The sequence below is a fragment of the Chryseobacterium sp. FW101-FHT12H09 genome, from assembly GCF_058790395.1.
In genome coordinates this window covers 453,033-683,718 of record NZ_JBYTCP010000002.1, presented here as the reverse complement: position 1 = coordinate 683,718, position 230,686 = coordinate 453,033, and the positions used below count along the sequence as shown (strand labels likewise).

General features: G+C 34.9%; 220 protein-coding genes and 2 tRNA genes (1 of these 222 running past the window's edge). 129 read left to right on the top strand and 93 right to left on the bottom strand.

From position 1 onward, the window contains the following. Positions 1-2,122: the 5' portion of a carboxypeptidase regulatory-like domain-containing protein gene (locus tag AC3WRL_RS08895; protein WP_492330125.1), read on the bottom strand. It extends 746 nt beyond the left edge of the window; the window shows 2,122 of its 2,868 coding nt (coding positions 1-2,122); the start codon lies at positions 2,120-2,122; its stop codon lies beyond the left edge, outside the window. A 221-nt stretch (positions 2,123-2,343) separates the two neighbouring features. Between AC3WRL_RS08895 and AC3WRL_RS08890 the strand changes: the two genes are divergently transcribed. Beyond that, a complete protein-coding gene (locus AC3WRL_RS08890; protein ID WP_492330124.1) occupies positions 2,344-3,531 on the top strand; it encodes an endonuclease/exonuclease/phosphatase family protein in 1,188 nt (395 codons plus the stop codon). Between the two features lie 31 nt (positions 3,532-3,562). Next, on the top strand, positions 3,563-3,985 hold the full coding sequence (locus tag AC3WRL_RS08885) for a DUF6146 family protein (RefSeq protein WP_261510828.1): 423 nt from the start codon (positions 3,563-3,565) through the stop codon (positions 3,983-3,985). 52 nt (positions 3,986-4,037) lie between these two features. Here the strand turns inward: AC3WRL_RS08885 and AC3WRL_RS08880 are convergent, their stop codons facing one another. Then, positions 4,038-4,634 (bottom strand): superoxide dismutase, encoded by a 597-nt coding sequence (locus AC3WRL_RS08880; RefSeq protein ID WP_492330123.1) that lies wholly within the window; start codon positions 4,632-4,634, stop codon positions 4,038-4,040. Positions 4,635-4,811: 177 nt separating this feature from the next. Continuing rightward, on the bottom strand, positions 4,812-6,611 hold the full coding sequence (gene rho / locus AC3WRL_RS08875) for a transcription termination factor Rho (protein WP_492330122.1): 1,800 nt from the start codon (positions 6,609-6,611) through the stop codon (positions 4,812-4,814). A 143-nt stretch (positions 6,612-6,754) separates the two neighbouring features. On the opposite strand from rho, the gene AC3WRL_RS08870 reads away from it, so the two are divergent. From AC3WRL_RS08870 to AC3WRL_RS08855, 4 genes are all read left to right on the top strand, one after another. Beyond that, positions 6,755-7,144, top strand: coding sequence for a DUF4293 family protein (locus AC3WRL_RS08870; RefSeq protein WP_214830589.1), 390 nt, complete (start codon positions 6,755-6,757; stop codon positions 7,142-7,144). A gap of 176 nt (positions 7,145-7,320) precedes the next feature. Next, positions 7,321-8,244: a M28 family peptidase gene (locus AC3WRL_RS08865; RefSeq protein WP_492330121.1), complete on the top strand. Its 924-nt coding sequence runs from the start codon at positions 7,321-7,323 to the stop codon at positions 8,242-8,244. Positions 8,245-8,298: 54 nt separating this feature from the next. Next, positions 8,299-10,137 (top strand): ABC transporter ATP-binding protein, encoded by a 1,839-nt coding sequence (locus AC3WRL_RS08860; RefSeq protein WP_492330120.1) that lies wholly within the window; start codon positions 8,299-8,301, stop codon positions 10,135-10,137. Between the two features lie 23 nt (positions 10,138-10,160). Beyond that, entirely contained in the window at positions 10,161-10,511 is a 351-nt protein-coding gene (locus AC3WRL_RS08855; RefSeq protein ID WP_492330119.1) for a DUF1801 domain-containing protein, read from the top strand. A 146-nt stretch (positions 10,512-10,657) separates the two neighbouring features. Here the strand turns inward: AC3WRL_RS08855 and AC3WRL_RS08850 are convergent, their stop codons facing one another. The 5 genes from AC3WRL_RS08850 to rsfS form a co-directional block, all read right to left on the bottom strand. Beyond that, positions 10,658-11,311 (bottom strand): phosphatidylserine decarboxylase family protein, encoded by a 654-nt coding sequence (locus AC3WRL_RS08850; RefSeq protein ID WP_492330118.1) that lies wholly within the window; start codon positions 11,309-11,311, stop codon positions 10,658-10,660. Between the two features lie 4 nt (positions 11,312-11,315). Next, positions 11,316-12,188, bottom strand: a complete 873-nt coding sequence (locus AC3WRL_RS08845; protein WP_214830571.1) for a phosphatidate cytidylyltransferase — start codon at positions 12,186-12,188, stop codon at positions 11,316-11,318. Between the two features lie 25 nt (positions 12,189-12,213). Further along, the gene (locus AC3WRL_RS08840) at positions 12,214-12,795 is read right to left on the bottom strand and encodes a lactate utilization protein (protein ID WP_261510817.1); all 582 of its coding nucleotides are present in this window, start codon (positions 12,793-12,795) and stop codon (positions 12,214-12,216) included. Positions 12,796-12,929: 134 nt separating this feature from the next. Further along, the gene (ftsH, locus tag AC3WRL_RS08835) at positions 12,930-14,918 is read right to left on the bottom strand and encodes an ATP-dependent zinc metalloprotease FtsH (protein ID WP_214830567.1); all 1,989 of its coding nucleotides are present in this window, start codon (positions 14,916-14,918) and stop codon (positions 12,930-12,932) included. A 15-nt stretch (positions 14,919-14,933) separates the two neighbouring features. Further along, entirely contained in the window at positions 14,934-15,302 is a 369-nt protein-coding gene (gene rsfS, locus AC3WRL_RS08830; RefSeq protein WP_200242114.1) for a ribosome silencing factor, read from the bottom strand. A gap of 86 nt (positions 15,303-15,388) precedes the next feature. Here rsfS and AC3WRL_RS08825 point away from each other — a divergent pair, with 86 nt between their 5' ends. Continuing rightward, positions 15,389-16,102, top strand: coding sequence for a biotin--[acetyl-CoA-carboxylase] ligase (locus tag AC3WRL_RS08825; protein ID WP_492330117.1), 714 nt, complete (start codon positions 15,389-15,391; stop codon positions 16,100-16,102). Here the strand turns inward: AC3WRL_RS08825 and AC3WRL_RS08820 are convergent. The 4 genes from AC3WRL_RS08820 to AC3WRL_RS08805 all read right to left on the bottom strand — a co-directional run bounded on the left by AC3WRL_RS08820 (position 16,096) and on the right by AC3WRL_RS08805 (position 19,498). Beyond that, positions 16,096-17,208 (bottom strand): LptF/LptG family permease, encoded by a 1,113-nt coding sequence (locus tag AC3WRL_RS08820; RefSeq protein WP_492330116.1) that lies wholly within the window; start codon positions 17,206-17,208, stop codon positions 16,096-16,098. The two genes, AC3WRL_RS08825 and AC3WRL_RS08820, sit on opposite strands and share 7 nt — an antisense overlap. Before the next feature lie 9 nt (positions 17,209-17,217). Next, positions 17,218-18,348 (bottom strand): tRNA guanosine(34) transglycosylase Tgt, encoded by a 1,131-nt coding sequence (gene tgt / locus AC3WRL_RS08815; protein ID WP_261510812.1) that lies wholly within the window; start codon positions 18,346-18,348, stop codon positions 17,218-17,220. Between the two features lie 68 nt (positions 18,349-18,416). After that, the gene (locus AC3WRL_RS08810) at positions 18,417-18,785 is read right to left on the bottom strand and encodes a DUF4296 domain-containing protein (RefSeq protein WP_214830559.1); all 369 of its coding nucleotides are present in this window, start codon (positions 18,783-18,785) and stop codon (positions 18,417-18,419) included. Continuing rightward, positions 18,782-19,498, bottom strand: coding sequence for a polyprenol monophosphomannose synthase (locus tag AC3WRL_RS08805; protein ID WP_214830557.1), 717 nt, complete (start codon positions 19,496-19,498; stop codon positions 18,782-18,784). Before AC3WRL_RS08805 ends, AC3WRL_RS08810 begins: the two co-directional genes overlap by 4 nt. Between AC3WRL_RS08805 and AC3WRL_RS08800 the strand changes: the two genes are divergently transcribed. From AC3WRL_RS08800 to AC3WRL_RS08785, 4 genes are all read left to right on the top strand, one after another. Next, the gene (locus tag AC3WRL_RS08800) at positions 19,479-20,243 is read left to right on the top strand and encodes a DUF4271 domain-containing protein (RefSeq protein WP_315941733.1); all 765 of its coding nucleotides are present in this window, start codon (positions 19,479-19,481) and stop codon (positions 20,241-20,243) included. The genes AC3WRL_RS08805 and AC3WRL_RS08800 overlap by 20 nt on opposite strands. A gap of 12 nt (positions 20,244-20,255) precedes the next feature. Further along, a complete protein-coding gene (locus AC3WRL_RS08795; RefSeq protein ID WP_214831314.1) occupies positions 20,256-20,996 on the top strand; it encodes a uroporphyrinogen-III synthase in 741 nt (246 codons plus the stop codon). Positions 20,997-21,165: 169 nt separating this feature from the next. Beyond that, positions 21,166-23,214: a S9 family peptidase gene (locus AC3WRL_RS08790; RefSeq protein WP_492330115.1), complete on the top strand. Its 2,049-nt coding sequence runs from the start codon at positions 21,166-21,168 to the stop codon at positions 23,212-23,214. Then, complete coding sequence (locus tag AC3WRL_RS08785; RefSeq protein WP_214830550.1) at positions 23,211-23,552, top strand: hypothetical protein; 342 nt, start codon at positions 23,211-23,213, stop codon at positions 23,550-23,552. The genes AC3WRL_RS08790 and AC3WRL_RS08785 overlap by 4 nt, the downstream gene beginning before the upstream one ends. 123 nt (positions 23,553-23,675) lie before the next feature. Here AC3WRL_RS08785 and AC3WRL_RS08780 read toward each other — a convergent pair whose 3' ends face one another. After that, on the bottom strand, positions 23,676-24,167 hold the full coding sequence (locus AC3WRL_RS08780) for an SRPBCC family protein (RefSeq protein ID WP_214830549.1): 492 nt from the start codon (positions 24,165-24,167) through the stop codon (positions 23,676-23,678). 202 nt (positions 24,168-24,369) lie between these two features. Between AC3WRL_RS08780 and AC3WRL_RS08775 the strand changes: the two genes are divergently transcribed. The 10 genes from AC3WRL_RS08775 (at position 24,370) to AC3WRL_RS08730 (ending at position 38,987) form a co-directional block, all read left to right on the top strand. Continuing rightward, positions 24,370-25,917: a sensor histidine kinase gene (locus AC3WRL_RS08775; protein ID WP_214830547.1), complete on the top strand. Its 1,548-nt coding sequence runs from the start codon at positions 24,370-24,372 to the stop codon at positions 25,915-25,917. 102 nt (positions 25,918-26,019) lie between these two features. Beyond that, positions 26,020-26,706, top strand: a complete 687-nt coding sequence (locus AC3WRL_RS08770) for a response regulator transcription factor (RefSeq protein WP_007842513.1) — start codon at positions 26,020-26,022, stop codon at positions 26,704-26,706. A 78-nt stretch (positions 26,707-26,784) separates the two neighbouring features. Next, positions 26,785-27,444 carry a hypothetical protein gene (locus AC3WRL_RS08765; RefSeq protein WP_492330114.1) on the top strand — a complete coding sequence of 220 codons (660 nt, stop codon included), beginning with the start codon at positions 26,785-26,787 and terminating at the stop codon, positions 27,442-27,444. Between the two features lie 19 nt (positions 27,445-27,463). Then, the gene (locus AC3WRL_RS08760; RefSeq protein ID WP_492330113.1) at positions 27,464-27,826 is read left to right on the top strand and encodes a hypothetical protein; all 363 of its coding nucleotides are present in this window, start codon (positions 27,464-27,466) and stop codon (positions 27,824-27,826) included. A 67-nt stretch (positions 27,827-27,893) separates the two neighbouring features. Next, positions 27,894-30,581, top strand: coding sequence for a TonB-dependent receptor domain-containing protein (locus AC3WRL_RS08755; protein WP_492330112.1), 2,688 nt, complete (start codon positions 27,894-27,896; stop codon positions 30,579-30,581). Positions 30,582-30,722: 141 nt separating this feature from the next. Then, positions 30,723-31,484, top strand: a complete 762-nt coding sequence (locus AC3WRL_RS08750; RefSeq protein WP_214830540.1) for a GntR family transcriptional regulator — start codon at positions 30,723-30,725, stop codon at positions 31,482-31,484. A 61-nt stretch (positions 31,485-31,545) separates the two neighbouring features. Further along, complete coding sequence (locus AC3WRL_RS08745; protein WP_492330111.1) at positions 31,546-34,875, top strand: glycoside hydrolase family 38 N-terminal domain-containing protein; 3,330 nt, start codon at positions 31,546-31,548, stop codon at positions 34,873-34,875. Between the two features lie 16 nt (positions 34,876-34,891). After that, positions 34,892-35,830 (top strand): ROK family protein, encoded by a 939-nt coding sequence (locus AC3WRL_RS08740; RefSeq protein WP_492330110.1) that lies wholly within the window; start codon positions 34,892-34,894, stop codon positions 35,828-35,830. A 32-nt stretch (positions 35,831-35,862) separates the two neighbouring features. Further along, the gene (locus AC3WRL_RS08735; RefSeq protein WP_492330109.1) at positions 35,863-37,617 is read left to right on the top strand and encodes a class I mannose-6-phosphate isomerase; all 1,755 of its coding nucleotides are present in this window, start codon (positions 35,863-35,865) and stop codon (positions 37,615-37,617) included. A gap of 5 nt (positions 37,618-37,622) precedes the next feature. After that, positions 37,623-38,987, top strand: a complete 1,365-nt coding sequence (locus AC3WRL_RS08730; RefSeq protein ID WP_214830534.1) for a sugar porter family MFS transporter — start codon at positions 37,623-37,625, stop codon at positions 38,985-38,987. A gap of 29 nt (positions 38,988-39,016) precedes the next feature. Here the strand turns inward: AC3WRL_RS08730 and AC3WRL_RS08725 are convergent, their stop codons facing one another. The 12 genes from AC3WRL_RS08725 to AC3WRL_RS08670 all read right to left on the bottom strand — a co-directional run bounded on the left by AC3WRL_RS08725 (position 39,017) and on the right by AC3WRL_RS08670 (position 60,726). Beyond that, a complete protein-coding gene (locus tag AC3WRL_RS08725) occupies positions 39,017-41,056 on the bottom strand; it encodes a kojibiose hydrolase (protein ID WP_492330108.1) in 2,040 nt (679 codons plus the stop codon). Then, a complete protein-coding gene (locus AC3WRL_RS08720; protein ID WP_492330107.1) occupies positions 41,056-43,167 on the bottom strand; it encodes a glycoside hydrolase family 97 protein in 2,112 nt (703 codons plus the stop codon). Before AC3WRL_RS08720 ends, AC3WRL_RS08725 begins: the two co-directional genes overlap by 1 nt. An 85-nt stretch (positions 43,168-43,252) precedes the next feature. Continuing rightward, positions 43,253-43,750, bottom strand: coding sequence for a cupin domain-containing protein (locus AC3WRL_RS08715; protein WP_261510785.1), 498 nt, complete (start codon positions 43,748-43,750; stop codon positions 43,253-43,255). Positions 43,751-43,828: 78 nt separating this feature from the next. Continuing rightward, positions 43,829-46,216 (bottom strand): endo-beta-N-acetylglucosaminidase H, encoded by a 2,388-nt coding sequence (locus AC3WRL_RS08710; protein ID WP_261510783.1) that lies wholly within the window; start codon positions 46,214-46,216, stop codon positions 43,829-43,831. A gap of 71 nt (positions 46,217-46,287) precedes the next feature. After that, the gene (locus tag AC3WRL_RS08705; protein ID WP_261510781.1) at positions 46,288-48,444 is read right to left on the bottom strand and encodes an endo-beta-N-acetylglucosaminidase H; all 2,157 of its coding nucleotides are present in this window, start codon (positions 48,442-48,444) and stop codon (positions 46,288-46,290) included. A 113-nt stretch (positions 48,445-48,557) separates the two neighbouring features. Then, positions 48,558-49,985, bottom strand: coding sequence for a glycoside hydrolase family 125 protein (locus AC3WRL_RS08700; RefSeq protein WP_214830517.1), 1,428 nt, complete (start codon positions 49,983-49,985; stop codon positions 48,558-48,560). A 33-nt stretch (positions 49,986-50,018) separates the two neighbouring features. Continuing rightward, a complete protein-coding gene (locus tag AC3WRL_RS08695) occupies positions 50,019-52,253 on the bottom strand; it encodes a GH92 family glycosyl hydrolase (RefSeq protein WP_214830516.1) in 2,235 nt (744 codons plus the stop codon). Between the two features lie 88 nt (positions 52,254-52,341). After that, entirely contained in the window at positions 52,342-53,313 is a 972-nt protein-coding gene (locus AC3WRL_RS08690) for a glycoside hydrolase family 130 protein (RefSeq protein ID WP_261510772.1), read from the bottom strand. A gap of 42 nt (positions 53,314-53,355) precedes the next feature. Continuing rightward, positions 53,356-54,648 carry an MFS transporter gene (locus tag AC3WRL_RS08685; RefSeq protein ID WP_261510770.1) on the bottom strand — a complete coding sequence of 431 codons (1,293 nt, stop codon included), beginning with the start codon at positions 54,646-54,648 and terminating at the stop codon, positions 53,356-53,358. Positions 54,649-54,812: 164 nt separating this feature from the next. Beyond that, positions 54,813-56,447, bottom strand: coding sequence for a SusD/RagB family nutrient-binding outer membrane lipoprotein (locus tag AC3WRL_RS08680; protein ID WP_492330106.1), 1,635 nt, complete (start codon positions 56,445-56,447; stop codon positions 54,813-54,815). A 14-nt stretch (positions 56,448-56,461) separates the two neighbouring features. Next, positions 56,462-59,422 (bottom strand): SusC/RagA family TonB-linked outer membrane protein, encoded by a 2,961-nt coding sequence (locus AC3WRL_RS08675; protein WP_214830502.1) that lies wholly within the window; start codon positions 59,420-59,422, stop codon positions 56,462-56,464. A 425-nt stretch (positions 59,423-59,847) separates the two neighbouring features. Beyond that, positions 59,848-60,726 carry an AraC family transcriptional regulator gene (locus tag AC3WRL_RS08670; protein WP_492330105.1) on the bottom strand — a complete coding sequence of 293 codons (879 nt, stop codon included), beginning with the start codon at positions 60,724-60,726 and terminating at the stop codon, positions 59,848-59,850. Between the two features lie 148 nt (positions 60,727-60,874). On the opposite strand from AC3WRL_RS08670, the gene AC3WRL_RS08665 reads away from it, so the two are divergent. The 7 genes from AC3WRL_RS08665 (at position 60,875) to fabF (ending at position 66,944) form a co-directional block, all read left to right on the top strand. After that, positions 60,875-61,747, top strand: a complete 873-nt coding sequence (locus AC3WRL_RS08665; RefSeq protein ID WP_214830498.1) for a helix-turn-helix domain-containing protein — start codon at positions 60,875-60,877, stop codon at positions 61,745-61,747. Positions 61,748-61,834: 87 nt separating this feature from the next. Then, complete coding sequence (locus AC3WRL_RS08660; RefSeq protein ID WP_089028566.1) at positions 61,835-62,251, top strand: OsmC family protein; 417 nt, start codon at positions 61,835-61,837, stop codon at positions 62,249-62,251. 45 nt (positions 62,252-62,296) lie between these two features. After that, on the top strand, positions 62,297-63,277 hold the full coding sequence (locus AC3WRL_RS08655; protein WP_261510765.1) for an alpha/beta hydrolase: 981 nt from the start codon (positions 62,297-62,299) through the stop codon (positions 63,275-63,277). Between the two features lie 99 nt (positions 63,278-63,376). Further along, on the top strand, positions 63,377-63,982 hold the full coding sequence (locus tag AC3WRL_RS08650) for a TetR/AcrR family transcriptional regulator (RefSeq protein ID WP_214830494.1): 606 nt from the start codon (positions 63,377-63,379) through the stop codon (positions 63,980-63,982). A 10-nt stretch (positions 63,983-63,992) separates the two neighbouring features. Next, positions 63,993-65,261, top strand: a complete 1,269-nt coding sequence (locus AC3WRL_RS08645; RefSeq protein WP_261510762.1) for an acetyl-CoA C-acetyltransferase — start codon at positions 63,993-63,995, stop codon at positions 65,259-65,261. 10 nt (positions 65,262-65,271) lie between these two features. Further along, positions 65,272-65,697 carry a PaaI family thioesterase gene (locus AC3WRL_RS08640; RefSeq protein ID WP_261510761.1) on the top strand — a complete coding sequence of 142 codons (426 nt, stop codon included), beginning with the start codon at positions 65,272-65,274 and terminating at the stop codon, positions 65,695-65,697. 2 nt (positions 65,698-65,699) lie between these two features. Further along, the gene (gene fabF / locus AC3WRL_RS08635; RefSeq protein WP_214830484.1) at positions 65,700-66,944 is read left to right on the top strand and encodes a beta-ketoacyl-ACP synthase II; all 1,245 of its coding nucleotides are present in this window, start codon (positions 65,700-65,702) and stop codon (positions 66,942-66,944) included. 74 nt (positions 66,945-67,018) lie between these two features. Here the strand turns inward: fabF and AC3WRL_RS08630 are convergent, their stop codons facing one another. The 4 genes from AC3WRL_RS08630 to msrB all read right to left on the bottom strand — a co-directional run bounded on the left by AC3WRL_RS08630 (position 67,019) and on the right by msrB (position 69,164). Next, on the bottom strand, positions 67,019-67,399 hold the full coding sequence (locus tag AC3WRL_RS08630) for a cupin domain-containing protein (protein WP_261510758.1): 381 nt from the start codon (positions 67,397-67,399) through the stop codon (positions 67,019-67,021). A 67-nt stretch (positions 67,400-67,466) separates the two neighbouring features. Further along, the gene (locus tag AC3WRL_RS08625; RefSeq protein WP_261510756.1) at positions 67,467-68,225 is read right to left on the bottom strand and encodes a murein L,D-transpeptidase catalytic domain family protein; all 759 of its coding nucleotides are present in this window, start codon (positions 68,223-68,225) and stop codon (positions 67,467-67,469) included. 98 nt (positions 68,226-68,323) lie between these two features. Continuing rightward, positions 68,324-68,713, bottom strand: coding sequence for a DUF7079 family protein (locus AC3WRL_RS08620; protein ID WP_214830479.1), 390 nt, complete (start codon positions 68,711-68,713; stop codon positions 68,324-68,326). Positions 68,714-68,720: 7 nt separating this feature from the next. After that, positions 68,721-69,164, bottom strand: coding sequence for a peptide-methionine (R)-S-oxide reductase MsrB (gene msrB, locus AC3WRL_RS08615; protein ID WP_214830477.1), 444 nt, complete (start codon positions 69,162-69,164; stop codon positions 68,721-68,723). Positions 69,165-69,269: 105 nt separating this feature from the next. Here msrB and AC3WRL_RS08610 point away from each other — a divergent pair, with 105 nt between their 5' ends. Continuing rightward, on the top strand, positions 69,270-70,514 hold the full coding sequence (locus AC3WRL_RS08610) for a DUF445 domain-containing protein (RefSeq protein ID WP_492330104.1): 1,245 nt from the start codon (positions 69,270-69,272) through the stop codon (positions 70,512-70,514). A gap of 30 nt (positions 70,515-70,544) precedes the next feature. Continuing rightward, on the top strand, positions 70,545-71,429 hold the full coding sequence (locus tag AC3WRL_RS08605) for a hypothetical protein (protein WP_492330103.1): 885 nt from the start codon (positions 70,545-70,547) through the stop codon (positions 71,427-71,429). A gap of 172 nt (positions 71,430-71,601) precedes the next feature. Here the strand turns inward: AC3WRL_RS08605 and AC3WRL_RS08600 are convergent, their stop codons facing one another. Both AC3WRL_RS08600 and AC3WRL_RS08595 read right to left on the bottom strand, forming a co-directional pair. Then, positions 71,602-72,624: a quinone-dependent dihydroorotate dehydrogenase gene (locus tag AC3WRL_RS08600; RefSeq protein WP_492330102.1), complete on the bottom strand. Its 1,023-nt coding sequence runs from the start codon at positions 72,622-72,624 to the stop codon at positions 71,602-71,604. Positions 72,625-72,707: 83 nt separating this feature from the next. Next, the gene (locus AC3WRL_RS08595; RefSeq protein ID WP_261510746.1) at positions 72,708-73,403 is read right to left on the bottom strand and encodes a pseudouridine synthase; all 696 of its coding nucleotides are present in this window, start codon (positions 73,401-73,403) and stop codon (positions 72,708-72,710) included. A 152-nt stretch (positions 73,404-73,555) separates the two neighbouring features. On the opposite strand from AC3WRL_RS08595, the gene AC3WRL_RS08590 reads away from it, so the two are divergent. The 3 genes from AC3WRL_RS08590 to AC3WRL_RS08580 all read left to right on the top strand — a co-directional run bounded on the left by AC3WRL_RS08590 (position 73,556) and on the right by AC3WRL_RS08580 (position 77,140). Then, positions 73,556-73,756 (top strand): hypothetical protein, encoded by a 201-nt coding sequence (locus AC3WRL_RS08590; protein ID WP_214830461.1) that lies wholly within the window; start codon positions 73,556-73,558, stop codon positions 73,754-73,756. Between the two features lie 236 nt (positions 73,757-73,992). Continuing rightward, positions 73,993-75,534, top strand: a complete 1,542-nt coding sequence (locus tag AC3WRL_RS08585) for a glycine--tRNA ligase (protein WP_492330101.1) — start codon at positions 73,993-73,995, stop codon at positions 75,532-75,534. Positions 75,535-75,610: 76 nt separating this feature from the next. Further along, positions 75,611-77,140: a hypothetical protein gene (locus AC3WRL_RS08580; protein WP_492330100.1), complete on the top strand. Its 1,530-nt coding sequence runs from the start codon at positions 75,611-75,613 to the stop codon at positions 77,138-77,140. A 19-nt stretch (positions 77,141-77,159) separates the two neighbouring features. On the opposite strand, the gene AC3WRL_RS08575 is transcribed toward AC3WRL_RS08580, so the two are convergent. Continuing rightward, positions 77,160-78,461, bottom strand: coding sequence for a M48 family metalloprotease (locus AC3WRL_RS08575; RefSeq protein ID WP_492330099.1), 1,302 nt, complete (start codon positions 78,459-78,461; stop codon positions 77,160-77,162). A gap of 98 nt (positions 78,462-78,559) precedes the next feature. Between AC3WRL_RS08575 and AC3WRL_RS08570 the strand changes: the two genes are divergently transcribed. The 11 genes from AC3WRL_RS08570 to AC3WRL_RS08520 all read left to right on the top strand — a co-directional run bounded on the left by AC3WRL_RS08570 (position 78,560) and on the right by AC3WRL_RS08520 (position 87,283). After that, a complete protein-coding gene (locus AC3WRL_RS08570) occupies positions 78,560-79,687 on the top strand; it encodes a serine hydrolase domain-containing protein (RefSeq protein ID WP_214830453.1) in 1,128 nt (375 codons plus the stop codon). A gap of 4 nt (positions 79,688-79,691) precedes the next feature. After that, the gene (locus AC3WRL_RS08565) at positions 79,692-80,303 is read left to right on the top strand and encodes a YdeI/OmpD-associated family protein (protein ID WP_214830452.1); all 612 of its coding nucleotides are present in this window, start codon (positions 79,692-79,694) and stop codon (positions 80,301-80,303) included. 233 nt (positions 80,304-80,536) lie between these two features. After that, positions 80,537-81,037, top strand: a complete 501-nt coding sequence (locus AC3WRL_RS08560; RefSeq protein WP_492330098.1) for a M15 family metallopeptidase — start codon at positions 80,537-80,539, stop codon at positions 81,035-81,037. A gap of 190 nt (positions 81,038-81,227) precedes the next feature. Next, positions 81,228-82,265 (top strand): patatin-like phospholipase family protein, encoded by a 1,038-nt coding sequence (locus AC3WRL_RS08555; protein WP_214830448.1) that lies wholly within the window; start codon positions 81,228-81,230, stop codon positions 82,263-82,265. A 406-nt stretch (positions 82,266-82,671) separates the two neighbouring features. Beyond that, the gene (locus tag AC3WRL_RS08550) at positions 82,672-83,247 is read left to right on the top strand and encodes a DUF2589 domain-containing protein (RefSeq protein ID WP_214830445.1); all 576 of its coding nucleotides are present in this window, start codon (positions 82,672-82,674) and stop codon (positions 83,245-83,247) included. A 78-nt stretch (positions 83,248-83,325) separates the two neighbouring features. Further along, complete coding sequence (locus tag AC3WRL_RS08545) at positions 83,326-84,009, top strand: hypothetical protein (protein ID WP_214830444.1); 684 nt, start codon at positions 83,326-83,328, stop codon at positions 84,007-84,009. Position 84,010: 1 nt separating this feature from the next. Next, positions 84,011-84,568 carry a hypothetical protein gene (locus AC3WRL_RS08540; RefSeq protein ID WP_214830442.1) on the top strand — a complete coding sequence of 186 codons (558 nt, stop codon included), beginning with the start codon at positions 84,011-84,013 and terminating at the stop codon, positions 84,566-84,568. Positions 84,569-84,760: 192 nt separating this feature from the next. Beyond that, the gene (locus AC3WRL_RS08535; RefSeq protein WP_214830440.1) at positions 84,761-84,931 is read left to right on the top strand and encodes a hypothetical protein; all 171 of its coding nucleotides are present in this window, start codon (positions 84,761-84,763) and stop codon (positions 84,929-84,931) included. 314 nt (positions 84,932-85,245) lie between these two features. Further along, positions 85,246-86,166 (top strand): helix-turn-helix transcriptional regulator, encoded by a 921-nt coding sequence (locus tag AC3WRL_RS08530; protein ID WP_492330097.1) that lies wholly within the window; start codon positions 85,246-85,248, stop codon positions 86,164-86,166. Between the two features lie 56 nt (positions 86,167-86,222). Beyond that, positions 86,223-86,852, top strand: coding sequence for an energy transducer TonB (locus AC3WRL_RS08525; protein ID WP_492330096.1), 630 nt, complete (start codon positions 86,223-86,225; stop codon positions 86,850-86,852). Next, the gene (locus AC3WRL_RS08520; protein WP_214830436.1) at positions 86,852-87,283 is read left to right on the top strand and encodes a nucleoside deaminase; all 432 of its coding nucleotides are present in this window, start codon (positions 86,852-86,854) and stop codon (positions 87,281-87,283) included. Before AC3WRL_RS08525 ends, AC3WRL_RS08520 begins: the two co-directional genes overlap by 1 nt. 2 nt (positions 87,284-87,285) lie before the next feature. Here AC3WRL_RS08520 and AC3WRL_RS08515 read toward each other — a convergent pair whose 3' ends face one another. The 3 genes from AC3WRL_RS08515 to AC3WRL_RS08505 are packed head-to-tail and all read right to left on the bottom strand — an operon-like array spanning position 87,286 to position 89,581. After that, a complete protein-coding gene (locus AC3WRL_RS08515; protein WP_492330095.1) occupies positions 87,286-88,236 on the bottom strand; it encodes a hypothetical protein in 951 nt (316 codons plus the stop codon). Positions 88,237-88,292: 56 nt separating this feature from the next. Continuing rightward, the gene (locus tag AC3WRL_RS08510) at positions 88,293-88,823 is read right to left on the bottom strand and encodes a GNAT family N-acetyltransferase (RefSeq protein ID WP_214830433.1); all 531 of its coding nucleotides are present in this window, start codon (positions 88,821-88,823) and stop codon (positions 88,293-88,295) included. Next, the gene (locus tag AC3WRL_RS08505; protein ID WP_214830431.1) at positions 88,820-89,581 is read right to left on the bottom strand and encodes a type III pantothenate kinase; all 762 of its coding nucleotides are present in this window, start codon (positions 89,579-89,581) and stop codon (positions 88,820-88,822) included. The genes AC3WRL_RS08510 and AC3WRL_RS08505 overlap by 4 nt, the downstream gene beginning before the upstream one ends. A 241-nt stretch (positions 89,582-89,822) precedes the next feature. On the opposite strand from AC3WRL_RS08505, the gene AC3WRL_RS08500 reads away from it, so the two are divergent. Beyond that, positions 89,823-90,005 carry a bacteriocin-like protein gene (locus AC3WRL_RS08500; RefSeq protein WP_214830429.1) on the top strand — a complete coding sequence of 61 codons (183 nt, stop codon included), beginning with the start codon at positions 89,823-89,825 and terminating at the stop codon, positions 90,003-90,005. A gap of 77 nt (positions 90,006-90,082) precedes the next feature. Here the strand turns inward: AC3WRL_RS08500 and AC3WRL_RS08495 are convergent, their stop codons facing one another. The 3 genes from AC3WRL_RS08495 to AC3WRL_RS08485 form a co-directional block, all read right to left on the bottom strand. Continuing rightward, positions 90,083-91,927 carry a M1 family metallopeptidase gene (locus AC3WRL_RS08495; protein ID WP_492330094.1) on the bottom strand — a complete coding sequence of 615 codons (1,845 nt, stop codon included), beginning with the start codon at positions 91,925-91,927 and terminating at the stop codon, positions 90,083-90,085. A gap of 133 nt (positions 91,928-92,060) precedes the next feature. After that, a complete protein-coding gene (locus AC3WRL_RS08490) occupies positions 92,061-92,528 on the bottom strand; it encodes a DUF1572 domain-containing protein (RefSeq protein ID WP_492330093.1) in 468 nt (155 codons plus the stop codon). Between the two features lie 216 nt (positions 92,529-92,744). Then, positions 92,745-94,436 carry a DUF6909 family protein gene (locus AC3WRL_RS08485; protein ID WP_214830423.1) on the bottom strand — a complete coding sequence of 564 codons (1,692 nt, stop codon included), beginning with the start codon at positions 94,434-94,436 and terminating at the stop codon, positions 92,745-92,747. Positions 94,437-94,651: 215 nt separating this feature from the next. On the opposite strand from AC3WRL_RS08485, the gene AC3WRL_RS08480 reads away from it, so the two are divergent. The 7 genes from AC3WRL_RS08480 (at position 94,652) to AC3WRL_RS08450 (ending at position 105,992) form a co-directional block, all read left to right on the top strand. Next, a complete protein-coding gene (locus tag AC3WRL_RS08480) occupies positions 94,652-96,847 on the top strand; it encodes a glutamine synthetase III family protein (RefSeq protein WP_214830422.1) in 2,196 nt (731 codons plus the stop codon). A 153-nt stretch (positions 96,848-97,000) separates the two neighbouring features. Further along, positions 97,001-97,693 (top strand): response regulator transcription factor, encoded by a 693-nt coding sequence (locus AC3WRL_RS08475; RefSeq protein ID WP_214830420.1) that lies wholly within the window; start codon positions 97,001-97,003, stop codon positions 97,691-97,693. Continuing rightward, the gene (locus AC3WRL_RS08470; RefSeq protein ID WP_492330092.1) at positions 97,690-99,045 is read left to right on the top strand and encodes a sensor histidine kinase; all 1,356 of its coding nucleotides are present in this window, start codon (positions 97,690-97,692) and stop codon (positions 99,043-99,045) included. Before AC3WRL_RS08475 ends, AC3WRL_RS08470 begins: the two co-directional genes overlap by 4 nt. Positions 99,046-99,146: 101 nt before the next feature. Beyond that, positions 99,147-100,538, top strand: a complete 1,392-nt coding sequence (locus tag AC3WRL_RS08465; RefSeq protein ID WP_492330091.1) for a TolC family protein — start codon at positions 99,147-99,149, stop codon at positions 100,536-100,538. Positions 100,539-100,570: 32 nt separating this feature from the next. Beyond that, a complete protein-coding gene (locus tag AC3WRL_RS08460; protein WP_214830415.1) occupies positions 100,571-103,840 on the top strand; it encodes an efflux RND transporter permease subunit in 3,270 nt (1,089 codons plus the stop codon). A 31-nt stretch (positions 103,841-103,871) separates the two neighbouring features. Further along, the gene (locus AC3WRL_RS08455; RefSeq protein ID WP_261510716.1) at positions 103,872-104,978 is read left to right on the top strand and encodes an efflux RND transporter periplasmic adaptor subunit; all 1,107 of its coding nucleotides are present in this window, start codon (positions 103,872-103,874) and stop codon (positions 104,976-104,978) included. 303 nt (positions 104,979-105,281) lie between these two features. Continuing rightward, positions 105,282-105,992, top strand: coding sequence for a C40 family peptidase (locus tag AC3WRL_RS08450; RefSeq protein ID WP_214830412.1), 711 nt, complete (start codon positions 105,282-105,284; stop codon positions 105,990-105,992). An 80-nt stretch (positions 105,993-106,072) separates the two neighbouring features. On the opposite strand, the gene AC3WRL_RS08445 is transcribed toward AC3WRL_RS08450, so the two are convergent. Genes AC3WRL_RS08445 through AC3WRL_RS08420 form a run of 6 tightly spaced genes read right to left on the bottom strand, consistent with a single transcriptional unit; the run spans position 106,073 to position 112,348 of the window. Then, positions 106,073-106,654: a pentapeptide repeat-containing protein gene (locus AC3WRL_RS08445; RefSeq protein WP_214830401.1), complete on the bottom strand. Its 582-nt coding sequence runs from the start codon at positions 106,652-106,654 to the stop codon at positions 106,073-106,075. A 35-nt stretch (positions 106,655-106,689) separates the two neighbouring features. Continuing rightward, positions 106,690-107,919: a rod shape-determining protein RodA gene (gene rodA, locus AC3WRL_RS08440; RefSeq protein WP_214830381.1), complete on the bottom strand. Its 1,230-nt coding sequence runs from the start codon at positions 107,917-107,919 to the stop codon at positions 106,690-106,692. Continuing rightward, complete coding sequence (locus AC3WRL_RS08435; protein ID WP_492330090.1) at positions 107,916-109,946, bottom strand: peptidoglycan D,D-transpeptidase FtsI family protein; 2,031 nt, start codon at positions 109,944-109,946, stop codon at positions 107,916-107,918. Before AC3WRL_RS08435 ends, rodA begins: the two co-directional genes overlap by 4 nt. Then, a complete protein-coding gene (locus tag AC3WRL_RS08430; RefSeq protein ID WP_089028523.1) occupies positions 109,943-110,449 on the bottom strand; it encodes a rod shape-determining protein MreD in 507 nt (168 codons plus the stop codon). Before AC3WRL_RS08430 ends, AC3WRL_RS08435 begins: the two co-directional genes overlap by 4 nt. Beyond that, positions 110,442-111,296, bottom strand: coding sequence for a rod shape-determining protein MreC (mreC, locus tag AC3WRL_RS08425; protein WP_214830377.1), 855 nt, complete (start codon positions 111,294-111,296; stop codon positions 110,442-110,444). Before mreC ends, AC3WRL_RS08430 begins: the two co-directional genes overlap by 8 nt. Before the next feature lie 26 nt (positions 111,297-111,322). After that, complete coding sequence (locus tag AC3WRL_RS08420; RefSeq protein ID WP_034680746.1) at positions 111,323-112,348, bottom strand: rod shape-determining protein; 1,026 nt, start codon at positions 112,346-112,348, stop codon at positions 111,323-111,325. A gap of 241 nt (positions 112,349-112,589) precedes the next feature. Here AC3WRL_RS08420 and hemA point away from each other — a divergent pair, with 241 nt between their 5' ends. From hemA to hemE, 4 genes are read left to right on the top strand one after another with little or no spacing between them, the layout of a single operon-like run. Further along, positions 112,590-113,864 (top strand): glutamyl-tRNA reductase, encoded by a 1,275-nt coding sequence (hemA, locus tag AC3WRL_RS08415; protein WP_214830375.1) that lies wholly within the window; start codon positions 112,590-112,592, stop codon positions 113,862-113,864. Then, positions 113,851-114,759: a hydroxymethylbilane synthase gene (gene hemC / locus AC3WRL_RS08410; protein WP_214830373.1), complete on the top strand. Its 909-nt coding sequence runs from the start codon at positions 113,851-113,853 to the stop codon at positions 114,757-114,759. Before hemA ends, hemC begins: the two co-directional genes overlap by 14 nt. Positions 114,760-114,796: 37 nt before the next feature. Continuing rightward, positions 114,797-115,480 (top strand): uroporphyrinogen-III synthase, encoded by a 684-nt coding sequence (locus tag AC3WRL_RS08405; RefSeq protein ID WP_214830371.1) that lies wholly within the window; start codon positions 114,797-114,799, stop codon positions 115,478-115,480. Between the two features lie 49 nt (positions 115,481-115,529). Then, on the top strand, positions 115,530-116,555 hold the full coding sequence (gene hemE, locus AC3WRL_RS08400; protein WP_214830369.1) for a uroporphyrinogen decarboxylase: 1,026 nt from the start codon (positions 115,530-115,532) through the stop codon (positions 116,553-116,555). A 43-nt stretch (positions 116,556-116,598) separates the two neighbouring features. Here hemE and AC3WRL_RS08395 read toward each other — a convergent pair whose 3' ends face one another. After that, a complete protein-coding gene (locus tag AC3WRL_RS08395; protein ID WP_214830366.1) occupies positions 116,599-117,414 on the bottom strand; it encodes a T9SS-dependent choice-of-anchor J family protein in 816 nt (271 codons plus the stop codon). A 218-nt stretch (positions 117,415-117,632) separates the two neighbouring features. Here AC3WRL_RS08395 and AC3WRL_RS08390 point away from each other — a divergent pair, with 218 nt between their 5' ends. Continuing rightward, the gene (locus tag AC3WRL_RS08390) at positions 117,633-117,758 is read left to right on the top strand and encodes a GNAT family acetyltransferase (protein ID WP_214830365.1); all 126 of its coding nucleotides are present in this window, start codon (positions 117,633-117,635) and stop codon (positions 117,756-117,758) included. A gap of 42 nt (positions 117,759-117,800) precedes the next feature. Here the strand turns inward: AC3WRL_RS08390 and AC3WRL_RS08385 are convergent, their stop codons facing one another. The 5 genes from AC3WRL_RS08385 to AC3WRL_RS08365 all read right to left on the bottom strand — a co-directional run bounded on the left by AC3WRL_RS08385 (position 117,801) and on the right by AC3WRL_RS08365 (position 123,711). After that, a complete protein-coding gene (locus AC3WRL_RS08385) occupies positions 117,801-119,021 on the bottom strand; it encodes an aminotransferase class V-fold PLP-dependent enzyme (RefSeq protein ID WP_492330089.1) in 1,221 nt (406 codons plus the stop codon). A gap of 161 nt (positions 119,022-119,182) precedes the next feature. Next, positions 119,183-119,833 (bottom strand): 50S ribosomal protein L25/general stress protein Ctc, encoded by a 651-nt coding sequence (locus tag AC3WRL_RS08380; protein ID WP_492330088.1) that lies wholly within the window; start codon positions 119,831-119,833, stop codon positions 119,183-119,185. Between the two features lie 55 nt (positions 119,834-119,888). Next, positions 119,889-120,827 carry a ribose-phosphate pyrophosphokinase gene (locus AC3WRL_RS08375; protein ID WP_214830359.1) on the bottom strand — a complete coding sequence of 313 codons (939 nt, stop codon included), beginning with the start codon at positions 120,825-120,827 and terminating at the stop codon, positions 119,889-119,891. Positions 120,828-120,911: 84 nt separating this feature from the next. Further along, complete coding sequence (locus AC3WRL_RS08370) at positions 120,912-122,462, bottom strand: SGNH/GDSL hydrolase family protein (RefSeq protein ID WP_214830357.1); 1,551 nt, start codon at positions 122,460-122,462, stop codon at positions 120,912-120,914. A 10-nt stretch (positions 122,463-122,472) separates the two neighbouring features. Continuing rightward, complete coding sequence (locus tag AC3WRL_RS08365; protein WP_214830355.1) at positions 122,473-123,711, bottom strand: OmpP1/FadL family transporter; 1,239 nt, start codon at positions 123,709-123,711, stop codon at positions 122,473-122,475. A 276-nt stretch (positions 123,712-123,987) separates the two neighbouring features. Here AC3WRL_RS08365 and AC3WRL_RS08360 point away from each other — a divergent pair, with 276 nt between their 5' ends. The 6 genes from AC3WRL_RS08360 to AC3WRL_RS08335 all read left to right on the top strand — a co-directional run bounded on the left by AC3WRL_RS08360 (position 123,988) and on the right by AC3WRL_RS08335 (position 132,186). After that, positions 123,988-125,352, top strand: coding sequence for a PSP1 domain-containing protein (locus tag AC3WRL_RS08360; protein WP_214830348.1), 1,365 nt, complete (start codon positions 123,988-123,990; stop codon positions 125,350-125,352). Then, the gene (locus AC3WRL_RS08355; protein WP_214830346.1) at positions 125,345-125,806 is read left to right on the top strand and encodes a gliding motility lipoprotein GldH; all 462 of its coding nucleotides are present in this window, start codon (positions 125,345-125,347) and stop codon (positions 125,804-125,806) included. Before AC3WRL_RS08360 ends, AC3WRL_RS08355 begins: the two co-directional genes overlap by 8 nt. A 6-nt stretch (positions 125,807-125,812) precedes the next feature. Next, positions 125,813-128,185, top strand: a complete 2,373-nt coding sequence (locus AC3WRL_RS08350) for a penicillin-binding protein 1A (RefSeq protein WP_214830344.1) — start codon at positions 125,813-125,815, stop codon at positions 128,183-128,185. A 74-nt stretch (positions 128,186-128,259) separates the two neighbouring features. Further along, positions 128,260-129,801 carry a protein adenylyltransferase SelO gene (locus AC3WRL_RS08345; RefSeq protein WP_214830342.1) on the top strand — a complete coding sequence of 514 codons (1,542 nt, stop codon included), beginning with the start codon at positions 128,260-128,262 and terminating at the stop codon, positions 129,799-129,801. 80 nt (positions 129,802-129,881) lie between these two features. Then, on the top strand, positions 129,882-130,835 hold the full coding sequence (locus AC3WRL_RS08340; RefSeq protein WP_214830339.1) for a T9SS-dependent choice-of-anchor J family protein: 954 nt from the start codon (positions 129,882-129,884) through the stop codon (positions 130,833-130,835). 76 nt (positions 130,836-130,911) lie between these two features. After that, the gene (locus tag AC3WRL_RS08335) at positions 130,912-132,186 is read left to right on the top strand and encodes a DUF6080 domain-containing protein (protein ID WP_492330087.1); all 1,275 of its coding nucleotides are present in this window, start codon (positions 130,912-130,914) and stop codon (positions 132,184-132,186) included. Between the two features lie 54 nt (positions 132,187-132,240). Here AC3WRL_RS08335 and AC3WRL_RS08330 read toward each other — a convergent pair whose 3' ends face one another. Next, entirely contained in the window at positions 132,241-132,777 is a 537-nt protein-coding gene (locus tag AC3WRL_RS08330; protein ID WP_214830335.1) for an SPOR domain-containing protein, read from the bottom strand. Between the two features lie 185 nt (positions 132,778-132,962). Here AC3WRL_RS08330 and AC3WRL_RS08325 point away from each other — a divergent pair, with 185 nt between their 5' ends. The 13 genes from AC3WRL_RS08325 to ypfJ all read left to right on the top strand — a co-directional run bounded on the left by AC3WRL_RS08325 (position 132,963) and on the right by ypfJ (position 149,088). After that, a complete protein-coding gene (locus tag AC3WRL_RS08325) occupies positions 132,963-134,324 on the top strand; it encodes a c-type cytochrome (RefSeq protein WP_214830333.1) in 1,362 nt (453 codons plus the stop codon). A 22-nt stretch (positions 134,325-134,346) separates the two neighbouring features. Further along, complete coding sequence (locus AC3WRL_RS08320; protein WP_214830331.1) at positions 134,347-137,394, top strand: TAT-variant-translocated molybdopterin oxidoreductase; 3,048 nt, start codon at positions 134,347-134,349, stop codon at positions 137,392-137,394. Positions 137,395-137,419: 25 nt separating this feature from the next. Continuing rightward, positions 137,420-138,817, top strand: a complete 1,398-nt coding sequence (gene nrfD / locus AC3WRL_RS08315; RefSeq protein ID WP_214830329.1) for an NrfD/PsrC family molybdoenzyme membrane anchor subunit — start codon at positions 137,420-137,422, stop codon at positions 138,815-138,817. Next, positions 138,804-139,325, top strand: a complete 522-nt coding sequence (locus AC3WRL_RS08310; RefSeq protein WP_089028500.1) for a DUF3341 domain-containing protein — start codon at positions 138,804-138,806, stop codon at positions 139,323-139,325. Before nrfD ends, AC3WRL_RS08310 begins: the two co-directional genes overlap by 14 nt. A gap of 1 nt (position 139,326) precedes the next feature. Then, positions 139,327-140,025, top strand: a complete 699-nt coding sequence (locus AC3WRL_RS08305) for a c-type cytochrome (protein ID WP_214830322.1) — start codon at positions 139,327-139,329, stop codon at positions 140,023-140,025. A gap of 8 nt (positions 140,026-140,033) precedes the next feature. Continuing rightward, the gene (locus tag AC3WRL_RS08300) at positions 140,034-141,365 is read left to right on the top strand and encodes a quinol:cytochrome C oxidoreductase (RefSeq protein ID WP_214830320.1); all 1,332 of its coding nucleotides are present in this window, start codon (positions 140,034-140,036) and stop codon (positions 141,363-141,365) included. A 145-nt stretch (positions 141,366-141,510) separates the two neighbouring features. Next, positions 141,511-142,527 carry a hypothetical protein gene (locus tag AC3WRL_RS08295; protein WP_492330086.1) on the top strand — a complete coding sequence of 339 codons (1,017 nt, stop codon included), beginning with the start codon at positions 141,511-141,513 and terminating at the stop codon, positions 142,525-142,527. 286 nt (positions 142,528-142,813) lie between these two features. Next, a complete protein-coding gene (locus AC3WRL_RS08290; protein WP_492330085.1) occupies positions 142,814-144,004 on the top strand; it encodes a hypothetical protein in 1,191 nt (396 codons plus the stop codon). After that, positions 144,005-144,541 carry an adenine phosphoribosyltransferase gene (locus tag AC3WRL_RS08285; protein WP_492330084.1) on the top strand — a complete coding sequence of 179 codons (537 nt, stop codon included), beginning with the start codon at positions 144,005-144,007 and terminating at the stop codon, positions 144,539-144,541. 70 nt (positions 144,542-144,611) lie between these two features. Next, positions 144,612-145,319, top strand: coding sequence for a YfgM family protein (locus AC3WRL_RS08280; RefSeq protein ID WP_214830307.1), 708 nt, complete (start codon positions 144,612-144,614; stop codon positions 145,317-145,319). A 3-nt stretch (positions 145,320-145,322) separates the two neighbouring features. Beyond that, positions 145,323-145,841, top strand: a complete 519-nt coding sequence (gene ribH / locus AC3WRL_RS08275; RefSeq protein ID WP_261510680.1) for a 6,7-dimethyl-8-ribityllumazine synthase — start codon at positions 145,323-145,325, stop codon at positions 145,839-145,841. A gap of 227 nt (positions 145,842-146,068) precedes the next feature. Beyond that, positions 146,069-148,147, top strand: a complete 2,079-nt coding sequence (locus tag AC3WRL_RS08270; protein WP_492330083.1) for an LTA synthase family protein — start codon at positions 146,069-146,071, stop codon at positions 148,145-148,147. A gap of 83 nt (positions 148,148-148,230) precedes the next feature. Then, on the top strand, positions 148,231-149,088 hold the full coding sequence (gene ypfJ / locus AC3WRL_RS08265; RefSeq protein WP_214830301.1) for a KPN_02809 family neutral zinc metallopeptidase: 858 nt from the start codon (positions 148,231-148,233) through the stop codon (positions 149,086-149,088). A gap of 45 nt (positions 149,089-149,133) precedes the next feature. Here ypfJ and AC3WRL_RS08260 read toward each other — a convergent pair whose 3' ends face one another. After that, entirely contained in the window at positions 149,134-149,991 is an 858-nt protein-coding gene (locus AC3WRL_RS08260; protein ID WP_492330082.1) for a GLPGLI family protein, read from the bottom strand. A gap of 7 nt (positions 149,992-149,998) precedes the next feature. Further along, positions 149,999-150,913, bottom strand: coding sequence for a GLPGLI family protein (locus AC3WRL_RS08255; RefSeq protein ID WP_492330081.1), 915 nt, complete (start codon positions 150,911-150,913; stop codon positions 149,999-150,001). 213 nt (positions 150,914-151,126) lie between these two features. Here AC3WRL_RS08255 and AC3WRL_RS08250 point away from each other — a divergent pair, with 213 nt between their 5' ends. The 5 genes from AC3WRL_RS08250 to sufD all read left to right on the top strand — a co-directional run bounded on the left by AC3WRL_RS08250 (position 151,127) and on the right by sufD (position 155,678). Further along, the gene (locus AC3WRL_RS08250) at positions 151,127-151,456 is read left to right on the top strand and encodes a HesB/IscA family protein (RefSeq protein ID WP_214830295.1); all 330 of its coding nucleotides are present in this window, start codon (positions 151,127-151,129) and stop codon (positions 151,454-151,456) included. A 71-nt stretch (positions 151,457-151,527) separates the two neighbouring features. Then, positions 151,528-152,976 carry a Fe-S cluster assembly protein SufB gene (sufB, locus tag AC3WRL_RS08245; RefSeq protein WP_214830293.1) on the top strand — a complete coding sequence of 483 codons (1,449 nt, stop codon included), beginning with the start codon at positions 151,528-151,530 and terminating at the stop codon, positions 152,974-152,976. 6 nt (positions 152,977-152,982) lie between these two features. Further along, entirely contained in the window at positions 152,983-153,489 is a 507-nt protein-coding gene (locus AC3WRL_RS08240) for a GNAT family N-acetyltransferase (protein ID WP_214830291.1), read from the top strand. Between the two features lie 18 nt (positions 153,490-153,507). Beyond that, positions 153,508-154,251: a Fe-S cluster assembly ATPase SufC gene (sufC, locus tag AC3WRL_RS08235; protein WP_214830284.1), complete on the top strand. Its 744-nt coding sequence runs from the start codon at positions 153,508-153,510 to the stop codon at positions 154,249-154,251. 119 nt (positions 154,252-154,370) lie between these two features. Further along, positions 154,371-155,678, top strand: coding sequence for a Fe-S cluster assembly protein SufD (gene sufD / locus AC3WRL_RS08230; RefSeq protein WP_214831311.1), 1,308 nt, complete (start codon positions 154,371-154,373; stop codon positions 155,676-155,678). Between the two features lie 69 nt (positions 155,679-155,747). Here sufD and AC3WRL_RS08225 read toward each other — a convergent pair whose 3' ends face one another. After that, positions 155,748-156,680: a DUF3078 domain-containing protein gene (locus AC3WRL_RS08225; protein WP_214830282.1), complete on the bottom strand. Its 933-nt coding sequence runs from the start codon at positions 156,678-156,680 to the stop codon at positions 155,748-155,750. A gap of 247 nt (positions 156,681-156,927) precedes the next feature. On the opposite strand from AC3WRL_RS08225, the gene AC3WRL_RS08220 reads away from it, so the two are divergent. The 3 genes from AC3WRL_RS08220 to gdhA all read left to right on the top strand — a co-directional run bounded on the left by AC3WRL_RS08220 (position 156,928) and on the right by gdhA (position 160,387). Then, the gene (locus AC3WRL_RS08220; RefSeq protein ID WP_492330080.1) at positions 156,928-157,695 is read left to right on the top strand and encodes a rhomboid family intramembrane serine protease; all 768 of its coding nucleotides are present in this window, start codon (positions 156,928-156,930) and stop codon (positions 157,693-157,695) included. 33 nt (positions 157,696-157,728) lie between these two features. Beyond that, complete coding sequence (gene dprA / locus AC3WRL_RS08215) at positions 157,729-158,838, top strand: DNA-processing protein DprA (RefSeq protein ID WP_261510672.1); 1,110 nt, start codon at positions 157,729-157,731, stop codon at positions 158,836-158,838. Between the two features lie 190 nt (positions 158,839-159,028). Continuing rightward, positions 159,029-160,387, top strand: a complete 1,359-nt coding sequence (gene gdhA / locus AC3WRL_RS08210) for an NADP-specific glutamate dehydrogenase (RefSeq protein WP_214830276.1) — start codon at positions 159,029-159,031, stop codon at positions 160,385-160,387. A gap of 215 nt (positions 160,388-160,602) precedes the next feature. On the opposite strand, the gene AC3WRL_RS08205 is transcribed toward gdhA, so the two are convergent. The 3 genes from AC3WRL_RS08205 to AC3WRL_RS08195 form a co-directional block, all read right to left on the bottom strand. Beyond that, a complete protein-coding gene (locus tag AC3WRL_RS08205) occupies positions 160,603-160,923 on the bottom strand; it encodes a hypothetical protein (protein ID WP_492330079.1) in 321 nt (106 codons plus the stop codon). A 119-nt stretch (positions 160,924-161,042) separates the two neighbouring features. Further along, the gene (locus AC3WRL_RS08200) at positions 161,043-161,531 is read right to left on the bottom strand and encodes a YkgJ family cysteine cluster protein (RefSeq protein WP_214830272.1); all 489 of its coding nucleotides are present in this window, start codon (positions 161,529-161,531) and stop codon (positions 161,043-161,045) included. Further along, positions 161,531-162,502, bottom strand: a complete 972-nt coding sequence (locus AC3WRL_RS08195; RefSeq protein WP_214830270.1) for an ion channel — start codon at positions 162,500-162,502, stop codon at positions 161,531-161,533. The genes AC3WRL_RS08200 and AC3WRL_RS08195 overlap by 1 nt, the downstream gene beginning before the upstream one ends. A 121-nt stretch (positions 162,503-162,623) precedes the next feature. Between AC3WRL_RS08195 and AC3WRL_RS08190 the strand changes: the two genes are divergently transcribed. Then, the gene (locus AC3WRL_RS08190; protein WP_214830268.1) at positions 162,624-163,007 is read left to right on the top strand and encodes a group III truncated hemoglobin; all 384 of its coding nucleotides are present in this window, start codon (positions 162,624-162,626) and stop codon (positions 163,005-163,007) included. Here the strand turns inward: AC3WRL_RS08190 and AC3WRL_RS08185 are convergent. The 6 genes from AC3WRL_RS08185 to hflX form a co-directional block, all read right to left on the bottom strand. Beyond that, complete coding sequence (locus AC3WRL_RS08185) at positions 163,004-164,074, bottom strand: calcium:cation antiporter (protein WP_214830266.1); 1,071 nt, start codon at positions 164,072-164,074, stop codon at positions 163,004-163,006. The genes AC3WRL_RS08190 and AC3WRL_RS08185 overlap by 4 nt on opposite strands. A 65-nt stretch (positions 164,075-164,139) precedes the next feature. Then, positions 164,140-164,469: a DUF6122 family protein gene (locus AC3WRL_RS08180; RefSeq protein WP_261510661.1), complete on the bottom strand. Its 330-nt coding sequence runs from the start codon at positions 164,467-164,469 to the stop codon at positions 164,140-164,142. Next, positions 164,469-165,188, bottom strand: coding sequence for a DNA alkylation repair protein (locus AC3WRL_RS08175; RefSeq protein ID WP_492330078.1), 720 nt, complete (start codon positions 165,186-165,188; stop codon positions 164,469-164,471). The genes AC3WRL_RS08180 and AC3WRL_RS08175 overlap by 1 nt, the downstream gene beginning before the upstream one ends. Positions 165,189-165,201: 13 nt before the next feature. After that, positions 165,202-166,488, bottom strand: coding sequence for a cation:proton antiporter (locus AC3WRL_RS08170; RefSeq protein ID WP_492330077.1), 1,287 nt, complete (start codon positions 166,486-166,488; stop codon positions 165,202-165,204). 16 nt (positions 166,489-166,504) lie between these two features. Then, on the bottom strand, positions 166,505-167,134 hold the full coding sequence (locus AC3WRL_RS08165) for a DUF4919 domain-containing protein (protein WP_214830257.1): 630 nt from the start codon (positions 167,132-167,134) through the stop codon (positions 166,505-166,507). After that, a complete protein-coding gene (hflX, locus tag AC3WRL_RS08160; protein WP_492330076.1) occupies positions 167,134-168,363 on the bottom strand; it encodes a GTPase HflX in 1,230 nt (409 codons plus the stop codon). Before hflX ends, AC3WRL_RS08165 begins: the two co-directional genes overlap by 1 nt. 297 nt (positions 168,364-168,660) lie before the next feature. Between hflX and AC3WRL_RS08155 the strand changes: the two genes are divergently transcribed. The 5 genes from AC3WRL_RS08155 (at position 168,661) to AC3WRL_RS08135 (ending at position 174,248) form a co-directional block, all read left to right on the top strand. Continuing rightward, positions 168,661-169,680 carry an MsnO8 family LLM class oxidoreductase gene (locus AC3WRL_RS08155; protein WP_492330075.1) on the top strand — a complete coding sequence of 340 codons (1,020 nt, stop codon included), beginning with the start codon at positions 168,661-168,663 and terminating at the stop codon, positions 169,678-169,680. 243 nt (positions 169,681-169,923) lie between these two features. Further along, positions 169,924-170,637, top strand: coding sequence for a LytR/AlgR family response regulator transcription factor (locus AC3WRL_RS08150; RefSeq protein WP_492330074.1), 714 nt, complete (start codon positions 169,924-169,926; stop codon positions 170,635-170,637). 163 nt (positions 170,638-170,800) lie between these two features. Continuing rightward, positions 170,801-171,280, top strand: a complete 480-nt coding sequence (locus tag AC3WRL_RS08145) for a T9SS type A sorting domain-containing protein (RefSeq protein ID WP_261510653.1) — start codon at positions 170,801-170,803, stop codon at positions 171,278-171,280. A gap of 4 nt (positions 171,281-171,284) precedes the next feature. Next, positions 171,285-173,831: a beta strand repeat-containing protein gene (locus AC3WRL_RS08140; protein WP_214830247.1), complete on the top strand. Its 2,547-nt coding sequence runs from the start codon at positions 171,285-171,287 to the stop codon at positions 173,829-173,831. A 6-nt stretch (positions 173,832-173,837) separates the two neighbouring features. Beyond that, complete coding sequence (locus tag AC3WRL_RS08135; RefSeq protein ID WP_492330073.1) at positions 173,838-174,248, top strand: hypothetical protein; 411 nt, start codon at positions 173,838-173,840, stop codon at positions 174,246-174,248. Positions 174,249-174,327: 79 nt separating this feature from the next. Here AC3WRL_RS08135 and AC3WRL_RS08130 read toward each other — a convergent pair whose 3' ends face one another. Continuing rightward, positions 174,328-174,762, bottom strand: a complete 435-nt coding sequence (locus AC3WRL_RS08130; RefSeq protein WP_492330072.1) for an META domain-containing protein — start codon at positions 174,760-174,762, stop codon at positions 174,328-174,330. An 85-nt stretch (positions 174,763-174,847) separates the two neighbouring features. Between AC3WRL_RS08130 and AC3WRL_RS08125 the strand changes: the two genes are divergently transcribed. Continuing rightward, positions 174,848-177,052, top strand: a complete 2,205-nt coding sequence (locus AC3WRL_RS08125; protein ID WP_214830242.1) for a S46 family peptidase — start codon at positions 174,848-174,850, stop codon at positions 177,050-177,052. Between the two features lie 106 nt (positions 177,053-177,158). Here the strand turns inward: AC3WRL_RS08125 and AC3WRL_RS08120 are convergent, their stop codons facing one another. After that, a complete protein-coding gene (locus AC3WRL_RS08120) occupies positions 177,159-177,959 on the bottom strand; it encodes a T9SS type A sorting domain-containing protein (RefSeq protein WP_492330071.1) in 801 nt (266 codons plus the stop codon). Positions 177,960-178,139: 180 nt separating this feature from the next. Between AC3WRL_RS08120 and AC3WRL_RS08115 the strand changes: the two genes are divergently transcribed. Beyond that, entirely contained in the window at positions 178,140-178,610 is a 471-nt protein-coding gene (locus AC3WRL_RS08115) for a YdeI/OmpD-associated family protein (protein WP_492330070.1), read from the top strand. 66 nt (positions 178,611-178,676) lie between these two features. Here the strand turns inward: AC3WRL_RS08115 and AC3WRL_RS08110 are convergent, their stop codons facing one another. Beyond that, on the bottom strand, positions 178,677-179,018 hold the full coding sequence (locus AC3WRL_RS08110) for a nuclear transport factor 2 family protein (RefSeq protein ID WP_492330069.1): 342 nt from the start codon (positions 179,016-179,018) through the stop codon (positions 178,677-178,679). Positions 179,019-179,357: 339 nt separating this feature from the next. On the opposite strand from AC3WRL_RS08110, the gene AC3WRL_RS08105 reads away from it, so the two are divergent. The 3 genes from AC3WRL_RS08105 to AC3WRL_RS08095 are packed head-to-tail and all read left to right on the top strand — an operon-like array spanning position 179,358 to position 180,328. Further along, positions 179,358-179,606, top strand: coding sequence for a hypothetical protein (locus AC3WRL_RS08105; RefSeq protein ID WP_214830226.1), 249 nt, complete (start codon positions 179,358-179,360; stop codon positions 179,604-179,606). Positions 179,607-179,625: 19 nt separating this feature from the next. Next, entirely contained in the window at positions 179,626-180,078 is a 453-nt protein-coding gene (locus tag AC3WRL_RS08100) for a hypothetical protein (protein WP_214830224.1), read from the top strand. Continuing rightward, a complete protein-coding gene (locus AC3WRL_RS08095) occupies positions 180,071-180,328 on the top strand; it encodes a hypothetical protein (protein WP_214830222.1) in 258 nt (85 codons plus the stop codon). The genes AC3WRL_RS08100 and AC3WRL_RS08095 overlap by 8 nt, the downstream gene beginning before the upstream one ends. Positions 180,329-180,330: 2 nt before the next feature. On the opposite strand, the gene AC3WRL_RS08090 is transcribed toward AC3WRL_RS08095, so the two are convergent. Beyond that, a complete protein-coding gene (locus AC3WRL_RS08090) occupies positions 180,331-180,816 on the bottom strand; it encodes a hypothetical protein (RefSeq protein ID WP_261510638.1) in 486 nt (161 codons plus the stop codon). Between the two features lie 76 nt (positions 180,817-180,892). Between AC3WRL_RS08090 and AC3WRL_RS08085 the strand changes: the two genes are divergently transcribed. Next, the gene (locus AC3WRL_RS08085) at positions 180,893-181,366 is read left to right on the top strand and encodes a DUF6876 family protein (RefSeq protein ID WP_214830218.1); all 474 of its coding nucleotides are present in this window, start codon (positions 180,893-180,895) and stop codon (positions 181,364-181,366) included. Between the two features lie 93 nt (positions 181,367-181,459). Here the strand turns inward: AC3WRL_RS08085 and AC3WRL_RS08080 are convergent, their stop codons facing one another. From AC3WRL_RS08080 to AC3WRL_RS08060, 5 genes are all read right to left on the bottom strand, one after another. After that, positions 181,460-182,995: a YifB family Mg chelatase-like AAA ATPase gene (locus tag AC3WRL_RS08080; RefSeq protein ID WP_214830216.1), complete on the bottom strand. Its 1,536-nt coding sequence runs from the start codon at positions 182,993-182,995 to the stop codon at positions 181,460-181,462. Between the two features lie 197 nt (positions 182,996-183,192). Then, on the bottom strand, positions 183,193-184,167 hold the full coding sequence (locus tag AC3WRL_RS08075) for a T9SS type A sorting domain-containing protein (protein ID WP_261510634.1): 975 nt from the start codon (positions 184,165-184,167) through the stop codon (positions 183,193-183,195). Positions 184,168-184,216: 49 nt separating this feature from the next. Further along, on the bottom strand, positions 184,217-185,617 hold the full coding sequence (locus tag AC3WRL_RS08070) for a PorT family protein (protein WP_261510632.1): 1,401 nt from the start codon (positions 185,615-185,617) through the stop codon (positions 184,217-184,219). Continuing rightward, positions 185,610-186,176 (bottom strand): RNA polymerase sigma factor, encoded by a 567-nt coding sequence (locus tag AC3WRL_RS08065; RefSeq protein ID WP_214830204.1) that lies wholly within the window; start codon positions 186,174-186,176, stop codon positions 185,610-185,612. The genes AC3WRL_RS08070 and AC3WRL_RS08065 overlap by 8 nt, the downstream gene beginning before the upstream one ends. A gap of 108 nt (positions 186,177-186,284) precedes the next feature. Next, a complete protein-coding gene (locus AC3WRL_RS08060; RefSeq protein WP_214830202.1) occupies positions 186,285-186,863 on the bottom strand; it encodes a DUF4840 domain-containing protein in 579 nt (192 codons plus the stop codon). A 273-nt stretch (positions 186,864-187,136) separates the two neighbouring features. Here AC3WRL_RS08060 and AC3WRL_RS08055 point away from each other — a divergent pair, with 273 nt between their 5' ends. Genes AC3WRL_RS08055 through AC3WRL_RS08035 form a run of 5 tightly spaced genes read left to right on the top strand, consistent with a single transcriptional unit; the run spans position 187,137 to position 190,010 of the window. After that, complete coding sequence (locus AC3WRL_RS08055) at positions 187,137-188,066, top strand: NADP-dependent oxidoreductase (protein ID WP_261510631.1); 930 nt, start codon at positions 187,137-187,139, stop codon at positions 188,064-188,066. Between the two features lie 40 nt (positions 188,067-188,106). After that, positions 188,107-188,616 carry a hypothetical protein gene (locus AC3WRL_RS08050; RefSeq protein WP_214830197.1) on the top strand — a complete coding sequence of 170 codons (510 nt, stop codon included), beginning with the start codon at positions 188,107-188,109 and terminating at the stop codon, positions 188,614-188,616. After that, positions 188,613-188,960 carry a tRNA-binding protein gene (locus AC3WRL_RS08045; protein ID WP_214830196.1) on the top strand — a complete coding sequence of 116 codons (348 nt, stop codon included), beginning with the start codon at positions 188,613-188,615 and terminating at the stop codon, positions 188,958-188,960. The genes AC3WRL_RS08050 and AC3WRL_RS08045 overlap by 4 nt, the downstream gene beginning before the upstream one ends. Positions 188,961-188,975: 15 nt before the next feature. Beyond that, positions 188,976-189,680, top strand: coding sequence for a 3'-5' exonuclease (locus AC3WRL_RS08040; protein ID WP_214830194.1), 705 nt, complete (start codon positions 188,976-188,978; stop codon positions 189,678-189,680). 3 nt (positions 189,681-189,683) lie between these two features. Beyond that, positions 189,684-190,010: an SUF system Fe-S cluster assembly protein gene (locus AC3WRL_RS08035; RefSeq protein ID WP_214830192.1), complete on the top strand. Its 327-nt coding sequence runs from the start codon at positions 189,684-189,686 to the stop codon at positions 190,008-190,010. A gap of 50 nt (positions 190,011-190,060) precedes the next feature. On the opposite strand, the gene AC3WRL_RS08030 is transcribed toward AC3WRL_RS08035, so the two are convergent. Beyond that, positions 190,061-190,900: a sulfurtransferase gene (locus AC3WRL_RS08030; protein ID WP_261510628.1), complete on the bottom strand. Its 840-nt coding sequence runs from the start codon at positions 190,898-190,900 to the stop codon at positions 190,061-190,063. 60 nt (positions 190,901-190,960) lie between these two features. After that, positions 190,961-191,809 carry a hydroxymethylglutaryl-CoA lyase gene (locus AC3WRL_RS08025; RefSeq protein WP_492330068.1) on the bottom strand — a complete coding sequence of 283 codons (849 nt, stop codon included), beginning with the start codon at positions 191,807-191,809 and terminating at the stop codon, positions 190,961-190,963. Positions 191,810-191,995: 186 nt separating this feature from the next. Here AC3WRL_RS08025 and pepT point away from each other — a divergent pair, with 186 nt between their 5' ends. The 5 genes from pepT to AC3WRL_RS08000 all read left to right on the top strand — a co-directional run bounded on the left by pepT (position 191,996) and on the right by AC3WRL_RS08000 (position 196,555). Beyond that, positions 191,996-193,243 carry a peptidase T gene (gene pepT, locus AC3WRL_RS08020; RefSeq protein ID WP_492330067.1) on the top strand — a complete coding sequence of 416 codons (1,248 nt, stop codon included), beginning with the start codon at positions 191,996-191,998 and terminating at the stop codon, positions 193,241-193,243. 412 nt (positions 193,244-193,655) lie between these two features. Beyond that, a complete protein-coding gene (locus tag AC3WRL_RS08015) occupies positions 193,656-193,895 on the top strand; it encodes a hypothetical protein (protein WP_214830184.1) in 240 nt (79 codons plus the stop codon). 198 nt (positions 193,896-194,093) lie between these two features. Further along, complete coding sequence (locus AC3WRL_RS08010; protein ID WP_214830182.1) at positions 194,094-194,690, top strand: porin family protein; 597 nt, start codon at positions 194,094-194,096, stop codon at positions 194,688-194,690. 127 nt (positions 194,691-194,817) lie between these two features. Next, on the top strand, positions 194,818-195,831 hold the full coding sequence (locus AC3WRL_RS08005; protein ID WP_251040569.1) for a sensor histidine kinase: 1,014 nt from the start codon (positions 194,818-194,820) through the stop codon (positions 195,829-195,831). Further along, the gene (locus AC3WRL_RS08000; RefSeq protein WP_492330249.1) at positions 195,821-196,555 is read left to right on the top strand and encodes a LytR/AlgR family response regulator transcription factor; all 735 of its coding nucleotides are present in this window, start codon (positions 195,821-195,823) and stop codon (positions 196,553-196,555) included. The genes AC3WRL_RS08005 and AC3WRL_RS08000 overlap by 11 nt, the downstream gene beginning before the upstream one ends. A gap of 2 nt (positions 196,556-196,557) precedes the next feature. Here AC3WRL_RS08000 and AC3WRL_RS07995 read toward each other — a convergent pair whose 3' ends face one another. From AC3WRL_RS07995 to AC3WRL_RS07985, 3 genes are all read right to left on the bottom strand, one after another. Continuing rightward, the gene (locus AC3WRL_RS07995) at positions 196,558-197,466 is read right to left on the bottom strand and encodes a DUF6268 family outer membrane beta-barrel protein (protein WP_492330066.1); all 909 of its coding nucleotides are present in this window, start codon (positions 197,464-197,466) and stop codon (positions 196,558-196,560) included. Positions 197,467-197,698: 232 nt separating this feature from the next. Continuing rightward, a complete protein-coding gene (gene thiL, locus AC3WRL_RS07990) occupies positions 197,699-198,763 on the bottom strand; it encodes a thiamine-phosphate kinase (protein ID WP_214830174.1) in 1,065 nt (354 codons plus the stop codon). A gap of 81 nt (positions 198,764-198,844) precedes the next feature. Further along, entirely contained in the window at positions 198,845-199,339 is a 495-nt protein-coding gene (locus AC3WRL_RS07985) for an acyl-CoA thioesterase (RefSeq protein WP_214830172.1), read from the bottom strand. Positions 199,340-199,452: 113 nt separating this feature from the next. On the opposite strand from AC3WRL_RS07985, the gene AC3WRL_RS07980 reads away from it, so the two are divergent. The 4 genes from AC3WRL_RS07980 (at position 199,453) to AC3WRL_RS07965 (ending at position 202,814) form a co-directional block, all read left to right on the top strand. Next, complete coding sequence (locus AC3WRL_RS07980; protein ID WP_214830171.1) at positions 199,453-200,655, top strand: BaiN/RdsA family NAD(P)/FAD-dependent oxidoreductase; 1,203 nt, start codon at positions 199,453-199,455, stop codon at positions 200,653-200,655. A 182-nt stretch (positions 200,656-200,837) separates the two neighbouring features. Next, a complete protein-coding gene (locus AC3WRL_RS07975) occupies positions 200,838-201,476 on the top strand; it encodes a DUF2306 domain-containing protein (protein WP_492330065.1) in 639 nt (212 codons plus the stop codon). After that, entirely contained in the window at positions 201,473-202,393 is a 921-nt protein-coding gene (locus AC3WRL_RS07970; RefSeq protein WP_214830167.1) for a YARHG domain-containing protein, read from the top strand. The genes AC3WRL_RS07975 and AC3WRL_RS07970 overlap by 4 nt, the downstream gene beginning before the upstream one ends. A gap of 1 nt (position 202,394) precedes the next feature. After that, entirely contained in the window at positions 202,395-202,814 is a 420-nt protein-coding gene (locus AC3WRL_RS07965; protein WP_492330064.1) for a hypothetical protein, read from the top strand. Here the strand turns inward: AC3WRL_RS07965 and AC3WRL_RS07960 are convergent. The 3 genes from AC3WRL_RS07960 to AC3WRL_RS07950 form a co-directional block, all read right to left on the bottom strand. Beyond that, positions 202,801-203,199 (bottom strand): ribosomal maturation YjgA family protein, encoded by a 399-nt coding sequence (locus tag AC3WRL_RS07960; RefSeq protein WP_261510615.1) that lies wholly within the window; start codon positions 203,197-203,199, stop codon positions 202,801-202,803. The genes AC3WRL_RS07965 and AC3WRL_RS07960 overlap by 14 nt on opposite strands. Before the next feature lie 86 nt (positions 203,200-203,285). Then, positions 203,286-203,945, bottom strand: a complete 660-nt coding sequence (locus AC3WRL_RS07955; protein ID WP_261510613.1) for a thioredoxin family protein — start codon at positions 203,943-203,945, stop codon at positions 203,286-203,288. A gap of 10 nt (positions 203,946-203,955) precedes the next feature. Further along, entirely contained in the window at positions 203,956-204,444 is a 489-nt protein-coding gene (locus tag AC3WRL_RS07950; protein WP_214830159.1) for a TlpA disulfide reductase family protein, read from the bottom strand. Between the two features lie 150 nt (positions 204,445-204,594). On the opposite strand from AC3WRL_RS07950, the gene AC3WRL_RS07945 reads away from it, so the two are divergent. Together AC3WRL_RS07945 and AC3WRL_RS07940 are read left to right on the top strand one after the other, a co-directional pair. Further along, positions 204,595-204,759: a class IIb bacteriocin, lactobin A/cerein 7B family gene (locus tag AC3WRL_RS07945; RefSeq protein ID WP_214830157.1), complete on the top strand. Its 165-nt coding sequence runs from the start codon at positions 204,595-204,597 to the stop codon at positions 204,757-204,759. 166 nt (positions 204,760-204,925) lie between these two features. Continuing rightward, a complete protein-coding gene (locus tag AC3WRL_RS07940) occupies positions 204,926-205,084 on the top strand; it encodes a bacteriocin (RefSeq protein WP_214830155.1) in 159 nt (52 codons plus the stop codon). Between the two features lie 49 nt (positions 205,085-205,133). Here the strand turns inward: AC3WRL_RS07940 and mutS are convergent, their stop codons facing one another. Continuing rightward, positions 205,134-207,719, bottom strand: coding sequence for a DNA mismatch repair protein MutS (mutS, locus tag AC3WRL_RS07935; RefSeq protein WP_214830153.1), 2,586 nt, complete (start codon positions 207,717-207,719; stop codon positions 205,134-205,136). A 125-nt stretch (positions 207,720-207,844) separates the two neighbouring features. Here mutS and AC3WRL_RS07930 point away from each other — a divergent pair, with 125 nt between their 5' ends. Then, positions 207,845-208,399, top strand: a complete 555-nt coding sequence (locus tag AC3WRL_RS07930; RefSeq protein WP_492330063.1) for a GNAT family N-acetyltransferase — start codon at positions 207,845-207,847, stop codon at positions 208,397-208,399. Between the two features lie 2 nt (positions 208,400-208,401). Here the strand turns inward: AC3WRL_RS07930 and AC3WRL_RS07925 are convergent, their stop codons facing one another. After that, positions 208,402-209,280 carry a cupin-like domain-containing protein gene (locus AC3WRL_RS07925; protein WP_214830147.1) on the bottom strand — a complete coding sequence of 293 codons (879 nt, stop codon included), beginning with the start codon at positions 209,278-209,280 and terminating at the stop codon, positions 208,402-208,404. 187 nt (positions 209,281-209,467) lie between these two features. On the opposite strand from AC3WRL_RS07925, the gene AC3WRL_RS07920 reads away from it, so the two are divergent. Further along, positions 209,468-210,361: a bestrophin family protein gene (locus tag AC3WRL_RS07920; protein WP_214830145.1), complete on the top strand. Its 894-nt coding sequence runs from the start codon at positions 209,468-209,470 to the stop codon at positions 210,359-210,361. Here the strand turns inward: AC3WRL_RS07920 and AC3WRL_RS07915 are convergent. Then, positions 210,358-210,957, bottom strand: coding sequence for a hypothetical protein (locus AC3WRL_RS07915; RefSeq protein ID WP_214830143.1), 600 nt, complete (start codon positions 210,955-210,957; stop codon positions 210,358-210,360). The genes AC3WRL_RS07920 and AC3WRL_RS07915 overlap by 4 nt on opposite strands. A gap of 57 nt (positions 210,958-211,014) precedes the next feature. Between AC3WRL_RS07915 and AC3WRL_RS07910 the strand changes: the two genes are divergently transcribed. From AC3WRL_RS07910 to AC3WRL_RS07870, 9 genes are all read left to right on the top strand, one after another. Then, on the top strand, positions 211,015-211,635 hold the full coding sequence (locus tag AC3WRL_RS07910) for a toxin-antitoxin system YwqK family antitoxin (protein ID WP_492330062.1): 621 nt from the start codon (positions 211,015-211,017) through the stop codon (positions 211,633-211,635). Between the two features lie 5 nt (positions 211,636-211,640). Continuing rightward, positions 211,641-212,171, top strand: coding sequence for an RNA methyltransferase (locus tag AC3WRL_RS07905; protein WP_214830138.1), 531 nt, complete (start codon positions 211,641-211,643; stop codon positions 212,169-212,171). Positions 212,172-212,355: 184 nt separating this feature from the next. Continuing rightward, positions 212,356-213,006, top strand: coding sequence for a CBS domain-containing protein (locus AC3WRL_RS07900; RefSeq protein ID WP_214830136.1), 651 nt, complete (start codon positions 212,356-212,358; stop codon positions 213,004-213,006). Position 213,007: 1 nt separating this feature from the next. Continuing rightward, positions 213,008-213,874, top strand: coding sequence for an NAD kinase (locus tag AC3WRL_RS07895; RefSeq protein WP_214830134.1), 867 nt, complete (start codon positions 213,008-213,010; stop codon positions 213,872-213,874). Positions 213,875-213,944: 70 nt separating this feature from the next. Further along, entirely contained in the window at positions 213,945-215,015 is a 1,071-nt protein-coding gene (fbaA, locus tag AC3WRL_RS07890; protein ID WP_214830131.1) for a class II fructose-bisphosphate aldolase, read from the top strand. An 80-nt stretch (positions 215,016-215,095) separates the two neighbouring features. Beyond that, positions 215,096-215,950 (top strand): acetyl-CoA carboxylase, carboxyltransferase subunit beta, encoded by an 855-nt coding sequence (accD, locus tag AC3WRL_RS07885; RefSeq protein ID WP_214830129.1) that lies wholly within the window; start codon positions 215,096-215,098, stop codon positions 215,948-215,950. Positions 215,951-216,004: 54 nt separating this feature from the next. Then, the gene (locus tag AC3WRL_RS07880) at positions 216,005-216,517 is read left to right on the top strand and encodes a DUF6973 domain-containing protein (protein WP_214830126.1); all 513 of its coding nucleotides are present in this window, start codon (positions 216,005-216,007) and stop codon (positions 216,515-216,517) included. A gap of 155 nt (positions 216,518-216,672) precedes the next feature. Next, a complete protein-coding gene (locus AC3WRL_RS07875) occupies positions 216,673-218,076 on the top strand; it encodes a nucleoside recognition domain-containing protein (RefSeq protein WP_214830124.1) in 1,404 nt (467 codons plus the stop codon). A 47-nt stretch (positions 218,077-218,123) separates the two neighbouring features. After that, positions 218,124-218,516 carry a hypothetical protein gene (locus AC3WRL_RS07870; RefSeq protein ID WP_214830122.1) on the top strand — a complete coding sequence of 131 codons (393 nt, stop codon included), beginning with the start codon at positions 218,124-218,126 and terminating at the stop codon, positions 218,514-218,516. A gap of 22 nt (positions 218,517-218,538) precedes the next feature. On the opposite strand, the gene AC3WRL_RS07865 is transcribed toward AC3WRL_RS07870, so the two are convergent. From AC3WRL_RS07865 to AC3WRL_RS07850, 4 genes are all read right to left on the bottom strand, one after another. After that, the gene (locus tag AC3WRL_RS07865) at positions 218,539-219,420 is read right to left on the bottom strand and encodes a ferric siderophore ABC transporter substrate-binding protein (protein WP_492330061.1); all 882 of its coding nucleotides are present in this window, start codon (positions 219,418-219,420) and stop codon (positions 218,539-218,541) included. A gap of 27 nt (positions 219,421-219,447) precedes the next feature. After that, positions 219,448-219,846, bottom strand: coding sequence for an ExbD/TolR family protein (locus AC3WRL_RS07860; RefSeq protein ID WP_214830111.1), 399 nt, complete (start codon positions 219,844-219,846; stop codon positions 219,448-219,450). 61 nt (positions 219,847-219,907) lie between these two features. Further along, positions 219,908-220,612, bottom strand: a complete 705-nt coding sequence (locus tag AC3WRL_RS07855) for a MotA/TolQ/ExbB proton channel family protein (protein WP_214830110.1) — start codon at positions 220,610-220,612, stop codon at positions 219,908-219,910. 179 nt (positions 220,613-220,791) lie between these two features. Continuing rightward, complete coding sequence (locus AC3WRL_RS07850; RefSeq protein WP_214830107.1) at positions 220,792-221,253, bottom strand: hypothetical protein; 462 nt, start codon at positions 221,251-221,253, stop codon at positions 220,792-220,794. A 168-nt stretch (positions 221,254-221,421) separates the two neighbouring features. On the opposite strand from AC3WRL_RS07850, the gene AC3WRL_RS07845 reads away from it, so the two are divergent. Further along, the gene (locus AC3WRL_RS07845) at positions 221,422-223,218 is read left to right on the top strand and encodes a DUF885 domain-containing protein (protein ID WP_261510598.1); all 1,797 of its coding nucleotides are present in this window, start codon (positions 221,422-221,424) and stop codon (positions 223,216-223,218) included. A 70-nt stretch (positions 223,219-223,288) separates the two neighbouring features. Continuing rightward, positions 223,289-223,735, top strand: coding sequence for a DinB family protein (locus tag AC3WRL_RS07840; RefSeq protein ID WP_261510597.1), 447 nt, complete (start codon positions 223,289-223,291; stop codon positions 223,733-223,735). Here the strand turns inward: AC3WRL_RS07840 and AC3WRL_RS07835 are convergent, their stop codons facing one another. Then, entirely contained in the window at positions 223,736-224,356 is a 621-nt protein-coding gene (locus AC3WRL_RS07835) for an endonuclease III domain-containing protein (protein WP_492330060.1), read from the bottom strand. 32 nt (positions 224,357-224,388) lie between these two features. Here AC3WRL_RS07835 and bcp point away from each other — a divergent pair, with 32 nt between their 5' ends. Continuing rightward, the gene (gene bcp / locus AC3WRL_RS07830) at positions 224,389-224,838 is read left to right on the top strand and encodes a thioredoxin-dependent thiol peroxidase (protein WP_214830092.1); all 450 of its coding nucleotides are present in this window, start codon (positions 224,389-224,391) and stop codon (positions 224,836-224,838) included. Positions 224,839-224,898: 60 nt separating this feature from the next. Here the strand turns inward: bcp and AC3WRL_RS07825 are convergent, their stop codons facing one another. Genes AC3WRL_RS07825 through AC3WRL_RS07805 form a run of 5 tightly spaced genes read right to left on the bottom strand, consistent with a single transcriptional unit; the run spans position 224,899 to position 229,114 of the window. After that, positions 224,899-225,432: a GNAT family N-acetyltransferase gene (locus AC3WRL_RS07825; RefSeq protein ID WP_492330059.1), complete on the bottom strand. Its 534-nt coding sequence runs from the start codon at positions 225,430-225,432 to the stop codon at positions 224,899-224,901. Next, the gene (locus tag AC3WRL_RS07820; RefSeq protein ID WP_214830087.1) at positions 225,401-226,066 is read right to left on the bottom strand and encodes a hypothetical protein; all 666 of its coding nucleotides are present in this window, start codon (positions 226,064-226,066) and stop codon (positions 225,401-225,403) included. The genes AC3WRL_RS07825 and AC3WRL_RS07820 overlap by 32 nt, the downstream gene beginning before the upstream one ends. A gap of 30 nt (positions 226,067-226,096) precedes the next feature. Further along, positions 226,097-227,179 carry a mannose-1-phosphate guanylyltransferase gene (locus tag AC3WRL_RS07815; protein ID WP_261510592.1) on the bottom strand — a complete coding sequence of 361 codons (1,083 nt, stop codon included), beginning with the start codon at positions 227,177-227,179 and terminating at the stop codon, positions 226,097-226,099. Positions 227,180-227,181: 2 nt separating this feature from the next. Continuing rightward, on the bottom strand, positions 227,182-227,772 hold the full coding sequence (locus tag AC3WRL_RS07810; RefSeq protein WP_214830084.1) for a SprT-like domain-containing protein: 591 nt from the start codon (positions 227,770-227,772) through the stop codon (positions 227,182-227,184). A gap of 1 nt (position 227,773) precedes the next feature. After that, entirely contained in the window at positions 227,774-229,114 is a 1,341-nt protein-coding gene (locus AC3WRL_RS07805; protein ID WP_214830081.1) for a TolC family protein, read from the bottom strand. Between the two features lie 97 nt (positions 229,115-229,211). Between AC3WRL_RS07805 and AC3WRL_RS07800 the strand changes: the two genes are divergently transcribed. The 3 genes from AC3WRL_RS07800 to AC3WRL_RS07790 all read left to right on the top strand — a co-directional run bounded on the left by AC3WRL_RS07800 (position 229,212) and on the right by AC3WRL_RS07790 (position 230,683). Continuing rightward, positions 229,212-230,456: a bifunctional folylpolyglutamate synthase/dihydrofolate synthase gene (locus AC3WRL_RS07800; RefSeq protein WP_492330058.1), complete on the top strand. Its 1,245-nt coding sequence runs from the start codon at positions 229,212-229,214 to the stop codon at positions 230,454-230,456. Positions 230,457-230,496: 40 nt separating this feature from the next. Further along, positions 230,497-230,571, top strand: a tRNA-Val gene (locus tag AC3WRL_RS07795). A 37-nt stretch (positions 230,572-230,608) separates the two neighbouring features. Next, positions 230,609-230,683: transfer RNA gene (locus AC3WRL_RS07790), tRNA-Val, on the top strand. Positions 230,684-230,686 lie beyond the last annotated feature (3 nt).

The window sequence follows — 230,686 nt, the reverse complement described above, 5'->3', positions numbered from 1 at the left end:
GAATACCATCTGCAAAGAATCTTTGTACTGTTGTTTCATTACTTGTATCAACTAAATACCCACTTAGCCTTAGTTTCAGAAATGGAGAAGACATGACATAGCTAAGGTCATTTGCCCTTATAACCATGTTCTTGATATTGGGAGCTGTCGAGCTATTTACCCTCGGATTTATGAACAGATCTTCAAGAGAAGGCGCCTGAGAATAATAAGCTCCATTATATATAAAAAAATTCCTTCCATTTAATTTATAAATGGCTTGCCCCTTCAAACCATAATTCCAGAAGTTGTAATCTGCACTCTTTCCTTTAGAATCTTTATACAAATAATGATTGAACAACCCCTCCCTGCTTGAAGTTGAATATCCTGCAAGAGCTGTAACAAATAAATCAAATTTCCCAGCTATAAATTTCAATCCAGGATTTACCTTTATCTCTTGCCTTCTGAAGATATAATTGTATGTCATTCTGTCTCCAATCTGTTTGGTAACATTCTTTTCGCCTTCATTAAATAAACCAGATTTTCCGGGCTGGTTGGTTGCCGCAAAAGGATCCCGGTTTAAAACAAAATCAGCACCCATGAGATCCTTTACTTGTCTGTATAATTCGGAACGATAGTTCTGATATGATACATTAAGTAAAAACTTGGTTGTCTCATTAAAATTGCGGACGAAATGAGTAGATACATTAAAGATTTTATCATCACTCACATCATTAACAAGATAATATAAAGCTCTTTTACCAGTTCGTCCATAATAGTTTTCAATAGGTTGTTGCTTGTTTCTCCTGTAAAGATTATCCCAATTCAATTGAGTAACATTTGTATCTCCGGAAGTCCAAGTAGCTAAAGAGGTCTGATATCCATCCTGTACACTAGTCGGTACTTCACCAGAACTAGTAGGAACTGAAGCGTTAGGATTCAAAGAATTATAATAACTGGGTAGATTTCTATAATAAGTAGGTGAAGGATTCTGCACATTCTGCCAGTCTAACCGGGAGCCCTTATCTTTTCCAAACTGATAGGAAACAGAAGTCCAAAGACTTGATTTTTTATCAATTTTCCAAAAGTCCTGGATCTGGAATATTGGTTGAAAACCTTTTCTAATCCGCTCACTCCTCTGTTTACCATCTTGATATCCCCAATAAGAATTGTAATGAACTCCTCTGTAATTATATACTTCTTGTGTGCTAGGGCTTGCAGTAGATCTCCGGTAAGGAGCTCCGATAAAATTAAATGTTATGCTATGTTTGTCGTTAATTCTTTTTTCAATCCCTAAATAAGCAGAATATGCATTATAAAAAGTTCCCTCTTGAATCCCTTCTTCAGCCCATCTCCTGGCACCCATTACTGTAAATGCCCAGCCTTTTTTATTCATTCCTGAGCTGTAACGCAAAGATGTTCGGTTTCTGTAATTCCTATTGGTTAAAGACTGAGTAAACTGGAAGCCCTTCCTATATTCACCTGCTTTCGTATTTTTATAAATCACAGAACTATTCCCTCCATAGGTATATTCGGATGGTGCATGATTTGCAGAAATTTCAGGATATCTTGTAATCTCATTCAAGCCACCCCAGTTTCCGAAATCTACATTTCCGTTATCCAACTTGATCATCGAAACTCCATTCAGCATAATCTCTCCAGTTCTTCCATCTATTCCTCTTGGTCGGAACCAGTAAAATCCTAAGTCAAATGCTGCAATTCTACTAAAAACATCCATAGAGGATTGAAGTAGTCCTACGGTAGAGGTCTGATTGTTGCCATCATCGTCATTATTGCTGTCTATAATAGCCAGGCCCTGATCCAAATTAGCAAGCTTAGAATATAGGGTAATGATTCCTAAATCCTTCCTTTTTTCGTCATCCGTGATATCGAACTCCATTACTTTGATTTCGTAATTGGATTTCGTCATTACAATTTGATAATGTCCCGACTGTAAATCGACAAATTGGAAATATCCAATCTGATCTGCCGTTGCATCATTTTCGCTCCCTTGCAAATCTACTTCTACCCTTTCAATGGGTTTTCCATCATCATCCTTTAGATACCCGAACACTGTAGTTTGAGCAAAATAATGAGATGTGGGAAGTAAAGTAAACAAAGAGACTAATGATAGTTTTTTCATCATAAGTGTATGTTTTTTTCTTGTTTTGCTCTCATTTTCTATTCTTTAAAAAAATGGGCATCTATAAATTTAACAAAATTTACAATCTAAATACTATGTAAAATTGTTTTATATTACCAATATAAGATCTCAGCAAAAACACAAAAAAAATCGAATTGATCATTTTAAACTTTAAATACAAAACCGGTTTAAAAAATAATGACAACCAATTAATTTTACATATGATGAAAAAAAATTTAAGCTTTTTAATTATTCTTTTTTCAGTAATAATTTTTGCACAGCAAGGGAATATTAGAAAAGTTGTAGCTATAGGTTTCCTAAATGTAGAGAATCTTATGGATACAATTAGATCTGCTGACTACATAGATGGGACGAAATCAATTAGTAATCCTGCCTTTCACAGAAGTATTCCTTTTGATTCGATTAAATTTTTAACCGTAGAAAAATACGACGGACAATGGAATGACACCTTATTAAAAGGAAAGAAGGTTGTAAAATACCAAATAAGCTCTGAAGAATTTACACCAAATAGTTCCAAAAACTATAACACCCAGATTTATAAGACTAAACTTGCAAATGAAGCAAAAGTAATTTCTGAGCTCGGATCTCAATATACAAAAACAGCACCTGCAATAGTGGGTCTCATAGAAATCGAAAACAGACAAGTGATAGAAGATCTCATAAAAGAACCAGCGTTAGCCAAATATGATTACGGGATTATTCATTACAATTCTTACGATTATCGGGGAATTGATGTTGCCTTGATCTATCAAAAAAGAAGATTTACCATTACAAATTCTTTAAAAAAGGAACTGAAAATTTTTAACGAAAATGGGAAAAGGGAGTATACGAGGGACATTTTAGTGGTAACAGGCTTTTTGGATAATGAAAAAGTTGCTTTCTTCATGAATCACTGGCCTTCTAGGAGAGGAGGTGAAGCGATCTCTCTGCCTAAAAGAAATGCTGCCGCACTCCTTTTAAAACAACAGATGGATAGTGTAAGGACAGCAGATCCTTCTACGAAACTTTTCGCAATGGGAGATTTTAATGATGACCCTGTCAGTTCAAGTTTAAAAAACCATCTAAAGGCCGTAGGAAAACTCAAAGATCTTAACGAAAGCACACCATATTTAAATCTTATGTTCCCTTTATATAAAAAAGGAGTTGCTTCTTTGGCTTATAGGGATGTACCTAATCTATTTGATCAGATCATTGTGTCAAAAAATCTAATTTCTGCTCAGCTAACCAAAGAATATTCAGTTTACAGAACTGAAGTTTATGCTCCGGCTTATCTTATTAATAAAGAGGGAAATTACAAGGGCTATCCTTTCAGATCGTGGAATGGAGATCAATTCACAGGAGGCTACAGTGATCATTTTCCTGCATTTGTCATTCTGCAAAAAGAACCATAATGTAAATGGCTTTTTATGTAACTTTATGAGTATGAAAAATTTAATCCTTTTATTGCTAATATTTTGTCTTCCTTTTAGCTGTTCTTCACAAGATAAATCTAAGACTGACAAAGAAAAGTCTGAAATAAAACCATCAAAGAATGACGATGGGGAATGGGATATTGATGTATTAGATACCCAGTATGATTATTTTTTAAGCGCTATTGCAAAACCAATGAACCAATATTCGGAGTCTTATTTGAAATCTAGAAATATAAATCTGGTAAGTGAGTGGAATTCCTACTTCAGTTCTGGAAAATATAGAAATGTAATTGAATCATCAATTAGCTATGATCCACGAGAAAATTACGGATTAAAGTTTGAATATAAATTGTATCAGGTTTTTGCCTACGTCAACTGGAAATATGGACTAAGAATGAATGGACTTAGTGGCAGTGATGTCACACGATTTTAATAAAAAAGGTTCAGAAAATTCTGAACCTTTTTTATTTTATAATAATTGAAAATTATTTATTGAAGAATTCTTCAACTTTATCCCAGTTTACTACACTGAAGAATGCTGAAACATAATCAGGTCTTCTGTTTTGATAGTTTAAATAATAAGCATGCTCCCAAACATCTAATCCTAAAACAGGAGTTCCTTTAACATCTGCAACAGGCATTAGTGGGTTGTCTTGATTTGGTGTAGAAGATACAGAAACCGATCCGTCTCCGTTTTTAATCAACCAAGCCCATCCAGAACCAAATCTTGTTTTAGCAGCATCAGAAAAATCAGTTTTAAATTTCTCAAGACCACCATAATTATCAATTGCAGCCTTTACATTTCCTACAGGTTCTTTGCTTCCGCCAGGTGTTAAAATCTCCCAGAATAAAGAGTGGTTAAAATGACCACCTCCATTATTTCTTACTGCAGGCTTATCAGTCCCTGTTTGGCAGATTTCTTCAATTGTTTTTCCAGCAAGCTCAGTTCCTTCAATTGCTTTATTTAAATTATCTATATAAGCTTGGTGGTGCTTTGTATAGTGAATTTCCATAGTTTTTGCATCAATAGTTGGCTCTAATGCATCATATGCATATCCTAGTTTTGGTAATTCAAATGACATATTTTTTATTTTTAATGTTATATTTCAAAGTTAGCCAATAATTGACCGATTATCAAAAATAGCGGATTATTTTAATAAATCTTTAACATTGACAGATTAGATTCAAATAGTACTATTTGAAAGTAAAAAGCACAGATTTTAAAATCTGTGCTTTTTATTTAACAATATTAAATTAATCTATCTATTCATAGACATCAGGAATTCTTCATTATTAAGAGTTCCTTTGATATTTTTATTCACGAATTCCATAGCTTCCACAGGATTCATTTCAGAAAGATACTTTCTAAAAATCCACATTCTCTGCGAAGTTACTTCATCAAGAAGTAAATCATCTCTTCTTGTGCTTGAAGATACCAAATCAATTGCTGGATAAATTCTTCGGTTCGCTATTTTTCGATCTAATTGAAGTTCCATGTTACCTGTACCTTTAAATTCTTCAAAGATAACTTCATCCATTTTTGAACCAGTATCAATAAGAGCTGTAGCAATGATAGTCAAAGAACCTCCGTTTTCAATTTTTCTAGCCGCTCCAAAGAATCTTTTCGGCTTGTGTAAAGCGTTAGCATCCACCCCTCCTGAAAGAACTTTTCCTGAAGCTGGTGTAACGGTATTATATGCTCTTGCTAATCTTGTAATTGAGTCTAATAAAATGACCACATCGTGTCCGCATTCAACCATTCTCTGAGCTTTAGCTAACACAAGGTTGGCCACCTTTACATGCTTTTCTGCCGCTTCATCAAATGTAGAAGCAATTACTTCTGCATTTACACTTCTTTCCATATCCGTAACCTCCTCAGGACGCTCATCGATAAGGAGAACCATCATATACACTTCCGGGTGATTGGCAGCGATGGAATTAGCAATATCTTTAAGCAACATTGTTTTACCCGTTTTAGGCTGTGCAACAATCATTGCTCTCTGTCCTTTCCCAATTGGTGCAAATAGATCTACAATTCTTGTGGAAATAGTAGAATTGCTACCTGTAAGATTAAATTTCTCTTCAGGGAAAAGAGGTGTTAAATATTCAAAAGCAACACGGTCTTTAATAAATGCTAAATCACGACCATTAACTTCCGTTGGTTTTAATAATGAGAAATACTTCTCACCTTCTTTTGGAAGTCTTACAATACCTTTTACAGTATCCCCTGTTTTTAATCCAAAATTTCTGATTTGTGCCGTTGAAACATACACATCATCAGGAGAAGAAATATAACTAAAATCTGAAGAACGCAAGAATCCGTAATTATCTGGTAAAATCTCTAGAACTCCTTCGATACTAACCATTCCATCAAAATGGAATTCTTTTTTAGATTCGTGGTGCTCTTCCTTATCAGAATGTCTGTTTTGATTCTGATTTTGGTTTTGATTCGGGTTCTGGTTTTGATTTTTGTGAGGATTTCCACTGTTTTGTGGATGATTGTGTGTTTTTTGAGGTCTTGCCTGATGTTGAGGATTATTAGGCTTTTCTTCTGTTGAAACAGGCTCTTGAGTTTCTGTATTTCTAGGAATTTCTGTTTTTTCCTGAACAGCAGTTTCTGTTGTATTGTTATTAGGAAGTACTCTTTTCCTTTTTTTCTTTGCCTGGGATGAAGCAGAATTTTCTTCTGTTGCCGAAGATATAACTTCTTCCTGTTTTGGTGTTTCAGAGACAACTTCTATTTTATCATCAGTAATTGGTGTTGTTTCTGTTGGTGCTGTAACCTCCGTTTTAGGTTTTGCTGTCCTCTTAGGGGCAGCTTTCTTGGCAGGAGCAGGAGCCTTAATTTCTTTCTCCACCGTTTTATCTTCAGCAGTTATACTGGTTTCTGTGGTGTTGAAATAATCTTTTGTAACTTTAGGGTTAGAAGCTTGAAAATCAAGAACAGCAAAAATTTTATCATTTTCAGTGCTGTTTCTTGCAACTTTAACGCCCAAATCTCTTAAGATTTTAGTCAATTCCGTTACGGATTTTGACCTTAACGTTTCAATGTTAAACATATGTATGTAAAAATGTAATTAATTGTGAGTAAGAAAAGTAAGTCCGGCGACTTTTGTTTTCAAGTACATTGTATAATGCAAATCTACACTTATTTTTGAATTGTGCAAAATTTATGTTATTTTTGCCAAGAATTTAATGTTCAATGCTACAAAGAATACAAACTATATGGACTTTTCTGGCAGTTTTAGCTGCTGTTTTTCTTTTCATCACAGGACAAGATGTTGCTATTTTTGGCAATATACCTGTTATAGATAGTGCATCTATTGTACTTGTTTTGGTTGGATTACTAAGTGTATTCAGCTTTAAAAACAGAAAAAGACAAATTTTGCTGAACACAATCAGCATCATTATAAACGCTTTGTTGATTGGTGTATTGATTTACTGGTTACTAAACTTATCCGGAGGAATTCAATTTCCTGAGAAGGGTATTGAGCCTGTTTTCCCGTTGATCGCGATTATTTGTTTGTTCATTTCAAACATTTATATCCGTAAAGATGAGAGGCTCGTGAAATCTGTAGACAGACTTCGATAACCTTACAACGATTTTTTGAGTAGAACAGCTTCTTTTTGGAGCTGTTTTTTTTATTTCAAATTCTTTAAAGGCTTAATTTTTAGATGCTATTCTTTATTTTCCATAAATTTATTTTTATATCGATGCAACATTTTAAATAAATCTGCGACATATAGATCTATAAAATTATGATTCCAATGAAAAAAATAACTTACCTCGCTTTCTCGTTTTTCTCAGTAATAACTTTTGCTCAAGAAGTTTCAAAAGAAAGAATCAATACTGTTATTTCAACACTATCGTCAGATGAAATGAAGGGCCGAGAAATAGGAACAGTTGAGAATGACAATGCCGCGAATTATATTGCCAAACTTTTTAAAGAAAATAATCTTGAATACTGCACAGGAAACTCTTACCTTATTTCTTTTGATTATAAGGGAAAGACAGTTTATAATGTATGTGGAGTTAAAAAAGGGAAAACCGATAAATATCTGGGTTTCTCGGGACATTTTGATCATATAGGAACAAACAACAAAAGCGGCGACAATATTTATAATGGAGCTGACGACGATGCAAGTGGAATAACAACTCTTGTAGGAATTGCAGATTATTTTAGAAATAAAAAACCTGAATTCTCTATGCTTTTTATGGCTTTTAATGGAGAGGAAAAAGGAATGCTGGGTTCTCAAGCAATTTCAAAGGACAAAAATCTAGATCCTATTTACAACAATTTGTATGCTCTTTTCAATTTTGAAATGGTAGCAACAGAGTCGGAGTTTGGGAAAAATGCTCTTTTTATGACTGGAGACGAATTTTCTGATCTTGATGAATTATTTAATCAAAATGCAGCAGAAGGTTTAAAAATACATCCTGATCCTTATGCAGCAGAACAGTTGTTCTACAGGTCGGACAACGTAAGTTTTGTAAAAAAGAAAATCATTGCCCATTCTATTTCTACAGCTGATATGAGTAAAATAAAACATTATCATCAGGTAAATGATGATGTAAATGTTGTTGACTTTGATAACCTTACTCAAATCATTAATAATTTTGGAAAGACTTTGGATAAATTAAGTCCTAAAAATTTCGCTCCGAAGTATAACGATAAAGTAAAATTTAATTAAGAACGTCTACTCTTTTAAATTTACGTAATTTTGCTTTTCCAATTTTTTCATTAAATGAACGAATATATAAAAATATTAAAATTCGCAAAACCCCATCAGAAATACATTTACGGAAGTTTATTTTTCAACATCATGTATTCTGTATTTCAAATAGCTTCGCTAGGGACTATTCTACCGGTTTTGGGAATGCTTTTCGGCACTATAAAACCTGAAAAATATGAATCAGCTCCTGTTTATTCGGGAGATATTATTGATTTCTTCTCTTACTTAAAAGATTACTCCAATTACTACGTGCAAAGTCTGGTAACCAATTACGGTTCACTGAAAGTTCTTGCATGGCTTTGTATCATTACTGCTTTTATGTTTCTTTTGAGAAATGCATTCCGGTATTTCGGATCTTTTCTTTTAATTAATTACCGTGTAGGGGTTACTAAAGATCTTCGTGGTGCTATGTACCGCAAAATACTTTCTTTACCTGTTTCGTTTTTTACTGAAAGCCGAAAGGGTGACCTTATGTCCCGTATGTCAAATGATGTGGGTGAAGTTGAGGGGAATATTTTAGGCAGTTTGATCGAACTGATCAATGCACCATTTATGTTGATCAGTACTTTGGTGACTTTATTCTTCTTAAGCCCCGAAATGACACTTTTCTCTTTATTGGTTTTACCCGTAATGGGAACAATGATCGCTTTGGTAGGGAAAAGTCTAAAAAAGGATTCTCATGAAGCTCAGCAGGAAATGGGAACCATCTTTTCCATTGTAGATGAGACTCTGAAATCATCAAAGGTGATCAAGATCTTTAATGCTGAAAAAATAATGGACAGTAGATTCATGCAATCGATGAACAAATGGATATCCAGCTCAATAAGCCTAGGTAGAAAGAAGGAATTGGCATCACCAATGAGCGAATTTCTGGGATCAATCACCTTTTTGATCATCGCATGGTATGGAGGAAAACAGATCATTGTTGAACAAAGCATTTCGCCAGCCGATTTCTTAGTTTTCTTAGGAATGTTCTTCCAGATACTACCTCCGGCAAAGAGCTTATCAACAGCTATCTCTAACGTTCAGAAAGGAGAAGCTTCTTTACAAAGAGTATTGGAAATTCTTGATGCAGACGTTAAAATTGAAGAAGTGGCTGAGCCCGTTTCAATATTTACTCTTCAAAATAACATCCATTTCAAAGACATCGGATTTTATTATGATAAAGATAATTTAATTCTTAAAAACTTTAATTTAACGATTCCGAAAGGAAAAACTGTTGCATTAGTCGGACAAAGCGGAAGTGGAAAAACAACAATTGCCAATCTTTTAGCAAGATTCTATGATGTTTCTGAAGGTGAAATTTTAATTGATAACACTAACATTAAGCATTTAAAACTACAGGAGTATAGGAAACTTTTAGGAATGGTAACACAGGAATCTGTATTATTTAATGATTCGGTTTACAATAATATTCTGATGGGGAAACCTGAAGCAACCAAGGAAGAAGTTATAGCAGCGGCTAAGGTGGCCAACGCGGACACTTTTATCACACAGCTTCCAAATGGTTATGACACCAATATTGGAGACGATGGTGGTAAATTATCCGGAGGACAAAAACAAAGGGTTTCTATCGCCAGAGCGGTTCTTAAAAACCCACCGATTATGATTTTAGATGAAGCTACTTCAGCTTTAGATACGGAATCTGAAAAATTCGTTCAGGATGCTCTTGAGAAAATGATGGAAAACAGAACATCATTAGTCATTGCACACAGACTTTCAACTATACAGAAAGCCGACTGGATCGTAGTGATGGAAAAAGGTGATATTGTAGAGCAAGGAAGCCACCATGATCTGATTGCAAAGAGAGGTGTTTATCACAAATTAGTTGAGCTTCAAAATTTTGATTAAATCCTTTTAAATTAATTTTTAAAATGAATCCCATACAAGAGTATTTCTACAGAATTGAAGAACCTGATAGAAGTACTCTTTTGTATTTACGGAAAAAGATATTGGAATCTGATCTGGAGAACATTACAGAAACACTGAGCTTTGGATTACCTTTTTTCAAATACAAAAAGAAGATGCTTTGTTATTTATATTATAGTAAAAAATATAAAAAGCACTACATCAGTTTTTATCACGGGGACCGATTGAACGCCCCGGAGTTGATCCAGGAAGGCAGAAAGAAGTTTAAAATCCTTTTAATTGATATGGAAGAGGATTTACCTGTTGAACTTATTTTAAGCCTTATTAATGAAGTAAAACAGCTCATTAGAGTATAAAAACTAGTAGAGTTGATTACTTAACAAGGTCTATAGTAGCTAAAAACTGTATACTCAATGATTAAAACAAATGCTGCCATTTGTAATTAATAATAAAAAAAGCCACTTCTTTTTGAAACGGCTCTCTTATATATTTTTCAATTGAATTATTCCTTCATTTTTGCGATCACATCAATACCTCCTTTCGTTATATCTCCAATCTTACAAATGATCTCTGTATCTAGGGGCAGGAAAACATCCATTCTTGAACCGAATTTAATAAAACCAAATTCATGACCTGCCTTTGCCTGATCTCCTTCATTGCAGTAGAAAACAATTCTTCTTGCTACATATCCTGCAATTTGTCTAAATACCACTTTATGATTTGTTAAACTTTCAATAGCAATAGTTGTTCTTTCATTTTCTGTAGAAGATTTTTCGTGCCATGCCACTAAGTATTTTCCTGGATGGTATTTTTTATAAATTACCTCTCCTGAAACAGGATATCTACAGATGTGGACATTCAAAGGAGACATGAAAATGGAAACCTGAATTGCTTTTCCTTTAATAAATTCTGTTTCGTCAACTTCTTTAATCATTACTACTTTCCCGTCTACCGGAGCAATTACATTCTCTTTATGATCAAGAATCTCACGGTTAGGAACTCTGAAAAACCAAAATACTAAACTGTAAATAATGAGTAAAGGCATAATGATCAAAAGCGACCACATTTTAAGAAAATAAATCGCTAAAGCACCAATTATAATGAAAAGTATTGTTGCTGCTGTAATCGTTCCTTTTGATTCTCTATGTAATTTCATGAGTCTAAATAAATTTTTCTAAAATAAAGTACAAATATACGACAGGAACGCAGATTAAAAAACTATCCAGCCTATCTAATACACCACCGTGTCCCGGAATGATGTTTCCACTATCTTTAACACCAAAATTTCTTTTGAGCTGGCTTTCTACTAAATCCCCTAAAGGAGCAAAAGAAGCCACTAAGAATCCAACAACCATCCAGTTTCCACGGAGATCATGTTGATATTTTTCAATAAAATAAGATAGAACTAAGGTTAAGATTACACCTCCTGCGTAGCCTTCCCAGGTTTTCTTAGGAGATATTTTAGGCGCCATTTTATGTTTTCCAAAAAACTTTCCTGTGAGATAGGCAAAGGTATCGCTGCTCCAGATTAAAATAAAGAGAAACAACACTTCTAAAGAGAACTTATCATCATAACTGGAATACTTCGGAAGACCAAGAGCAAAACTAAAAGGCAAAGCCACGTAAATGACCGTAAAAATCAATTTACCACTGTCGAAATATAATTCGGTAGGATATTTAAATAAAGTAACCACAGCAATTGCTATTAAAGACAGGGCTAATATTTCACTTAATCTAAAATCAAAAAAGAAATCATGGTAAAAATATCTCTTCGAGAACATATAAAAGATAATCATAACAACCGGAAATACGATCCATTTTTCATATCCTTTTCCAAACTTCATGATCTTTACACACTCCCACGATCCAACCACCATTAAAAATGTGATCAATCCATAATATAGATATTGCTGTTTAACGAGATCCGGAGAAATGCTATTGATCAGTTGGGCTCCGAGTGGAGTTACGCAGAGGATAATAATTGCCACGTAAACAATACCCGAAATTGTTCTTTGAATGAGGTTTTTGTCCAAAATGTATAATTTAGAAAATTGATGCTTAATCTTCAAGCAGCAATAAAAACAGTTTTGTGTTAGAATTAGAAGAGGTATCTAATTTTGATTGACTTCCGCTAATTGAGGTTAGGTTTTTAATATTACCATTCCTTTTTATTTTCCCCATTGCATCATTAAGATTATTTACAATCTGCGAAACATTAGCCATGATAATAATTTTATTAGGCAATCTCGAAGAATGGTAATGAAGAATATTATTATGCGACAGCATGATCCTTCCATCATAAGCAATAAGATACTCACAGGTAATAAATGCCGCATCATTGGAATGTTCCAATTCTGAAGTGCAGGGAGTTTTCACAACAGTCAAAAAATTCTGAAGTTCCTTATCCCAGCAGAACATATTGTGAATACCTTCAATTTTAATAATTTGATTTAAAGTTTGTAGAGCCTCCGCTTCGTCTGCACAATAATTAAAAAAACCACCCGAATGCGTAAATAACTGCGCAAACTTATAGTCGAGATCCGCATTTTTTAGCGAATCCCCAAGCTTCTCCAAACTCTGGCTATCATCTTCCTCAGGTTGGTTGGTTAGTTTGCTTACAATTCTTTTAAATAAACTCAACTTATGTTTTTTTAGTCAACTTTATACAAAAATAGAAAATAAATTATAATAGATTCTAAAAATGTAGCTTTAAATATGAAAAAACCTGGCAATTTTGAAATTACCAGGTTTTATTTCTTTTATTTTTTAAGGATTTAAAGTTGAGTCGGACTCTCAGGAGCCTGAATTTCACTTTCTTCCTCTTTTTCCTTTAATAATGGAATGGTATTCGTTACAGGTCTCTCTGTTAATTCAGGGTCCCATGCTCTCTTTCCGAATATTTCCTCTAAATCTTCACGGAAGATCACTTCTTTTTCCAAAAGTTTACCTGCCAAAGCATCTAGTTTATCCTTATTATCAGCAAGAATCTGCACTGCTCTTAGATATTGATTTTCAATAATTGATTTTATTTCAACATCAATTTTATTTGCTGTCTCTTCAGAATAAGGTTTTCCGAAATTATACTCAGATTGCCCTGAGCTGTCATAATAAGAAATATTACCAATATTTGGGCTTAATCCGTAGATCGTAACCATTGCCTGAGCTCTTTTCGTTACAGTTTCAAGATCAGAAAGCGCACCTGTTGAAATATTGTTAAATATTACTTGCTCTGCTGCTCTACCTCCTAATGTAGCACACATTTCGTCTAACATCTGTTCTGTAGTAGTAAGCTGTCTTTCTTCCGGAAGATACCAAGCTGCTCCTAAAGAACGTCCTCTTGGAACAATCGTTACTTTTAAAAGTGGTGACGCATGCTCAACCAGCCAAGAAATTGTAGCGTGACCTGCTTCATGGTAAGCCACTCTTTTCTTTTCAGAAGGCTTGATAGCCATGTTTTTCTTCTCAAGTCCACCGATGATTCTGTCTACAGCATCAAGAAAATCTTGTTTAGTAACTGATGTATGACTATTTCTTGCTGCGATAAGTGCTGCTTCATTACAAACATTTGCAATATCAGCTCCACTGAATCCTGGTGTCTGTTTTGCTAAGAAGTCTCTATCTACATTTTCATCCAATTTGATCTTCTTTAAATGAACATCAAAAATTTCTCTTCTTTCATGTAATTCCGGAAGATCCACATAGATCGAACGGTCAAAACGTCCTGCTCTCATCAAGGCTTTATCTAAGATATCCGCTCTATTGGTCGCAGCCATTACAATTACATTTACATCCGTTCCGAAACCATCCATTTCAGTAAGAAGCTGATTCAGGGTATTTTCTCTCTCATCGTTACCTCCTGAGAAATTATTCTTCCCTCTGGCACGTCCGATTGCATCAATCTCATCGATGAAGATAATTGCTGGTGACTTCGCTTTTGCCTGGGCAAATAGATCTCTTACTCTTGATGCACCTACTCCAACAAACATTTCCACAAAGTCAGAACCGGAAAGTGAAAAGAAAGGAACTTTTGCTTCTCCTGCTACTGCTTTAGCCAATAAAGTTTTACCTGTTCCCGGAGGACCTACCAATAGAACTCCTTTTGGAATTTTACCTCCAAGTCTTGTATATTTTTCAGAATTTTTCAAGAAATCTACAACTTCCTGTACTTCTTCTTTGGCGCCTTCTAATCCTGCAACATCTTTAAATGTTACCTGAATTCTTTCTTTTTCATCAAAAAGCTTTGCTTTGGATTTACCAATAGAGAAGATTTGTCCTCCAGGTCCTCCGCCACCCCCCATCTTTCTGAAAAGAAGGAAATAGAATAATCCCAAAATAGCAATCCATATCAATGCTGAAAATAAAATATCCATAAAAGGATTTTTACCTGCACCATAATCTTTTGTGGTCTTAATAGTCGCATTATCTGCTCTTATCTGATCAAATTTTTGAAGGAAAAGCTGTAGGTCTCCATATTTTACAGTGTAATCTGCTTTAGGAGCCATTTCGAATGCTGATAACGGATTGTTTTCTTTGGCGGTCTTACTCACCATAGCCGTTTTAGCAGCCTGAGTCAGGAATACGTCAGCCTTTTCAGTGTCTTTATATATAATAATATTCTGAACTTTTCCCGATTGCATTTCTCTGAAGAAACCATCTTCATCGATAGCTTTTGCACTGTTGTCTCCTAAAAAATTGGATCCAAAAAATAACAAAAGTGCTATGATTGCAATTGGAAAAAACCAGTTAAATCCTTTATTGTTCATTTATACTTTTTAAAATTAAATTTCATTTTCAATTTTGGTAATTTTAGCATCACCCCACAATTCCTCAATATCATAGTACTCCCGTACCTGTTTTTGGAATATGTGAACAACTACTGTTACGTAATCTACCAAAACCCACATTGCGTTATCAGTTCCCTCGACATGCCAAGGTCTATCCTGAAGTTCGTTTCTCACTTTCTTCTCTACACTTCCTGCTAATGCAGAAACTTGTGTGTTTGAGTTTCCACTACATATTACAAACGTTTCTGCCACTGAGTTTTCAATGTTGGAAAGATCGAAGATCATAATGTCTTCTCCTTTTACATCTTGGATAGCTTCAACGATTTTATCTATTAATTCTTGCTTTTCTACTGTCTTATTCATTAAAAAAATACTATAATCTGCAAATTTATTGTTTTTTCTTTACTTTAGCCTTACTTTTAACCCTTTAAAGTCTTAAAGTTTTCTTAATGGCTCAACTATTCTATCTAAAAGAGTGTTCTTCTACTAATGACGAAATTTCAAAGTTTTTACTTTACGAAAATTCAGATTTTATTGCTTTACATACATTTAACCAAACTAAAGGCCGCGGTCAATACGGAAATACATGGTCTTCCATAGCTGAAAAAAATCTCGCATACACACTAGCTGTAGGCACTAATCATTTCAAGCTCACGGATTTTATGTTCAATTATTATACCGCAATTGTTATCAGGGATTTCCTTGCCAATATGACTGAAAGTGATGTAAAGATAAAATGGCCCAATGATATTATTCTTAAAAGTAAGAAAATAGTAGGGATATTGATCGAAAAGAAAAAAATTAATCAAAAAAATTATTTCATCATTGGAGCAGGAATAAATATTCTTCAGGAGAAGTTTGATGAAATTTCCAATGCTGGTTCACTTCTAACGCTGACAGGCAGAAAATTCGATCTTGAGGAATTCACTTTAAAGCTACATGATTTCCTGGTTGAAAAACTGAATAATATTCCTTCAGAGGGAGAAATAATGAAACAATTCAATCAAAATCTATTTAGAAAAGATGAAATTTCTGTTTTCGAGATCGACAAAAAGAGACAAAATGGCATCATAAAATTCTCCGATGAAAAGGGAGAAATCTGGATCAAACTGGAAGAAGGTATACGTTCTTTTTACCACAAAGAAATTAAGCTTCTCTATTGATTTGCTCTTCTCAGATATAGATATAACGCAATAGGTAAAAAGATAAGATTCGGAAACCACATAGCCAGTGCTGGAGACATACTTTTATTTTCCGAGACTACCTTTAATGCTTCAAATGAAAACACAAAAATAAAGGCAAGAGAGATCCCAATTGCTAAATTAATTCCAAGACCACCTCTTTTCTTTTGTGAGGAAAGAGAAAGCGCTAAAAACGTCAGAATAACAATAGAAATAGGCATTGAAGTCCTTTGATACAATTCATTCAAATGGGTATTCAGATTACTGTTTCCTTTTTCTTTTTCCCGCTGAATAAATTTCAAAAGTTCTGGAGTTGTTTTATTTTGTCCTAATAACTCATTTGGAAAGAGCTCTTCCGGAGCATGGCCATAGCTTTTTCTTAATTCGGGTCCATTCGCTAGTTTTTCAGAATTATTTTTATTGATGGTTTTCTCGGCGTAGTTATTCAAAACAAATTGTTTTTTGGGTACATCCCAATATACGTCAGATGCCTTTAGTTCATAAAGCATCCTTCTGTTTTTATCAAATTTCTGAAATATAAAACCGGAACCTCTCCTTTCTCTTTTATTCCATGAATTGATAAAAATATATTCTGTTCTGCTAAGCTGTGCCGTAACAGGAGCCGTTCCTAAGACCTTTTCTTTATTTGCTGCGTTGTATGTATATGCCTCAAGCTCATTCTTCTTAATATTTGCCCAGGGCAACACAAAATGATTGATTGCAAGAGACAGAAATGCAATAAACAATGAGGTCAACAAATATGGTTTTGCAAAACGGTGAAAACTGGCACCACTACTGATAACAGCAACAATTTCAGTATTATGTGCCATTCTGGAGGTAAAATAAATTACCGAAATAAAAACCAAAATAGACAAAAATGTCATGACCAGATTGATGATCCAGAACGGATAAAAATGGACAAGAAAATAGGTTAAATTTAATTTAGCATCAATAGCCGTTGCATTTTCAATCCTTGGGATCTTCTGCTGGACATCGATTACTAAAACAACTATAGACAACAATATGAGCATGAAACCAAAAGTTCCAAGATATTTTTTTATGATATATCTATCTATAATTGTAAACATAATCTTCTTTTATAATCTTTGTCTAAGAATAGGATCAACTGATTTTTTCCACTCATAGAAATCGCCAGCAATAATATGTTCTCTCGCAACTTTTACCAAATCTAAATAAAAAGCTAAATTATGAATGGATGCTATCTGCTTTCCAAGGTATTCTTTTGAAACAAACAAATGGCGGACATATGCTTTTGAATATTCTTTATCTACAAAACTTGTCCCAAACTCATCTAAAGGCGAAAAATCTTTCTTCCACTTTTCGTTTTTTAGATTCATTACTCCCTGCCATGTAAAGAGCATAGCATTTCTTGCATTTCTTGTAGGCATTACACAATCCATCATATCGATTCCTAATCCAATCGATTCCAAAATATTCCATGGAGTACCAACTCCCATCAGATATCTGGGTTTTTCTTTAGGTAGAATATCTGTTACCTCATCTGTGATCCTGTACATTTCTTCCTCTGGTTCTCCTACAGAAAGACCACCGATTGCATTTCCTTCCGCTCCTGCTTCCGAGATAACCTCAGCGGAAATTTTTCTTAAATCAGAATATGTAGAACCCTGGACAATAGGGAAAAACCTTTGTTTATGACCGTATAGTTCAGGATTTTTTTCATTCCAGTCAATGCATCTTTTTAACCAGCGGTGTGTCATTTCCATGGACGCTTTTACCTGGTTATACTCACTAGGATAAGCAACACATTCGTCAAAAGCCATAAAAATATCTGCCCCGATCTGCCTTTGGATCTCCATTGATTTTTCAGGTGTAAAAAGATGATAGCTTCCGTCGATATGAGATTTAAATTTCACTCCTTCTTCAGACATTTTTCTGCTTCCTGAAAGTGAAAACACCTGAAAACCGCCTGAATCCGTAAGAATAGGAAGATCCCAATTCATGAATTTATGAAGCCCTCCTGCTTCCTGCATGACATCCATTGTTGGACGAAGATATAGGTGGTATGTGTTCCCTAATATAATTTGGGCTTTAATGTCTTCTTTTAATTCTCTTTGGTGAACCGTTTTTACACTCGCAACAGTTCCTACCGGCATAAAAATAGGCGTCTGAACTTTACCGTGATCGGTAGTAAGTTCTCCGGCTCTAGCTTTCCCCTCAGAGGTTTTTTCTATATTAAAAAATTTCATTCTTCTGTTTTATTAATTCATTGCCACTGGCTTTTACATTACCAACTGGTGCGCTTTCTACATTTAAATTAGTTTGACAAAGTGGGAAGATTTTTATTCTTCTTTAGTTTATCATTTACATATTTATCCGCTTTAGGATCTTTTTTTAGTATTATCTTCTGTGCTTCATCAGCAATATCAGTCATCTTTTGTTCGACAACATAATATTTAAAACTTTCTACAAAGTCATCGGCTTTTACATTGTGGGTCTTAAGAACATATCTTGTTCCACTCTCTAAATTCGTATTCTGAAACATAAAAGTTGCCTGATCATTGATTGCAAGATCAGCCAGTATTTCAGACATTTTATCTTTGGAAACAAGATTCTTAGGTGTATCAACGTATTTCTTACAAGAAAATACAAACATCAAAACAAAAAGAAAAATCAATTTTTTCATAATCTGTTAATTAATGATTTCCATTTTAAATTTAAAACACCAAAAACGGCCTCATGAATAATTCCGCCATTCATTTTACTTTCTCCTAAAATTCTATTGGTAAAAATAATAGGTACCTCTACAATTTTGAAGCCTTTTTTAAAAGTTCTGAATTTCATTTCAATTTGAAAACCATAACCTTTTAACCTTACATTCTCCAAATCGATATTTTCCAAAACCTTTTTCGAAAAACAGACAAATCCAGCTGTAGTGTCATGAATAGGCAGTCCTAAAATAAATCTTACATATTTGGATGCAAAATAGGAAAGCAATACCCTTCCCATTGGCCAGTTTACGACATTTACTCCTTTTGAATAACGCGAACCAATTGCCATATCTGCGTTTAAGCAAGCTTCATATAATTTGGGTAGATCATTTGGATTATGAGAAAAATCTGCATCCATTTCAAAAATATAATCATAATTATTTTGAAGTGCCCATTTAAACCCATGAATATAAGCTTTCCCTAAGCCGTCTTTTACATGCCTTATTGAAAGGTGAAGACCATGAGAAAATCTTCTTTGCAGATCTTTTACAATTTCTGCCGTTCCGTCAGGAGAGGAGTCATCTACAACAAGAATATGAAAGTCTTCTTCCAATGCAAAAACTTTGGAAATAATATTTTCAATATTTTCCTTTTCGTTATAAGTTGGAATGATGACGAGTTTTTTCATTTCAGTTTGCAAAGATAGTTTATTTAACCTTTTTATTTTATACAAAATATTCTATAATTTTGCAAAAAACAATCGGTTGCTATTATCACAAAATTTCGTAAACCATGTAAGGATTCCTGAGAACAATGATTGGGTGATCTTTATATTGCTGGGCTGCATATTTTTATATCTTTTCATGATTAATATCGTAGAAAGAGGCGCCAATCTAAAAGATTTTCTGCTTCAAAAATATTTTGATGCCAGTAATAATTTAGCTAGCTGGATCATCACATCCTGTGTAATCACACTTACTTTAGCTGTATTATTATCACAATACATTCCAGTTGTCCCTAAATATATTGCCGATTTACAAGTATTGGGGTATCAAATGAATAAATTTGGATATTGTTTATCAGCAATCAGTCTTTTTTATTTAACAAAATCTACTTTAGGCTTTTTATTTTATCAAAGTATAGGAGACACAAAAAAATGGCTAATTTTTTACTTTACCTCCACTAAATTTTATTTCATTCTTTCATTTTTATTAATAATTCTGTGTGTTACCCATTATTATTTCCCAATTGACAGAAATAAAATATTTTTTTACTATTTAGCATTCTTTTCTTTTGTGTTTATTTTTAAGGTTTTTTTCTATTTATTTCACAAGAACAACATCTTACCTGAAAAATGGTATTATAAATTTTTGTATATTTGCACCCTCCAAATAGCGCCATTATTGTTGCTTTGGAAATTGTTATTTTTTTAATAAAAGTCAATGATGAGAATAAAGTCTATATTGGTTTCTCAACCAGCGCCTAGTGAGTCTTCTCCATACCTGGATATAGCGAAGAAGGAAAAAATAAAGATTGATTTCCGTCCGTTCATCCACGTAGAGGGAGTTGACAATAAAGAACTTAGAACACAAAAAATAGATCTAACGCAGTATACTGGCATTATCTTTACCAGTAAGAATGCGATAGACCATTACTTTAGACTAGCTGAAGAACTGCGTTTTGCTGTTCCGGATACGATGCGATACATCTGCCAGTCTGAAGCGATTGCTAACTATCTTCAAAAACACATCGTCTACAGGAAGAGAAAAATCAGCTTTGGGGAGAAAAACTTCTCAGATCTATTACCTCTTTTCAAAAAATTTCCAACTGAGAAATATCTATTACCGTCTTCAGACGTTTTAAGTCCGGATACGATTAAGACACTTGACACTGCAAATATTGACTGGACAAGAGCAATCATGTACAGAACGGTATGCAGTAATCTAAGCGATATCAATATTAAAGATTATGATATGTTGATATTCTTCAGTCCACAAGGAATCAAATCGTTACAGATGAATTTTGAAGATTTCAAACAAGATGAGACAAAGATTGCGGTCTTTGGAAATACTACTTTAAATGCAGCTGAAGAAGCGGGATTAAGAGTAGATGTAATGGCTCCTACCAAGGAAACACCATCCATGACCATGGCACTTGAAAAATATATTAAAAGCCTTCATAAGTAGTTTTTAATATCACATAAAATATAGCCGTCTTTCAATAAAAGGAAAGATGGCTTTTTTTTAATTAAATTTGAACAAAAATTAATATTGAATAAAATGTCTGCATATATTTTTCAAAGTGAAAGTATAAAATGATGCTCTTTCGAACCAATAAAAAATTAAAATACCCCGGATGAAAGCTCCCCAACCAAAAAAGATAGAAAAAATACTCGAAATACACGGCGATAAAAGGACAGACAATTATTTCTGGCTTAATGAAAGGGAGAATCCTGAAGTTATAAAATATATTGAAGAGGAAAATGCTTATTCAGACTTCATGATGAAGGAAACTGAAGATTTTCAGGAGGAGCTTTATGAAGAAATGAAATCCCGTTACAAAAAGGATGATGAATCTCTACCCTATTTTTTTAATGGGTATTGGTATATGGTTCGCTATGAAGAAGGAAAAGAATATCCTATTTTCTGTAGAAAATATAAGAGCCTGGAAAACCCTGAAGAGATTATTCTTGATGTCAACATCCTTGCAGAGGGAGAAAGCTTTTTCGAAGTTGGAAGTATTGCTGTAAGCCCCAATAATAAATTAGCTTCTTTTTCTTCCGACAATGTGGGACGAAGAATTTATTCGATCAATTTCAAAAATTTAGAAACTGGAGAAATTCTTTCAGATAAAATTGAGAATACAACAGGAAAAGGAGTTTGGGCCAATGATAACGAACACGTTTTTTACATCAGAAAGGATGAAAGTTTACGTGCATTTCAGGTATACAGACACAAACTGGGAACAGAGCCATCAGAAGACATTTTAATCTTCCATGAAAAGGACGATACGTTTGATGTCAATGTTTTCAAAACAAAATCTTTACAATACATTTTTATTGCGAGCTCCAGCACTATTTCTGATGAACATCGTTTTATTCCTTCCGACAATGTTTTTGCCGACTGGAAGATCATTCAGCCTAGAATAGATGATCTGGAATATTCAGTAGAGCACTATGAAGATGAATTTTACATCATCACCAATGCTGATGAAGCTTTCAATTTCAAAATTGTAAAAGCTAAAATCGACAATTGCGGAATGGAAAACTGGGTGGATGTAATTCCTCATCGGGCCGAAGTTTTACTGGAAGGTTTTGAAATATTTAAAGATTATCTTGTTCTTGAAGAAAGAGAGCAAGGTCTGTTACAGATAAAGATCATTGAAGAAAAAACCAAAGAATCTTACTATCTCCCATTTTCAGATCCTACCTATACCGCTTATATCGGCGTTAATTTAGAATTTGACACAGAGATTTTACGCTATGGCTACACTTCTTTAACACAGCCAAGTTCTACCTACGAATATAATATGAAAGACAAAACAACCATACTTCTGAAACAACAGGAAGTTTTGGGTGGAAAATTCTTCCCTGAAAATTATATTTCTGAAAGAATTTGGGCAGATTCCCGAGATGGAGAAGCAAAAATTCCCATTTCCCTGGTTTATCATAAAGACACCAAAAAATCTGAAAATACACCCTTACTATTATATGGATATGGAAGTTATGGACATACCGTAGATGCAAGTTTTTCTAATGTAAGACTTTCCATTTTAGATAGAGGTTTTATTTATGCCATCGCACATATCCGTGGTGGAGAATATTTAGGCAGAGAATGGTATGAAGATGGGAAAATGTTGTTTAAAAAGAATACATTCTTTGATTTTATAGATGCGGGGAAATATTTAATAAAGGAAAATTACACTTCATCTAACCATCTTTATGCGATGGGTGGAAGTGCCGGTGGATTATTAGTGGGAGCAGTTATTAACTACGAACCAACCTTATTTAATGGTATAGTTGCACAGGTTCCTTTCGTAGATGTTGTAACAACAATGCTGGATGAAACAATTCCTTTAACAACAGGGGAATATGATGAATGGGGTAATCCGAATGACAAAGAATATTATCATTATATGAAGGAATATTCTCCATATGACAATGTAGAAGCTAAAGATTATCCACATATGCTTGTCACAACAGGCTTGCATGATTCTCAAGTTCAATATTGGGAACCAGCCAAATGGACGGCAAAATTAAGAGAGCTGAAAACCAATGACAATCTTTTACTTTTTAAAACCGATATGAGTGCAGGACATGGCGGAGCGAGTGGAAGATTTGAATCACTTAAAGAAGATGCATTGGAATATGCATTTCTATTGAAATTAGAAAATAAAAAAGAATGATTAACGAATCCGAATATTGGAAAAAAATAGAACAGTTTTTTGAAGAGAATTTTGAGACTGAAAAAAATCCACCTATTGAAACAGTATTGTTTTTAATTGGTTTACAGGAATTGGGAAGTGGTCAGCAAAAATATTCAAAAGACGATAAATTAAATATCCTTCATATTGCTGTTTGCAGATTATTAGAACCGTTTGGTTATTATAAATTTACGCATTATGAAGATGGATGGCCACAGTTTGAAAAATTGGAGGATCTTCCGGAATTACGAACCAACGAACAGACATTGCTCATGAAAAAAGCAATTATTCAGTATTTTCAGGACGAAGAACTGATATAAAATGAAATGATAATATGACAATTTGAATTATTTTCATTATCATATTTTTTTTGCCTAAAATAATAGGGCGGGCTTAAGCCCGCCCTATTATTTTCTATTTTATTGTTGAAGATTTCAAATTGACTAATTAGCTTTAAGAATTTCTTCTAGCTGACTCAGCCCCATTTTAAAACCATCTTCAAAACCCATTTCAATTTGTTTTTTCATGGCATCCTGAGATGCAAAATGAATATTGACCGTCACTTTTGCACCCTCTTCTATTCCTGTAAATCCAACAAGCCATTGTGCTTGTGGAAAGTCTTGATTAATGTTTCCCTTGTCATCACAAAAAGCATCTACACCGTCAAAACTTCTATGCTCCATAATTTCTCCGTATTTCAATTGTCCATACATTCTTTCACCTTCAGGACCAACCATGGCATAATACCAAACTCCATTTTCTTTAAAATCCATGCTTACCGTTTCACAACTCCAAGGTTTTGGAGCCCACCATTGATCCAATAATTCAGATTTGGTAAAATAGTCCCACACTTTTGAAACATCAGCGTCATAGACTTTCATAACATAAACACTGTTCGAGTCAAAATCTTTGTTAAAAATGATACTTGATTCCATACGTAATTATTTTTAACAAACTTAGTTCTTTATTTGTAGGCAACGCTTTTCATATGACAAGTAATTTTTACGATTTATAAAAAAATGTTAAAAAACATAGTTTTAAGAAAAAAAATACAATTTTTTGGCTCGTTTTTTGTTTATGAAGTCTTAAAACAATTAATTTTAACATTCATCATTCCAAACAACTTAAAAAAAGATAATGAATAATAAGTTCATCCCAATAATTTCAGTGTTCATGACGATCTCACTGATTGTCTTTGTTACACTCCAATTTTATTGGCTGAAAGGATATTACGGTGCCCTGGAACAAGACTTTTCTAATAAAGTCTATTCAGCATTGGAAAACACTGCTAAAAACATCTCCGAAATTGAAGTTGAAAAGTACCTGAATGAGGATTTTAAAAATTTCAGGAAAAATGTCATTTCAAATAATAATCAGCCATCCCTGACTACGATTCAACAAGTTCAGGATTCCGGGACACAAAGACAGATTATTTATTCTAAAAATATCATTGAAAAAACTCAGCTCCCAATTTCTAAAAAAGGAGATTCTTTAAAACTTACTACATTATATACTGACGAAGCAGCTTATAAGCTGAAGAGAGATACCACTAACCGGGAACTCCTTACGACCGATATCAATCAGGATATAGAAAGCGGTGATTATTCGATGAAGGAGTTTGCTAAAGTATATGGAAACAATCTTCCTATTACTAAAAGAGTGGATGATAAGATATTGGACTCAGTTCTTACAAAGGAATTGAAGATGAAGGGTATTACCGCTAAATTTGGTTTTGGTGTTACGGATAAGAATAATACACTTACCACCGTTTTCAATAAGGTTTATAAAGAGAAAAAGGATAACAATACCTATAGCTACCCACTTTTTACAGATAAAAAAGAACGGACTTTATATAATCTGGCTTTAGTTTTTCCTAAAAAGGAATATTCATTAGCCATGAATAACTGGCCAATGCTGTTGGGAACTTTCCTTTCATTACTGACTATTTTAGGAATCTATATCATCTCTATCAATTATATGATGAGACAAAAGAAGCTTGCAGAAATAAAGACCGACTTCATCAATAATATGTCTCACGAGTTTAAGACTCCTTTAGCAACTATTTCAGTGGCTACAGATTCTTTAGCCAATGACAAAATTGCGACCAACCCTGAAAAAGTAAGATATTACTCCAGTCTTATAAAACAGGAAAACCTGAGGATGAAGAAACAGGTGGAAAATGTTCTTAATATGTCTAAACTGGAAAGAAATGAAGTTAATTTATTTTTGAAAGAAACCAATGTAAGAGAACTTATCAAAAAAACAACGGAGTCTTTCAATCTTATTGTAACCCAGAGAAACGGTTCTCTTACCCAAGAGTTCACTGCTGATAAGTACAATTTTAAAATTGATGAATTTCATATTTCAAATATGTTGGTGAATTTATTGGATAATGCCAATAAGTATTCTCCTGATACTCCTGATATCAAAATAAAAACAAGAAATGAAGGCAATTTCTATGTTATTGAGATCTCAGACAAAGGAATGGGAATGGAAACCCAGAACAAAACGAAAATTTTTGAAAAGTTTTTCAGAGAAGAAACAGGAAATATTCATAACGTAAAAGGACAAGGCCTAGGGCTTTCCTATGTTAAGAAAATTGTAGAACTGCATAAAGGTCAGATTATAGTAGAATCGAACAAAGGAGAAGGAAGCATATTTACTATAAAACTTCCAATGACCTAAAAGGGATAATTGGAATAAATAAAAGATAAACCAAATAACAAATATAACAGAAGAGAGAGTGAGGAAGTTCATTCTTATTATTAATTTTTAATTTTTAAAATTATGAGCAACAGAATATTATTAGTAGAAGACGATCAGAGTTTTGGAGCGGTATTGAAAGATTATTTAACGATAAATAATTTTGAAGTAACTCTTGCAACAGATGGAGAGCAGGGGCTAAAAGAATTCACAGAAAATGAATTTGATATCTGTATTTTCGATGTTATGATGCCTAAAAAAGATGGGTTCTCATTAGCGGAAGACGTAAAAAAGATTGATAAAAACACCCCGATCATTTTCTTGACTGCAAGAAATATGAGAGAAGATATTTTGAAAGGATATCAATTGGGGGCAGATGATTATATTACAAAACCTTTTGATACTGAATTGCTTTTATACAAAATCAAAGCAATCCTTCAAAGAAGTTCAACATTAGAAAATGAAGAACAGGAACAATTTAAAATCAGCAATATCTTCTTTGATTCTATGCTAAGACAATTAAGAGTGGGCGATAAAGAATATAAACTTTCTCCAAAGGAAAATGAATTGCTTAAGCTTCTTTGTATCCATAGAAATGATTTCATGCCTAGAGATCTGGCACTAAGAAAGATATGGAAGAAAGAGAACTACTTTACAGCAAGAAGTATGGACGTTTATATCGCTAAACTTCGTAAGCTTTTGAAAGATGATGAAGGATTGGAAATCATCAACGTACACGGAGAAGGATTCAGACTTTTGGTTAAGAATTAATTCCAAAATAAGATTATAAATATAAAATTAGCAAAACAATTGAAAATGTTTTGCTAATTTTGTTTCATACGATAGGATATGAAAAATACATTTTTAGGTCTTGCTGCTGTTTCAATACTTATAGTTTCTTGCAAAAAAGACGAAAGAGCAACCTATGTCAAAGAAGAAGCATCTGTTCAGCAACCGGCTGTTACTGTTAATAATACACCCAAAACTTCAATTTTAGATCAAGCAGGAATTAAAACCAATGCACAGTATACAGCTACGCCAGCTCCTACTGCAGTTACTGCTCCAGGCATGAATCCTCCTCACGGACAACCGGGGCATCGATGTGATATTCCTGTAGGACAGCCTCTAAACAGCAAACCTGCTCCAACACAGGCTCAAGCTACTCAAAATGTTGTCGTTAATAAGAATGGATCACAAACTATTCAAATAGACCCTAATTCCTTACAACCGGGGAAATTCACGGTTGACAAAACTGGGAAAGCGGTAAAAACTGCTCCTGGCATGAATCCTCCACATGGACAACCGGGACACCGATGTGATATTCCTGTGGGACAGCCTTTAAACAGTAAACCTGCTCCGGCTGTACAACCAGTACAAAATGTCGTACAAAATACACCGGCTTCAACACCACAGCAAAGTTTGGCGAGCGGTGATAAACCAAAATTAAATCCTGCTCATGGAGAGCCTTTCCATAATTGTTCTGTGAAAGTAGGTGATCCTTTACCATAATTTTTGTAATTTTGCCGTTGTGAAGTTATTTCAGATCATAACCATCATTTTCTGTTTAGGGATCTTTTTGATTCCTAAAGATAACTTCGTTCTAAAAGCAGCTCAGGAAACATGTTGTAAAGCAGAGTCTAAAAAAGAAGACTGCTGTAAAAATCATCAGTCGAAATCAACTAAAGATCACGAAAAATCAAAATCATCATGTAATGACGATTGCTGTTCGACCTGTGTAGCTTGTTTTTCATTCATAGAAACGCCTTTTTCTAAAGGTTTGCTTTTAGAAATATCTTATTACAAAGCGAATAAAAAACTACAATTTCAGTATTGTGATCCTCACCTTTCGGATCGTTTAAAAGAGATTTGGGAACCGCCCAAGCTAGCTTAATTAAATATATGGATGTTCATTAGACCACTAATGAGCTGTTTTTTAATTAATCTAAATTTTAAACAAAATGAAATTATTTATTTCCAAGTTGATTCTTGGTATATGTCTACTATCTATTCAATTTATATTTGCTCAGGATCTTAAAAGTCAGTTCCAGGTAAAAGGAAACTGCGAAATGTGTAAAGAAAGAATAGAAACCACAGCTAAAAAAGCGGGTGCAAAAGCAGCAAGGTATTCTATCGACACTCAAACATTAACTTTAGAAACTGAAGGCAATATTTCCACTAATGATATTCTTAAAAAAGTAGCCGAAGCCGGTCATGACAATGAGAAATTTAAAGCATCCATTGAAACTTATGAAGCCCTTCCCGGATGTTGTCATTATGCAAGAGATCTTCAGCCTTCAAGTACCACTGTATCAGCTCAGGCTTCTAAAGCAGACAATGAATTTTATGTAAAAGGAAATTGCGCTTCATGTAAGGCAAGAATTGAAAAAGCAGCAAAAGACGCTGGAGCGAGCTCTGCAGAATGGAGTGCTGAAAAACAATCTGTTATTTTAGATTTCGATACTACAAAAACCTCAGCAGATAAAATTTTAAAAAAGATTGCTGATGTGGGACATGATAATGAAAAGTATAAATCTTCGGACAGTGTTTATAATCACCTTCCAGACTGTTGTCTTTATGACAGAAATGTTGCGTTAGGAGAAAAAGGAGCAGGTGTACATGTTGATGAAATTGGAAAGCCTGAACATCATGAAGAAACTGATTCAACTTCTTCAACCAGTCAGTATCAAGGTAATCACGAAAAAAATATTGAAGAAGTAAAATTATCTGCCTCCAGAGCGTCTACTTCATTAAGTAAGAAAGATGCGGGTTTGGTTTTTAATATTGATAAAAAGGAATTATTAAAGGCTGCTTGTTGTAATTTATCAGAAAGCTTTGAGACCAATGCTACAGTGGATGTTTCATTTAGCAATGCTGTTACAGGAACTAAACAGCTTAAAATGTTAGGACTTGATCAAAAATACACCAGTTTAACAAAAGAACTTTTACCTGAAATCAGAGGTCTGGCATCGGCTTATGGATTAAATTTCATTCCTGGGAGATGGATCGAGAGTATCCAGCTTACCAAAGGTGGAAGCACCGTTACTAACGGATATGAAAGTATTACCGGACAAATCAACACTGAACTTTTAAAAAATTCAGAAAAACCAGAAACCTCATTAAATCTTTTTTCAGACTTCAATGGAAGAGCTGAAGCTAATATTACGAGTGTTTCTCCTATCAATGAGAAATGGTCACAGACCTTTCTATTACACGGAAACGGAACTTTTGGAAATACAGATATGAATGATGATGGTTTTCTTGACCGTCCGAAAGGAACACAGATTAATACAGCATACCTTCTCAATTATAATGATCTTGAAAAGTCCGGATTTGGTTCTCATTTCGGAATTAATTTTGTTAAGGATAACAGGACTGCAGGGCAAACCGGTTTTGACAAAAAACTGGCTCAGGATAAGCAGAATGCTTATGGAGTAGGAATTGATATCTCTAGATTTCAGATGTGGAATAAAACAGGTTATGTGTTTAAAGGAAAGCCTTACCAGAGCCTGGGTTGGATGAATCAATATGTTTACCACCAGCAGGATAGCTTTTTCGGGTTGAGAAATTATTCAGGTAAACAGAATACATTTTATTCAAATTTAATTTTTGAAAGTATCCTTGGGAATACTAATCATAAATATAAGGCTGGAGCAAGCTTTATGTATGATGGTTATGATGAAACCTACCTTACAACCCCTTACAAAAGAAATGAGATTGTACCGGGAGCTTTTGCCGAATATACATTAACAGGATTAAAATATACTTTGGTAGCTGGAGCAAGGGTCGATTTTCATAATCTAGCGGGGACACAATTTACTCCAAGATTAAATTTTAAATATGATTTCACTCCACAAACTATTTTAAGATTATCAGCTGGAAGAGGTTTCAGAACGGCTTCTGTTTTTGCAGAAAATCAACAATATTTCGCTTCTAACCGTACGATTCAGATCATACAGAATGGGGGTGATATTTATGGTCTAAAACCCGAAATAGCCTGGAATTATGGCGCAAGTTTACAACAGGAATTTAAAATTTTCGGAAGAAAATCTTCTATTGTTGCAGATTTCTTCAGAACAGATTTTCAGGATCAGGTGATGGTTGATCTTGACAGATCACCTCAGCAACTGGTGCTTTATAATCTTGAAGGAAAATCTTTTGCTAATAGTTTACAGGTACAGTGGGATTTCATTCCTTTAAAAAACTTCGAGGTAAAAGTAGCTTATAAGTATTATGATGTACAGGCAGATTATCTGGATGGAAGAAGAGAGGTTCCTTTTATGGCTAAAAATCGTGGGTTTGTAAACCTTGCTTATTCTACCAATAAAAATAATAATGGTGGATATTGGAGCTTTGATACAACATTAAACTGGGTTGGAAAACAAAGACTTCCTGATACATCAAGTAACCCATCCGAATTTCAATTGGCAGGATATTCTAATTCTTATGCCGTTTTAAACGCACAAGTCTCAAGAAGTTTCAACAAAAAAATAAGGGCTTATTTTGGTGGTGAGAATTTAACTTCTTACAATCAAAAGAATGCAATTGTAGATTTTAAAAATCCTTTTGGTAATTATTTTGATGGCGGAATGGTTTACGCGCCTATTATGAAAGCGAATTTTTATGTAGGTCTTGATGTGACTTTCTAGATCTTAATTATTTAAATCATATCAACAAAACAGCATCAATATTGGTGCTGTTTTTCAATTTAAATGAACCATATTTTGAATTAATTAAAAAAAAATCAATCTGGAATTAAAAAATTATTACCTTTACACTTTATCATATGTATGAACATACTAACTAAAGACTTTACTATTGATCACAACAGCAAATTACCACTACATGTACAGGTAGAAGAGCTTTTCCGCAAACTGATCAAAATGGAAGTGTATAAAAAAGGAGCTTTATTACCAAAGGAAGTGGATCTGGCTAATCTTTGGGGAGTTTCCCGGAATACGATCCGACAGGCAACCAATAAATTGGAGCATGAAGGACTTATTGTTCGTAAAAAAGGTGTCGGAACCCGAATATCTGAAAAGAAAAGTCTGGTAACAGGACTTGATCACTGGTATAGCTTTACGCGGGAAATGCTGGAAAAAGGCATCAATGTGATCAACCAGTCACTAAAGACGGAAATGATACAGCCCAATGAGGAAATATGTAATTTCTTTAATTGTACACCTGATAAAAAAATATTTAAGCTTTCTAAGTTGAAGGGAGAGAACTCAGGGGATCCAATTGTATATTTTGAAAGCTATTTTCATCCAAGAATTGGTATTGATAAAAAAGATGATTTTAATATCCCATTGTATAGTATGCTACAGGAACAATATGGAATTATCGTGCATCGATCCCGGGAAAACATAAGCGCTTGTCAGGCTGGTGCTGTAATAGGAAAGAAACTAAAAGTTTCTGCTACTTTTCCGTTGTTGAAACGCGAACGTTTTGTTTATGATATCAATGGGAAACCTGTAGAATATAATATAGGCTATTATCGTTCGGATAAATTCACTTATACTATCGATATCAATAAATCTGCTGAGAGCTAATTTATTTTTTTTAAATTCAATATGTTCAAACATTCTAACATATAATCATAAAATGAAGTCCATGTCCAACAAGTATTTTCTTTTGCTGATGTCTTTTCTTATGACAGGCAACTTTATTTATGCTCAGAAAAAGGTTCCTTTTTTTGGCAATGTTCAAGCAACGAATGGCTACGCCCGTGAAATAAGTGGTGAAAATATCGATTATTTTTCAGCATTTCCAGATCACGCTACCCGCGCACTACTTACCCGTACAACTGATGGCGCTAAAACCATTGAATGGGAAACAGCACCAGCACCAACGGAAAGCAAGGAGCCTTATGTATATTTTAACTGGCTGGTTTCTCACTCGTCAGGCAGTAGCGGAGGAATTCGTAATTTCGATTTATATATTAATGACCAAAAAGCGTTAACTCTAACTACCTATCCAGCGAATCAACGCCCAGATTGGATTGCCAAGGCTGCTGATAGTACAGCCTTTGTATTCCACCAAACAAAAATGGATGGATTGAAAGACTCTTATGGCATTGCCTACCTCCGTATACCAACCCATAAAATAACACCTGGTAAGCCACTTCGTCTAAAACTTGTAGGACAGGCTCAGGATAGCAGAGATTGGTTTATGACCTACAAATTTACTTTTCAGGAAAAAATAGATGCCAGTCCAACACCTTTTATTTTAAAAGATGGTAAGCGTCTTATCACCCTTACCACATTACATTTCGGTCCGGAGCAAAAAATAACGGCTAAAATTGATCATAAAGACTCCTTCTCTTTTGTTATGCCTGATGGTATCAAAACATTCGACATTCCTGTTTCACTCTCACCAAAAGGAGGTAATGTGCTACTAACCGTTAGCTCAGGAAAAAAGGAGCTTCTTCGGAAAACCATTGAAGCTGGAGTTGTTGTCCCGCGTACTTTATATTTTATTCATCACTCCCACACTGATGTCGGGTATTCACATTTACAATCAGAAGTAGAAAGAATCCATACCAAAAATATCTATGATGCTCTCAAGATGATTGAGGAAACCCGAAACCTCCCTGAAGAAGCTCGTTTTAAATATAATGTTGAAGCTCTTTGGGACGTAGAAAACTTTATGCAAAAGGCAACTCCTGAGGAGAAGGAATCTTTTATAAAAGCTGTAAAAGAAGGAAATATTGGTCTTTCCGCGATGTATGGTAATATTTTAACAGGGCTCAGTCAGCCGGAGGAATTATTCCATTATACAGAATATGCACAAAAACTGGAAAAAGAATATGGTTTTAAAATTAACAGCGCCATGATGTCGGACGTTCCAGGATTTGCTTGGTCTTTAGTTCCTGCTCTTACATCCGCAGGAGTAAAGTACTTTTCCAGCGGTCCTAACTACCTGGGAAAGACCAATCCTTATCTGGGTGATCGTGTGGGTAATTTTGTGAAAAGCTGGGGAGATAAACCTGTTTGGTGGCAGTCACCATCCGGTAAGGAAAAAATATTATTCTGGACTGCTGGAAGAGGTTATTCTTCCTGGCACGGTATACATCCTGGAGGAGTATTTGACAATGGTCAGAAAAAAATATCAGAATATCTTGATGATCTTACGAAAAACAATTATCCATACGACATGGTTCAATGGCGTTATAATATTGTATCAGATAATGGACCAATAGATCCTTCTATTTCAAGATTTGTAGATGAGTGGAATAAAAAATATACTTCACCTAAAATCGTACTGAGTACAAATGAAAAGATGTTTGAAGTATTTGAAAAAAAATATGGAGATCAGATTCCAGTTGTAAAAGGTGATATCAGCCCTCACTGGGAAGACGGAGCTATGTCTACAGCCAAGGAAGAAGGCATTAACAGAAACACCAGCCTGAAACTGCAACAGATCACAACACTCTACTCAATGTTAAATCCTCTTGAATATAATAATCAAAACTTTTATGAAGCATGGAGAAACGTAATCCTTTTTCATGAACATACATGGGGAGCATTTAATAGTATTACAGCCCCAGATCTTCCTTTCGTTAAAGATCAATGGCAGGTAAAAAAACAATTTTCTCTTGACGGCAGTACACAGACAAACAAACTTGAAACGGATCTATTACACCCATTGACAGATCCGGCATCTAAAACCATAGCTGTTTTCAACACATCATCTTGGATACGCAGTGGCACAGCGATCATTCCAGCAACTACACAAGGTAATACTGTTCAGGATGCTGCTGGTAACATGATGCCATTACAAAAACTGGAAAATGGAACTATGGCATTTATTGCGAAAAATATTCCACCACTAGGTTCTTCAACCTATACCATTATAAAATCTACATCTCCTAAAGCAAGTCCTTTTTCAATTACTTCCAATAGTATCTCTAATGGAAAGGTAACATTAATCTGGGATAATAAAACAGGAAGTATTACTCATTTTACAGATAATGGGACAACGAATTACGCTGGAAGCTTTAACAACCAGGGTTTAAATAGTTATTGGTATGTACCTGGATCTGACCCGAAAGAAGCATTATCTAATTCGAATGTGCAGGTAAAAGTATTGGAAAATGGTCCTGTAATGGCTAAGATCTCATTAACATCAGAAGCACCAGGAGCTAACAAACTCGAGAAAATTATTACGCTGTTTGTTGACAATGATGAAGTAGCATTAGAAAATATTATAGATAAAAAGTCTGTCCGTACTAAGGAATCGGTTCATTTTGGTTTTCCTTTCAATGCAGGATTCAAAAACATTACAGTAGATGCGGGTTATGGTATTATGAAATATCTTACTGATCAGCTTCCGGGTTCCAATATGGATTATTGGTACAGCCGCCGTTGGGTAGATGCTTCTTTTGGACAGCAAGGTATGCAATGGATGTTATTAGAAACACCATTAATTGAAGCTTCGGAAATGATAGATGAAAGAATGGTTATTGATAACAGCCATAAAAAGTGGAAAGATAAAGGCACACCTGGCACCACTAATTGGTTCAGTTATGCGATGAACAACTATTGGCATACCAATTACAAAGCAGATCAGGAGGGGCCGGTACACTATCGCTACGCACTTCGTCCACACGGTACTTTTAATGCTGTGGAAAATGAAAAGTATGCAGCCGCTTTCACACAGCCTCTCATCGCAATTCACGTTCGTGAAAAAGCACCTATCGAGGGAAGTCTTTTTCAGATGAACAACGATAAAATTGTAGTGACAAGTGTAACACCGCAGGAAGATCATAGTTTTCTTATAAGACTTTATAACCCTGACGAAAAAGAACAGAATACTGCGTTCAAATGGGGGAAATTAAAACCATCAAAACTGATCAACCCTAAAACAGGCAAAGTATTTTCAGCTAACGAAACATTTAGTTTATCAGGTATGGACGTTATTGAAATTAAAGCAATCCCATAACATAAAAGCAACCAGAATGTCAAAACCAGTCATTACCATAGACATGGGAGGTACCAGAATTAAAATAGGTATAGTATATAATAATTCTTTGCTGGCCTCTTCTTCCATCGATGCTAATTCCAATAATGGTCTTAGATCACGGCTACCCTATATACAGGAAACTGTAGAGAAGTTACTGTTACAGGAAAGACTTTCTTTGACAGGTATTGCCGGATTAGGCATTGCCTCTCCCGGTATTGTGGACAATCATCAGAAAAAAATACTTTCTATTGATAAAAAATTTGGCGATGCTCCAGAAATTAATTTAGAAGAATGGTGCCTACAGGCATTTGGCCTACCATTTTTTATTGAAAATGATGCACGTGCTGCATTACTGGGAGAATGGAAATATGGGAAAGCACAGGATTACGATAATATTGTTCTCATGACTCTGGGAACAGGAATAGGAAGCGCAGCTATCATGGAAGGGCAATTGCTGAGAGGCAAGCATTTCACTGCGGGTATACTGGGAGGGCATTCGGTTATCAATTACAAAGGAGGGTTATGCAATTGTGGCAATAAAGGATGTGTAGAAACAGAAGCTTCTACCTGGAATCTTGCAACCATCATAAATTCTGATAAAAATTTCGCAGAAAGCAGACTTGCCTCCATTCCAGAAGTTGACTATGAATTGATTTTCGGCTTGGCAGAAGAAGGAGATAAAACAGCATTACAAATACGCGATCAAAGTCTTCAGGCATGGTCTGCATGTGCTATTAATCTGGTCCATGCTTATGATCCGGAAGCACTTATACTTTCTGGTGGAATCATGGCGAGCGGTTCTCAAATCATCCCTTATATAAGAAAACAAGTTGAAGCTCACGCGTGGACACCTTGGGGAACTGTAAAAATTGAAACAGCAGAATTTCCTCAGACAGCTGCTTTATTAGGTATGGCACATTTGATATCCAATTAATAAAAACAATAGAATAAACGAAATAGTACGGAATGAAATCAAATTTTAATAAATTCCCGGTCGTTGAAATACAAGATCACCATTGTATGGCAGGATGGGAAAACATTGCAGAACAATTAAAAAGAGATATTCCTAAGGTAATCGCAGTGGAATGTTATCCGGGTGTATTTGTGGAAGAGATCATTACCTCATTACAGAAATTCTTAAATCCTCAACTGCTTGTCAATACGCAGCAAGCTATGAAATCAGAGCACGAAATAGCAGCAATGGTGCAACCCTATGTCACGGATGATCCGGTATTCGGTTATATCGCACCTCTGAAATTGGAAGATTATTTTGATCCTTCTACAATAGCTGAATTTCAAAACCAGATCGCTGATATTAATGGCTGTACTGTAGTGGTTGGTCCGGGTGCCACTTTGCTTGCAAAAAAACCTGATCTCACGATCTATGCTGATATGCCACGATGGGAAATACAGATGCGTTATCGTAAAAATACAGCCTGTAATCTTGGTAGATTCAATTATACCGACTCTTTTGCATATCAATATAAACATGCCTACTTTGTAGATTGGCGTGTCTGTGACCACTATAAGAAAAGAATACTGAATAATTGTAACTTCGTTTTGGACACTACATTACTCAATCAACCCAAAATGATAAGTGTTAATGCTCTATTTGACGCACTTCAGCAAACAGTAAAAGCTCCTTTCAGGGTCGTTCCTTTTTTTGATCCAGGCCCTTGGGGCGGTCAGTGGCTGAAAGAAGTTTGTGACCTGGACAGAAGCCTTCCCAATTATGCATGGGGATTCGATTGTGTTCCCGAAGAAAACAGCCTGTTGTTAGGTTTTGGTAATCAGGTGGTAGAAATACCTTCCATTAATTTAGTGTTTTTCCAATCGGAAGCTTTATTAGGAAAACAAGTATACGATGGATTCGGAGATGAATTCCCTATTCGTTTTGATTTTCTGGACACCATGGAGGGAGGCAATCTAAGTCTGCAGGTACATCCACTGAAAGAATATATTAAAGAAAAATTCGGGATGCCTTATACGCAGGATGAAAGCTATTATATGCTGGATACCAAAGAAGACGCTTTTGTATATCTGGGTCTAAAAGAAGGTGTTGATCCTGATTCTATGATGCAGCAGCTGGAAATAGCCCAAAATGATCAAATCCCTTTTGATGCAGAACAATATGTACAAAAATGGCCTGTCCGCAAACATGACCACGTATCTATACCTGCAGGTACTGTACATTGTTCAGGAGCAAATTCTGTGGTATTAGAAATTAGCGCAACACCCTATATTTTTACATTTAAGCTTTGGGATTGGGGACGAATGGGACTGGATGGCAAACCAAGACCTATATCACTGGAACATGGTAGAAATGTAATACAATGGGATCGCACCTCATCATGGACAAAAGAAAACATTCTAAATCTTACTGAGCCTGTTGCTGAGGGAGATGGTTGGCGTGAAGAACGTACCGGGCTGGATGCATCATCGTTTATTGAAACCCGAAGACATTGGTTTACTAAAAAAGTAGTTCACCACACCCAAGATGTTGTCAATGTCCTGAATCTCGTGGATGGGCGTGAGGTAATAGTAGAAAGTCCAGACCTAAGTTTTGAGCCATACATTATTCATTATGCCGAAACTTTTATTGTTCCTGCCCATGTTGGAGCTTATACTATTACCCCATATGGTGAAAGTATAGGTAAAGAATGTGTTACCATAAAAGCAAGCGTCCGTACAAATATGATCACCAATAAAGTTTTAAAATAAACCACATGCAATCAACTGTAAATTCTAATATGATCTATAAAGCAACTCTGGTGGCATCTGTAGGCGGCTTATTATTTGGTTATGATACTGCTGTTATCTCCGGAGCTATTGGCTTTATGCGAACTTATTATCACTTATCTGATATTATGACAGGCTGGGTTGCTTCCTGTGCTTTATTAGGCTGTATCATAGGAGCCATGTATTCCGGAGCACTTAGTGACCGTGTCGGTCGTAAAAAAGTACTCATGCTTTCAGCGTTATTGTTTACTATTTCTTCTATAGGGACATCACTTGCGCCGAGTCTTTGGCTCTTTGTAGTATTCCGAATTATAGGTGGTATGGGCATCGGTATCGCTTCTATGCTCTCTCCTATGTATATCTCAGAAATGGCACCTGCTGCAATAAGAGGACGGTTGATTTCAATATTTCAACTTGGGATTGTATCTGGTATTTTAGTTATTTATTTTGTAAATGCCTATATCGCCGGTATACATAATGACTCCTGGAATATCTCAACCGGATGGCGATGGATGTTTGGTTCAGGAGTTATACCTTCTATTATTTTTATATTGTTATTGCTTACCGTGCCCGAAAGTCCTCGTTGGCTGGCCGGACAAGCAAGGAACGTTGAGGCATTGGCTATTCTAAGTCAGATCAACGGGCCAATAATAGCACAACGAGAATTAAATTCCATTACCGCATCGTTGAAAGATGAAAAGCCTTTTTCTTTTTCTATTCTAAAAGAACCTAAACTAAAACGGGCATTATTTATCGGTATACTACTCGCCATATTCTCACAGATTACCGGAATTAATGCCATCATGTATTATGCACCGGAAATTTTCAAATCAACAGGTGTAGGATCAGATTCTGCATTTATGCAAACTGTTTTGGTAGGTATCATTAATGTAATTTTCACCTTTGTAGCTATAAAGTATGTTGATACCTGGGGACGTAAAAAGCTGTTGCTATTTGGTATTTCAGGTATGGCTATTTGTTTGTTTATTATTGGGTGGGGGTTTTACATTCAACAACAAGGCTATTTGATACTCATTGCAATTCTGGGGTATATTGCTTGTTTTGCAATGTCAATGGGACCTCTTGCTTTTGTTGTTATTGCCGAAATATTTCCTACGAAGGCGCGTGCTACAGCAATGTCCGTTGCCACATTTTTTCTGTGGTTAGCTGTATTTTTAGTGTCCCAAACCTTTCCGGTACTTATAGGAACTATAGGTAATTCTTATACTTTCTGGTTATATATGGTCATTGCAATAATCGCTTTCCTGTTTATCTGGAAAAAAGTTCCTGAAACCAAAGGAAAAACCCTGGAGGAAATAGAGGACACATGGAATCAAGAGAAGGTCTTTTGAAAATAAATCTATTTAAAAATCCCATTTTCTTATTGACTGTTCGAAAATATTAAGTTTTCAGAACCAATTCCTTTTACAACAACCTTTTTCCAATGAGATGGTAATGTACTTTTTATTTTTTTCAATGATCCTTTTTCATCGATATCAACTCCTCCAAATCCCATGATCATTGTCTGAAGAGTACCTCCAGCTCCAGTAATAAAGTAGGGGTTATCTCCTTCAACCGTTTCGGCAAAAACTCTAAATGGAGGTAAAAGATTAGGTTCATAAGATTCTTTAAACAACTTATAAGCCTGTTTTCCATCCCCCAACCGACTGTATAATAATGCAAAAATAGCCTTGGTCATCGCGGGAGTCTTTTGATTAGGCACTCGTTTTTGATAATATTCCAGATCTTTTCGGATCTGATTTTTATCCTGAATAATGTGAAGAGGGTAAGCCAAGAGATTGACATCTGCCTGTTTAATCGGTTCTCCTTTGTAGGTGTCATACTCCTTTGTAACCCCATTTTCTAATTTTGTAAAAACAAGATGCTCAGCAATATCATCCCAATCTTTGTTTAATGGTAAATCAAGGGCTTTAGCTGCAGCATTTGCAAATTGTAAATTCAGTTTTGCAATGGCATTAGTATATGCGTTATTATCAATATTCTCTGCCCATTCATCAGCTGCTACTACATTTTTAATATGATATTCGCTTCCTTTCTTTTCCACCCTGGACTGCCAAAATTCGGCGGTTTTTTGCAAAACAGGCCATCCTTTTTCTTTAAGCCATTTTATGTCCTTAGTAAAAAGATAATAATACCAGATAGCAAATGCAACATCCCCTGTTATATGATGCTCATAAGTTCCTGATAAAGCCCAAACAGGAGTCTCTTCTTCTCCTGACATAGCGCTTTCCCATGGAAACATCGCTCCTTTATAACCATGTATTGCAGCATTCATTTCTGCTGCTTTTAAACGATCACATCTGTATTCTACAAGGCTTTTAGCCATTTCTGGATGAAAAAACAGCAATGGTTTGAACATGAACATTTCCGTATCCCAAAAAACATGGCCGTTGTACCCAGTACCACTAAGTCCAGCAGGTGATAACGAATGATTAGATCCTTCTCTGGAAAATGAATAAAGATGATACAGCATATTATGAATATCCTGTTGTACCTGTGGATCCCCTTCTATTTCAATATCTCCCTCCCATAATTTTTGCCATTCTGCTTCATGTTTTTTATAAAGATTATCGGGGTCCTGTAAATTTGCGTAGATACTTAATCTTTCTACTGCATTGAATGGATCGTTAACCTGAGATGAGGTAATTAAAGATCCTATTACTGAAAAAGTATAAGGCTTTTCTGAGGTTTTCAGTTTTTTAACGAATTTCATGAGGTGGGTATCACTATCACGCATCTCATGGGAAATCTTAGGTTGGGTGTATTGTTCTTCAGAAAATACAAAAGTTGTACTCGCTGCCACTGTCACTGCTCCGGTAGGACTTTTTGCTACAGATGTAAGAAGAGGAATCGTTGCGTGCGGTGGCGTTATTTCAGTATAATATTGTTGGGGCTGTATAAATCCTTGTGGTGTCTTTATATTGCTTTCAGCAACGAATGCCAAATCTTTTTTAGGCTGAATACTCACAGTAAGCAACACATTATTGGGCAGATGTCTCAATGCTGTATACTTATATTCAACATGGGCAATATCTCCGTAATCAAACGAGCCTGAAAAAGTAGCCGTCTTAAGATCAATCCTCTGGCTATAGTTGCTTATATTATTTCTGTTGATTTGTTGCCAGTTGATGGATAAATTGATATCCAATATATTAAAATTCGAAAGGAAATTACTTGTCCTTCCCCGCCCATATTGATCATAAACTCCAGCTAGAATAACACTTCCTACCTTCAGTGGTTCTGGTGATGAAACAACACCTATCATACCATTAGAAACCGAAATTCCAGTATAGTTATTAGGTTCGATCTTTTCAGATTTGATGATCCATGGATCCTGTGCAAGACAAAGTTTGAAGAAACCCGCAAAGAATACAGAGAAAAGAACAAGTGATTTTTTCATTATCTTAAATGTTTTATACTTATCACAAATCCGCCACCAGGTGCCACTTTTATTTTCAGCTTACTGTTTGAATTTACCTGTTGTTTAGATATTTCATAACGTTTAGGATTAGTCTTCCAGTCTGCATCTTTTCCATCTTTATAAATAGTGGCTTCAAATTTTTTGCCTTTAGGTAAAAATGCAAGATCAACAATAGCCTCTCTGGAGTTTTCATCAGTGATACTTCCAACAAACCATTCATTTTTATTTTTTGCTTTTCTAGCTATGGTAATATAATCTCCAGGTTCTGCCTCAAGAATATAGGAAGCATCCCAGTCAACGGCAACATCTTTAATAAACTGAAAAGCATCAGGATATTTTTTATAGTTCTCAATCAGATCTGCTGCCATTTGGAGAGGACTGTATATTGTAACGTATAGAGCCAATTGCTTAGCTAGTGTTGTACTTAATTTTGCCTTATTATTTCCATACACGGACAAATCACCTTCAAAGATCCCCGGCGTATAATCCATTGGCCCACCTATTAATCTGGTAAAGGGCAATATTGTTGTATGATCCGGTCTGTTTCCGTTAAAAGATTCAAACTCTGTTCCGCGCGCAGATTCCTGGGCAATCCAATTGGGGAAAGTTCGGTGTAAGCCGGTTGGCCTTACCGCCTCATGTGAATCAACCATAATATGATATCTGGCTGCCATTTCTGCAACGTATTTATAGTGGTTTACCATCCATTGACTATCATGATATTCGCTTCTGGGAATTATAGGGCCTACATATCCGGTTTTTACAGCATCATACCCATTATCTTTCATAAATTGAAAACTCTCTTTAAGCTGTCGTTCATAATCAATGACTGAAGATGTTGTTTCATGATGCATTATAATTTTTACTTTTTTGCTTTTTGCATAGGCCTGAAGTTCTTTTACATCAAAATCCGGATACGCTTTTGTAAAACTGTAAATTTGTTCTTTTCTGTAAGCTTGATTATCTTCCCAACCTTCATTCCAGCCTTCTACTAAAACTGCATCGAATCCATTTTCTGAGGCAAAATCTATATATTCTTTTACATGTTTTGTATTGGCTCCGTGTCTTCCATTCGGTTTTAAGGTTTTATAATCTGTTTCCCCAATTCTGACGTCCTGATTATCAGAATATGCCCAAGTAGAACCTCCGCCTGTAAAATACTCCCACCAGACACCAATATATTTGGTTGGTTTAATCCAGGAAGTATCTTCTACCTTGCTTGGTTCATTAAGGTTAATAATGAGGTTAGAGGAAAGAATCTGCCTTGCATCATTACTGATAATCATAGTACGCCAAGGACTTACTGAACCCGTTTGAATGAAACCCCTGTCTCCATTTTTATCGGGCGTTAAATTCGAAGTTAAAGTAAAATTTTTATCATCAATATTCAATGTCATCGCTGCAAAATTGACTAAAGCAGCTTCATGAATATTAATGTATATCCCATCTTCTGACTTCAGCATCAATGGTGTCTGTACAGCAAGACTAGCGCTTGGAGCTTTCGATGCCAGTGATTCTTTTCGAACGTCGTCAATTAATTTTGAAACTTCTGATAATTTCGAAGTCGTTACAGGAAACTCATTCGTATCGTAATCTGCGGGTATCCAAAACGCTTTATAATCTTTTCCTAAATTAAAATTCGTCATTTCATCTTTTATGGTAAAATGTCTTAAGTCATTCTGAACCGGAAATTCATATCGAAAACCCAGCCCATCATCAAAAAGTTTAAACCTTATATCAAGTTTCCACCCTGTTTTATTTTGAATTAAATGAACAAGCATTTCGTTGTAATGGTTTTCAACTTCTTTGTTTGGCCCCCAAACCGCAATCCAACTTTTATTAAAAGATGAATATTCAACCTTATCAACTTTAAATTCAGAAAAATACGAATAGGAAGGTTTTAAAACAAACCCCAACCGACTATCTTTCAGAATTGATTGATCCTTATAGTTTAATGAATAATATGGAACTCCCTCACCTTCAATTTTAAAATTTAATTTTAGCTGACTATTGGGAGATGAAAGGGATTGCCCTGATACAATAGCTGCAAACAGCATAAACACACAAAAAGATATAATATTTCTCTTCATACTATTTAATCTTAAAAAAGCCCCTGCCCATCATCTCTCTTAGTGGGAGAAATGACGGACAGAGGCAGATATAATTATTTTAGAATTATCTTCCGAAATCGTCCTGTACTCTCACGATATCATCTTCATCTGATGGATTAGACGCATCAGTATGCTGCCATATTTCAGCCACAACTCCCCAATTATCTAAACCTATCAAGCGGTGTCTTTCGCCTTGCTGAAGTTTTATCTGATCCTTAGGGTTATACTCTACCAATTCCCCCTCTTCATCAGTATCACTAGTTTTGATGCCTACTTTTCCTTCAACAACCTGCCAGATCTCAGCTCTTCTGTGATGATACTGCCAGCTTAATCTGGCTTCAGGAGCAACAACCAAAATCTTTGGACTTAGTTTTCCACCTATCTTCAGGCTTTCTACATCGATCCCATCAAAATACTGGTTGGCAAAATCCTGTGCCTGATTTTCATCAATCACAAAAAAACCACCCCAAGGTCTTCCATCATCTTTTGCAGCAAGATTAAAGCCCTGAGCTTCTAACATTTTCTCTACTTTCTCAAATACTTCTTTTTTTTCTGCGCTCATACAGTTTTAATGCTATTTAAATTTAATTCTATTTGTTTAATTATTACTTCAAATCTATGAAGTTATTCATCCTGATATCTATTCTACGATTACCTTTCCTGAAGAAATAATTTGATCGTTCGCCGATTTTATTTTATAAATATAAGTACCAGTGGCTAAATTTTGGGTATTAACTGTGATATTATTTTTATCAATATTCTGTTTTTTAACCAACTTTCCTGAAATATCATAAAGTACAACCTCACTAGCAGAATGATCATTGATGATAAAATGAATATCATTTCCTTTTTTAACTGGATTTGGATATACACTATTCCCTTTATCCATGTCAACATCTCTTGTAGATAATGGCGTGCTGCAAGGAACATCTGTACTCCAGTTAGAAGCGGACATATTGATTAAAGCCGCAAAATGAGTATTGGAAGTAGCATCTAAAGCTCCATTGCCACTACCTTCATCCATTTTCCAATTCGCTTCAAGGCTAAATGAATTTGCTGCAATATTACATTTATTATCCATAATCTCCTGAGGTGTTAATGCTTTTTTCCAAACTCTGAATTCATCTAAGAAACCGTTGAGTGTTCTGGAGTTATCATAATTTCTCGCCAGATAAAGGATCCCATTTGCTGTAAAATTTCCTGTTGCAGCAACACTTGCATCCAGATTTCCATTAATGTAGATCTTCATGGATACACCATCATAAGTTGCCGCTATATGATACCAGGCATTGGTATTCAGTCCTGTAGTGCTATTAAGCTTTATCTGGGACGACCCAAAACTTAAGATGAACTGTAATTTGTTATTCGCAAGATTCCCATCACCAAACCTTAATATTGCTGAATTATTGTCTCCAACTTCAATACCAAGCACTGATGAAATGTAAGGGAAGGCAGGCTTAAATGAATTTACTTTAACCCAACCTTCGAATGTTAAAGCATTTCCACTAAGGTTAAATTGCCCAGCATTAAGATAATTTGTACTGCCATTGAAAGAAAGTGATCTTGGACCAGGACTTTGAACAGGAAGAAAACCACTGTTAAAAGTAGCTTCACCTGAGTATGTGCTGGTATTAGTTCCACCGCATACTGACTGTACTTTCCATACATAGTTTGTGTTTTCTGACAAATTTTGTAAAGTATAGGTGTTGGTTGAAATATTCGGAACTGTAGTCCACGTCGATGCAACAGCAGTTTTATATTGCAGTGTATAAGTAGACGCAGTTCCTGTATTCCAGGATAATTTAGTAGTTGTTCCCAGATAATTACTTGACACTAAACCAGCCGGAGTTTCACATCCGTTTCCTGAATTAAATCTCGGTGCAAAAAGATAAGTACTCTTTAAAGTTGAAGAGCAATTGGATTGTATTCTCCAGTCATAATCTGTGTTTAGAGTTAGATTATTAATGACGATATTGCTTCCTGTATAATTATTGGCTGCATTAATCCACGTATTTGAGCCTACCGCTTTATAATCAATTTTATAAGTCTGAGATCCATTGGAAGTCCAGTTTAGTTTCGCTGTCGTTCCTGTAACATTAGTAACTTCAAGCCCCAGTGGCGGATCGCAAGTTGCCCCCTGAGTCCAAGAATAAAGCTGACCGCTTAGCTGTGTGTTTTCATTATAAAGAATATTCGATCCTGTACTCAAATAACTGGCAGCATTTGTTCCTTTAAGATCATACCACATAAATACTCCATAGCCATCATTTTTTGTATTGGTAGCCAGAGTGGTAAGTGTAGATGCAGAAGTATTCTGTATCCAGGTTGCTGCAGCTGAAATCTTGGAATTAGCAAGAGGTGGTATACTAGGTGCACTATACGTTCCATAATAAGCATTCCATCCATAATTGATGTAATTTCCTGCCTGATCACCATTGTAACTCTGTCTTGTCGTTGCCGGGCCGATAAAATAAAAAGTGATTAATTTATCCGGCATTGCAGCTTTAAGCTCTTGTAATAACATAACAAAAGAGCTGTTATTAGGCTGTCCTGTTCCGTTATTTCCATAATCAGAATATTCATCATCAAGATCAACACCATCTAAACCGTAGGTATAAACGGTATTTGCAATCTGCAATGCAAAATCACGCGCTGCTTCGCGGTTTGGAAAGTTACAAAGCCCTGCTCCCTGATGATTTCCAAGAATATCCAGCAGTACTTTGATTCCTTTTTGCTGTAAAGGCCTTACATAAGTATCTACATCGTTCAATACTTTTGTGACATTATTATTGCTGGAAATGTAGGCCCTACTTTTAGAAACATCATAATTAATGTTAGCTGCAAAAATAATAGCAACATCAAAAAGTTGCTTGTTGGTGTTTTGCAAAGTATAAGACCCTGCATTTAGCATATTGCTGTTATTCACTTCTACATAGCATATTCCTAAAGGATTAAGCTGCGCATTTAATAATGATTTTGCTTGAAAGATCAATAAAATCAATACAATAAGAATAGATTTTTTTTTCATATTAAAATTTGTTTTTAGAAATGGTAGAATCACTGGGCTTAGACTCAATGATTCTACCAATGAAAATATTATTAGTTAACGATTAATTTTTCAGTATGTTTCAGGCTTCCATCTTGAGACTCAAATTGAATGATATAATTTCCTATTGAAAGTTTAGACATCTCATATTGGTTATTCCCAGTATTTAATGTTTTCATTTCTATGATACTTCCACTGAAACTATAGACCGTTAATTTCCCTTTGTTATATTCTTCAGGAACAGAAATAGTAAGCGGTGATGATTTACTTAAAGGATTAGGATACAGTTTTATTTGTTTTTTATCAGCCACTTGCTCCAGTCCTGTTCTTTTTTGATTTCTTCCGTTTTCTGAAATTTTTTGAGTCCCTGTAGCACATGGAATATCTGTTCCCCAGTTAGAAGCATCAATTCCGGTTAAAGTCAGTGTAACACTGTTTCCTGAAGTATCCTGAACTGATGAACCACTTCCTTCATTAAACTTCCAATAGGCAGCGAGAGAAGTAGCTGGAAGTGTGACGTTACACATATTCTGGCTAACCTCTGTCTGATTTAATGCCCGTCTCCAAACGCGAACCTCATCTACTTTACCATTGAAATTTCGGGATACATTATATAAATAACCAACATTAAATGCTCCGTTAGAAGTGAAGTTCCCACTTTGGGAACGGCTTGCATCCAGAGTTCCATTGATGTACAGTTTCATAGTAGCCCCATCATAGGTTGCCGCAACGTGATACCATGTATTAGCATTTAATGCTATATTAGAAGCCAACTTTTGTTGTACATTATTAATACTTAATACAAACTGAAGTTTATTATTGGCAAGATTACCATCTCCTAATCGTAAAAATGCAGAATTACTGTCGCTTATTTCTGTTCCCATAATAGATGAAATATAAGGGAATCCTGATTTAAAAGATGATGGTTTTATCCACCCTTCAAAAGACAATGCTGAACCGCTTAAATTAAGATTTCCGGCTGAGCCTGATTCGCTGCTTCCATCTAAGGAAAGAGCATAAGAACCTGTTGGAACGGTTGTTCCGGTACCACTGTTAAATCTTGGAGCAAAATTATAGGTACTTTTTACACTGCAATTTGTCCTTATTCTCCAATCATATTCCGTATTCTGCGCTAATCCTGATATCGTTACCGAAGTGGAAGTAGTAGCAGCTGCAACACTCGTCCATGTATTTGAAGAAGCTGGTTTATAATCTACATCATAAGTATTCGTTCCAACAGCTGACCAATTTAGTTTTACACTTGTCCCGGTAAGATTGCTTGTATACAATCCAATTGGAGCATCACAATTGGTTCCTTGTGCCCATGACTGTAAAGGAGAGCTTAAAACAGTTTGTTCTCCATACAATGTTTGTGTTCCTGCTGAAAGTTGTGTGGTCTCACTAGTTCCGTGAAGATCATACCAAAGAAATAACCCATATCCTCCAGTTTTAGTCTGACTTGCCAAACTGGTTGTTGTAGAATTAGAAGTATTTCCCATCCATATGGCTGCTGGGGAAATTTGCGCCTTTGTAAGAGGAGGAACACTTGGTGCAGAGAAAGTGCCATACATTGCATTCCAGCTGTAGTTAATGTTATCTCCTACTCTGTTTCCATTCCAAGAAAGTCTTGATGAAGCTGGACCATAATAATAAAATGAAATGATCTTATCCGGCAATAATGCTCTTAATTCCTGAATCAGCATTACAAAAGAGCTGTCATTAGGCTGCCCGGTTCCATTTTGACCGTAATCTGAATACTCATCATCAAAGTCGATACCATCTAAACCATAAGTGTTTACGGTATGAGCAAGTTGTAAAGCAAAATCTTTAGCAGCTTCACGGGTCGGAAAATTACAAAGTCCCGCTCCCTGATGATTCCCCAAAATGGTCAATACCACTTTCATTCCTTTTTGCTGAAGTGGCTTGATGTAAGTATCTGCATTGGTAAGTACTTTGGTTACATTATTATTACAATACAGATATGCTCTGCCTCTGTTGGTGTCATAGTTAAGGTTTGCAGCAAAAATATTTACCACACCAAATAAGTATTTATCTGATGTTTGCAGTTTGTACGATCCTGCATTCAGGATATTGTTATTGTTCACTTCTACATAGCAGATTCCCAAAGGATTAAGCTGTTGTGCTTTGATAAAAGAGTTTGACTGAAAAATCAATAAGATCAGTGCAATAAGAATGGATTTTTTTTTCATAATATGACTTGGTTTTGTTGTTTTTTAAAGTATAAAATACTGGAAAACAGCTTGAATTAAGCTTTATCTAAATGTTATGAACAAAAAAAGAACCTGGTGTTACTGTAAAGTTTCTACGTCAATAAATCTTGATTTTCGTTAAAGGTTTTCCATAATAATTCTCCAAATAAGGTGTTGGACCATGCAAACCATTCTCTTGTAAACTTTTTGTCATCATCCTTATTAAAGGATTCATGCATGAAACCTGTTCCACCATGCGTTTTTTGTAAAGTTTCTATGCACCATTTTATTTCACCTTTATCTTTAGTTGTAAGGGCTTTCATAATGATGCTCATTGGCCAGATCATATCAAGACCGATATGAGGTCCGCCAATTCCTTCAGCCAGCTTTCCTTTGAAAAAGAAAGGATTATCCTTTGACCACACATATTTTCTGGTATTTAAATAGATAGGATCATCAGCTTTTACTGCTCCCAGATAAGGTAAACCTAAAAGACTCGGACAATTGGCGTCGTCCATCAAATTATAACTACCGAAACCATTCGTTTCAAAAGCATATATTTTCCCATACTCGGGGTGATCGTAGATTCCATACTTTTTGACGGCAGCATCGACCTCATCAGCCAGACTGCTTAATTGCTGAGCCAAAGCTTTTTCATTTTTTATCTCCGAAACCATCTCCGCGGCCTGTCGTAAACTTACTACTGCAAATAAATTAGATGGGATCAGGAACGCATAAATAGTGGCGTCATCACTTGGACGGAACATTGAATTGATAAGACCTACAGGATTCGTAGGATAACCATAACCTCCCATCGGGATTCCATCTGTAGCCCAAGCCGTCGTACGTTCGAATTTGTAAGGACCTAAGTTTGTTTTTCTCTGTTGCTCAGTAAAAGTTTGTAAAGTAAGTTTAATACCCCGCAACCAGTTATCATCAAAAGGTTTTACATCTCCCGTTGTTTTCCAGAAATTATACGCCAGACGAATAGGATAACATAATGAATCGATTTCCCACTTTCTCTCGTGAATACCTGGTTTCATATCTGTATGATCATACTCTTTCCACTTGCTTATCTTATTATCATCATTATAGAATGCATTAGCATAAGGATCTTTTAAGATGAATTGTGTTTGCTTATGTATTACTCCAGAAATGAGCTTATGTAGCTTTTCATCCTTTTTTGAAAACTGTAGATAAGGAAATACCTGAGCCGAACTATCGCGAAGCCACATGGCATCTATATCTCCGGTAATAACATACGTATCGGGAGTTCCGTTAATTTCTTTATAAAAAACTGTAGTATCTAATGTATTCGGGAAACAGTTTTCGAAGAGCCATGCTAATTCTTTATTTTTAACTTTCTTTTTAAACGCTGAAATCGCAGTTTCTACTGCTTCACTGGTAAAATGCCTTTTATCTTTAGGAACACGGACCACAGGGAATTCTTCAAAGCTAAAACTTTTCGCAAATGTATTCTGACTCCATAATAAACCTGCTCCAGCTAATGCACTTGTTTTTAAAAATTTTCTCCTTTCCATTGATACTTTTATTTCGTTGTTATTTTATTAATTCTATTTTACGGGCTTATTTCCCATCACAAATCTCAATTCGCCACCATTCATAATGTCGCTGTGGTTCAATTCCCAGCTTTTAAATTCTTTCCCATTCAGATACATTTTCTGAACATATATATTCTTATCAGATATTTTGTCCGCAATCACGGTGAAAGTTTTCCCATTCTCCAGTTTTAAAGAAACTTTAGGGAACTGAGGAGCTCCAATCGCGTAAACCGGCTTACCTGGAGTAACCGGATAAAATCCTAATGAAGAGAAAATATACCAGGCTGACATCTGTCCGCAATCTTCGTTATTTACAATTCCATCAGGTTTTGCCGCATACATATTATCGCGGATGAATTTTATCATTTTCTGAGTTTTGTATGGAGCTCCCGCATAATTATAAAGATAAGGAACATGATGTCCCGGTTCATCACCAAATCCTAAAGATCCAATAAATCCTGAAATATCAACATGCTGCTCACCCTCCATTTTAAGTGCCTCGGTAAAAGTCTTATCCAGTTTTTCTTCGAATCCTTTTTTTCCGCCATACAGATTCATCATTTCATCAATCTGATGCGGAGCAAAGAAATCATACGCCCAGATATTTCCTGAAACCCAATGAGGTTGTAATTTTTTCCAGTCATTTAACGGAAAATCAGGTAAGAATTGACCGTTTTTTTGTTTCGGCCAGAAATGGCTATTCTCTTTATTGAATGTATTAAGGAAATTCATTGAACGTTTCTTATAAACTTCCGCATCCTCTTTTTTACCTAATTTTTCTGCCAGCTGCTGAATACACCAGTCGTCATAGGCATATTCAAGAGTTGCGGAAACAGAAGCCCCATTTTCTGATGGTGAATAACCAAGTTTGATGTAATCATTAAGACCGCCACCGCCATCACTGCTGCTCATTTTATCCGTTAAAGAAGCGTCTTTCATTGCAGCGAATGCTTTCTCCTGATCAATTCCGGGCACTCCTTTAGAAATGGCATCCCAAATAACTGATACACTATGGTAACCAAGCATACAGAAATTATCATATCCACAAAGCTCCCATATCGGCATATGATCTTTACGGTCTGTATATCTACTAATCAGAGAATTTGCAAATTCTTTAGTATGCTTCTGATCCATAATAGTAAGCAGGGGATGTGTCGCTCTAAAACCATCCCAATACGAGTACGTACTATAGTTTGTGAACCATTTCGTATTCATATTTTCCTGAGCGGCTACATAATCTCCATTGGTATCCATATATAGATTTGGTGCAATGAAAGTATGATAAACTCCTGTGTAGAAGATTTTTCTCTGATCGTTTGTTCCTCCTGTTATCTGAAATCTATTCAAGAGGTCCCGCCATGTATTTTGTGCTGTTTCTTTAGCTTTGGCAAAATCAATATTTTTTGCTTCAGCGTCAAAATTTTCCTTTGCTCCTTCTGTACTTACCGGAGATAAAGACACTTTTACCTCGATGCTTTCGTTCTGTTCAGTAGAAAACCTTACATATGCTTTTGCATCTTTAGCAAGGGCAAAATTTTCATTATCTTTTATTTTTCCCTCAGAATAGGTTCCATAAGACTTAAATGGTTTTGAAAATTCCATTACGAAATAGGCAAATCTTTTTCCACCCCATCCATTACTGTAGCAATAGCCTGAAATTTTGTTATTTCCCTCTATTCTTACCAGTGTATGATTAATATTTCCGAAGATTTTGTTCGTTGGATCAATGATAATGTTTGATTCATCACTCTTTGGAAATGTATATTTATGAAAGCCTACTCTTGGCGAAGCCGTCAATTCTGCTTTTATGCCATAACTGTCCAACATCACAGAATAATATCCAGGTGAGGCAGTTTCTTTTTCATGACTGAATTTGGAACGATAACCGCTCTCCGGATTTTCTTCTGAACCGGGAAGCATTTTTACTTTTCCAACGGTAGGCATTACCAAAATATCTCCAAGATCAGCCCAACCGGTTCCACTAAGGTGATTGTGGCTAAACCCCATTATAGTCTTACTGCTGTAATGATATCCTGAACACCAATCCCAGTCACCACTTTTTGTATTCTGATCGGGGCTCAACTGTATCATTCCGAAAGGTGTTGTAGCTCCCGGGAATGTGTGGCCGTGCCCGCCAGTTCCTATAAAGGGATCCACCCATGAAAGGACATCATCCTTCCGTTGTTGAGCATTAACCGTTTGAAAAAACAGAGCAATAAAAAAATAGATAAGCAGTTCTTTTTTCATAATAGAGAGATCTTGAACATTTTTAAGACAACACAAAAAAATGAAAATTTTATTTTAAAAGCGAGAAAATGACACTTTTCATTACAATTTAAATAGAATTGTTTTTCATAAAATCAATAATTTCTGAGATATATCCAAAAGCTATAGCAACTGTGGTATCAGCAGCACCATAATATACAGTAACTTTATCTCCTTCCGACAATGCTGCACAAGGAAAAATCACATTAGGAACATCTCCTGTTAGCTCATACAATTCTGCCGGAGCTAACAGATAAGGTTTTGTTCTGTACAACACTTTTGAAGGATCTTCAAGGTCAAGCAATGCAGCTCCCATCGAATATCGGAAACCACTGCATGTATTAATTACTCCATGATAGAATAACAACCATCCTTCATCGGTTTTTATTGGAACCGGGCCACCTCCGATCTTAGTACATTGCCATGCGCTATCTTCAAAAGGTGTTACTTTCATTACACAACGGTGTTCACCCCAGTATTTCATATCCGGACTATAGCTGATGTAGATATCTCCAAACGGAGTATGCCCATTATCACTTGGACGACTCAACATCGCATATTTACCATTGATCTTTTCGGGGAAAAGCACTCCATTTCTGTTAAATGGTAAAAAAGCGTTTTCACACTGGAAAAATTCTTTAAAATCAAAAGTATAACCGATTCCTATGGTAGGCCCATTATATCCGTTGCACCATGTGATCCAGTAACGGTCTTCAATAAAGGCAACACGTGGATCGTATTTATAATCAGATTCGATCATTTCAGTATTTCCTGCCTGCATTTCAATAGGATTGTGATTGATATCCCAGTTAATACCGTCCTTACTAAAACCTGCGAAAATATTCATTTGCACGGCTTTGTTGTCACATCTGAAAACTCCCGCAAATCCATCTTCAAAAGGAACTACGGCACTATTGAATATACTGTTTGATGTAGGTATCGCATATCTGTTGATAATTGGATTTTCGGAGAAACGCCACATTACATCGTGACTATCTACCGGACGATCCTGCCAAGGGATCATTGCTGATTGAGGTGTCATAAAGTATTTTTTACTTTTATTTAAAATTATTTGATAATTGAATTATTCTTCTTTTTGTTTTTCCGGATGAGGAAAGGGTGCTATAAATGTGACTGCAAATGCAGGAATAGTAGCAATCAGAACCCAGATGAAAAACATTTTGTATCCGATCCAATCACTGATCATTCCACTGAACATTCCAGGAATCATCACACCCAGATTCATGATCCCTGTTGCAAATGCATAATGGGCTGTTTTATGTTTTCCCGGTGCTATCTGCTGCATCATATACAACATAAGCCCAACAAAACCAAACCCATAGCCAAAGTATTCTACGACAACAGCAATACTTACTGGTAAAAGAGTATCTGGTTGGTAATGAGCCAATAAGGCATACACTACAAACGGAACATTGAAAGCACAGCAAAGCCAGATTAAAGATCTTTTCAACCCTCGGGCAGAAATAAAATAACCCGCCAGTACAGATCCTAAAATAAAGGCTGCTGATCCATAAGTTCCATAAATAAGACCGATATCCGATGTGGACAATCCTAGTCCTCCCGAAGCTCTCGGAGCTTTGAAAAACAATGGGGCAATCTTTATGGCGAATCCTTCTGCAAAACGATATAAAATAATGAACAATACAGACCACATAATATTACGTTTTGTGAAGAAAGAAGTAATCACTTCCAAAAGTTCATGCCGGACATTTCCAGCCGTTTTTTCATTTTTCTGCTTTTCCTGTTTATTTTCTTTCGGTAAAATAGAATAATGATAAATGGCCAAAATGAAAAATAAGACCGCATAAACTCCCATGATGATCATCCATGCATGAGTAACTCCCTTCGTTTTCTCTAAAACCCCAGCGAAGTAAACCAGTACTCCACTGCTGATAATCTTGGCCAGGTTATAAAATGCTCCCTGCCATCCTATATATTTTGCCTGTTCTTTATTGGTTAAAAAATTGATATAAGTCCCGTCTGCTGCAATATCATGTGTCGATCCACAAAACGCAACAACAGCAAAAAGAGCGATACTATACTTGAAAAATTCTGGTAATGGAAGAGTGAATGCAACCAAAGCAAACAGAATCCCTATCGCAAATTGAGTAAAAACAACAAAGAATTTTTTTGTTTTATAGATTTCCAAAAAAGGACTCCAAAGAGGCTTAAGTGTCCAGGAAAATAAAATCAGAGCAGTCCAGAAAGCAATCTTTGAATCCGAAACCCCCATATCCTTATACATGATCCCGGAAACAGCATTAATAGTCACAAAGGGTACACCCATTGCAAAATACAATGTTGAAATCCAGAAAATAGGTTTTATTGAATGAGTCTCGGAGCTGGTCTTTCCCATATTACTTTTATACAAAGAGAGTATCTCAAGGGTTCATTCCGATTTAAACGAAACTTGATGAAGAAATAAAAAAACAATAGATTCTTCCTACATCGGAACGAAAAAAATCAAATAAAATCTGACCCTTGAGACTTCCCCTAAATTTTTAATTTTTTAAATTAAATTTATGGTTTCTTATCCCACCATAGTTTAGTTCCACCTGTATCTGCTCCATCTAAATATTGCAAGGCCTGAGGATAATTAAATAGTGAATTTTTAGTATCTACAGTAAATGGAATTCTACGAATCATTGCATCTGTACTGATAAGCCCGCCACTATCATTTTGTCTTACTTTGAAAAGAATAGGATAACCGGTTCTTCTTTGCTCTGCCCATGCTTCAGGTCCGTTAGGATAAAGCGACAACCACTTTTGGGTAATGATCCTTTCTAATTTTCGTTCATTAGAATCAGCATTGTTCCAGGCAATGGTAATCGTACTCAATTCAGGGTGTCCAAGACCTATATTATTAGCGGTATTTTTTGGATCAACATACGGAGCTTCTGTAGCAGTGTTATTGGCAAGATATGCAGCAACACTAGCGCTTTTCCCCCATTCACCAAAAGATTGCTGAACTCCAGTTTCATAATCTGCCTGGATTCCACCAGCTCCAGCATAACCTCTCAGTGCTGCTTCTGCTTTCAGGAACCAGGTTTCGGCAGCGGTAAACAATTTCATTTTACCGTCAGTAGCAGAGAAATAATCTCCATTTGCCGATTTTGCCTGTGGCTGAGAAAATCCTCCATAAGTAGTTTTCCCATTTAATAAATCAATTCCTTGTCGTATTCCAATATACTTCCCATTAATTTGAGCATCACTGTCCGTTGCAGGAATTGCATAGGCAGGAAGTCTAGGGTCATTATACCCGTTCATATAGGCCATTAATGGTGCTCCTATAAGACAATCTCCCCAACCATAGATAATGAAACTCAATTCAGACTGACCAACGCTGATCAAAGCATTATCTTCATTTTCAGTAATTAATCCTGCAGATGATGCAAGCGCTTCTTCAGCATATTGCTTGGATTTTGCAGGATCAGCATAACTCATACGCATCGCTAACCTCAATTTAAGAGAGTTAGCTAATTTTGCCCATTTACCCATATTTCCCTGATAGACTAAATCTGCTTTTTTTAATGCAGATTTATCTTCTACATTTTGTGTTGCAGGGCTATTCTGTATCATTTGTAGATCATTAATAGCAGCCGTAAGATCAATAATAAACTGATTATAGGCATTTTGTTGAGAATCAAAATCCGTAGTACCATTGGCATTCGGTGTGTCATATTTACTGTATACTACTGGACCATGGTTATCAGAAACCCTTGCAGCAGTAATTACTCTCAATATTTTTTTAACTGCAAATGTTCCTTTAAAATCTATACCTGGATAGATTTTCTTAGCAGCATTATCAATGTTGATAGAATAATTGAAAATATCCTGTTGTCTAGCAATAATCCTGTTGTTCCATCCATCCATCATATAATAGGTCATATTATTTTTTCCCCCATTAAACTGTGATGCTGTACTGAACATCCCGCTGAACATATCGGCACTCAAATTAGGATAGAGCTGGTAATCTGCCTGAAGCCCTCTCTGCATAGAAACTAAAGGGTCTACCACCAATTTAAAATCTGCATAAAAATTTTCAGGCCCTCCTAACTTTTCCTGATTATATTGATCAAGTTCACTGGTACATCCGGAAGCAGAAGCTAATACTACCACTCCTAGTACCCATGTTTTTATATTAATGATTTTCATTTTGTATTGTAAAATTAGAAGTTAGCTTTTAGTGATAATCCAATAGATCGGGTGATCGGTAATCCAAATGAATCTACCCCTACACCACCAGGTGTATTTCCTGATACCTGCTCAGGATCGAACGGCGCCTTTTTATAGAAGAAAAACAAATTCGTTCCTACAAGACTTACTGTTGCACTTCTCATATATTTTGAATTCACATCAAAGGTATAGGAGACTGATGCCTGGCGTAAACGTACTGTTGTAGCACTATACATATAGGCCTCATCAATCCCTGTATTATTTTCAATTCCTCCAATTGCTTTATAGTATGCTTTTGGATCTGTTTTGCCAGTATAGATCTGTCCTGCATTAGGTGTTCCCGGTGCATACACTGAATTTGGAATAGATACCCCTCCTGCATCACGAGCATTCGCAGAAGCCTGGCTCACACCATAAACATCATTCGCTTTTTCAGTAAGTGATAATACCTGTCCTCCAAATTTCCCATCAACAAGGAAGGAAATGCCTAATTTACCAATATTAAAATTATTGTTAAAACCTAAGATAAATTTAGGATTTGGGTTACCTAAATAACCAAGGCTCCCTGTAGTTGCTAATGGAATACCATCTTTATCCACTAAAATACGACCCTGATCGTCTCTTTGATATTTAATTCCATAAATATCACCAAACGAACCTCCCAATTTCATTTTTGTGTAGTTTCCACCACCAGTCAATGAAAACAGTTGATCCTGAGGAATATTTAGGCTTGACGGAAATAGTTCCACGATCTTGTTTTTGTTCACAGATCCATTCAATGTGGTTGTCCAATCAAATTTCCCTGTGTTGAAAATCTTGTATGATAATGAAGATTCAAACCCCGTATTCTGTATCTTTCCGGCATTAATATAATATGAACCAGTAGGAATGCCTCCTAAATTGGAAGAGATCAATGTTTCTAACAATTGATTAGTAGCATTAGAGTCATAATAAGTAAAATCAAAATTAAGCCTGTTTCTAAGTATTCTCAATTCAGTACCTGCTTCAAATGTTTTATTAAGCTCCGGTTTTGGAAATAGATCCTTATAACGGGGATCAGTAACAAATGAACTCTTAGGATATACAATTGTTCCTGCGTCTACTCCAAAAGAATATCCTTTATTATATTCTAGCATTGCGTTTGATATATTTGGTGGCAACCCTAGCCCAACAGTAGCATAAGATGCCCTTAATTTCCAGAAATTAATAACTTCCGGAAGTTTAAAGACCGAGGATAATATAGCATTTGCACCTATTGATTCGTAGTCAAATCCTTTTCTACCAGTTAAGGCCAAAGTAGAATCCCAGTCGTTTCTGAATGTCATGTCCAGGTACAACATATTTTTGTATCCAACAGACGCACTGGCAAAAAATGACTGTACCTGTTTTTTTAAGTTATAATAAATATAATGATACCCATCTCCCGGAGCCCTGTTTCCTGGCCACAAAAGGTTATTTAGTGCAAATAAATTGGGTGTTACCAGACTGGCGTTATCAATTTGCGTTACTTTATTTCTTGTTGTATTAATACTTCCTCCCACTGTAAAGTCTAGAGAAATATCCTCACTTAATTTTGGGCTACCAACCAATAAAACATCTCCATAAGTGGAAGAATTTTCATATGTATTTCTAAGCAATCTTCCATTCGTTCCATTGACCAACAATGCCGGGTCTGAGTAGGCAGAAATTCCTCTCTGGCTATCGGAGATACTCCAGCTGTAGTTTCCACGCACTCTGGCAGTCAACCAAGGATTGATCTGGTAGGATAGAGCTACTGCACTGTATGTATTTTTGTTACTTACTGTCACCTTATCTCTATTCAATATCCAATATGGATTCTGTGTAGCAGGATTTCCTTTAAATGATCCGTCTGGCTTTACCTCCCACCAATTTTGGGCTGGAAGTAAACGATTTTTATCAATGTAGGAATAATTATCTCCCCCATACTGATCAAAATCTACTCCTCTAGGCAACCAATACAGACTCGTTAAGGGAGAAAAAGATACCCCCGGGGATTGTCTGTTTTCACTATTCTGTATGGAACCAATGAAGTTAGCATCCAACGTTAATTTATCATCCAGAAATTTACTGGAGTTTCTGAAAGAGACATTGTACTGATCAAAATAAGAAAGAGGAACAACTCCTTTGTTGGTTGTATTTCCTAAAGAAAAATAATTTGTTGATTTCTCATTTCCTGATTGAAAGGAAAGACTATTAACCCATGTTGTTCCGTTTTGTAGAAAATCTTTTAAGTAATCCTTAGAAGATCCTTTTGCTCCCCAACTCTGAACAGAGGCACCTGGAGTGTCGTTCGCCACAGATGGATCATAGGATAGATAACTGTGTTGCAATTTAGGAAGACTATATGCCCGTTCTACACTGAAACTAGAACTATAGCTAATAGAACTTCTTCCGGCTTTCCCCTTTTTTGTTGTGATTAATATTGCACCGTTACCACCTGCAGAACCATAGAGCGCTGAAGCTGAAGCTCCTTTAAGAAAATTCATGCTTTCAATATCATCTGGGTTGATGGAGCTTAATACATCCCCCGCATCTGGCATACTTGAATACTGACTGATCTCAGGAGCTTTCCCCGCATCATTGATGATTGGAATTCCATCGATCACATACAATGGCTGACTATTAGATACAGATTTATTCCCCCTCATTACCACTCTTACGGAACTTCCTACACCATTGGTTCTATTGATCTGCACATTGGAAACTTTTCCGTTGATGGAATTTAAAAGATTGGGAGTCTTTACAGCAGTCAGTTCATCTCCGCCAATCTGTTGGCTTGAATAGGTAAGAGAGCGTGCTTGTTTTTTGATCCCCAAAGATGTCACAACAACCTCTTCAATATCGGCTGTTTTAGTTGTATCGGCTGGCTTAGCTTCTTGTGCATATCCAAACACAGAAAAGGCTAATAAAACCGGTATAGCAGTTTTTCTCATAGGTAGATTAAATAGTGTTTAATTTAGAATCAGTACTTTACATCTTGTTTTTACTTATAAAACAAACCCAACTTATTTTGCTTAACATTTATGTATCATAAACACCAAACAATTAAAGTTTTGTTAAAATTTAATTCATATTGACAAATCTAATTTTTGTGCTCAATTAGATATAATACTATTTTGTCATAAAACGATATTATTTTTTCTAACATTTTTTAAGCCGTCTTATTTTCTCCTGACAGACAGTCTTTTATAATACTTTTAGAGATTAAAAATAATAGGTGTTTTTGATGATTTTTGCATGCAAATTGTGATTTATAATCAATTTATTCTGTCATTCTTATCGGTTTACTGCTTATCAAAAGAAAATCCGAATACCTAAATCCGGACTCAAGAATATGAAATCTTTTAAATAAAAAATATCATTCTATCTTTTTAACTCCTTTAAACTGCTCCTTAAATTCTGTGGGTGTTGTTTTTTTTATGGATTTAAAAACCTTATTAAAGTTGGCAATATTATTAAAACCTGCTTCAAAAGCAATTTCAGAAATAGTAAGGTTTTTTTCCATTAGCCAACGGGCAGCATAACTTACTCTTATCTCATTGAGGTAGTTCACAAAAGTTTTACCTGTCCTTTTCTTGATAAACCTATTAAAGCTCACACTACTCATATTGATCAGTGAGGCTATATGATCTAAGGTGATTTTATTCTCAAAATTTTTATGAACGAAATCATGGATCGTTTTCATTTTATCACTATCCACAAATGTCTCAAGTTCAATACTATAGGATGATAAGAGTGTCTTGTTTTCAGCGGTAGCCAATTCATTTAGAATTTTCATGATCTCTATAAAAGACTCAAAACTATTCATCTTTGATAAATTAAGAAATGATTCCTTCAGCTTTTCTGCCGTTTCCTTCGAGAACAAAATTCCCCTGATCGATTCATTGATCAAATTGCTAATGGGTTTCAGAATATTTTTCTGCATCAGAGATTGGTTAAAGAAATCCTGATTGAACTGTACTACAATTTCATACGTTTTCTTGTTCTTACATTTATAATTCGCCCAGCAATGTGGAAGATTAGGACCAACCAGCACTAATTCGATCTCTCCGATCTCTCCCGTATGATCACCTACCATCCGGCGATATCCTTTTCCTTTATAAATAAAATTGATCTCAATTTCCGGGTGATAATGATAGGGGAAATCAAAGGATGTTTTTATCCTGTCAAATACAAGAAAACTATCCTCTGGAGATAGAGGAGTTATTTCTCTCAGAATATTTTCTAAACTGCTCATATAGTTTTTAAAGAAAATTATATTTAAATGTAAATATTGATCATAGAATTATCGGAAATATATAAATTTTTATTCTTACATGCATGATACGAAGAATTAATAGAATTGACATTATTCATTTTTGTATCTTTATTGTTAAAGTATATCAATGCTCTCACAAAGTTTAATTTTTGAAGACCCTTATAAAAAGTTTGGATTCGATGTTTTTTCTGAAGAAAATTTAGACACCCTTAAAGAAAATAGGTTCCGTTCCGAGATCAAAATTTTTTTTGTTCCTCCTGGATATGAACTCAGTGTGGATTTCAATCATTACAAGACAGACGTACCTACGCTGTTTTTTCTTACTAATCAATACCTCGATGTAAAAAAGGGAAACCCGAACGAATCTGTTCTTCTTTATTATAATAGGGACTTTTACTGCATTCAGATCCACGATAAAGAAGTTGCCTGTGATGGGCTTCTTTTTCACAACATTTTTGAAATTCCAAAAGTAGAACTTGATTCAGAGGAGTCTATCGTTATTGAAAGTTTACTTAAAAATATAAGGCATGAGCTCGAATGGAAACAGTCGTCGAATGAGGAAATGATCAGAACCTATCTGAAACAGATTATCATTCATTCAACAAGAAAATGGAAAAAGCAAAACCTGGAAACGGATGTCGTTAATATTCCTGGTAATGAATTGGATGTATTCAGAGACTTTAGCAGAAACCTGGAAATCCATTTCAGGGAAAAACATAATGTTGCCGATTATGCAGAAATATTGCGTATTGCCCCAAAAACATTGACTCATAAATTTAAACATTTAAATTTGGAATCTCCAAATCAGTTGATCATTAACAGGATTTTGCTCGAAGCGAAAAGGCTACTATTTTATACGGATAAACCGGTAAAAGAAATTGCTTACGACCTCGGATATGAAGACCCTGCTTATTTCAACAGACTTTTTACAAACAAAGTAGGCAGTACACCTTCCAATTTCAAAAAAAGTTACTCATCGGGAAAAAAGTACAATATTTAGTTCTTTTTATCTATTGAGATCAACCCATCAACACCATACCTTTGTCATATCAAAAATCAATTTAAAATAATTTAAAAACAAAACATTATGAAACGTAACGCAACAGCCGTTTGGAACGGTAACATCAAAGAAGGAAAAGGAAGTTTAACGACTCAAAGTACTACTTTAAACGAAACACAGTATTCTTTCAACAGCCGCTTTGCTGATGGAGTAGGAACAAACCCGGAAGAGTTATTGGCTGCTGCTCACGCAGGATGCTTTACCATGAAACTAAGTGCAGAATTATCACAAGCAGGTTTTACTCCTGAGGAATTAAAAACAACTTCTGTGATTACCCTTGATCCAAGTATCGGAAAAATTACGAAGTCGGAATTAACTTTAACTGCAAAAGTTCCTGGCCTTTCTGAAGAGGATTTCCAAAAGTATGCTAAAATAGCTGAAGAAGGATGTCCTGTAAGTGCAGCTTTCAATTTTGAAATTACCTTGAATGCTACTTTAGCTTAAAACCTTACTACTATAACCAATTAACAACCTTAAAAACCAAACATTATGTCACACCATATCCAACCCGCAGAAACCGATCCACATATTCTAAAAGATATTCGCGCATTTCTTAAAGAACTCAACGGTGGAGGCGGAAAACCAATTGAAGAAATGTCGCCTGAAGACGCAAGACAAGTTCTTGTGGGAGCACAAAAATCAGTAAGTTTTGATTATTCTGATATTGAAGAGTCTGAAAGAACAATTACCCAGGATGGAATTTCACTAAATATCCACATTGTAAAACCTAAAGGAGCAAAAGATAATCTTCCGGTATTTATGTTCTTCCATGGTGGCGGATGGGTTTTAGGAGATTTTCCTACTCATAAAAGATTAGTGAGGGATCTTGTTGTAAAAAGTGGTGCTGTTGCAGTATTCCCGGATTACACACCTTCTCCTGAAGCTCAATATCCTACAGCTGTTAATCAAGCATATGCCGCTACAAAATGGGTTGCTGAAAATGGGAAAGATATTGGCGTTGATGGTTCAAAATTAGCGGTCGTTGGAAATAGTGTGGGTGGAAATATGGCTGCAGTAGTTTCTTTGATGGCAAAAGACAAAAACGGACCAAAACTTCAATACCAGGTTTTATTATGGCCAGTTACTGACTCTGATTTCTCAAGAGAATCTTATGAAAAATATGGACAGGAAAGATTTTTAACTGCTCCGTTAATGAAATGGATGTGGGATAACTATACCACAGATCTTGAAAAAAGAAAAGAGAAATATGCTTCACCATATCAGGCTTCTCTTGAAGAACTGAAAGGATTACCTCCGGCATTGCTTCACGTTGCTGAAAATGATATTCTTCATGACGAAGGGGTAGCCTACGGAAGAAAATTGGACGAAGCAGGAGTTCCTACCACACTTGCTGTTTATAAAGGATTCATTCACGATTACGGAATGCTGAATCCATTGGCTCACATTCCCGCCATTCAGGAATCAATAGCTCAGGCAGCTTCAACAATAAAAGAAGCTTTATTTAAATAAAATCATATTAAGTCTGGGAGTTAACACTCTCAGACTTAGTTTTAAAACCAAATATACCATTTGGTATATTTTTGTATATTTGCATATAATTTCATGATTATGTCAAAAGCAGAAAAGACCAAACAGTTTATTATTGAGACAACAGCCCCCTTATTTAATAAGAAAGGCTATCTCTCAACGACGCTTTCGGACATTACGGAAGCTACAGGATTAACAAAAGGCAGTATTTATGGCAACTTTGAAAACAAAGACGAAGTGGCGCTTGAAGCTTATAAATACAATTCAACATTATTGAGTAAGAGTATGGCCAGATCTTTGGGAGAGGACTTTCCTTCTGCCCTGGATAAATTAAAGGCCTTTGTCAATTTTTATCGCAAAAGCTGGAAAGCAGTTTTTCTTAATGGTGGATGTCCTCTGATGAATGCTGCTACCGAGGCAGACGATACTTTCCCAATACTAAAAAAACAGGTAACTCTATCTTTTGAGGGGTGGATTAAAAAAATCTCAACAACAATTGTTGAAGGTCAGAAAAATGGAGAGCTTAAGAAAAATGCGAACGCCAACGAATTGGCTTCCCTATTCATTATGCTAACCGAAGGAGGAATTTTACTTTCCAAAACAACTGGTGATGAAAGCTATCTAAATCTTGCCTTAGACAGAATATTATTAATTATAGATCAGGAACTCAATATCATTCCATCATAAATTTTATCATATGGAAACAAAAAAAGTGGCTATTATAGGATACAACAGAATTCCTTTTGCCAGAATGAATACCGCTTATGCAAATGCCGGAAATCAGGATTTGCTGGTCTCTGCTTTAAATGGATTAATAGACCGCTATCATCTGAAAGGGAAACTTCTTGGAGAGGTTGCCGGTGGTGCTGTTATCAAACATATTTCGGAAAGCAACCTCATCAGAGAAACCGTAATGAATACTTCTCTGGATCAGGCAACTCCGGCATGTGATCTGCAACAGGCCTGTGATACTGGAATTGAAGCCGCAATCTATATTGGAAATAAAATTGCCTTGGGTCAAATAGAAAGTGGCATCGCCTGTGGTGTCGAAGCAATGAGCAATATTCCTTTTGAATCATCAGCAAGATTGCGTAAAGCTCTCCTAAAAGCTAATAAAGAAAAATCAGCTTTCGGAAAGTTAAAGCAATTATTAAGTCCTAAGCTGAAAGACTGGATGCCAATTCCTTATAAAGGGCAAGAACCTAAAACTGGTTTAGTGATGGGTGAACACACGGAAATAACTGCAAAATACTACCAGATATCCCGGGAAGATCAGGACGAACTGGCTTTTAAAAGTCACAAAAATATGGCAAAAGCTTATGATGAAGGTTTCTTTAGTGATATGATCACCCCTGCTTTTGGCCTGGATAAAGACAACAACCTGCGCATTGATACAAGTCTTGAAAAATTAGCTCAGCTAAAACCCGCTTTTGATAAAAAAAACGGAACCTTAACAGCTGGAAATTCTACCCCATTTACAGATGGAGCTTCAGCTATTTTATTAGCAAGTGAAGAATGGGCAAAAGAAAATAACCTCCCGATCTTAGCATATATTACCTTTTCAGAATTAGCCGGAATTGAATATGTTGAAAATAAACAAAATTTACTTTTAGCGCCTGTTTTTGCAGCAGAAAGAATGTTGAAAAAAGCAGGAATGAGCCTTGAAGATTTTGATTATTATGAAATCCATGAAGCTTTTGCAGCACAGGTTCTGGCAACAATTAAAATTTGGGAAAATGATGATCTCGCTAAAAAATTTGGCCTCGAAAAAGCATTGGGAAAAATAGACAGAAATAAACTTAACGTAAAAGGAGGAAGCCTTGCTGCAGCCCATCCATTTGCAGCAACAGGTGGTAGAATAATTGCCACACTGGCTAAACTTTTAAATGAAAAAGGAAGTGGAAAAGGCTTTATTTCAATTTGTGCGGCCAGAGGGCAGGGAATTACAATGATCTTAGAAAAATAAGAATTACAATATGGATCGATTAGAACAGTTAAGACAATTCATTGGAAGGGAATTTGATCAGTCTCCTTCACCTTTTATGAAATGGCTGAATCCCATTATTATTTCCGTAGAAGAAGGAAATCTGGAATTTCAGTATACCGTACGTCCGGAGTGGCTGAATCCTATTGGCAAACTTCATGGTGGAGTAACCGCGGCTATTGTTGATGACATGATAGGTGCCACTATGTTTTCACTAAATGAAAATTCTTTCATAACAACCATAAATAATGTCATCGATTATTTTTCAACTGCGAAAGAAAATGATAATATTGTAGCGGAAACTAAAATCATTAAAAGAGGGAAGCAATTTGTGAATGCCCAATGCGAAATATGGAACGCAGATAAAACAAGATTAATTGCAAGGGGAACCTCTAATTTATTTAAAATCAATAACTAGGTATGAAAAGAGTTGTCATTACAGGAATGGGTGCTGTTACACCCTTGGGAAACAATGTCGAAGATTTCTGGCAAAACAGTATTAATGGAGTAAGCGGAGCTGCTTTGATCAAACATTTCGATGCAGAAAAATTTAAAGTTCACTTTGCATGCGAAGTAAAAGGTTTTGATCCTAAAGTTCATTTAACTCATAATGAAATAAAAAGAAGTGATCTTTTCACACAGTATGCAATGTATGCCTCTGCAGAAGCGATTCAGGATTCAGGATTAGATTTTGAAAATATGGATCCTTTTGACACCGGAGTGATCTGGGGAACAGGACAGGGAGGGATGTTAACTTTCGAAAATGAAGTTGCAGAATATTATACTGGGGATGGAACGCCCCGTTTTAATCCGTTCTTTGTGCCAAAATTCATTGCTAACATGGCTTCCGGAATGATTTCCATGAAATATGGACTTCAGGGAATTAATTATACCACCGTTTCTGCTTGTGCAACTGGAAATACAGCATTAATGGATGCCTTTAACTATATCCGTTTAGGCAAAGCAAAAGTAATTATCAGTGGGGGTTCAGAAGCTGGTATTACCCCGGCTTCAGTGGGTGGATTCTCTACTATGAAAGCCATGTCTACGAGAAATGATGATTTTGCAACAGCAAGCCGCCCTTACGACGCTGAGAGAGACGGCTTTGTGATCGGAGAAGGTGCTGGCTCTCTTGTTCTTGAAGAATATGAGCATGCAAAAAGCAGAGGAGCAATAATATATGCTGAATTGGTAGGTGCAGCAATGACTGCAGATGCCTATCATATGACTGCACCTCATCCTGAGGGAGCAGGGGCAATCAAAGCGATGCAGCTATCTCTTAAGGAAGCTGGTGTAAATGCAGAAGATATTGACTATATCAATCCACATGCTACCTCAACACCCCTGGGCGATCTAATTGAGCTAAAAGCGATCAGCAGTATTTTCAAAGGAAGTAAAAAACTGGATATCAGTGGAACGAAATCAATGACGGGACATTTATTAGGTGCTGCAGGTGCTGCAGAAGCGATACTCTCGATAAAAGCGATCCAAAATGGAATTATTCCACCAACCATTAACCTTCATAACATTGATCCGAATATTCCAAAAGATGTTAACATCGTATTTAATGAAGCAAAAGAAAAGGATATTACTTATGCATTAAGTAATGCTTTTGGATTTGGCGGGCATAATGCAACAGTGATTTTCAAAAAATTTAGCCACTAATATCTCGCAGATCAAAGAGATTCAGCAGATTTTAGATACAAAAAAAAGCAGTCAAAATTGACTGCTTTCTCATTTTATTCAGAATCAGGAATAAAAAAATCATCTTCACCCTCTGCAATTGGAATATAAAGCCTCTCCCATTGATCTCCCTTCATTATTTCCCAACTATGACCAACACCATCAGTATCTCCTGCAACTAGAATTATTCCCGGTTCAATTAGAAATGTAGAACCATCACTAACTTTAAATAAAATTTTTCCTTTTAATGTGACCACATACTGCCTCCTGGGAGCTGGATGTACATTCTTTTCCCATTCTTCTGTCATGGTACTTATCCAAAAAGTAGTGGTATTCATGGATTTCAATGTGGGTATTTTACCTTTCTCGAATTTGCTTGTTCCATCAGGATTACTTAGCAATCTAAAAGAAGGTACAAACTCACTTTTGTTTTCCATGTTATATTTAATTATTTCTTACGGCACCATTATATATGTGAGCACCATTTATATTACTCCCTGTAAATTAAGACTTCAACCATTCAGACGAAGAAAGATAATTCTGATCAGGATAATAAATGAAGAGGCAATTTCTTCCTTTTATGGTATTAATGATAGGAGCAGTAAGGTCTTTTGGAATTGCGGGACACCCCCAGCTTCTTCCAATTCTTTTATGCATTGTGGCAAACTCTTCACTTACATAGTTCGCTCCATGCATTACAATTGCTCTTTTGTAGGCCGCATCATTAAATCCTTTATCCATTCCCAGTAATCTTAAAGAATATCCGTTGTCTCCATTATAGGTAGCATCCGTAATATAAAATCCCATGCTGCTTTGAAGTGAGCTTTCAGTATTTGAAAAGTTTGTTGCAAATTCCTCACCGGTGTTTTTTCCGTGAGCAACCAATGAATTAAATAGTACTTTCTTTTCCTGTGTATCAATCACCCAAAGTCTGTTTGTATTTGAAGACATAGAAAAATCGCAGATAGTTAATAAGTGCGAATCCTGGTTCAGCAATCCTGCCTTTTTCAAATTTTCAAATCCTGTTAATGCTTTAAAAAACACTTCTTCATTAAGCTCATGCCCTGGTTCAAATACAATTGATTTATATAATGCTTCTGATGAAGATACTGTACTTATCGTCTTCTCAGATTTCGTATCGTTTACTCTTTCAATTTTTTCTGTGCTTATGATCTCACTCCTTAAATTTCCTTTCTCCGGGGAAACATAAAATGAAGTAGTAACCATATACGCAAAGCCTAATAGGCTATATAATCCTTTCATTCAATCCTATGTAAAATATCAATTAGTGGAGCAAAATTATAAAAACATAATTACCAGACAGTTATAACTCTAAAAAGTTTAACTCTATTTAAGAAACTTTAACGGCCGTCAAAAGCATCTATCTGATTATAAATCTCTTCCAGTCTTTTCCAATAACTCCTATTTACAGGTTCATATAGAACATAAATACATTTGATGGCAAAAATATCCAGTGTACTTCTGGATTCCATCCAGTTCATAATATTTTTAACTAATCTTTTTTCATCAAATCCGCCCCATTCTCCAGCCGGATTTAATAGATTAGAAAAGAGCACTGGAAAAACTTCGTACTGATCAATTCTTTTAATTTCATCAAAACTAAAAGGGCTTTTATAAAGGCTTAAAGCTACATATTGAAAATCCGATTCCTGAAGTTCTGTATCCAGGTATAATTCGGATAATACATTCCATACCAGTTTTCGCTCATCCAGATGTTGCAGCTCTTCCAAAACAAATCTATTCTTTGGAATCCGGAACAAATTCCAGGCTCACGGAATTCATACAATATCTAAGTCCGGTAGGTTTTGGTCCATCATCAAAAACGTGCCCTAAATGAGAATCACATCTTTTGCAAAGCACCTCTACTCTTTCCATCCCATAAGCAGTATCTCTTTTATAATAAACACCTTCTTTATCGGCTTCAAAGAAACTTGGCCACCCGCAACTGCTTGCGAATTTTGATGTGGAACGAAACAAATGATGCCCGCAGACGGCACAATAATAGTCTCCTATTTCATCAAATTCATTATATTTTCCTGTAAAAGCCCTTTCCGTTGCAGCTTCTCTTGATACAGCATACAGATCCGGAGCCAAGATTTTTTTCCATTCTTCATTGGAAATGTTCAATTTTGTGGTATCTGTTCTTGAATAGTATGGATTGTTTTTTGCTTGGTTTTCCATAAATGTAATTTTGACAGGTTGAAGATTCTGCGAATGTAGTTGCAGAAAAACGATTACTCTAAATGAAATTAAAATTTCATAACCAAATTTACTAAATTTGATCATATGAATGATGAAGCTAAAAGAAAACAATTAAGAAAATATAAAGCTTTTGCTACTGGATTATTTGTTGTGATGGCGATAATTTTTGTGATTACCACTATTCTCCAGAAAACAAATACTTCCCATTGGATCGGTTATGTCCGTGCATTTTCTGAAGCTGCAATGGTAGGTGCCTTGGCTGACTGGTTTGCAGTAACCGCTTTATTCCGCCATCCGCTTGGGATCCCTATTCCCCATACCAATCTTATCGAAAACAGCAAAGAAAGATTGGGAGACAACCTTGGAAGCTTTGTGGTCACCAATTTCCTTTCCCCTCAAAATATTCGTCCCTATATTCAAAAGCTTAAAATTTCAAATTTTGTCGGTGAATGGCTGGTTAAAGAAAAGAATCAGGAAATTTTAATTAGAAACCTCTCTGATATTGTCCTTGACATTCTAAATAAATTGGATGATTCTGCTGTGAGTGGTTTTATCAGTAAAAAAGTTTCTGAAATGACGAATGATATTAAATTCAACGTTATTATTGGAAACGGGATCAATTATCTATTGGATAAAAACGACCATCAAAGGATTATAACCAATCTTTCAAAACAGATCAAAGACTATATCATTGAAAATGAAGAAATGATCGAGGACCGGGTGAAAAAGGGCAGTTATTCTTTTATCCCCTCGTTCGTTGACAATAAAATTGCCGAAAAAATAGCAAGTGGGCTTTCTGATTTTTTTAAAGAAGTAGAAGAAGATCCTCAACATGAGATCCGTTCATTAATTACAAAAAAGATTTACGAATTTTCGCAGGACTTAAAAGAGGATCCAAAATGGGAAGGTGAGTTTAAAAATATCAAAGATGGGCTTCTTAAAAATGATAAGCTGAATGAATATTCTAATGATATCTGGATTTCTATTAAAAGTACTCTGACTAAAGAGCTTCAGGAAGATCAATCTTCTCTTAAAAAATACATCTCCCAAAACTTAAATGAGTTTTCTCAGAATTTAAAAACTGACGAAAAACTTCAAAACAAAATTGATCATTGGGTACGTGTTACCGCTTATAAATATATTCTTAAAAACACCCATCAGTTTGGGAACCTCATCAGCTCAACGGTTGGAAATTGGAAAGGCAAGGAGCTAAGTGAAAAAATGGAACTTGAAGTTGGTAAGGACCTTCAGTTCATCCGGGTAAACGGAACACTGGTAGGAGGATTGGTTGGCTTAATTATTTACACTATTGCCCATTTCTTTATATGATCAAAAACTAAAACTAAGTATAACCAAATCATGAAAAAAATCATTTTACTACTCCTATACTTCATAGGCTGTCTTTCCTTCGCTCAAAAAGTTGAACTGAAAGACATTACAGATTCATCACAAATCTTCAAAGGAGAAATTGCAGGAGTTCCAATTACTATGCAATTACGTTATGCTGGAATTGTAGATTGCAGTCAATATCAACATTTTGTCGATGGATGGTATTATTATGATAAGTACCAGAAAAAAATCCCGTTAACCGGTATTTATGATTATGGAAATCTATATCTCTACAACTTTGGAAACAAACAAAAACAAAGTTCAAAAATACTTGTTGAAAAGATTACATCACCGCGACTGATCGAAAAAACAGACAGTATTGCAAAAACATTGAATCCCAAAGAAATTTTAAACTTTCAAAGTGATCATGCAGAACATGAAATTTCCGGAACTTTTATCCTGGGAAATACCACACACCCTGCAAAACTATTAACGAGAAACAGTATGATCTACAGATTCAACAACTATCTGATTCTCCCTAACAACAAAAAGATCAATACTTACGATTTCATAGATCCATACGGTGGCAATGAACTTGTTTCTTATATTTCCGATAAAACCGGAAATAGGGTCTTATTGTATTTTGAACGTACCTCCAATTTCAATGCTTGTGGAATGTGCGGCGCCAGTGAAGGAGAAAAGGGATATCGGGTTTTATACTTTACCAGCGACTGGAATTACAAAAAATACCAGGATTTTCTTACGGAAAGCTGTATCAATAATATTTACGATACTACAGAAAGTAAGACCAAGGATCCAAAAGTTTTGAAATTTAGTATTAAAAAAACAACGACAAGTCCTGCTTATACTTTGGTTGTAGATATTAAAAATGCTTCAGTTGTAAAATCGAAATAATATTAAAACAAAGGAAGTTGTTTATTTACAGCCTGGTTCTGCCATTTCGACGAAAGGAGAAATCTTTTAAATATTAGCATGCTCTTTTAAACGTTAGGGATTTTCTACAGGATTAAACCTTGGCATTCTTACAGAATACCAATTCAAATGTCACCTGAATTTAAAATCTATTCTACCTTGGCAGTCTACTTGCTCTTTTTAAAAGCTCTTGGTTGATTTCGTTGATCAATTCCGGACCTTCATAAATAAATCCTGTATAAAGCTGTATTAAACTTGCTCCAGCATCCAGTTTTTCAATAGCATCTTTTGCAGAATGAATCCCACCGACTCCAATGATCGGGAAAGCTCTACCACTTTTTTCAGAAAGAAAACGGATTACCTCTGTAGATCTTTTTGTTAAAGGTTTTCCGGAAAGTCCACCTGTTTCAGATTTATTTTCAGAAGTTAAATTTTCGCGGGAAAGTGTTGTATTTGTAGCAATAACACCAGCAATCTTTGTATCTTTTACAATATCAATGATGTCCAATAATTGATCGTCGGATAAATCTGGAGCTATTTTTAAAAGAATAGGTTTTGGATTAGCTTTCTCAGTATTCATCTGCTGTAAAGTACCTAAAAGCTGTGTTAAAGGCTCTTTATCCTGAAGCTCACGAAGGTTTGGTGTATTGGGAGAACTCACATTTACTACAAAATAATCTACATAAGGGAAAAGTTTCTCAAAACAAATTTTGTAATCGTTTACAGCTTCTTCATTAGGAGTCACCTTGTTTTTTCCTATGTTTCCGCCGATAAGGACATTTTTATTTTTTTTAAGTCTTTCAACAGCAGCATCTACTCCTTCATTGTTGAACCCCATTCTGTTGATGATAGCAGAATCTTCTTTCAGACGAAAAAGTCTTTTCTTATCATTACCAGATTGTCCTTTTGGAGTCAGCGTTCCAATTTCAACAAAACCAAAACCAAGATCTGAAAGCTCTTCAAAAAGCACTGCATTTTTATCAAAACCAGCAGCCAATCCAACTGGATTCTTAAATTTCAAACCGAAGACTTCCCTTTCCAATCTCTTATCTTCAATAGGTTTTGGAAGAAAAAGTTTTGTTAAGAAAGAGAAATTTTTAAGCATTGAAAAAGTAAAATAGTGAACTTCTTCAGGGTCAAATTTAAAAAGAATGGGACGGATCAGGTTTTTGTACATTGCCTTTTTTGGGAGACAAAGATAGCTGTTTTAGTGGAGAGTTGAAAATGGAAAGTTGAAAGTGGATAGGTCTTACAAACATGTCAGGAATACAAAGTCAAATCAAAATTCAAAATATCTCCTACTCTTTTGAATTCGTCATCGATAGTTGCATTTACCATAATTCTTTCGTTAGAAATAGGATGATTAAAAACCAATTGATGGGCGTGAAGTGTCATTTTGTTGATGCTAAATGTTTGAAGCCACAACTTATTTTGTTTGTTGCATCCGTGCTTACGACAGCCTAAAATAGGATGTAAAATATGCTTAAAATGCTTTCTCAACTGATGAAATCTTCCCGTTTCAGGAATGGCTTCAACTAAACAATATCTTGAAGTTTGATGTTTTAAAAAAGGTAATTCTATTTCTGAAATCTGTAAACGATGATAATACGTAATCGCGTTTTGCCTGACTTCGTTTTCATTAATTAAATCATAATCAATAGTTTCCTCTTCTTTTGCCCAACCACGAAGAATTGCAATGTATTTCTTTTCAACCTGCCGTGTAGCAAATTGCTCACTCATGATTTTCAACGTTTCTTTATCTAAAGTGAACAGCAAAACACCCGAAGTTTTTCGGTCAAGGCGATGTATGGGAAAAACATATTGCCCAATCTGCTTTCTTAATTCCTGAATAGCATAAGTATCTGCTTCTCCGGAATAAAAAGATTTATGAACCAATAATCCGCTTGGTTTATTGATGGCAATAAGATATTCATCGCGATAAAGAATTTCTAACATGGGACAAAAGTAGAAATTTTCGATCGATCTAGCCCGATTATAGTAGCATCATTTTGCGGAGTAAATACTTGATATTTCATTTACAATTCATCCTGTTAATAAAAATTTCAGTCCTATTTTCAAAAATCTCTATATTTATGTAATTTAAGAATATGAACGAATATTTTAATTTTTTCGTAGCACTTGTTATTATTTCCATAGTGGCAGTCGCTATTACTTTAGCAGCGACAGATCCTAAAAAGAATAAAGTAACAAGAATATTATTATTAATTGTGGCTGCAATTATATTCATTATCGGAGCTGGTGGTTGTTTGTTGATGACAATTTCTAATGTTGGTTCTTATCGATATTGATCCTTTGTCAAGCATAAAAATATAGTTGTAAAACTAATCGAACGATCTCTAAACCTGAAAAATCTCAGGCCTTTGGTTTCTGTTAATCTCATTATTTTCACGGAATGGTTTATCATTAAGCTATCATTTTTAGCATCCTAAATATTTAAAAGCAGTTTTTTAACTGCTTTTTTTGTTGAATTTCATGAATTTGGATTCCAAATTCATATTTTTGCACTTCAGACGTAAAAAAAATTATGGCAAAGCAAGAAGATGTTTTCAAGAAAGTGATTTCTCACGCTAAAGAATATGGTTTTATTTTCCCTTCCAGTGAGATCTATGACGGTTTATCCGCTGTTTATGACTATGGGCAGAATGGTGCTGAACTAAAAAATAATATCAAACAATATTGGTGGAAAGCAATGGTACAGCTTAACGAAAATATTGTGGGTATCGATTCAGCGATCCTTATGCACCCAACTACTTGGAAAGCATCAGGCCACGTGGACGCTTTTAACGATCCATTAATTGACAATAAAGATTCTAAAAAGCGTTTCAGAGCAGATGTTTTGGTAGAAGACTATTGTGCTAAAATTGAAGATAAAGAAAATAAGGAAATTGAAAAGACGGCAAAAAGATTCGGAGATTCTTTTGATAAAGCTCAGTTTGAAGCTACCAATCCTAAAATCCTGGAATACCGAGCAAAAAGAGAGGCTATTCTTTCAAGATTAGCGAAATCTCTGGAAAATGAAGACCTTGCTGATGTAAAATCATTAATTGAGGAATTGGAAATTGCTGATCCGGATACCGGTTCAAAAAACTGGACGGAAGTAAGACAGTTTAACCTGATGTTCGGAACGAAATTGGGAGCTTCTGCTGATTCGGCAATGGATCTTTATTTGAGACCTGAAACGGCTCAGGGTATTTTTGTTAATTTCTTAAATGTACAAAAAACATCCCGTCATAAACTTCCTTTCGGTATCGCTCAGATCGGAAAAGCATTCAGAAATGAGATTGTTGCAAGACAGTTTATTTTCAGAATGCGTGAATTTGAACAAATGGAAATGCAGTTCTTTGTAGCTCCGGGAACAGAACTTGAATTCTATGAACAGTGGAAAACAAAACGTCTGAACTGGCATCTTGCTTTAGGTCTAGGTAATGAAAATTACAGATTCCATGATCATGAGAAATTGGCTCATTATGCTAATGCTGCTGCAGATATCGAATTTAATTTCCCATTTGGTTTTAAAGAACTTGAAGGAATTCATTCAAGAACAGATTTCGACTTAAAAGCTCATGAGAAACACTCAGGAAGAAAACTTCAGTTTTTTGATCCTGAAAGAAATGAAAACTATGTTCCTTATGTTGTCGAAACTTCTGTAGGTCTGGATAGATTATTTCTTTCTGTATTCTCTCATTGTTTAAAAGATGAAATCCTGGAAGATGGTTCAGAAAGAACAGTTCTATCTCTACCCCCTGCTTTAGCTCCGGTAAAAGCGGCAATTCTTCCTTTAATGAAGAAAGATGGTATGGCAGAATATGCTGAGAAGATCTTTAATGACCTAAAATACGATTTCAACTTATTCTATGAGGAAAAAGATGCCATCGGAAAACGATACAGAAGACAAGATGCTATTGGTACTCCTTATTGTATCACAATAGATCATGATTCCCTTATTGACCACACCGTGACGATAAGAGACAGGGACACCATGAAACAGGAAAGAGTTCCGGTATCGGAATTAAGAAGGATCATTGATGAGAAAGTGAATTTCAGAAATTTACTTTCAAAAATATAGAACGAAAGCCTTGATTTTTTCAAGGCTTTTTTATTTTCTATAGGTTAATTCATTATTTTTGGCGCAAATTATAGCTATGAAAAAAATTCTATTGGTGGCCTTCGGTCTTGTTCAGGCGTTATATTATTCGCAAACACAGGATCTGGCGGCACTGGCTTCGGGAAAGTACATCGGAATGAATGCCCTTTTTGACACAAAAGATAATCTATACGGTTATGTTTCTGTATATTCCTATGGAAAGACAGGAAAAACCACTAACAAATTCGGTTATGTAATTCTGGATAAAAATTTAAATCCTGTTGCCAATAATGAATTTGAAGGAGACAACAGTGTTGGTTCTTATTTTGGATATTTAGATTTTAAAGGAAAGATCATTCTACAACCTACTGACATCACTTACATCCAACTTTTCAAAAGAGTACTGACCGCTCCTCCTCCTTCTATGGTTGTTGATCTAAAAACAAATACTGTTGCCCCTAAGGTCTATTATGACTATAAGGAAGGTGTTTTTACAGAAATCACTCAGCCAAAAACCTGGAAAGAGGAAAGAAAAGAAAACCGTGAAGAAAAGAAAGAAAAAGGGTATAACTACGTTTCTGCCGTTAGCGAAGTAAAAGAAGGAGGATTTATCGCTGTGGAGTATCATGACTATGGCAAATATGTCAATAATAACAGCATTATAAAATTTAATGAAAACAAAAAAGAGATCTGGAGGTATAAATACAACACCAATGGAAGCAAAAAAGTATTTTCTGATCTTAGTGTTTTAGATAAAGATGAAAAATATATCTACGGAATTTTAAGAAATGTAAATGGAGATGATAAAACATTTTCTATGCTTGTCATTGATATGAAAACCGGACAGGAGATTTCTAATAAACCTGTCACAGGCCTTTCACCTGAAACGATCTATAATATTGATTTTTTTGCAACAGGGGAATCTAGAATTGATAATGATAAAACTTTTGATGATAAGATTGTTTTAACCGGAAAGAATTTTGTTTCTGATAAAATGCGTGGCTTTGCCCGTCTGGTTGTCAATAAAAATGATTTTACTACAGATTTGAAGGCTTTAAATTTCAAACCTGATTATTCGGCTCACCTTAAAAATATCAGCGCAGATGGAGGGGTGGAAAACGGATATTACCTTCAGACCAAAGACATGTATTTTATGAGTGACGGAAGTGTCGGAATTTTATCTGAAAAATTTAAACCTGAAGGCCAGTACAATGCTCCCAAAACGACAGATCTTGTATATATCTATACCGATAAAGATTTCAATATAAAAGAACTGAAGGTTTTTGAAAAAGAAAAATCCAAGTGGGTAAATGCAGATTATCTGTTTTCACAGTATCTGAACGATGGGAAAGACGTAGTTTTCTTCTACCGCGATTATCAGAAAGATGAGGCAACGAGAGAAAAAAAATGGAATCTATTTATCAATACTGTAATCGATGGAAAATTCAAACAGGAAGTCATTCCGATTTCTGAAAAAGATAACTTTACAGTAACTCCATATGTAGGAAAAGAAGGTTATATTCTTTTGAGAGAATTTAATGAGAAAGAAAAATTCAATAAAATACGTCTTGAAAGACTTAACTACTAATAAAAGAATCCTGATTTGATCAGGATTCTTTGTTTTGATAATAATCAGCTATATTTTTTATATCCTCTAAACTGAGGTTCCACATAAAATTAAGGAATTGCTGATAGCTTTCACTTTGATTTTTGGGATCAACACGATCCAGATATCTGTTGAGATTATAATTTTTCCGGCCTTCATAAATCTTAGCAAAGCATTTCCCCAACCAGCTTTTATAATATTTTTCCTCTACGCCATCCTGTAAGAATTGAAGACTTGTATACACTCCTAATCCATAATCTTCAGAGTGATAAAAATCAGGTAAGACTTCCATACTTGCGATTTTTTCAAGTGAAGCAAATGACTCAGAAGCCTTTTCCGGCAATGCAGCAACGATTAATTCCGGGAATCTCTTTTTAAGCTTTTCTATCCGTAAAGTAATTTCAGGATGAGAGGCTAAAGAATCCTTATTTAGTTTTTCTTTAAAATGATTGTAATCATATATCGAAAAATCTTCCTTTTTAAGCCATTTTTCCTTAAACTCCTGCTTGGGAAGATTAAAATACTTCCTGTAAGTCTCTAGCTTTAATACCTTTGGTGAAATGGTATCAAAATCCTGAAGCCGTAATAGGGCATTTACAAATTCTTCTTTTTTAAAATCACTGTTTTTAAAGATTGTATAACCTAAAGAATCTGCCTGCATCTCATGCCCTCTTTTTTCTATTCCTTTTTTATACATCCTGTTCTTCAAAACGTCGAAAGCCCTTTGGTTCAGGTTTACTTTCGCTGATTTTAGATTATTGACAGTGAGTTTATCTTTTTCATCCTGAGTGATATAGTTTACAAATGCCTTCAGAGAATGCTGTTCAATTCTATGTCCCAATTCGTGCGAAATCACTGACGCAATCTGGTCATCATTATCCAGCCAGTTAAATAAACCTATATTAATTACGAAAGTCCCGTCTGCAAGACAATAAGCGTTGGGAGTATTATCTTTAGCAATCAATATTTTTAAATCTGTGGGGATCTGCGGATTATTCTTTCTCAAACGCTGAATTAAAGATTTAATCGTAGGATCAAATTCAGATTTGAAAATGAAGTCTTTATTTTTAACCTGTTTTTCAAAATCAGCCCCTATTTCTTTATAAATTTTAGCTAATTCTGAACCCGTCTTTCCTGAGTAACTGCTTTTTAGATTTTTAATCAGCAGCTCATTATTTGCATTAAATGTCTTTAAAAAGGCTATCCTTTCTTTATAGTCTGCAGTATCTATTGTTTTATAAGTCTGTGAAAAGCAGCTTATGGAAAATATGAACAATGCAAATACAATAAATCTTTTAATCATCTTTTCTTCAATAAGCGCAAAAATAACTTATTTGCCAATAGATTTTTATTTTCATGCTAAATTTATTTTAAATTTGTTAAAGACACATTTAAACAAAAATGCTAAAATATATTATTGGCGGAGCAGCTGCCACAGTAGCTCTTTCTTATCTTTTCGGATACGATTATTTATTCAGTGGAATTGCTAAAACGTATTTTAAAGGCAGGTCAAGCGCAAACATTGATGATGGAAAACTCTTTCCCAGTAATATCATTGCAACAGAGTCACCAAAGCTTTGGGAAGAAGATCCATTATACAACAAAACAGACTTACCTAAAACCATAGTTGACAACCTTATCCATTCTAATACGGCCTCTTTCTTAGTGATCAAAAACAGCAAATTAGTTCATGAGCAATATTGGAACGGATATGATCAACTATCTAAAACTAACTCTTTCTCTATGGCTAAAGCTGTTACAGTAATGCTTTTGGGGAAAGCTTTAGAAGAAGGTAAAATAAAAAATATTGACCAGAAATTTTCAGATCTTTTCGATGATTTCAAAAACAAAAAATTTGGCGATCAGCTTACCCTAAAAAATCTTGCTCAGATGGAGTCTGGTCTGGATTGGGATGAAGATTACAAAAATCCCTTTCGTCCCAATGCAAAAGCTTATTATGGGAGGAGTCTTATAAAAGCTACTTTTACAAAAAGATTTAAAGCAGAGCCAGGTTCAAAGTTTGAATATCAAAGTGGTTCGACACAACTATTAGGTTTTGCCATAAAAAAATCAATAGACCAAACACTAGCAAGTTATTTATCAGAGAAATTCTGGATTCCTTTAGGAATGGAACAAAATGCAGAATGGAGCGTAGATAACAGCAGAATGGAAAAAACATACTGTTGCATACATTCTAATACCCGGGATTTTGCCAAACTAGGTCAACTGTTTTTAGACCATGGTAAAGCTGATGGTATTCAGGTTCTCAATGCTGAATTTATTGAGCAGATGAGAACACCTACAAAAAAATCGGATAACATTTACGGAATGGGACTTTGGATCAATCATGACAATCCCATTAAACACTATTATTTTCTAGGACTTCAGGGTCAATATATCATTATGATACCTGATCATAATATGGTTATTGTAAGAACCGGAAGCTACGAAAACTCACCTAAAAATGACAGAGGAAGACCTGATCAGGTAAAATTTCTTGTAAATGAAACCGTAAAATTATTTCAATAGGATTATGGAAAAGCATAGCATTAAAATTGATTTATATATTGAAAAATCTCAGGATTTTGCCAAACCTATCTTAAATTACCTTCGTGAAATCATTCATGAATTCTGTCCCGATGCTGAAGAAACTATAAAATGGGGTTTCCCTCATTTTCTTTACAAAGGAAAAAATCTTTGTGCTATGGCCTCCTTCAAACAGCATTGTACTTTTGGATTCTGGCTTGAAAAAGAAATGAAAACAATGCAGGAAATCACAGAGACTATTGAGAAAAACTCGATGTTTAGTTTAGGAAAGATTACAAAAATAGAAGATCTGCCCTCAAAACCTCAACTGAAAAAAGCAATTAAAGAAGCGATGGATCTTATGGATATGGGTGTTACCATGAAAAAAGCACCTGTTTCGAAAACTGAAGTTCCCATTCCGGATGATCTTCAAAAAGCATTGGACAAAAACAAAAAAGCTTTAGATATTTTTCAGAAGGCTTCACTTTCTTTCAGAAAAGAATATATCCTATGGATTTCTGAAGCTAAAACAGAAGTTACCCGTAATAAAAGAATGGAACAGGCTCTGGAATGGATATCTGAAGGTAAATCCCGCAATTGGAAGTATGAAAAAAAATAAAAAGATCCCCATACTATAATATTATCATCCTGGTAAAACTCCAATTATTTTTCACAAGCGCAATGTTCCTGAGAAGCTTGAAAGCTCCAATAATTGTACGCATCTGTTTATAAATCATACAGTTCAAAATCGACGTAATTAATGAATACAACAAGTTAATTCTATTTTAAATACGTCAAGTTTTGGCGCTATCCATATGTATTTTTGTTTCCTAAAAGACTAAAAATTGTATTATGGATAAAGTGACTTTAGAACGGATAGAAAAACTTCACCCTTTGGTAAGAGAGGAAGTAAAACAAATTATTAAAGAATGTGATGAAGCTCTTGCTGGCAGAGCTAAAGTAAGAATTACCCAAGGTTTGAGATCTTTTGAAGAGCAGGAAAAACTATATGCGATCGGAAGACTTACGACGGGAAAGAAAGTAACCAATGCCAAAGCAGGGCAAAGTATTCACAATTATGGGCTAGCGGTTGACATTTGTTTGATGATCGACGGAAAAGCAGTTAGTTGGGATACTGCAAAAGACTGGGACAATGATGGTGTTGCCGATTGGTATGAATGTGTAAAGATTTTTGCCAAACATGGTTGGGACTGGGGAGGAAACTGGAAAACATTCAAAGACCTTCCGCACTTTGAAAAAAAGAACATTTTAACAAAAAAAGGCCTAATAAAAACTACCTGGAGAAACCTGGCTAAAATGCCTGCGGATAAGAGCGGATATATCATTATATAATTCTCTTTTATTTGAAAATAATTATAATACGACAAGTTCTGTCGCTTCCCTGATCTACCTTTGCTTTACAAGAAAACAATAAAAAACAATGAAATCTACATGACAAAAATAATTGTTTTATCTAGAAAAATGAACCTTGGTTTTAAACATTAAAGATTGTAAGTGTCGCTTTAACAATTAATACCATCACATGAAAAAGACAACCATTCTTTCTTTAGACGGCGGCGGAATAAGAGGTATTATCACCTGTATTATTTTACGTTACATAGAAGAACAACTACAATATTATGATAAACCCAATGCAAAACTTGGCGATTATTTTGATTTGGTAGCAGGAAGCAGCACAGGAGGACTCATTGCTTCTATTATACTGTGCCCGGATGAACACCGAAAAGCAAAATACTCTATTCAGAAAGGATTAGAATTATATGCTGAAAAAGGTGGCGACATATTTCAGGTTTCTTTTTGGGAGAAACTGGTAAATCCGTTTGGCTTACTCAACGAAAAGATTTCCCAAGAAGCACTGGAAAAAAATCTAAATGATTTTTTTGGACATCTTGAATTAAAAGAATTAATAAAACCTTGTTTGATTACCAGTTATGATATTGAAAACAGAAGGGCTAAACTTTTTAACTCATGGGAAGCCAGCTTAAGTACGGATAACTTTTATGTAAAAGATGTTTGCCGGGCAACTTCAGCAGCACCTACCTATTTCAGTCCTGTACAGATCAAATCGATGTATGGACAATTATTCAGCCTTATTGATGGTGGGATGTTTGCGAACAACCCTGCACTTTGTGCTTATGCGGAAGCAAGAAAGATCCCTTTTGCGGAAGTGCTGAGAAACCATCAGAAAGCCAATCACCCTACAGTAAATGATATGATCATGATATCTATAGGAACAGGAATTGAATCCCGCAGCTATTCTTTTAAGAAATTAGAAAAAGCCGGAAAAATTGGCTGGGTAACTCCTATTATTGATATTTTGATGTCTGCTAATGCAGAAACTGTTGATTACCAACTTTGCCAGATGTTTCAGACATTGGGTTTGAGAAATCAGAAGAATTATTATCGGATCAATCCATCCTTAAAAAATGCTTCTCCTGCAATGGATAATGTAAGACGTTCTAATATCGAAAATCTGATACAAGCTGGATTAAGTTATATAGATGATAATAGAGAAACATTGAATCAGATTGTACAAAAACTCATCAGAAACAAAATATAAGCTAAAAAGCTTATATTGGACTAAAATAAGCTTATGAGCTTATATTAATAGATTCCTATTTTTTTAATTAAAATAAAAAACACGCCAGATTTTGGCGCTTTTCGAAGTTATATTTGAAGTATAAATAAGACCAAAATAAAACAAAATAATAATGGAAGAAAATTATAACACGACGAGTTTTGGCGCCACCTTAAACTATCTTTGAAGTAACAAAATAACCAAGGAAACAAGAACTAAATAAACTTGTTCCAGTCTTAAAAATATCCAAATTAATTTTTAATTAATTATCAGTTTTCAGTACCTAAAAACACTGAACAGGATATGTATTACCCTAACTGAATATTAGTCTGCTAGCACTACTATATATTATTAACCAATTATTAATAACCTTTAAAATTTTTAAATTATGGCAAATTTAGTTCAAGAATTAAACAGTTTAGATTTTAGTGTTTACATCGGTGGGCCTATGCAGGCAGCTATTAAAGCACAACACGATGCATCTATTTCGCAAGTAAACTTCATTAAAGAGGTAGGTTTCAACCCTGCCAATCACCCGACAGCTCCTTCAGAGCTTAGATATGTAGATTTTAAATATAAAAAGTCGGTTCCTGGTGAAAATGGTGCTATCATAGATTCTACTGTTACACTACAGGTTCCGTTTCTTTCAATGCTTACAATTCCTGCATTAAGAATTGATGAGATGACGATTGATTTTAACGCAAAATTAAACTCAGTGGAAACTCAAGCTATTTCAAGTGAATTCACAGGAAGTGCTTCTGTAAGCGGAAAAATTTGGAAAGTAAAATTCAATGCTTCTGCTTCTTATAAAAAGACCAATTCAAGTACATCAACTACAGAGAAAACGTACACTTTAGGTGTCCATGTAAAAGCTGTAAATGATGAGTTACCTGCCGGTCTTGCAAGAATTATGGACATGCTAGAAGATGCTATTGTAGCTAAAGCCGCTGAACCAGCAGTTTAAAAACCCTATTTATTTTTGGATGGTTGCTTCGGCAGCCATCCTTTTTCAACCAACTTTTTATAAATAAAAAAACTTATCATGCCGAAATTGAACGAATATTTGGGAGGCATAGTCTCTGAAATTGCTTCTGCCAGAAAAATGGCAGACTTACAAACTGTACAGATCGCTAAGGAATATGCTCAAGACGATTTATTGAAACATTTTTCTATTCCAAGAATGAAGGTTGGAACTGTAGATCTTACAATTCCTTTTGCTACCGCTGGAAATTCACCTATAATGATTTTTAGAGATTTCGCCTACGATGAAATTATAAAAGTGGCTAAAACAGATTATGACCCTTCTGATATAAAAAGTGATCAGAGTCTTAAAGCTTTTTTGGTCGACCTTGAAGTTACTTATAATGATGCCATCAAAAAAATCAAAGAAGAGAACACTACCACGATTACAGATTCACAGATCAAATATTTTGATCCCATTCCCCAATATACATTGGAATTTTGCCAATCGTTGCCTAATTTCAGATGGAAACTGACCAATCCACAATTTTTTCAGCAGAGTATTTCTAACAGAACTATTTTTGAAGCGAGAAAAGTAATTGAAAAAATTGAAGATCGTGAGATTATTGTAGAAGCCAGCAAACTAATGGCTTTAGATGCAAAATGTCTGATCTATGCAAAAATGAGTGTAAGTGAAGCTGGCATGGAATGGTCGAGATATGAAGATATCAATGGAAACATCATAGAAACGCTAATCCCTGAATAATATGGTAAAAAAATCACAATTTATATTGGTTTCTCAATTAAAAGAGAAATTACAGGAATTTCCGAAGATCGTTTCTTATCTAGAAAAAAAAGACCCTTTCTTCACTGACAAAATTTTATCCTGGTTAAAATCTATAGAAGAAATTTTTTCCACGAACAACATAAGTGAAGTTTCAGAAGTTGCGGGATTCAGAGCAAAAATATTAGCAGGAAAATTTAGTGATGAAAGAGGATTCAATACTAAAAAAAATCAGATAAAAATTGCAGCTAACCTTCTTTATGATGCGCAAAACTGCGTAATTAATGTTTTATTGCCACATGAAGGAAAGATGAATGAATGTAGGGATATCACGAAACAAATATTAGCATTAACAGCACAGCAAAAAGGCCTACATTACACCAATGAGATGGACTTCCACGATTTTGTTCAAAAGGTATGGTGGTATATTCTCTCAGATAATGACCTTAAAATAGGAGGAGTGAAACTCAAATCAATGCTTTCAGAAATGGATATCATTATGCTTATTGCTGATGAAATAGATCTGGAAGATTTTTCTTAAAAATTTAAAAAATAACTCATTTTTTTTGAGTTATTTTTTTTTACACGTCAAGTTTTGACGCCACTAGCTCCTACTTTTGAAATATAAACCAAGACACAAAAAACAATCTTTAAAAACTTTTAAAAGCCATTGAATTCAACATTAATTAATGCTGGACAGCCAGAAATATGTTCAACCTTTAAAACACCCAACATGGAAACACCAAATCACAGTTCAGATATAATTTTCGATAAAGATCTCTACACTATTGAGTGGAGTGACATCGAAAACGTGGAGATAGATTATGAAAACTATCTCAATGATATTGAAGTTTTCTTCAAGGAAGATTTTGAAAATGAAATCCTTGAAGATGATATTTATTAATAAAAACATATTAGTTAGTGAAGTTCTGGAGCTATCCAATAATTCTTTCAGACCAAATTCCATAATGCCTTTGAATCACCATTCACAAGTATTGGATAGCCGGAACTTTTTTAAAAATAAACATATTTGAAATTCTCATATCTTTATATTTATTAAGAATGAGCTAAGCCTCTTTAAAACTTATCCACAAAAATAAAACACGACATATTTTGTCGTATTAAGAATCTATATTTGTTTTAGAAAACTAAAAATGAGACACGTCAGGTGTTAGATTAAAAAAACAAAAAAGAAACTATAGCCATAAAATTATCCGAATGAAAAAAGATTTTTATTTAACAAGATACGCCTTAATCATTAAAAAATTAGAAAGTGCACCCGCTACCTATTCGCAGCTGGAGGATTATCTTTTAAACTCTTTTGAATTTCAGGATGCGGATATAAAAAGCTATTCGATCCGCACATTGCAGAGAGATATCCGGGAGATATCTGACCTCTTTAACCTTTCCATTCACAATAAGAAAAAAGGTGATAACCGTTATTACATTGAAAGCCGTCCCACAATGGAGGTGGATGAATATAATCAAAAATTACTTGAATCTTTTCAGGTTAGTAATGCTCTAAATCTACACCCTGATTTTTCGGATTATATCTTTTTTGAATCCCGAAAGCCAACTGGAGTAGATCATTTTTATGATCTTTTCTTCGCCATTCGAAATAAAAGAGTCGTTTCTTTTGAGCATTACAACTATAAAAACAAATTGATGACTTCCCGAAAAGTACATCCTTTGGCTTTAAAAGAATCTAAAGACCGATGGTATCTCATCGCTATTGATACCAAGGATAAGATTTTAAAGTCTTTTGGACTTGATCGGATCAATTACCTTGACGTCAGTAAAACTAAATTCCGTGAAAAATATAAATACAATTTCAGGGAGTATTTTAAAAATGCTTTTGGAGTAATGAACTTAACTGAGCAGAAGCCTCAAAAAATCACCCTAAAATGTACCCGCCATCAAGGCGAATATATCAAAAGTTTTCCGCTTCATCAATCACAAAAAGAAACTAAAGAAACACCTGAAGACATCTATTTTGAATTCTTCCTTCATCCAACTTATGACTTTATGCAGGAGATCCTTTCGTATGGAAAAGAGGTCAGAGTCTTAGAACCGACATCTTTAGTTGACGACATCCGTAATCATTTAAAAGAATCTTTAAATAGTTATCTTGAAGACTAAATTAGTTTCATTTAATTTTAGTTTTTTTTGACTATTTTTACATAAATATCTCAAAATTGAAATCTTTATTTCTCTTTTTATCTTGCTTTATTTCTTCGGTTTTCTTTTCTCAACAAAAGGAAGAATTTAAGCTTGTGAAATCTTACTATAACCAGCATCGCAGTATGCTGAATACTGAATTTAAGAAAAAGTTTGATGCTGAGACAGGCAATTTTCAAAAAGCTTCCATTAAGCAGGATTTTCTTTTTTTCATGAAAAAGATGGACAGCATTGAGAATGTTGCTTTAATAGGCGCTTTGTTAAAAATAAAAAACACAGAAGATCTCAGCAGATTACAGCTTGAAAACAAAACGATATCGCCGGAAAAAGCCCCAGATATCTTTCCTATTACAGATAAATCTGCAGATTATCCGGGAGGTATTAATGCATTGCGAAAGGAAGTGGCCCACCTTTTTTATATAGATGGCGTTCTTTCCGAAACGAAAATAGTAAAAGCCACTGTAGCTTTCATCGTAGAAAAAGATGGAACTATCAGCAATGTAGAAGCACAAGGCGACAATTTTACCTTCAACAGGCAAGCTCAAATTGCACTATATTCTCTTTCAGAAAAATTTTCTCCTGCTATTATCAATGGAGATCCTGTGAGATATCGATTTAAGCTTCCACTAACTATGAGTTTTGAATAATGTTTACGGACGAATATTTCATGAAAATGGCTTTTCAGGAAGCAGAAATTGCTCTTGAAAAAGATGAGGTTCCTATTGGGTGCGTGGTGGTTTCCAATAACCGTGTTATTGCAAGGGCACACAACCTGACGGAAACGCTTAATGATGTAACTGCCCACGCAGAAATGCAGGCCATTACTTCAGCAGCCAATTTCCTGGGAGGAAAATACCTTATCAACTGTACACTATATGTTACATTAGAACCTTGTGTAATGTGTTCAGGAGCTCTTTCATGGTCACAAATTTCCAAAGTGGTAATTGGAGCACGAGATGAGCAAAGGGGCTTTATTAATAAACACCTTAGTCTTCATCCTAAAACGGAGATTGTAACAGGAATTATGGAACATGAATGTTCTGGTATTGTAAAAGATTTTTTTAAATCAAAAAGATAAGACTAGTCCTTACAGGTAATATTGAAGATACTCTTCTCTATTTTCTTATATGAATTCTGATTAGGTTTTAACTCAATTCTACGATATTTATATAAGGTATTCAGATCGTGGTATGCATCATCTTCTGAAACGGCATTTGGCTCTTTTACTGTATAAATTTCTTTTGCATCGTTATAATTGTAATTGTACTTTAAATAAGCTTCTTCATCTAAATCCGCGCTCCTTTCTCCTGGCCCATAAGATTCAATATTGTAGGCTTTATTACTGATAATAAATTCTTTTGAAACCGCTGATACACCCTCGCTAACAAATTTTCCCATCTCTTTTAATTCTTTTGGACTAATATCTTTTCTTGGAGAAGAAGGACGGTTATCATCTCTGAAATACAATTGACCCCCTTTCAGGCGTGCAATAAATGGGCGCAGTCTTGTTGCAGATGAATAATACATAATAATAAAATCATTATATTTTTTATTTTCTGCCACATAAAATGTTTCCTTTGTCTGATCAAACATAGTCGCTGATAAAACAAGATCTTTAAAATCCTTATTGAATTCCTTTAGCAATGGATATGGGAGACAATTGGCATTTTCACCTAAAATGGGCTGTACTCCCTGATCGGTATCTCCTATATACGTTTTAGCATTGATATCAAAATTATCAAACATAATTTTTGTTCCTTTAAGAGCGGAATCATACCTGCCATAAACATCGAAGGGAAATTTAGGAGTAGATGGGGTAAATGAAATTACATTTTTATCGTCTATACTCCATTTTCCGGCAATGATCTGCCCAAAAGTAACCATAGCAAAATTATGATTCTCAAAAAGCATCCAGTGATATCCCCCATCATCTGGATTTCCAGAACTAACATGATAAGTCCCAGCTACTTTTGTCTGTGCATTGATAATAAAAAGAGATAATAAGAAAAAACAAATAGTTATTTTTTTCATAGTATTAGTTTAATGAGCCTTCGATAGAAAGCCATCTCTAATATAGTCAAATAAAGCTACTTTTTCTTAAAAATAGAATACATGGAAATATCAAAATATTCTCCATCCTTCTTGAGATGTTGTTTTAAGATAGCTTCCTTCTCCATTCCAATCTTTTGCATGATACGGCCTGAAGATGGATTGTGAAAAAAATGAGTAGCAAATATTTTATTATATCCCAATTCTTTAAAGCCAAAATCAACAACAGCTGATGCCGCTTCTGTTACATAGCCTTTATTCCAAAATGGAACGCCCAGCCAATAACCTAATTCTGCTTTATCATCACCCCTATCATGAATTCCAATAGCACCAATTATCTTATGTTCTTTATTTCGAATCGCAAAAGTGTATCCTGATCTATTTTCAAAAGCTTCGTGGGAAATCTTCACCCAGAATTCAGCATCTTTTACAGAATAAGGATACGGAATATTGGAAGTAAGTTCCGAAAAAACTTTCTCCTGCAGATATTCTACAACATAAGGAATATCTTCCGTATTCAATGCTGAAAGAATAAGTCTTTCTGTCTCTATTATTGGGAATTCTTTCATGATCTATCTTTACCTAAAAAATACAATCCTTTTAGTGTATGAAGTCGGTCTGTGATATGTATTTTATTCGTTAATGGTTTGTAAACATGAGAAACACCTCCTGTTGCTATCACAAAACAGTCATCATTTACTTCTTCATTAATACGGTCTACGAAGCCTTCTACCATCCCCAGAAACCCATATACCATTCCACTTTGCATGCACGTTACAGTATCAAGCCCCAGAACCGATTTCGGCTTCTTCAATTCAATTTCAGGAAGCTGGGCGGTTTGACTGATCAAAGAATTTAATGAGGTTATAATTCCTGGTGCAATAATAACCCCAAGGGTTTCACCTGTTTCTGTAACACAGCTCGCCGTAAGTGCCGTTCCAAAATCAATAATAATTTTCTTGCGATCGGGATACATGGTGTGTGCCGCAACAAGATTAGCATAAATATCAGTTCCCATCTGCTTAGATTTTGCCTGTACTTCAGAAGGGGTATTTCTATCAACAATTACAGGAAGAATACCGTGAATTTTTTTTATGGCTGAGCTCATTACTTTGGTAAGCTGAGGCACTACTGAACCAATAATTATATTGCTTATATCCTTAGGTTCGATCTTATAAGTCTGATAAAGCATGAGCATTTGCGCATACAACTCATCAGCCGTTCTATAGGGCTTTGTATTAATTACCCATGAAATATCACAGTTATCATCATCAAAAAGTCCAAATCTGATATTGCTGTTTCCTATATTTATAACGATAGAATTCATTTATTCTTTAAACTAAAAGGGTTTGAAAATAACTGTAAAAATAAACCTTTACAATTAAAAAATTAAATACAAATTAATTTTATCTCAATTAAATGAGATTCAGCTATATAATTTTATAAAATCACAGTTAAGAGCTATACAGCTGCATTTATTAAATCAAATGAAACACTTATATATTCATCCTGTTACGAGGGACTGTTTTAAAATACATTTGTTATCCAATCAATTTAAAGAAAATAATATGAAAAATTTAAAGAAAATGTCAAGAAGTGCATTAAAGTCTATAACAGGCGGAGATGTAGTTTGTCCTATGCCTAGTGGTGTACCGGCATTGTGCCCAGGTACCAAATGCCCTATTAACCCATGCCTTGTTCCTAACTGCAGAGTTTCGATCCAGGATTGTGGTTCACCTGTAATATGGTAACCATTTAGTCATTCTCAATATTATATTAAAATAAAAGAGGAGTATTTTTCAATACTCCTCTTTTATTTTTCTTTGTTTTATTTAATTTCAACAAAATTATCTTCCATATTTACATCAGCTAACCGCTGACTAAAATCGATTCCTAAAACCTCTAACTGAGATTTAGAATAAGGAATCGTCAGGGTATATTCTTTCTGAGTCCATGGCCAGTAATTCATTGTCTTGAAATCCCCATACGCATCTTTCTGTTTCCATGTATGCGTAAGATTAGTAGGAATTTGATAAGTAACAATTTTTTTATCTTTCGTCACAACGCTGAAATCAATAGGCATAGGTACCTGTCCGTTATTAATCAAAGTAACAGTGGTAGACTTTGCATCATATTTCACATCTTTGATTCCATAATCAATAGTTTTTGTGGTATTGATCCAGTAATGATGGAACCACTTCAGATCCATTCCGGATACTTTCTGCGCAATATGAAGAAAATCCCTATCTGTAGGATGTTTTAAACTCCATTTATCAAAATACTGCTTCAGAATCTCCGAAAGATTTTCTTCACCAACTATATATCCTAATTCAACCAAAAACAGCTCTCCTTTCACATAGGTAGAAAAAGTATAAGATGTCCCGTTATCATGATGGTCTCCCAACCATACAGCCGGCTCTTCAATTCCTTTTTTCACAAAACTTCTATAAGCGTTTAATCTATCAACAAAAGGATTAGGAAGTTTATCTTTTGGAGGAAATAGCTGATTCATTACATAGCCTTCTGCATAACTTGTAAATCCTTCATCCATCCACGGACGAACTGATTCATTAGTCGCAAGCATTTGCTGATACCAGGAATGTGATCCTTCATGAGCCATTAATCCCATTAAATCTTCCATATCTTTTGATTCCCCTAAAATCATGGTACACATTCCGTACTCCATTCCACCATCTCCACCTTGGATAAAAGCATAAGTAGGATAGGCATATTTTCCAAAATGCGAATTCATGATCTGGAAATATTTAGTAACATAAGGTTGAGCTTCACCCCAAACTTTAGTTTTATCGTTTTTCTGATATACTAAAAATACCTTTGGCCCATTTGGAACATCAAAACCGTTAACAACGTAATCTCTATCCGCACTCCATGCAAAATCCAAAATATTTTTAGCAGTCCATTTCCATATTGCTTTTTTATTTTTTTCAGTTTTAATCTTTGCGTTGGCATCATAGCCTTTTACTTCCGTAGGGTTTTCAAGGATTCCTCCTGCTCCTATTACATAATCTTTATCTATTTTAATGGTAACATCAAAGTCTGAAAACGGTGCATGAAACTCTCTTCCTATATAATCAAAAGTAGCCCATCCATCATAATCATATTCTGAAATTTTGGGATACCATTGCGTCATGGTCATATCTACTCCTTCTCTATTATTTCGTCCACTTCTTCGAATCTGTTGTGGAATCACAGCATCCCATTCCATAGTGAAAGATGTCGTAGAGTTTGGCTTGATCGGTTCACTCAGATAAACCTTCATTATTGTTTCCTGGATTTCAAATTTCAGGTCTTTCCCATTCTGTTTGATCCAGTGTATATTTTGCGCTCCCTCCTGATCTTTAGGAATAGAAGCTAATCTTGAAACTCCGTCCTTTTGCAATCTTGAATCACCATTTTTACCTTGACCTGCTACTCTTTGATCCATCATTGAGTTAGGTTTAAAAGCATTCCAATATAAATGAAAATACACCACATTAAGTTCATCCGGTGAGTTATTCGTATATTCTAATGTCTGGGTTCCCTGGTAAGTAAATTTTTCTGCATTAACATCAATATCCATCTTGTACTTCGCAGCCTGCTGATAATAAGGTGTTTGTTGGGCCTGAAGCTGTGAAATGATAAAAGCAAAAATGATTGCAATCGACTTTTTCATTTAAAATTTATTTTTTTTAAAGGTAAGTAATTTATCCAAAATCCTCAAAAATGCAGAGTTATATAGGATTTTCATCTTATTTAATTCTATTTCCTCGCATATTAAGAAAATGATTCTGAATGGAAATCTATTGTTATGGATTCATCAGTTTTTTTATCAAAGTAATCTGACCCAAATGATAGTAGCTATGCTCAATCATCCCATCGATATTCCTTCTGTACGTTCCGTATTTCTCGTCTGCAAAAACTTCATCCAGCTTAGCATCAAGCATTTGTTCAAGCAATGTAGCAAACCTCTCGGAGTCTAACCACAGCTTATTCAATAATTCTTCCCAATCTTTCTGAGATTCAATAGGAGGAAGATCAAAACTAAATTGATCTCTTATTTCAAGATCCCCACTTTCAAATACATTAACAATTCCTGCAATATAATAATCAATATGAAAGGTTAAAGCCGCAATGGTATTCAGAGAACCAACTTTTGTCGTTGCTTGTTCCCAGGTTACATCAGAAAGTTGATCTTTAAAATTGGTATTGGCAATCCAAAATCCATCAAGTAAAACTTCCCTGAATCTTTTTGATAGTTGTATTACTGAGCTCATTTTTAAAATTTTGTATCTAAAGATAATTAAATTTAAAATCTCGTGGATTTAGCAGATAACAGAGATTTTTTTTAACCACAAATGCACAAATACTTACACGGTTTAAACACAAATATATTCGTGCTATTTGTGAAAATAATTAATGCTATCCGTGTTTAAAATCAAAAAACCTCAAATGCATACACACCTGAGGTTTATATTTAATTTAAAATTAAATTATTTTTTAGAAGAAACTTCTTTCTTTCCGCTTTGCAAGATCTTTTCAAGGATCTTTAAAGTGATGAGGTATGTTGGCTTCACTCCGGTAAGTCCTAAACCTCCAGAAGAAAGGGTGCTTCCCGTTTCCAATGGATTATCCGAAGCGTAGTAAGCGTAGCAAACAAAAAGATCCGGTGCAATATGATGTCTGATCTTAGATGCTACCTGAATTGCTTTTTGATAATGTGCACCCTCCATTTCAAGACCTATCGCTTTCCATGAAGTATTCATGAAGTAAGATAAAATGTCTCTATTTTGAAGCGAAGTTCCTAAAACGGTAATCATTGTCCCTTCAAAAGCTTTCAGTTCATCATCCTTAAAATCATCAAGCTTTAGAGCATTTTCAAAAGGATAGTTATCCGCTGTCCCTTCAAAAATATGAGAAGTAGGAATCATAATATCTCCTTTTGCTCCATTTAGGATTCCTGCTTTACCCATGATAGAAACAGATTTCACTTTCATCATATAGACTTCTCCTGTATGTTCGAAAGGTCTTAAAAGCTCATCCATTACTTCAAAAGCCTGTTCCCCGAAAGCATAGTCAAAAACCATGATTACATCATCTCCTGAATATTTTGCATGTCCGAAAGGAGTGTTTTTAAGCTCTGTTTTGCTTAAATCAATGATCTGAACATCTATATTACTTCCACTTTTGTCGTCTATATATATCAATCCTTGATCAGCAGCATATTTTGAAACTTTATCACGAAGATCTTTTTTATCAGAAATTTCACCATATAATTTATAGTCTACTTCCTTATGATCTTTTTTCTTCAAAGCATCATTGGCATACAACATATTTTTTACGGAGTGCATATTCGCTGAAATAATATGCAAAGGACGCATATGAAGATTATTTTCAAATAAAATCTCCTTCACTTTATTTGCCCACTTCTCTCCAAAATAATGATGCCCTACTCTTTCCTTTAATATAGCACTGAAATGAATTTCTCTTTCTCTGCTTTGTTTAGCATCATCTAAACTTACTTTTCCTAAGTTGTAAATGATCTTAAATAAACGATCAGGATTTTCATCATCACCAAAAGTATTATAAGCCCTTAATGTTTCCTCAAAAGTTCTTCCTATTAAAGAAGACAAATGAATAAGTGCTACTTCTTTTTCCCTTCTGCTAAATTTCTTTTCACCTTTTACTACCTCTTCGATAATTTTAAAAGCCCGCGTAGGTTTCCAGTTTTCATCCTGAATGAAAGCCAGATTACGGATCTTATCGGCTTCAATAAATAAGAATGTTAAGTGAGTAAGAATATCATAGATTTCTGAACGTCCCAAAAGAACTTCAATATTCATCTGGTGTTCATCTATTCTATAACAGTTTCTCCTTCTCTTTTTAGGAACAATAGGTTCGAAACTTCCTTTATCAAAACCCTCATCTGATGTAAGATGAATAAAAGCACATTCCTCAATTCCTTCAGGAAGTCTGTCTAAAACATACATCAAACCATCAAGCTCCAATTTATTGGGAACATTCATGGTACCATAAATTTCAGGGTTGATTGTTTTTAACAAACTTCTGATACTTTCTCCTGAAACACCCCCTGGCTTAAAAAACCCTCTATAAAACAAATGTCTCATAGAAATATATAATCTTTCAATAGCCTCTGTTGTTTCTCTTGCTCTAGAATTTGTCATAAAATAAATTTCACACAAATATACGACTCTTTGGTCAATTTTATTTTAAGTATCTTTTAACAAGCATTTTATCAATATTAGTTTTTACGACATCTTCTAAAAGCTCAATCAACAGTTAGAAATTATTTTTTTTCACATTACCCCTATATTTTTTAGGGTTAAAATGTTTTCGATTCATTTTTTTTGTAAATTTGCCCTGTAAAATTAACCCTATTATGTCAACTTTAAGATTCAAAGCGTTAGAAACATTACCATTTAAGGACTTTAGAAAGGATAATTCTATCGAAGTTCCTGCAAAATTGTCAGAACTGTTCTGTCAAAATGTTTTCTCAGAAGTAACAATGAGAGAATATTTAACGAAAGAAGCATTCAACTCTATTATGGATGCTATAAAAAAAGGGACTAAAATCCAGAGACACATCGCAGATCAGGTAGCTGTAGCTATGAAAGATTGGGCAATGAGCAAAGGGGCAACACACTACACACACTGGTTTCAGCCTTTAACAGGAACAACTGCGGAAAAGCACGATTCTTTCTTTACACCAATCGAAGGTGGAAGAGCAATCGAAAGATTCAGTGGAAACCTGCTTATCCAGCAAGAACCGGATGCTTCTTCTTTCCCGAACGGAGGAATCAGAAATACATTTGAAGCAAGAGGCTATACCGCTTGGGATCCTACATCTCCAGCTTTCATTATGGGAACTACACTTTGTATCCCTTCTATCTTTATTTCTTACACAGGAGAAACATTAGACTATAAAGCTCCTTTATTAAGAGCTCTAAATGCCGTGGATGAAGCTGCAACAAACGTAATGCAGTATTTTGATAAAAACGTAACAAAAGTAACTCCTACTTTAGGATGGGAGCAAGAATATTTCTTAGTTGATTCAGCATTATTTCAATCCCGTCCGGATTTAGTATTGACAGGTAAAACTTTACTAGGTCACTCTCCGGCAAAAGGACAACAGCTTGATGATCATTATTTCGGATCTATCCCAACGAGAGTGATGAACTTCATGAAAGAGCTGGAAATAGAATGTATGAAGTTAGGAATTCCGGTAACAACAAGACACAACGAGGTAGCTCCTAACCAATTCGAGCTGGCTCCAATGTTTGAAGAAGTAAACGTTGCTGTAGACCACAACTCTTTATTGATGGACATCATGGCAAGAGTTGCTCACAAACACCATTTCCACATCTTATTCCACGAAAAACCATTCGCAGGAGTGAACGGAAGCGGGAAGCACAACAACTGGTCACTTGCTACTGATACAGGAGAAAACTTACTAAGCCCAGGAAAGAATCCTAAGAAAAACTTACAGTTCTTAACGTTCTTCGTGAATACCATTAAAGCAGTACATGAGTATGCTGACCTTTTAAGAGCAAGTATTGCTTCTGCAAGCAATGACCACAGATTAGGTGCTAATGAAGCTCCACCGGCAATTATTTCAGTATTTATTGGAAGTCAGCTGTTCAGAGTTTTAGAAGAGCTTGAAAAAGTAACAAGCGGGAAATTATCTCCTGAAGAAAAAACAGAATTAAAATTAAATGTAGTTGGAAAAATTCCTGAAATCCTATTGGATAACACGGATAGAAACAGAACTTCTCCATTTGCATTTACAGGAAATAAATTTGAGATCAGAGCGGTAGGATCTTCTGCAAACTGTGCAGAATCTATGACCGTAATGAATACCATTGCTGCAAAACAGCTAAATGATTTCAAAAAAGAAGTTGATGCGCTTATCGAAACAGGATTAAAAAAAGACGAAGCGATCTTCAACGTCCTAAGAGAATACATCAAACAATGTAAAAATATTATGTTTGAAGGTGACGGATATTCTGATGATTGGGCAAAAGAAGCTAAAAAGAGAGGTTTGAATAACTGGAAAACCACTCCTGAAGCTTTAAAACAAGAAATGAATAAGAAGTTTTTAGCTTTATATGAAGAAATAGGAGTATTTACACATAGAGAAGTAGAAGCTAGAAATGAAATCAAACTTGAAAAATATTCAACAGTTATTGATATTGAAGCAAGAGTTTTAAGTGATATTGCTAGAAACCATATTATTCCTTCAGCTTTAAAATATCAAAACAGATTAATTGAAAACGTAAAAGGTCTTAAAGAAATTTTTGGAGACAAAGAATTCAAAGTATTAGCGAAAGAGCAAATGAGCCTGATCACTCATATTTCTGAGAATGTTTCTAAAATCAAGTTAGGTGTTGAAGAACTTATCATTGCGAGAGAAGCTGCAAAAGCGGTTTCTGACAGCCAAAAACAAGCAGAGCAGTACTGTAGTAAAGTAATTCCTTTATTTGATGGAATCAGAGAAGCTTCAGACAATCTTGAAATGATGGTGGATGATGAACTTTGGCCAATGACGAAATACAGAGAAATGTTATTTACAAAATAATATTTATAAAGTTCCATATTAGTTAAGCTCTCCGAATATTCGGGGAGTTTTTTTTATTTCCGTTATCGAAAACAAGACAAACTAAAGGCCTAAAAAACAATATTTTACACAACTTCAAAATTGATATAAGATTTAGTTTTAACTTTGTACTTCATGAAAATCCTGATCATCGAAGATAATAAAGAACTTGCTCAGAGCATGACCTATTATCTTGAAGAAGAGCATTACATCTGCGAATGTGCCTATAATTATAATGAAGCTTTGGATCGCCTGAGCTTCAACACCTATGACTGTATATTACTGGATATTATGCTGCCGGATGGCAATGGCCTTAATTTGCTGAATCATGTCAAAAATGAGAAGATCAACAGTGGTGTATTAATCATTTCTGCCAAGGATGCATTAGATGATAAAATTAAAGGTCTCGAAAAAGGAGCCGATGATTATATTACCAAACCTTTTCACTTACCTGAATTGCACGCAAGGTTAAGAGCAGTTTACCGCAGAAAAAAAATGGACGGGTATAATGATGTAAAATTTAATGAGATTCTATTGAACACCGATACTTTTGAAGTTTTTATTCATGAAACAAGATTAGAAGTCACTCAAAAAGAATTTGAACTATTGCTTTATTTTTTAGTAAACAAAAACAGGGTTCTATCCAAACAGTCAATTGCCAATCATCTTTGGGGTGATTATACTGATAATTTAGCTAATTTTGATTTTGTATATCAACATGTTAAAAATCTCAGAAAAAAAATAGCTACGGCACAGGGTAATGATTACGTGGAAACTATTTACGGATTGGGATATAAATTTAATGCGTTAAAATACCCGAGCTCATGAATTTATTAAACAAAATATCCATTTGGTTTATCGCTATTGTACTGTTGGTCACCCCTCTCAGTATGTATATCTCTTACACCAATATTAAAAAACGATTGGATAATGTAGAAATAGAACGGTTGAGATCAGTGAATAATTATGTAGCTTCCCAATTAAAAAGAGGTGAAACCCCGGAAAAAACATCCCAGGGTTTACCTATATCCATCAAGCCATATGCGGGAAGTGGTATCGTTCCCACAAACCCTGAAATTATACACACCTGTCTTGATAACAATGGAATTTCCCGTAACGAATGTAAAATACAGATCAATTCCTTTGTAACAGCCGCAAATAAAACGTACAAAATCTCTTCCTACAGCTATATTACGTCTACAGAACAAATTATGCAAGGGATGTTAAGTGCCTTAATTTTAAAAGTATTACTCATCACTTTTATTGTTTTTGTTACTGCCAGAATATTATCAAGGTACATCCTCAAACCCTTTCATCACGCCATTGATAACATCCATCATTTTAATATCCAAAAAAAAGAACCTCTGGATCTTTTACCGACAAGCACCAATGAATTTAAAAAGCTCAACGAGTTTCTTAGATTAATGACTGACAAAGCGATAGAAGACTATGCTTCGGTTAAGGAATTCAGCGAAAATGCTTCTCACGAAGTACAAACTCCCTTAGCTATTATACAGAGTAAAATTGAACTTTTGGCAGAAACAGAAATTAATGGAAAACAAGCTGCCTTGCTTACGGATATTCAAAATTCCATTGATAAGCTAAGCAGGATCAACCGCTCACTGATCCTACTTACCAAACTTAATAATCATGAATTTTTAACCGAACAGAAATTAAAATTCTGCAGGGTTGAAAAAGAAACCATAAATGCTTATTCTGACCATATAGCACTGAAGAATATTACCCTCAACAGAAATTGCGAAAAAGATGTATTTATAAAAATCCACCCTGCTCTAGCAGAAATACTTTTAAGTAATCTTTTATCCAATGCTATTCGACATAATTTAAAAAATGGCAATATAGAGATTAACCTTACCAGTCAGTTTTTTCAAATCAGCAACACTGGTTTACCTCCGGATATCCCTACCCAGGAACTTTTTAAAAGATTTAAAAAAAGCAATCAGTCCACTGAAAGTATTGGATTGGGGCTGTCTATTGTAAAACAAATTTGTGAGGTTAATGCATTTCCGGTTTATTATGATTTCGTAGATGGATGGCATAGCATTACAGTATATTTTAGCAGTATAGAAAATCATGTTCTTTTTGTTCCGGCTAAAATCTTTAAAAATCCTTTGACAAAAATTGGAAGCATACAGCCTAACCTTAATTTTGCAGAATAAAAAAACACTTTCTCAAATAGGACGTTTGATCAAATTAAATAGAACTTCAAATTTGCTTCAAAATATGTTTTTTACTTTGAATAAAGAAAAAACTATACTCGATGCTTTTAAGAGCTTTTATTCTATCCATCTCAACGATTTTTTTAATCAACAAAGTGAGTGCGCAGGAAGTCATCTCACTACAATCTGCGCTTGAAACAGCGGTTCATAATTATGGAACCATTAAAGCAAAAGAATCCTATCGTCTATCCTCTCAGGAATCTGTAGAATTGGCTAAGAGGCAATATCTGCCCAACCTTAACTTAAGTGTACAGCAGGATTTTGGAACAGTGAATGGCCAGAATGGACCTTTATATGGGTTTGGAGGTTATGGAGTCGCTTCATCCGGCCTTCCACTACCGGAGCAAAATTGGAATGCATCCTTTGGTGCTTTGTACCTTGCAAATGTCAACTGGGAATTCTTTTCATTTGGTAAAGCCAAACAAAGGGTTAAAGTTGCTGAATTTAAAAACCAAAGAGACACCAGAGACCTTTCTGATGAAATCTTTCAACACAAAATAAAAGTAGCCGCCGCTTATCTGAATGTACTGGCAGCTAAAAAGTTGAAGTTATCCTACGAAAAAAACGTAGGAAGAACGGATACTATAAGAAGAATTGTTGAGGTTAAAGAAAAAAACGGGCTCGTTCCGGGTGTTGATCTATCTCTTGCTAAAGCTGATTATGCAAATGCTATGATCACCTACACAAAAGCCAAGGACAATGAACAGGAACAGGAGAATAAATTAGCACAACTTATGGGAATTCCGGCTCAGGAATTTAAATTAGACAGCACTATTCTCAAAAGGGTCCCCGTAGATCTTCCATCAGAAAAAACATTTGTTTTAAAAGATCATCCCCTTTTAGCATTTTACAAAAGCCGTATCGATGTGAGTGAACAGGAAAGACAATTTCTGAAAACTCAATATTACCCCTCATTTTCTATGGTTGGTATTATCCAGACTAGAGCGTCGGGGTTTGGAAATGGATATGCACAGAATCAGAATGACTACTCCACTTCTTATTGGGATGGAATTCATCCTACCAGAAGCAATTATCTGATCGGCTTGGGTGTATCCTGGAATTTTACACAAACCTTCAGACTATCAAAAGAAATCAGTGCACAGGATTATGTAAGTCAGGGGTTAAAACACGAATATGATCTTGCAGAACAACAGCTTAAAGCACAATTGGATTTATCTGAAAACAAATGGAATAACGCGCTTACTGTATATGACCAGGTTCCAGCCCAATTAAAATCAGCAACCGATGCTTATATCCAACGCTCTGTATTATATAAAAATGGATTAACTGATCTGGTTGATCTTTCCCAATCAATTTACGCACTCATAAGAGCAGAAACAGACAGAGATATCGCCATCAGCAACGTTTGGAATGCCTTATTACTAAAGGCAGCAGCTACAGGTGATTTTACCGTTTTTGAAAGCGAGCTGTAAGGACTAATATAAATTACATCAACAATAGATCAATGAATTTAATAAGATTTGCATTAAGAAAACCCATTACGATTCTGGTACTTGTAGCAGGACTGTTTTTCTTTGGAATACGGTCAGCAAGCTCCATTAAAGTAGACATCTTCCCCAAACTGGACTTACCGGTTATTTATGTTTCACATCCTTTTAGCGGATATACTCCACAACAGATGGAAGCATTCTTTGCTAAACAATACATCAATATCTTCCTTTTCGTTAATGGGATTAAAAGTATTGAAACTAAAAACATCCAGGGATTGACATTAATGAAAATAAATTTCTATCCGGGAACAAATATGGCTCAGGCTGCGGCTGAGCTCAACTCATTTTCAACAAGGATTCAGGCAGCATTTCCACCAGGATCCAATCCACCTTTTATCATTCGTTTTGATGCCTCTACACTCCCTGTTGGACAACTCGTTTTAAGCAGTGACAAAAGAAATAATAATGAACTACTCGATTTAGCAAACGTTTATGTACGTTCAACTTTCACCTCAATTCCAGGAATTGTTTCATCTCCACCTTTCGGAGGAAATATACGTACCGTAGTTATCAATGCCAATCCGGATTTACTCCGTCAACATAATTTAACCCCTGATCAGCTGGTAGAAGCATTACGCTTAAACAACCAGACAGCTCCTTCAGGAAATGTGCGTATTGGTGATAAATTTTATATCACCCCAACCAATACCATGATCAAGAATGTAAAAGATTTTGGGAATATTCCTTTATATAAAGGCGGTGTTCAGAATCTTTACTTAAAAGATGTGGCAACAGTAACTGATGGAGCTGATATGACGTCCGGTTATGCATTGGTTAATGGTCGCCGTTCTGTTTACCTGAGTATCGCTAAAAGTGCCGATGCATCCACCTGGGATGTTGTTCAGAATCTTAAAAAACAACTTCCCCAGATCCAATCCAATCTTCCGGACGATGTAAAAGTAAGTTTTGAATTTGACCAATCTACTTATGTAATTAATTCTGTTAAAAGTTTAATGAGTGAAGGAACAATTGGTGCTTTACTGACAGGATTGATGGTAATATTATTCCTCGGAGATATACGGGGAGCTATTATTGTAATCCTCACCATTCCGATATCTATTATTTCGGCGGTTCTATTTCTTAATCTTTTCGGACAAACTATTAATATCATGACGCTAAGTGGTCTCGCATTAGCTATTGGTATTCTCGTCGATGAAAGTACGGTGACGATAGAAAATATACATCAGCATCTGGATATGGGGAAACCAAAAGCATTAGCAATATGGGACGCCTGTAAAGAAATTGCTTTTCCAAAATTATTGATCTTATTCTGTATTCTTGCTGTTTTTGCACCGGCATTTACAATGGAAGGTATTCCAGGATCTTTATTCTTACCTCTTGCTTTGGCTATAGGATTCAGCATGATCATCTCTTATTTCCTTGCACAGACCTTTGTTCCGGTAATGGCCAACTGGATCATGAAAGTAAAACACCACAAAGCAAAAGACGGCCACATCATGACTGAAGCAGAAGAGTTGAAAGCTGCAGGTTTAAGTGATGAAAGTGATACATGGAGTCAAAAAGAAATACTGCTAAAAAATATAGACAGCAACAGGGATGGTAAGGTAAGTTTATTCGAAAAAGTGAGATTCCGTTATCTAAAATTCCTGGATCGCATCATGCCTTTTCGAAAGATCATTGTTTCTGCATATATTTTAGTTGCAATGGGACTTGTTGCGCTGCTTCTGAATAGTATAGGAAGAGATGTTTTGCCTCAGGTAAATGGTTCTCAATTTCAGGTTCGAACCCGTATTCCCGATGGAACAAGAATTGAAACAACTGAACTTCAAACTTTAAAATTACTGGACGGGATTAAGGACATTGTGGGCAAGGACAATATTTCAATTACTTCAGCTTATGTAGGAACCCACCCTAACCTTTTCTCAGTGAGTCCAATATATCTTTGGATGGCAGGATCCCATGAGACTGTATTACAGGTAGGTTTAAAAGAAGGATTTCATACTAATTTAGATGATCTCAAAGATAAGATTCGAGAGAAAGCTAAAAGCATTAATCCCGAAATGAAGCTTTCCTTTGAACCTATTGAATTAACAGAAAAAATTCTAAGCCAGGGATCTCCTACTCCAATTGAGGTGCGATTATCCGGAAGAAGCAAAGAATTGAATGAAGCTTATGCTAAAAAAATAGAAATAGAACTTAAGAAGATCCCATATCTACGGGATGTACAAATAGGACAGTCTATTAAATACCCTTCTATTGATATTAATGTAGACCGTATTCGTGCCGCTCAGTTGGGAGTTGACATGACAGACATTTCACGCTCATTGGTGGCTTCAACTTCTTCATCCAGATATACAGAAAAGAATATTTGGACTGATGAAAAAGCTGGATACAGCTACAATGTTCAGGTACAGATCCCTGAAAATAAAATGAACAGTAAGGCAGAAATTGCTGGCATTCCATTACAGAAAAATTCGAACAGACCTAACTTAGGTGATGTAGCAACCATAAAAGACAGTTTCACGTATGGTGAAACAGATAACCTTGGTGCCATGCCAATGCTTACAGTAACAGCAAACTTAAATCATACCGATTTGGGAAGAGCCTCAAGAGATGTTCAAAAAGTCATCAACAATTTTGGAGAACTTCCAAGGGGTCTGAATATAGGATTAATAGGATTAAGTCAAACCCTTAATGATACTTTAAGTAGTTTACAAAGCAGTTTGATCATTGCTATTATGGTAATCTTTTTAATGCTTGCTGCTAACTTCCAATCCTTTAAGGTTTCTGGAGTCGTATTGGTCACCGTACCTGCCGTATTATTAGGGGCCCTTGCTCTATTGATCGTAAGTGGCTCAACACTTAATTTACAATCTTATATGGGTATCATCATGTCTGTCGGAGTATCTATCTCTAATGCAGTATTACTTATTACAAATGCTGAACAATTAAGAAAGCATAATGGCAATGCTTTACTGTCTGCTAAAGAGGCTGCTGCTTTAAGAATAAGACCTATTGTAATGACGGCTCTGGCAATGGTTGTAGGAATGGTTCCCATGGCTTTGGGATTAGGAGAGGCGGGAGATCAGGTTTCTCCTTTGGGACGAGCTGTAATCGGAGGGTTAATCGCTTCTACATTTGCAGCTCTGTTTATTCTTCCACTAGCTTTTGCATGGGGACAAGGAAAAACATCAACACAAAGTGTATCGCTTGATCCTGAGGATGAAGAAAGTATTCATTTTATACCCGAACTTTCAAAATAAAGAAAACCTAATGGCTATTAAAAATTTAATTATGAATCGATTATATCAATATGTTATTCCAGTTGCAGTTCTACTTTTCAGCCTACAGAGCTGTGAGCAGAACAAAGCTGAAGTAAAAAAAACAACAACTCCATCGGCACCGGAAATAGAAGCAATTAATCCAAAACAAGGAGATTTTGCATCATCTACTACCATTCCCGGTGAGCTTCAACCTTTTCAAAAAGTTGATGTCTATGCAAAAATAAGCAGTTTCGTTAAGAAATTATATGTGGATGTAGGAAATGAGGTAGTTGCAGGACAACTTCTAGCAACATTAGAAGCACCTGAGATGAATGCACAACAAAATGCTGCTGCTTCCACATTAAAATCAAAAGAAGCAATATATATTGCCAGCAAGGCAAAATATAACCGATTGAAAGAAACAAGCAAAACACCTGGAACAATATCTGCTCTTGATCTTGAGCAGGCTCTTGCTGCACAACAGTCTGATATCGCTCAACTGGAAGCAGCGAAAGCTTCTTATCGGGAAGTAATGGATGTCAAAAATTATTTACAGATCAAAGCCCCATTCAGTGGAAATATTGTAACGAGAAATGTAAGCGCCGGAGCTTATGTAGGTCCATCAGGAAAAGGATCTGAACTCCCACTCTTTAGTTTAGTACAACAAAATAAATTACGTTTGGTGGTGAATGTTCCTGAGTCATATACAGGAAGTCTTAATAAAGATGGGGAGATAAAATTCTCTGTACAGTCTATCCCGGGAGAAACCTTTACAGCTAAGGTATCAAGGTTTGCAGGCGCGTTGGATAATCGTTTACGTTCCCAGTCTGTAGAAATGGATGTCTACAACAAAGATAAGAAGCTATTACCGGGAATGGTTGCTAATGTAATCCTGCCTCTAAATGACAATAATAAAGCCTTGTCTGTTCCTACATCAGCCGTATTAAATTCTACACTTGGGGTATTCGTTATCAGAGTAGAAAAAAACACGGCACATTGGATACCCGTTACAGCAGGCATTTCAAATACCGACACAACTACGATTATTGGACCTGTGAGCCCTAATGATGTAATTATCAAATTAGCCACTGAAGAAATCCGTGATGGACAGAACATAAAAGTGAAGCTCTCAAAATAGATTAATCTTAATATCCTGTTAATAGGAATTTTTATTCATTTTTTGATTAGAAACAAAAATAATCCCAATAACAAAGGAATCACCATTTACTTTGTTAAAGAATCTTAATAAAAAAAACCGCAGTATCACCAAAAAAGGGATGTTGCGGTTTGTTTTTCTTTAACATACGTAAATAATATGTTAAAATGTGTTAAAGTAAGAACCTGATATTAATCATATCAAAGCTCTTCAAGTTGGAATCTCTACTTTTGTAATGCTTTTAGAAATAAATATTCCTTATTTAACACGGATAATCAAATATATATGAAGAAAAGAGTTTTGTTTTATTTAGTTGCTTTAGTCTCTACTGTATCATTGCAATCATGCGTTACCAACTACGTTGTTGCAAAGCCAGCAACTTACACTAAAGAATACAAAACAGATGCCAAACTAGCTTCTATTGATACCAAGAAAATGGAGCAGGATAAGAAGCAATTGATCAATTCTTTTATCTCTGAGAAGGCAGCCGTTTTAAACAACGCAAAAAATACTTTAAAAAATTCTGAGATTGCAAAAGCAATCAAACACAATACAACAATCGACAATATCCTTAACGAAGCTCAAACGTACCTGGGAACTCCTTACAGATATGGAGGAACAACAAGAAACGGTATAGATTGTTCAGCTTTCGTTCTTTCTGTATTCGGTGCTGCAGCAGGTCTTAGTTTACCAAGAGTAGCGGCTTCTCAATCTCAGGAAGGAGAAAGAATCGAAAAGGAAAACTTACAAAAAGGAGACTTGATTTTCTTTTCACATGGAAGAAGAATTTCTCACGTAGGTATTGTAGAAAGTGTTTCTGAAGATGGTGAAATTAAATTTATTCACGCAGCCACTTCAAAAGGAGTTATGATTTCGTCGCTTAATGATTCTTATTGGGGTCCGAAATTCAGATTTGCAAAAAGAGTGATCAATGAAGAAGGTGATGCATATAACAACTTAGCTGCAACTACAGCATCAACAGCGACAAGTTTTTAATTTTAAATAATTGATTTAAATAATGAAAGCCATCAAATATATTTGATGGCTTTTTCTTTTATTTTATTTAAGGCTCTTAACTAGCTATTCCTTTCGATCTCTATATCTAATTTATATAAGAGACCATGAACTTCAGAAAGTGAAAATTTTGCCTTTTTAAGCCTGTTGGATTCAGGATTGATCGTATAATTAAAAGAGCTCCTAAAATCAACCTTCTCAAGGTTTGTATTCTCGAAGATTGCTCCCGACAAATCACAATTCATAAAGAATGCATTTGACAGATCGCATGCTTCAAAATCTACCTCAATAAGCTTTGAATTTTTAAAAGAGGTTTTCTTTAAGGAGGTTTTATAAAAAGTAGAGTTATTCAGAGAACAACCTTCAAATCTAAAAGAAAGTCCAAATTCATTACAATCGTTAAACTGTAAACCGAACATTTTACTGTCTTTAAAATATACGTCTCTAAATGCTGTTGAAACCAGCTTGGCCATACTCATATTACATCCAATAAATTCACAATCTGTAAATCTAAATTCTGAAAGATCTGCATATTCAAAATTACAATTGCTGAAAATACAGTTTTCATATTCTCCTTTTTCCAAGGGAGACTGCCCAAAATTTATAGCATCAAAACTTTGGTCTGAAATATATGCTTCCTTCATAAGCCGTTTTAAGTAATTCTTGGTAATGATAAGATTTAAACCAAGCTATTCTTATCAGAATAATTTAGTTTAAAGAAGATAAAAGTCATGGTAGAAAAGGCCAACAATGAGCTTCCTCCATAACTAAAGTAAGGCAATGGAATCCCAACAGTTGGAAAAAGCCCCATAACCATCCCTAAATTGATTGAAAAGTGCATCAGTAGGATCGAGGCAAAGCAATAACCAAATACCCTGTTAAAAGTAGATTTCTGCTTTTCTGCGAGATAATAAATTCTCCCTATATAGAGCATATAACACAATACCAAACCTGCACTTCCTACAAAACCCCATTCTTCACCAACTGTACAGAAAATGTAATCGGTACTTTGTTCAGGCACAAACTTCCCCTGAGTCACAGATCCTTCACGATATCCCTTTCCCAAAAGCCCTCCAGAACCAATCGCCGTTTTAGAATAAAGAAGGTTATATCCCGAAGTATCTCTAAAAGCTTTTTCACCTTTATAGAGAACCTCAATTCTCTCCCTTTGGTGTTTCGGCAGTTTTTCTAAAACGTATGGTGTTGCAAAAGCCAAACCACAAAGCAGGATAATGGATCCCGCAATACTCGAAATCGAAATAACATCCCAGGACATTTTATAATAGTTCAGGGCTATTAAAATTCCAGCAATTATCAAAATAGCAATAGTGACGTAAATAGGATTTACGGCTAATGAAACTAAGAAAACCGAAGCAAATAGAAATCCAATTCCAAATAATAATCCACTTAATCCTTCTCTATATAAAGCGATAAAAAAAGCCACGAAAACAAGCAATGACCCAACATCCGGAATTGCCAATACCACTACTGCAGGGATTCCTACAATTGCTAAAGACGTTAGGAGAGACTTTTTATTACTTAAATTAAAATCGGGTCCTGACACATAATTAGCCAGCATTAATGCTGTTCCTAATTTGGCAAATTCAACCGGCTGTAAACTTAAAGGTCCAAATTTATACCAGTTCTTCTGTCCCAATACTTCTTTTCCAAAAGGAAATAAGCCGATCAGTAATAGAACTCCAATAATATAAATGATCCCAGCCATGTTTTCAAAGAACTTAGTCCGGGTAAAGAAAATAATTAAACCAACAAAAACAGATACTCCAAACCAAACAGCCTGTCTGGTTCCACTGGCAGGCTCAACACTGTAGATATTTGCTATTGCAAAAATGCAAAGCAAGAAATACAGACCCAGACCTAATTTATCTAATCCTTCTGTCCATTTCATTGCTCTTTGGTTTTTTTAGTTTGAGTTTCTGCGTTTATCTGCTTCTGCAATTTTTCTTTTTGCTTTTTGATAAAATCTAAGCTGTCTTGCATTTTCTTAAGCTTCACAGAATCCAGTTTTGGATCTTTATATAAACCTTTACGTTTTAAATCAACAATCCATTGTCTTTTATATTCAGGCATAAAACTGGCTGAGGTCATCTTTTTATAAAGATTCTCCCTTTTCAGATCACCGGTAATATATTTTTCTGCGATTACAGTACTGGCTGGCCCTGCCCATGTTGCTCCAAATCCGGCATGTTCCATTACCGCAACTACAACAATTTTAGGCTTATCTGCAGGAGCAATCAATACAAAAATAGAATTGTCCTTACCCTGAGGAACCTGTGCTGTTCCTGTTTTTGCTAATTGGGTAAAATCGTTTGATTTTAATCCCCTTGCTGTACCATTTAAAACTACAGCCTCCATTCCTTTTAGAACTGGACCAAAGTGTTTAGGATCAACTAAAGTTTTATGTTTCTTTTTAAATCTAGGATCAGGATTGGGCTTCCCGTCTATGGATTTTACAATATGCGGTGTATAGTACCATCCTTTATTAGCAATAGCTCCAACATAATTTGCCAATTGAAGAGGAGTAACCATAACATCACCTTGTCCCATCCCATTGAAAACTGCACCAGTTGCTAAAACATCCCAGTTTTTATAGTCTTTTTTAGAACCACTAGCTTTAAGAATGTTCTTCATTCTTTTTTCATAAAATTCTCCAGAAGGAATCCTTCCTTTTGCTCCTACGGCAAAATCATTATTTAAAAATTCTCCAACTCCGAAGCTACTCATAATGGCCTTCCACTCATCAACTCCTTTTGAAGGATTTCCAGGATATTTATTAACAATAGCCAAAAATGCATAGGAGAAATAACAGTTACTGGAAACCTGAATTGAAGGGATCAAAGGAATTGCACCACCGTGGCCTTTTATCCTTAATCCTCTATAATTAAATCCTCCTCCACAAGGAAAGATTGTATTTTCATCCATTACCCCCATCTGCATTGCAGATAAGGCAGTAAGCAGTTTAAAAGTAGACCCTGGTGGATAACCGGCTTGTAAAGAGCGATCAAATGTGGGTTTATTTTCGTAAAGTGTATCTTTTGATAAAGCGTATAGATTTTTTGATTTGGAGGGCCCTGTAAAAAGATTAGGATCAATATCCGGACCAGTTGCAGCAACTAGAACCTCACCATTATTAGGGTCTAAGGCGACAATTGCCCCATGTTTGTTAACCATCATTTCTTCGGCCATTCTCTGAAGATCATAATCGATGGTTAAGGTAATATCCTTTCCTGTAATTACATCTTTATCCAGTGCTCCATTTTTATATGAGCCAATGTTTCGGAGTCTGATATCCTTTTGGATATATTTCATCCCCTTTACTCCGCGAAGCTCTTTTTCATATGATTTTTCAACACCGGTTTTTCCAATGAAATCTCCAGGAAGATAATAAACAGAATCTTTTTTAATATCCCTTTCATTGACTTCACTGGTATATCCCAGAAGGTTTCCGGAAGTGGAAACTTCATATTGACGCTGAGGTCTCGAAACGATACTAAACGCAGGATATTTAAATATAATTTCCTGAACCCTGGCAATATCTTCTCTGCTGAGATCTTTGATAAAAGTCATCGGTGTCAGCTTGGAATAATATTTCTCTTTGGTTATTGAATTGATCTTCTTAATAAAATCAGACTTACTGATCTTCATTAAATTACAGAATCCCAAAGTATCGAAATCAGCCTTCATTAAAGCCTGAGTAAAAGAAATCTCATAGGCAGGCTGATTGCCTACCATAATTTTACCATTCCTATCAAAAATCACCCCTCTCTGTGGGATAACGTATTCTATTTTAATAGATGTATTGGCTGCATTCAAAGCATACCGGTCTGTAAATAGTTGTAAATAAGCAAGCCTTGCCACAAAGATCAGGGCAATAACGGCAACAACGGCAAAGATTTTTAAATAGCGTGTGTTCAAACTTTTTGTTTGATTTTAAATATTAATGCGTAAATAACTATAAATATAAAGGAAATTACACTTGTTACCAACACATTAAATAATATTTCAAAAAACCTGCTGAACTTAAAGAACTCAATATACTGTACTAAAAGCTGATGCAAGAAAATACTTGAAAAAAGAAACAGTAAAAACTGCCCCCACTGAAGGGATTGAAATGAAAAGAAGTCAGTGGACGTGTCGGTAGACGTCCTAAAAATCAATGTTCTGAAATACGCGATGAGTGTAGTTGCAAGGGCATTGATTCCCCACGAATATAAGAAAGCATCTATAGAAAGACCTATTAAAAAACTTAATGCTAAAAATTGAAATTTATTTCTAAAGAAAGGATAAAACATGACAAATACAGGATATAACACCGGAGTGTATTTTCCGAACAGCGTGATCCTGTTCAAAACAAAAATCTGTAATGCAACAAGAAAAATCATGATTAAAATATCCGTAAATAGTGTTCTGCTAATCATTTTCCTTTTTTATTACTGCCTGTAATGTATCTTGAATCTTTTGAACCTCAGCTTTCTTCAGACTTTTTACAACAAATACTTTACTTAAAGAACCCATCTTCTCGCTTAGTTCTACTGAAATGTCCCAAAACCCTGTTTTATTATCTACGGAGTATCCCGCAATAGTACCAATCATAACACCTTTCGGAAAAATTGCAGATTTACCATCAGTAACAATGGTGTCTCCGATTTTCAAGGCAACATATTTGGGAACGTCTGATAAATGCATAACTCTGGAGTTATCACCACTCCATGTTAATGTCCCAAAATATCCTGATTTTTTTAAAGCAGCATTGATTCTGATCCGGTTTACACTTAACACCGACTGAACTAACGCATAGCTATCTGTAGAATTAATAACGATTCCGGCTACTCCTTTTGGCGCCATAACTCCCATTTGAGGAAATACACCATCTCTTCGACCCCGGTTGATCGTAAAATAATTATTTCTTCTGTTTATACTGTTGAAAACGATTTCGCCATCCACAAATGTATAGATCTGCCCACCTCCTAAAGTATCATGAACTTTTCTAAAAACAGGTTTTTTTGCGCCATCTTTTCCATACAGTTCAATCATTAATGCTTTATTCTGAGCAACAAGATCTTCGTTGATCTGCTTCAGCTTCAAGTAAGAAACTCCCTCATCAATATACCCTGAAACCCAAGAATTTAAAGCGGCCGATTGACCAGCGATCCAGGATTTCTGCATGGCATTTTTGGAGAATATAAGAACCAGAGCAATAATTTGCAAGAAAATAAAGAAGACAAAAAGAGCGTTCTTCGAAAATAATCTCAGCAAAAATCCCATTCAGATAGTATCGTAAAAAGTTAAAATTATTTGATTAAGAAATTGAATTTATCCATATTCTTAAGTGCAATCCCTGTCCCACGAACTACCGCTCTCAACGGGTCCTCAGCTACAAAAACAGGAAGACCTGTCTTCTTGTGTAATCTGTCTGCCAGACCTCTTAACAATGCACCACCTCCAGCAAGATAAATACCTGTTTTATAAATATCAGCAGCCAATTCAGGAGGCGTTAAAGAAAGAGTTTCCATTACAGCATCTTCAATTCTGATAATAGATTTATCTAATGCACGGGCAATTTCTTTGTAACCTACCATAATTTCTTTAGGCTTACCAGTAATAAGGTCTCTACCTTGTACCGGGATATCTTCAATATCAACATCCAGATCTTCAACAGCCGATCCTACTTCAATTTTCACTCTCTCAGCAGTTCTTTCACCAATGTAAAGATTATGATGTGTTCTCAGGAAATAAGCAATATCATTTGTAAATACATCACCTGCAATTTTTACAGATTTATCACAAACGATACCTCCTAAAGCTACAACTGCAATTTCAGTAGTACCCCCACCTATATCAATGATCATATTCCCCTCAGGTTTCTGAACATCAATTCCAACTCCTATTGCTGCTGCCATTGGCTCATAAATAAGCCTAACCTCTTTAGCATTCACCTTTTGTGCAGAATCTCTTACTGCTCTTTTTTCCACTTCGGTAATTCCTGAAGGGATACAGATTACGATTCTTAAAGCGGGTTGGATAAATTTACCTTTGATTCCAGGAATTTTTTTGATAAATTCTTTGATCATGTGTTCAGAAGCATGAAAATCTGCAATTACCCCGTCTTTCAAAGGACGGATGGTTTTGATATCTTCATGAGTTTTCCCCTGCATATGTTTAGCCTGTTCACCCACAGCTATCGGCCTGCCAGTAGATCGTTCAATTGCAACAATTGACGGCTGGTCTATAACAATTTTATTATTATGGATGATAAGTGTGTTAGCAGTTCCCAAGTCTATCGCAATTTCTTGCGTAAACATATCGAATAAACTCATATTTTTCTTCTGATTTAAGTTTACAAAGATATAAATTAAACACTACCAATGAAATTTGATAAGCATATAATTTGGTTAAAATTTTATTAAAATTTGAAATTATTTATTAACGGTCAATTTAATTTCTTATAATATTAAATTCAAAGTCGGAACAGCAACGGATTTATAGTTTTTTACGATAATTATCATACACAATTTCAGAAAGTCTTTAATTAAAAAAAACGTAAATTTGTCGCCGGATATGTTACACTACTCTCATATACATCAAACTTCAAATTTCGCGGTACTTTCCATAAGCTACGAAAAAGCTGATGGAGAAACACGGGGAAAGTTTGCATTTTTTGATGAAAACATAAAAAATTTCGTTACCCGAATTCATGATGAAAATTTAGGGGATGCTTTTGTGGTTTCAACTTGTAACAGAACCGAAATTTACACTACTACATCCAATTATCTTTTAGTGGCTGAGGAATATTGCAAAACGATTGGTGTTAATATCACTGATTTCCTATTATTTGCTAATATCCTAACCAAAGAAGAGGCTTTAACACATCTTTTCAGAGTGGCTGCTGGTCTTGAAAGCCAGATTATTGGAGATTTTGAAATTATTGGACAAATTAAAAAGGCATATAGCCGTTTTAAAAAGGAAAGACAAAACTCTAACCCCTATTTGGAAAGAGCTATTAATTCTGCTATTCAGATTTCAAAGAGAATTAAAAATGAGACTGGGATCTCCAATGGTGCAGCTTCGGTTTCTTATGCCGCAGTTCATTATATTTTAAATAATCAGAAAAGAATTACCGAAAAGAATATCTTACTTTTAGGAGTAGGAGAAATTGGACAAAATACGGTTGAGAATTTGGTAAAACATGTTTATCAGCCAAAAATAAAGATCACCAACAGAACTCAAGAGAAGGCCGAGAAAATTTCTGAGAAATACAATATCCCTCATGTTGATTATGCTGACTTTGACAAGGAGCTGAAAAGCACAGATATCCTGATCGTTGCAACTGGAGCAAAACATCCTATTGTGAATGCTTCTCATTTTCCAAACGGAAAAGAAACCTTGGTCATCGATCTTTCTATTCCCCATAACGTTGAGAAAGATGTTACCAATAATAAAAATGTAACATTAATTGATGTGGATGAGCTTTCAAAGCAGATCCAGGAGACGATTCAACAAAGGGAAAAAGAAATTCCTAAAGCAGAACTTATCATCAAGGAAATGGCAAAAGATTTTCTTGAATGGGAGAAAAAGAGAAAACTAGCTCCTAATATTCATCATTTCAAAGCGGTTTTAAAAAATATGGAACGTAATGAGATGCACCAGTTCTACAGAAAAAATAAATACATCAATATAGACGATATGGCACTTTCTGAGAAGATGATCCAGAAAATTACCAGCCGTTTTGCAAAATACATCATAGACAACCCTTGGAAAGCCGAAGAAATTAGTAAATTAATGCACGAAATATTAGTTGAACAACCAAACAACGAATTCAATGAAAAGCATTAGAATAGGAACGAGAAATTCCGCACTTGCACTTTGGCAGGCAAGAGAAGTTGCAAGATATTTGCAGAATAACAATTATACTACTGAGATTGTTCCAATCCTCTCTTCGGGTGATAAAAATCTTAACCAGCCCCTTTACGCTTTAGGGATCACTGGTGTTTTCACAAGAGATCTGGATACTGCATTATTAAATGATGAAATAGATATCGCCGTACATTCTTTAAAAGATGTTCCTACAAAATTACCCGAACATCTTGAGCTTATTGCTTATTTGGAGAGAGATTTTCCACAAGACGTTCTAATAAGAAAAGAAGACGCTAAAAATAAAGAGTTTCATGAGCTGAAACTGGCGACAAGCAGCTTAAGAAGAAGAGCATTTTGGCTGAAGTACTATCCTGATGCAATATTTTCTGATATTCGTGGGAATATCCAAACACGTCTTCAAAAATTAGAAGAACAGGATTTTGATGCCACCATCCTTTCTTTGGCCGGCATTAAAAGAATGAAAATGGACATTGATTATGAAATGCTTCCTTTAATGATTCCAGCACCTTCTCAGGGGGTTATTGCAATTGCTGGACATTCGGATAAAAAAGAAATCAACGAAATTGTAAGCAAGATCAATCACAAACAAACTCAGATCTGTGTTGAGATCGAGAGAAACTTCTTAAGCACTCTTGAAGGTGGATGTACTGCACCCATTGGGGCTTTTGCTGAAATATTTGATGATCAGATTCGTTTTAAAGCAGCATTATGTTCATTAGATGGTAAAAATTGTATTGCCACAGATGAAAGCTTTATCTATAATGATTCTGAAAATTTTGGAGAAAAATTCGCAAAAATAGTTCTTGAAAACGGAGGTAAGGAACTGATGGCAGAAATTAAAAGCCAAATATAGACCACTCTTTCTTTTCTACTTCACCAAGTTTTAAATCATGAAAATCTTATTTACCAAAAATATAGACCCATCTGTTTTATCCAAAGAATTAGGAGAAGACATCTTGGTCGATTGTATTGAAGTAATTAAGACCATCCCTATAGTGGTAAAACCTTTTGATCTAAAGAATTATTCACTCATTTTCACAAGTGCAAAAGGTGTGACGTCTTTCTTTAGAAATCAATTTAAACCAAACGAAAATTTTACTGCCAAAAATTACAATAAGATTTATTGTGTAGGAGAAAAAACGAAGCGGGAATTAAGAAAACATGGCTTTGGGACTTTTAAAGTTTTAAAAAATGCAGAAACTCTTTCAGCATTTATCATTGGACATTGCCCACACGAAAGGTTTGTACACTTTTGTGGAAATTTAGCAATCGATGTTCTAGATAAAGACCTGCCATTACAAAATATTAAATATCAGAAAACCACGGTTTATAACACAGAGGAAATTAATCCTTTGATTACTGAAAAATATCATGCTATAGTTTTTTTCAGTCCGAGTGGAGTTCGTAGTTTTGCAAAACAAAATTCATTGAACCATATGAAGCTCTTCTCAATAGGAGAAACTACATCCAATGAATTAAAAAAGTACACTCAAGAAAGAATTTTTACTTCTGAAGGCAATAATCTAGTTTCAATTTTAGAAATGATCAGAAGAGAAATTAATAATAACCGATAAATAATGACTGTAAAATCAATCTTATCGAAGTATTAGTTTAAAATAAATTATGATTAAGAACGACCTATATTTAAAAGCACTTCGCGGAGAAACCGTAGAAAGACCTCCCGTATGGATGATGAGACAAGCAGGAAGATATCTGCCTGAATTCATTGCACTTCGTGACAAGTATGATTTCTTCACAAGATGTCAGACTCCGGAATTAGCTGCTGAAATTACAGTACAGCCGATCCGCAGATTTCCTTTAGATGCTGCAATTTTATTTTCTGATATTTTAGTGGTTCCTCAAGCAATGGGAATTGATTTTAAAATGAAAGAATCCGTTGGCCCTTGGTTGGATAATCCGATCAGAACAATGGAACAGGTTCAGAATGTAGTTGTTCCAGATGTAAATGATACTTTAGGATACGTTTTTGATGCAATCGAATTAACGTTGATAAAATTAGATAATGAAATTCCTTTGATTGGCTTTGCGGGTTCTCCATGGACGATCCTTTGTTACTGTGTAGAAGGAAAAGGAAGTAAGGCTTTTGATATTGCAAAATCATTCTGTTTCCAACAACCGGAAGCAGCTCATTTATTACTTCAGAAGATTACAGATACCACTATAGCTTATTTAAAAAGAAAAGTAGAAAAAGGAGTTTCTGCAGTACAGATCTTTGATTCTTGGGGCGGGATGCTTTCTCCTGAAGATTATCAGGAATTCTCATGGAAATATATCAATCAGATTGTTGAGGCTCTAAGTCCACTTTCTCATGTTGTTGTATTTGGAAAAGGATGCTGGTTTGCTTTGGAAGATATGACCATGTCTAAAGCTTCTGCCTTAGGAGTTGACTGGACGATCAAACCTGAATTTGCAAGAACGCTGACGAACCATACAATGACCCTTCAGGGAAATTTTGATCCTGCAAGATTACATTCAACACCGGAAACGATCAAGAAGATGGTAAATGAAATGATTCATCGTTTTGGAAAAGACCGATACATCGCTAATCTGGGACATGGTATTTTACCAAATATTCCTGTCGAAAATGCAGAAGCATTTATCAGAGCCGTAGTAGAATGGAAACCATAAAAAAATAAGAAAGCCTCCTGATCAGGAGGCTTTCTTATTTTTTTTATTCTTTTATAATCTTTTTACTGATTATTTCTTTTTTATCATCTATCAGAATCAGATAACTTCCTTTTGGTAGATCTGAAAGATTATAGCCATCAGATAGCCCTATAAAAGTTTTAACTTTTCTACCAGACATATCAAGCACCGTAACTTTAGAATCAAATTTCAGGTTATTGGATTGGATATGAACAAAATCTTTTACTGGGTTAGGATAGACTTGCATTTCATTTTTCATTGAAACCTCTGTTGTCCCTAGAGTTCCTGCCGTAATAACAACATCATCTACTACTGTTCCAAAGGAATAATCTCCAACGTCATCATATACAAACCTCAATTTAAAATTAGCATTAGCATAAGGACTAAGATCTATATCCGTCGCATCAACATAACTTGTCAGTATATAAGTTAGTGTAGCCAGGTCAATAGTCCAATCGCCCGCATCCCCTGAATGTGTAAACACCTGCACCCACGAGGTCCCATTAAACACTTCCACTTTTAGGACGGTATCATCAATGTAAATCTGGTTAGCATACTTAAATGACAACTTCGGATTTGTAACTCCCGAAAGATTGATCACCGGAGAAACTAATCTCGCATTGGTATTGATCCCATTAGGCCCTGCCTCATCATCATCAAAAAATGCAGCACCACTGGGAAATGAAGCGAACCCACTTTGCATACCCACTCCCCAATTATAAGCGGTATCAGGATTATCTATTGTCCACCCCGCAGGTAAAGCATTTCCGTTAAAGTTTTCAGAAAACACCTGTGCATTACATATTCCACAGGCTACTAGTAAAAGTAAATATTTCTTCATGGCAAATTTTATTAGTGATAATAAAATTAAACATTAATATTCATTTAATTATAAAATTTAACATTATATACGATTATAGCGGAAAATAAACATATAAATATTAAAAACAAATATTTAATTTCTCTTTGTATTTCTGCTATTTGAGTCTCAAAAGCACAATCCTCTATTTAATGAGATTTATTTTTATATTTGATTACTAATACATTAAACCTATCACTATGAAAAAATTAGACAAAAAAGAAATGAAGAAAATTATAGCCGGAGGTGAAATCTGCCTTGAATGTGCGTATGGATATTATCAGGTCATTATCCAAGGAAGATGCTATTGTGTTCCTTGGGAATAGCTATTAATAAAAAAAGCAGTTTTTCAACTGCTTTTTTGTTTTTTAACCCAACATCTTTTTCGCTTTTCTCACCCCTTCAACGAGTAAGTCAATTTCTTGAAAAGTATTGTAAACCGCGAAGCTTGCTCTCACTGTTCCCGCGATATTAAAGAAATCCATTATAGGTTGTGTGCAATGGTGTCCGGTTCTCACTGCGACCCCCATTTTATCTAAGATCATCCCTACGTCAGAGGAAATCCCTATTCCTTCCAGATTAAAAGAAACAACTCCCGTTCTATGTGCTTTCTCTCCATAAACTTTAAGGCTTTCAATTTCCAAAAGTTGTTTTTGAGCATATTCCAAAAGAATGTTTTCATGTCTTTGAATATTTTCCTGTCCAATTCTTTCTATAAAGTCAACAGCAGCACCTAATGCAATATTCCCACCCACATTCGGAGTTCCAGCTTCGTACTTAAACGGAAGTCCTGCGTAAGTTGTGCCATCAAATGAACATACCGCAATCATCTCTCCTCCTCCATGGAATGGTGGCAAAGATTCCAGAACTTCTTCTTTTCCATATAAAATACCTGTACCCATTGGTGCATACATTTTATGTCCTGAAAATACAAAGAAATCACAATCTAATTTTTGAACATCAATTTTAAAATGTGGAGCAGATTGGGCACCATCAATTACAATATAAGCGTCTGAGTTCTTTCTTGTTTTTGAAATAATTTCTTCAATAGGGTTTACAATTCCTAATGCATTGGAAACCTGATTTACAGAAACTACTTTTGTTTTTTCGCTTAAATATTGATCTAAGTAATCAAGTTGTAAAATACCATTCTCATCAATTGGAATTACACGAAGTTTCGCACCTGTTCTTTCGCAAAGCAATTGCCATGGAACGATATTGGAATGGTGCTCCAGGTACGAAATAATAATTTCATCATCTTTTTTTAACTTCTGTGTAAGGATATAAGCGATGAGGTTTAATCCTTCTGTTGTTCCTTTTGTAAAGATTACTTCAAAATCATGTTTTGCATTAATGAATTTTTGAATCTTCCGTCTTGAAAGTTCCATTTCTTCTGTTGCAAGCTGACTTAAAGTATGGATCCCTCTATGAACATTTGCATTGATTTCAGTATAATATTGAGTCCAAACTTCTAAAACAGAATTGGGCTTTTGAGATGTCGCTGCATTATCCAAGTAAACCAGAGGCTTACCGTTTACCTGCTGATTTAATATAGGAAACTGACTTCGTATTTCTTGAATGTCAAACATTTATTATAAATTTTACAATTATAGCGTTCTTATTTAGAACACTTCAAATTTACAGCTTTTTTTTCGAAAGACTAAAGAATGAATACCAATATAGATGTAATCTAAAATAAAAAACCTGTCAAAAAAATTGACAGGTTCTATATAATTGTTTAAAGCAATTCTTATTCTGCTGCAGTTTCTTCAGCTGCTGGAGCACCTCCCTCAACTTCAGCTACAACTTCTTCTTCATCTTCATCATCACCTGCTGCTGCACCACCTTTCATTGCATTTCTAGACATCTTAACAGCTACAACAACTGCATTGTCTGGATGCATGAAAGAATAACCTTCAGTTTTGATACCTCCAACATATAATTTGTTACCGATTTTAAGTGAAGTAATATCAATAACGATCTCATCCGGCAAGTTTGCAGGGATCGCTTTTACTTTCAGCTTTCTGAAAGACTGACGTAAAACACCACCAGCCACAACACCTTTAGAACGACCTGTAATTCTTACAGGAACTTCCATAACTACTGGCTTATCATCAGATAACTGATAGAAGTCAGCGTGAAGAATCTTGTCCGTAATCGGGTGGAACTGAATATCTTGAAGAACTGCTGGAATTGTTTGTCCATCAACCTCAATAGATACCGTGTGTGCTTCAGGAGTATATACCAAACCTTTAAAAGCTTTCTCTTCAGCAGAGAAGTTTAATGGTCCTGTTGTACCTCCATAAACAACACAAGGAACTAATTCAGCATCACGTAAAGCTTTTGTAGACTTTTTGCCCACGTTTTCTCTTTTTGTACCTTGAATTGTAATAGATTTCATTTATAAAAATTTAAAATTTTGTTTAAAATATAACTCGCAAACAGCAAATAATCAATTAGATAACAAATTTACTACTGATTGATTGATGCTCATGAACCATCTTCATAACGTCTGCAAATAATGGGGCGCAAGATAGCACTTTTATTTTAGATGACAAATTATTTTTAACAGGAATTGAGTCAGTTACAATAACTTCCAGCAATTGGGACTTCTCAATATTTTCGTAAGCTTTTCCTGAAAGCACACCATGAGTAGCCATCGCTCTAACAGTTTTCGCCCCTTTTTCCATTAAAATATCTGCAGCCTTACAAAGTGTCCCAGCAGTATCGATCATGTCATCGATAAGAATAACGTTTTTACCATCTACATCTCCGATAAGGAACATCTCCTCTATTACATTCGCTTTCTTTCTTTCTTTGTAAGCAATTACTACTTCAGCACCTAAATGTCCGGCATAGTTTTTAGCTCTCTTTGCTCCTCCCATATCCGGTGAAGCAATCGTAAGGTTATCTAGGTTCAATGCTCTTATATAATCTACGAAAATAGTGGAAGCATAAAGGTGGTCTACCGGAATTTCAAAGAACCCTTGAATTTGGTCTGCATGCAGATCCATTGTCATGATTCGTGTCGCACCCGCTGCTGTTAGAAGATTCGCAACAAGCTTTGCACCTATCGGAGCTCTTGGTTTATCTTTTCTGTCCTGTCTTGCAAGTCCAAAATATGGAAGTACAACAGTAATACTTTTTGCAGAAGCTCTTTTTGCAGCATCAATCATTAGAAGAAGTTCTAAAAGATTGTCTGCTGGCGGGAATGTAGATCCTATTAGAAAAACTCTTCCTCCTCTTACAGATTCGTCTAAAACAGGTTCAAATTCCCCGTCACTAAACTCCTGGAAGTTTATTTTTCCTAGTTCCTGCCCATAATACTGAGCAATTTTCTCTGCCAAGTCCTTACTCGTCCTTGTACTAAATAGATAACTTAACTGATCGGCCATTTTTACTTTTTAAGATTTTGCAAATTTAAAAAAAAACCACAAGAATTACTCTTGTGGTTTCTAAGTTTTTATTTCTTTGATATTTTAAGGGAATTTTATTCCCGAATAATTGTTCGCGTTTATCTGTGGTAATGTAGATTTATACCTTGCGTTAATAGATTTAATAAATTCATTAGCAACAATAGCATACCCTCTACCAGTCAAGTGAACTCCATCAAGAGAGAAAGCACCGCCTGTTACAAATTTAGCCGTATACTTTACTCCATCAAATGAAATCCCAGATTGATTATTAAGCTCAACCATTTTTTTATTCGCATCAACAAATGCATATCCTTTAGAATCTGCTGCTGCCTTAATGGTAACATTGTAAGCATCAATAGCCGTATTTACATCTGTAACTTCTGTTAATGTCAGCACATATTTATCTGCAAATGGGTAAGCAATTCCCTTTGCTCCAAGTGCTGCAGGAACTCCCGGAGGCAATGTTTGAAGTGTTCCTATTTCAGCTTTTGAAGTTAAAGGAACCAAATCTCCAGCTTTAGCCTGTCTAGCCTGGCCATAAGTTGCCCCTAAATATGGCGCTAAAGCCACTAGGGTTGGGTTGCCCGAAGCCAATGCTGCACCGGTAATCTGATTATTTAAAGGAGCCAGACTTTCATCGACAATAAGCAAAGGGTTTGAATCCGTTTTAGAAAGTAGCTTTATTCTGTCTCCAGCACCAATAGCCGTTAATATCTGACTTAATGGACCGTATAAATTAGTATTTAAGTTATCTATAGTTGCATTTCCAACAGTTACATTACCACCTCCCAGAACAGCTGCTGTTAAAGGATTGTATGGCACTGTCGTTAGAGAAGGAATAGAAGTAACACTTGGAATATTTGCTATTACCCCTTTAGCATTTGTTGATGCTATTTCATTAATTAATGCATTGTAATACTGTGTAAACTGTGCTGGCGGTGTAAGTGTTTCAACTGTAGCATCTCCCCCTGCAAGAGCATATAGTAATGCATCGTTATTTCCTATCCATAATGAAAAGAATGTAGGATTTTGTGCTTTAAAATCAGCTATTACAGATGTTGTAGGACTTGAAGCAAATCTCACAAAATAAGGATTAGCTGTTTTTGCCGGAATCCCTTGGATATTTCCATATCCCGGAGCCAGTAAATGAGCTACTTTTGCTCCCGGTACTCCCATATTATTAAAAGGACCTGTTAGAATTGTATTAACAACTGCGGTTGCAGTATTATTATTTGCATTTTTAATATCCGGGGATCCATTTACAAAAGCATTAATAAATAATTTTGTATTAGCAATCTGAACTGGACCTATAAGACTATTTAAGATCAACCCACCGTTATTATCTGGCATTAATGGCTGCTTAAACTCACCACCTCCAACAAGTTTCATTTGTTGAGCAATCATTGATGGATAAGATTCATTTTGTCCATCTAAATAAAGAGCACCATCTCTATACCCTGAAGTTAATGAATTACCTAATGCAACATACTTAGAAAAGTTTGCTTCACCTTTATCCACTTGGATATCTTTTACATCCGTATCAAAATCATTTTCGCAGCTTGTCATAAATAAAAGAGCAGAGACAGCGATTGTAGAAATTATAATTTTTTTCATAGTCTTTCAATTAAAATGGGTTATAAGATAAGCCTAGACCAAAATAGAACGCGGTAGCTTTAGCCTGTCCAACGAAACCAAGATTGGTATTATTTACGTCTCTGGCTTGAGGCATTGCATACCCTCCGGCAATATCAACTCCAAATTGCTTTAGTTTAAACCCTACCCCTCCTGTTACTACATAGGTATTAAACGAAGGTGTTTCAGCAATAAAGTTATTATCAGAATAAGGAGATTCATCATAATAAGCACCAAGACGACCAAAGATCATATCACTGAATGCATACTGTGTTCCCAATCTGAATGTTTTTGAATTTCTAAAGTTTTTAGGAGCAACAAGAATTGTTGGGTCTCCTGGCTGATTTCCAATAGGAGCATTTGCAAAATCTAATGTTAGTTTGCTGTATCTTTCCCATCCATGATAGTTAAAGTCGGCAGAAACCAACCATTTTGGAGTAATCTTATATGTTAAACCAACCGTATATTCTTCTACTAAAGGTAAAGTCGCCGTAAAGCTATCCTGTCCGTTAGCACCCAGACCTAATAATGAATAGATAGATTGTGATGGGAATTTAAATGTTGCTGTTCCGTTTTTAGCTTTCATATCAACAGGTGAACGGTAGGCAATACTTATATCAAGTTTTTCTTCCGGTCTGAAATAGAAACCGAAGCCGTATCCATGTCCACTTGCTTTTTCGTCATTAATATTAACCTCTCCTCCAAACTGGGTAACAGCTTTATCCCAATCCACCTTTCCTCTTGCATAAATATAACTTGCCCCAAAAGCTAACCATGGTGCCAATTTTACAGAAACCATTGGCTGGAAATAAAAGCTTTTTAGTTCTAGTTTCTGAACCATTTCTCTTCCTTCCCAATTATTTGGCCACTCAATAGTACTACCAAAAGGCGTTGAAAAACTAAAACCTACTGATAGATTTTCTAGCGGTTTATAAGCAATAGCCGCATATATCGGTGTCCCAATAGGATTATCAGTTTCTGTACTCTGTAAAGTATTCAAATTCTGAAAAGTAACTTTGTTACTTGCTCCAAATCCTCCGGCAACTATACTCAGTTTAGAAGGAATGAATGACATACCTGCAGGGTTAAAAAACGCCACACTTGCATCTTCAGCATGAGCACTAGTATGTGCCATTGCCAATTGTTTTACCCCTTGCAAGGAAACTCTGAAGCCTCCGGCGTAAGATAAAACACCTGCCAATAAAGCAGTTGATACTAATATTTTTTTCATAGACTATTATTATATAACCCAAATATAAAATTATTTTGAATAGGTCTGTTAATATTTCTTAATATTTTAAACATTACAGGAAAAGAAAATTATGTTTAAAATAACACTTTGGGAAAACATCAGTCTAAAAGCATATATACTAGCACATTGATAATATTTTATTGAACAATTGTAATATTTGTTTAAGATTAAACAATGATGTTATGGAATATTTGAATTTTTTAGAATTACATAAAGATAAAAATATATAAATTTGCAAGATTAAATATTAGTTATATGAGTTGTGGATGTAAAACATCCGGCGATTCTGCGCATTCTTGCGGACCCAAGAAATCCGCGAATGGTTGTGAAAGTGTAAATACCTGTGGTAATAGTTATAAATTAAGTGTTTTCGACTGGCTGTCTAACATCAACAATCCTCCTTCTAACAGGTGTGATTTTGTAGAAGTTAGATTTAAAAATGACAGAAAAGCGTTTTATAAAAATGTAAATAATGTTCCTTTACATATAGGTAGTGTAGTCACCGTAGAATCGAGTCCCGGACATGATGTTGGTGTGGTAAGTCTCACCGGCGAATTAGTGAAAATTCAGATGAAAAAGAAAAAATCTTCTGAAGAAACCTCACTAAAAATATACAGATTGGCCAATCAGAAAGATATTGAAGTTTGGCAGGAAGCAAGAAAAAAAGAAGATAGCGTAAAGATTCAGGCAAGAAAAATTGCTCACGGTCTTGGGCTTGAAATGAAAGTTACTGATGTTGAATATCAGGGTGACGCTTCGAAAGTAACATTTTATTATACTGCAGATAACCGAATAGATTTCAGGCAGTTGATAAAAGAATATGCTTCAACGTTCAGAACTAAGATCGATATGAAACAAATCGGTTTTAGACAGGAAGCTGCAAAAATTGGGGGTATCGGTTCATGCGGTAGAGAGCTTTGCTGCTCAACCTGGCTAACGGATTTCAGATCGGTAAATACGAATGTTGCAAGATATCAGCAGCTTAGTATTAATCCTCAAAAACTGGCTGGACAATGTGGCAAGCTAAAATGCTGTCTTAATTATGAATTGGACAGTTATCTTGATGCATTAAGCAATTTCCCTTCTTCATCAACAACATTAGATACAGAAAAAGGAAGAGCTTTCTGTATCAAAATTGATGTTTTCAAAAAGAAAATGTGGTTCGCTTATGTTGACAGTTCAGTAGCTTGGTATGATTTCGATATTGATCTTGTAAAACAGTTTATTTCTAAAAATAAACGCGGTGAAAAGATTCTGCCACTTGAAGATCTTAAACAGCCTGACATCCCATTACAAAGTATTGATTTGATTCAGGAAAACAGCGTTGACAGGTTTGAGAAAAAGAATAAAGCTTTCAATAAAAACAGAAATCAGAATCAGAATAACAATCAAAACAGGCCAAACAATAATCAGGGACCTAGAAAAAACAGACCTGAAAGACCTGAGAGATCAGAAAATGCAAATTCTAATCACAATCCAAAACAACCAAGGCCTCAACAGCCAAAAGTTCAATTAGAAAAAGCAGAAGCTGTATCTGATCCTGACAAAAAACCGCAACAAAATCCGAACAAGAAAAAATTTAAAAAGAAATTTCCTCCAAAAAAAGATAACAATGCATAAAATTTTAGGATTACTATCCCTTATTCTTTTCTTGAGTTGCAATTCTTCAGGAGAAAACGTTACCATGAATTCTGTTGATAACAAATGGAATAAGAAAAGTGAGCAAAAATTTAATCTTGAAATTTCGGATCCACAGAATCCTAAAAATATTATATTTGTTGTAAGAAATAATAACAATTACCCTTACAGCAATATAAGGTTTATTGTTAATTTCACTAATCTTCAGAACAAGAAAAAAGAGACAGATACCTTAAACTATGTCCTTACAAAACCAAATGGAGAATGGCTTGGTACAGGTTTTGGAGACACGAAGGAAACTCTTTTTCAGTATAAATTGAACTATAAATTTCCAGAAAAAGGGAAGTATGAAATTGGATTAATACAAGCAATGAGAAATGACTTCCTTCCTGGGATTGAAGATATTGGAGTAAAAATAGAAACGGCTAAACCGTAACCATAAATGGAAGAAAACAAAAAAAACACAGGAAGCAAAGGAAAAACCTTTCCACTTCCACCCAAAAAAAATACTTCTTGGAAAAAATGGGCTAAATTTATTTGGCTTGGACTTATTGTTGTTGTCTTAGGTATTTCAGGGCTTTTCTTTGCCGTTTCTCAAGGCTTTCTTGGTGAAATGCCTGATGTAGAAGAGCTTGAAAATCCTGATATTTATGTAGCCTCTCAAATTTATTCTTCGGATGGTGTTCTATTGGGTAAGTTTGAAAAAGAAAAAACTCAACCTATTACATACAAGGACCTTCCTCCTTTTCTTGTTTATGCTTTACAGGCTAAAGAAGATGAGCGTTTTAAGGAGCACTCAGGAATTGATGTCCAATCTATTGCAAGAGCTGTGGCTTATGGAGGTAAAAGAGGTGGTGGATCTACGATCACTCAGCAGCTTGCAAAATTACTTTTTACAGGAGGTGCTTCACAAAATAAAATTAATAGAGCATTTCAAAAACTAAAAGAATGGGTCGTTGCAGTAAGTCTTGAAAGAAGATATACAAAAGAAGAAATTGTAACATTATATTTCAACAAGTTTGACTTTTTATACAATGCAAACGGAATTGAAATGGCTTCAAAAATTTATTTTAATAAAACGACAAGTCAGCTTACATTACCTGAGGCTGCTATGTTTGTTGCCATGTTGGAAAATCCGGTAAAAAACAACCCAATGCGTAATGAAACAAGAGCAAAAGCGAGAAGGGATGTTGTTTTGGAGCAAATGCAAAAAACAGGTTATATTGATGAAGATACCTATAGTAAAGCTGTAGCAACTCCTATTACCTTGGATTACCATCCAATCAAAAACATCAATGATGACTACTCTGCTTACTATAAGTTTTATCTGAAAAAAGAGATTGACAACTATCTTAAAGATCACGAGAAAGAAACCGGTAAAAAATTAAACCTTTATAAAGACGGGCTGAAAATATATGTGACCCTTGACTCTAAAATGCAAAAATATGCGGAAGAGGCGATCAAGGAACACTTAACTGATCTACAGAAAAGATTTGACGCGGAGCAAAGAGGAAGAAAAAACAGACCATTCTACTATTTAACAGATAAGCAGATTAATGGTGTTATGACTCAGGCGATGAAAAGAACCGGACGTTATAAACTTCTAAAAGCTGCGGGAGTATCTGAAGACTCAATTCTAATGGAATTCCATAAACCTATAAAAACATCACGTTTTACATGGAATGGAGAAGAAGAAGTTGAAATGTCACCTTGGGATTCTATCAGATATCACAAGCAAATTGCTCAGGCAGGACTAATGTCTATGGTTCCAGGAACCGGGGAGATTAAAGCCTGGGTAGGAGGAATTGACTGGCAGCATTTCCAATATGATCACATTAAACAAGGTAAGAGACAGGTTGGTTCCACATTTAAGCCTTTCGTATATGCAACTGCTATTATGAAATTAGGAATGACTCCTTGTTCAGCAGTTTCAAATGGAACCTATGACCACAACGGATGGCACGTCCCTGGTAGAGGAGGAATGCTAACTCTGAAAGATGCTTTAGCTCATTCCCAAAACCCGGTTGCAGCACGTCTTATCGAGATGACTGGGGTAGATGCAGTAATACAAACAGCCAGAGATCTGGGAGTTACGGAAGAAATACCAAGAAACAACACCATTGCTTTAGGTTCATCCGATATTACGATTTATGAAATGCTAGGAGCTTACAGTACTTTTGCCAATTATGGAAATCACAACAAACCGGAAATGATCTGGAGGATTGAAGATGCTAATGGTAGGGTTATTAAAGAAGTAAATGTAGATCCGAAGGAAGTAATGAATCCTCGTTATGCATACACCATGATTGAATTAATGAAAGGGGTAGCACAATTTGGGACCGCCTCTGGAGAACTTTCAAGAAGAGGGATTTCAAAAGCAGTAGAAATTGCTGCTAAAACAGGTACTACACAGAATAACTCTGACGGTTGGTTTATGGGAATCACTCCAAAACTAGCTACAGGTGCCTGGGTTGGATGGGAAGACAGAGCAACCCACTTCTTTGGGACTGGTGAAGGACAAGGAGCGAGAATGGCATTACCAATCTGGGCTATCTTTATGAAAAAAGTCTGGGCTGATAAAAGCTTAGGAATCACTCCTGATGATAAATTTGTAAAACCATCAGACTGGAAAGACGGATGTTCTGACCTAAAAGGTTTGAGTGGTGGCTATGGAGATGATGGAGGCCTTCAGACCATTGATGAAATTAAAAATCCCAAACCAGTAGATCAGACTCCAAAAACGAATTCTGGTAAGAAAGAAGAGAACGTCAATGAAAACCTGAATACAGGTGAAGAGATTGATTTTAATAAATAATTTCTCTTTTATAAATACATGAGACCTTTCAAGCAATTTGAAAGGTCTTTTTTTATTGTCGTATCTTTGTATCTATGAATATTGAAAAGATCAGACAGCCCTTTCTAAAAAACTTTCCAGGAGATTTTTCGGGAAACCCTATGCAAAGAGTTACTCCAAAAGTGTTATTTTCAACCATCAATCCTGCGGGTTTTGAAAATCCAAAAGTAATTGCTTTTAATGAAAAACTTTCAGAGGAAATTGGATTAGGCAAATTCGAAAGTTCTGATATAAATTTTCTTGTTGGAAATGATCTTCCTGCAAATATTCAATCGTATGCTACTGCTTATGCTGGACATCAATTTGGAAATTGGGCAGGTCAATTGGGAGATGGAAGAGCTATATTAGCGGGTGAAATAACAAATAATTCCGGTCAAAAAACCGAAATTCAATGGAAAGGCTCTGGAGCAACTCCTTATTCAAGACATGCAGATGGACGTGCAGTATTGAGATCTTCCGTCCGGGAATATCTTATGAGCGAAGCAATGCATCATCTGGGAGTCCCTACAACAAGGGCTTTAAGCCTATGTTTTACAGGAGAAGATGTTGTAAGAGATATGATGTACAATGGAAATCCTCAGAATGAAAAAGGAGCGGTGATCATCAGAACTGCCGAAAGCTTCCTCCGTTTTGGACATTTTGAACTAACTTCAGCCCAAAGGGAATATAAAACACTACAGGATCTTGTTGACTTCACCATTCAAAATTACTACCCGGAGATCACATCATCAGATACACAGAAATACAAGGATTTTTTTAAAAATGTCTGTACAAGAACGGCGGATATGACTACAGAATGGTTCAGAGTGGGATTCGTTCATGGAGTAATGAATACCGATAATATGTCAATTCTCGGATTAACCATCGATTATGGTCCCTACTCAATGATAGACGAGTATGATTTAAATTTCACACCCAATACCACTGATCTACCCGGAAGAAGGTATGCATTTGGAAAACAGGGACAGATCTCACAATGGAATCTCTGGCAGCTGGCCAATGCTCTTCATCCATTAATAAAAGATGAAAAATTTCTGGAAGATACCTTGAATTCTTATGGTAATTATTTTTGGGAAACCCATGATAAAATGCTGTGTAGAAAGTTTGGCTTTGATCAGTTAATAAATGGGGATGAAGATTTTTTCAGCAACTGGCAAGGATTGATGCAGGAACTGCAGTTTGATCATACCCTATTTTTCAATCAATTAGAAAAAGTAGATCAAGAAAACGATGTAAAAGATTTATTTGCGAATGTTTCTTATACAAATCTGACTGATGACAAGTTGAGAAAACTTGAAGATTTCATACAGAAATACAATGAAAGGCTCTCCAAAAATAACATAACAAAAAAAGAGTCCTTGAATTTGATGCAAAAAACAAATCCTAAGTTTATCCTAAGAAATTATCTTTTATATCAATGTATTGAAGAAATTAATGATGGTAAAACAGAATTATTAGATAAACTAACCCAAGCATTAGAGAATCCATATCAGGAAATTTATCCTGAATTTTCTGAGAAGAGACCTTCAAGCTATGATGATATATCAGGATGCTCTACCCTGTCATGCAGTTCTTAAGTTCATAATATAAAGTAAGATACAATTGTCTATTAAAAAAAATGCTTACTTTTGAGTAACAATTACAAAATAGCTTTATTATGAAAAAGACTTTACTCTCTTTAGTATTATTAACGGGCATTATGGGCAATGCTCAAACCGTTTTATTAGATGAAGGTTTCGAATCTTATACAAACTTTGCAATTACAGGCTTAGGTACCTGGCAAACATTAGATTTAGATGGATTAAATACTTACACTGGAGGAGGTCCTGTTGTTGGAGGCACCACTATTCCTGGATGGACAGCCAATTGGACCAATGCAGGAGCTCCAATGGCATTTCAAATATTCAACCTTTCTGCAAGCAATGCCACAAACAACCTTACTTCGGTAACTGGAGTAGATGAAGAAATAAGAAATTTCACTCCTCATGCGGGACAAAAAACTGCAGTATCCTGGGCCGGCGTTCCTGCAGCTGGTGCTACAGCAAATAATGATTGGCTTATTTCCCCAGCAGTAACACTAGGCGCAGGAGGCAATCAATTAAGTCTTTGGGTAAAGGCACTTTCTCCAGCTTTCATTGAAAATTATAAAATTGGAGTATATATCGGTAGTGGTACACCAACTACAGCAGCTAATTTTACAATTATTTCAGGGGCTAGTCCTTTAGTTGCTCCTTACGCAGCATGGCAACAAGTTACACAGAGTCTAGATACTTATGCCGGTCAAACTGTTAGAATAGGTATCCAATATATGTCTGCTGATAAATATATGCTACTCGTAGATGACGTTAAGATTACGACGGGAACTCTTTCTACTAACGAAGTTTCTTCAAAGACCAAAACAAGTATCTCCCCTAATCCTACAAAAGGAGAAGTGAATATCAAAACTGATAAAAAGATAAAATCTTCCACAATACTAGATATGTCTGGCAAATCAGTAATGAATACAAATTCTGAGAAATTAAATATCTCTTCTCTCCCAAAAGGAATTTACCTGATTAAGGTTGAGTTTGCCGATGGAACTTCAACTACTGAAAAAGTAATTAAAGAATAACAATTTTTTATATATCTGTTAAAACTCACCAAAATTGGTGAGTTTTTTATTTTACTTTTGCAAAAACTTTAAACAGGTGAATTTCAAATCAAAATTCGTTAATTTCTTCAAGCTCGTATTCCCTTCTTCATTAACTGAGCTATGGGTATTTCTATTTTTTATATCTTTTTATGGGATTTTAGGATCATATATCGCCCTTAATTACCGAATAATTTTTGACAACAGGATTCCCTGGGATGCCTATTTCAGCTTTGACAACCGCTCTATTGTAATGAGTGGCGGAAGTTTTGAAAGACATCCCCTCTCTTATTATTTCTTCAACTGGATAAGGGAAATTGCTTTTTTTATTTCAAATGGTAAAACAGATTCTACGTTCCGATTGACCTTAGCATGGTTCAGTACAATCACGATAAGCCTAAGTGTACTACAGATTTTTAAATATCTTAAAAATATCATTCATCTACCTTTGATGATCAATCTTTTACTGGTATTATTTTTTGGATTTTTTTCAACAAACATTTTACTTTCCTTTACTCCTGAAAACTTCACCTATACCCTTTTTCTTCTCTGTTTGTATAATCATTATGCCGCAATTAAGCTTAAAAAGGATGAAAAAATACCGGCATTAGCTCTTGCTTTTGCTGCCATTTCAGTAGGAGGTCTTACAATTACAAATATTGCTAAAGCATTTGTTCCCGTATTATTTGAAAAAAATATTTTCAGAAATTGGAGAAAATTCGGAAATGCAGCTCTGCGCGTTGCCATAACCTGCATTTGCTTTGTCCTACTCTATTTGAACCGAATTGATTTTAAATATAAAAACATATTTAACAAGACCAGCGAACAGTATGAAAAATTCTCCAATGTAAAATCTACTTCTACCTGGGATATGATAGCTTCTTATTTTTTCGGTGGCAACATCCTATTCTCAAGCTTCATTATCCGGGACAAAAATAATATGAAAGGCTTTAATTTTAAAGCGTTAATCATGGATGTTTATTCTTCCTGGATTCCTTATTTATTTATTGCAATTCTATTAGGATTAATATTGTGGAGTTATTTTAGAAACTTTAAAAGCAAATTTGTGCAAATAATCATGATTTCATTTCTGCTAGATATCGTTATCCATTGCATAATGAAATTTGGATTACACACTTCATATATCTATGGTGGACATTTTGTTTTCGTTTTTCCATTACTTTTAGGATGGCTTTTTTATGCTTATAAAGCATCACCAAAAGTATTATCGATCTTAGCAGTCACAATAGGAATATTGTTCATCTATTTAGTAGTTAACAACTACATTAGAATGACAGAATTTTTCTGGTTTTTAAACACCTATTACCCATAAAAAAGCTGAGAAGAAAATTCTTCTCAGCTTAACTTTTTATATAGAATAAAAGCTCTATTTTGCTTCAGCACAGAATATTCTGTATTGTATTGCCACCGCAGATTTAAAATATTCTCTAATTTTAGACAAGTCCGAAGATGCACTTTGTTTCGTGAAATAACTTCCTACTAAGATCTTGTAATTAGGTCTTAAAGAAGCATCAGTTTCAACCTTCAGATTTGGAAATCTTTTTCTAAAATAAGACTTGATCTCATTGGCTTCATCATTACTTTTTACTGTCGTGATCTGTATTTTATATCCCAAAATTCTTGGATTCTTTCTACAGATCTCTGCATTTGTCAATTCTCGACTTGGAACATATATTTTTGTCGGTTTTGTATAGGTCTCTTCATTATTTTCTCTAGGAGTTGTAGAAGTAGAAACTCTGGAACATTTATCTTCCAGACCTTCTAAAGCATCTTTTACCTTAGGATCCATAGACATAATCAGCTCTGTTCCGGACAATGTATCCTTCTTTACAACCTGCTGGGCTTCAATAGTATAAAATCCGAATAAGGATAGTATTGTCAATATTTTGATTAAATTTTTCATTTAAACTTGTTTGCGCAAATTTATACAAATTAAAAAATTATACCAAACAGAGTTATTTAGAATCAATACAAATTAAACGTAAATGATATTTTCCCCTTTCTATATGCCGTTAAATTCCTGTTAAAAATATTATTTTTGCGGGATTGATTGAATGTTCAATATTTTACTAACATAAGATAATTTAAATGATTAGTTGGAGAAAGCATTATAAACAAACGTTGATCGCAATAGGCTTATTGCTATCAACCAGTGCTTCATTTTACGGGCAAGACGGCGATCCTAAAAACGGCGAGAAACTTTTCAAAGCGAATTGTACTGCATGTCACGCGCTGGATAAACAAGTTATAGGACCTCCTTTGAAGGGAGTTGTAGAACGTGTAAAGACAGAAGGTGGTGTAGACAAAGATTGGCTTCATAAGTGGATCAAAGACAACAAAGCTCTAAGAGCTTCTGGGGATAAATACGCTAATGAGATTTTTGAAAAATTTAATAAAACTGAAATGTTACAGTTTCCTAATCTTACAGATAAGGATATTGATGACATCTTAGCTTTTACAACTAATCCTCCAGCTCCGGAAGAGAAAAAACCGGAAGCGGGAGCTACTGCAACAGATGCTACGGCAGCTGCACCAGCGGACAAAACAACAACAAACGTTGTAATCATTTCACTTTTAGCGATTGCAGGTTTATTGGTTTGGATCTTACTTAAACTAAGACAATTAGTTAAACTGGGTCAATCTGAAGATTTAGCAGGATTAAACGAAACAAGGGTTCGTTCTTTCAGTGAAGTCTATGAAAAATACCATTATATAGGTAAAGGATTACTGGCAATTTTAGCGATCCTTGCTACTTATGGAATTTGGAACTGGATCATGTGGATCGGTGTTTACAAAGGATATAAGCCAGAGCAGCCTATCTTCTTCTCACACAAAATCCACGCTGGAGAACAGAAAATTGACTGTCAATTATGTCACTCAAGCGCTAAATACGGTAAGGTTTCTGAAATCCCTTCTATGAACGTTTGTATGAACTGTCACAGAACAATTTCTGAATACAATGCAGACCACTACATGGAGCCTGGAAAAGACAAGGCATTCTATGATGGTGAGATCCAGAAGATCTATGCCGCAACTGGTTGGGATCCTGCAAAACAAGTATACACTGGGAAAACTCAGCCTGTAGAATGGACAAGAATCCACAACATGCCGGATTTCGTATACTTTAACCACTCTCAGCACGTTGTAGCTGGTGAGCAGGCGATCATCAATTCTTTCAACAAGAAAAATCCAACGAACAAAATTGATGTTGTTTGTAAAGCTTGTCACGGAAAAATTGATACAATGAATGTTGTTCAGATGGCTAATGACTTTACGATGGGATGGTGTATTGAGTGTCACAGAACTACAGAAGTTGATATGAACAACGGTTATAATAAAGAATACTTCAAAAATCTACATGACAAGTTGAAAAAACAATACCCTAAAGATGGTGGTAAGATTACTGTAGATGCGATTGGAGGTCTTGAGTGTGGTAAATGTCATTATTAATAACTAAAAATTAGAAGTATAAATGGCTTCAAACAAAATACAATTTAGAAGTATTCATGAACTTAAAGACCCAGCTTTAAATAATAGGCTGGCTCAGAAAGAGTTTCAGGAAGAAATTCCGGTAGAAGATTTCCTTGGAGATGCTGAACAAAACGGATCAAGTACTTCAAGAAGAGATTTCTTAAAGTTATTAGGATTTTCTACGGCAGCGGTAACGCTTGCTGCCTGTGAAGCTCCGGTAATTAAAACGATTCCTTACGTGGTAAAACCTCATGATATTATTCCTGGGGTTCCAAATTACTACGCTTCAACATATTTTGATGGTTTCGACTTTGCTAGTGTTTTAGTAAAAACCCGTGAAGGAAGACCTATCAAGATTGATCCAAACCCAGCTGCAGGTGATTTAGGTAAAACTAACGCCAGAGCTCAGGCAAGTGTACTTTCTCTTTATGATAATGATAAAGTAAAACAACCTAAGCTGGACGGTAAAGACGAAACTTTCGATAAAGTAGATGATTTCGTTCTTAAAGGTTTGGCAGAAGCTCAGGCAGCAGGTAAGAAGATTGTTCTTTTATCTCAGTCATTCGCTTCACCAACTTTCAAAAAGTTGTTCGCTGAATTTAAAGCTAAGTATCCTACAGCTGAACTTGTAACTTATGATGCTTTCCCTTACTCTGCCGCATTAGATGCTGCTCAGGAAGTATTCGGACAAAGAGCATTACCTGTTTATGACCTTAAAGGGTCTGAGTTAGTAGTTTCTTTCCAGGCAGATTTCTTAGGAGATTACAATGCATCGAGTTTAGAAACGTCTTATGCTGAAGCTAGAAAACCGGGAGCAAACATGTTGAGACACGTTCAAGTGGAATCTAACATGTCTTTAACTGGTGCAAATGCTGACTCAAGATACAGATTAAAACCAAGTGCAGTAAATAAAACGTTAGTTGAGGTTTATAATGCAATCGTAGGTGGAGGTGCTGCTTCTGACAAGATTGCTGCTGAAATCGTAAAAGAACTACAGGCAAAAGGCAACAAAGCAGTTGTATTAGCTGATGGTTCTAAAGGAGCTCAGGTTCTGGCACACTTAATTAACCAAAAACTGGGTTCAGTAGCTTTCACTGGTAAAGCTAATTTCTTAAAAGAATTTGATAAAGCAAGATATCAGGAATTTCTGGGATGGGTAAATGCAGGTCAGGTTGGTGTATTAATTACAAACAATGTAGACCCTATCTACTCTCATCCAAAAGGAGAAGATTTCAAAAAATCTTTAACAAAAGTTCCTTATGTAATTGCTGTTGCAGATAAGAAAAATGAAATGTATAAGGCAGCGAAAGCTGTAATTCCTGTAGCTAACTGGCTGGAATCTTGGGGTGACATGGAACCTCAGACTGGAGTTTATACATTAATGCAGCCTACGATCCAAAAAATCTACAAATCAAGACAGATTGAAGAATCTTTATTGGTTTGGAAAAATGGTAAAAACAATGCTGCTAATAACTACTATGACTATTTAAAAAATAGTGCAGCTTCTATATTAGGAGCTACCTCTTTCAACAAAGCTTTATATAATGGTATCGTTCCTTCAAACAACGCAACAACGTTGGCTTATACAGGAGGAAATGCTGCTCAGGCTCTTGCTGAACTAGGAAACTTTAAAGCTTCTGATTTAGAATTGGTATTATATACTAAGACTTCTATCGGAGATGGTACTCAGGCCAACAACCCTTGGTTACAAGAATTACCAGATCCATTGACAAGAATGTCTTGGGATAACTACTTGACAATTTCTCCTAAAGATGCAGAAAGACTAGGAATAGAAAACGACCTTAACGCTAGAATGCAGTTAGACGGTTCTATTGTAAATCTTACGGTGAATGGAGTAACAATAAAAGATGTTCCTGTATTTATTCAACCAGGTCAGGCAGACGGATCAGTAGGTCTTGCACTTGGATATGGTAAAAAAGATTCTGGAGCAACTGCTGATACTGGAGTAAACGCTTATCCTTTATTTGATGGCTCTAATTTAGCGGTATCAAATGCTAAAATAGAGAAAACAGGAGAAGATCACGAATTCGCAGGTATCCAGCTTCAAAACACCCTAATGGGTCGTTATGAAATTGCTAAAGAAGTTCCTCTTACTGAGTATTTAAATGTAGCATTTGATGACGAGCATAAAGGATGGAACAAGCCTTTGGAGTATCACACGATCAGTGGAGCTCTTCCAGCAAGAAAAATAGATCTTTGGGATGCTTTTGACGACACAGATGGCCCTCACTTCAACTTATCAATCGACTTAAACTCTTGTACTGGTTGTGGAGCATGTATCATTGCTTGTCAGGCAGAAAACAACGTTCCTGTTGTAGGTAAAGAAGAGATCAGAATGTCAAGAGATATGTACTGGTTAAGAATTGACCGTTACTACTCTGCTAAAGAAAAAATTGAAACTAAAGAAGGTATTGAAAGAGGATTAAATGTTCCTAATCTATACGACATCTTAATTGAGCCAAACGAAAGTCCTGATGTAATTTTCCAACCGGTAATGTGTCAGCACTGTAACCACGCTCCATGTGAAACAGTATGTCCGGTAGCGGCTACTTCTCATGGTAAGCAAGGTCAGAATCACATGGCTTATAACAGATGTATTGGTACTAGATATTGTGCAAACAACTGTCCATACAAAGTAAGACGTTTCAACTGGTTCACATATAACTTAAACGATCGTTTTGATTTCAACATGAATAACGATCTTGGAAGAATGGTACTAAACCCGGATGTTGTTGTAAGAACAAGAGGGGTTATGGAGAAGTGTTCAATGTGTATCCAAGAAACTCAGGCTACAATCTTATCTGCTAAGAGAGAAAACAGAAAAGTAACTGACAACGAATTCAAAAATTCTTGTGCATGTGCTGCTGCTTGTTCTACCGGAGCAATGACGTTTGGAGACATGAATGATAAAGAATCTGAAGTGAGAGAATTATATTCTAGCAACAGAAGATATTATTTACTAGAAGAGATCGGAACAAAGCCAAATGTGTTCTATCACACTAAAGTAAGAAACAGAGTAGAAAAATAAAGTTTAAATAATAAATAGGTAAAAAATGTCAGGACATTACGAAGCTCCGATAAGGGAACCTCTAATTATTGGTCACAAAACTTATCACGATATCACAGAAGATATTGCACGACCTATCGAAGAAAGAGCAGGTAAATTATGGTGGGTATCACTATATGCAGCTTTAGCTCTATTCATCTACGGATTCGGCTGTATCGCTTATACTATCGGGACAGGTATTGGAGCATGGGGGCTTAACAGAACTATTAACTGGGGTTGGGATATTACCAACTTCGTATGGTGGGTAGGTATTGGTCACGCCGGAACCCTAATCTCAGCGGTATTATTATTATTTAGACAGCGTTGGAGAATGTCTGTAAACCGTTCAGCTGAAGCGATGACTATCTTCGCAGTTGTACAGGCGGCAATCTTCCCTGTAATCCACATGGGTAGAGTTTGGGTAGGATATTGGGTATTCCCTCTTCCTAACCAGTTTGGTTCTCTTTGGGGGAACTTCAACTCTCCTCTACTTTGGGACGTATTTGCAATCTCTACGTATTTCTCAGTATCTACAGTATTCTGGTTCATGGGATTAATCCCTGACTTTGCAATGATCAGAGATAGAGCTAAAACGCCTTGGACAAGAAAAATTTATACATTCCTAGCATTCGGTTGGGGTGGTAAAGCAAAACACTGGCAGAGATTCGAAGAATTATCTTTGGTATTAGCAGGTTTAGCAACTCCACTTGTATTCTCAGTACACACTACCGTATCTTTTGACTTCGCAACTTCAGTTATTAAAGGATGGCACTCTACGATCTATCCTCCATATTTCGTTGCTGGTGCGATTTTCTCAGGATTTGCAATGGTACAAACACTATTGTTAATTGCCAGAAAAGTTTGTCACCTCGAAGATTATATCACTATGTATCACATCGAGATTATGAACATCGTAATCGTTGTAACAGGTGGTATGGTAACTGTAGCTTATGCAACTGAATATTTTATCGGATGGTATTCCGGATCAAGATTTGAAGACTTTACATATCTTTCTCCAGGTGCTGCAACAGGACCTTACTGGTGGGCTTTCTGGGCTTTGATTACTTGTAACTTGATTGTTCCGGCTTCTTTCTGGTTCAAAAAAGCTAGAACAAATATTATCTGGACTTTCATCGTTGCATTAATTATCAACATCGGTATGTGGTTTGAGCGTTTTGATATCATCGTTATTAACCTTTCAAGAGATTACTTGCCAGGTTCATGGACGATGTTTAAACCAACGATTATTGACGTGGGTGTATATTTAGGAACAATCGGATTCTTCTCTGTATTATTCTTATTATATGCAAGAACATTCCCTGTAATTGCACAGGCTGAATTAAAATCGATTTTGAAAATCTCAGGTGAAACTTATAAAGCAAAAGAAGGAGATGAGCACCACTAAAATTGTATACGGACTTTATGCTGATGACGACGATTTAATGAACGGCGTTAAAGCATTCAACGATAAAGGAATAACGATAAACGAAGTTTATACGCCATTTCCAGTTCACGGACTAGATAAAGCTTTAGGTTTAAAGAAAACTAGAATTTCTGATGCTGCGTTTTTCTATGCTCTTTATGGTGTTACCATTGGTGCAACTGTAACTTGGTATGTGATGAATCATGACTGGCCTCAAAACATTGGTGGTAAACCTGCTTTTGACTGGGGACACAATATGCCGGCATTCGTAGTTCCAATGTTTGAATTAATGGTATTTTGTGCAGCTCACATGATGTCTCTTACTTTCTTAGTTAGAAATAAGATGTATCCGGGAGCTCCAGCTCAAAATCCAGATCCAAGAACTACAGATGACAAATTCATGATGGAGTTTGTAACTGAAGATGTAGAATCTGTAAAACAGCTACTTATTGAAACTGGAGTTGAAGAAATAACTGTTAAAGACGCTTAAAATGAAAAAGAATGTATTAAGAATTACTGCAATCTTAGGTTTAACAACAGTTTTACTTAATTCTTGCGGACCGAAAGAAAATGCACCCCTGGTATATTTCCCGGATATGTATTTCCCGGTAGCTTATGATCCATTGATGAAAGCTCAGGATGCGTATTCAGATCATGAGAATGAAATCCCAGCGTTTGTTAAAAATAGCTTTGCAACAGGACTTGCTCCAGTAGAAGGAAGTGTTGCTCAAAATAAAGACGGAATTTTTGAAGAAGGATTACTTCCGAAAAATGTAGATGAATATAATGCAGGATATGATGCATCAAAGAAGATGACTGTTTCTCCTTTAAATCCAGCTAATGCAGCTAAGGATATAGAAAGAGGAAAAATGTTGTTCGACCACACTTGTGCAGCATGTCACGGAACTGGAGGTGATGGACAGGGTCCAATTGTACAAAGCGGTGCTTTCTCTGGTGTGCCTAACTACGCAGATAGAGAAATTACTGTAGGATCTGTTCATTATGTATTAACTAACGGTAGAAATGCAATGGGTTCTTATGCGGGACAATTGAACGCAGGAGACAGATGGAGAGTGGCGATGTATGTGATGAGTGCTTTCAAGAAAAATGCAGCACCAGCAGCAGCTACAACCGCTACAGCTACGCCAGCTGCGGCAACAACTGAGACGACTACCGCAACTAAAAAATAAGAAAAGAAATGTATACTTTTTCACCAAAATTAAAATCAACTTCTATAATACTGCTTGTTGTAGGTTTAGTTCTATTTGGTATTGGTTTTTTCTTGAATAAAGGAATCAGCACAGAAAAAATTGAACAGATGATGGAAGCTGTTCATGCTTCAGGTCACACTGCCCCTACTCATTCAAGTGAGATGATAGGTCCTCAGGATCATGCTGCTCATTTAGAACATGCAGAATTACAAATTCACAACCAACCATTAGCATCACTACATTTCGTAGCTGTATTTTTCTTTGGAGTAAGTTGTGCCGTATTGTTCTTCTATTGTATTCAGCACGCTGCTCACGCAGGTTGGCCAATTATTATTACAAGAGTAATGGAAGCTATTGCTTCTTATATTCCATACGGAGGAGCTATTTTGATCATCCTTATGTTATTAAATATCTTCCACCAAGGACACCTTTTTCATTGGATGGATCCGGATTTAACAGATCCAAACTCAGCACACTTTGATGTGATCTTATTTGAAAAGAAAAGATTCTTAAATATTCCTTTCTACGCAATCAGAACTTTGATCTACGTAATCGGAGCTTCATTCTTCGCATGGAAACTGAAAGCACAATCTAAAAAAGTAGATGAGACAAAATCTTTGGTTGAGTATCAATTCCTTTACAGATGGGCTGTTGGATATATCGCATTCTTCGGTTTTGCTTCTGCAGCTTGGGCTTGGGACTGGTTGATGTCAATTGACCCTCACTGGTATTCTACAATGTATATCTGGTATTCTATGGTGAGCTGTTTATCCAGTGGTATTGCTGTTATTATTCTTATCAGTGTATACCTTAAGAAGAACGGATTCTTACCTCAGTTCAATGACAATCACTTACACGATCTTGGAGTATTCCTTTTCGCAACAAGTATGCTTTGGACGTACACATGGTTTGCTCAGTTCATGCTTTACTGGTATGCAAACGTACCGGAAGAGGTTAATTACTTCTTTGGAAGATTCCAGCACTATTCACCTACATTCTTACCAATGCTAATTATCAACTTCTTATTACCTTTATTGGTATTAGTAAGTAGCAGCATTAAAAGAAATTATAAAGTAGTTACCGTAATGGCAGTAGTTGTTATTTTAGGACACCTTTTAGATTACTTTAATATGGTAATGCCTGGAACAGTGGGCCCATATTGGAAAACTCCTGAAGTATTTATACTAATACTAGGTGCTGTCCTATTTGTAGTTGGATTATTTATGTTTACTGTAATGTCAGCATTATCTAAACTAAAATTAATTCCTACTGGAAACCCATTCTTACACGAATCTGAAATTTATGAGTATCCTTTCTAAGGACTTGTAACAAAATAAAACTCTAAAAGACTGATTATTAACTAATCAGTCTTTTTTTATGCAGAAAATTAAGATTTCTGTGCAACCTTTTTTCAAAACTGTTGTCTTATAAGTAAACGGTCTCCACACCAGCAAATAATTAATTATGAAAAGAAACTACCTATTACAAATTCTATTCGTTTTGCTATTCAGCTTTACCAATGCCCAGACCATTACATTCATTTCAGAAAAAAATAATAAACCATTGCCTAAGGTTTCTGTTTTTGGAAAAGATGGAAGTATTTTAGCGTATTCTGATATTGACGGTAAAATAGATAAGCAAGCATTAAATCCGTCCCAGGAAAAATTTCAACTGATCTATGATAATTTTCTTGTAGCAACACTTTCCTATGCAGAGCTTGATCACGACATAATAAAAGTTAACGATCAGGTAAAAGAAATAGAGACCGTAGTATTAAAAAATAACAAACCTGCAAAATACATCATCATTAAAGGAAACTTTAATGCCTATGTCACACTAAATAACAAACTGAATTGCTATGCAGATGGTATTGTAACCTATGTTTTTGATAACAAAACTAAAAAACTAAAAAGTACCAATGCACAACAATACAGAATTTACAGATTGGAAGATCCTTCAGAGGAAAAAAAGCAAACATCATTATGGGACTATGGCAATTCATTAAACCTTCCCAGACTTAAAAAAATAGGAAACCCCGAAGACTATAAAAATAAAGTAACGGTTATAAAAGAATTAAAAGGAGACAAAAAAGATCAAATAGAAATCTCTGGTGAGGCATTACAAGAAAAAGAATTCGCTCTTTTTGGGTATCGCTTTTTTGACATAAAGGCTATTGTTAATCTTTCCTTCGAACAAGGATCTGAAAAAGGATTAAAAGATTTTTTAGAATATAATGATCGGGTCTTTATTAAAATAAAACACAAGAGCGAACCTAATTACAATCAAATACAAACATATACCAATTTCTATCCAACTGAAATCTCATTTGATAATAATGATGATGTTGAAAAAGTAAGATTTGATAAGGACAACAGCAGCTATACATCAAAATTCTGGCAAGATGCATCATTCCCAAATATGCAGGCAATCTTCAGTTCATTCTTTGAAGGAAGTCTAAAAGAACAACCAAACAAACGATAAAATAAAAAAATCTCCTATTTCTTTTAAATGATTTCTTTTAAAGTGAAAAATAATACTATAAATACTACTCCTTTCTTTTACTAGAGCAACTTTTCAACAATAATTATATAAAAGATTCCTTTGGCTGTACTCTTCAAATGGTCCATAAGATCTATTTAGGGATAAATAGCCTAAAGAACAACCAAACAAGTATGGCGGTAGTATTGAGATTCCAGAAAAAAGAAATAAAAAATAAAAAATTTCTATTAATAAAGGTTTTACTAAATTTGTAACAAACCGAATAAAAATGAAAAAGTTTTCTCTTCTACTAATTTTCAGCCTATTGCTTTTTACAGCATGTAAGAAAGATCATGTAGATGCTACGAGTACAAAAACTTTACAGTCAAGTATCAATGACATGGCATCAAGCCTGTCAACCATCAAACAAATCAAGTTTAATGAGGCTCTTTATATCCTTAAAACATTTGGAGTAGATGCCGAAGGTGACGTAAACGAAGTAAAGGCTCTTGGCAAATTAATTAATGGAAAAAAAGTTCCTGAAATTTTATCAATGGCCGATGAGGTAGCTCAGAAGAATAACATCGAATGGGCAAGTACGGCTCCACCTTCATTAGGAGAGATGAACATTTTTGGTGATGAAAAGGCGAAGGAAAGTGATCCAAATGATGTGAAAGCCAGCTCATTGAGTATCATTACAAGGCCTTCAGCTGATGACGGAAACGGAGCAACAGCTATCCAGATCATTCCTAAGCTTGTCGATAATGCAGGAAATCCTGTTGCATTTACGGGCGCCGGCTTAGAAGCTACATTAGAAGTTTTCAGTAATGGAGTAAAGCTTTCAACAGCAAAAAATCTGATGACTGATAATAATTTCAAAGGTTTCAATTTAAGATTTTCTTCTCTTTTAGCTTCAAAAGTGGTTGATAATAAAATAGATATCACGGTATCTGTAAAAACAACTGCAAAAACTTTTAAAATGTCTAAAATCGGGTTGGAAGTAAATCCGTCAGCTTTAAAAATTCCAGCACCTCCTAAAACAGATTCCACAGCTGTACCTACAGATCCAAATGCAGTAATTGATCCTAGCAACCCTACAGGTACTGGCAATACTACAGACCCTTCTGCAACAACAGTTCCTGCAACACCAAAACAACCAGCTGCAGATCCAAAAAATACAGTAAGTAAATTTTTAAATAATGTAAGTTCACAAAATCTTAAAGCAGCATTTGAGTCTTCAAATAACCCAAGCTGGGGAAGCTATGAGTCTTTTTCAAATCCTACTTCAGGCTTTGGATCCGTAAAAAATGTGAGTGTTAAAAATATCACGGCAAATGCCACTAATGCTAACAGCTCAAGTGTGAATGCTACTTATGATGTTACAGACAAAAATGGAAAAACAACTTCCCTGAAAGTAACTTTCGGACTTAAAAATGTAAACGGAGACTGGAAAATTTCCAGCTACAAAATAAACCCATAAATGGCTTCACAAGAATTAATTCATAAATTAGAAAATACCATTGAAAATGTTCCTGACTTTCCTATTCCGGGAATTCAGTTTAAGGACATCTCGCCTATTTTCCTTAACCCAAAATTATATGAAGAGGTTATTGAAGATCTTGTGAAATTCAGCAAAGGAAAGATTGATGCTGTTTGTGGAATCGAAAGCCGTGGTTATCTCTTTGGAATCGCAATTGCTGTTGCTTTGGAGGTTCCGTTTATTTTAATCCGTAAGAAAGGTAAACTTCCACCACCCATTATCTCGGAAAAATATGACCTGGAATATGGAAGTGCCGAAATAGAAACGCGTGAAGGACAGATAAAAAAAGGGCAGCGAATATTAATTCATGATGATTTACTGGCAACCGGGGGTACAACAGAAGCTGCGGCAAAATTAGTTGAAAAACAAGGTGCAAAAGTAGTACAGTTCAGTTTTTTAACCGCTCTAGGAGATTTAAATGGTGATGAAAAACTAAAAAAATTCAATGCGGAAATCTATCATATTTTAGAATATTAAATAATACATTCAAAGTATTTTGTAAATCCCTCAGAAACAATTAAATTTGCAATTCAATTTTTAAGAATTTATGGCAAAACTTGCAAAGAATGCTCAAAAAGAGCAAGAAGGTAAAGAAACAGTGGAATTTTTTAAAGATCTTGACAGAGAGGCTTTAAATACAGAAAGATTCCTAGAAAAATACTCAAAACCACTAGGTATTGTTTTTGGGGCTTTGGTTTTAGGAGTTTTAGGATTTTTCGCCTATAAACAATTTGTAGTTGCTCCTCAAAATACGGAAGCAGTAAAAACTTTCCTTGCCGCTCAAAAAAACCTTACTGAAGGTAAAGATAAAGAGGCGTTGGGAGGTAAATCTGCTGCAAACCCAGGTTTCATAGGAACTTATAATGACTTTTCTTCTACAGATATCGGTAAACTCGCAGGTTATAATGCTGGTTTATTAAAATTCAAAGAAGGGAAGTTCCAGGAAGCTTACGATCTTTTAGATCAATTCTCTTCTGACAACAAAACATTGATGGCGATGAAGTTTGGAGCTATGGCAGATGCAAAATCTGGTCTTAACAAAAATGATGAAGCATTATCATTGCTAGACAAAGCTTCAAGCGCTTCTTCAGATCCTTATACTTCTTACTTCTTTACAAGAAAGGCTGGTATAGTAGCTTTAGGATTAAAGAAAAAAGCAGAAGCTAAGAAATACTTTTCAACAATTGACGAAAAATATCAGGACTATGACAATGGAATGTCTGATTCTTATATTGAAATGACTAAATATTATTAAAAAATGGCAACAGTTAATCTTTCGGATTACAAGCCACTTAATATAACCAATGCCGAGGATTTTTCTATCGGCATTGTTTTTTCTGAGTGGAATGACTTTGTAACCTATAACCTTCGTGATGCAGCTTTAGAAATCCTTGAAAAAGAAGGAGTAAAAACTGAAAACATAAAACTTTTTACAGTACCTGGAGCATTTGAATTAAATTACGCAAGTATGCAATTGTGCAAAGAGCGAAAATTCGATGCTGTAATTGCTATAGGATGTATTATCAGAGGCGAGACTCCGCACTTTGATTTTGTATCTTCAGCAGTCGCACAGGGAATTAAAGATTGTAATATTCTGACAGATACTCCAACCATCTTTTGTGTTCTTACAGATGACACCAAAGAACAGTCTGTAGCACGCAGCGGTGGAGACTTAGGTAATAAGGGCGTAGAAGCTGCTGTTACAGCTCTAAGAATGATAGATTTTAAAAAGAAATTATCTCAGAAAAAGACCAATATAGGCTTTGGAAATTCTTAATTTTAATATCTTTTACAACCTATAAATTAAAAGGACTATTTTTTATAGTCCTTTTTTATTGTCTTTATTTCTTAAGCTAAGAAAACCTCTTTTATTTAATAATATTCCTTTTTAAGAATAATTTAAGCAATTATAAAAAACATAACAAATCAGCTGTTTTTATTTTTTTCCTTAAAAAATACAGCATAAAAACTATCTTTGCAAAAGTTAACATATACTTAATCTAAATGTATCCTCAAAAAATAAAACCATTCTTATACTTAGGATTTTTTTATCTTATTGTATCACTGATTGTTAGAATAGTATTTTTTTCCCACCCAATAACTACCGCAAGCTTTGGTTTCTTTGAGGTGCTGAAAGTCTTAGTAGTCGGAGTAGCTAACGATGTCTTTGTCTTTGTTTTAGCAAGTACATTTTTAGCTCTGTACTTCTTATTTCTTTCGGATTCAAAATATAAAAAGCCTTACGGGCAAATAATATTAGGAGCTTTACTGCTCCTTTTTTTCTATATCCTTCTTATTCCGAATAATATTTTTAAACAATATGGGGGATCTATAGCAGAAATTGCACTTGCTTTTATCGCATTAAAAATCATATGCTTTGCATTAATGCTTTTTCTTCCGTCAAAAAGAATTAAAATCCGTAACACGCTTTATTTCATTACGTTATTCATCTATGTATTGCTTATTGTTTTTAATGCTGTAAGTGAATATTTCTTCTACAATGAATTTGGATTGCGTTACAACTTTATTGCAGTTGATTATCTTATTTACACGAATGAAGTGATCGGAAACATTATGGAAAGCTATCCTGTCCTTCCCTTATTTTTAATCATCTTTGCTATTACATCTACCATCACATGGTTTATTTATAAGAAAACAAAGAATGAGCTCAAAGATCTTCCCAATTTCAAGCAGAAGCTAGTTTTATTAGGTTCTTTTATTCTACTTGCAGGAATCAGCTTAGTCTGCCTAACCTTTACTACTCAGATAAAATCCACGAATGTCTTTGCTGAAGAAATTGAGGCCAATGGATTTCCAAAGTTCTATTGGGCATTTACACATAATGAATTAGACTACTTCCAGTTTTACCCACAGATAGATCAGAAAAAAGCTGAAAGTAATTTTTTAAGCCAGTACTCTGATCCTGTTTTAACAAGAACAATAAATTCAGACCAACCTGAGCTCAAAAAGAATGTCGTTCTTATCTCTATAGAAAGTTTATCTGCTGATTTTATGCAGCACTATGGAAATGATCAGAAAATAACACCTTTCTTAGATAGTTTAGCCGATCGTTCTATGATGTTTACAAACTTGTATGCAACAGGAAACAGAACGGTTCGTGGTCTGGAAGCATTAACTCTTTGTATTCCTCCAACAGCAGGAGAAAGTATCATAAAAAGAGAAAATAACAAAAATAAATTCACAACAGGTGGCATCTTCAAATCCAAAGGATATGATGTGAAGTTCCTATACGGTGGTTACAGTTATTTTGACAATATGCAGGATTTCTTTGCTGGTAACGGATATGGAATTGTTGACCGTAATAATTTTAAACCTGAAGAAATTACTTTTGCCAATGTTTGGGGCGTTGCCGATGAAGATATGGCTAAAAAAGCAATTCAGGTAATGAATACGGAATCAAAATCTGGAAAACCCTTTTTCAATCATTGGATGACGGTTTCTAATCATAGACCTTTTACTTATCCGAACGGAAGAATAGATATTCCCGGTGATGCTAAATCCAGAGAAGGAGGGGTAAAATATACAGATTATTCTCTTCGTAAGTTTTTTGAAATGGCAAAGAAACAGGATTGGTATAAAAACACGGTTTTCGTAATTGTTGCAGATCATTGCGCATCAAGCGCTGGCAGTACAGCATTACCAATGGATAAATACAGAATTCCAGCTCTGATCTTCTCTGAAGATTTTATTCAGCCACAAAAATTTGATAAACTTATGTCCCAGATAGACCTTATGCCTACCGTATTGGGATTACTTAATTTCAACTACCAATCGAAATTCTTAGGACAGGATGTTTTTAAAAAAGAATTTCAGCCTAAAGCCTATATTGCCACTTATCAGGATTTAGGATTTGTAAAAGATGGATATTTAACAGTAATTTCTCCAGTAAAAAAGATAAAACAATATTCATTATCTCAAAAAAAGGATAAGCTAACTCCGGAATTTAGCATCTATTATGATGAAAATCCTATGAAGAATCCGAATCAGAAAGTGGTTGATGATGCCATTTCTGCTTATCAATCTACTTCATATTGGCTAAAGAGTAATCAGCTTAACCGTTAAAATTGTTCAAATATTTTTAGTAGAATAAAAAATAATAATTAATATCGATATTAGTTTTAAATTTACATCTAAAATTATTTACTATGAAATGGACAAACGATAGAGGCGGAAACGTTGAAGACCGTCGTGGCTCCGGGGGGAGTGGAGGTATGATCGTAGGAGGAGGCTTAGGAACATTGATTATTGCTGCCATCGTTTTCTTTTTGGGAGGCGACCCTTCGGGTATATTGAATTCAAATAGTATGTCATCACAAGGCCAGTCTGAACAGAGAGAATTAAATGCTGATGAGAAAAAAATATATGAAATGGTCGATATGATGGATGGATGGAACACCATTGCATGGACTGAAGTTTTCAAAGAAAACGGAATGACCTATACTCCGCCTAAAATTGTACTTTTTGAAAACACAACACAATCCGGCTGTGGTACTGCACAATCTGCAATGGGACCTTTTTACTGCCCGGCAGATCAGAAAGTGTATATGGATATGAGCTTCTTTAATGAATTACAGCAAAGATTTGGAGCGAAGGTAACAGAATTTACTGTAGCCTATGTTTTAGCACACGAAATCGGACATCATGTACAGACTCTTTTAGGAACAACCCAAAAAGTAGATGCTCTCAGAAGAAGTGGAAGATATTCAGAAGCTGATATGAACAGGGTCTCCGTAGCCACTGAATTACAGGCTGATTTCTATGCTGGTCTTTGGGCAAAAAGAACTAATGACAAGAAACAAATTCTGGAACCTGGTGATATTGAATCTGCTATAGATGCTGCCGAAGCTGTAGGCGACGATAATATCCAAAAAAGATCTCAAGGATATGTAAATCAGGAAAGCTTTACTCACGGATCTTCTGCTCAGCGTAAAGAATGGTTTATGAAAGGTTTTAATACGGGAGATATCCGGCAAGGTGATACTTTCAATCAACTTTTAAAATAAATAAGATACAATAAAAACCCTGAAGAGTTCTTCAGGGTTTTTTATTTATTGTAATTCAATTGGATTGCTGTTTTTCTTCGCCTCATCCTTCACCCTTTCTTCCATTCTTTTTTTCATATCAGCCGGATTCCGGTTTCCACCACCTCCACCTCGTCCAGCACCACCTACAACAACAGTCTGGGCAAAGCCTCCGCCACCGCCACCGCCTTGAGTCATAAAGGACATTGGATCTGTTCTATATTTTTCCTGTTGTTTTAGAAAATCTTTTCTTTTCACTTTTATGATATTCCCTCGTTGGCTTAAATTTGCCAATTCAGCGATCTTATAATTTTTCATTAAATCAAAGGAGTAATCTCCCTGGCTATCTTCTACCTTTACAATCAAACCTGGAAGCCCACTAAACTTATAAGGTCCATCCTGATAAGGAAGATCTGTAGTAAACCAGGCTGTCCATTTTCTTCCCGCAAAATCAGTTTCAGCCTTTTGAACTTTATAGTCCCCTATTTTAGTAGTTTCAGGTGATATTTTCCAATTTAATGGACGGTCTTCTTCATAAGAATACATATCTCGTCCCAACCTATCTTTAAAATAGGTTTTTTGATCTTTTTTATCTTTTTCAACAGAGTAATTGATGCTGGTTTTCAATCCTTCCATTTGATCCCTGTTAAAAGCTATTGCTCCGCCACTTTGAAACGTCTTTTGCATAATTGAGTCTCTTTTTACTCTATTCTCAGAGTAAAAAAGGGATTTCTCCTGCGAAATATCTAAGTATGCATTTTCGGTCTTTATATCATTTTTATTTGCTGCATCTGATTTCATAGTAACCTGATATACAAATCGGTTTACCTGTGCAAAAGCATTCTGCACGAAAAGAGCTAATGCAATGATGGCTATTTTTTTCATTTGTAATTTATTTTAGTTCAATTGGGTTTTGCTTTACATCATTGCGAAAGCTTTCGATATCACCCGTTGGTATAGAATTACTATTGCTACTGTCCATTCCTCTCGAAGACATTCCTCTACCTCCGCCATGACTGCCGCCTTTCATTCCGCCACCTCGTCTTCCACCCCCGGAATTCATATCTCCGCCACTTCTACTTCTCAACATGGTTCTGCTGTCTTTACTTAATTCTATTGCCGCTTTATCACCCATAAAATCTATTCGTGTGCTCAATTTTGCATCTGGACTTACAGATTCTTCAAAAGCATTTTTAATAGTAATCTTTTTTACAAGATCAAATTTGTAATCTCCTTTATCATCCTCCAGCTTCACAATCAGACCTGGCAATCCCGAAAATTTATAGGGTCCATCAGAAATATTTATTTCTTTTGTAAACCAGGCCGTCCAGACTCTGCCACCAAAATTGGCTGTTGCTTTTTGAGCTTTATATCCATTTTGTTGTTCAGTCTCTTCTGTCACCTGCCATTTAATAGGTCGGTCTTCCTGATAATAAATTTGCTTCCCAGCTATTTTATCATGATAATAAACTTTTTGTTCAGAAATGTTTTTTGTGATAAAATATTCAAAAAAAGATTGTTCCGATTGTTTTCCCAATCCAAATTTTGTAAAATCTTTCCCTTCTTTTTTACTATCATTTTTTTCTTCCTTTCTAAAAGCAGTTAATAAAGAATCCCTTACTAATTTATGTTCACTTATAAACAAGGATTGATTTCCTTTAATATCTAAAAAAGTTTTTTCAAATTTCAGACTTACCAGATTAATTGAATCGGGGTTTACTGAAGTTTCGTAAACATATCTTATAGTTTGTCCATAAGACATTGTCAGTAAAAACAATATAAAAAAGACCAGTAATTTTTTTTTCATAATTATTCTTTATAGATAAAAAATACTGTTCAAAGTTAAATCAAAAACAGAATTACTAAATTTGCAGAAGAATATTTATACATTTTTTAACACTAACAATGATATGTATAACGATGCTATTAAGATTCGAATTATTAAAATAGATATCTTCAATTTGAGATTGCGGAAATTAGTTCGTATTTTTGCAAGATTAAATCATTCTAAATAAATACAATGATAACAGTATCAGATCAAGCGAAGTTAAAAGCCATCCAACTTATGACGGAAGAAGGCTTTAACCCTGCTGAAGATTATATAAGAGTGGGGGTGAAAAGTGGAGGATGCTCTGGTTTGGAGTATGTTTTAAAATTTGACAACCAAAAAGAAGAAACAGACCAAATTATTGTAAACAACGATGTTAAAATTGTTGTAGACAAAAAATCTATCCTCTATTTAGCGGGTACCATTCTTGAATATTCAGGAGGTTTGAACGGAAAAGGATTTGTTTTTAATAATCCTAATGCATCCAGAACGTGTGGTTGTGGAGAGAGTTTTAGTTTGTAATTAGACGTTGGAAATTAGAAGTTAGTAATCACTATCTGACTTCTGATATCTAAAATCTAGAATCCATCAAAATGAGTAAATATACAGAAGACGATTTACGCGTCGATTTAGAAAATAAAAAATACGAATTCGGTTGGGAAACGAAGATCGATTATGAAGATTTCCCGATTGGTTTAGATGAAGATGTCATCCGTGCTATCTCTGCTAAAAAAGAAGAGCCAGAATGGATGACAGAATGGCGTTTGGAATCTTATAGAATATGGCTTAAAATGGTAGAACCTACATGGGCCAACATTAAATATGTGAAACCAGATTTCCAGGCAATTCGATATTATGCTGCTCCAAAGAAGAATGCCGAATTGGCAAGTTTAGATGAAGTAGACCCGGAATTGCTTAAAACCTTCGCAAAACTAGGAATTAACATCGAGGAACAAAAAAGACTTTCTGGAGTTGCCGTAGACATTGTAATAGATTCAATTTCGGTAAAAACAACTTTCCAGGATACTTTAGCAGAGAAAGGAATTATTTTCTGTTCTATTTCAGAAGCGATAAAAAACCATCCTGATTTAGTGAAAAAGTACTTAGGGAAAGTAGTTCCAAGAGGAGATAATTTTTATGCAGCTTTAAATTCTGCTGTATTTTCTGACGGAAGTTTCTGTTATATTCCTAAAGGAGTAAGGTGTCCAATGGAACTTTCAACATATTTCCGTATTAATCAGGCAGGAACAGGACAGTTTGAAAGAACTCTTGTGATTGCTGATGAAGGAAGTTATGTTTCTTATCTTGAAGGTTGTACTGCTCCTTCCAGAGATGAAAATCAATTGCACGCAGCCGTTGTGGAATTAATTGCAATGGATAACGCTGAAATTAAATATTCTACAGTTCAGAACTGGTATCCAGGTAATGAAGAAGGAAAAGGAGGTGTATTTAATTTTGTAACAAAAAGAGGACTTTGCGAAAGAAATGCAAAGATCTCATGGACACAGGTTGAAACCGGATCTGCGGTAACATGGAAATACCCATCTTGTATTTTGAAGGGAGATGGATCAATTGGTGAGTTCTATTCTATTGCTGTGACTAACAATCACCAATATGCTGATACCGGAACAAAAATGATCCATATCGGAAAGAACACAAAATCAACGATTATATCCAAAGGTATTTCTGCCGGTAAATCACAAAACTCTTACAGAGGACTGGTAAAAGTAATGCCTTCTGCAAAAGGAGCAAGGAATTTCTCCCAGTGTGATTCTTTACTAATGGGTAACGAATGTGGTGCACATACATTCCCATATATTGAGATTAAAGATCCTACGGCCCAATTAGAGCATGAAGCAACCACTTCAAAAATCGGTGAAGATCAGATCTTTTATTGTAACCAGAGGGGGATCGATACGGAAAGAGCGATTGCTCTGATCGTGAATGGCTTCAGTAAAGAGGTTTTAAACAAGCTTCCTATGGAGTTTGCTATTGAAGCTCAGAAATTATTAGAGATCTCACTAGAAGGCTCAGTAGGATAAGACAGGATGAAAACTACGGAAAGATTAATTTTAAGAAAACCTGAAAAGCAAGATTTTGAAAGATTTTTTGAAATTAATAAAGACCCGCAGACCAATCTTTATAATCCGAGTGGACCAATGAGTCTTGAAAAAGCTGAAAATACATTTAATAGAATGCTTGAACATTGGGATCAATACAATTTCGGTGGATGGGCAATTTTAGAAAAAGAAAACCCAGATAGGGTTATTGGCTTCGGCGGACTTAGCTATAAAATGTATGACGAAGAAGAAAAATTAAACCTTGGATATCGTTTTGCTCCGGAAGCCTGGGGAAAAGGATATGCAACAGAGTTTTCAAAAAAAGCTATAGACTTCGGTTTTAATGATCTGAATGAAAAGGAAATTTTCGGTATGGTTCGTCCTGCTAATGTTGTTTCGATCAAAGTATTGGAAAAAGCAGGAATGGAACAGACTGGACAACTTAATGATGTACCGGATCAGCCGGAAAGTTTAATATATAGAATTCAAAAATAATTTGTTTAAGCAAATAAAATGTTAGAAATAAAAAACTTACACGCCAGAATTGAAGATGGCGCACAAATTTTAAAAGGTATCAATCTCGAAATAAAACCGGGTGAAGTTCATGCTATAATGGGACCTAACGGAGCAGGAAAATCTACTCTTTCATCTATTATTGCGGGTAAAGAAGATTACGAAGTTACTGAAGGTGATATTATTTTTCAAGGTGAAAACATTAACGAAGATGCTCCTGAAGAAAGAGCTCATAAAGGAATATTCCTATCTTTTCAGTATCCTGTAGAAATTCCCGGAGTTTCTGTGACTAACTTTATTAAAGCTGCTTTAAACGAAACCAGAAAAGCAAACGGACTTGAAGAAATGCCTGCAAAAGAAATGCTTGCTATGATTCGTGAGAAGTCTGAAAAATTGGGAATTAAGAAAGACTTCCTTTCAAGATCATTAAACGAAGGATTTTCAGGAGGTGAAAAGAAAAGAAATGAGATCTTCCAGATGATGATGCTTAATCCAAAACTGGCTATTCTTGATGAAACCGATTCAGGATTGGATATTGATGCTTTAAGAATTGTTGCAGATGGTGTAAATCACTTTAAAAATGAAGGAAATGCAGTTCTTTTGATTACTCACTACCAAAGATTGCTAAACTATATTCAGCCGGATTTTGTACATGTTCTAGCGAACGGTAAGATCATTAAAACGGGTGACAAATCTCTTGCTTTAGAATTAGAAGCGAAAGGTTACGACTGGCTTCTTAATTAAGAAGAGAAATTTTTTGGTGCAGATTTTATCAATTCTGACTAAAAGATAAGCGGAAAACCCGCAAATAATATTACAATTTTTAAATATATAAAAAAGGTGTGATGGCCGAAATTTCAGTAATGGCTTTATACGATCAAATTATTGACAACCACGATGAGTTTTTGAAAAGCCTTCGTCACAGATTTCTGGATGAAGATAGAAAAGCAGCTCTTCGAGAGTTCGAAAGCATTGGTTTTCCAACCAAAAAGGACGAAGAATATAAATATACCAACTTAAAAGAGATCACGGAAAAAAACTATAATTTCTTTCCAAAAGAAGGTCACAATATTACCAAAGAACAGTTGGACCAATTGCATTTAGGTGAAGAAAACTTTGACTGGATCGTTTTTGTAAATGGTAAACTACATAAGGAGTTATCAAAAGTTTCTATCGAAAACGTAGAATTTCTTTCATTCAACTATGCTTTGAATGACGAAAAACATAAAGAAGTTTTTGATAAATATTTCAATACAATTGCAGGGAAGAGTTCAGCTTTTACAGATTTAAATCTTGCATACTGCAAATATGGCTTCTTCTTGAAGGTACCAAAAAATGTTGTCATTGAAAGACCAATCCATGTTTTCTATCTTTCACAAAACCAAGAAGAAAATACATTCTACAATACAAGAAATTTATTGATCGTTGAAGATGGAGCAAAAGTAGAAGTAATTGAAAGTCATCATAATTTTGACGATACTTTTGTATTGACAAATTCAGTGACCGAGATCTTTACCTATCCAAATGCTAAGGCAGACTGGCATAAACTTCAAAATGATAATGATACTTCTTATCTTATCGATAATACTTTTGCAAAACAGGAAAAAGACAGCTTAACAACTGTAAATACTTTCTCTTTTGGAGGAAAATTGGTAAGAAACAATCTGGATTTCATCCATAATGGACAGAATATCAACTCATTCATGAATGGGATTACGATTATCGGAAAAGATCAGCTAGTGGATCACCATACGGCTGTTCACCATAACCAACCTAATTGTGAAAGTTATCAGAACTATAAAGGGATATTCAAAGATAAGGCTCATGGAGTATTTAACGGAAAGGTTTTCGTTGATAAAATAGCTCAGAAGACCAATGCTTATCAACAGAATAATAATGTGTTATTAAGTGAAGGAGCAACAATTGATACAAAGCCTCAGCTAGAGATCTTTGCAGATGATGTAAAGTGTTCTCATGGTTGTACAGTGGGCCAATTGAATGAAGATGCATTATTTTATCTGAGAGCAAGAGGAATCTCCAAAAAAGAAGCTCAGGCATTATTACTTTATGCTTTTGCGAATGATGCCATGCAGAACATTGACATTGAACCTTTAAAGGAAAAAATTTCAAAGTTACTGGCTGAAAAATTAGAAGTAGACATTGAATTCTAAGAAAATAAATTGATACCAAAAAAAGCACTTCTTTCGAAGTGCTTTTTTATTGATTAAATAATTACTTTGTTATTTTTTAAGCCACCACTGATTGTCTTTTCTATCAGATCTTTTCACACCATTATTAACGGTATACGCAAAACCGATTCCTAAAGTTTGTTTCAGCTGTGTTTTCTGAATCTGATTATGATCGTATAGTACATCTACTGTGATATTGGATGAGATATACTTATTAATTTTTAAATTTAAAACAGCTCCATAAGCCAGTACTAACCTTTCGGGATGATCGAGATAGTTTGAAAACACAGAAGCGGTATTCGTCAGATTAATATTTTCCATCAGTTTCACTTTATATACAGCATTTCCTAAAAAACCAAACTGCAATAGTGAGTTATCTCCATCTGCTTTTAAACCATAATTCCCAGCTTTCTGAAGCTCATTATCCAACACAAAGGTCCATCTTCCATTGACAGGGCGCAATGTTACCGTTAAATTATCATTGGGTCTATAGGTAACCCCCAAACCCATGTTAAAATATCCCGGAGCCATAAAATTGGATATCTTTTTAGCTTCAGGGTTGTTTCCATCTTCATAACCAGCAGAAAATTGTGACTGCAAACTGGCCCCAGAAGAAATATACCAGCTTTTAGAAAACTGTCTTCCATAGTTTGTAGATATATTGAGGACATCCTGTGTTTTCCTTGTCCCTATTCCCTTTGTATTATTCTGACCGTAACCAAGAATGATGATATTCTCCCACAGGTCTTTATCTTTTTCGTAGGTAAGATTATAATCGACACCAGCGAGCCAGCCAACATTATTGGCTCCTCCACCAACCCAATTTGAAAAAGCTGCCTGATTGAACATTAATGTGTTTTTTCCTAATACAGACCAGCTTTTTATAGAATCCTTTACCGGTGTTGCTGTTGTATCTATTTTTATCTCTTGTGCTGCTACATTTATTCCCAATGCAATGGAAAAAATCAACAATTTGTTCTTCATAATTAAAGATTTCCAATACAAAAATAGAAATATAATTTTTTATTGAAGAACTTTCACTAAACAAATAGACCCAACAAATGGATCGAAATGTCCGAAATAAAGAAAATGAATCATCAAACAATAAATTCCAAATCACTAGTTCCCTAAAAATCATTACCTTTTGTCTTATAAATAATTTAAAAGAGAAAAAACCATCGCCAAATTTTCCGAAATTTATTATTGGCTTTTGATTTGACATTACCTCTTCATGTTTAAAAACGCAATTTCCAAGAAAGCTATCTTATATCCATTGCTGATGCTTGCTGCAATGTGGCTGGGCTACTTTTTACAAACACAAGGCTTCTTTCAGAGTTGCTTTGGAGCCATCATTCCTCTTTTACCGGAAGGTTTGTTGGGGGTGATTACCTCTCCTCTTTTGCATGGAAATATGGACCATATTATCAGTAACTCAATTCCCATTGCTGTGCTGATGTTTCTTTTATATCAGTTCTATCCATTAGTGGCCAATAAAGTGTTTGTTATCGGTTGGCTGGCAACTGGATTATTGGTTTGGTTACTTCCGCCCATAGATATCCTCACAGGTGAATACATGTACACCTGTACCATTGGAGCCAGTGGCGTCGTATATGTTTTAGCTTTCTTCCTCTTCTTCAGTGGAGTATTTAAATGGAATATGAAACTTTTAACCATTTCTTTACTGGTTGTATTATATTACGGAAGTTTGATTTGGGGGATGTTTCCTGAAGAATTATTTTACAATCTTCATGAACCAAGTAAAATATCCTGGCAAGCCCACCTTTCAGGAGCAGTAGTAGGAAGTATCATTGCTTTTGCATTCAAAAATATTGGTGAAAAAAAGAGAAAATTCATTTGGGAATTCCCTAACTACTATAACGAGAAAGATGACAAGCTTTGGCAGGAATATAAAGAAAATCACCCCGAAGACTTTTTAGAACTGCCCCACAAAAAAAGAGATGATATCTGGGATCATTTAGAGGAATTAAGGAAAAAATAAAACTTAATTCATTACATTTGAAAAAAAACACACATGATTTCCGAAGAACATCTTTATGCAATCGCATTACGCGAGTGCAGCCTGATTGGTGATATCAATTTCATAAAACTTATTAGAACATTTGGAAGCGCTAAAACGGCGTGGGAAAAGGCTAAGAAAGAATATAAAAAAATAGATGGATTTGGTCAAAAGATTGTATCAGATATTGGCAACCCTAGCCATTTAGACTTTGCTGAAAAAGAATTGAAATTTTGCGAAAGCAACAATATTCTGATCAAGCTAAAACATCTTAAAGAACTCCCCTACTTACTCGGGGAATGTGAAGATGCTCCTGCTATTTTATACCAAAAAGGAAACTACAAAAATTCACTATTGCCATTAAGTATTGTAGGTACAAGGAATATTACGGCTTATGGTAAACAGTTTATAAAGAATTTTTTTGAAGAAACCCAATCTTGTAGTTTTATTTCCATTAGTGGATTGGCTTTGGGAGTAGATAAAGAAGTGCACGATCAATCTCTTCACTACAAAATCCCTACCGCTGCTGTTTTAGCGCATGGTTTCCACACTCTTTATCCTGCAAAAAATAAGCGGCTATCTGAGAAGATCCTGCAAGACGGCGGAGTCCTGTTTACCGAATTTAATTCTTCAAGAAAACCTGATAGAGAAAACTTTATTCAAAGAAATAGAATTATTGCTGGAATATCTCCAGCAACTATGGTAGTGGAGACCGCTTTTGGAGGCGGATCAATGAGTACAGCAACCTTTGCTAACGGCTATAACAGGGATGTTTTTGCTCTGCCCGGAAAAATTACAGATCAGTATAGCCAAGGCTGCAATCATCTTATTTCTCAAAATAAGGCAGCTACAATTTCTACAATTAAAGATCTGATTAGCAACCTTGGTTTTAACAAACCTAAAGAAAAAATAGAAGAACTATTTCCCAGTTCTTCTATTGCAATCCAATTAACTGAAAATCAAAGTCTAATCTATAATTTTATTGCTGAAAATCCACAAATTAATTTGGATGATTTAGCCCAGCAAATAGTCCTTCCAACACATAGAATTTTACCTGTACTTTTAGAATTAGAGCTTTTAGGTAAAGTGAAATCGTTTTCTGGGAGGCAATTTCTAGCAATTTGAAATTTAACTATTTCTTAATATTGCATTATTTCACGTATAACATTTAATTTTTAATAAAATTTAAATGCAAATTATCAATTTAATAATATTTTCTCTCATAATTAATAAATTTTCAACAATCATCAATTAAGGTGTTGTGAATCTTGAAAAAAAAATTAAATTTGTTGGCAATAATATTCAACCTTAATATATGGAACAATATAATATTGACCAGAAAATCCAGGAGTTTATTGCAAAAATTGAGGCAAAAAACCCTAACGAGCCAGAATTTTTACAAGCCGTAAAAGAAGTTGCAGTTACTGTAATTCCGTTTATCGCTACCAAGAAAGAATACACAGGAATGAAGCTTCTTGAGAGAATGGCTGAAGCTGAAAGAATTATTATTTTCAGAGTTCCATGGGTTGATGATAAAGGAGAAATCCAGGTAAACAGAGGTTTCAGAATTCAGATGAACTCTGCAATCGGACCATACAAAGGAGGAATTCGTTTCCATCCTACTGTAAACTTGTCAGTTCTTAAGTTCTTAGCTTTCGAACAAGTATTCAAAAATTCATTGACTACTCTTCCAATGGGTGGTGGTAAAGGAGGTTCTGATTTTGACCCACAAGGAAAATCAGATATGGAAGTAATGCGTTTCTGCCAGGCTTTCATGACTGAATTATGCAAGCACATTGGCCCTGAAACTGATGTTCCAGCAGGAGATATTGGAGTAGGATCAAGAGAAATCGGATATCTTTTCGGACAATACAAGAAAGTAAGAAACGAATTTACAGGTGTGCTTACAGGAAAAGGTCTTGCGTATGGTGGATCATTGATCCGTCCTGAAGCTACGGGATATGGTGTCGTTTACTTCGCTGAGCAAATGCTTAAGACTATTGATCAAACATTTAAAGATAAGATTGTTTCTGTTTCAGGTTTCGGTAACGTAGCCTGGGGAGTTATTAAAAAGGTATCTGAATTGGGTGGAAAAGTAGTAACTATTTCTGGTCCTGACGGATATATCTATGATAAAGACGGTATCGATGGTGATAAAATTGATTATTTATTAGAATTAAGATCTTCAGGTAATAACAGAGCTGAAGACTATGCTAAAAAATATCCATCTGCTATTTTCTATGCAGGAAAACGTCCTTGGGAAGTGAAGTGTGATGTTGCTATCCCTTCAGCTACTCAAAACGAATTGGACTTCGAAGATGCTAAAGTATTGGTTGAAAATGGAGTTCTTTGCGTAACTGAAGCAGCTAATATGCCTTCAACGTTAGAAGCGATCAACTATTTCTTAGACAGCAAAGTATTATTCTCTCCTGGTAAAGCGTCTAACGCTGGTGGTGTAGCTACTTCAGGATTAGAAATGACTCAGAACTCAATTCGTCTAAACTGGACTTCTGAAGAGGTAGATGCAAGATTAAAGGAGATCATGATCGGAATCCATAAAGCTTGTAGAGACTATGGAAAAGAAGAAGATGGTTATGTAAACTACGTAAAAGGTGCAAACATTGCCGGCTTCGTGAAAGTTGCAGAAGCAATGCTGGCTCAAGGAGTTGTATAAAATAAAATATAAAGGTTGGGAAATTCCCGGCCTTTTTTCTTATAGCCTGTTCCCGGGAAAATGGGAAAAAAGTAAAAAGTGAAAGGAGAAAGCATTGATTTATTCAATGCTTTTTTTATTTTCAGAATATGGGAAATACTTTTAAAATAAAAACTATTAATAAAAAAATCCTGAAATAAATATTTCAGGATTTCTCACTTTTACTTTTAAATTACTTATTTCGACTTTTTCTTTTTAGCTTTTTTTTCCTCTTTAGTGGCTTCTGCCGTTTTAGTTGCTTCTACATTGGTATCGGCACTTACGGTTGCTGTTGCGTCACTCAGTGTTGACGTATTTGCAGCGGCATCTGTTGTAACTGTTGCACCTGTACTCTGCCCTTGCATTTGGGTAGTCGTACTCGTGTTTGTTTGTGTACTTTGCGGCTGCGCTTGAGTAGTTGTTTGATTTGCATCAACTTTTTTCTGAGCATCAGTTTGAGCTGATACGGCAACTGCTCCCGCTAAAGAAAAGACTGCCGTTAAAATTAACTTTTTCATATTGTAATATTTTAAATGGTTGTTTAATATTTTTTAAACGCCATTTATTTCATTAAATTATATCTAAAGTTCTTATTTAACGTACTTTATGTATTTTTAAGATGATTTTTGATTATAGGTTATTTTCCTAAATTTTTCATAATTCTTTCTACAAATTCAAATGCTGCAGGGCAGATTACAGTATTTTTCATCATCAGTGAATTGATCTGATAGATCTTTTTACGATCCGTATGTGGGTATTCTCTGCAAGCCTTAGGTCTCACTTCATAGATAGAACATGTATTATCATTATTAAGAAAAAAGCAAGGGAGATTTTGCAGAACTTTATCATTGTCTTCATCTACCCTCAGAAATTTTGCTTCAAAATCTATAGGTTTCATCCGAAGATGTTTAGCGATACGTTCAATATCTTTTTCTGTATATAATGGTCCAGTTGTTTTACAGCAATTAGCACACTGAAGACAATTAATCTTTTCAAAAACCTCCTCATGGGTTTCCTGAACAACATAATCAAGGTTCTTAGGTGGTTTTTTCTTTAATCCATCTAAGAATTTTTTGTGTTCTTTTTGCTTTTGTAAAGCCTGTGTTTTATAAAGTTCCAGATTCATTATCCTCTATCCTCCGCTAAAACGGAAAGATCTACTTTTTGATATTTATTAATTTTATCCAGATCCAGAATTGTAGACTGGTTATCCTTATTTGGGTAATACATTGGTACAAATTTAGCCCCATAAATTATCTCTCCGGTAGCATAAGATGACCTTTGAACCACTGTATTTGAAAAGACCTCATCAAAAGCTCGTACCTGTACTATAATTTCTATATCGATACTTTTAAAATCATCTTCAGAAAACCCATAAAAGGGAGAGTTTTCATCAATTAAATGTACCACAGTCCAATTCAGTGCCAATGTACTGATCTTGTTTAATCGGGTCTCTAATCTATAAAAGTTGCTCTTAGGTATTCCGTCTTCAATAACCTCAATTGCAGCTGATACTATAACATCTGCATCAGTAAGTGCATTATTTTTATAAGGAGCCAGCCTAAACATTAAAGCTGTAGAATCCTGAAAAGGCGATATAACAGCAATATCAGAAAATCTTAAATAGGCTCTGGGTCTGGAAAATCTTCCATAAAATAAACCCGTTGCAATGGCAAAAGCAAGCAATCCCAGAAAAGCTTCAAAAGTAGCCACCAAACTCGCCATAAAACCGATCGGAGCTATTCTACCATATCCAACAGTAGTAAATGTCTGTGAACTAAAGAAAAATACATCTATAAATTCATTGATCGGATTACTCTTATCGATCCCAGTAAGATGTTGTACTCCTATAGAGTAATAAATTAAAGCAAAAATAATATTTATAAGAATATAGCCAATCACTAAATAGGAAAGAAACCTGAATGTAGACAGGTTCAGCATAGTGTGATACCAGCTCAACCTATTAAAGACATTAATGCCTTTTCTTCGAACATTCGGCAGTCCATCCTTATTGATAAACCTTCCGGAAGCATTACTTCCAAAACCACTGCTATCCGTATTTTTCTGACGAATTTTTTGCCTAAATCCTCTTGCCATTATTTATATTATTTTTCTTTCCAACTTTTGTAACCAACATGCAAAGATAAAATATTGTTTTCATGAAATTTATCAAGTCGATGATTGAATTCATCAATTGAATTTAAATTAACTTTGAAATATGAAAAAGCTTGAATCAAGAGAGGACATTGAACTGTTGGTTAATTCATTTTACAAAAAAGTAATTAAAGACGATACTATTGGATTTTTCTTCAGGGATATTATCAAAGTAGACTGGGATAAACACCTTCCAAAAATGTATTCTTTTTGGGAAAGCATTCTTTTTGGTCAAATGAGTTATAAAGGAAATCCCATGGCTGTTCATTTTCCAATTAATGAGCTTCAGGCGATGGAGAAAAAACATTTTGACCAATGGTTATCATTATGGAAAAGAACCATTGAAGAAAACTTTATAGGTGAAAATGCTGATATGGCTATCTATAAATCTGAAAATATCGCCAGGCTGATGGCATACAAAATGGAAATGGCCAGAAAGCTTAATTAAGGAACTATGACAGTAAAAATATAAGCCGCTAAATTCACTAGTAAAACTGTTCCATATAAAATATTGGTTTTTCCTCTACTTAAAGAAAGCATTACAATAAACACGGATAAAGAAAGTAAAATAATATCTTTCTTATCGAGTCCCAATACAAAAGGAATATCATACATTATACAAACAATAGATACCGCAGGGATCGTTAAACCAATACTTGCCAAGGCAGATCCCAATGCTAAGTTCACACTAGACTGTATCTGATTATTTCTTGCTGCACGAATAGCAGCGACGCCTTCCGGAAGCAACACAACCCCTGCAATAATTACTCCTACTAATGATTTTGGAGCACCTATACTTTGTACCATATCTTCAATTGTTGCGGAAAGACCTTTAGCCATTAAAACAACAATAACAAGACAGATTACCAGAAAAACAAAACTTACAATAGTTTGACTTCTTGATGGAATAAAATGAGAATCCGGATGATCCCCTGTAATAATGAAATAATTCCTGTGTCTTACGGTCTGAACCATTAAAAAAACACCATAAATAACCAGACACGCAATAGAAACAAAAATCAGCTGAGCGGTGTTGTAAAATGGCCCGTTTACACTTGAGGTAAAGTTAGGGAGTATTAATGTTAAAACTAATATTGAAACAATACTTACCAGATATGTCGTTGCTGAGGTTCTTGCAAAAAACTGCTCATAATATTTCACTCCACCTACTAAAATACATATTCCTAAGATCCCATTTAGAATAATCATTACTGCAGCAAAAATAGTATCTCTGGCTAATGTAATAGCCTCACTTCCTCCTGCTACCATCAGCGAAATAATTAATGCGACTTCAATAATAGTAATACAAAGGGCTAGAATAATAGTACCAAATGGTTCTCCTACTTTGTGAGCTACAACCTCTGCATGATGAACAGCTGATAATACACTACCTGTGAGTAAAATTCCTGCAATAATTTCATAAACAACACCATTTTCCATTAATCCAGAAAAATAGTAACCTACTGCTAAAACAGGGAAAATAAAGGTATAGTGTAAAAGTTCTTTTAATTTCATAAGTGTCTACAAAATACAAAAAAACGATGAAAATTAAATTATTAAAAGAAAATATTAATGATATTTTAATGGCACCATAGGTTAAAATCCTGAAAATCGGTCAACATATGTAATAAAAGTCCGATACCAATAATTCTGACTGTTCCTTTAAAAAAAAGCATTACGAAATATACGGTAATGGCATAATAAGAATGCAGGAAATGAAATCCTATACTATTTCTCGTAGGATCAAAAACAGGATTGGCAAATAGATGATCTAGGTCTACTAGCATCGTTGCTAATAGAATAAGATACACCTTCTTCCAGTTATCTCTATAGAAAATTAAAGCTATAAAAACAGGAAATATAAGGTGTAAAAAATAATGGGCACAGGTCTTCCAAAATAAACAATCCATTAGATCCTTCCTTTTAAATAATCTTGCCGTACTTCTTCATCCAATTTCTCAATCGCATATCTCAGGCATGTTCTGGGCATATCTTTATAGTATTTCGACAAATAAGAAATCAACTCTTCTTCATTTTTATTCCCCATTTCTCTTAGCAGCCATCCATTTGCTTTGTGCATCAGATCATGCGAATGCTTTAAATTATTTGTTACAAATTCTTTCGTTAAATCAAACGATCCTTTTTTCACATAATGCATTGTTCCAACAACAGCAATTCTTTTATGCCACATGTCATCAGAGTTAGAAAGATCTCTAAGTAAATTTTCTTTCTTATTTTCAAAAGCATAGCGTCCCAAAATTTTATAGCAACTGGAATCTACCAGATCCCAGTTATTGACAAACGGTAAATGATCAAGGTAAAACTTTACAATTTCCTCTTTGTTTTTTGGATCTTTTGTTTTTTCAAACTTATTGATCAGCATAAACAAGGCAGTCAATCTATGTTCGTGAAATTTTGAGGAAAGTAGCTCCCCAAGTTCTTTTAAAGAAATTTTAGAATAGTATTCTTTTGCCACTACTCTTTGGTCCGGAACTTTTACTCCCAAAAATACATCCCCTTCACCATATTCACCTTTTCCTGTTTTAAAAAACTTAGGAAAGAAAGCTGCCTTTTCCGGAATAGATAAAACAGCTAATGCTTCATGTATATCTTTGATTGTATTATTCATCGTAATCAACTAATTAGGTAGTTTCATCTAAAGCAACACCTTCTTGTTCCAGTTCTTCTTTCGCAATCTTCTTAGGATTAGCAACTTTAGCAATTGTAAGCCCCTGAACAATAATTGAGAATACCACTACACAATAAGTAATGCTTAAAATAATATTACTGTATTCACTTTTAGGAATAGACATTGCCAACGCAATGGAAACCCCACCGCGAATTCCACCCCAAAATAAAACCTTAATGGTCTGTGGACTGAACCGCGTCCTGAAGGACATAAATTTCGAAGGTGCCCAAATAGAAATAAACCTTGCGATCAAAACAACTAGGATTGCAATAAGCCCTGGAATAATAAAATGATTCAAATCTTTGATCATTAGTAACTCAAAACCAATAAATAGGAATAGTACGGCATTTAATATCTCATCTATTAATTCCCAGAATTTAATAAGGTAGTCCTGGGTAATGGATTTCATTTTGAATCGTACATTAAAATTCCCCATAAACAATCCTGCAGCTACCATAGTAAGCGGCCCAGAGATATGCATCTGCCTTGCAATAAGGTAACCTCCCATCACAACCGAAAGGGTAACTAATACTGAAATAATATAATCATCCACTTCACGCATCAGTCGGGAAGTGATCCAGCCTAATAAAACACCCAGCAATAATCCTCCGCCGGCTTCTTTCATCAATAGTAACCCGATGCTCTCAACTCCCAAATCCACTTCTTTCCCAACAGCCAGCTGTAAAACAACAGTAAACACAACAACAGCCATCCCATCATTAAAAAGGGACTCTCCTGCCACCTTTGTTTCCAAAGACTTTGATACTTTTGCCTGTTTTAAAATACTGAGAACTGCTACCGGATCTGTAGGAGAAATAAGGGCTCCGAAAACCAAACAATAGATAAACGGAAGTTTGATACCTACAAGAGGAAGAAGATAAAACATTCCGAAACCTACTATAAAAGTAGAGATAACAACTCCTGCTGTTGAAAAGATAAGAACCGGCCTAAATTGTTCCTTCAGATCATTGATATTGATATGTATTCCTCCGGCGAACAAAAGAAAATTAAGCATTGCACCCATCAGTACTTCCGTAAAATCAATACTATTCATTAATTTATGAAGATGCCCAAAGGTTCTAGGTAATACGGTTTCACCAAATAAAACCAGGAAAATTGAAACCACAATGGCAATAACCATAATTCCGATCGTGCTCGGAAGCTTAAGAAATCTGTAATTGAGATATGCGAATATGGATGCTAAAACTATTAACACCGAAAATGAATAATATAATTCCACTAAGTTATTTTTAAATTTAAAAGCCTAAATAAAGGACTTTGATATATATTTTGTTATTCTCTTTTTCCCATACGTCGATAACCCCGTCCTTCATTGTTTTTGAACTTCTTGTATATCCTTCTCCCAGATTTAGAATATTCAGAAAAATATATTCATCACCCACAGAGTTAACATTATAGGCTGTTTTCTCTGATTTTCCGTCCCCGGAATTTTTTATTGCATCAGCAAGCAATCGAAGTTGTGACAAATGATGGGTAAAATTGCTTATATCTTTTTTGTTGTCATATGCTCTGAGCAAAATTAACAACACATCAAGATTTGTAGGATCTTTACCATATAAAATCTTTCCTAATCGTATACACTCATCAAAATTGCTATTCTTAAACGCTTCGGCCAGACTCTTAAAATCTTCATCCGAAGTAGTTAGCTTATTTGTTTCAAAATTTCTACCATAGTACAAATGTTGAGCTTCTATGCTATCCAATGATTTTGGTATCCCTTTATATTTGAAAATAAGTCTATCATAACTGTATGGCGACTCAGAGTTTTTAAGGTTCTTTTCAATACTCTTAAAATCGATCTTGGATTTTTGACTAAAGCCAGAAATCGAGATACATAGAAACAGAAGGAAAAAGTAATATTTCATTAATCGTTATTTTCTTCTTCCTCCTCATCATTTTCAAAATATTCGAAAAGGAAATCGTTATAAGGAAATCTCGAGATATGAATTTTCATTACCTCATCATAGATCATTTTCTTCATTTCTGGAAAGTTTTCTTTACTTAAAGCAGAAATAAATACGGTAGGATATTTAGATCTTGCCATCCAGGTTTTTTTCCACTCCTCAAGAGAAATATTCTTTTTTGTGGTTGGCGTTAAATCATCCTCATCTTTTTTCTCATAACTGAAGTCATCAATTTTATTGAAAACCATGATCATTGGTTTCTGATGAGCATTGATTTCCATCAAAATATGATTAACAGATTCTATATGATCTTCAAAACTTTCGTGAGAAATATCCACGATGTGAATAAGCAAGTCAGCTTCACGAACCTCATCTAATGTAGATTTAAAAGATTCTACCAGTTGAGTTGGCAGTTTTCTGATAAACCCTACCGTATCGGTTAGCAGAAACGGCAAGTTTCCAATAACAACCTTTCGCACTGTCGTATCTAAAGTCGCAAATAATTTATTCTCAGCGAAAACTTCAGATTTTGAAAGCGCATTCATTAAAGTAGATTTTCCAACATTGGTATACCCCACCAAAGCGGCACGAACTACTTTCCCACGATTGTTTCGCTGAGTAGCCATTTGCTTATCAATGGCCTTTAATTTATCTTTCAACAATGAAATTCTGTCACGGATAATACGACGGTCGGTCTCAATTTCTGTTTCCCCCGGACCTCTCATTCCTATTCCCCCTTTCTGACGTTCCAAGTGGGTCCACATTCTTGTCAGTCTCGGTAAGAGATATTGATATTGTGCCAATTCTACCTGAGTTCTTGCATACGAAGTTTGCGCTCGTTGTGCAAAAATATCAAGAATAAGATTGGTACGGTCCAAAATTTTAATTTCCATTTCTCTTTCCAGGTTTTTAAGCTGCGAAGGAGAGAGTTCATCATCGAAAATTACAGTCCCTATCTCGTTTTCTTTTACGTATTCTTTTATTTCAAGTGCTTTTCCACTTCCAATAAAGGTCTTGGAATCTGGCTGCGTTAATTTTTGAGTGAAGCGTTTTTCTACTGTGGCTCCTGCCGTGAAAGCTAAAAACTCCAGTTCATCCATATACTCTACCAGCTTTTCTTCATCCTGATTCTGAGTAATAACACCTACTAAAACTGCTTTCTCGTAATTATGTTCTTTCTTTTCTAGCATTAAGTTCTATCTATGTTTGTGAGCTTTACAAGATAACATTTTTAAGAATAAAAAACAAAATGATTTTTTGGACAATGAGAAATTTTAATGTTAATTTAAGTTTATAATAATACCGATTTGTAGAAAATTACCAATTAGATTAACCCGTTTTTTATTTTCTAAACACTAAAATTAAATAACTGGTAAAAACACCAACGATCCCTTTGAGTTATGACACTAAGTGAATGATTATTAAAAGCCAAAAGAATTTATTTATTATATTGAATGATTAAATATTGTTTTTAAAAACCAATCTAAATGACGGAAGAACAAACGATTAAACTGAGTGTCCTGGAACAATCCCCTGTTATTGCCGGAAAACACCCTCAGGAAGCTCTCGATAACAGTATTGAATTGGCACAATGGGTAGAACAATTAGGATATGAAAGTATTTTATTTTCAGAACATCACGGTGTAACGGCTTATGCCAGTTCAAGCCCAGAAATTCTAACTGCCGTCATCTTGGGAAAGACACAACATATAAAAGTAGGTACTGCTGGTATTATGCTTCGCAATTACTCAGCTTATAAAGTATCTGAGATAACAAAACTATTGGCTTCTATCTTTCCGGGACGCTTTATATTAGGATTAGGAAAGGCTCCGGGTGGACTTAAAATGTCGTCGCTTGCATTGAATGGTGATAAACTTCCAACTGTAACTACAATTAGTGAAAAACTACAGGATATCGTCGCATATCTGTCCGAGGATATTACCCCAACTCAGGAGCGTTATGGAGACTTAATAGCACAACCACAAAATCTTCATCACAAACCTGAAGTCTGGTGGTTAGGATCGGGCAACAATTCAGCAAAAGAAGCAGCAAAAAATGGACTAGGTTATTCATATTCTCATTTTTTAGTAAATGAACAAAGAAATGAAAGCACTAACATTTATAAAAACGAGTTTCAACCTAACCTTATAACATCAACGCCTCGTTTACAAATTGCTCTTTCAGTTTCAGTAGCTGAAGACTATGAAACAGCAAAAAGAAATGCCTATTCAATGGTTTACCAGTTTTTAGAGGCACATCGGGGATTAGCACCAACGCCCCTTTTACATCCAGATGAGGTAGAAGAAAAAATTTCGAGAGAAGAAGGCAAAAATGATTTTCAACAAGGTTTAAAAAATATAATCATTGCCACACCAGAGACTATCGGAAAGCAACTTTCTGATATTGCAGCATTTTATAAAACCAACAACATGATAATCCTAAGTAATATTTATGATAAAAATTCTCGATTCAGAAATTTTGAATGGATCATTAACAACATTAAATAACTTGCCCTACCCTCTTTTCTTATCCTTAATTATATAACAATTATATAACTCCACTTTTAGCTACATTCATCTTATTAGTGATAATTCGCTCTGGAAACTACTTACTTTATTTAAAATATAAAAAATCTTAATGTTAAATTTAATTTAAAACAACATTAAATTATATTATTTTAATAACTTTATAGAACAATTTTATTGTTTTAATACTTTAAAATTTAAAAAACTAACAACATCCAGAGAATCATGATTACCAATATTAAATGTATGGTTATTGATAATAATGAACTGGACAGACTGGTTCTTCATCATCATATTAATCAATATGAGTGTATTGAAATTGTTGCTTCTCTTGATTCCGCAGAAAAAGCTATTCCCTACCTTGACCTTCCTATTGATGTTATATTTATTGATACCAATCTGCCTGGTATGAATGGAATGGAATTTAGCAAACTAGCCCACAAAATCCCGATCTGTATTTTTATAAGTTCACATCCTGAATTCGCTATTGAAGCTTTTGAACTGGACATTTTAGATTTCATTAAGAAACCCCTGAAAACAGAACGATTCCATCAATCCATGTTAAAGCTCTTTGATTTCCTTGAAATGAAGGAAAAGAGTGAGTGTCTTGATATCTTGCTAGGTGAAAATAATATTAAAATAAAAGAAGGAAGTACAATTCTTCAAATAAAAATCACAGATATCCTTTATCTTGAAGCATTAAAAGATTACACCAGAATCATAACTTCCGAAAAAAAGCACTGGATTCTGGATTCTATTGGCAATCTTCTTCACCAAAATTATTTTGATTCTTTTGTAAGAATACACCGCAGTTATGCTGTCCCCAAATACCTCATCCGAAGTAAAACAGCACACGAAGTAGAACTCGTTAATCACATCAAACTTCCAATCGGAAGAACTTATAAAGACAACCTGGCATTTTTCAATATGCCCGGCTGAGATCAAACAATAACTCCACAATCTCAACTATTTTAATAAACTGGTCATTCGTCGATTTTTCCTGTCGTTTATCTATTTTCCAAATATCAGCCTCAAATATGTGGTAATTTTAATATTCCACAAACTCTTACTTATTATCATTAACTAATAACCAAAAAATCACATGAAAAGAACATCTATTTTCGGCTTCTTTTTCATTCTGTTTATCGTATCCGGACATCTGCACGCTCAGTCAGCTGTTCTGGCTACGGGAACGAGTGTCTCAGGAGGTAACGGCTCTGTTTCTTATAGTGTAGGGCAAATCACTTACCTCTCAAAGGGAAGTGGCTCACAAGTTATGGAAGGTGTACAACAAGCCTTTGAAGTAACAACTCTTTCTGCTCATGAAACAACAACCGAAGAAGACGGCATTTTACTTTACCCTAATCCATTCAAAGACAATTTATATCTGGATTTTACTGTAAACAGTTACAAAAACTCAGATTATCAATTATTTGATGCCCAAGGTAAATTGATCAAAAAGGATAAGATAACTCAATCAAAATCTGAATTCAACTTTTCTTCACTTCCTTCTGCGATGTATCTGATTCGAATAAATCAAGAAGGTAAAAACATCAAAACGTTCAAAATCATAAAAAAATAACACCATGAAAAAAATTCTATTTATGCTAGGGCTTATGCTGGGCTGTCTTTCAGCCTATGCACAAGTACCCGAAAAAATGAGCTATCAAGCAGTTATGCGGAATCTTTCCGGACAACTGCTCGTCAATCAAAGCATCGCCATAAGAGTGAGTGTCTTACAAGGTTCTGCAGCAGGACCGGTCGTTTATTCCGAAAGATTAACCGGAAATACGAATGCAAACGGCCTTATCAGCCTTGAAATAGGTTCGGGAACAGTCCTCACAGGAACATTTGCCACTATTAACTGGTCAACAGGAAATTATTATTTAAAAACAGAAACGGATCCTCTTGGAGGAACAAGCTACACAATAACAGGAACCAGTCAGCTACTTAGCGTTCCATATGCTATGTATGCAAAGTCAGCAGGCGGGGGTGGTGGAAACTTCACCCTTCCTTATACGGCAACTGTTAATAACCCAGCTACCCTTTTTTCACTGACAAATGATGGTGACGGCACTTCAGTTGAAGGAATCAACAATACAACGACTTCAAGTATTGCTTCAGTGAGGGGTATTGTGAGCAGCACTTCTCCTGGAGGGTTTTCATCAGGAGTTCGCGGAATCAATAACGGAACAGGTGGTTTGGGAGTTGGTGTCTGGGGCAGTCAAAACGGAAGCGGATGGGGAGTATACGGAGTTACTCCTAATGGTTTAGGGGTTTATGGAAACTCATCAGGAGCCGGATATGGTGTATATGCAAACAGCAATACAGGAACAGGTCTTAATGCAACAAGTAACAATGGGATCGCCGCTAATATTGCTTTATTAAATAATGCCAATAACAATAACGCTCTTAATGTTTCAACTTTAGGAAATGGAACAGTAGTGAATGTTTCTTCTTCTGGAAGCGGTGCCGGAATCTTAAGTACCACAGGAAGCGGATTTGCCGTACATGGCATAACCAGCCAACAGGTTTCTGCAGGTATTATTGGAGACAATAACGGAAATGGAGAAGCTGTTGTGGGGAGAACAACCAGTGATATCGCCGGAGCAGTGGTCGGAAGAAATGATGGTGGTGGATATGGCGTAAGAGGATTTATCTCTACAAACACTACGGGAACAGGAGTTGGCGTCTTTGGTCAAGTAGGGCTTAATACCAGCACCGGACGAGCAGGACGATTCGAAAACGTGAATCAAACCAATCTCGTTAATACACTTGAAGTAGAAACCAATGGAAATGGAAATATTCCTGACAATACTGAGGGAAATGCATCATCATTCCTTGTCAATAACACGAATAGTGTGGCAGCAGCTGTTAGAGCTGAAGTAAATACAATATTTGGCAACTTCGGAGCTGCAGGTATTTTTGGTATAGCTTCGGGAACGGGTGGTTTTGGAGGCCTTTTCTATGCTTCCAATGTTGCAGGAAACGGACGTGCCTTAGTTGCAATAACCGACGGCAATGGAAATGCAATAACCGCTAATGCAGGTAAAGACGGTAATGGTGTTGAAACCAATATTGATGGAAATGGGAATGCCTTATATGCATGGGTTCCAACTTTCGCAACAGGACGGGCCGGAAGGTTTGAGATTTTTAATGAAGACAATGAAAATGATGTAATAACTGTAAAAACCGTCGGGAATGGGATTGCAGGTAACTTTATGGTAAATCGCACTACAGGTACTTCACCAGCTGTGAAAGGAGAAGTGAACTCTATATTTGCCAACTTTGGTACTGCTGGCGTCTATGGTCTTTCATCAGGCACCGGGGGATACGGTGGTTTATTCTATTCCTCCAATGCTGGCGGGAATGGTCCGGCTGTGTTAGCCCTTACGGAAGGCAATGGAAATGGCATTACCGCCAATGCAGGAGGTACTGGCGACGGTATTGAAGCATCGTGTGACGGAACAGGCAATGCCATCTCAGGCTTTATTCCCAATTTTGGTACCGGTAAAGCTGGTCGCTTTGCCAACTTCAATAATGCTAATGGCCAACCAGTGGTACATGTAACCACTACAGGCACTGGCTCCGCCTTGCTTGTTAATCATCAGGGACCATCAGGTAATATTTCCGTATATCAAAGTGCCTCCGTTAATGTAGCCCGTATCAATAAAGCAGGAAGAGGATTTTTCAATGGTGGAACACAAACTGGAGGAGCGGATTTAGCTGAGGTTTTCGATGTAGAAGGAAATATTTCAGATTATGAAACCGGTGATGTTTTAACGATCTCAACAAACTCAGACCGAACTGTAGAAAAATCTTCAAAACCATATTCTAATCTGGTTGCTGGTGTTTATGCTACCAGACCAGGTGTACTACTCACCGAAGAACATATAGATGCTGATATTTCTGATAAAGTTCCCATGGGTGTTATCGGTGTAATTCCTACGAAAGTCTGCTTGGATGGTGGCGCAATAAAAAGAGGAGATCTTTTAGTTACCTCATCAAAACCAGGTGTTGCTATGAAGGCTAATATTAAAAAAGTAAAAGTAGGACAGGTAATTGGAAAAGCACTTCAGGACTACAATCAGAATGAAATCGGAAAAATAAAAGTACTTGTAAATATTAAATAAAAAACTATGAAATCTATATATATTACCGCATTTCTACTATTAAGTGTTAGTACTTATGCTCAGGAAACGAAAACCTCGGAAACGCAGGATCAGACACTGGTATTAAAAAATGCAAAAGAACATGAAGCCCAGCTTTTGAAAGAAACTCAACAAAGTGCAAGCAAAAAACCTGTACAAAGTGGTCTAGCATCAGATCAGGGTCTTGAGGTTAAAAAACAAGATTCAAAAGCGAAGACTCCGGCAGGCAATTCAGGTAAACAACTGTTCAATACAGCCACATTTGATGAGGTTCTGGCAACAATACCCAACAGACAGTCACGCAAGGCAAATAATTCTAGGAACACAAATATACCCGTTATGGGATTACCCAACACTGCAACTTTGCAGGAAATAAAAAAAACTATTCCTAAAAACTAATAACAAAAGAAAGTTTTTTCAACAAAAGAAAGTCCGCATAGTAGCGGACTTTTTTATATTTTAACAAATTAATGGGTATTTAATCCCAATCAGAAGCTACAAATTTCATCACCTCCCCTTTATCATCCGATAAGGTGAGAAAATGTCCTTCAACAGAATAATGGGTGACCTTTTCAATACTTCTTGAAAAAGCTTCTTCTAACTTCATATCCTGGCAAGCCATCATGGTGCTTCCAAGCCCTGAAAACTTAATTTTACCCTTGCTTTTAATCTCTGTTGTAAAAAACATCTTATTACATCCCATAAAAGCTCCTCCCTTTATCTTTCCATCTTCTATTTTAGAGGTTAAATTAATACCTGCCTTATTTTTAACCATCATTTCTTTACTGAAATTCCCAAAGGACACCATCATCCATTCTCTTTGAAGTGATGGATTTTTTTCCGGCACTGAAGAACAATTTAAAGTTATTCCCAAAAACGAAATGCCTAAAAGCAATACTAATATTTTTTTCATAAAAACAATCCTTCCATTTTCATACCATTCACGGGCAGAATATCGTAAAAATTAGTAAATTAGCGACACAAAATTATTTTATAAAATGAAAAGACTATTTCTACTATTCACTTTTTTATTGGGCTTTGTCCAGATGAGAGCGGATGAGGGTATGTGGCTGTTAATGCTCATCAAAAGATTAAATGGTGTTGATATGCAAAAAGAAGGTTTGCATTTAACTCCTGAAGAAATTTATTCTGTAAACAATTCAAGTTTAAAGGATGCCATCGTAAGCTTTGGTGGATTTTGTACTGGAGAGATTGTTTCTGATAAAGGACTTATTTTTACGAACCACCATTGTGGTTACGGTGCTGTGGCAGCAGCTTCTACTCCAGAAAAAGATTATTTAAAAAATGGTTTCTGGGCAATGAAGCAAAAAGACGAATTTAACGCAAAAGACCTATACGTTAGATTTTTAGTTAGAATGGATGATGTTTCTCAAAGAATCAACTCCAAGCTAAATAACAATATGACCGGTGAAGAGAGAAAAGCTGTGATCGATGCTGAAACTAAAGCAATCCAGTCTGAAAACTCCGAAAACGGAAAATATACTGTGGTAGTAAGAGATTTCTTTAACGGAAATGAATTCTACTATTTCGTTTATCAAGATTACAAAGACATCAGATTGGTTGGTGCTCCACCTTCATCATTAGGTAAATTTGGTGGTGATACAGATAACTGGGAATGGCCTAGACATACAGCGGATTTTACCGTTTTCAGAGTATATGCTGATGCTGCAGGAAATCCGGCAGAATATTCTCCAAGCAATACTCCACTAAAACCTAAACATTTTTTACCGGTTTCTCTTAAAGGAATTAAGCCTGGAGATTTCTCTATGATCTTAGGATATCCGGGAAGAACAAACCGTTATTTAACGTCTTACGGTATCCAACAGATGGTAAACAAAGATTATCCAGCTTGGGTGGAAGCATCAAAACTGGCAATGGATGTAATGAAGAAGTATATGGATAAAGATAAAGCCACGCAGCTTAACTATGCTTCTCAGTATGCTTCAGTAGCTAACTACTGGAAAAACAGACAAGGAACCATTGATGCTGTTATTAAGAACGGAACAATTTCTGACAAACAAAAAATTGAAGACAATTTCGGCAAATGGGCTCTACAAGCTGGAAACACTGAATATGATGGAGTATTAGATGATATTTCTATTTACTACAAGCAAGTTTCTAACAGAAATGTTGAAAGAAATTATGCTTCTCAACTTTCCAGAAATGCAAAATATATCAGTCTTGCTTATCAGGTAGGTTCTGTTCTTAAATCTTATGCAGAACAAGACATGCAGGGAAGATTAGCAATGAAAGCAAAAGTGGAAGCTTCTGTAAAAGCTGCTTATGAAAACTTCAATACTAAATTGGAAGGAGAAATGCTAAACTCAATGGTTGGTCTTTACCAGTCAAGAGTAGATAAGGATGTTGCTTCTGCTACTATTATGGGATTAGACTCTAAGAATCTTTCAAATGTAGCCTATTCATCTATTTTTGCTAATAAAGCTTCAGTAACAAACTTTATCTTAAACCCAGACCGTTTGAAACTTGATGCAGATCCACTTTTAAAAATTGCTAACGGTGTTGCTACTGATCAGAGATTATCTTCTGAAAAGTTCTCTAAAATAGATGATAACTTTGCTAGAAACAACCGTTTATTCTTAGCGGGTTTAATGAAAGCAATGCCTGAGAAAAAATTCTATCCGGATGCTAACTCTACAATGAGATTAACGTATGGAACAGTAGATAAATTACCGATCAGAACAGATAGAAATTATTTTGGTGTTACGGACAACTATTACACTGATATGACTGGTCTTGTTGGTAAATACAAAAAAGGAGATGAAGAATTCGATCTTCCACAAAGAGTGATTGATCTTTACAATATGAAAGATTTCGGTCAATATGCAGATGCAGCAGGTTATATGCCTGTAAACTTCCTTTCTAACAATGATATTACAGGTGGGAATTCTGGTTCTCCGGTAATTGACGGTGAGGGTAATCTTATTGGTATCGCGTTTGACGGAAACAGTGAAGCGCTAAGCGGTGATATTGTTTTTGAACAGGAATGGCAAAAAACAATCAACGTTGATGTACGTTTCGTGCTTTGGACTATTGATAAATATGCTGGCGCAAGAAGGCTAATTGACGAATTAAAATTAGTAAGAAGTGAAAACACTCCTGCTGACACTAAAACTCGTCCTGCTAAAGCAGAGCATGAAAAAACGACTAAAAAGAAAAGGTAATCTTTTCTTAAGATACATTTTAAAACCCCGTGAAACTTTTTCACGGGGTTTTATTTTAGTTTTAATTATAATGAATAATATAAAGGTTACTTTGCTGCGCTTTATATTATTTTTTTATAAACTTCTGAGAACCGGCAGTTCCATCTGAACTCTTAACTTTAACAATATAATTTCCAGATGGTAAGTCCTGTACAGAAACACGAACTTCTGTATTATCTGCTTTTAGGTTTTTAATGTTCTTTCCACTAAAATCGATTATTGAGATTTCCGAAATTTTTGATGCCGACGTAATATTTACGAAATCGGATGTAGGATTCGGAAATACTCTGAATAAATCTTTTTTATGATTCACTTCAGATGTGGATAATGCTGAGGCGTTCACCGTTACATTATCTACAGTAATAGAATATCCATACATCGCCACTCCCTCTAGAGCAATCTGATAAGTTGCAGATGGTGAAGGTAATGGTAATACTCCGGATGTAGTCCATGAACTTACACTGGAATTGTACGTACTTATCAAGATCCAAGCAGCTGAAGAAGATGTTCTGTAATATACTTTAAGCTCATTCTGATCTCCACCCCAATCTCTATTTCTATAATAAAATTCCAAGGTAGGGCTAGCTGTCGACGACAAATCCAATACAGGACTCACATACTTTGTTGTATCGCCATCAAATGAAGTAATATCAAATTGTGCCATATAAGAACCTTGGTAAGCTCCAGTGGTATATCCGGCATATGCAGTTTGCACATTCGTCCATTCTTTCGTTCCGGACTCATAAATTTTAGTCCATAAAGAAGAAGTTGACGAATCAGTTTCAAATGTTTCCAACCAAGGAAAACTAGTAACTTGAGCATTATATAATGCTGAAATTAACGTTAGAGAAAGTAAAATTTTTTTCATTCCATTTTTTTTAATATCAAAACAATTTACGAATTTTCAATTGATTAAATAAAAATATTTACATTTAATTAAACTAAAAACAATAAAATACACAAAACATTCTTACACTATTAAAATACTCTCATATTAAATCTTGAAAAATATTCGAAATTTCTTATTTTTGACTATAAATCGATTTACATGAGCTCTATTAAATTTTCAGCTATTATCAGACAAAATGGCGAAATAAATGCTGCGTTTGTCGAATTCCCTTTTTCCACTGAGAAAATATTTGGGAAAAAAGGACAGGTTAAAATCAAGGCTACTTTCGATGGCAATGTTGAATATCGTGGAAGTCTTTCTAAAATGAAATCTGCTTGTCATGTTTTAGGATTAACCCAGGAGATCAGAAAACAACTGAATAAAACTTTTGGCGATGAGGTTTTCGTATCTCTCATTGAGGATAAGGAAGAAAGAACTGTTGAAATTGCAAATGATATTGTTGTTGTTTTTAATGAAAACCCCAAAGCAAAAGACTTATTTGATAAAATGAGTTACACTCATAGAAAGGAATATATAAGATGGATTGAAGAAGCCAAAAAACAGGAAACACGGGAAAATAGAAAAACAAAAATGATTCAGATGATTATGGATGGGAAAAAAGGGGTTTAACTAACCTTATCACACTATTACAATCTGTAAAGAATATCATTTCAGAATTTCAATTGGTATCCGCAACTAACTCTCAATAACAAAAGCCTCCAATTCAATCATTTTACCGTTGTGAAATCTCCAAACATCACAATAAGAGTAGTTGATGATCTTTCCCCCTTTGTTTTTCATACTTATTTTACCAACTGCTGTTACAAAATCACCCTCACCTATTAGTTTTTCAACTCTAAACTTAGGGGGCTCTATATATGTTGTTGCCATATATTGCCTGACCTCCTCCTTTCCTTGTAAGATCTGTTCACCAACAAAAGTCCATTTCGTATCATCAGCACAGAATGCCAAAAACCCTTCATAATCTCCTTTTGTAATGGCCAAATTTGCTTTTTCTAAGATCTCTTTGTTACTCATATCCTTTATAATTTTATTTTTTTTGAAAAAATGCACCTATAGCTAGGTAAGTCTCCAAATAAGATCAAAAGCTTCTTTTAAGAACTTTTTTTCCAAAGTAAGGCTTAATTAGTAAAATAAAAACAAAGTTATGTGCTTTGAAATGAAAATTTTACTAAAAAATAGTAGCATATAAAAATATATTCACTACTTTTGAATTCATCGCGTAGTGATATAAGGTTTTTAGATAATTTGTTAATTTTAATTACTATTAAAAGATGAAAAACATTACCTTATTTTTTTTAACATAAATTTAAGTTTTATCTCTTATCTTTATGTTGTAAAAAAATATATATTGTTATGAATCTAAAATTAATTTTGTCAGGAATTATTTTGATATCTCTTTTGGTAGCTTGCGCGGATAGAAATGATGATGAAATGACCACACAACAATCCAAGAGTATCAAATCAGATATGAAAAGATTAAAGACGGTAAAAGTTATTACCGACTCAGTGAGAGCATCAGAAATTCCAACTAATCCACCAGCAATAAATGAACCAGCAGCAAACGAAACAATCGACCCAACGAAACCGGATAGGCCTAGGTAAGCTCACTATCCAGATTGTTATGTCAGCTTTTGTGCTGATATCAGCAATTTTACCATTTCTGAACAACATCGTTGGTTATTTTACCGACGTGAATGTCCAGTTAGCAAATAATGCTGGTGAAAGGCGTTTGGATCTTGATTCGGCTATTTACTTTTTATCAATCCCATCGTGCATTATACTTCTTGCGCTAGGAGGATTATTTAAAGCTCATCGATATACATTCTATGCTGTTTTCGTTTCTGGATATTTTCACCTAGCAACGTATATTAAATTCATATTTTTTAATAAGAATATTATATCGGGATATGCAGACATTGCAATTGTTGTAATTATTGCCTTAATCGTTTATCTGATATATCGATTAGATAATTACTATCGAGAAATAAGTGTAATTGATAAATTTAATAATAGTACATTAGAAAGATTTTCTTCCATACTATTTAAACGAAATGACATCACTAAAAATGAGTAATCACAGAGAAAGTTTAAAGATTCTTGTTGCTCTTAGTGATAAACTTTGGGAAGATTATATTCATGAAATCTTATCTGAGGAGCAATACTTAAAGAAAATGAGTTTAGTAAAAAAGGAGATCAATAATGGATTTATTGGTACAATGCAGGATTTGGAAATTTTCACCGATGAACTCGGGTATCTCATTTTAAATGCTCCTACAAAAACATTGATTTCTAATAAAGAAAAGATCATTGTAAATAAGAATTAAACTTACTTTGAATCTGCTTTATCTTGAACCTGGGATAGAATTTTTTCTAAATACTTACCTTGTTTTATAATAGCAGCATCTAATTTCTTCTCCATTTTCGATATTTGATTTTGTATGAAGAGTAAACTTTTATCTTGAGTATTGTACTGGGCATAGATATTTGCCAGTAAATCTCCAATTCCTTCATTAAAATTTTCACTATATAAAAGATCGCCAGATGATTGGGGATCTTTTTTTTGTTCCTCTTCCTCCACAGCATTTAAATCTAAAACACCTTCCCCTTTTATCAACCAATGTAAGTGGTTATTTAATTCCGGATATACGGAAAGTACTTTAACAACCTTATCAATTCCCAAGTCGCTCTTTAGTCCTGCTCCTTTGAAATTAGAAGCAGACATTCCAGTTTCTCTATAAAAAGACTCCTTTTTAATACTTTTTTCTTCCAGATAAAATAGTATCCTCTCCTTTATGGTTGTTATTTTGTCCATTTATATTTAAATTAGTCTAAATTTTGACTATATTTGTGCAAAGGTAATAAAACAAAATTAACATAAATATTTAAATATGAAAAATTTCACAGAACCTACAAGTGCCTATTACAATAATTTCAAGACTCCAGAAACTTTTCGTAAATATAAATCTCCTTCAGCTTTAAAAACAAAGATCATGACTAACAGAAACAGTAGCCGTAGAAATTTTGCCAACGATTTATACGATGTTTATTCAGTTCCGCAAGACCTACATGATTACAAAGATGGATATAAATTTACAGAAGGAATTTATGATTTAACAAATTATGAAGATTGTTTGTGGTTATTGGATCTGATATTGGATCAGCAAATAGATTTAAATCCCGAGTTTCAAATATGGTATTTTACAAGAACTCATCAGAATTCTTTTACCCTAGTATGTAAAAACAAAGAAGGCAATAAAATAGCTGAAACAGAAAATGTACAGGCAAATTTTTATTTTGATGATGTTACAATTATAAAAAAGGATCAATTATTCTGTTTACCTATTGAAGAAAAAAACTATTAAAAATATGAATAAACTCTTCCCTTAAGCTCTTCTTGTAGTTTCAATCTTGGGTTTTATTTCTTTTAGGTTTTAAGATTTTTTCGTCAATCTATATCAGGCATTCCAAAATTCTCTGTCCAGGCTTCTATATTGTATCGCTTCGGAGATATGCTGTGACAAAATATTTTCAGATTCCTCAAGATCTGCAATTGTTCTGGCTACTTTTAAAATTCTGTCATAGGCTCTTGCAGAAAGATTTAATTTATCCATTGCTAATTTTATTAAGGAAAATGAAACCCCATCTAATGCACAAAATTGTTCGATTTGCCGAGGACCAATCTGGGCATTACAACTGATTTCTAAACCCTCATATCTTTCTTGCTGTATTTCACGGGCTTTTAAAACCCTTTTTCTGATATCTTCACTTCTTTCACCACTCCTTTTTTTTGTTAGCTGGTCGAATTCAACCTTTTGAATTTCAATGTGGATATCAATACGATCTAAAAGAGGGCCTGATAATTTGTTCATGTATCGTTGCATCTCCATAATGCTCGAGGTATTATTGGGATCATCTGGAAAATATCCGCTAGGACTTGGATTCATTGAAGCGATCAGCATAAAACTTGCTGGATAATTGACGGTAAATCTAGCCCTTGAAATCGTTACTTCCCTATCTTCCAGGGGCTGTCGCATGACTTCGAGAACTGTCCGTTTGAACTCAGGCATTTCATCAAGAAATAGAACACCATTGTGAGCCAGAGAAATTTCGCCAGGCTGAGGATAACTTCCACCACCCACTAAAGCAACATCTGATATGGTATGATGGGGTGATCTGAAGGGGCGAATGGTCATTAGAGAAGTCTCTGTTCCAATTTTCCCAGCAACAGAATGAATCTTTGTTGTTTCTAAAGCCTCCTTTAAAGTTAGTGGTGGTAAAATACTTGGAACTCTTTTTGCTAACATTGTTTTTCCACTTCCCGGTGGACCAATTAAAATAATATTATGTCCTCCTGCTGCTGCAACTTCCATAGCTCTTTTTGCAGTCTCCTGCCCCTTTACTTCTGAAAAATCAAATGGAAATTGATTAACCTTTTCCTGGAATTCTTTTTTTATATCTAAAACAACCTTTTCAATAGGTATTCCTTCGTTAAAGAAATCAATTACTTCTTTAATATTATCAGCTCCGTACACATCGAGACCTTCTACTACTGCTGCTTCCCGGGTATTTTGTTTGGGTAGAATAATTCCTTTAAAGCCTTCCTCGCGAGCCTGAATAGCAATGGGTAAAACCCCTTTTATAGGATGTAAACTTCCATCCAATGAAAGCTCTCCCATGATAATGTAATCTTGAATATTTTCAGCAAGAATTTGATCTGAAGCAACTAAAATCCCTATAGCTATACTTAAATCATAGGCAGAACCTTCCTTTCGAAGATCTGCAGGAGCCATATTAATTGTGATTTTCTTTCCCGGAATTTTTAATCCTACATTTTTTAAGGCTGCCGAGATTCTGTAACTGCTTTCTTTAATAGCATTATCGGGAAGCCCCACCAAATGATAGCCAACGCCTCCTGTATCGACATTTACCTCAATAGTAATAGTCTGAGCTGCAACTCCATGAATTGCGCTTCCATAAATTTTGATCAACATTTGTGTGTGTTTTAAAGTAAATATAATTTAATTTTTCCTGAATAAATAACTATCAGTCAATATTGTAATAATATTGATCTCAAATACACTGATCATGTCAGCCGTATTCTTTAAAAAAAATGTCGGTGCAGAAAAAATTCTACACCGACTCCACAATTACTGAAAAAACTAACTGAGTTATAAGGGGGCACCCAGTTTTACTTTTTAATGAATTTATTTTTATACGTTTGATCTTTTGAATCCTTAGAAACAATAATATACGTTCCAACAGCCAATCCGCTTACATCAATAGGTTGATTATAGGTATGATTCTTTTTTTGTAGAACAAGCCTTCCTGAAGCATCAATAATGGAAACCTCCTTATATACTTTATCGGAATCTTTTCCAATAAATACAAACTGTGCCGCTGGATTAGGATATATTGTTAAATCATTCGTTTTCTTTGGTCCTGTTTCATCAGTTCCCAGATTACAAAAACTCCAGTTTCCAAAATTCAATTTCACAAAAGAACCTAAACCCAGGAATTCACATTGATCCGGACAGTACGCCGTACATGCATAATAACCATATTCACCTGATCCCGTTGCAATATAAGTATCTCCTGTTACTCCTGTTATGATACAAGGGTCTCCCGGAACCGGTGGTATATTACTTGGCGCACATTTGTACCAGGTATGGGCTCCGTATAGTACTGGGAATGCATCGTCAAATTGTACTGATGCACCATTACAAACATTGTATTCTCCACCTCCTAAATCTTCATAAGTTCCCGGAGTCAGAGTGGTCATCATAGCTGGAAGAGCATATGCATATCCATCTGCCATAACTTCCGCACTTTGTGCTGTACAATCATTAAGGGTAACTTCCACCTTAAAATTATAAAGCATATCATTAGCTCCATTGATTGTCAGGTTTTGGGAATTAGCCCCAGAAATAGGAACCCAAGGATTTGTATTTGGGGACTGCCATGTCCACATCTGTTTGTACCATTGGTAACTACCATAATTTTGTGTTGAAAGTATTTCAGACTCTGTGTTACAAAACACAATTTTATTTGGGAATTGAGCTCCTAATCTAGGACTGGTAATGGTAGGTGTAAATGAACACTGTGCATTTATTCTTAAAATACTTAAAAATAAGAACAGTGATAAAAAAATTAGTTTTGTTTTCATATATAAATTTTTATGGTTGGTTAGTATTTTTAATAACAGTATTAAGAAATTAATCCAGTAATATCCTGATACCAAATTTGATATTTAAGTTTAAAGGTTTCTCCTTATAAATGGTGTTCAGGGAACTATTATCTTTGAAATGATAGCCAACACCAGGCTCTGCATAGACTCCAATTTTATCGACAAGTTTCAATTGTACCCCCAAAGCAGTATTTAATGAAACCTGTACTGGCTGGCTGGGTAAATCTTCTTTTGTCTCTTCATTGACAACATTATCTACCACATATTTCGTTGTAAAGTTTCCAGCAACAGATTTTTCAACAAGAGCACCACCGGTAATGTATCCTGTAAATCTTCCTTTCTGTATTACATTATAATTTACCTGTACCGGAATCCCAATATAATGAACCGTCTGTTCACTTTTCACGAAATTAGACTGACTGCCGGAGTGAAGCTCAGATGATAATTTGGTATAATTTAGTCCTGTCCCTATACCCCATCTTTTTCCTAAGTTATAATATAAAGAAATTCCTAAATTCAATGGTACCTTATGTCTCAATGTTGCCTCTACATTTTTGTTTTGGTTAGCTAATAAAACACCAACAAATGGATCATTATCATATGCTGAGGCACTCCACATCTCACTGATGCTCAAAGGCTGACCACTCATTGTTGCATATCCGGGGAACTGCTGAGATTCAGAAGAAGCTTTTCCCGTTAACATACTTAGCATCCATGATCTATTCGCCCTTTGCTTTTTCAGTTTTGCTGTGCTCGCCATGGATTGGTTTTGCATTTCCAGATCTGTTTCAGAAATAAGTTCGTTGATCTCATCTCTGCGATTAATGGAGCCATTATCTTCAATATGAGGAATTTGTTTCTGTATTATAGTGCCTGATTGTCCTAACAAATAAGGTAACAGACTTGTATCTGTTGTTTCCTTATTATAACCCATATCCGGATTTCTTCCCAAATTCTGATATAGACTGTTTTGAAAAATATTTCCTGTTAAAGAGGCCAATTCATGTGATCCAATTTTATTTGAAACATCATGATCAATATTGACATTTCCATTTCTATTCACAGGAATCGTTCCATTATTGGATAAATGATCCTGCTTTATTTTATTTCTCTGTTCAGGAGAATAGGTCATTTTTGGTGCTACTTCTTTTTCATTATCTACCTTAAGCAGCTGTTTTCCTATGATAAAAAATAATGCAATTGCAGCTGCAATTCCGGCAACTCTGTATACCAAAGGTTTAATCTTTTTGGCTGGAACTTGATTTTCCTCTTCATCTGAACGACTTCCCTCAGTAGGAAAGCCTACAACAGTATTTTTCTCCTCTTCAAAGGATAATTCATCCTTTATATCATTCCATAATTCATCCGGAACATCACTTGTATGATCTTCCATCTTCCTGCGCAGCTCGTTTAACCATTGATTATTCATATTGCGCCTTTGTTAACATTTTATACTCCTTAATTTTCTGAACAAGCATGCCTTTAGCTCTATGAAATTGCGAAGCCGAAGAATTTTCTGCTATTCCCAGTAATTCCGCAATTTGTTTATGACTTTTATTTTCAAACACATACAGATTAAAAACAGTTCTGTAACCATCCGGAAGAGAGCGAATCATTTCCATAATAACTTCTTGCGGTACTTCCTCCAGATTAGGTTCCGCTTCTTCGGTTATATCAGGAATTTCAAAATCATCCGTTACTATTTTAAAGTCAGAATATTGTCTGATATGCTTTAATGATTCATTAACAACAATCCTGGTTATCCATGCTTTTAGAGAACCATTTCCACGGTACTCGAATGAATTTATCGAGCGAAACATTTTAATAAAACTATTTTGTAATACATCATGGACATCATCTTTACTGATGATATAGCGGGAGCACACATACGAGAGGTTTCCGGAATAAGCTCCGAAAAGCTCCTTCCATGCAGCTTCTTCCTTTAACAGAAGACGGTCTACTAAAATCTGCTCCTTATTTGCCTCCATTGATTATGTTACACTGACACCCTGGTTTAATGATCAATTTAATCTTAATACAAAAATAGGTTGCATCATTGCAAAGCGCAACCTATTTTTAACTAACTCTACTATTATCTAATATTTTAAGCAATATGGAAAATCATACTTAATAACCTCATACGGCGTTAATACAACTCCATCTACTGTTATCTTTTCTGCTACCAAACCAAACTTCATCCCATCATCCTGTCTTACATAGAAGCCTTTTTCTTTGGCTGTAAATGTCACTACTGTATTTTTAATGGTTCCATCCACAGGAATCTGAATAGTCAGTACTTTGGGAGTAAAAGCCAATTCCAACACATTATAATTGGTATTTATGGTTGCAGTATAATTAAGGTTATATTTAACTTTCCCTATTGCAGTTAATGCCGCTTCAGCTTTTACAGGATCCTTAACTACCGATTTCACGATTTCTTTTATAGGAAGATCAGTGAACTTAATAGTATCTTTTTTTGCAGTGAAATTAACTGCTGCCTCTGCCTTTATATTTCCCTGACTTGTTATCAGTTTAGCTCTATAGTTTCCTATAACATCCTGTAGTTTCACGGGCGGAATATCTGGTCCATTATCATTATTACACGAAACTAAACTAAGACTTACAAAACCAATCAACAAAGCCATAAAAGCTTTAAGTACTATGAATTTTTTCATTTTTTAAATTTGTTGTATTAAACACTTATTTTTACTTTGAGTACTCATTTATATAAACCCGCCTTTTAGAAAATCTTGCATGAATTTTTCAAAAAGAATTAAAAAAACATACAAACACTTGATATTCAGAATAAAAAAAAACATAAAAATAGTTTCTTCATTAAATAATTAATACAGAAACAGAATCGTGTTTATTGAATCCAACATGACTTACACAGATAAGATCAATAAAATCCTTATATTAGATCATCATTAAGCATCATAAAAAAAATTATGAAAGCAATCATTATAAAAGAATTTGGAGGAGCTGACAAACTTGAAATAGTAGATACAGAAAAACCTCAAATAAAAGATGATCAGGTTTTAGTAAAGGTAAAAGCGTTTGGAATAAATCCTGTGGACACCAAAATAAGATCTGGAAGTCATATTACCTCTAAAACATTGCAATTACCCGTAATTCTGGGAAAAGATATAAGTGGGGTTATTGAAAAAGTTGGCAAAAATGTTCTGGAGTTTCAAGTGGGAGATGCCGTTTTTGGACTTGCCAGTCAAACCTATGCTGAATATGTAGCCTTAAGCCCTGACGTTATTGTCAAAAAACCAGAAAGAATCAGTTTTGAAGAAGCTGCAGCAGTATCATTAGCTGGTCTTACTGCTTATCAGGCAATTCATGATCATTTAAAAGTTTCCTCTGGAGACCAAATTTTAATTCAATCCGCCGCAGGAGGCGTTGGACATCTGGCAGTACAGTTTGCTAAAATAGGGGGTGCATTTGTAAGCGGAACTTCTTCAGGTAAAAATATTGACTTCATTAAAGCCCTTGGTGTTGATCTTCCAATTGATTATAAAAATGAGAGGTTTGAAGAAAAAGTATCTGACCTGGATGAAGCATTGGATACAATGGGTGGGGACGTTTTATATAGATCGATCAATTGTGTGAAGCCTGGTGGAAGACTTGTGTGTCTTCCTTCCTATACCAAAGATGATCCGAAAGCTATAGAGCTTGCCCAAAAACGAAATGTTGATCTAATGTGGACCATGCTTAATTTTAAAAAAGAGCAGTTGCAGATTATTGCAAACCTATTAGATGAAAATAAACTTAAAGTGCATGTAGATAAAATTTTTCCAATTGAAAAAATAGCAGAAGCACATCAGGCGATCGAAACCCATGGTACCAAGGGAAAGATTGTAATTCAAATGTAATTTCTATTATTTTAATACATTTGTTAAAAACATATTTTGAATGAACTTTGAACAAATCAATCTACATCTTGATGCCTACAAAGAACACAATCAGATTATAGATGCAGCTAACTATCTGATTCATTCTTTTAATTTGGAACATGAAAACTTTGCAGGATTTGATTTCCGGGAAGAGTTATCTCCCAACTCAATGCTTTTGACCGCTGAGGGACAACTCGGACAACCGCAAAAAGTAATGATTCCCAGAAATTTATTTGATTTTGATTTGAATCTTGTTCTTAATATGGTCGCCCATGAAATGCTTCATGTGAGACAAAAAGCCCCCGGTAATTTTATTGAAGATAAAAACGAAAGAGAGTTTCAGGCCTATTCTGAAATGCTTTTTCACAAAGTTTTCCCACAAATCCCTGAGGTTTCAGATTTTCATAAAAAATTTTTCGCCAATAAAGCTTTAGAGTATTATAAAAGAATGGGTGAAGGTTCAGAGCTTCAGAAAAAATATGCAGAACAGAAAATAGAAGTAGAACAGTTAATTAACCAATTATCATGATTATAAAGCCAGAAATATCCTGGGGAGATTTCGAAAAAATAGATATAAGATGCGGAACCATTATTTCCGTTAATGATTTTGAAAAAGCCAGAAACCCCTCTTACCAGTTAGATATTGATTTTGGAGATCTTGGCATTAAAAAATCCTCTGCTCAGATTACAACGCTATACAAAAAAGAAGAGCTAATAGGAAAACAGATTTTAGCGGTTGTAAACTTTCCAAAAAAGCAGATTGCTAATTTTTTCAGTGAATGTTTGGTATTGGGTGTATATGGAGAAGATAAAAGTGACGTCACTCTCCTGGCTCCATCATTGCCCGTAAAAAACGGCATGCAGGTTGGCTAAAAACACAAAATACTTATGATACAACACATTCAATTAGAAAAGATCTTATTCCTTGATATTGAAACCGTTCCGAATGCAGGATCATGGGATGACCTATCAGAAACAGATCAAAAGCTTTGGGACAAAAAAACAAGATTTCAACGGAAAGATGAAACTTCAGCGGAAGAATTCTATCCTGAAAGAGCAGGTATTATGGCTGAATTTGGTAAGATCATTTGTATTACAATTGGAATGGTCGAAAAGAATAATACCCTGAAAATTAAAAGTTTTGCCGATCACGACGAAAAAAAGCTTCTTGTGGAATTCGGAGAAATATTTAATAGTCCAAGACTTCGGGATGTAATTCTTTGTGCCCATAATGGGAAGGAGTTTGATTTTCCATGGATCGCGAGGCGCTTTTTAATTAATGGAATTCAACCTCCAGTTCCGTTTCAGATGTTTGGAAAAAAACCGTGGGAAATCCCTCATATTGATACAATGGAACTCTGGAAATTCGGAGATTATAAAAGCTTTATTTCCTTAGAGTTATTAGCTCATGTTTTTGGAATTCCCACTCCAAAAGATGACATCGATGGTTCAATGGTTTCATCAATCTACTACATAGAAAAAGACTTGCAAAGAATAGTTGACTATTGTGAAAAAGATGTCTTAACTTTGGCAAATATTTTCCGGCGTATGCGTCAGGAAGATTTATTGAAAAGAAATATCAATCTAGATTAAAAAATGAAATTTACAGACGATCAAATTGCTGATATAGGAGAAGAAATTATAAGAGTACTAAAATCCGTATATGACCCTGAAATCCCTGTGGATATTTACGAGTTAGGACTTGTTTACGATGTACAGATTTCTGAGGATGGTGATGTGAAAATCATTATGACCCTTACTACACCAAACTGTCCTGTTGCAGAATCCCTTCCACAAGAAGTAAAGGATAAAGTTCAGGCGGTAGAAGAAGTAAAAAGCGTTGATTTAGAACTTACTTTTGAACCTAGCTGGAATAAGGATATGATGAGTGAAGAAGCCAAATTCGAATTAGGAATGCTTTAATCATTAAAATACAATATAAAAAACCGCAGAAATTCTGCGGTTTTTTTGTTTTAAATATCTTTCGCTATTTCTTTCCCTTCTCTTCTGCTCCACTCGCTCCACGATCCTACATATAAGTTAGGAATCTGTAAACCAGCATATTCCAAGGCTAAAATCGTATGACAGGCTGTAACTCCAGAACCACAATGAATGATTAAATTCTCAGGCTTGTCTTTCAGCAATTTTAAATATTTCTCCTTTAAAATTTCAGGATTTAAGAATTTCCCGTTTTCATCAAGATTTTCAGAAAAAGGAATATTAATTGCTCCCGGAATATGTCCGGCTACCAAATCTATAGGTTCAGATTCTCCTTTATACCGGTAAGCATCCCTAACATCAATCACCGTTGAAGAATTGTTTACTAGTTCATTTTCAACATTTTCCAAACTTGAAGTAGGAAGAAGCCATCTTTCTTTTTTAATAATAGAAGCTTTCTCAAAAACTTCTTCACCTGATGTAAATTCCAGTCCTTCTTTTTCAGCGGCTTGAAAACCTCCATCTAGTACCTGAACATGATCTAATCCAAAAGACCGCAACATCCACCAGGCTCTCGCTGCAGCGTTGGATCCGTTTTTATCATCATACACAACAATATGGGCATTTTCTGAAATTCCTAAGTCAGATAAGGTTTGGCTAAACTTTTCAACACCTGGAAGCGGATGTCTTCCACCAAATGCAGCATCATCTCCAATTTCAGCAAGGTCTTTATCTAAATTAATAAATCTTGCTCCTTTAATATGCTTCTCAAGGTAGTTTTGGTAAACGTCCTTTCCTACCCTTGCATCAAGGATAATGAGGTTTTTGTTTTGGAAATTTTCTTTTAGTTCTGAAGTTGAAATTATAGGAGACATCTGATTTAAATTTAATTATTAAAAGCGGGCTTAAACCCACTCTTATTGATTTTTATATTTTTAAAAATGAAAAATATCTTTCGCTATATTATATGAGCTCTCAAAGTTTAAAAGATTCAGATTGTGATCTACTTTTTCAACGCTCATAAAATTAATGACTTGCTCTGTTGGCATATTTCCAACCAGATCATCTTCCGCCATAGGACATCCTCCAATTCCTTTTATCGCGCTATCAAACCTTCTACAACCTTTATCATATGCTGCTTTCAGTTTTGAATAAGAATCTTCGTAACGATTATGAAAATGCCCTCCGAAATGAATTTCCGGATGTTTTACCGGTATCCTTTCGAATAAAAGAGCAATTGTTTCTGATGTTGCAACACCTGTCGTATCAGATAATAAGATATTTTTAATTCCAATGTCAGAAAATCTTTGTGCCCAGAATTCCACATCTTCGACCTTCCACATTTCTCCATACGGATTACCAAAAGCCATTGAAAAATAAATATTCAATTCCTTATTTTCGGTTTTTACCAATTCCAGCATTTTAACAACATCATTAAAAGCCTCTTCCTGGTTTTTGTTTGTATTTCTATGTTGGAATGTTTCAGAAATAGAAAAGGGAAATCCAAGAATATCTACAGACTGGTGTTTCAAAGCTTTTTCAGCTCCTCTATAATTTCCGATAATTGCAGAAATTTTTGTATTCGATAAGGATTTGTCAATGTTTTCAGCAACCTCATCAGAATCGGCCATCTGTGGAATTGCTTTAGGAGAGACAAAACTCAGACTATCCAGCACATCAAAACCCACTTCCATTAGCGAATTGATGTAATCTATTTTTTTATTTGTGGGAATAAATTCTCCCCAACCTTGCATGGCATCTCTAGGACATTCAGTAAGAAACATTTTCACTTTAGATTTTCTCAAATATAATAAAACTAAACAAGTTTATCTACGATAGATACAAAGCTAACATAATTTTGATTTTCAATTATTTATATCTGATTCATAATTTCAATAATTGATATTCAATTGCAAATAAGGTGTTGTGAGCATCAAATTTGCTAACTTTGTTAAAATTTATATTATCTAATGAGTACTATAGAATTCAGCCAATTATGGAGAGAGAAGTTATTGAATCGTTTTCTTAACTATGTAAAAATATATTCAACCAGCGATGCAGAAAGTGAAGCTACACCTTCAACTCCCCAGCAGTGGGACATTGCAAAATATATCGTTGAAGAATTAAAAACAATAGGTTTGGAGAATGTTTCTATTGATGATAATGGATACATTATGGGTTATGTTCCTTCCAATCTTGAAAATGATAATACTCCTACTATTGGATTTATCTCGCATTATGATACTTCACCGGACTTTAATGGAGAAAATGTAAAGCCTCAGGTCTGGGAAAATTATGACGGTGGAGATCTGCTTCTTAATCAGACAACAGGATTTACTTTATCCTCTTCAAAATTTGAAAGTTTAAAAAAATATATTGGTCAGACTTTGATCACTACAGATGGGAATACCCTTCTTGGAGCTGATGATAAAGCTGGCTGTGCAGAAATTGTAACTGCTGCGGAATATCTGATTGCTCATCCGGAAATCAAACACGGAAGAATTGCTATTGGCTTCACTCCTGATGAAGAAATCGGAAGAGGAGCTCATAAATTTGATGTTGCAAAGTTCGGTGCTGAGTGGGCTTACACGATGGATGGTGGAGAAGTTGGAGAATTGGAATATGAAAACTTTAACGCTGCCGGAGCTGTGGTAAAAATACACGGATTAAGTGTTCACCCTGGTTATGCATATGGAAAAATGGTGAACGCAAGTCTTCTGGCTGCTGAGTTTGCACAATCTCTTCCAGCAAATGAAACACCTTCTACAACAAAAGGATTTGATGGGTTTTATCATTTAATGGATATTACTGCAGATATCTCTGAGGCAAAACTTCAGTATATCATCCGGGATCATAATGAAGAAAAATTTGAAGCCAGAAAGAAATTCATGGAACAGAAAGTGGCTGAATTTAATCAGAAACATGGTGAGGGAACTGCTGAAGTAGAAATTAAAGAACAGTACCGTAACATGAAGCAGCAGTTCGATGGTAAAATGCATATTATTGACCAGGCTGCTGAAGCAATGAAAGAAGCGAATATCGAACCTAAGATTAAAGCGATCAGAGGAGGAACAGATGGTGCGCAATTGTCTTATATGGGTCTTCCATGTCCTAATATTTTTGCTGGAGGTATCAATTTCCACGGACCTTACGAATACGTTGCATTAGAAAGTATGGAAAAAGCTACTGAAGTGATTATTAATATTGTTAAAAAATAATCAGTAATATACTATAGATACAAAAGCCTCTGTTTATACAGGGGTTTTTGTATTGGTGGAACATTACCAATACCTCCTACAACTATAACAATCTAACAGATAACCTATTACAAGTATAATACTTCTGAGTTTTTACTTCTCTACAATGTGAGTAATAAAAAATAAACTGTATCTTAGTTGGAGCTAAACCTTCAACTATGAAAAACAATTTTAACTATTACATAAAAAACGAGAAACCATAGCAATTGCTGTGGCTTTTTTCTTTAGGTTTATTAAAGGCATTTGTATTCTACTAAGTAATCTAGTATCAGATCAATTACAAGTTAAAATCGATTCTCATAAAGCACAACCCATTCTAATTCAATCGTTTTCTTTATATTTATTAAACAAAACCATTAAAAATCAAATTATCATGAAAAAACTTTTAAGAAAAGATCTGTCAACAATTCTGGGAAGTGGAATCAATGGCTGTCATAGTAATGGCGACTCTGCTTATTGCTGGACCGACTGTGAGTGTACTTACGGAAAAGCATGTGAAATGCCTGATGACGGAAACCCAGGAAGTTGTGTAAGTGTTGGAAGTCCAGGAGGAGGAGGTAACCCTGGTGGCGGATGCCCTCCAGGAATGATTTGTGAAGAAGAACCTTTTTAATGATAACCAATCGGAAATATTTTTCCGATTTTTTATTTTCCTTATACCGACTGTGTTAAGTGCACTTTCTTTAGTGTTGGTTTCACTCTTTAAATATAAATTCCTTTTTATCCTAACATCTCCACCGTTCATCAAATAAAATTTCATCTCATCTCTGACATCCGTTGTTTTGCATCAGATTTAATAACATTTATTTTTATGAAACAACGTTTTTTAGCAGTAAGCTCATTATTACTTTGCATTACTTGCTCCGTGGAAACCAACGCACAGCAAACTCCAGCTATACACATCGGAGTCAAAGCGGGAACCAACTTTACAAAAACATCCACAGAATCTTCGGACCTTACGGGAAAATATGGATTAGGATATCAGGCTGGGATTATGACAAGAGTAGATTTCAACCGTTTATATTTACAGGGGGAAGCAGTATTCAATAAGAGAAAAACATCCTATGACCTGAAAGAAGGAAGCTCACCTAAATTGAAATGGAATTCAATTGATGTTCCTATCGTAGTTGGTTATAAAATTGTAAATTCTAAAGATTTTAATGTTAGAGCATTTGCCGGTGGGGTCTACAGTTATGCATTTAATGAGAATATCTCTACATCAAAAGCTCTGCATGAAGGATTAAAAAAATTCGATAAATTCAATGTTGGAATTACAGGAGGAATTGGTGTCGATTATAAAAACTTTACCGTGGATCTGAGATATGAAACAGGGCTGACAAGCATCAGTAAGGAGTTCAAATCAAAGCCACATAGTTTCTCTCTGGGCATTGGATATTTCCTGTTCTAAAAACTTAAATTACCTTTACACATTAGAAACTGCAGTCTTGCGGTTTCTAATTTTTTATAAATCCACCTTTTTAACTATGACAACTCCCCTAGTTTTAAAAAAACATGTATTAATAACTATTTTTTGGATGGTTTTCGGCATAGCTATCTGGATACAGATCCAAGCTGATGTCGGCATGTATAATGCTTTTCTTCAGACTTCTATCATTCTGATAAGCTCTTATATTTTTGCTCATTTTTTAACGAACAAACGTCTTCCCAAAGCATTAATATCTAAGAATATGAATCAGTTTTTAATAGAGGCGCTCATTGTCATTCTATTATTGAGCTTTATATTTTCACTTGTCTTTACCTACATTAATATTAATGCCATTACTCCTATTCCACCAGGGGTTTTATCACATCTTTCCGTATTATGGAAGGGTTTTTATCTGTCGATTCCGGCATCGCTTTTAATTAATGGGACTGCTTGTGGTATCAGATTTTATCTGGAACATGGGAAAATAGAACGTGACCACATTCTGTTGCAACAGGCACATTTAGAAAACCAGCTTAAACTGTTGCAGGATCAGATTAACCCACATTTGGTATTTAATATCCTTAATCACATTCATATTTTAATGAAAACAAATACAGAGCTGGCTTCTTTTCTTCTGTTTAAGTTTTCTGATATTCTGCGTTATCAATTATATCATTGTAACAAAAATCAAGTCATACTCAATCAGGAGATTCAATACCTTCAGGATTTAGTTGAAGTAGAAAAACTACGCTGGGGAAATGAGCTGGATGTAAAAGCTACTTGGCAACTCAACAATCAGAAAGCCTTTATTGCTCCCCTTCTACTCGTTACTTTTATAGAAAATGCTTTTAAATATGTATGCCGCCTACCAGGACATAAAGGATACATTATTATTTCATGTAAAGAAGAAAATAATACCCTGTTTTTTTATGTTGAAAATTCTTATTCCAATCTCAGTACCTACAAAAAGAAAGATGGTGCTCATGGAATAGGTCTTCAGAATGTACAAAAAAGATTGCGTCTTCAGTATCCGGATTCTCATATCCTAAAGATTGAATCTGATGATAATGTGTACAAAGTTTCTCTAACCTTAAAATTATCTATAGATAATGATGAACAATAACCTTCCTAAAATGAAATGTTTAATAATCGATGATGAACCTTTAGCAAGGTTTTACCTTAAGGATATGGCAGATCAGATTGACTTTTTAGAAGTTGCAGACACCTGTGCCACAGCATTAGAAGCAAATTATAAAGTACAGGATAATCAAATTGATCTGATCTTTCTGGATATTAATATGCCTTATTTAACCGGACTTGAGTTTTTGGAACAATTGGAAAATCCTCCCTTATGTATTCTTACAACGGCTTATTCTGAATATGCTCTAGAAGGTTACAGACTTCAGGTGGTAGATTATCTTTTGAAACCCATTGCTTTCAATCGCTTTTATCAGGCGGTAAATAAAGCCCATCAACAATTTATTCTATCTGAAAAATCAAAAAAGAACCTCCAATTGGATGATCCTTTTTTATATGTCCGTCAATCTGATACCTTCATTAAGGTCTCCTGGGTAGATATCTTATACATAGAGAGCATGCAGAACTATACTAAGCTTCATTTTAAAGATAAATCTCTTGTTATTCATCAAACAATGAAAGCCATTGAAGAATCTCTTTCTCCAGAGCATTTTTTTAGAATTCATAAATCTTTTCTGATTAATATCACCCATATTGAAATGATCTCGGGAGGCAGATTGTACATTAATAAAATTGAGCTCCCTATTTCCAGAACCCGAAAAGAAGAATTACTAAATCAGGTTGTTTATAAGAAGCTCATCAGCAAATAAAATTATGGCAGATTCCAGCGTAACGAAAATGCCATATAAAAGGTACTGGCGAAACGCGGATCTTCCATCTTTTTAGTTTTAAATATACTTTTTATCTTACGATCGTTTTCGTTGAAACTTCTTAATAATGCTGTTCCTCCGGTAAGCCGTAAGCTTAAGTTTTTGCTGATCTGTAACTCAGGTCTTAAACCTGCGGTTATCTGCTGATATCCCAATAAAGTAGATTTTCCGCCTTTATTTCTTTCTACGGTCATCCCATTCATTTCTACCACCCCTTTTAAAGCAAATTTATCTGTGAACTGATAACCCGCTTCCAAACCTTCCGGGAAGTTAATCTTAAACTTGATTTTACTTCCTGTCTTCCAATCGAAATAAATCCACGGCATAATCATAGGTACTCCGAACGCAGTAGTTAATACCGGTCCTGCACCGAGAGCTAGATTTGGACTAAAGTTCTTTATAAATAATATTCCTCCCTGACCCAATACATCATCAAAATTTACATTTTCCAGATCGGTATAAACTCCTGCCGAAGCAGTAATCATCATGCTCCATTTCCCTCCTAATGGTCTCAAATGCTGTAATCCAATTTGTGCATTCAGCATCTGATCCGGAAACAAACTACTTTCGTAGTTCTTGTGGGACATCTTAGCATAGGATCCATTCACCAATAATGACCAGGCTTTCACTTTTCCATCATCTGTTTTCTTCATAGATAATGGAATATTGAAACTTACATCCATTTTCTTAAAATCACTTTTAGAATTTGTTTTCACGCTATCCTCCGGACGGATATAGCTGGAGTGTGGAATATATTCCGTTTTTACTTCTCCGGAAATTCCAGATTGAGCATTAACCCAACAACTCAGGTGAGCAAGACCATAAAAGACCGTCAAAAGACCTTTCTTCATAATTTAAAATTTTCACAAAGAGAGCCCTTTCGTTGCCCTGGGCAAAAATTACTTGATTAAGTGCTTATATCTTAGGATGAGTTGAAATAAATGTGTGATGAGTAAGATTTTCCTTTCCTTTCGATTTATACTAAAGAGATTGCTTCGTCGTTTTGCTCCTCGCAATGACAGTGAACAAAAAACCACCGCAAGGTTGCAGTGGCTTTTACAATATTTAAAAATTAAATCTAATCTATTCTTCTTGCTGGTTGCCTAAAAAAGCATCCCACCCCTGTGCTGTCAGAGAAACTAACTGATTTGATCCTCTTGCTACCATAAAGTTCCCTTCTTCTTTTTCTACAGCATGCCCTATAATGGTAAAGTCGGGATGGTTTTTAATTTTATCAAAATCATTAGGTGAAATTGTGAACAGCAATTCATAATCTTCACCACCACTTAATGCCGTCATTACAGGATTTAAATTCATTTCATCTGCTGTAGAAATTGTGAGGCTATCCATAGGAATCTTCTCTTCGTATAATCTGAATCCAACCTTCGACTGATCAGAAAGGTGCAAAATTTCAGAAGCCAATCCATCAGATATATCGATCATAGAAGTAGGTTTGATATCCAGTTCTTTCAAGATCGATTTTACATCTGTTCTTGCTTCTGGCTTTAATTGTCTTTCTAAAATGTAGTCAAAGCCTTCCATTTCAGGTTGCATATTTGGATCTGCTAAGAAAACAGCATGCTCTCTTTCCAAAATTTGAAGCCCCATATAAGCGCCTCCTAAATCTCCACTTACAACAAGTAGATCATTTGCTTTTGCTGTACTTCTTTTTATCAGGTTTTCTTCATCTTCTATTCCAACAGCTGTAATGCTCATTACTAATCCTGCATTTGAGCTTGTGGTATCTCCACCTATTAAATCCACTTTATAACGTGAGCAAGCTGCTTGGATTCCGGAGTAAAGTTCTTCCAGAGCTTCAACCGGAAAACGGTTTGAAACTGCCAGGGAAACTAATATTTGAGTTGGTGTAGCGTTCATCGCAGCAATATCACTAAGATTAACAACAACTGCCTTATATCCCAAATGTTTTAATGGAACATATCCCAAATTAAAGTGAACTCCCTCAGCTAAAACATCTGTAGTAAGTACTACTTTTTTGTTACCCGGATTAATAACTGCTGCATCATCCCCTACTCCAAGCTCCGAAGATTCATTGGACAGAGGAAAATGTTCCGTAAGGTGTTTAATCAGTCCAAATTCTCCTAATTTAGAGATCGGTGTCAGTTCCTGAGATTTATCTTCAAACATATCTTTATTTATAAGTGATGACGGATAATTGATAAATGATGTTCGATACTATTCTACCTATTATCATTTACAAATTATCTTTTATTTGTTAAACTCTGTTGGGTCAATATTTTCCGCATGAAAAGGGAATTTCTTAAAATCCTCTCTTGTTAAAATTTGCGTATCGGCAGTTTTGTATTTATTCATTGCTTCTACAATGTCATCCGGCGGCGTGGTCATTTTTCTTAACATCATATCAATCCATACTCCTGTAGCCTCCGATGTTGCACAATGCACCCCGTCCGGCGTGTAGAATTTATGAAGAAAACGGTAGATAGAAGAATCTTCTGAGCACCCATCTATTTCCAAACTTACAATTACGGTCTGATCGGCATAGATCTCTTTAAAGAAAGAATATCTTTCATGCAGCATAACAGGTCCGATTCCCCATCTGCTTAATTGGGTAACTCCCATTTTTTCTTTTGTCATAAAAGCCATTCGGGTTTGTGCACAATACTGCACATAAGATGAATTTGCTAAATGTTTGTTGGCATCAAGATCGCTCCAACGCACTTCGAAGGTATGGTAGAATGTCATTTGAAAATCGTATTTAGAATGATAAAATTATAATCATCAAAAATACTCAAATAAGATGGTTTATAAAAATTGTACTTTTGGAAAAATAATCTTCAGCATAGGATTACATATACATGAAAAAAATTATCATTATTGGTGGTGGTGCAGCAGGCTTTTTTTGTGCATCAAACCTCGACGAAACAAAATATAAAGTTATTATTCTTGAACAGAATTCAGATGTCCTTCAGAAAGTAAAAATATCCGGAGGAGGTCGTTGTAATGTAAGTCATGCCTGTTTTGATCCAAGAGAACTGGTTCAGTTCTACCCTCGTGGAAATAAAGAACTTCTAAGCGTTTTTACCAAATTTCAACCGGGCGACACAATGGAATGGTTCGATCAACGAAATATTTCGTTGAAAATAGAAAATGACAACAGGATCTTTCCAGAGAGTAATTCTTCACAAACGATTATTAACACCTTCCTTAATGAAATTCAAAAAAAGAACATTGAGGTAAAAACAAAATGCGTTGTAAAGGAAATTCTAAAGGAAGAAGAAAAATATATTGTTAAAACCAATTCGGAAGACTTTGAAGCAGATTATATTATTTATACCACCGGAAGTTCTCCAAAGTCATTGAAAATTATTGAGAATTTAGGACATAAAATCATCAGTCTTGTTCCTTCGCTTTTTACATTCAATATTAAGAATGATTTACTAAAAGATCTCGCAGGAACAAGCTTTGAAAATGCAGAAATTTCTATTCCAAAATTGAAAACGGAAGAAAGCGGCCCATTATTGATCACACATTGGGGCCTTTCGGGTCCCGCAATTCTGAAAATTTCTGCTTGGGAAGCTATAGATTTAGCTTTGGTTAAATATAATTTTGAAATTGAAGCCAACTTTATTTCAAAAACAATGGATGAAGCTGAAGCATTATTTCAAAACTTCAGACAAAGTAATCCTAAAAAAACAATTGGTCAATCCAAGATCTTTGATATTACGAATAGATTCTGGCAGAAAGTTCTGGAAGTTTCCAAAGTTGACCTCAACAAACAGGTTGCTAATATTTCGGGAAAGGAAATGCTGATTATTTTAGAAAATCTTTGCAAAAAGAAATTGCAGGTAACTGGAAAATCAACCTTTAAAGATGAATTTGTAACCGCAGGAGGTGTAGATTTAAAAGAGATTAATTTTAAAAATATGTCTTCAAAAATCATCCCCAATTTTTATATTGCGGGTGAAGTTTTAAATATTGATGCGGTAACAGGTGGTTTCAATTTTCAGGCTTGTTGGAGTGAGGCTTGGCTTATCGCACAGGATTTGAATATAAAATAAATAAAGTATATAATGAAAAAATAGCTTTGGGCAATAACAAGTCAATGAATAAAGAAGTGGAACGTGTCATAAAAGCAATGGCAAAAACTAAATGAAACCCGGCTGAACTCAACGGCAAACCTGTAAAATATAGATTTAAATTACCTATCACAATGCAATTTGAATAATAATAAATTCTTAAAATGCTTTTAGTCAAGAAAAAATATCTTCCCGTTTTAAAAATCCTTTTAATTCTAGGGTTCGGATATTTCTTTTGGCTTATGTTACAAATCACATTGGAATATATTCCTTTAAAAGCAGATGTGAGTTTTTTAATGATCAAACAAACAGAAGTAGAGCACAGACCTGAATATCTTCCATTTTTTTACACCCATGTTTACACCAGTATCTTTGTATTACTATCTGGCTTTTTAGCTATTCTCAGAAGGGATTTCGGTTTAAAAAACTTCCATAGAAATGCTGGCAAAGTGTATATTTTACTTCTGTTAATCTTCTCTGCTCCTGCCGGAATTTATATGGCGACATTCGCCAATGGGGGTTTTCCATCTAAAATTTCTTTCATCATACTTGGCAGCTTATGGTGGTTTACTACTTTCAAAGCTTATCAATTTGCAAAACAGAAAAAATTCACTCTTCATAAACAATGGATGTGGCGAAGTTTTGCGTTAACATTATCTGCTATAACTTTACGAATGTGGAAAGTTATTATTGTATACTTATTTCACCCCAATCCGATGGATGTTTATCAAATTATTGCATGGTTGGGTTGGATTCCCAATATCTTATTAATTGAATTCTTAATCACAAAAAAAATACTATGAAAATTTTAAATTATGCTTTGATCCCTTTACTGACAGTCTCTTTACTAAGCTGTAAAAAGGATGCGAAAAACACCAGCTCTTCTTCAGATTCTCTCACCGCAAAAAAAGACTCTGTAATCATTCCTGAAATTCATAAAGAATACTACGGAATTTATACTGGTGATTTTGCCGGAATGGAAAAAATGCTGGATGAGAGTGATGGTTCAGAATATGATGGAAGTATCTTAAAAAGAATTTCCTTAAAAATAAATAAAATAACAAAAGACAGTGTGTATGGACAAAGTATTGTAAATGGTAACCAACGTCCGTTCAGAGGTATTTTTAATGAAGCGACAAAATCTTTTGTTTTAGACGAACCTGGAAGTGATAAAACTGATGGAAGATTTGAGGTAAAATTAAATAATGACTCTCTATCTGGAAAATGGACAGCCTTTAATAAAACCGCTGTAAAAGCATCTTCTAAAACATTGAGATTAGCAAAAAAGGATTTTGTATATAACCCAAATTTCATGTTGGATGAAGATTCTGATCTTGTAGACTGGACTAATCCCAAAAGTTTTGTCGAAAAATATAAGGATGAAGAAACAGGAAAAACAGAAAGCTATACCACCTCAAAAAACAGAGTGGCTACGGAAGCTATCTTTAAAATTAATGCATCTAAGCAAAAACTAACTGAAAAAGACATTAAAAACTTAAGAAAGCTGGATATGGAAATCATTAAGAATTCAGTTTTTGCAAGACATGGATATTCTTTTAAAAAAGAAACATACAGAAACTTTTTTGAACATACGGACTGGTATATTCCTGTATCTGGCAATGTAGACAATGATCTTTCACCAATGGAAAAAGAAAACGTTGCATTATTGAATCGTTTTATCAAATATGCTGAAGACAAATATGACAGTTTTGGAAGGTAATATGAAAAAGTACCTAACCTTTATTATACTCGCTTTCTGCGTTGTTTTCATTTCTGCACAAAAAGATTCTATTTCCAATAACAACATAACAAAATCCGTTTCACCTGCTGGGTCTGCAACTGATAAGAGCCCTGAGTTTCCAGGTGGCCATCAGGCATTTGTGAAGGAAATTTTAAGCACTTTTCGTACTTCACTGCTATCAAGTCTTAACATTACTAAAGCAAGAGCTGTGGCTTCATTCGTCATAGAAACAGATGGCAGTATGACCGATATAAAAATAGAATCCTATGAAAATGACATTATTAAAAGAGAGTTCTTAAAATCCCTCAATAGTGTTAATACAAAATGGATTCCTGGGGTAAACAATGGGATCAAGACGAGAATGAAAATGAGGCAGCCCCTTATATTTAGCCTTGAGTAGTCAGTAGCAGTTTATAATTTTTATATTTTACAATGATATAAAGAATTAAACATCCGACTGCATAACATGCAATATCAATCCAGGAAAATGAATTTCCAATGACAATATACATAAGGCTTCCTTTTCGGAAGCCTATTTTTTCTGCAATATTGAAATATTGAGCTAGTTCTATAACACAAGAAAAGATAAAAATCCCTACAATAAGTTTTTGATCATCAATTATAGTGAAAGTTTTGATAAAAGTATACAGAAGAATCACGACAATAACATCCCCCAAATAAGCTCTTATAAAGAAAATATCTTTTAATACGGTCGCAATTAAAACTTCTGTCAGAAACAACAGAATTGTTAGAAAGAGATATTTCAGATTAAATTTTATCTTCATTATAATCTTTATATTTTAATATGGTATAATCAATATTACAAAGCGGGCTAAAGCCCGCTTTGTAAGTAAACGTATATAATCGATGATTATTTCTTTACTTTCACTGTGCATCCTATAGCTACAGTTTTTGTCATTTTTATAGGCTCTCCTTTTATCAAAGAATTTACCGCATCCTGAGCGTAATATTCTGAAACGTCATTCGGGTTGTCATAATTATTATCTATAGCTCCGATATATTTGACAATATTTTTACCATTATTCTTTTGCAGAACAAACACATGCGGTGTTTTAGTGGCTCCATACTGAGGATAAATTTTCTGTCCCTCATCTACCAAATAGGGAAAAGTAAATCCTTTTTGCTTAGCTCTTTCAATCATTTGCTTGTATCCATCTTCAGGTTGAACGTTCGGATCATTTGGGTTAATAGCAATCACAGGATAGCCCTGATCTTTATATTTTTTGTCGAGTTCTATAATCCGGTCTTCATATTTTTTAGCATAAGGACAATGATTACAAGTAAAAATGACAATAAAGCCTTTTGCGTTCTTATAGTCACTTAGGGAAACCATTTTCCCATCAATGTTTTTTAATTTAAAATCTGTTGCCTCATCACCCACCTCATATCCTTTATTAGATAGAGAAATAGGATGTTTCTCTGTTCCTTTTTTATCGTTATCTCTTGTTGTAAAACTCAACATTCCAAAACCAATAATGAAAGTTAGTATGATAATCTTTAAATTTTTCATAGTATTTTGTTTAAAGTAAATTTTTGTTAATCGTATTCTCCAGCTCATCTTTACTCATTTCGCCGTCATTAAAAAATATTTTCTCGCCGTTTTTATAAAATAAAGTGACCGGAATATTACCATCCCAATCTTTTTCAAACCTTGGTATCCATGTATTCATCCTTTTGATATCATCCAACAAAATGACTTCCGTTGTTAGGTTTTTATTTTTTATAAATTTAATCACCTTTTCTTTATCTACCGCCCTATCCAAAGAAACCAAGATCATTTTAAATTTTGGATTATCTTTATGCTTATTGTTTACCTCCATGAAATAAGGAAGTTCCTTTATGCAAGGGGCACAGGTTGTTGACCAAAAATTGACAACAAGCAATTTATCTTTCTCCTGCTGAATACGCTTTTCCAGCTCTTCATATTTTATAGAGGAAACATTAATTTGCTGCGCCTTTGAAATGGTAAAACATAAGAACAGAAATAAAATACTTATTGAATTCTTCATATTCAAAATTAATGAAAATTTTCATTTGTCAATGATTTCCAGCACATTAATATACCTAATTTCAGGTATTTTCATAAATTCTGTTCACATATAATTGATATATCAGAATTAAAAATGTAATTTAGTTTAACCAAATTAAAAGTTTTTATTATGAAAAAATCAAGCATTCAAATCAAGAAATTGACTAAAAAAGAATTGAAGGAAATTAATGGTGGTTTTGGACCGGCTTGCCCAAGAGTAATCAGTTGTTTTGATCGCCATACCGGTGAAGAACTGAGTGGCGTTTATGGTATACAAGACGGATACTGCTGCTAATTAAAAGAAATATCTTGCTAAAAACAAGCAAATATATTCTTCTAAACTAGAAAAGACACCAATATTTTGGTGTCTTTTTTTATATTAAAGAAGAGTTTTACTCACTGTTTTTGGATTTATTAAATAAATAATATACCTTAGTTTAACTAAATTAAATATTATTACTATGAAAAAATCAGACTTATTAAAACGAAAATTATCTAAAAAAGAACTAAAAGAAATTAATGGTGGTAATAGTAATGGCTGTGATATGGAATGCCTTTGCATTAACCCGGGGGGCGATCCCTATATTGGAGTTTGTGACATAAAAGGAGCGTGCTGTTAATAACTCAAAATAAAAAAAGAAAGCTAAAGCTTTCTTTTTTTATTTTGAGTTAACCTCCAATCATTTTCTTTATTGAATTTAGTTTCATTAAAGCTTCAATAGGTGTCAAAGTATTGATATCAATCTTTGTAAGCTCCTCTCGGATATTTTCCAAAACAGGATCATCTAACTGGAAGAATGACAGTTGCATATTTTCATCTGTTACTCTTTTTATGCTTTCTGATGAAGTTCCCTGGGTACGACTCGCTTCCAATGTTTTTAGAATTTCATTAGCCCTGTTCACTACTTTTGCGGGCATTCCAGCAAGTTTTGCTACATGGATACCAAAACTATGCTCACTTCCCCCGGGAATAAGTTTTCTCAGGAAAATAATGTTCCCTTTGTTTTCCTGAATCGAAACATGGAAATTTTTCACCCTTTCAAAATTAACCGTCATTTCATTCAATTCATGGTAATGAGTAGCAAATAAGGTTTTAGCCTGGCTTGGATGTTGATGAAGATACTCCGCGATAGCCCATGCTATAGAAACTCCATCATAAGTAGAAGTACCACGTCCGATTTCATCCAGTAAGATTAAACTCCTTTCTGAAATATTATTTAGAATATTGGCAGCTTCATTCATTTCAACCATAAAAGTAGATTCTCCAGCAGAAATATTATCTGTTGCCCCTACCCTTGTAAAGATCTTATCTAACACTCCTATTTCAGCATGTTTTGCCGGCACAAAACTTCCGATCTGAGCCAGAAGACAAACAATTGCTGTCTGACGAAGGATCGCAGATTTACCGGCCATGTTCGGTCCGGTTACCATAATGATCTGTTGAGAATCTTTATCCAGAAATATATCATTCGGAATATATTTCTCTCCTAATGGGAGCGCATTTTCTATAATGGGATGCCTGGCTTCTTTTAGATCGACAACATAACTTTCATTCAATATCGGTCTTGTATAACTTTCAGACACGGCTAGTTCTGATAACCCAGCAGCAACGTCGATCTGAGCAATAATATTTGAATTTTCCTGTATCTGATCAATATACACCATTGTTTCAGAGCATACATTTCTATATAACTCATTTTCCAAAACACTGATCTTCTCTTCAGCTCCAAGAATCTGACTTTCATATTCTTTTAATTCTTCTGTGATATATCTTTCAGCGTTCACTAAGGTTTGCTTTCTTAGCCAATCTCCCGGAACTTTATCTTTATGGGTATTCCGAACTTCAATAAAATACCCGAATACATTATTAAAATCAATTTTAAGACTTGTAATTCCTGTTCTTTCAATTTCTCTCTGACACATCTCATCCAAAAAGCCACGACCTTTGCTTTGTAGATTTCGTAACCTGTCCAATTCTTCAGAAATACCATCTTTTATCACTTTTCCTTTCGAAATATTGACAGGAAGTTCTTCATTCAACCTATTTTGCAAAAACTTAATCAACTCATCCAGGTCATATAATGGTTCTATCCATGCCAGCACATCTGCAAATGGATGAAGTAACTCTTTGATGGTATGAATATTAACTAAGCTCTGACGAAGATATCCCAGTTCTTTCGGTGAGATCTTTTCAGCTGCCAGTTTCCCCATTAATCGGTCTAAGTCAGAAATAGACTTTAGTAACTGTGAAATTTCATACTTTAAACCATCATTTTCGTTTAAAAAATCAATTAATGACAATCTTCTTTGGATCTCACTAACGGATTTTAGGGGGAGAATAATTCTGCGTCTCAAGAGTCTCCCTCCCATTGGAGTTGATGTCTTATCTATAATATCTAATAGCGATTTTCCCTGCGGATTACTTGGATACACAATCTCCAGATTTCTTAATGTAAAATTATCCATCATCAGAAAATCATCCTGAGGGATCACTTTAATTTTTGTAAGGTGAGCCAGTAGATTATGATGTGTATCTTCAACCAGATAAGCAAAAATAGCTCCTGCCGCCGTAATTGCTAAAGGAAGGTTTTCTATACCAAACCCTTTTAAAGAATTTGTTTTAAAATGATTCGTTAATTTCTCATACGCAAAATTGTATTGAAAAGCCCAGTCTTCCAGCTTAAAAGCACTTTTATTCTTAAACTGATCAGGAAGCTGAACACTTCTCTGATAAATAATCTCACTGGGATCAAACGTCCCGACAATATGTAAAAGCTTTTCCAGATTTCCTTCGCTTACTAAAAACTCTCCTGTGGAGATATCAACCAAAGCAATTCCAAATTTTTCTTTTTCTTTATGAAGGGAAAGCAGAAAGTTATTTTTCTTCGAACTTAATACCTGATCATTAAATGTAACACCTGGGGTAACCAGTTCTGTAACCCCTCTTTTTACAATTCCCTTTACCATTTTAGGATCTTCCAACTGATCACAAATAGCAACACGAAGTCCAGCTCTAACCAGCTTTGGAAGATAAGAATCCACAGAATGGTGCGGAAATCCAGCCAATTCTATATGCCCTTCTCCATTTGCTCTCTTTGTCAGAACAATACCCAATACCTGAGAAGCACGGATCGCATCCTGTCCAAAAGTTTCATAAAAATCTCCAACCCGGAATAATAAGAGTGCATCAGGATATTTTGCTTTGATGGTATTATACTGAGTCATTAATGGAGTTTCCTTCTTCGTTTTTGCCATAGTAAAAAATGAACGTCAAATTTAGAAAATAAATTCAGGCTTAGGAAATTGTTTGTGGATTAATGTTTTCAAAAACTACCTTGGTCTAATTAATTTTTTATCGTATTTTTCAATAAAATTGAGTAATGGATTTTCCAATATTAGAAACTGAAAGGTTAATTTTAAGACAACTAACTAATAAGGATGCTAAAGATTTATTTGACTATTTCTCTTTGGATATTGTCATGGAATATTATGATTTAGAAACCTTTACTCAAATTGAAGAGGCCGAAAAACTGATTGACCATTTCAATAGTGAATTTGAAAATAAAAAGGGATTCCGATGGGCTATTGAATTGAAATCCGAAAAAAAAGTAATTGGAACCTGTGGTTACCACAACTGGTTTCGCGAACATTTTAAAGCCGAACTTGGCTATGAGCTCAATCCGAAATTCTGGAGAAAAGCCTATATGAAAGAAGCTGTACAGGCCATTATTCCGTTTGCTTTTACAACAATGAACTTACATCGCATAGAAGCTTTCATTGATCCTGCTAATATTTCGTCTGAAAAACTTTTATTGTCACTCGATTTTAATGAAGAAGGTACAATGCGTGATTTCTTCTTTGAAAAAGGAAAATTTGTAGACGCTACTATTTTTGGACTTATTAATAAGCTGAAAATATCTGCAGGCAGAAAGTAATTTTATTTGTTTCCCTTCAACTGTTTTTCTAACGCTTTTGTGCTTTTTTCATAAGCCCATTTTTGTTTATAATTTACCCACTTTGCTTTAAAGACCTTCCTTAACAGCTTATCAGTATATCTCATAACAAAAACATGGTAAAGCATACTTGCAAAAACCTTTGGTTTATTAGGAAGTGCTCGGAGTGACAATGAAAAACCAGGTTCAAGATATCTGTTAAAATGCCAAAATGCTCCCGGTATGAAAAGAGCATCTCCATGTTCCATAAAAATCTCATATCCTTTAGCATATTGTAAAGCCGGAAATTTCTCATAATCTGGATTTTCATAATCTATATCATAGACTGTATGAACAGATAAAGGAACCTTATAAAGAAAAGCAGACTGCTCCTGATCAAACAATAATATCCTTTTTTTTCCTTCAAAATGAATATGCATGAAATCTCCCAAATCAACATCATAATGCATTAAAACATGAGCCTCGCTTCCTCCAAAAAATAAGGTAGGAAGCCTTTTAAAAAATTTTATGCCAAGATCAGGATAGGTAAAGTTTTTTAAAAGCTCAGGAAGTCTGTCAGTAATAATATAGAAGAAAATACGGAGATCTGAAGGTTTGCTTTTTATAGTATCTATATAATCCTTCATTTTCATATGGGTAACCGGAGCATCTGAACTTTTGGCTGCATTGGCCGGTTTATTATCATATAATGGAACTTCTTGTTCTCCCGCTTTTTCACGAATATAAGCGAGATTCCATTGATCAAAAGCTTCCCACCGGCTTGCGAAATTTTTGATCAGCAGAGGCTTTTTTTTCCTGAAATAATCTTTCTGAAAATCTTCTTTACTAATATCATTTACAACATCTACTTTTTCGAGAATCATTTTGTTGGCTGATTTAATGTGAAATAAAAGTAATGTTTTTTTGAAATTTATAAAAATTTTACTTTTTACATTTTCTTTAAAATCCTAATAGTACTGTTAATAGAAGGATTGTGTAAGAAAATAAATCAATAATGCATAGACTAAGGATAAATCGAAAAAAATTATATTTGTACCATCAACTAAATTTATGAGAGTCTACAACACCAAACATTTCCTGAAGATCCTTTTCAGTTTACATAAAAGTGATACTTTGAAAATTCTTTTTCCGTCGATGATCGTAGTTGGGATATACTCTTATGGGATAGAATATCTGGAAATTGAATACCTTCACCTCACTTCAAAATCAGCGGTAAGCAATGTGGGTATGATTCATTCTCTGCTAGGTTTTGTACTCTCTTTATTATTGGTTTTCAGAACCAATACAGCATATGACAGATGGTGGGAAGGAAGAAAGTTATGGGGAAAACTGGTTAATGATACCAGAAATTTTGCTATAAAAATTAATCTTATTCTTGAAAATGACAGACAAAGTGCGGAACAAATAGCACGGTATTTAAAGTTTTTTCCTCATTTTCTGGCTAAACATCTCTCTAAAGAATCTACAAGACTCGCATTAGATGAAGATTATTCAGAGATAGAAAAATCTCTTAAACATCATGGGCCGAGTGAAATTGTTATTCTCCTTAGCCACAAATTAAACCAATTGAAAAAAGAAGGTAAAATTTCAGATATAGAAATGGTATTTCTCGACACTCAACTTTCCGGTTTTCTAGATATATGTGGGGGTTGTGAAAGAATAAAAAACACACCGATCCCCTATTCTTATTCTTCCTTTGTGAAGAAATTCATTATACTTTATGTATTGGCACTGCCTGTGGCTTATGTAATTAGTATTGGCTTATTCATGATCCCTCTTACAGTCTTTGTCTATTACGTTTTAATGAGTCTGGAACTTATTGCAGAAGAAATAGAAGATCCTTTCAATAATGACGAAAATGATATTCCTATGGAAACAATAGCACAAAATATCGAAAAGAGTGTTCACCAGATTATGGGACTAAAAAATAAAATCAACCTTTAAAGGTTGATTTCTTTTAACTCGCCATCTTGTTTTATTTCTACGAATTTACTTTCTCTACTTGATGAAGCATAATTATAGAAAAAAGTTTGATATATCGGAGTGGAGTACAGATAGCCACCATAAACATTGTAAGCATCTGATTGTCCGGTTTGTTGTTGATAATTTGCTGTAGCTGTAAAGTTTACAATCGTTTCCAGATAATATTTGCCTGGTTTCAGTTTTTCAAATTTAAACCGTCCATGAGCGTCTGTATAAGCATCTATTCTATATTTAAACGCTTCTTCGGACATATAAACAGTTGTTTTTCTATTTTCATATTTCTTTCTCATGTTGTAAAACTCTTCAAAGTATGGAGTTACAGGAAAAAGCATGACTACGGTTCCTTCAGGAGCATAATGTTTTTCCCCAAGCAATGGTTTAAATCCCCAACTGTTTTTTTGTTTTGTGGATGCTACTCCTTCAATGGTAGAATTTCCAAAACCAATCATACTCTGAGCTAATTTTTTATCGAAGAAAGCTTGTGGATAATATGTATTTTGTGCCTTTGATAATATAAAAGCAGACATTAACGTTATTAGTATAAGTAAATTTTTCATATCATATTTTTTTATTTCAAATATAACTATTTTACTATTTTTGAAATAAAAAAATCTATGAAATACATTTTTCTTTTATTATTTTCTGCATCTTCGTTGGCTATTGCACAAAAACCATGCGGATATAAAGATGGGCTACAGGAAGGAAGCTGCAAACAATTCTTTGAAAATGGACAGGTAAAAGAAGTTGCTGAATGGAAAAAGGGAAAGCTTGATGGTGATGCTGTTTTCTATTATGAAAATGGAAAAATTCAAGCTCAAGGAGAGTACAAAAAAGACTACAAAATAAAGGAATGGGCTTATTATGACAAAAACGGAGTCTTAACCTCAAAAGAAGCTTTTAGGAATGGTGAAAAAAACGTCTATGATAATAGTTTAACAGGTACTTTTTATTCACCTTCTGGAACGATTACTGAAATTTCTAATTATAAGTTAGGAAAACTGAATGGTGAAAGCAAAGTCTTTTATGAAAATGGAAAGTCTGTAAAACAGATTGGTTATTATGAAAATGGGGTGGCAACAGGGAAATGGAAAATGCTTTATCCATCGGGAAAAGTTCAGCGTGAGACCGAGTTTGCCAATGACCAATGGAATGGTACCAGGGTTCATTATCGTGAAGATGGAAGTGTTGAAAAAACAGAAATTTACAAAAACGGAAAATTAATCTCTACAAAATAATATAATTGGTACATAAATTAAAACTGGAAGAACTCAACAGAATAGATGTAGAAACATTTAAGAAAGTTGAGAAGATTCCTTTGATCGTCATTTTGGATAATATAAGAAGTATGCATAATGTGGGAGCCACGTTCAGAACGGCTGATGCATTTTTAATTGAAAAAATAATTCTTTGCGGAATTACCCCGCAACCTCCTCATCGCGAAATTCATAAAGCGGCATTGGGGGCTACAGAAAGTGTGGATTGGGGTTATGAAAAAGATATTAATATAACGATTCAGGATTTAAAAAGTCAGGGATTTGAAATTATTGGTATCGAACAAACCAGCAACAGTACGATGATCACTGATTTTACAATCGATAAATCAAAGAAATATGCTTTAATCCTCGGTAATGAAGTGGATGGTATAAGTGATGAAGCTTTGGAAAACATTGATGTATTCTTGGAAATTCCTCAGTTAGGAACTAAACATTCTTTAAATGTAAGTGTGTGTGGAGGTATCGTAATGTGGGAGTTCACAAAGGCTTTAAAATAAAAAACTGCATATGTCTAAAAGACAGTGCAGTTTGAAATAAATCTAATAAAAAGTAAAAATGAAAGGCGACAAAGATAATTTTTTTTTATTTACAAACAAATTTTTGGTTCGCATTTTTTATTTTTCCGAAAAAAAAACCGAATATTACAAAACAGTTTCGTTTAATTTTTTATAAATTAGCACAATGTTTATCAAGGACTATATCTCAAAGGATTTCCCGTGTTTTAGCCTGACTGACTCAATAGAATCAGCAAGAAGTACATTAGAAGATTTTGGATATACCCATATTTTCATTAAAAAATCCCATCACTTTTATGGGGCTATTGCTAAAGACTTTCTTCATGAGACAGAAGGAACGTTAAAAGATCTTGAGCATCAGGTTGAGCGATTTGCTATTCTTGAAGATAACAATATCATGGACAGTATCCGTTTGTTTTACACGTTCAATTCCAATGTGATCCCTGTAATCAGTAAGACAGAAAAATATTTGGGATATATCACCTGTGAAGATGTTTTTCAAGATATGTCACGCTATCCTTTATTTTCAGAATCTGGGGCCATTCTCACGGTAGAAGCTCCGGCGAGAAAATATTCGATGACTGAAATTGCCAATATTGTGGAAAGCAACAATTCAAAGTTTTATGGTGGTTTTATCAGTTTTATGTCTGAAGAGGTTGTTCGTGTTACCATTAAGATCAGCAATGAAAATCTGGCGTCTATTGATGCAACTTTTGATCGATATGATTACAGAATTGTTGAAAAATTCTATTCTGATGAAAAGACCGATCTTTTTAAAGACCGATTTGGTTTTTTCCAAAAATTTATAGAAATATAACATGAAGGCAGCTATATATTCTCAAAAAAAAGATCTCGATACTTTTTTATATTTAAGCAAATTTGTTTCAGAACTTGAAGGCAGAGGTGTAAAATCTGTTTTGTATGATGAAATGGCTGAAGCTCTTCAGTTTTCAAAAATTTTCGAAACATTTAACAATAAGCAGGATCTTATAGATAAAGAAGTAGACCTTTTCTTCACTTTTGGAGGTGATGGAACTATTGTAAATTCACTTACTTTTATTGAAGACCTTGAAATCCCTATTGTTGGGGTAAATACAGGAAGGCTGGGTTTTTTAGCAAGTTTTACTAAAGAAGAAGCTTTCAAGGAACTGGATGCCATCTTAAAAGGAGATGTAAAAACCAGTCGCCGTTCTGTAATTGAAGTAGTTTCACCAAGATCAGATGAATTTTTCCCATATGCTTTGAATGATGTCACTGTTTCAAGAAAGGAAACCACATCAATGATTACTGTAGATTCTTTTATAAATGATGAATTTCTAAATGTATTCTGGGGAGACGGGGTTATTGTATCTACACCTACTGGTTCTACTGCTTATTCTTTAAGTTGTGGCGGACCAATTATCTCTCCCAATAACGAAAACTTTGTCATTACTCCTATTGCTCCTCACAATTTGAATGTGAGACCTTTGGTGGTTAATGATCGGGTAGAAATAAAATTTAAAGTAGAAAGCCGGGTATCCCAATACTCTCTTTCTTTGGATTCAAGATTGATACATATAGAAACAGATAAAGAAATCGTCATCAAAAAGGCTGATTTTCAGATCCTTTTGGTTCAACCTAACAACTTAAGTTTCTACGAAACCATCCGCCAAAAACTACTCTGGGGACGGGATAAAAGAAATTAGCAATTAAGCAAAATTTCTTACCTTTACAACAACTTTACAAACACCTAATAATATTTTTAAAAAGTAAAACATGAGCAGAATTTTTCCGGCAGGAGTTGCCACAGGTCAATTAGTTACTGATATTTTTCAGTATGCTAAAGAAAATAAATTTGCGTTACCAGCTGTAAACGTTATCGGTTCTAGCAATGTAAACGCTGTTATGGAGACTGCAGCAAAATTAAATTCTCCTGTTATTATTCAGTTTTCAAATGGTGGAGCTGCTTTCAATGCAGGAAAAGGATTAAGCAACGACGGACAAAAAGCTGCTGTATTAGGAGCAATTGCCGGAGCAAAACATATTCATACTTTAGCTGAAGCTTACGGAGCTACTGTAATTTTACATACAGACCACTGTGCAAAAAAATTATTGCCATGGATTGATGGTATAATGGATGCTAATGAGGAATTCTTTAAATTAACAGGAAAATCTCTTTATTCATCTCACATGTTGGATCTTTCTGAGGAGCCTTTAGAAGAAAACATTGAAGTTTCTGCCAGATATTTCGAAAGAATGGCTAAAATGAAAATGACTTTAGAGGTTGAGATTGGTGTAACAGGAGGAGAAGAAGATGGTGTTGACAATTCTGATGTAGACAACTCTAAATTATATACTCAACCAGAAGATGTAGCTTATACATATGAAAAATTAAAAGCTGTTTCTGACAACTTTACTATCGCTGCTGCTTTTGGGAACGTACATGGAGTATATAAACCAGGAAATGTGGTTCTTACACCAAAAATATTAGATAATTCTCAGAAATTTGTTCAGGAGAAATTCGGAACAGCTGATAAACCTGTAAACTTTGTATTCCATGGAGGTTCTGGTTCTACTTTAGAAGAGATCAGAGAAGCTATTGATTATGGTGTTATCAAAATGAATATCGACACAGATCTTCAATTCGCTTATACAGAAGGCGTAAGAGATTATATGGTAAACAATATTGAATATTTAAGATCTCAAATCGGAAACCCTGAGGGAGAGGAAAAGCCTAACAAGAAATTCTATGATCCAAGAGTTTGGGTAAGAAAAGGTGAGGAAACTTTCTCTACAAGATTGGTTAAAGCTTTTGAAGATTTAAATAACGTAAATACGCTTAAATAAATTATAAATTTTGGATTTTAGATTTTAAATAACTTTTTTAAAATCTAACTAATCCAAAGTCTAAATCTAAAATTTTATAAATGGCATTCGACTGGTTTAAAAGAAAAGCTAAAAACATTACCACTTCTACTGATGAAAAAAAGGATGTTCCTAAGGGGCTTTGGCACCAAACTCCATCAGGAAAAGTAGTAGAACACGAGGAGCTTAAGAAAAATAATTACGTTTCTCCTGAAGATGGGTTTCATGTAAGAATAGGAAGTGCAGAATTTTTTGATATCCTTTTTGATGAAGGTAAATTCACTGAACTAGATGCTAATGTTGAAAGTATAGACATCCTAAACTTTAAAGATACAAAGCCTTACGTAGACCGTTTAAAAGAAGTAAGAGCAAAAACAAAACTTACGGATTCTATCAGAAATGCAGTAGGAACTGTAAATGGAACTCAAATGGTAGTTTCTTGTATGGACTTTGCTTTTATTGGGGGATCATTAGGTTCTGTAATGGGTGAAAAAATCAGGAGAGCTGTAGATTACTGTATTGCTCATAAACTTCCTTATATGATCATTTGTCAGTCTGGAGGTGCTAGAATGCAGGAGGCAACTTATTCTCTAATGCAACTGGCAAAAGTACAGGCTAAATTAGCTCAACTTTCAGAAGCAGGTCTTTTATATATTGCTTATTTATGTGATCCTACTTTTGGAGGTATTACGGCTTCTTTTGCAATGACAGCCGATATTATTATGGCTGAACCTAAAGCTTTAATCGGTTTTGCGGGACCAAGAGTTATCCGTGAAACGATTGGTAGAGATTTACCAGAAGGCTTCCAAACCTCAGAATTCCTTCAGGAAAAAGGTTTTGTGGACTTTATCGTAAAAAGAACCGAGATTAAAGATGTTGTTGCTAAAACAGTAAATTTATTAGCAGTACATGCTTAAAATTTGTAACAAAAACAATATAATCTCTCTCTAATTAGGGAGAGATTTTTATTTATGAGAACTTTTAAGATATTTTTCAGTACGATTCGGACAATGAGTTTTAAAAAGATTCTTCGTCTTTTATCACTTGTCTTACCACATCCTTTGTTTTCTATATTAAGTTTTCATGCTACCGTCAAAGCTTTTACTATTGCTCAAAAACGGTTTCCCGATACAGCTTCCAATAATGGAATAGGAAATGCATTCAGACATGCCTTGTGGTGCTGTTTTATTATCATGTATTGTTCTAAAATTTCCTCACCTCAAAAAGCACTCGACTTTTGTAAAAGAATAACAGATTTACACGAAGAATTGTTTCCCAACAAACCATTAGAAACAAAAATGGATCTTCATAATAATAAAATCGGAATGGATTATTTTATGGAAATTCTCCCTGGTATCCACCGTCAGTTTTTTGAAAAAAGTTTCTTTATAGATGCTCTGATTGAAAAGATGAATGATGCCAAAGTTCTTAAAAATCTCGATGATGATTTTGAGGGATATTTGGTCTATCTTGATGAAAAATAGTTTTATCAACCTATTACAGGCTTTTAAGAACTTAAGTTTAGATGAATCATTTTGATCTCCTAATAACTTATTGAATCTTAGTATTTCAAAAAAGCAAAAGTTTAAATAGTTTTACATATAATTTATTATCTTTTCTTAAATTTTAATTCAATCAAATGGTTCTCAGCAGAATTTGGTCCGCTTTCATTATTATAGCTATTGCTATTGCAAGTATAAAATATATTTCTTCAGGTCATTATAATACTATTTTCAACGATATGGTAGTTGGAAAAGGAGGAGATACTGTACAGATTGCAACACAAAAGATGAACACGCTCTCCCCAATCATCGGAGATAGCCTGATGAAGAAATCTGATTTCGCAGATAACAGAATTCATTATAAAGCAGATTCATTAAAACAAAATGTAAAAGTTTACCGTGTTCAGGAGGCAGATGGAGTCATTGGCACTGCAGAAACAGCTGTGAAAATATGCATTGGACTGATCGGCATCATGACCCTGTTTATGGGTTTTATGAGTATTGCAGAAAAGGCAGGTGGAATTAATTTGTTAAGTAGGTTGATTCAACCATTTTTTTCGAAATTATTTCCTGATATTCCCAAGAATCACCCAGCATTTGGGCATATGCTAATGAATTTTAGTGCTAACCTTTTAGGTCTTGATAATGCTGCTACGCCATTTGGTTTAAAAGCAATGGAAAGTTTACAGACCTTAAATCCCAATAAAGATACGGCAAGCAATTCTCAGATCATGTTTCTTTGTCTCCACGCAGGTGGAATGACGCTGATTCCGGTTTCTATTATTGCCATCAGAGCTTCGATGGGATCAAAAACACCGACTGATATCTTTCTTCCCTGTATGATTGCTACTTTTACAGCAACATTGGCAGCAATGATCATTGTTTCATTATATCAGAAGATCAATTTACTACGTCCGGTTGTAATTGCCTATGTAGGAGGAATTTCTGCTATTATCGGACTTTTGGTTTTATATCTTGTCCAATTAAGCAAAGATGAATTAGATACATTCAGTAAAATCCTTAGTAACGGATTGATTCTCTTTATCTTTTTGGCTATTGTTCTTGGAGCAGTCTACAAAAAGATCAATGTATTTGATGCTTTTATAGACGGCGCAAAAGAAGGCTTTACCACCTGTGTGAAAATCATCCCTTATTTAGTCGGAATGTTGATTGCGATATCACTCCTAAGAACTTCCGGCGTTTTTGATGTGATTATAGACGGAATGAAATGGGTTGCTAATGCAGCGAATTTAGATGCAAGATTTGTCGACGGACTGCCAACTGCTTTAATTAAGCCTCTCTCTGGTTCCGGAGCTCGCGGAATGATGGTTGACACCATGTCTACTTTCGGAGCGGACAGCTTCCAGGGAAAATTAGCCGCTGTTCTTCAGGGAAGCTCAGACACTACATTTTACGTGATTGCAGTTTATTTTGGAGCCGTAGCCGTTAAAAACACAAGATATGCTGTAATTGCCATGCTTTTGGCGGATCTGGTAGGTGTTATCACGTCTATTGCGTTAGCCTATTTATTTTTCGCATAACAAAACTAAAAACAACCTTCTAACAACTTGCAACAAAAAACCAGAATATGATAACAGATAAAGAATTCACATTAAGACTCATCCGCCAGTTAACCCAAGCACTCGAAAAACTTATTTTAGATAAACCGGAAGAAAGCTTAATGCAGAAAGAATTGGATTTTGATTCCTTAATGAAGGATATTTTTAAAATAGACTTCGTAGAAATATCTTCAAAATCCAAAGAAGAAATCATTGCAATTGTCAACGAAAGACAGGAAAGAGATCATAAAGATTATTATGAAATGCTGGGAAATCTTTTTTACTTTACAGGAAAACAAAGCAACAATACTGATTTCCTTGTCAAAGCAAAAACGTTTTATGAATTATATCTTCAGACAAGTGGAATTTTTGCACTTCCCATTATAAATAGAATCAACGAAATAAAAAAAGCACTTGAATAAAGTGCTTTTTTTATTTTATATATTAGAATGTAATTTTATAGGTTCCTGTTGAAGAGGTACTTGCTTTTTCAGCTTTCACATACTTTTTAACCCATGCTACCGATGTTGAAGAGACACACGGATCAGATATTCCTCCTGCCCGTCTTGCGGAGACTACATTTCCTGCTTTGTCTACTGTATAAGCAACGGTAACAGAACCACTTGCCGTACAGCTATGTTGAGGCTGTGCTCCACCCCTGCCCATTGTTCCGGGTATATATCCTACTAATTTTCTGTCAATTCCTACTTTACTGTCTCCGTTTCCATCTCCTCCTAAAGGATCTCCAGCGTTTCCAATACCTGTTCCTGTTCCTTGGCTTCCTGCTTTTGTTCCTCTCCCTTTAATTAAATTTCCAATCGCTGCATTTCCTTTTCCATCTCCGTTACCTGTTTTTGAATTAGCCGTTGTAGCAGTGGCCTTTTTAGTATTTTTGGAAGCAGAAGAGCTTGTTGTTTCTTTTTTATTCGATTTAGATTCTTCCTTTTTTGGAACACTAACTTTTTTATTATTTCCTGTAATAATTTTTTCCTTTGATTCTGATTTTTTCGTCTCAGGCTCCGGCTCAGGTTTTACTACTGTTTTAGTTTCCGGAACCGCTGCTTCTACAGGTTCTGGAGTGATTTCTTCTGTTTTAGCGGCTAAACTTCCTTCCTGCTCTGCCGGCTCTTCTACCCCATTCCCATTTCGATTGTCCCCAAAGTTAACCAACATCGTAGTGATTACTTCAGGTTCTTTATCTTGTTCGGGCTTTAATTTATAAAGAAAAACAAAAAGTAGAATTGCAGACCATATCAGAATAGAAAGTATTCCACTTTTTATCCGATCTCTCGTTTCCTCATTTTTGTTTACGATATAACTTTTCATTTCTTTAAATACTTACCAACCTAATGGTTATTTATCTTTAACTGTTGCAAGCGCAAGGTTGAATTTATATTTCTCAGCTATTTCCATTGCAAAAACAACATCTTTATGTAATGTATTTTCATCGGCACGAATCGTAAACGACTTATTGCTTTGATTGGCTAAACTGTTTACAATAGTTTGTTCAAGCAGCTGTTTAGTCACTGGTTTATCATCTACATAATAAGATCCATCAGGCTTTATACTAACAGTCAGTGGATTGGGTATATTATCATCAACGGAAGTTGTTTTTGGCAATTTAACATCAATTGCACTTTGGTTGGCCGCTGAAGAAGTGATCATAAAAAATATCAGCATCAGCAAAATAACGTCAGTCATCGCTGCCAAACTGAATTCCGGATTCGCTTTATTTCTTCTTTGAATTTTCATCTGTTTACTTTTACTTTTTTTTAAATGGTCAGATGGAACCTTTCGGTTTCATAAGAAAGATTTATAAAGGTTTGTTGATAAGATCTAAAAATTCTCCAGACATATTCTGGGTCTTCAGTACAAATTTATCAATCCTTGTTAAAAGGATGTTATAAAAAAAGTTTGCAGGAATAGCTACAGCTAAACCAACTGCCGTTTGTCCCAACGCAGTATAAATGCCTTCTGAAAGAGTTTTTGGAGAGAAAGATCCTGTTGCATGAGATAGATTAAAGAAAGCAATAATCATCCCGATAACAGTTCCTAAAAGTCCTAACATAGGAGCAATACTCGGAACTACAGCTAAAAGATTTAGGTTTTTCTCCATATTGGCTACTTCAACCTGAGCCTGCGATTCCATTGCACTTACAATATCTGACACAGGACGTCCTAATCTTGAAATTCCTTTTTCCAAAATTCTACCTTCGGGTGAATTCTGCCTTTTGCAGTAATCAGCAGCAGATTCAATTTTTCCTTCTTTTATAAAGTCTTCAATATTATTCATAAAGTTGGAATCTGTTTTCGACGATAATCTTTTAATAAAGAAAAAACGTTCAAAAAACAGATAAACAGAAAATACACCAAGAAGTAACACAATGGCCATCACTATCTTAGCGAAAGCTCCTCCATGGAACATTATTTTCCAAAATGAAAATTCTAAATTGTCTGTGGCAACTGCGGGTGTCGCAATTTGTGCAAATAAGATCTGGGTAAGTTCCGTTAACAGCATTAATTTGAATATTTTATAATGATTTTAAACGACAAAAGTAATGGAATATTATTAATTGATGTCTTAAAAAATGCTTAAAAACAACTTAAATTTTTTCCATTGCCACATAAACAGCAAATTTCTTTCCAAAAAAAAATTTTGAAAAGAAATTGATTATAGTAAGACTGAGGAAGATGAATTTAATCTTCGTCTATCTCAATATGGTCTTGTTTAAATTCGCATTTAAGTCTAAAAGCAATTGGAGTATCTGATCCTGTGTAGAAATCATCAATGGTCCCTTTCCAGATCAATTCTAGCTCTCCCGCTTCATTTTTCTCAAATGAAAGCTCATTATCGTAGATAAAAGCATCTTCATCATCAAACAAATCTACCTCTGTAAAGGTGTCTTCATCGGAATCATTGATGTTAATCGTTTTTCCTTCAATCTCCGCAGATTCAATCGGAAAATCGAAAACTTCAAGTGAAAGTTGAGGAAAGTTATACTGTAAAGAATCATCGTCTACGTGATCCAAGCCATCATCCGTTATGACTTCAACTTCAAGAAAGTGTTGTTGGTTACTATAAATAGCCTTGCAATAAGTGCTTCTTATATTGTATTTTAATGTCTCGTCCGGATGGTAAATTTTTAAAATCCCTTTCATTATTTCTTAAAAAAGAGCTGTAATAATATGATTGTTAAATGTTTTAAGCAAAGATAAAAAATAGATTGAATTTGAAAAATATTTTCAAAATTATTTTTCTAAAATCGACAATCAGGACATTTCTGATCTCCTAATATTACTTACTTTTGTTGTTATAAAGATTCTGAAATGAAAAATGTTTTATGTAAAGGTATTTTGTGCTTAGGATTAGTAGTAAGCCTTACAGCTTGTAAAAAATCTGATTCACCCTTAACAAAAGTGACTCCCACCAACCTGGATTCTATTGCTTCAAACTATTATGAACAATACCTAAAATTATATCCATTGGATGCTACCTCACAAGGTGATCCGAGATATAACGATCAACTGCCGATTAATATCGATAAAGATTTTATCACAGGAGAGATCGCTTTTTACAATTCAATTCAAAATCAATTAGACAAGGTAGATTACAATGGTCTTTCAGACGATGACAAGGTAGTTTACGATGTTCTGGATTATACATTGAAAGATAAAATTGAAGCTTATGCTTACCATCCGGAATACATTCCATTTAGTCAGTTTACGGGCCTGCCTTTAAATTTCCCTTTATTTGGAAGTGGTGAAGGGAGCCAGCCATTTAAAACAGAAAAAGATTACGCAGATTGGCTACAAAGGATGAATAAATTTCCCTTATGGATGGATAGTGCAATAGAAAATTTTAAAGAAGGAATCAATAATAAAGTCGTTTTACCTAAAAAACTGATTGTAAAAATGATTCCTCAGATGAAAGCGGAGGAAATTATTACCCCTGATTTTGACAAAAATATTTTCTACGGACCCATCAAAAATTTCCCAAAAGATTTTTCGAAAGCTCAAAAAGATAAATTTACAGCTCTTTATAAAGACGCTATTTTGAAAAAAATCATTCCTGCTTATACCAAAATGGGCGTGTTTTTAGAAACGGAATACCTTCCTAAAGGAAGAGATACTGATGGATACAACAGTCTTCCAAGAGGAAATGAAATCTACCAATATTATGTAAAAAGTTGGACCACAACTAATAAATCGCCTGAAGAAATTAATAAAATTGGACTTCAGCAGGTAGCCATGCTTCGTGCAGAAATGGAAAAAGTGAAGCAACAGGTTGGATTTACCGGAAGCCTGGAAGAATTTATCAATTTTGTGAAAACTGATCCTAAAGCAATGCCTTATAAAACTTCAAAAGAAGTTCTGGATGGTTTTAACGGGATTTTATCTAAAATTACCCCGAAACTAAAGACCATGTTTAGTGTAACTCCAAAAACAAAATTTGAAATCAGACAAACCGAGAAATTCAGGGAAGCAAGTGCGAGTGCAGAATACATCCAGGGAACTCCAGATGGAAAAAGAGCCGGCATTTTCTATGTTCCTCTTCCCGATCCTTCAAAATTTAATGTGACTTCAGGAATGGAATCCCTATTCTTACATGAAGCTATTCCGGGACACCATTATCAGGTTTCCCTTCAGCAGGAAAACACGAAGTTACCAAAGTTTATGAGATTTGGTTGGTTTGGAGCCTATGGAGAAGGTTGGGCACATTACTGTGAAACTTTAGGTCCTGAGTTTGGATTATACACTGATCCTTATCAAAAAATGGGCTACTTAAGTGATCAGATGCTGAGAGCGGTACGATTGGTCGTGGACACTGGATTACATACAGGAAGAATGACAAGAGAAGAAGCTATAAAATATTTCTTAAGCAATATTTCCTATGATGAAGCAGGAGCTACTGCAGAAGTGGAAAGATACATGGCAATGCCGGGACAGGCTTTAGGATATAAAATAGGTTCTTTAAGAATTCGTGAACTTCGTGATAAATACCAGAAACAACTAGGCAGTAAATTTAGTCTGGCAAGTTTCCATGACGAAGTTTTGAGTCAGGGATGTCTTCCTTTGGATGTCCTGAATAGAAAAATGGAACTTTGGGCAAAGAAGCAGAAGTAATTTTCAACAAAATAAAAAAGCCACGAATTAATATTTGCGGCTTTTTTTACATTTACTTAAATATAATAAAATGATAACAGATTCGCTAAAATCTCTTTATACCAGAGATTTAAATAAATTAAAATCAGAAATTGAAGCGTACCAAAATGAAGAGTCAATCTGGTTAATAGACAAGCATATTTCAAATTCTGCAGGAAACCTCTGTCTTCATTTGGTTGGAAATCTTAGCCATTTTGTGGGTGCAATACTTGGACATTCCGGATATATAAGAAACAGAGAACTTGAATTTTCATTAAAAAATATTCCACGAACTGAATTAATTCAGCAAATAGAAAGTACAATTGAAGTTGTAAATTCTTCCCTTGACAAATTAACTGATTCTCACCTAAAGAACGAATATCCTCTTGAAGCTTTGGGATATAAAATGACAACTGAATATTTCCTGATTCATTTGATCGGGCATTTGAGCTATCACCTGGGGCAAATTAATTACCACAGAAGGTTGCTGGATCACTAATTATTTCTCAAACATCATCTTTGTAATAAAATCTTTGTCTCCTTTTCCTCTTGCAGGAGAATATTCTCTGCCATAGAAAATGATCTGGAGATGAAGCTTATTCCAAACACTTTCCTTCCATATGTTTTTTGCGTCTTTTTCCGTTTCTACCACATTTTTTCCTGAGGTGAGTTTCCATTGGGTCATTAATCTGTGAATATGCGTATCAACAGGAAACGCGGGAAATCCAAACCCCTGACTCATTACTACGGAGGCTGTTTTATGACCAACTCCCGGTAGAGCTTCAAGTTCTTCATATGTCTGGGGCACTACCCCATGATGTCTTTCCAATAAAAGTTCAGCCATTCTTTTTAGATTTTTAGCTTTTGTATTTGAAAGTCCTATTTCTTTGATGAGTTCTTTAATCTCTGAAACTTCCAGTTTAGCCATCTTTTCTGGCGTTCCTGCCACTTTAAAAAGCTGCGGGGTTACCTCGTTCACCTTTTTATCTGTTGTCTGCGCAGAAAGCGCTACAGCAACCATCAATGTGTAAGCGTCAGTATGAGCTAACGGAATAGGAACTTCGGGATATAGTTTTTCTAATTCAAACTGAACAAGTTCTGCCCTTTGTTTTTTTGTCATTTAACCACTAAATTTGAACAAAAATAAACATTATGTTGAAAGTAGGAGACAAATTACCCGATTTTGAAGGAATCAATCAGGACGGAGGAAAAATAATCTCATCGGAATTGATTGGAAAAAAATTAGTTATATTCTTTTATCCGCAGGCCAATACACCAACGTGTACTGTGGAAGCATGTAATTTAAGTGATAATTATTCTCAACTAAAGAAAGCCGGGTTTCAGCTTTTAGGGATAAGTGGAGACTCTGTAAAAAAACAAAAAAACTTTCACAGCAAATTTGCTTTTCCATATGATTTGGTTGCTGATGAAAACCGCGATATTATCGAAAAATTTGGTGTTTGGCAGGAGAAGAAGACATTCGGCAAAACTTATATGGGAATTGTAAGAACTACTTTTATCTTTAACGAAAAGGGAATTTGCACAAGAGTTATTGAAAAAGTAACTTCAAAAACAGCTGCAGAACAGATCTTGGAAAAATAAGATTAAAGGTAAATAACACGAATTTTTTCAATTTAAGAATTCGTGTTATTTATTATTCGTTTACTCAGTTTCGTAATATCTTAATTCCTCCTCATCATTGGGAAGAGTTACATATTTTTGGAATTTCAATCCAAGTTTCTCGATTAGCTTTTGTGAAGAAAAATTATCTTTGGAAGTAATAGCAGATATCTTCTTCAATCCGAAATCATCCATTCCAATTGATTTAACCATCATTGCTGCTTCATAGGCATAACCTTTTCCTTCAAATTCATCCAACAGAGAGAAGCCAATATCCAGAATATCAAGCCCATCACGTTCAAAAATACCTACAGCACCGACTTTTTTATTCTCATCTTTCGTTACAACCAAATAATTTCCAAATCCTAACTTTTCAAGCTGAGGAAGAAATCTGTTTTTAATATAGTCTTCTGCATCAGAAATCGTTTTTAGCTGGCGATCTCCAATAAATTTAATAAATTTTGGCCTGTTATAAAGATCAAATATAAAAGCACTATCATCCAAAGATATTGGACGAATGATCAATCTTTCAGTTTCGTAGAAATTATTTTCTTTTGGTTGATTTCTTAGGCTCATCTTTTTTTGGTTCTTCCTTTTTTTCAATTTTTAAAAGCCTTGGGTTGTTGGCACACTTCTTATTATAAAGTTCAATATAAGTTCCATTATCCTTTACATTAGTTATGGCTCCGGTAGTTTTGTTTACCGTTAATGTATAATGTGTTTTTTGATATGGACATTCCTTTGATGTTAATTTTCCTAGATCTAAATAATAATTATTCCGGTCTTCGTAATAATTTCCTGCCACATCCGTAAATTCCTCATCTATCATGTATCCATCTATAGTCGCAGCAATCGCCGCTTCTTCAACATTATCTACTTTTCCAATAAACCCTTTCAGGCTTTCAAGATCAGTGATATAACTTATTTTACCTCCTGAAGAATAAGCTATATAATAAAAACTATCTTCGTCCGGAAACAGATCAAAGCCCGAGAATTGTGGTGTATAATCTTTTTTTGCCCCTGAGATTTTTATCTCCTGATCTTTTGCATAGGTATTATAAACTAACACCCAAAAATCAATTTTCCCATTGGGTTCAATTTCTTTTAGAACATTTGGGATACTTGAAAATTTCTTTTTTTCCTGAGAATATGTCAAAATTCCTAAAAGAATAAAAGTGAATGTAACAAGTTTAGATGCCAATTTTATCATAATTTGAAAGTTATAAAAAGTAAAGCACTACTACATAAACTTCTCTCCTTTTTTGAAGTTCTTCAGGTCAAGAACATAATCTTTTATAAGCTGATCATTGTCTCGCGGACAAATAAGCAGTGCTTTATCCGTATCTACGATAATGTAGTTTTCCAGTCCATCTATAATGACAGCCTTGTTGTTGCTCTTCATCCGAACAATATTCCCTTTCGAGTTATATGCAAGGAGATATTTAAGCTTTACCGTATTTTCATTAGCATCTTTTTCCGCATTTTCATAAACAGAGGTCCATGTCCCTAAATCGCTCCATCCAAGATCTGAAGGTATAACATATACATTTTTAGCTTTTTCCAAAATTCCATTATCTATAGAGATCTTTTGAACTTTTGGATAAATAAGCTCAATACAATTATCCTCACTCTCAGCATTATATTCACAAGCCATAAAATGTTGAGTCATTTCAGGAAGGTAGGTTTCGAACGCCTTATGAATACTTTTCACATTCCAGATAAAGATTCCTGCATTCCAAAGAAAGTCTCCACTTTCTAAGAAACTTTGAGCGATTTCTAAAATTGGTTTTTCTGTGAATGTTTTAACTTTAAAACATTCAGCTTCTTTTTTATCAACAAATTGAATATATCCATAACCGGTATCCGGCCTTGTTGGCGTGATTCCTAACGTAACCAGATAATCATTTTTTGAAGCCAGGTCAAAGGCAAGTTCTACTTTTTCAAGGAAAACATTTTCTTTTAATATTAAATGATCTGCAGGCAAAACAACTATTGTAGCATCAGGATCAATCTCAGCAATTTTATTTGCCATATAAAGATTACATGCTGCCGTGTTTTTCATCAAGGGCTCTCCAACGATATTACTTTCAGGAATTTCAGGCAATTGTTGATGAGAAAGACTCATATACTCCTTATTTGTAATAACAAAAATATTTTCATTAGGAATGATCTTACTAATCCTGTCGTAAGTCTGTTGGATCATTGTACGTCCTACTCCTAAAATATCCTGAAATTGTTTTGGAAACTTCTGCGTACTCATAGGCCAGAATCTGCTACCAATCCCACCTGCCATAATTACACAGTATTTATCTGATTTTGACATGTTTAACTACATTTTTCTACCCTTGCCAAAGGTTTGAAAGAATACTTCCTTCCAGTAGCCAGGTTCTTACAAAGATAGTTTTTTTTAATCAGACCTTCTAGAAAATACTTCTCGTTTCGGTACATAAAGTAGTCTCCTTCTTTTAATTCTTCAATAAATTGAAGTTTATCATCTTGTTTCTCAATATGGAAATATTTAACCAAATCCGGACTTGCCATAAAATTGGCCTTTGGAGACTTTGAAAATTTCATGATAATTGGCCTCAAAGCTTCATCATATACCTCAGTACTTTCCAGAAGCATCCGTCTGAAAGTCTCTTTCCATTCGTTACCATGAGGAGAAATTCTTCTTCCATATTTTTCAAAGGCAATAAGATGAGCTAACTCATGAGTAAGCACGAAGAAAAAGAGTTGGGGAACCAATGTAGAATTGATTGTTATTTCATGGGAATGATCTGGGAGCTTTCTATAGTCTCCCAGCTTGGAATTCCTATTTCGAGTAATTTTTATATGAATATAATAATCTGAAAACCAGATTTTCAAGTACTGAAGTGTATTCGGTGGTAAATATTTTTCTAATGATTGGATAGACATTTTACAAACTTAGTGGAATTCCTGCATAGAAATTCAACAATTTAAGACTGAAAAGATAATTAAATTTAGCTTGAGCCACAGAACCCTGTGCATTCGCATAATTATTTCTGGCTACATTTAAATCAAAGATAGTGGTTCTTCCTGCTGCATAACTCTTATCTGCAAAATCCATTGAAAGCTTTGTGCTTTTTGCTGCTTCAACTGCAGCAATATATGCTTCATAATTAGCATCTACGTCAAATTGTGCTTTCTGAACATTTTGTCTTACCGTTTGCTTCTGTTGTTCCAATGTATTTTTGGCAACACTTTCATTGATCCTGGATTGCTCGACTTGTAACTTTGTTATTCCTTTATTAAAAACTGGAATACTCACTGACAATCCGGCCTGCTGCCCGAAGTTGTCTTTATATTGTTGGAAAAAATTGGGCTCTTCAATGTAAACCAGTGCATTACCCACATTATTTGTATTAAGTAAGTTATTATAAAAACTTCCGATTCCTGCACTTGCTGTTACCGTTGGCCAAAATGCTGTTTTAGACACTTCTGTTTGCGCTTCAGCAGATCTAATTCTACTTTCCGCTGCTTTTATCTGCGGCTGATTGTCATAAGCAGTCGTTAAAACCTCATCTACAGATTTCAATTGTGGAGTAAGCTCGTCCGGAACGTCTACATCTTCAACATCAAAATCTTTGTATTCCTGCAGCTGCAATAGTTGAGCTAAGGCAAATAAACTTCTTCCGGTATTGATTTCTGCGGTTTTAAGGTTCTGCTTTTCTCTAGCTACGGCTGATTGTGCTTCAGCAAGAACGGTTTCAGCAGTTGTTCCTACCAGGGTAGTTATTTTTGCTCTTTCATATTGTTTTTGAGCATTCTCAACAGCACTTTGAGAAATTTTCACAATTTCTTTGTTCAGTAAAGTTGTTAAATACTGTTGTGCAATCTGTAAAGAAATATCATTCTTTATTGTTTCTATATCATACTGACTTGCCTCAACATCAAATTGTGATTTTCTAATTGTTTTCTCTAGTCGTCCATTATTATAAACTAAAACATCTGCTGAGAGATTAGCATTATTACTGAACCTATCATTCCTGATACTTCCTGTTCCCAATGAGGCCTGTCCAAAACTTACTGTGTTCCCCACACTCGCTGATACAGAGGGTAAATATCCTTTTTTAGCAATTTTAAGATTAGAATCCTGAACTTGTTTCGAATATTCATTTTGGATAACCTGAAGATTATGTTTTACCGCATAATCCACACATTCTCTTAAGGACCATTTCTTCTGAGCATTCATACCCAGACAAGTTAATCCGAAAACGATAATCCAAACTTTTTTCATATAGAGATTTTACCATATTAGACGTAGTAAATATAAAAAAGTTACACATTTAAAAATTAATGTTTCATTTTAATAAAACTTTTGAGAATTTTGCATCATGACAACCAAAGAATATCAAGAAGCCGTAGACTGGCTTTTCGTGCAAGCACCCAACTATCAGATCGATGGTGAGAAGGCTTACAAGCCGGGATTGGATAATATAACCAAGCTTTGTGCTTTTTTTGACAACCCACAGGAAAAAATAAAATGTATTCATATTGGAGGAACGAATGGAAAGGGTTCAACAAGTAATATGTTGGCCTCTATACTCCAGGAAGCAGGATACAAAGTCGGAATGTATAATTCACCTCATCTTATTGATTTTACAGAACGTATAAAAGTGAACGGTGAAAATTGTGATAAAGAATTTGTTTTTAATTTCATTCAGAAACTAAAAACTCTTCCAGAGGACATTCTACCCTCTTTTTTTGAGTTCACAACCATAATGGCTTTTGAGTATTTTTATCAGCAGCAAGTCGATTTTGCTATTATAGAAGTAGGATTGGGAGGCAGACTAGACTCTACAAACATAATAAAACCTATGGTTTCTGCCATTACGAATGTACAATTAGACCATCAGAACATATTAGGTAATACCATCGAGGAAATTGCCTATGAGAAAGCAGGCATTATTAAAAATAATATTACAATCATTTCGGGAGATGAAAATGAGACTGTAAAAAATATTATTAGGGATAAAGCCAAAAAAGAAAATGCCAATTTTATTGACGCTACTTCCATAAAATCAGATTTAAAATCAGATTTAAAAGGAAACTATCAACAAAAGAATATCCGGGTTGTTTTAGCTTTAACAGATGAATTAACAAGGTTAAATGTTGAAATTTCACACCAGGATATTGAAAGTGGATTACTAAATGTTCATCAGAACACCGGATTTATTGGTCGTTGGTTTGAGTTTTCCAAAACTCCATTAACGATTTGTGATACCGCTCACAATCAAGCAGGATTAGAACAGGTTTTTTCCCAGCTCAATTCAATTGATCGCCACAAACATGTTATTTTAGGTTTTGTAAATGATAAAAAAATAGATGAAGTGATGAATTTGCTGCCTGAAAATTCTAAGTTTTATTTTGCAAAACCAGCTATCCACAGGGGACGCCATCCAAAAGATTATGAAGATTTGCTCATTAATGCAAAAATAATTTACAAAATTTTTGATTCTGTACAGGAAGCGTATTTATCTGCAAAACAAGAATGTACAAATGATGAAATGATTTTTATTGGCGGAAGCAACTTTGTAGTCGGAGAATTTTTAGAAAAAAATTTGTCTGTAAAAGAATAAGTCGTATATTTGCACCACTCAAAACGAGAAATCGTAAGTGGGGCTCTTAGCTCAGTTGGTTCAGAGCATCTGGTTTACACCCAGAGGGTCGGGGGTTCGAATCCCTCAGGGCCCACAGAGAAAGGTAACTGAAGCCTTTTAAAAAAAATTCAGGGCTCTTAGCTCAGTTGGTTCAGAGCATCTGGTTTACACCCAGAGGGTCGGGGGTTCGAATCCCTCAGGGCCCACAG

Coding starts and splice junctions, on each gene's coding strand:
- AC3WRL_RS08890 (WP_492330124.1), top strand. CDS start 2,344: ATGAAAAAAAATTTAAGCTTTTTAATTATTCTTTTTTCAGTAATAATT.
- AC3WRL_RS08885 (WP_261510828.1), top strand. CDS start 3,563: ATGAAAAATTTAATCCTTTTATTGCTAATATTTTGTCTTCCTTTTAGC.
- AC3WRL_RS08880 (WP_492330123.1), bottom strand. CDS start 4,634: ATGTCATTTGAATTACCAAAACTAGGATATGCATATGATGCATTAGAG.
- rho (WP_492330122.1), bottom strand. CDS start 6,611: ATGTTTAACATTGAAACGTTAAGGTCAAAATCCGTAACGGAATTGACT.
- AC3WRL_RS08870 (WP_214830589.1), top strand. CDS start 6,755: ATGCTACAAAGAATACAAACTATATGGACTTTTCTGGCAGTTTTAGCT.
- AC3WRL_RS08865 (WP_492330121.1), top strand. CDS start 7,321: ATGAAAAAAATAACTTACCTCGCTTTCTCGTTTTTCTCAGTAATAACT.
- AC3WRL_RS08860 (WP_492330120.1), top strand. CDS start 8,299: ATGAACGAATATATAAAAATATTAAAATTCGCAAAACCCCATCAGAAA.
- AC3WRL_RS08855 (WP_492330119.1), top strand. CDS start 10,161: ATGAATCCCATACAAGAGTATTTCTACAGAATTGAAGAACCTGATAGA.
- AC3WRL_RS08850 (WP_492330118.1), bottom strand. CDS start 11,311: ATGAAATTACATAGAGAATCAAAAGGAACGATTACAGCAGCAACAATA.
- ftsH (WP_214830567.1), bottom strand. CDS start 14,918: ATGAACAATAAAGGATTTAACTGGTTTTTTCCAATTGCAATCATAGCA.
- rsfS (WP_200242114.1), bottom strand. CDS start 15,302: ATGAATAAGACAGTAGAAAAGCAAGAATTAATAGATAAAATCGTTGAA.
- AC3WRL_RS08825 (WP_492330117.1), top strand. CDS start 15,389: ATGGCTCAACTATTCTATCTAAAAGAGTGTTCTTCTACTAATGACGAA.
- AC3WRL_RS08820 (WP_492330116.1), bottom strand. CDS start 17,208: ATGTTTACAATTATAGATAGATATATCATAAAAAAATATCTTGGAACT.
- tgt (WP_261510812.1), bottom strand. CDS start 18,348: ATGAAATTTTTTAATATAGAAAAAACCTCTGAGGGGAAAGCTAGAGCC.
- AC3WRL_RS08810 (WP_214830559.1), bottom strand. CDS start 18,785: ATGAAAAAATTGATTTTTCTTTTTGTTTTGATGTTTGTATTTTCTTGT.
- AC3WRL_RS08800 (WP_315941733.1), top strand. CDS start 19,479: ATGATGACGAGTTTTTTCATTTCAGTTTGCAAAGATAGTTTATTTAAC.
- AC3WRL_RS08805 (WP_214830557.1), bottom strand. CDS start 19,498: ATGAAAAAACTCGTCATCATTCCAACTTATAACGAAAAGGAAAATATT.
- AC3WRL_RS08795 (WP_214831314.1), top strand. CDS start 20,256: ATGAGAATAAAGTCTATATTGGTTTCTCAACCAGCGCCTAGTGAGTCT.
- AC3WRL_RS08790 (WP_492330115.1), top strand. CDS start 21,166: ATGAAAGCTCCCCAACCAAAAAAGATAGAAAAAATACTCGAAATACAC.
- AC3WRL_RS08785 (WP_214830550.1), top strand. CDS start 23,211: ATGATTAACGAATCCGAATATTGGAAAAAAATAGAACAGTTTTTTGAA.
- AC3WRL_RS08780 (WP_214830549.1), bottom strand. CDS start 24,167: ATGGAATCAAGTATCATTTTTAACAAAGATTTTGACTCGAACAGTGTT.
- AC3WRL_RS08775 (WP_214830547.1), top strand. CDS start 24,370: ATGAATAATAAGTTCATCCCAATAATTTCAGTGTTCATGACGATCTCA.
- AC3WRL_RS08770 (WP_007842513.1), top strand. CDS start 26,020: ATGAGCAACAGAATATTATTAGTAGAAGACGATCAGAGTTTTGGAGCG.
- AC3WRL_RS08765 (WP_492330114.1), top strand. CDS start 26,785: ATGAAAAATACATTTTTAGGTCTTGCTGCTGTTTCAATACTTATAGTT.
- AC3WRL_RS08755 (WP_492330112.1), top strand. CDS start 27,894: ATGAAATTATTTATTTCCAAGTTGATTCTTGGTATATGTCTACTATCT.
- AC3WRL_RS08750 (WP_214830540.1), top strand. CDS start 30,723: ATGAACATACTAACTAAAGACTTTACTATTGATCACAACAGCAAATTA.
- AC3WRL_RS08745 (WP_492330111.1), top strand. CDS start 31,546: ATGTCCAACAAGTATTTTCTTTTGCTGATGTCTTTTCTTATGACAGGC.
- AC3WRL_RS08740 (WP_492330110.1), top strand. CDS start 34,892: ATGTCAAAACCAGTCATTACCATAGACATGGGAGGTACCAGAATTAAA.
- AC3WRL_RS08735 (WP_492330109.1), top strand. CDS start 35,863: ATGAAATCAAATTTTAATAAATTCCCGGTCGTTGAAATACAAGATCAC.
- AC3WRL_RS08730 (WP_214830534.1), top strand. CDS start 37,623: ATGCAATCAACTGTAAATTCTAATATGATCTATAAAGCAACTCTGGTG.
- AC3WRL_RS08725 (WP_492330108.1), bottom strand. CDS start 41,056: ATGAAAAAATCACTTGTTCTTTTCTCTGTATTCTTTGCGGGTTTCTTC.
- AC3WRL_RS08720 (WP_492330107.1), bottom strand. CDS start 43,167: ATGAAGAGAAATATTATATCTTTTTGTGTGTTTATGCTGTTTGCAGCT.
- AC3WRL_RS08715 (WP_261510785.1), bottom strand. CDS start 43,750: ATGAGCGCAGAAAAAAAAGAAGTATTTGAGAAAGTAGAGAAAATGTTA.
- AC3WRL_RS08710 (WP_261510783.1), bottom strand. CDS start 46,216: ATGAAAAAAAAATCTATTCTTATTGTATTGATTTTATTGATCTTTCAA.
- AC3WRL_RS08705 (WP_261510781.1), bottom strand. CDS start 48,444: ATGAAAAAAAAATCCATTCTTATTGCACTGATCTTATTGATTTTTCAG.
- AC3WRL_RS08700 (WP_214830517.1), bottom strand. CDS start 49,985: ATGGAAAGGAGAAAATTTTTAAAAACAAGTGCATTAGCTGGAGCAGGT.
- AC3WRL_RS08695 (WP_214830516.1), bottom strand. CDS start 52,253: ATGAAAAAAGAACTGCTTATCTATTTTTTTATTGCTCTGTTTTTTCAA.
- AC3WRL_RS08690 (WP_261510772.1), bottom strand. CDS start 53,313: ATGACACCTCAATCAGCAATGATCCCTTGGCAGGATCGTCCGGTAGAT.
- AC3WRL_RS08685 (WP_261510770.1), bottom strand. CDS start 54,648: ATGGGAAAGACCAGCTCCGAGACTCATTCAATAAAACCTATTTTCTGG.
- AC3WRL_RS08680 (WP_492330106.1), bottom strand. CDS start 56,447: ATGAAAATCATTAATATAAAAACATGGGTACTAGGAGTGGTAGTATTA.
- AC3WRL_RS08675 (WP_214830502.1), bottom strand. CDS start 59,422: ATGAGAAAAACTGCTATACCGGTTTTATTAGCCTTTTCTGTGTTTGGA.
- AC3WRL_RS08670 (WP_492330105.1), bottom strand. CDS start 60,726: ATGAGCAGTTTAGAAAATATTCTGAGAGAAATAACTCCTCTATCTCCA.
- AC3WRL_RS08665 (WP_214830498.1), top strand. CDS start 60,875: ATGCTCTCACAAAGTTTAATTTTTGAAGACCCTTATAAAAAGTTTGGA.
- AC3WRL_RS08660 (WP_089028566.1), top strand. CDS start 61,835: ATGAAACGTAACGCAACAGCCGTTTGGAACGGTAACATCAAAGAAGGA.
- AC3WRL_RS08655 (WP_261510765.1), top strand. CDS start 62,297: ATGTCACACCATATCCAACCCGCAGAAACCGATCCACATATTCTAAAA.
- AC3WRL_RS08650 (WP_214830494.1), top strand. CDS start 63,377: ATGTCAAAAGCAGAAAAGACCAAACAGTTTATTATTGAGACAACAGCC.
- AC3WRL_RS08645 (WP_261510762.1), top strand. CDS start 63,993: ATGGAAACAAAAAAAGTGGCTATTATAGGATACAACAGAATTCCTTTT.
- AC3WRL_RS08640 (WP_261510761.1), top strand. CDS start 65,272: ATGGATCGATTAGAACAGTTAAGACAATTCATTGGAAGGGAATTTGAT.
- fabF (WP_214830484.1), top strand. CDS start 65,700: ATGAAAAGAGTTGTCATTACAGGAATGGGTGCTGTTACACCCTTGGGA.
- AC3WRL_RS08630 (WP_261510758.1), bottom strand. CDS start 67,399: ATGGAAAACAAAAGTGAGTTTGTACCTTCTTTTAGATTGCTAAGTAAT.
- AC3WRL_RS08625 (WP_261510756.1), bottom strand. CDS start 68,225: ATGAAAGGATTATATAGCCTATTAGGCTTTGCGTATATGGTTACTACT.
- msrB (WP_214830477.1), bottom strand. CDS start 69,164: ATGGAAAACCAAGCAAAAAACAATCCATACTATTCAAGAACAGATACC.
- AC3WRL_RS08610 (WP_492330104.1), top strand. CDS start 69,270: ATGAATGATGAAGCTAAAAGAAAACAATTAAGAAAATATAAAGCTTTT.
- AC3WRL_RS08605 (WP_492330103.1), top strand. CDS start 70,545: ATGAAAAAAATCATTTTACTACTCCTATACTTCATAGGCTGTCTTTCC.
- AC3WRL_RS08600 (WP_492330102.1), bottom strand. CDS start 72,624: ATGTACAAAAACCTGATCCGTCCCATTCTTTTTAAATTTGACCCTGAA.
- AC3WRL_RS08595 (WP_261510746.1), bottom strand. CDS start 73,403: ATGTTAGAAATTCTTTATCGCGATGAATATCTTATTGCCATCAATAAA.
- AC3WRL_RS08590 (WP_214830461.1), top strand. CDS start 73,556: ATGAACGAATATTTTAATTTTTTCGTAGCACTTGTTATTATTTCCATA.
- AC3WRL_RS08585 (WP_492330101.1), top strand. CDS start 73,993: ATGGCAAAGCAAGAAGATGTTTTCAAGAAAGTGATTTCTCACGCTAAA.
- AC3WRL_RS08580 (WP_492330100.1), top strand. CDS start 75,611: ATGAAAAAAATTCTATTGGTGGCCTTCGGTCTTGTTCAGGCGTTATAT.
- AC3WRL_RS08575 (WP_492330099.1), bottom strand. CDS start 78,461: ATGATTAAAAGATTTATTGTATTTGCATTGTTCATATTTTCCATAAGC.
- AC3WRL_RS08570 (WP_214830453.1), top strand. CDS start 78,560: ATGCTAAAATATATTATTGGCGGAGCAGCTGCCACAGTAGCTCTTTCT.
- AC3WRL_RS08565 (WP_214830452.1), top strand. CDS start 79,692: ATGGAAAAGCATAGCATTAAAATTGATTTATATATTGAAAAATCTCAG.
- AC3WRL_RS08560 (WP_492330098.1), top strand. CDS start 80,537: ATGGATAAAGTGACTTTAGAACGGATAGAAAAACTTCACCCTTTGGTA.
- AC3WRL_RS08555 (WP_214830448.1), top strand. CDS start 81,228: ATGAAAAAGACAACCATTCTTTCTTTAGACGGCGGCGGAATAAGAGGT.
- AC3WRL_RS08550 (WP_214830445.1), top strand. CDS start 82,672: ATGGCAAATTTAGTTCAAGAATTAAACAGTTTAGATTTTAGTGTTTAC.
- AC3WRL_RS08545 (WP_214830444.1), top strand. CDS start 83,326: ATGCCGAAATTGAACGAATATTTGGGAGGCATAGTCTCTGAAATTGCT.
- AC3WRL_RS08540 (WP_214830442.1), top strand. CDS start 84,011: ATGGTAAAAAAATCACAATTTATATTGGTTTCTCAATTAAAAGAGAAA.
- AC3WRL_RS08535 (WP_214830440.1), top strand. CDS start 84,761: ATGGAAACACCAAATCACAGTTCAGATATAATTTTCGATAAAGATCTC.
- AC3WRL_RS08530 (WP_492330097.1), top strand. CDS start 85,246: ATGAAAAAAGATTTTTATTTAACAAGATACGCCTTAATCATTAAAAAA.
- AC3WRL_RS08520 (WP_214830436.1), top strand. CDS start 86,852: ATGTTTACGGACGAATATTTCATGAAAATGGCTTTTCAGGAAGCAGAA.
- AC3WRL_RS08515 (WP_492330095.1), bottom strand. CDS start 88,236: ATGAAAAAAATAACTATTTGTTTTTTCTTATTATCTCTTTTTATTATC.
- AC3WRL_RS08510 (WP_214830433.1), bottom strand. CDS start 88,823: ATGAAAGAATTCCCAATAATAGAGACAGAAAGACTTATTCTTTCAGCA.
- AC3WRL_RS08505 (WP_214830431.1), bottom strand. CDS start 89,581: ATGAATTCTATCGTTATAAATATAGGAAACAGCAATATCAGATTTGGA.
- AC3WRL_RS08500 (WP_214830429.1), top strand. CDS start 89,823: ATGAAAAATTTAAAGAAAATGTCAAGAAGTGCATTAAAGTCTATAACA.
- AC3WRL_RS08495 (WP_492330094.1), bottom strand. CDS start 91,927: ATGAAAAAGTCGATTGCAATCATTTTTGCTTTTATCATTTCACAGCTT.
- AC3WRL_RS08490 (WP_492330093.1), bottom strand. CDS start 92,528: ATGAGCTCAGTAATACAACTATCAAAAAGATTCAGGGAAGTTTTACTT.
- AC3WRL_RS08485 (WP_214830423.1), bottom strand. CDS start 94,436: ATGACAAATTCTAGAGCAAGAGAAACAACAGAGGCTATTGAAAGATTA.
- AC3WRL_RS08480 (WP_214830422.1), top strand. CDS start 94,652: ATGTCAACTTTAAGATTCAAAGCGTTAGAAACATTACCATTTAAGGAC.
- AC3WRL_RS08475 (WP_214830420.1), top strand. CDS start 97,001: ATGAAAATCCTGATCATCGAAGATAATAAAGAACTTGCTCAGAGCATG.
- AC3WRL_RS08470 (WP_492330092.1), top strand. CDS start 97,690: ATGAATTTATTAAACAAAATATCCATTTGGTTTATCGCTATTGTACTG.
- AC3WRL_RS08465 (WP_492330091.1), top strand. CDS start 99,147: ATGCTTTTAAGAGCTTTTATTCTATCCATCTCAACGATTTTTTTAATC.
- AC3WRL_RS08460 (WP_214830415.1), top strand. CDS start 100,571: ATGAATTTAATAAGATTTGCATTAAGAAAACCCATTACGATTCTGGTA.
- AC3WRL_RS08455 (WP_261510716.1), top strand. CDS start 103,872: ATGAATCGATTATATCAATATGTTATTCCAGTTGCAGTTCTACTTTTC.
- AC3WRL_RS08450 (WP_214830412.1), top strand. CDS start 105,282: ATGAAGAAAAGAGTTTTGTTTTATTTAGTTGCTTTAGTCTCTACTGTA.
- AC3WRL_RS08445 (WP_214830401.1), bottom strand. CDS start 106,654: ATGAAGGAAGCATATATTTCAGACCAAAGTTTTGATGCTATAAATTTT.
- rodA (WP_214830381.1), bottom strand. CDS start 107,919: ATGAAATGGACAGAAGGATTAGATAAATTAGGTCTGGGTCTGTATTTC.
- AC3WRL_RS08430 (WP_089028523.1), bottom strand. CDS start 110,449: ATGATTAGCAGAACACTATTTACGGATATTTTAATCATGATTTTTCTT.
- mreC (WP_214830377.1), bottom strand. CDS start 111,296: ATGGGATTTTTGCTGAGATTATTTTCGAAGAACGCTCTTTTTGTCTTC.
- AC3WRL_RS08420 (WP_034680746.1), bottom strand. CDS start 112,348: ATGAGTTTATTCGATATGTTTACGCAAGAAATTGCGATAGACTTGGGA.
- hemA (WP_214830375.1), top strand. CDS start 112,590: ATGTTACACTACTCTCATATACATCAAACTTCAAATTTCGCGGTACTT.
- hemC (WP_214830373.1), top strand. CDS start 113,851: ATGAAAAGCATTAGAATAGGAACGAGAAATTCCGCACTTGCACTTTGG.
- AC3WRL_RS08405 (WP_214830371.1), top strand. CDS start 114,797: ATGAAAATCTTATTTACCAAAAATATAGACCCATCTGTTTTATCCAAA.
- hemE (WP_214830369.1), top strand. CDS start 115,530: ATGATTAAGAACGACCTATATTTAAAAGCACTTCGCGGAGAAACCGTA.
- AC3WRL_RS08395 (WP_214830366.1), bottom strand. CDS start 117,414: ATGAAGAAATATTTACTTTTACTAGTAGCCTGTGGAATATGTAATGCA.
- AC3WRL_RS08390 (WP_214830365.1), top strand. CDS start 117,633: ATGAAAAAATTAGACAAAAAAGAAATGAAGAAAATTATAGCCGGAGGT.
- AC3WRL_RS08385 (WP_492330089.1), bottom strand. CDS start 119,021: ATGTTTGACATTCAAGAAATACGAAGTCAGTTTCCTATATTAAATCAG.
- AC3WRL_RS08380 (WP_492330088.1), bottom strand. CDS start 119,833: ATGAAATCTATTACAATTCAAGGTACAAAAAGAGAAAACGTGGGCAAA.
- AC3WRL_RS08375 (WP_214830359.1), bottom strand. CDS start 120,827: ATGGCCGATCAGTTAAGTTATCTATTTAGTACAAGGACGAGTAAGGAC.
- AC3WRL_RS08370 (WP_214830357.1), bottom strand. CDS start 122,462: ATGAAAAAAATTATAATTTCTACAATCGCTGTCTCTGCTCTTTTATTT.
- AC3WRL_RS08365 (WP_214830355.1), bottom strand. CDS start 123,711: ATGAAAAAAATATTAGTATCAACTGCTTTATTGGCAGGTGTTTTATCT.
- AC3WRL_RS08360 (WP_214830348.1), top strand. CDS start 123,988: ATGAGTTGTGGATGTAAAACATCCGGCGATTCTGCGCATTCTTGCGGA.
- AC3WRL_RS08355 (WP_214830346.1), top strand. CDS start 125,345: ATGCATAAAATTTTAGGATTACTATCCCTTATTCTTTTCTTGAGTTGC.
- AC3WRL_RS08350 (WP_214830344.1), top strand. CDS start 125,813: ATGGAAGAAAACAAAAAAAACACAGGAAGCAAAGGAAAAACCTTTCCA.
- AC3WRL_RS08345 (WP_214830342.1), top strand. CDS start 128,260: ATGAATATTGAAAAGATCAGACAGCCCTTTCTAAAAAACTTTCCAGGA.
- AC3WRL_RS08340 (WP_214830339.1), top strand. CDS start 129,882: ATGAAAAAGACTTTACTCTCTTTAGTATTATTAACGGGCATTATGGGC.
- AC3WRL_RS08330 (WP_214830335.1), bottom strand. CDS start 132,777: ATGAAAAATTTAATCAAAATATTGACAATACTATCCTTATTCGGATTT.
- AC3WRL_RS08325 (WP_214830333.1), top strand. CDS start 132,963: ATGATTAGTTGGAGAAAGCATTATAAACAAACGTTGATCGCAATAGGC.
- AC3WRL_RS08320 (WP_214830331.1), top strand. CDS start 134,347: ATGGCTTCAAACAAAATACAATTTAGAAGTATTCATGAACTTAAAGAC.
- nrfD (WP_214830329.1), top strand. CDS start 137,420: ATGTCAGGACATTACGAAGCTCCGATAAGGGAACCTCTAATTATTGGT.
- AC3WRL_RS08310 (WP_089028500.1), top strand. CDS start 138,804: ATGAGCACCACTAAAATTGTATACGGACTTTATGCTGATGACGACGAT.
- AC3WRL_RS08305 (WP_214830322.1), top strand. CDS start 139,327: ATGAAAAAGAATGTATTAAGAATTACTGCAATCTTAGGTTTAACAACA.
- AC3WRL_RS08300 (WP_214830320.1), top strand. CDS start 140,034: ATGTATACTTTTTCACCAAAATTAAAATCAACTTCTATAATACTGCTT.
- AC3WRL_RS08295 (WP_492330086.1), top strand. CDS start 141,511: ATGAAAAGAAACTACCTATTACAAATTCTATTCGTTTTGCTATTCAGC.
- AC3WRL_RS08290 (WP_492330085.1), top strand. CDS start 142,814: ATGAAAAAGTTTTCTCTTCTACTAATTTTCAGCCTATTGCTTTTTACA.
- AC3WRL_RS08285 (WP_492330084.1), top strand. CDS start 144,005: ATGGCTTCACAAGAATTAATTCATAAATTAGAAAATACCATTGAAAAT.
- AC3WRL_RS08280 (WP_214830307.1), top strand. CDS start 144,612: ATGGCAAAACTTGCAAAGAATGCTCAAAAAGAGCAAGAAGGTAAAGAA.
- ribH (WP_261510680.1), top strand. CDS start 145,323: ATGGCAACAGTTAATCTTTCGGATTACAAGCCACTTAATATAACCAAT.
- AC3WRL_RS08270 (WP_492330083.1), top strand. CDS start 146,069: ATGTATCCTCAAAAAATAAAACCATTCTTATACTTAGGATTTTTTTAT.
- ypfJ (WP_214830301.1), top strand. CDS start 148,231: ATGAAATGGACAAACGATAGAGGCGGAAACGTTGAAGACCGTCGTGGC.
- AC3WRL_RS08260 (WP_492330082.1), bottom strand. CDS start 149,991: ATGAAAAAAATAGCCATCATTGCATTAGCTCTTTTCGTGCAGAATGCT.
- AC3WRL_RS08255 (WP_492330081.1), bottom strand. CDS start 150,913: ATGAAAAAAAAATTACTGGTCTTTTTTATATTGTTTTTACTGACAATG.
- AC3WRL_RS08250 (WP_214830295.1), top strand. CDS start 151,127: ATGATAACAGTATCAGATCAAGCGAAGTTAAAAGCCATCCAACTTATG.
- sufB (WP_214830293.1), top strand. CDS start 151,528: ATGAGTAAATATACAGAAGACGATTTACGCGTCGATTTAGAAAATAAA.
- AC3WRL_RS08240 (WP_214830291.1), top strand. CDS start 152,983: ATGAAAACTACGGAAAGATTAATTTTAAGAAAACCTGAAAAGCAAGAT.
- sufC (WP_214830284.1), top strand. CDS start 153,508: ATGTTAGAAATAAAAAACTTACACGCCAGAATTGAAGATGGCGCACAA.
- sufD (WP_214831311.1), top strand. CDS start 154,371: ATGGCTTTATACGATCAAATTATTGACAACCACGATGAGTTTTTGAAA.
- AC3WRL_RS08225 (WP_214830282.1), bottom strand. CDS start 156,680: ATGAAGAACAAATTGTTGATTTTTTCCATTGCATTGGGAATAAATGTA.
- AC3WRL_RS08220 (WP_492330080.1), top strand. CDS start 156,928: ATGTTTAAAAACGCAATTTCCAAGAAAGCTATCTTATATCCATTGCTG.
- dprA (WP_261510672.1), top strand. CDS start 157,729: ATGATTTCCGAAGAACATCTTTATGCAATCGCATTACGCGAGTGCAGC.
- gdhA (WP_214830276.1), top strand. CDS start 159,029: ATGGAACAATATAATATTGACCAGAAAATCCAGGAGTTTATTGCAAAA.
- AC3WRL_RS08205 (WP_492330079.1), bottom strand. CDS start 160,923: ATGAAAAAGTTAATTTTAACGGCAGTCTTTTCTTTAGCGGGAGCAGTT.
- AC3WRL_RS08200 (WP_214830272.1), bottom strand. CDS start 161,531: ATGAATCTGGAACTTTATAAAACACAGGCTTTACAAAAGCAAAAAGAA.
- AC3WRL_RS08195 (WP_214830270.1), bottom strand. CDS start 162,502: ATGGCAAGAGGATTTAGGCAAAAAATTCGTCAGAAAAATACGGATAGC.
- AC3WRL_RS08190 (WP_214830268.1), top strand. CDS start 162,624: ATGAAAAAGCTTGAATCAAGAGAGGACATTGAACTGTTGGTTAATTCA.
- AC3WRL_RS08185 (WP_214830266.1), bottom strand. CDS start 164,074: ATGAAATTAAAAGAACTTTTACACTATACCTTTATTTTCCCTGTTTTA.
- AC3WRL_RS08180 (WP_261510661.1), bottom strand. CDS start 164,469: ATGGATTGTTTATTTTGGAAGACCTGTGCCCATTATTTTTTACACCTT.
- AC3WRL_RS08175 (WP_492330078.1), bottom strand. CDS start 165,188: ATGAATAATACAATCAAAGATATACATGAAGCATTAGCTGTTTTATCT.
- AC3WRL_RS08165 (WP_214830257.1), bottom strand. CDS start 167,134: ATGAAATATTACTTTTTCCTTCTGTTTCTATGTATCTCGATTTCTGGC.
- hflX (WP_492330076.1), bottom strand. CDS start 168,363: ATGCTAGAAAAGAAAGAACATAATTACGAGAAAGCAGTTTTAGTAGGT.
- AC3WRL_RS08155 (WP_492330075.1), top strand. CDS start 168,661: ATGACGGAAGAACAAACGATTAAACTGAGTGTCCTGGAACAATCCCCT.
- AC3WRL_RS08150 (WP_492330074.1), top strand. CDS start 169,924: ATGATTACCAATATTAAATGTATGGTTATTGATAATAATGAACTGGAC.
- AC3WRL_RS08145 (WP_261510653.1), top strand. CDS start 170,801: ATGAAAAGAACATCTATTTTCGGCTTCTTTTTCATTCTGTTTATCGTA.
- AC3WRL_RS08140 (WP_214830247.1), top strand. CDS start 171,285: ATGAAAAAAATTCTATTTATGCTAGGGCTTATGCTGGGCTGTCTTTCA.
- AC3WRL_RS08135 (WP_492330073.1), top strand. CDS start 173,838: ATGAAATCTATATATATTACCGCATTTCTACTATTAAGTGTTAGTACT.
- AC3WRL_RS08130 (WP_492330072.1), bottom strand. CDS start 174,762: ATGAAAAAAATATTAGTATTGCTTTTAGGCATTTCGTTTTTGGGAATA.
- AC3WRL_RS08125 (WP_214830242.1), top strand. CDS start 174,848: ATGAAAAGACTATTTCTACTATTCACTTTTTTATTGGGCTTTGTCCAG.
- AC3WRL_RS08120 (WP_492330071.1), bottom strand. CDS start 177,959: ATGAAAAAAATTTTACTTTCTCTAACGTTAATTTCAGCATTATATAAT.
- AC3WRL_RS08115 (WP_492330070.1), top strand. CDS start 178,140: ATGAGCTCTATTAAATTTTCAGCTATTATCAGACAAAATGGCGAAATA.
- AC3WRL_RS08110 (WP_492330069.1), bottom strand. CDS start 179,018: ATGAGTAACAAAGAGATCTTAGAAAAAGCAAATTTGGCCATTACAAAA.
- AC3WRL_RS08105 (WP_214830226.1), top strand. CDS start 179,358: ATGAATCTAAAATTAATTTTGTCAGGAATTATTTTGATATCTCTTTTG.
- AC3WRL_RS08100 (WP_214830224.1), top strand. CDS start 179,626: ATGTCAGCTTTTGTGCTGATATCAGCAATTTTACCATTTCTGAACAAC.
- AC3WRL_RS08095 (WP_214830222.1), top strand. CDS start 180,071: ATGAGTAATCACAGAGAAAGTTTAAAGATTCTTGTTGCTCTTAGTGAT.
- AC3WRL_RS08090 (WP_261510638.1), bottom strand. CDS start 180,816: ATGGACAAAATAACAACCATAAAGGAGAGGATACTATTTTATCTGGAA.
- AC3WRL_RS08085 (WP_214830218.1), top strand. CDS start 180,893: ATGAAAAATTTCACAGAACCTACAAGTGCCTATTACAATAATTTCAAG.
- AC3WRL_RS08080 (WP_214830216.1), bottom strand. CDS start 182,995: ATGTTGATCAAAATTTATGGAAGCGCAATTCATGGAGTTGCAGCTCAG.
- AC3WRL_RS08075 (WP_261510634.1), bottom strand. CDS start 184,167: ATGAAAACAAAACTAATTTTTTTATCACTGTTCTTATTTTTAAGTATT.
- AC3WRL_RS08070 (WP_261510632.1), bottom strand. CDS start 185,617: ATGAATAATCAATGGTTAAACGAGCTGCGCAGGAAGATGGAAGATCAT.
- AC3WRL_RS08065 (WP_214830204.1), bottom strand. CDS start 186,176: ATGGAGGCAAATAAGGAGCAGATTTTAGTAGACCGTCTTCTGTTAAAG.
- AC3WRL_RS08060 (WP_214830202.1), bottom strand. CDS start 186,863: ATGAAAAAATTCATAGTACTTAAAGCTTTTATGGCTTTGTTGATTGGT.
- AC3WRL_RS08055 (WP_261510631.1), top strand. CDS start 187,137: ATGAAAGCAATCATTATAAAAGAATTTGGAGGAGCTGACAAACTTGAA.
- AC3WRL_RS08050 (WP_214830197.1), top strand. CDS start 188,107: ATGAACTTTGAACAAATCAATCTACATCTTGATGCCTACAAAGAACAC.
- AC3WRL_RS08045 (WP_214830196.1), top strand. CDS start 188,613: ATGATTATAAAGCCAGAAATATCCTGGGGAGATTTCGAAAAAATAGAT.
- AC3WRL_RS08040 (WP_214830194.1), top strand. CDS start 188,976: ATGATACAACACATTCAATTAGAAAAGATCTTATTCCTTGATATTGAA.
- AC3WRL_RS08035 (WP_214830192.1), top strand. CDS start 189,684: ATGAAATTTACAGACGATCAAATTGCTGATATAGGAGAAGAAATTATA.
- AC3WRL_RS08030 (WP_261510628.1), bottom strand. CDS start 190,900: ATGTCTCCTATAATTTCAACTTCAGAACTAAAAGAAAATTTCCAAAAC.
- AC3WRL_RS08025 (WP_492330068.1), bottom strand. CDS start 191,809: ATGTTTCTTACTGAATGTCCTAGAGATGCCATGCAAGGTTGGGGAGAA.
- pepT (WP_492330067.1), top strand. CDS start 191,996: ATGAGTACTATAGAATTCAGCCAATTATGGAGAGAGAAGTTATTGAAT.
- AC3WRL_RS08015 (WP_214830184.1), top strand. CDS start 193,656: ATGAAAAAACTTTTAAGAAAAGATCTGTCAACAATTCTGGGAAGTGGA.
- AC3WRL_RS08010 (WP_214830182.1), top strand. CDS start 194,094: ATGAAACAACGTTTTTTAGCAGTAAGCTCATTATTACTTTGCATTACT.
- AC3WRL_RS08005 (WP_251040569.1), top strand. CDS start 194,818: ATGGTTTTCGGCATAGCTATCTGGATACAGATCCAAGCTGATGTCGGC.
- AC3WRL_RS08000 (WP_492330249.1), top strand. CDS start 195,821: ATGAACAATAACCTTCCTAAAATGAAATGTTTAATAATCGATGATGAA.
- AC3WRL_RS07995 (WP_492330066.1), bottom strand. CDS start 197,466: ATGAAGAAAGGTCTTTTGACGGTCTTTTATGGTCTTGCTCACCTGAGT.
- thiL (WP_214830174.1), bottom strand. CDS start 198,763: ATGTTTGAAGATAAATCTCAGGAACTGACACCGATCTCTAAATTAGGA.
- AC3WRL_RS07985 (WP_214830172.1), bottom strand. CDS start 199,339: ATGACATTCTACCATACCTTCGAAGTGCGTTGGAGCGATCTTGATGCC.
- AC3WRL_RS07980 (WP_214830171.1), top strand. CDS start 199,453: ATGAAAAAAATTATCATTATTGGTGGTGGTGCAGCAGGCTTTTTTTGT.
- AC3WRL_RS07975 (WP_492330065.1), top strand. CDS start 200,838: ATGCTTTTAGTCAAGAAAAAATATCTTCCCGTTTTAAAAATCCTTTTA.
- AC3WRL_RS07970 (WP_214830167.1), top strand. CDS start 201,473: ATGAAAATTTTAAATTATGCTTTGATCCCTTTACTGACAGTCTCTTTA.
- AC3WRL_RS07965 (WP_492330064.1), top strand. CDS start 202,395: ATGAAAAAGTACCTAACCTTTATTATACTCGCTTTCTGCGTTGTTTTC.
- AC3WRL_RS07960 (WP_261510615.1), bottom strand. CDS start 203,199: ATGAAGATAAAATTTAATCTGAAATATCTCTTTCTAACAATTCTGTTG.
- AC3WRL_RS07955 (WP_261510613.1), bottom strand. CDS start 203,945: ATGAAAAATTTAAAGATTATCATACTAACTTTCATTATTGGTTTTGGA.
- AC3WRL_RS07950 (WP_214830159.1), bottom strand. CDS start 204,444: ATGAAGAATTCAATAAGTATTTTATTTCTGTTCTTATGTTTTACCATT.
- AC3WRL_RS07945 (WP_214830157.1), top strand. CDS start 204,595: ATGAAAAAATCAAGCATTCAAATCAAGAAATTGACTAAAAAAGAATTG.
- AC3WRL_RS07940 (WP_214830155.1), top strand. CDS start 204,926: ATGAAAAAATCAGACTTATTAAAACGAAAATTATCTAAAAAAGAACTA.
- mutS (WP_214830153.1), bottom strand. CDS start 207,719: ATGGCAAAAACGAAGAAGGAAACTCCATTAATGACTCAGTATAATACC.
- AC3WRL_RS07930 (WP_492330063.1), top strand. CDS start 207,845: ATGGATTTTCCAATATTAGAAACTGAAAGGTTAATTTTAAGACAACTA.
- AC3WRL_RS07925 (WP_214830147.1), bottom strand. CDS start 209,280: ATGATTCTCGAAAAAGTAGATGTTGTAAATGATATTAGTAAAGAAGAT.
- AC3WRL_RS07920 (WP_214830145.1), top strand. CDS start 209,468: ATGAGAGTCTACAACACCAAACATTTCCTGAAGATCCTTTTCAGTTTA.
- AC3WRL_RS07915 (WP_214830143.1), bottom strand. CDS start 210,957: ATGAAAAATTTACTTATACTAATAACGTTAATGTCTGCTTTTATATTA.
- AC3WRL_RS07910 (WP_492330062.1), top strand. CDS start 211,015: ATGAAATACATTTTTCTTTTATTATTTTCTGCATCTTCGTTGGCTATT.
- AC3WRL_RS07900 (WP_214830136.1), top strand. CDS start 212,356: ATGTTTATCAAGGACTATATCTCAAAGGATTTCCCGTGTTTTAGCCTG.
- AC3WRL_RS07895 (WP_214830134.1), top strand. CDS start 213,008: ATGAAGGCAGCTATATATTCTCAAAAAAAAGATCTCGATACTTTTTTA.
- fbaA (WP_214830131.1), top strand. CDS start 213,945: ATGAGCAGAATTTTTCCGGCAGGAGTTGCCACAGGTCAATTAGTTACT.
- accD (WP_214830129.1), top strand. CDS start 215,096: ATGGCATTCGACTGGTTTAAAAGAAAAGCTAAAAACATTACCACTTCT.
- AC3WRL_RS07880 (WP_214830126.1), top strand. CDS start 216,005: ATGAGAACTTTTAAGATATTTTTCAGTACGATTCGGACAATGAGTTTT.
- AC3WRL_RS07875 (WP_214830124.1), top strand. CDS start 216,673: ATGGTTCTCAGCAGAATTTGGTCCGCTTTCATTATTATAGCTATTGCT.
- AC3WRL_RS07870 (WP_214830122.1), top strand. CDS start 218,124: ATGATAACAGATAAAGAATTCACATTAAGACTCATCCGCCAGTTAACC.
- AC3WRL_RS07865 (WP_492330061.1), bottom strand. CDS start 219,420: ATGAAAAGTTATATCGTAAACAAAAATGAGGAAACGAGAGATCGGATA.
- AC3WRL_RS07860 (WP_214830111.1), bottom strand. CDS start 219,846: ATGAAAATTCAAAGAAGAAATAAAGCGAATCCGGAATTCAGTTTGGCA.
- AC3WRL_RS07855 (WP_214830110.1), bottom strand. CDS start 220,612: ATGCTGTTAACGGAACTTACCCAGATCTTATTTGCACAAATTGCGACA.
- AC3WRL_RS07850 (WP_214830107.1), bottom strand. CDS start 221,253: ATGAAAGGGATTTTAAAAATTTACCATCCGGACGAGACATTAAAATAC.
- AC3WRL_RS07845 (WP_261510598.1), top strand. CDS start 221,422: ATGAAAAATGTTTTATGTAAAGGTATTTTGTGCTTAGGATTAGTAGTA.
- AC3WRL_RS07840 (WP_261510597.1), top strand. CDS start 223,289: ATGATAACAGATTCGCTAAAATCTCTTTATACCAGAGATTTAAATAAA.
- AC3WRL_RS07835 (WP_492330060.1), bottom strand. CDS start 224,356: ATGACAAAAAAACAAAGGGCAGAACTTGTTCAGTTTGAATTAGAAAAA.
- bcp (WP_214830092.1), top strand. CDS start 224,389: ATGTTGAAAGTAGGAGACAAATTACCCGATTTTGAAGGAATCAATCAG.
- AC3WRL_RS07825 (WP_492330059.1), bottom strand. CDS start 225,432: ATGAGCCTAAGAAATCAACCAAAAGAAAATAATTTCTACGAAACTGAA.
- AC3WRL_RS07820 (WP_214830087.1), bottom strand. CDS start 226,066: ATGATAAAATTGGCATCTAAACTTGTTACATTCACTTTTATTCTTTTA.
- AC3WRL_RS07815 (WP_261510592.1), bottom strand. CDS start 227,179: ATGTCAAAATCAGATAAATACTGTGTAATTATGGCAGGTGGGATTGGT.
- AC3WRL_RS07810 (WP_214830084.1), bottom strand. CDS start 227,772: ATGTCTATCCAATCATTAGAAAAATATTTACCACCGAATACACTTCAG.
- AC3WRL_RS07805 (WP_214830081.1), bottom strand. CDS start 229,114: ATGAAAAAAGTTTGGATTATCGTTTTCGGATTAACTTGTCTGGGTATG.
- AC3WRL_RS07800 (WP_492330058.1), top strand. CDS start 229,212: ATGACAACCAAAGAATATCAAGAAGCCGTAGACTGGCTTTTCGTGCAA.